Here is a 230,686-nt window from a genome sequence, read left to right as displayed (position 1 = left end):
GACATCATGTTGGTATTGACCAACACCGATGGATTTAGGTTCGATTTTCACCAGTTCAGCCAACGGATCTTGCAGGCGGCGGGCGATGGAAACCGCGCCACGCAGGGAAACATCCAGATCCGGGAATTCTTGCGCCGCCAATTCAGAAGCCGAATAGACCGAAGCGCCTGCTTCGCTGACAACCACTTTCTGGGCGGTGACGTCAGGATACTGTTTCTGGACGTTGGCAAAGAAACGTTCTGTTTCACGGGATGCGGTGCCATTGCCAATCGCAACCAGTTCCACCTGATGTTTGGTGCACAGGGCAGCGACGATTGCCGCGGCTTTATTTTCCTGCCCGGTATGCGGATAAATGGTATCGGTGGCAATCAGTTTACCCGTCGCGTCAACCACGGCGACTTTTACCCCGGTACGCAAACCTGGATCAAGCCCCATTGTGGCGCGCATCCCCGCAGGTGCCGCCATCAGCAGATCATGCAGGTTACGGGCGAAAACGTTGATGGCTTCGTCTTCGGCTTTTTCGCGCAGCGTGCCCATCAGTTCGGTTTCCAGATGCAGCAGCACTTTGATGCGCCATGTCCAGTTCACCACGGTTTTGCGCCAATGGTCAGCCGGGGCATTATTCAGGCGCAGGTTAAGGTGATCGGTAATAATTTGTTCACAGTGGCTCTCTTTAGGGGCTTCCTCAAATTGCGGATCAGCATTTAAAGAGAGTTGCAGGATGCCTTCATTGCGTCCACGGAACATGGCAAGGGCACGGTGGGAAGGCACAGTGGCGATGGCTTCATGGTAATCGAAATAATCGCTGAATTTCGCTCCCTCTTGCTCTTTGCCCTCGACAACTTTGGCGACCAAATGGGCATGTTTCCACAAATATTCACGGACTTTTGCCAGCAGGGTCGCATCTTCGGCGAAACGCTCCATCAGGATATAACGTGCGCCATCCAATGCCGCTTTGGTATCCGCAACACCTTTGTCAGCATCAACATAGGCGGCGGCGGCCAGTTCGGGGTCTTGCTGTGGATCTTGCCACAGCAGATCGGCCAGCGGCTCCAATCCGGCTTCAATCGCCGTTTGCCCGCGGGTGCGGCGTTTAGGTTTATAGGGCAGGTACAGGTCTTCCAACTCAGTCTTGCTTAACGTCGTGTTAATCGCTTCTGCAAGCTCAACGGTTAACTTTCCCTGTTCCTCAATCGATTTCAGGATAGTTTGACGGCGGCTGGAGAGTTCGCGCAGATAACCGAGACGGCTTTCGAGTTGGCGAAGCTGTGTATCATCCAGACCACCGGTGGCCTCTTTACGGTAACGGGCGATAAAGGGAACGGTATTTCCCTCATCGAGCAGGGTAATGGCTGCTTGGACTTGCTGTGGCTGAGCCTGTAGCTCACCGGCAATGATTCGACTTAAAGATTCATTCATGGTCTGTTTTCTTCAACTTTCACTTTCTTAGCGTCTGTAGATATCCTGAGACATCATCAGACAGAACCGGATCAGATCAAATTTTATCTGAGACAGTATCGGCATGGTTCAAACTGGCTCCATTTATACGTGCTGAACGCAATAATTTCCAGTTTAGCGCGATATTTCGGTCACGTAGCGACAAAATTCCGCGAATATCTGCTGGATTGAGATTGCGTTGGTGAGCGTTGATGAGCGTTGAGAATTGATGAGATATAAGAATTGATGAGATATAGTACTGCGCCATTAATCATCTTTTCTCAAGTGAGTTTTTCATGACCAAAAGTCACTATATTACCCGCGAAGGTTGGCATGCGCTTGATCAGGAATTGAAATATCTCTGGAAAGTTGAACGTCCCAAAGTCACTCAAGCGGTATCAGATGCCGCTGCATTGGGGGATCGTTCAGAGAATGCAGAGTACATTTATGGTAAAAAAAGATTAAGAGAAATTGACCGTCGTGTACGCTTTTTGTCCAAGCGTTTGGATGTACTGCAAATTGTTGACCCTGACCCGCGACAGGAAGGAAAAGTCTTTTTTGGCGCATGGGTAAAAGTTGAAAATGAGCATGAGGAAGAGCACATTTTTCGGTTGGTCGGGCCGGATGAATTCGATCCCACCAAGAAGTGGATCTCCATTGATTCCCCGGTGGCAAGGGCGTTACTGGGTAAGCAGCTTGATGATGAAGTTACGGTGATGACACCGAACGGCAAGGTGACTTACTGGATACTGGCAATCAGCTATCGGCCTTTGGCATAAGCCACAGTGGTTGTTCAGCGGAAATATAATTTGACGGAAATAGGGAGAACAAGGAGAGAAAACCAAATCATAAGCAATGATTGCTAATGCCATTAGTGGCCTTAAAATACGTGAGGTTAAGTCTCTATTGGAATTATGGGTTTTCTAGTGATGGATGTTGCGGGCATGGAGCATCTTGGGAGCTGAAACATGCAAGAGAGTTATAAGATCCTTGTTGTTGATGATGATATGCGTTTGCGGGCACTATTGGAACGCTATTTATCCGAGCAGGGGTTTCAAGTGCGTAGTGCAGCAAATGCAGAGCAGATGGATCGTTTATTGACCAGAGAATCCATTCAATTGATTGTTCTGGATTTAATGTTGCCGGGCGAAGATGGATTGTCTATCTGCCGAAGGTTGAGAAGTCAGCATAACTCGATCCCCATCATCATGGTATCCGCGAAAGGGGAAGAGGTTGATCGGATTGTGGGGCTAGAAATTGGTGCTGATGATTATCTTGCCAAACCGTTTAACCCGCGTGAACTGTTGGCACGTATGCGGGCAGTCCTGCGGCGACAGACCAATGAATTGCCGGGGGCGCCGACGCCGGATGATGCGGTGATCAAATTTGGCAAATTCAAACTTGATCTTGGAACACGTGAAATGTTCCATCAAGATGAGTTGTTATCTTTGACCAGTGGGGAATTTTCCGTGCTGAAGGTGTTGGTTTCTCATCCACGTGAGCCATTATCACGGGATAAGTTGATGAGTCTGGCAAGGGGACGAGAGTATGGCGCGATGGAGCGTTCCATTGATGTCCAGATTTCTCGCCTGCGTCGCCTGATTGAAGAAGATCCCACCCATCCTCGCTATATCCAGACGGTTTGGGGATTGGGATACGTTTTTGTTCCTGATGGAAGCAAGGTATGAAAAAGCCCAATGTGAAAAAGTGTTGGCTTTCTCTGCGTACTCTGCTTTCCCATGTCCTGTATTTGATGCTGGGCAGCTTGCTGTTCAGCGCTCTGGTCACCTTGCTGTTGGTGGTGCTGGAAAATCTCCCTTTTAACGCGGTATTTCCTTATCTCTTTATCAGTGTCTTTGTGATGGTTTTGTCAGTGTCTGCCGTGTTTTGGCGTTATTCCGCTAGCCAAAGACACTCATTGCAGGCCATGCAAAAAGCCGTGACTGACATGGGAAAAGGCCGAAGCGTGTCACCCTTGCCTGAAATGGGATCTCCCGCTATCCGCTCCGTGGTCAGGGCGCTGAACCAGTTATCGCTGGAGCTGAAATCGCAGGAAAGTGATCGGGCGGTATTGATGGCGGGCGTGAGCCATGACTTGCGGACTCCGCTGACCCGTATTCGTCTGGCGATGGAAATGATGGAGGGAAAAGAGGATTTTCTGACGGAATCTATCCATCAGGATATTGAAGAGTGCAACGCCATGATTGATCAGTTCATTGATTACCAGCGGGCGGGACAGGATATGCCGATGACATGCTGTGAGTTGAATGGACTGCTTGACGAGGTGATAAAGGCAGAACAGCGCTGTGCGGCAGATGTCACGATTGAAAATTGCCTGTCTACTGGCTCGATTTTTATTTCAGCCCATCCCTTTTCCATTAAGCGAGTCTTGGTCAATATGTTCACCAATGCCCGACGTTACGGTAATGGATGGATTCGCATCAGTAGTGGCGCAACAGAACACTTTGGCTGGTTTCAGGTTGAGGACAACGGCAGCGGAATGACGCAAGAAGAAGCCGCGGTTTTATTCCAGCCGTTTACGCAGGGTGTTCGGGCAGGCTTGAATAACGGCGTGGGGCTGGGGCTGGCGATCATTCGCCGTATCATCGATAGCCACGCGGGGGATATTCAGGTGGCCAGTAGTGAAAAACAGGGGCTATCCATTCGTGTATCTATTCCATTGCGCGCAAAAAAATAAGTCACTGCTGAAACTGCCCATCATAGCCCTGACTTTCCTATACAATACAATTCCCTCAATAAAAATCGAACGTTTCTACCTCCCGTTTGAGGTGAAAAATTTTTCCTGGTTTTTATCTCAAGATAGGATACCTAATGGAATTCCAATAAGTTAAATAGAACATTCTTCTTTTTGACAATAAATCAAACTGTTATGAAATACGGTTCAATTGCTTTATTTTTTTAAAAAATGTTATTGATTTGTTAAATTTAATGGTGTAAATATATTCCAGAAAGGTAATTCTTTTAGTTTATTAAACTTTAAAATTAACTTTGTCTTTGTTGTATTCCTATTAAATCTCATTAATATACAGTGGAGGTCATCATGATTGCTCATTCACGTAACTAATTTTCAAGAATAAAGGGTACGTATTCTTATTCTTACGTACCCTTTATATTCTTTCATAAGTTTTTATGAATTTAAATCATATTTAATATTATTTTTTTGAAAAATAAATTATATTCAATTAGCTACCTTAGTTTAAAGGTTAATATTGCATGAAAAATGAAGAAATTAGATACATACTTTCAAGAAGTGCCTATGTTGGTTTTTTAGGTCGTCAATGTGTTTTCTCAATTGGGAATAGGCAAGAGATTTTTTATAACGAGGAAGAATATTTACCTATTTTAAAAGCATCCGCAATCTGGAAAGAAGCAAATACTATAAAATTTGTTGTTGATAAGCTTATAAAAAGTGGCTTGACATTAGAAGAATCAGTGAACGCAACAAATTTTCTTATAGAAAAACATCATGTAGTATATGATGAGTCTATTAAGCTAGAGAGATATAGCAGGCATTATCTTTACTATGGTGGTTGGTCTTATAGCCCAAATGATGTACAAGAAAAAATTTCCTCAAGCCATGTAATTATTCTTGGCTGTGGAGGAATCGGCAATCACTTAGCAATAAATCTAGCTACAGCGGGGATTAATAAATTAACGCTTATTGATGATGATTTAATAGAATTATCTAACCTAACAAGGCAACATATGTTCACCGAAGATGATGTTGGCCTTCATAAAATTGATGTGTTAGCAAGAGAAATAAAAAGAAGAAATAAAAATGTTCAAATTAATACCATCAAAAAATCAATAAATAGTCAAAGTGATCTTGCTTGTTTACCTAAAGCTGATTTAATAGCGCTATCAGCTGATTATCCTGATGAATTAGCTTCTTGGGTCAACTTGTATGCTGTAAAGAATAAATTTCCTTTTATAAACATAGGTTATGTTGGTGACATTGCTGTTTTTGGCCCATTTTATATTCCTAATGAATCTGGTTGTTTTGCTTGTAATTCAAATATAGTCCCAGACATTAACCCTGAACATAGAAATTTGCATAAATATGCCGAAATGATAAACAAAGGGTTTCAGGCTCCGTCTTTCGTCGCTGTTAATGCAATGTCATCAGCTATGGCAACGAATGATATTATTCGCTACTTGGGTGGAAGTGTTAAGCCTCTATCTACAAACAAAAGAGTAGGAATTCATTCGTATGAATTAAAAATAGAATACCAAGAATGTCCAGTTAAGTACTCAAGAGAAATTTAATTTGAAAATTGGTTCCCATTACCCCCCCAAAAAACTTTTTAATTTTTTTTTCTTTTTTCCCTGAGTCAAAGGAATAAAACGTCGCCCATGGTATTTGGCTTTTTCCCGACGTTTTCAATCAAATTCAGTTTTGGGTGTGGGGGGAAGGTAGAATAAAAACAGGTGGGTTCTCGTACCCAGCTATTTCTGATTTTTTTTCAATCCGCTGATGGATACGCGCATTTCCCACACTAAAAATGTCAGGCGGGTGTCCCCTTGTTGGGCGAGCTGCTCTAAAAAATCAATCACGTCATCTCGCGTGATACTGCCTGACGTTGTCTGGTAAAACAGCGTGTTATCCGTGTAATTTAACGCCCCCAGAACTGACCGCCTGTCATGCTCTTGAGGCTCAGTTTCATGGGGCTTACCCCGTGGACTCCATCCATATTGCACCGGAGGAGATGCGGCAAAACCCGCCTCATCAAAATAGACCAAACGGTAATGGCCTAACTGTGCTCCAGCCTTAATTTTATTCAGCAAGGCGGATTTGTTAGCAAACTCCGTTTCGTTGCGCTTTTTTTAAGCGATAGACGGGTGCGTTTATAGGTGAGCCCCTGCTTTTTCAGGGTATTTGCCAGCGTTTCAAGCGTACAAGGCAGGGGCCCATGCTTTGCCTCAACGCACTGGGCTATCCGTGCGAGAGTTAGGGACTCTGCACAGGCAGCTTCGACCGCAGTGGCAATCATTTCAGGCGTCATAGCGAGATACCGGCCTCCAGCATGACCGCCTAATAATCCCGCTATCCCTGAATTGTGCCACATGTGAACCCAATTATAGATAACCCGGAGACTGCATCCTATTTCAGCGGTGATCTGGGACGGCTTGCTCCCTCTGGCAAGCATGAGCAAACCCGTTCCTCGCGTACGGATATCCCGGTGGGGATGATTCAAAGCGAGTTGTTGCAATGTTATTCGTTCAGGCTCAGAAAGTATTATCTTCGATTTCATAAGGACAGGCAGAAAATCAGGTTATCGTGTTATCGATTGTAACAGTAATGCAGATAGTTTATCTGATTAACTTAATAAAGAGTGCCGAGTATGTTCATGTTACTAAATGGTAGCCGAGGTGTGATTTTTTACGGATTAGCAACCAATGCAGCAAGGATGCTTGTTGGTGCAACATCTATTGTCTATTTAATGTCATCTGGAATGACTGTTGCTGATATCGGATGGCTAAAATCCATACAAGCTGCAGTAATACTTTTTGCAGATATTCCATTTGGATACATTGCAGATAAATTTGGTAGAGGGAATACAGTAAAAATCAGCACCTTATTCAGTGTAATATGGCTATCAATGACTGCTATAGGTGGACATAAATTTGTCTTCATGCTAGCAGAAGTTTTCAATGCCCTTTCTATAGCTTTATTTAGTGGTGCGTTTAATGCGTTATTGATTGAAACTTATAAAAAAGAAACGGGTAATGTTAATTTTGAAAAGATCATTGGTTCTTTTTATAAATGGCAATTTATTTTAATGGCTATTTTTTCTTTTGTTGGAGCTATCATTTTCCCTCCAGATTCTAAAAAAATATGGTGGTTTGCCGCTATGGCTATAACGGCTATTATGTTTTTATTTAATCATGTTATTCCTATGAATAAAGAAAAACAGACGTTATATAAAAAAGAAAATTATAATAAAAATATTATTGGTACGATCAAAAATGTATTCTCTACCAGAATAGCTTTACCAATGGTTATAATTTGCACCACCATATCACTTTGTTTTCAAATAGCAATACAATTTTGGCAACCCATGATTGCGGGAGAGAATCTATCTAAAATTTATGGTGGGTTTTATGGTATTGCATTTGTGCTGATTTTATTGTCACAATCATTAGCTTCACATATAGCCCAACAAATTAAAGCCAAGATATTAACATTAGTATTAATTTCTATCATTATGATGATGACATTTGTCATAACATTTATATTTTATGATGAATTATCAAAATATTTTTTGCTTGTATTCATATGTGTTAGCTTTTTCTTAATAAAATTAATAAACATTCACTCTCTATCTATTTTTTTACAATGTCAATCAGATAGTCAGTGGGCAACATCAGAATCTTTGGTTTCCTCTATGACAAGAGCCTGTTTGTTATTCATTCTGCCTATCATTGGTGGCATTTGTCATAGATTTGGTATTGAATTCATTTTTCTTTTATTAAGTATAATATCTGGTCTTTATGTTATTATTTCAGGATTGGCATGTTTATCACTAAATAAAAAGAATACTTTATACAAAGAAGACATTTAACAATATTTAAGGATACTCTGATATGAATAATTGTATTTTCTGTGAGATAGTTAATGGAAAGTCACCTGCGCATGTTATTTGGGAAGATAATGATTACATGGCTTTTTTATCAATATACCCAAACACACTGGGTTTTACCGTCGTCATTCCCAAGAAACATTACGGAAGTTATGTTTTCGAATTAAGTGATGATAATTTATCTGGATTAATCGTTGCTTCTAAAAAGGTTGCAAAGCTTCTTGATTCAACCTTAGAAGGTGTTGCCAGAACAGGCCTGATATTCGAGGGTTATGGCGTTGATCATGTACACGCCAAGTTATTTCCTATGCATGGAACAGGAAATAATAGCCGTTTTAAAAAAATATCATCGAGTATGGACAAATTTTTTCATGAATATGAAGGATATATATCATCACATGATGGTCAACGGGTATCCGATGAAGATTTGAGCATATTAGCTAAGAAAATTAGAGAGAGTTCAGTAGCTAAATAGGGGAAATTAATCAGACTGCTGACAAACCTCCGTTGAAAGTGACCTACTAGCTAAGTCTCTTGATCTCGAAGATGTGACCAAGAGACAGATCACCGCCTTGTCATAAAAATGTCATAATTCATACATTTTATTGTCATTGAATTCATCTATTTTTCTTCTCGATCTACTTTTTATTTTAAAAAACAAACTGTCAGTGATATCTGACATTTTTGTAATTGATGATGAGTATCACAGTCGGAGAGAGAGTATGAAATCAATGCGTACCACCGTGGCGAACATCATGGTCACTGTATTTGCCATGACATCCCTGTCTTCACTTGCTGCGATCAGCCTGACGGGAGCCGGTGCAACATTTCCAGCACCGGTCTATACCCAATGGGCGGATTCTTATCAGAAAGAAACCGGAAACAAAATCAATTATCAAGGCATCGGATCTTCGGGCGGCGTCAAACAGATTATTGCCAATACGGTAGATTTTGGTGCCTCTGACGCGCCCCTTTCTGAGGAAAAATTGGCGGCTAATGGCCTGTTCCAATTCCCAACGGTCATTGGTGGCATTGTGCTGGCGGTGAACATTTCCGGTATTAAAGCGGGTCAGTTGATTCTGGATGGTAAAACCCTGGGTGATATTTATCTGGGGAATATCAAGAAATGGAATGATCCGGCGATTGCAAAGCTAAATCCCAATCTCAAACTGCCGGATCAGAACATCGCCGTGGTGCGTCGGGCGGATGGTTCAGGTACTTCCTACGTCTTTACCAGCTACCTGTCTAAAGTTAACCACGATTGGAAACAGAAAGTGGGTGTTGGCTCGACCGTCAAATGGCCAACCGGATTGGGCGGCAAAGGCAATGACGGGATTGCGGCCTTTGTCCAGCGTCTGCCCGGTTCGATTGGTTATGTCGAATATGCCTATGCCAAGCAGAATCATCTGGCTTATACCCAACTGGTTTCCGCGGAGGGTAATGTGCTGGCACCTACCGAAGAGAACTTCAGTGCCGCAGCGCAAGGGGCGGATTGGCACCGCAGCTTTGCTCAGGATCTGACAAACCAGAAAGGCGGTAATGCGTGGCCGATTACTTCCACCACCTTTATTCTCATCCACCAACAACCGGCAAATGCGGCGAAGGGTGCCGAGGTGCTGAAATTTTTCGATTGGGCTTACGACAAAGGTAAAAAACAGGCGAAAGATCTGGATTATGCCACTCTGCCAGAAGAAGTGGTCAGTCAGGTGCGTGCCGCATGGAAGAACAATATCAAAGGCAGCGATGGTAAACCGCTATATCACGCAAAATGAGAATTCAGCGTATGGCCGAACGTCAAACGGCAGAACGTAAAAGGGTATTGAAAGCACCCAGCAAAAATGGCGATATTATTTTCAGCTCGCTGGTGAGATTAGCGGCGTTGTTAACATTATTGCTGTTGGGCGGCATTATCGTTTCGCTGATCATTGCTGCCTGGCCGAGTATACAAGCATTTGGTTTTGCTTTCTTATGGCGCAGAGATTGGGATGCACCCGCAGGGGTATTTGGGGCATTGATACCGATTTATGGCACCTTGATGACGTCATTCATCGCCCTGATTATTGCGGTTCCGGTGAGTTTTGGCATTGCCTTGTTTCTGACGGAATTGGCACCGAACTGGCTGAAACGCCCGTTGGGGGTGGCGATTGAGCTATTGGCGGCGATCCCCAGCATTGTTTACGGCATGTGGGGGCTGTTTGTCTTTGCGCCGCTGTTTGCCACCTATTTCCAGCAACCCGTGGGTAATGTGCTCTCAAGCATTCCCATCGTGGGCGAGTTGTTCTCCGGCCCCGCTTTTGGTATTGGCATTCTGGCGGCGGGGGTCATTCTTGCCATCATGATTATCCCCTATATCGCTTCTGTCATGCGCGATGTGTTTGAACAGACCCCGGTGATGATGAAAGAGTCGGCCTATGGCATCGGTTGTACGACATGGGAAGTGATTTGGCATATCGTCTTGCCTTATACCAAGAATGGGGTGATTGGTGGCGTTATGTTGGGGCTGGGTCGGGCATTGGGAGAAACCATGGCGGTCACCTTTATTATCGGCAATACCTACCAACTTGACAGTTTGTCGCTGTACATGCCGGGGAACAGCATCACGTCTGCGTTGGCGAATGAATTTGCTGAGGCCGATTCAGGTCTGCATACCGCTGCATTGATGGAACTGGGGCTGATTTTGTTTGTCATCACTTTTATTGTGTTGGCGTTGTCGAGATTGATGATTATGCGCCTGGCAAAAAATGAGGGGCGCTGAGATGACAATCCCCGATAATCAACCGTCACGTTCAGGCAGTACAGTCAGCGCCGTGGACATGAAAAACCGCCGCCGCAGGCAGTCATGGCGTCGGCAGAAAAACCGGCTGGCGCTGATGCTCTCCGTGGCAACAATGGCATTTGGCTTATTCTGGCTGGTCTGGATCTTAATTTCCACCGTCACCAAAGGTATCGATGGGATGTCGCTGGCGTTGTTTACTGACATGACGCCACCGCCCAATACCGAAGGCGGCGGGCTGGCAAACGCCATTGTTGGCAGTGGCTTGCTGATTTTCTGGGCGACGGTGTTTGGAACGCCATTGGGAATTCTGGCGGGCATTTATCTGGCGGAATATGGTCACCGTTCATGGCTGGCAGAAATCATCCGCTTTATTAATGACATTTTGCTTTCAGCCCCTTCGATTGTGGTCGGATTGTTTGTCTACACGGTGGTGGTCGCGAAGATGCAACACTTTTCTGGTTGGGCGGGGGTCATTGCACTGGCGTTGTTGCAGATCCCCATCGTGATTCGCACCACGGAAAACATGCTGAAACTGGTGCCGGATAATTTGCGTGAAGCCGCTTATGCACTGGGAACACCGAAATGGAAAATGATCTCTGCCATTACCTTAAAGGCGTCAATATCCGGAATTATGACCGGGGTATTGCTGGCGATTGCCCGTATTGCGGGTGAAACAGCGCCTTTGTTGTTCACTTCTCTTTCCAACCAGTTCTGGAGCACCGATCTTAACCAGCCAATTGCCAACTTACCTGTTACGATTTTCAAGTTTGCCATGAGTCCATTTTCTGACTGGCAGCAATTGGCATGGGCGGGGGTATTACTGATTACGTTGTGCGTACTGTTAATTAACATTGTGGCACGTGTGCTGTTTGCGAAGAAAAAGCACTAATATTTTTTCACCTTTAACAGGTTATTCGTTGATGGAAAGCGATTAAAGAGACAAGTACTGATGAATAAGGCTAATGGCATTGCAGTCAATAACATAGCAGTCAATAATATTGCAGGAAGTAAAATTCAGGTACGTGATCTGAACTTCTATTACGGCAAATTTCACGCGCTGAAAAATATTACGCTCGATATCGCACAAAATAAGGTAACGGCATTTATTGGGCCATCAGGCTGTGGCAAATCCACGTTATTGCGTACTTTCAACAAAATGTATGAATTGTACGTCGAACAGCGGGCTGAAGGTGAAATTATTCTGGATGGCACGAATATCCTGACAGACAAACAAGACATTGCCTTGCTGCGTGCCAAAGTCGGGATGGTTTTCCAGAAACCGACACCCTTCCCGATGTCGATTTACGACAATATTGCTTTCGGGGTACGGCTGTTTGAAAAACTACCCAGGGCAGAGATGGATGAACGTGTCCAATGGGCATTGACAAAAGCGGCGCTGTGGCACGAAACCAAAGATAAATTGCACCAGAGTGGGCATAGCCTTTCCGGTGGTCAGCAGCAGCGTCTGTGCATTGCTCGTGGTATCGCTATTCGTCCTGAGGTTTTGTTGCTGGATGAACCCTGTTCGGCACTGGATCCGATCTCGACAGGGCGCATTGAAGAGTTGATCAGCGAATTAAAATCGGAATATACCGTCGTGATCGTCACCCACAACATGCAGCAGGCGGCGCGTTGTTCGGATTACACGGCATTTATGTATCTTGGCGAACTGATTGAATTTAGTGATACCGACAGATTATTTACCACACCGAAGATGAAACAGACCGAAGATTATATTACTGGCCGTTATGGTTGAGACAGGGCAGGTACAAGGCATAGACGGTACGGGGTATAGGCGGCGCATAAACGGGGTATAACATAATATGGACAATCTGAATCTGAGCAAACACATCTCTGGTCAGTTTACGGCTGAACTGGAACATATTCGTACCGAATTGATGGCAATGGGCGGGCTGGTAGAAGAACAGCTCAGTAAAGCCATTCTGGCGATGCACAACCAAGACGCAGTATTGGCACGGCAAGTGAGTGAGGATGACCAGAAGGTGAATATGATGGAAGTGGCGATTGATGAGGCGTGCGTCCGCATCATTGCTAAACGCCAGCCGACGGCCAGTGACCTGCGCCTGATCATGGTGATTTCCAAGACCATCGCTGAACTGGAGCGTATCGGCGATGTTGCCGATAAGATCTGCCAGACCGCGCTTGAAAGATTTTCACATCAGCAGCAAGCCTTACTGGTCAGTTTGGAATCACTGGGGCGCCATACGATCCAAATGCTGCATGATGTGTTGGATGCCTTTGCCCGCATGGATCTGGAAGAGGCCATCCGTATCTACCGTGAAGATAAAAAAGTGGATCAGGAATACGAAAGTATTGTCCGTCAGCTCATGACCTACATGATGGAAGATCCCAGAACGATTCCGAATGTTATGACCGCGCTCTTCTGTGCCCGCTCTATTGAGCGCATTGGTGACCGTTGCCAGAATATTTGTGAATTTATCTTCTATTACGTCAAAGGGCAGGATTTCCGCCACATTGGGGGTGATCAGTTGGAAAAATTACTGACCCAAAAAGAGTAGCTTATATATTCTTCAAAAGAATAAATATAGTTTTTTATATTATTTCAAGTGCTATAGCGAAATTGATAGCTTTTGTTGGTCTATAAAAAATGAATAACCAACAGGGGTGTACAATGAAGATTGGCAATAAATCTCGCGTCGCGGTGACGGCTCTGCTGACCAGCTTGGCATTGGTTTCAGGGGTGGCAAAAGCAGATAAACTGGATGACATCAAAAAAGCGGGCACGGTACGCATTGCGGTATTTGACAGTAATCCACCCTTTGGTTTTATCGATCCCCAAACGAAAAAATTGGCTGGCTATGATGTGGACATCGCCAATGCGATTGCCAATGATTTGGGCGTGAAACTGGAACTACGTCCAACCAATCCAGCAAACCGCATCCCGCTGCTCTCTTCCAAAAAAATTGATTTAATTGCCGCTAACTTCACGATTACCGATGAACGCGCAAAACAGGTTAATTTTTCCATTCCTTATTTTGCGACCGGTCAGAAATTCATTGCCCGCAAAGGGGTTCTGACTAAACCGGATGATATTGCCAAATTGCGTATTGGTGCAGACAAGGGAACGGTACAGGAAATTACCTTGCGTGAGCGTTATCCAACCGCAAAAGTGATCTCTTACGACGATACACCGCTGGCATTTGCGGCGCTGAGAAATGGCAATGTTCAGGCGATCACGCAGGATGATGCGAAACTGGTTGGCCTGTTGGCAAACGTCCCCGAAGCCCAGAAAGCCGATTTTGAAATCTCCCCTTTCAGCATTACCCGCGAATATCAGGCGGTCGCAGCTTCCAAAGGAGAGCAACGACTGGTTGATGAGGTTAACCAGACCTTGCTGAAATTGGAAAAAGAGGGTGAAGCCGAAAAAATTTATAACCGCTGGTTCGGCCCGGAAACCAAATCCGCCCAGCCACGAGGTGATTTTAAATTCGCGCCATTAGAAAATCAGGCGAAATAATAACGTAGAAAACAAAAACGAATTCAAAAATAAAGACTGAAATTAGCCCCATTATCTTGGGGCTTTGTTGCTTGTTTATACGGTGTTTATTTATGCGGTGAATGATATGTTTGAGCAATTTATTACCGAGCGCTTATTGGCGCCTGAATATCTGCACTGGCTTTGGCAGGGGTTTCTGATCACCTTGTGGCTCTCTGCCTGTGCCATTGTCTCCTCTACTTTACTGGGCTTTGTGGTTGCCGCGGCACGGGATAGCCAACTCAAGCCACTGCGTTGGCTGGTCACGGTTTATACCAGCGTATTCCGCAACACCCCCCTGTTAGTGCAACTGTTTTTCTGGTATTTCGCATCCGGGCAAATTCTGCCGCAACAGGCGATGATATGGCTGAACACGCCTCACGACACCCTGATTTTCGGTCTGACACTGGCATGGCCGTCCTTTGAATTTTTGGCGGGATTTATCGGCTTGACCCTCTATTCAGCGCCGTTTGTGGCGGAAGAATTACGCGCGGGCATTCAAGGCGTCGGGCGCGGGCAGAAATATGCCGCTCATGCGTTAGGTTTAACGCCCTGGCAGGCCATGCGCCACATTGTCTTGCCACAGGCACTGAAAATCGCCATGCCGCCCTTATTGGGGCAATACATGAACATCGTCAAGAATTCATCATTAACGATGGCGATTGGTGTGGCAGAACTGTCCTATGCGTCTCGTCAGGTAGAAACCCAATCCTTACAAACCTTTGAGGCATTTGGTGTTGCGACGGTACTCTATATCGCCATGATTGCGGTGATGGAAGGTTGGGGACAATGGCGCCAGCAGAGAACATTGGCGAGAGGTTACTGATATGGATTTTACGGTTATTGCAGAAAACTGGCGTTATTTGCTATTGGGCACCTTTCCCGATGGGCCATTGGCAGGGGCAGCATTGACGCTGGCAATCAGCATCATGGCAGGGACTATCTCCATCGTATTGGGTATCTTAGGGGGCATTGCGCTGGCGATGCTGCGGGGCTTTTGGGCCAACTTATTGGCGGCTGTGCTGGGTTTCTTCCGCGCCATTCCGGTGATTATGCTGATTTTCTGGACCTATTTCTTGCTGCCGGTGATATTAGGAATGGAAATTCCTGAAATTACGACCGTTGTCTGTGCGCTGGCATTGATTACTTCGGCGTATTTGGCGCATGGCGTCAAAGCGGGGATTTTGGCGGTGAGTGAGGGTCAATGGCGAGCCGGGTTATCACTGGGTTTCAATCGTTGGGAAGTGCTGTGGCATATCGTCTTGCCGCAGGCACTGCGCATGATGGTGCCTTCCTTTATCAATCAATGGATTGCCTTAATTAAGGATACGTCATTGGCTTATATCGTCGGCGTGGCAGAATTGTCATTTTTGGCGACCCAAGTCAATAACCGCAGCATGGTTTATCCGATGGAAGTCTTTTTATTCGTTGCGCTGGTTTATTTTGTGATGTGTTTATCACTGGAGTTGATGGCCAATTCTATTGCCCGTCGCTTCGCGGTGAGACGCGAAAAAACCGCAATCTTCAGATTCTGGCGTAAAAAAACGTTGACCGTGGTTCCTCAAAATTAATATCTGGCACCTGGCAGATATTTTCGCTGTTATATTCATTCCCTACTTTGTGTGGTAGGGAATTTTTTTTACCTATTAAGAAATAAAATTATTTTACTCATCTAATATTTTTCCTACTGAAATAAATCTTTTTTATCTATGTGGTGAGTCCTGTTTTAGGATTGCATCGGTATTTTTTGATTAACTTTCCTGCTATAACGAGAGTTGGCAAAGTAAGATAATAATGATGAAGGATTAAAATAATATGGCAAATTCGATTTATGTGACAATCAAAGGAAAGCTTCAAGGGTTAATCTCTCAGGGATGTTCTACACTGGACTCTATTGGTAATAATTTTCAATTGGGACATGAAGATCAAATTTTTGTATTACAATTTAATCATGGTATTTCTCGTTCACAAAATGTGGCCCATCAACCCGTTAAATTTGTAAAGCCTTTGGATAAATCATCTCCGTTACTAATGATGGCAATTTCAAACAATGAGGAACTTGATTTGATGTTCGAATTTTATCGAACATCACAAGCGGGTAGTCAAGAGCGTTTTTACTCAGTTAATTTGAGAAATGCAAAATTATTGAATTTAAATGTACAGTATCCGCATTCGGTTAATCATCATGATCAGCAACCAGAAGAGGTTGTGGCCGTAAGATATAAAGACATCGTTTGTCAGCATCATATAGCCGGTACATCAGGATATTGTGTTTGGGAAGATACGGTTTATTAATGATGTTAGAAAAATAGATAAAATAACAATCATGGGTGGTAATCAAAATGCAATTTGAAAGCCTGACATCACAACTAAGAAATAAGTTTGATGAAAGTAAGTTGCCCAGTTTTCAGTATGCCAGAAGGCTTGGCTCCATACGTGGCGGTGCTGCCGATATAGATTTTCAGGCGATTGCTGACGCATTGGATTGCCACCGTGATTTTCACAGCGCTGGAATTATTTACTCAGATGGATTATTTCAGCATTATTTGGTTAGGCCATCCAAAAGACGCAGAAGCCAGGTTGCTTCTGAATTAACACATATTATTATCTTTGATCTTAATACAGAAGCAGTCCCAACTTCTCCAGAAGTTGCTCTGAAAAAAACGGTTTCAGAGCCGAGTCTGATATCGGAGATTGGATCTACAGCACTTTCGTGTGGCGCTGCATTGGCATTTATGGTAGTTGAATTTAGTGCATCAGTAGCGACTCCATTCACTGCGGGGACAAGTTCAGTCGCTGTTGTCTTGGCTTATGGTGGTGCTGTTGCAAGTTCTCTTCAATGTGGAAATGGCATATATAGAGTCTATCAGATTACCAATAATGGTGAGGAAGGGATAGAACATATTGCTTGGTTAGATTCACAGGATTGGTATGTCGCAACGACGACACTATTGGATATAACCTCTCTTGTTTCTGGATCTGCTGCTTTAAAAGAAGCGTATCATACTTATAAGATAATGAAATCTACGTCTCCCCGTAATGCATCAGAATGGTTGAAAAAGATGCCAAGACATGAAAGAAAGCGACTCACAGAGGAAATTATACGGCATAATAACCCCGGAATTTCTAACCAAGCGATAAAAGATGCAATAAGAAGAGGAAAATATCCTAAACATTATCCAACAGAAGAAATTCGCACAACTCTGCGAAATCATTTGATAAATTCTCTTGCTGCTGGTAGTGGGCTTTTGGGAAGTGGGCTGACGGGAAGTATTAGAAATCCTGAAAATATACTTAAATCAGGAAATTATTTTATCGGCGCAATTTACTCTATTGTAGATGAAAAACCAGCGGGTTATATTCAACATGTTTATTAAATGGAAAGCGTTTTTGACTGGAATCTGCATGAAAATGTTCAAATTTATCTTTAATACGAGATTAAATGCTCTCATTGCAGAAGGTAAAAAACTAGAAGAGAAGCTAGTGCATAATGATCCTTCTTTAAAAGAAGATATTGGATATAAGGAATTTAAATATCATTTTTTCCCGTTTAAAGCTGGTATGGGTGTTTTTTTTGTCACTGTTATTCTTAATCTTTTGTTATCATCCGCAATGATTTTTTCTATATTTATAACTTATTTGCAAGATATAACGCACGATAAATTAACAATCATAACGTCTGTTTTTATATCAATATTTTGGTTTTTTTTATTCTCTTATAGCGTGTTCCTTTTAGGGAAAGGGAACAATAACGCATTGTATATACATAAAATTATGTATCAATTGATAATTTTAATCAGTGTGGCGTTTTTTTTGCTTGATGTTTTCCACAACGTTATATTGTTTTTTTTGCTTGTTTCTAGCGCCTTGCTTGTTAAGGTTGTGATGAATACTCGTTATTTCTATAAGATAATAACAGAAATAAGATTTTTTAGAATCACTCATGTTTTTTTATCCAATGATATGAAAGGAATAATGAATATGTCTAGAAAAGAATCTAAAAGGTACGCAAGAGAGATTGAAGCTAAAAAACGTCGTGAAATAAGAGATAAAAAAAGAAAAAACATGTAAAGTAGATAGGATTTGGAAAAGTAAATATTAATATACCAAATTATCCGATTAAGAATATCGAATAATTTGGCAGGCCAGTGAGAGTTATTGGTGTTGCTTTTTTACGAACCAGGCGAGCATGGCAGAAGTCAACAATAGCAATGTCCCTGCTGCGATCAATACCGACAAGAATGAGTGATTAAATGCCTGTTGTGCAGCATGGATCAGCGAAAGTGCGGCTTCTCCCTTTAACCCTTCTGCGGCGATAAGTGCCTCATCAATACTGTTTCGTGCCATCTCTGGGATGCCTATATCAGCCGGAAGGGTGAATGAGGCAGAATAGACGGCTACCATCAGGCTGCCGAGCACCGCTATTCCGATTAAACTTCCCAGCTCATAGGCCACTTCCTCGATAGACGCGGCGGTGCCCGCCTTGCTTTCCGGCGCATTAAGCATGATGGCCGTGGAAGCGGCTGTCATTGCTGCGCCAGTGCCAAACCCAATGATGCTTAACGACACCATTTGCACCCACATGCCGGATTGCAAACCGATAAGATAACCAAAAATACCCAGTCCGGCGAGGGCGAGGGAAAGCCACATGATCCGCCTGGAACCCAGCTTCGGTATGGCAAGTCCGGCCAAAGGGCCGGCAACAAAAGCAGCAACCGGAATAGGTAAGATAGCGAGTCCTGCTTGCAGGGGAGAAAATCCCATCGCAAGTTGGAAGTTTTGGCTGAGGGCGAGTTCTATGCCCACAATAGCGGCGGTGGAAACAAAAGCGGCGATAATTCCTGCCGTGAAGGGGCGATTGCGGAAAAGATGGAAATCGATCATGGGTGTTGATGAACGCTGCTGCCGACGAACAAAAATGACCGTGAAAATAATCCCAATAATGCCCGCTATCGCTGCGGTTTCCAATGACGGGGCTTGTTTACTGATTTCCTTAATTGCATAGGTAATACCGAACAACCCAAGCATAATTTGCCCGGAAGCAATCAGGTCAAAGGAGTGGCTTGGATTGTTCGGGCTTTTAGAAATAACGACCAGTGCAAAACCAAACGCAACGAGGACAATCGGGACATTGATAAGGAAAACCGAGCCCCACCAGTAATATTCGAGCAGGAACCCGCCGATAACAGGGCCAAGCGCAGCCCCACCCGAAGCGACGGCAGACCAGATGCCAATGGCAAGCGCCCTTTCGTTGGGATCTTCAAATGCTTGCCGGACTATTGCGAGTGTTGCCGGCATCATCATCGCCGCGCCAAAAGCAAGAACCACACGGGCAGCAATCAGAATAGCAGGCGTGGGAGAAAATGCGGCCATCAGCGATGCAGCGCCGAAAATGGCCAGCCCGTGAGTAAACAGTTTTTTTGCCCCAAAACGGTCACTCAATGCCCCCATAGCGGGAAGTAAGCCTGCGATGGTCAACGTATAGGCATTCATGATCCACAGTTTTTCAGAGGCAGAAGCACGCAAATCATGTGTCAGCCGTGGCAAAGCGGTGTAGAGAACAGTCATATCAACGACAACTAAGAAAAGTGCACTGGAAATAATAGCGAGTACAAGCCAACGGATATTTGATTTCATAAGCAAATTCACCAATATGGTTCGCGACCTTACCGAATCTTGACTGGATTGTTGGCGAATATTATAAATACATACGTATTTAATGAAAAGGAGGTTCTTATGGGACGACGCAAGAAAATTGATCGAGAAGTTCTGCTGGATGCCGCAGAGCAAATTGTCACAACACATGGCGCTGCGGCTCTCACCATTGATGCACTGGCGAAGGCGGTAGGTATTACCAAAGGCGGAGTGCAATACAGTTTTAACACAAAAGAGGGTCTTATTGATGCGATGTTTGAGCGTTGGGGGGCAAGTTATGACGAACAGTTTCATGAAATGGCCGGAGATAATCCACACCCCCTGACAGCAGTACGTGCACATATTGAAGCGACCAGGCGATCTGATGAAGCATCAACGGCAAAGGCGGCGGGTTTGTTGGCTGCGTTATTACAGACACCTGAACATCTCGAATCAACCCGAATTTGGTATCGACAACGCATAGCAGGTTTGGATACAGCGACGGAAGAGGGTCGGCAGGCGCGTTTGGCGTTTTTAGCGACAGAGGGAGCATTTGTTCTGCGTTTTTTCGGCTTAATGGATGTCACACAGGATGAGTGGGGAGATATCTTAAATGACATTCTGGCTGCCATGCCATCCCCTGATTCTTCTGTAAATACAACATCAGAAGCAGAGAAATCGAATAAAATATCGTCTAACAATGAATGTCCTCAAAAATCATAATGTTATTTAACCTATTGATTATACACACCGCAAACGTTTTCTTTTTTTATCGTTTCAGGGTAACGATTTGTAGGGGTTTCCTGTAGGATAGGCCGAAAACTTCGCTTTTTTGGGGAAACAATATTACATGAGCACAATCACTTCTGGCTCTGCTAATCGTCAGGGCTTGCTTCAGCGCGTGTTTAAATTACAGGAACATGGTACGACGGCGCGTACCGAAATGATCGCCGGGCTGACCACCTTTCTCACGATGGTGTATATCGTCTTTGTTAACCCGCAAATTCTGGCAGTGGCAGGTATGGATATTAAAGCGGTATTTGTCACCACCTGTTTAATCGCCGCTGTTGGCAGCATTATGATGGGATTGGTGGCGAATCTGCCCGTTGCCGTTGCACCTGCAATGGGATTGAATGCGTTTTTTGCCTTTGTTGTGGTCGGCGCGATGGGCATTTCATGGCAGGTGGCGATGGGAGCGATTTTTTGGGGTGCGGTGGGGTTGTTTATATTGACGCTCTTTCGTATTCGTTATTGGATGATCGCCAATATTCCATTGAGCCTGCGTGTGGGCATTACCAGTGGCATCGGCCTGTTTATTGCGATGATGGGGCTGAAAAATGCCGGCATTATCGTGCCTAATCCCGACACGATTGTCTCAATGGGTAACTTTGCTGCCCATAATGTCCTGTTGGGGGCATTGGGCTTTTTTATCATTGCTATTCTGGCGGCACGTAATTTCCATGCCGCGGTGTTGATTTCGATCATCGTGACAACGGGCATCGGTTGGATGATGGGCTATGTGGAATATCACGGTATTTTTGATCTGCCGCCGAGTGTAATGAGCGTAGTGGGTAATGTCGATATCAAAGGCGCGCTGGATATCGCGCTGGCTGGCGTGATTTTCTCATTTATGCTGGTGAACTTGTTTGATTCTTCCGGCACATTGATTGGTGTGACGGATAAAGCGGGGATTGCTGACAGTAAGGGTCAATTTCCACGCATGAAACAAGCCTTGTACGTGGATAGTATCAGTTCGGTGGCTGGCTCCTATATTGGGACGTCTTCAGTGACCGCCTATATTGAAAGCTCTTCGGGCGTGTCTGTTGGCGGCCGCACGGGGTTGACCGCGATTGTCGTTGGTATCCTGTTCCTGCTGGTGATGTTTATCTCGCCACTGGCAAGCATGGTGCCCGCCTATGCTACAGCGGGAGCTTTGGTTTATGTGGGTGTCCTGATGACATCCAGCCTGACACGGGTGCAATGGCACGATCTGACCGAAGCTGTCCCGGCTTTTATCACCGCCGTGATGATGCCGTTTAGCTTCTCCATTACCGAAGGCATCGCGCTGGGCTTTATCGCCTACTGTGCCATGAAATTGGGCACCGGCAAATGGCGTGAAGTTAGCCCGTGTGTGCTTGTCGTGACGCTACTGTTTGTGCTGAAAATGGTATTTGTGGATGCCCATTAAGCACGATTGAAATAGTGATGAAAAAGCCTGACAGGACAGTTATGTCAGGCTTTGTTATTGGAGTGGAAATCGATTATTGAATACTCTCCGGTGCTACAAAGCCAATGCAAACCGTGTCCCACTCCGCACTGGGCTGGGCCTGGAAGGCGAACTCTTCTTTATGGCTGAGGACTAAGGATGGCCATTCTGCCAGCGTATGCCGGAAATCTTCCTCCTCACAGCTCTTTCCCCGCTCTCCCACCAGCAAGGCACCATATTCCACGATATTGCTCTCTTTGATATGGCGGTTATAGATATTGGGAGGCGCGCCATTATCTAATTCCCAAGGTTGGATCGTTTCTGGACGATAGTGGCTATAAAATGTCAGCCATTGGTGCAGATATTCACCGCCAACATAACGTAGTGGCGTTGGATACAGCTCGTTCCAACGTTGATCAAGTTGGCTGGCAAAGGTTTTGATTCCCACGAATTTTTGCCCGGCATCTCGGACATTTGCCATCATCACCCCGATGTAACCGATCAACACTAATACAGCAAATACGGTTAATCCCAATAATGTGCTGCGTAAGGATTTGTTGGGAAATACCGTGATCGATCCCACCAACAAGGCCGGCGAAACGACCATAAAAGGTTGTATCCACTCGGTTATGCGTCCTCCCTCATTGAAGGAAAACCAGCCGTAAATAATTAGCAAAGGCAGCAGAAGCACGATATTCGCCAGCGCATTGGATGGCTGCCTGGGCCAGCCAATCCGGCCACCCAGCAGATAAATAATGGCACTGACAATCAGTAACGGGTAGAACACGGAAAGTACCGCGCGAGTGGTACGTAGATTAAACCCTTGCTGAATTTGGGAATCCACCCACTTAAACGCAGCGAAGTCGTTATGCACCAGCCACCAAACGTTCGGTAACACCAAGGCGAACCAGATGACAATAGCGAGATAAAACAGCGGCTGCCGATAGTTGCGGCGTACTTTGGGCACGAACAGAGAGAGCAAAAAGACGGAGCCGACCAGAGCCAGCGAAGAATATTTTCCCATCGTTGCCAGCCCGGTAGTGAGGGCGAATGCCAGCCACCATTTAGGATGATCGTCAATGGCACGCAGGAAAAACAGCAATGACCACGGCCAGAGCATGACCAAAAGGTAATTATCGTTATAAGGAATAATATCAAAATTGATGATACCGGATAGATTCAGGGTCAGCATGGCAAGCCATGCCAGTACAATTTTGCCCGTCAGCCGGAAAGCCAGTTGCCAAACCCCAAGCATCCCGATGGCAATGGCAACAAAGTGGGTGAAATACCAATAAAAACTGAGAGAGAGATGGCTGACAGATATAGCGGGGAGCATGACGGCGCCCACTAACCACGGATTTTTGGGCGATCCCCATTCCCCATTCATTCCCCAGTTCAAAGCTTCTACGGCATCATAAGGAACGGTGGGATCGAGAGAGTAGCTTGCTATTATCCACAAAACCGCATAACCCGTGACCCAAAGATACAAGGGCATGCGATAAGAAGAGGTATCAAAAAAGCGCATGGTAGCTGATGATCATATTATTTAAGTTAAAATTACTTAGAATAGTAGCCGAACTTTCAAGGATAAGTGAATGTCATTGGATGTTAAAGGTCGTTTCTGTTAGATTCCGCCGAAAATATCTTGATAAAAATGAGTTGAGCCACAAGCTATGAGTCCGTTAAAGAAAAAATCACCAGTGAAGCCTTCCGCTGGTAAGCAAAAAAGAAAAAGTCGCGCAGAGCTGGATGCAGAAGGGCGCGAGCGTAAACGCCAGAAAAAACGCCGTGGTAATGGTAATGCGACAGGCAGCCGCCAGAGCGGGAATGACAGCAATAAAAAGCGTTCAGTCGCCAAGCAGGAAAAAGATCCCCGTATTGGCAGTAAGGTTTCGGTTCCTCTGATCGTGGGTGAGAAAGCAACGGCAGTGAAACCCGCGGTCAAACCGGCAGCAGAGCAACAGAAACCTCGCCTGTCACCGCAGGAAGAGCTGGCAATGCTGGAAAATGATGAGCGATTGGATGACTTGTTGGCACGTCTTGAGCAGGGTGAAAAACTGTCTCAGGAAGACAACGATTATGTCGATAATATGCTCGACCGCATTGATACCCTGATGGAAAAGTTGGGCATCAATCTGGAAGAAGAGGACAGCGAAGAAGAACGGCAGGAAGATATCATGCAGTTGTTGAAGGGTAAGTAATTCCTTCATCAATAGATTGCCATTGTAAAAGGCGGGTTCATTCTGATAACCACACTATTAGTATGTTATTTGTCAGGGTTATTGGGTAAACTGTGGTGGTTGCGTTTTGATGGGCGAAAACAGCGGAAGGAATAAGCATGTCAGAGCAAGCCATTGTTTGGGATCTGCCTTTGATCCAAAAGTACAACTCTTCAGGGCCTCGTTATACCTCATATCCGACAGCACTGGAGTTTAACCAACAGTACGATGTGGCTGCTTTTGCACAGGCCGCTGCCCGTTATCCTGATCGCCCACTTTCCCTTTATCTCCATATCCCGTTCTGCCATAAACTGTGTTATTTCTGTGGTTGCAATAAGCTGGTCACGCGCCAGAAGCACAAAGCTGATGACTATCTGAATACGTTGGAAAAAGAGATTGCAGCCCGCGCCAAATTATTTTCCCAGCGGAAAGTCAGCCAGATGCACTGGGGCGGGGGCACGCCCACTTATCTGGACAAAACGCAGATCAGCCGATTGATGTCAATGTTGCGAAGCCATTTCCATTTTCTGCCCGATGCTGAACTTTCCATTGAAATTGATCCGCGCGAAATTGAACTCGATGTCATTGATCACCTGCGGCATGAAGGTTTTAACCGCCTGAGTATGGGCGTGCAGGATTTCAATAAAGAGGTGCAGCGTTTGGTCAATCGCGAGCAGGATGAAGCGTTTATTTTTGAACTGGTCAATCGCGCCCGTGAAACAGGTTTTACCTCCACCAGCATTGATTTGATTTATGGCCTGCCGAAACAGACCCCTGAAAGTTTTGCCTTTACATTGCAGCGCGTGTTGGCACTGTCACCGGATCGCTTGAGTGTCTTCAATTATGCTCACTTACCGAATCTATTTGCGGCGCAGCGCAAGATTAAGGAGCAGGATCTACCCAGTGCGACACAGAAGCTGGATATTTTGCAGGAAACGATTTCAACCCTGACAGGCAACGGTTATCAGTTTATTGGTATGGATCACTTTGCCCGCCCGGATGATGAATTGGCGATTGCCCAACGAAAAGGCATCTTGCACCGCAATTTTCAGGGATATACCACGCAGGGCGAATGTGATCTGCTGGGTATGGGCGTCTCGGCTATCAGTATGTTGGGGGATAGCTATGCCCAGAACCAGAAAGATCTCAAAACCTACTATGCTGCGGTGGAAGCACAAGGTCATGCTTTGTGGCGTGGTTTAGCGTTGACACCGGATGATTGTATTCGCCGTGATGTGATTAAGGATTTGATTTGTAACTTCCGGCTGAACTTTGCCGATATTGAGCAACGTTATGGGCTGAATTTTGCGGATTACTTTGCCGAAGACCTGCAACTGTTGGCACCCTTGGCAGAAGATGGGTTGGTTGAAGTGAGCGAGTCGCAGATTCAAGTCTCCCCAAAAGGGCGCTTGCTGATCCGTAATATCTGTATGTGTTTTGATCGCTATCTGCGTAATCAGATGCGCCAACGGCAGTTTTCGCGGGTGATATAAGGGCTTAATTTTCCATTCAGCAATTCATATAGGTTAACATTCACCAAATAATTGGTTAAAATTAATGCAGTGATTCTCGACTAACTAAGTATGGGGGATTTAATAATCTCATGGCGCAGAGGCCGGTTAGGTGTTAGCCAAACCTAAAAAAACATTAAGGCCGATCGGGGTCTTGCTTGGGAAATTATCCGTACCCACAGAAGAAGAGTTTGCTAAATATGATAGCGAAATCCTTTCGATGTTTGAGGGGAAAGATCAGAACTAATGCGCTATTTGTTAGATACCCATATTTTGCTTTGGTATTTGGCTGCCCTCTAAACTGCAAGAAGAGATCAATGAATGACTAAGAGATACAGATAATAAAATCTATTTTAATTCATTGATTTATTAGAGTATTTGCTCAGTAATAGGTAGTAAACAAAGTCTTTTTGCTAAGCGGATAAATTTGGTTATACTATGTATAACCAATAAGTCGTTTGGAGGCTGCTATGAGCGTAGCAATTAAAAAATGGGGTAATAGTCAGGGCATTATAATCCCAGCGAATATTTTGAACAAAGTAGGTGTAAAAGTTGGTCAAACTATGGAACTGACTGTTGACGACGGGAAAATTGTTTTGTCTCCTCGTAGAAGAAAACCTATTTATTCAGAAAGTTATTTGCTTTCCGGTTTAAATGAGCATACGGCTCATGCCGATGAGATCGCAAGTGTTTCCAGTACAGAGTTAGGTGAATAATGAACTCTTACGTTCCAAGTAGAAACGATATCATTATGCTTGATTTTGAACCGACAAAGGGTAAGGAAATAGGCAAGTATCGCCCTGCCCTTGTTCTTTCGAGCTATGAATACAACAAGAAAACAGGGCTTGTTATATGTTGCCCTATTAGTACGAGTATTAGAGGTGGATCAACAGAAGTTCCGGTTGATAACTTAGATAAACCCAGTGTGGTTGCTTCAAGTTTAATCCAAACTTTGTCGTGGAAAGAAAGGAAATCAAAATTTGTTATTCAGGCTGAACATGATGTGATGGATGAAGTCTTGGCAAGAATCATTCCTTTAATAGGAGCTAATACATTTTTTGAATAAACACTTGGGATCACTGGCAGCTATTTTATAATTTCGCTTTTGAGCTGCCCTTGAAATTATTCCCACCTAATTTACCCAACCACTTGAATTGAGTCGGTGTCATTGACTACAACCCCAACTCCTTCAATTTCCGCGTTATCGTATTCCTTCCCCAGCCGAGCAAACGGGCGGCTTCCTGTTTATGCCCATGGGTATATTCCAGCGCGCAATTAAGCAGCGTGCGTTCCAATAGTGGCAGTGCATCAGACAGGAGATCAGTTTTTCCCTCTTTTAACGCATGTTGCGCCCATTCTGCGAGCAGTTGTGACCAACTATTTTCAGACAGCAGCGCGGAGCGTGAAAGAGGGGAATTTCCCGCTTGCTCTGTGGGCGGGTTGCCAAGCAGGTCAGCGGGCAGATCTTGTACCAGTATTTCCTTGCTTGCCGCCATCACCGTCAGCCAACGGCAGACGTTTTCCAACTGGCGGACATTGCCAGACCACGGCAGCCGCATCAGGGCAAGCTCAGAATCAGGATGCAGCACCTTGGCTTCAACGCCCAGCTCTTTGGCGGTTTGTTGCAGGAAATGGTGTGCCAGACGAGGAATGTCCTCCACTCTGTCCCGCAAAGGTGGTAACTGAACACGGATCACATTCAGGCGATGGTAGAGATCTTCCCTGAATTTACTTTCTGCAACACGTTGCTCAAGGTTCTGGTGCGTGGCGGCGATGATACGGACATCCACCTTCACCGGGGCATAGCCGCCGACGCGATAGAATTGCCCTTCGGCCAGCACCCGCAGCAAGCGAGTCTGGATATCCAGTGGCATATCGCCAATTTCATCTAAAAACAGTGAGCCGCCATTGGCTTGCTCAAAACGCCCGTGGCGCACTTGATTCGCGCCGGTAAAAGCGCCTTTTTCATGGCCAAACAGTTCGGATTCAATCAAATCTTTCGGGATTGCCGCCATATTCAGCGCAATAAAGGGGGCCGAAGCGCGTGGACTATGGCGGTGAAGCGCATGGGCAACCAGCTCTTTTCCCGTGCCGGATTCCCCATTGATTAACACGCTGATAGAAGAGCGGGAAAGACGGCCGATAATCCGGTATACCTCCTGCATGGCAGGGGCTTCTCCGATCATATCTGAAACGGATACCGGCAATTGCGGATTGGCAGCGGATTGGTGTTGTTCCCGATAGTGACTTCGTGCCCGCTCAACCAGCGCCACCGTTTCATCAATATCGAAAGGCTTGGGCAGATAATCAAAGGCACCGTGTTGGTAAGCACTGACGGCGGCATCCAAATCAGAATGCGCCGTCATAATGATGACCGGAAGCTGTGGGTGACTCTGTTTTATCTGGTTGAGTAAAGTCAGCCCATCCAGTCCGGGCATGCGGATATCTGACAGGATCACTTCCGGATTACCCTGTGCGGCATGATCCTGTGACAGCGCGGCTAATACGGCATCGGCATTTTCAAAACTGATGCACTCTATCCCCGCACTACTCAGCGCCCGTTCAAGTACCCAGCGGATAGAACTGTCATCATCAACGATCCAGACTTTTCCTCGTTGCATAGTCACCCTCTCCTTCTTGCTCAGTGGTTCCCTGATCGGTTATTTCTTGATAGGCAGGTAAATGGAAAACTCCGTATGCCCGGGCCAACTGGTAAATTCAATTTTGCCGGCATGTTGGTCGATAAGATTACGTGCGATGGATAAGCCGAGTCCAGTTCCACCTTCATAGCCACTGATCATGGGATAAAAAAGCGTATCCTGAATAGAGGGAGGAATTCCCGGACCGTCATCTTTAATATCAATGCGGGCTGCCAACCGGTAACGTTCACCCTGTAAGGTAATCTGAAACGCGGTTCGCGTTCTCAGGGTGATGGTTCCTCCTTTCTGACCCAGCGCCTGTAGCGCATTGCGGGTGATATTCAGTAACACTTGCTCAATTTGGTCAGGATAATGAGCCAGTTCTGGCAAACTGGGATCATAATCTTTAATCAGCGTGACATTCGCCGGCATTTCCAGTGAGACTAACTGATAGACCCGCTCGACCACATGATGAATGCTCTGGCGGGTTTGGGCGCCCGGATGCTGCGGCCCCAGCAAGCGATCAACCAGATTGCGCAGCCTGTCTGCCTGCTCAATAATCACTTGGGTATACTCCCTCAAAGCGGGATCGGGCAGTGCCTTGGCAAGCAACTGTGCGGCTCCCCGCAGCCCGCCAAGGGGATTTTTGATTTCATGTGCCAGCCCCCGAACCAGTTCCCGCGCAGCCGCCTGCTGGGCTTGTTGTACCTGCTCTTGGCTTAACCGGCGTTGACTGTCCATAGATGCCAGTTCCAGCAGAATAAGCTGTTCGGAAATTGGTTGGGCACTGAGCGACATCACATGAGCGTGATTATTGATCACCAGGATGACTTCGTTATCGGTAAAGCCCTGACCGTTGATCAAACTGGAACGCATCAGTTCGGTATCCAGCGAAATATAGCTAAACAGGATAGGCAGAGGCGTACCGAATAATTTACGTGAACTTTGTGCCAGAAGTTGCATAGCAGAATGATTGGCGTAGCGAATAATCAAGTCATTATCCAGCACCAAGACGTTGTTGATCTGTGAGTCGAGAATCTGTTCTGCTTTGGGCAAACTAACCATTGTCATTCCGTTCCTGCACTTTTTTGGTGCATTGTAGCTTATTTAACCATAATTAATGAACCCTTCCGCTCAAACTCTTATCGGGATGTGTATGTAAGGGAAAAGAGCCCATCTAAAGATGGGCCAAAAGTTTCACGGCAACAAAAAATCACAGTCATTCCATCCGGCATGTGATAAGGCATATGACCGAATAAGGTTACACACTGTAATACAGTTCAAATTCCAGAGGATGGGGAGTCATACGGACACGTTCAATTTCCCCTTGCAACAAATTGATATAAGCATCGATCGTATCATCCGTGAAAACACCGCCGCGAGTCAGGAATTCGCGGTCTGCATCCAGCGCAGCCAAGGCATCTTCCAAAGAAGAGGCTACAGTTGGGATCTCTTGCGCTTCTTCTGCGGGCAGGTCATACAAGTTCTTATCCATGGCATCACCGGGGTGAATTTTGTTGATGATGCCATCAAGACCTGCCATCAACAGCGCAGAGAAGGCCAGATAAGGGTTCGCCGCGGGATCGGGGAAACGCACTTCAATACGGCGAGCTTTGGTGCTGGCAACAACCGGAATACGGATAGAAGCGGAGCGGTTACGGGCAGAATAAGCCAGCATCACCGGCGCTTCAAAACCGGGCACCAGACGCTTATACGAGTTGGTCGTTGGGTTAGTAAAGGCATTCAATGCACGGGCATGTTTAATGATACCGCCGATATAGTAAAGCGCCATTTCGGACAGGCCACCGTATTTGTCACCCGCAAACAGGTTAGTGCCATTTTTGGACAGTGACATATGGCAGTGCATACCTGAACCGTTATCACCCACCAGCGGTTTTGGCATAAACGTCGCGGTCTTGCCAAATTTATGGGCAACGTTATGCACCACATACTTATAAATCTGGGTCTCATCCGCTTTTTTGGTCATGGTATTAAAGCGGGTGGCGACTTCGTTTTGCCCGGCCGTGGCGACTTCATGGTGATGGGCTTCAACGACCAACCCCATTTTTTCCATTGTCAGGCACATGGCTGAACGCAGGTCTTGCGAAGAATCCACCGGCGGAACCGGGAAATAGCCGCCTTTAATACCGGGACGATGGCCTTTGTTACCGCCTTCATAGCGCGTACCGCTGTTCCATGCAGCTTCGGTATCATCGATATGATAATAAGAACCAGAGATGGAACTGCCAAACCGGATATCATCGAACAGGAAGAATTCGGGTTCTGGCCCAAATAACACGGTATCAGCCAGATCGCTGGCACGCAGGAAATCTTCTGCACGTTTCGCAATGGAGCGAGGGTCGCGGCTATAACCCTGCATGGTGCCGGGTTCAAGGACATCGCAACGCAGGATCAGGGTAGCATCATGAAAGAAGGGGTCGATCATCGCGGTGCTTGGATCGGGCATCAGCACCATATCGGATTCATTGATTCCTTTCCAGCCACCGATAGACGAACCGTCAAACATTTTGCCATCTTCAAAGAAGTCTTCATCAACTTGGTGGGCAGGGATGGTGATATGTTGTTCTTTACCTTTGGTGTCAGTAAAACGTAAGTCAATAAACTTCACCTGATGTTCTTCAATCATGGACAACACATGTTCAACGGACATACTGGCCTCTCCTGGAAAAATTAAGGGCGATTATCGATCTCTTAGGGTCAATCTTTATGAAATCGCGATTGTTTGGGTAAATGCGAAAAGCGTGCCAGTTTTTTAAAAGTGTTTAATATCAATGTTTGGAGAGACCGGAGACAAAAAATGAATCAGGGAAAAGCACAGTTTTAAATCGATTTGCACCGAATTTGGGAGTGACAACAACTCAAGTGCACCATAATAGTGCACTTGAGGGCTGCCAATGATTATTGGTAGCCAAAATTATTCGTAATAACTAATGTTGCCATCAAGATACTGTTGTACAGAGCTGCTATTTCCGCCTCCGGCATAATCTCCCCAAGTAATGACTTTATTATCTTGTGTCAGAGCAGCAAATGCTTTCCCGGTCGCGTAGATAGCTCTTACATTTTTAAGCTGATTCTGCACTGCGGAAGAGTCACCGCCATATTCAAGTGATCCCCAAGTGGTGACAGTACCATCTTTGTGCAATGCGGCGGAGGCTTTTGCTGAACATGTCACTTGAACGACATTTTCTAATCCATCTATAACGACCATGCTGACTTGGAGTACGGAGTTGATTTCTCCGACAGTACCATCCATCAATCTTGACTCAAGAGTCGTTCTATTACCTGATATATCTGAAACAGATGAGTATGGAGACCCCTCTGCAAGGAAGGCGCTTTCAAAAATCGATAGAGTTATATCAGAGGGGTTGCGGTAACCGATGCCTGTACGAGGCGTCCTGTAATCCCATCCTATGGCAGGGACAATTTGTGCGATCTGAGCTACTCCGTCTACGTATTGCGGTTGGCCAACTATTGTTGAGGGTAGCCAGGGCCAATAATTTGTCGTTCCATCTTGCTTTATAATGATAAAAGTGTCTAAGACAGGGATAATGCCACGGAGATTTCTGTAGGATTCATCTTCTTGTCTCTCCATCCAACCCACCATGTTATTATGCCTGGTTGCTTGGGCTGGTCTGCTAACTATCAAGGATGACATCGCAGTTTCAGTATTAAAGGCAAGGACAGCAATATCATTTCCGAGAAGGAGAGTCTTCTCAGGGGGGCCTAATCTGGGAACAATATAGGGGCCAAAAGGCAATGCACCACCGGGTATCCAAGGGTTTCCCCAGGTACAGCCAGTTCCATCAGACCTTAGCGCGATAAAACAGGTGTTTCCCGCCGCAATATCAACGTAATCCGCGCCAGGGCAATAAGATGCGTAAATCGTATCATTTTCTGGTACTCCCCAAAGTGACAGGCTTCCATTATTTTTCAGGGCCAGGTAGCCGTATCCAGAGGCGAAAACTTTTTTTACGTCATTATCAACATGACCAGAATTTGCCGGATTCATATTTCCCCAAGTGACAAGGCTATTGTCATTGAGCAATGCCGCAAAACTAGAGGAAAAACTTTCCGGGGCACAAAACGGGGGTTGCCAATCATATAAGTGTGGTTTTATGTAGACAGAATCAGATGTTCCGCCATTACCAAAGATATTAAGGGGTTGAATTACGCGATGATATTTTTTATCAAGAGAGTAAACGGATATTTTGATACTTGGTGAAGTATCATAAAAAGTCGAGCTTTGAATAACACCAAAATTACCATTGGTATATTGCCAACTGATATCGACTTTGGGCGGTTCCATATATTCCCACAAGACTTCAACGGGTTCCAAGGTTTCCTTATCCAAGGCAACCAGGCACTGCGGCCCGTAGAGAGCGTTAGCCGTACTATAAAGTGTGGTGCGTGCCCCCATGACGATAAAGGCGCAGTCATCTGTGGGCGGTATGACGGGGGGTTTAGTTGATGCTTGGTCAACAACGGTGATATTAATCTTAGGGGAGTATAATAGGTTACCGTAGGTTTCCTCTATATAATAAACAGAATATTGCCCGACGGGGATTTTGTTTTTTGGAATGTTAATCGTGAAATAAGATGAATTTAAATCACTGCCTTTAACAACATAGGGGTCAATCTTAATTTGATTGAAATAAATAGTGAGTTCATCATTGATAGAGACATTAGGATAGGTATCGATTTCAACAACAATATAATCACCATTCAATTTTTCCAAATCTAACGTATTGTTAGTGGATTGTGGGAGCCTTGGGCTGGATAATTTATTATTTATATTAGACATATTTTCCTCTCTAATTATTATGTTCTTCGTCACAATCATCTGCACCATTCGCAGAAGTCACTATTCTTCCCGTCCAAGTACTAGAAGAAGAGCCAGCAGCTTGATAACTAAATTGAATAAGACCAGCATGACAATTTTGATATTCGTGGCATCCTGAAACATAATGTTTAGGTATTTCTATGGTAAGAATTGCGGTCTGACCATCGCCATTAGGGTCAGGTTTATCAGGCATCTTTTTACTAAGCACCTGGTTGACATGTCTGGGGTTTGATTTGATAAGCAAAGTGAGTTTCACTTGACTACCTAATGGAGGTTTTGTTTTATCAGTAACATCATTCGTTCCTGTAATTTGAACAAATAGTGCGGCATCATTAGCATTATTCTTATGCTGAGATATTGCCGGGCAATTAACAATATTATTTGGATCTATGTTTTCACAATTATCAGGGTCAGCTTCTTGTATAATATTATTGGGTGAGTTTGTTCCAAAGCTAGAATAAACCACGCATTTATCATAATACGTCGGTTTAGGCCAGGATTCTCCCGTGTATGTCAATTTTAGTGAATTTGAATATAACGTTTCTCCACTTGAGAGAAAAACCAAATAGGAAAACTCAGAGGCCACGCCTATTTGAAACATATTATAAGGCAAAGATATGCTTGAATAATTACCAAGCTCATTTAATCCTACAAGAATATGATCGTATATTGTGGTCTTTCCATCAATACAGAATTTAATAATATCCCCAACTTGTGCATCAGGATAAAGAGGCACATTAACCAGAAAATTGGTTTGATTATGAGTGGTTAATTCTCCTCCATTTTCAAACCCATCAATCGCGGGGGCAGGGAGATAATTACCTGAACTTACGGGTTTATTGTTGACAATATGCAGTGGGCTATCCGCTATTACCTCGCTTGTTATGCCAAAGACTTGCGTGTATAACTCAAGAGTGACTGGTTGCATCTCTTTAGCATAAACATAAAAAATTAAATTACCAGATTGATTTGAAGATAATAAAACTCCCTCCCTGTATTGATATTTTTCGATATCAATTTTAGTGCTGTTATCATTTCCATATAAATCTATTTTTTCTATATCGTTAGGCGATGATGCAGAGATAAAAACAAAAAGGCGGGGTATGGGATTACTATGTTGATCTTTAATTCTCGCCATAACGCGAGTTCTGGATTCGCCATTGTTTCCATCAGGGGGTAAATTAGGTTGGCTAGGAACATCTAAATAAGATTTGTCATAATAAAGCCTTAACGAATCATTATTTAATGTCCTTGCCGTATACTCGACACTTTGTGGGGGAAAATTGATATTACCTGAGATGGAAAAACCAAATCTGACATAATCCCCATCGGTCATATTTGATGACATTTCCAAATAAAGGATGAATAATTCAGGGGATTCATCAGAATGGGTTGTGTCTAGTAATGTGACATTATGAGTATTGTCCAGATAGACAGTGGTATCAGGTGATATTTTATCATTAGATTTTAAAGTAACATGAAGTACTAATCTTTGCCCAATGATAACACTAGAACCCGAAGGAATAGAGACCTCAATTTGGTTGCTCATTATATTACCTCAATCAGAATATATATACCCTATAAACTTCAAGTTGCAACTCGCAAGGCGAAAGCAGTTTATGATCTCCCCGCAGCGCGAGGAGATAACAAATTCATCTTGAAGTGTGAAGAGTATAAGTCAATTTAACTTCACTCAATATCTGGGGTGTCTATATATCCTTCCCATATATTGCCATATGTGACACCATTATCAGAATCTTTCCCTATTTGATAATCAAAATAAATATCCCCGCCTCTGTTTGGATAAGATAAACAATGGGTTAAAAGATGATGAGGTATATTAAATATCACTTTAGCCGTATTATCACTGCTGTCGGGAACAAAAGGCATGGTTTTTTCAAAGGTATGAGTCACGGTTCTTGACTTGGAGTTAATATATAAATTTAAATATATAGTTGATCCCAGCGGTACTTTTCCTTTACCTGCTGCATCTTTTTCGCCTGTAATTTGGACAAATAACCCCGCATTATCTGGAGGGTTATTCCGATAATTAGATATTTCAGTACTGTTAACATAATTCCATTGTTCTAAAATATTTTCATCAGAAACGCCTACGCTGTTGTAGACTATACACGTATCATATGCTCTATCAACGTCAGTCCAGGGCTTATTGTATGGGTTTCCGTGATAAATTAAATCCATCACTTGGGATGCAGCCATATACCCTGATCGGATGATGGAATAAGAAAATCTTGAAAGCTCATTCTTATTAAAGATACAGTAAGGTAAATCAATAGCAGTTAAGTCATCTTCGTTTTCAATTTGAATGGAAATTTTGGTATAAATATCATTGACAAAGAATAAGATATGATCCCCAGGTTTAAAGTCTGCATATTTTACTATTCCTATTGTAAACTTACTTTTTCCATTCGATTTTAGATCTTCGCCGTGAAAATTAAATATTTCAGGCTCTGTTAATTCTTTAGGGGTACTCTCTAATGCGTGATTAGCACAATATATCGTATATTTTGCATTAATTTTATCGGTAGAGCCTATGACTTGAGCGGTCAGATTGATGATTAATGATTCTGCCATAATAGGGTAGATATAAAACTTGATGTTGCCATCTTGATCGGTCGTGACATCAAATCCATTACTTCCCTTTTCAATAATAATTTCTTTATTATCAGCATCATAAATTTTTGCTTTTTGTAAGTTATCTATTAAATCATCTGATATATGTACTTTAAGATCAGGTAGCGGCGTCCCACTGACATTTCGTACCTTGGATGTTACTGTGGCGTACTGTACTTTTTTCTGTCCACCTGATTGATCAGGGAATTCCAGAAATGGGTTATCAATATCCAATTCCAGTGTCCTAATATCGATGTCTTCTTTTTTCAAATAAGAGTTCATAAAATTTTCCTTGTGAAAATGCAAATAATTTGATTCAAGATTATATGTTATAAATCAATTTCATCATCCCCAATGGGGATACCTATTCTAACCGTATCTATCTCTGCCTCCCAAACATGACCATAACCAATTTCATCACTATTCTTTGATGTAAAACTATAATCAAATTTAATATCACCGGAATCGATATCAACAAGATCATCATAGTTAATATTGAACTGCAAAATGCCATTTCCGGGCATGATATCTTTCATTGATTGAATCGGCGGGTTTTTATTATGAGAGCGAATATAGATATTCAATGTGACTTCGGCACCTAAAGGCACTTTGGTATTATTATTCCCGGTATTACCCGAAATCTCGACAATTAAGCCAGTGATATTGGCAGGAGGGTATGAACGGATATAATCATAATTAATCATGCTATCTGCGGGTATAATGGTTTTGGCACTGGTCATAACAATGCTGGCATCATATTTTCTGGTCACATTTGGATCGGGTTCATAGATAACTCCTCCCTTGTAAGTTAAACGTAACACGTCAGATGGGATCATTTCTCCTGCATGTTGTCTAATGACGACATAAGAAAATCGCGATAATTCGTTTTCTTTGAAGATACTATAAGGTAATTTAATGAAATAACTGCCTAGTTGTTTTGGGTTTTTAAGTGTTTTATAAATTCCTGTAAAATTAATATTGACAAAGAATAGAATATTATCACCAATTTCTGGATTGATATAGGGGTTTATTCTGACGGAAAATAGAGGCGAACCATCTGAGATTAAATTGCCCCGATTAAAGCCTAAAATTCTGGGTTGTTGTAACGGAGATTCAACCGCGAATGGATCACTGTTAACAACGTAATAAGTATCGTTGGCAACGGTTTGATGAGTTACTCCTATGATCTGAGCGTATAGATTAAGAATAAGTGATAATCCCTCAATGGGATAAATATAAAATATAATCCCCCCATCCTTGTCTGAAAGTAATGTAAACCCATCATTGCCTGATGGCATTTTTGTGTCTATTTTTTGTGTATCCTTGTTCGTATCAAGATAGATATTAACTTTTTCAAAGGTGCCATTTGTATCATTAGTGATAAAGACCGGCACCCCCGACAATGCTTTTCCGTCTAAATCTTTGATGGTGGTAGAGACTTTTGTTTGTATGCCGTTAGGCGGATTATTATCTGCTACCGGCATCGTTTGAAAAGGGTGTTCTACATTAAAAGCCAGTGATTTTGGATCAATGCTTCTTGCTAAGTACTGTACCTTTTTGGAAAAAACCTGCTGAGGATTATTGGTATCAGTTGCTTGTATTGTAAAGGTTATTGGCGTATTTTCAGTGATTTGATCTGATACTTTAAGCGCTATAGTGGCACTGTATTGATTATTTCCGCCATCAGAAGTTGCGAGCATAGTGATAGGATTTTTTGGGACATTAATATGCGTGGCAGAGTTAAAGGAAAGAATTATATTGCCAATTGCTGTCGTATCTAACGCTAAAGTGACAGTCAACTCAAACCGTTGACCTATTATCAAGTCAGAATTATCGGGTACTGAAATACTCAATGCACTATTCATCTCATTACCTTGTTTTATTATTATGGTATGTATTTATTATCTCCCCGCAGCACGGGGAGATAATAAGCGGCTGTCGTCTTGCAACTTGAAGTTTATAGGTTCTATTTATCAGAATTAAATTAGTCCACTATATTATTGATATTAGTTATCATCACTCCCAATGGGAACCCCGAGTCGTACCGTATCAATTCTACCCTCCCAAATTTTGCCATAACCATTAATGGACTCACCATGCGGGCCGGTATTTGATGTAAATTGATAATCGAATTCAATACTACCGGCTGCGCCATTATCGTATGCATCGATATCAATAAGATCATGGTAGTCAATATTAAATAGTAAAGAACCACTTGCAGGCATCGGTTGTGATAGGGATTTACTCGGTGGATTTTTGTTATAAGAACGTATATACATATTTAATGTGACCATAGCACCGATTGGGACTTTATTTTTTTCCTGACCGGTGGCATCACCCAAAATTTCGATAAATAATCCCCTTTTCCCTTGACTATTTGGATAACTTTTTATTGCATCATAATTAATGACACTATTCTGAGGCAGGGTCGTTTTTACACTAGTCATAACGGTGCAGGTATCATAATCTCTTTGCATGTACGGCACAGGCTTATATATTACACCGCCCTTATAAGTTAAAGGCAATTCCTCAGAGGGTAAAATACTGCCATCATAGGCACTAATAACAACATAAGAAAAAGTGGATGGTTGATTTTCTTTGCCATTAAATATGCTATAAGGCAGGCTAATGGTATAGGAATTTAATTGTTTTTTATTTTTAAGGGTTATTTGTTGATTAGTATATTGTCCGTTGACATAAAATAATATATTGTCACCAGCCGTTGCGTTAAGATATTTTTCTATCTCTACCAGAAAGGTGAAGGAACCATCCGAGACAAAATCACCTTGCAAAAATCCCAAAATTTTGGGTAATCTCAAAGGATACATTATCTTATTTGGATTAGGATCAATAATATAACAGGTGGTATTAGCATGAGTTTGGTAAGTGGATCCCGTTATTTGGGAATATAAGTTAATTGCGAGTGATAATCCTTTAATTGGATAAAGATAGAATGTAATTATTCCGCTGCTATCTGAAAGTAAGGTAAATCCATCACTTCCTGATGGCAGTGTGGTATTTATTTTTTGAGCGCTTGCGGTATTGCTATCATAAATATTAACTTGTGAGAAATCACCATCATGGTCACTTGTTATAAACACAGGAACACCGGATAATGTAGCACCACTGAGGCTTTTAATGGTTGTCGATATTTGAGTATGTGAACCCTTCGGCGGACTATTCTCTGCCTTCGGTGTATCTTGAATAGGCTTGTTGATTGTGAGGACCAATGATGCCGGATCGATAATATACCAATCGCCATTGAAGATGCTTGATTTCTTATCCAAACCCGATCATGCTTGCAATCATGAAAATTCATCTGACACCAGAACAAAAACGTGCCCTCGAATTGATGCATGATACCACTCGTGATAGTCGAGTCTGTGATCGCATCAAGGCCGTGCTTTTGGCGTCAGAGGGCTGGACAGCTCAGATGATTGCTCAGGCCTTACGTATTCATGAAACTACGGTAAGCCGTCACCTAAAAGATTTCATCGCGCAGGAAAAACTCACCCCCGAAAATGGCGGTTCTGAAAGCCATCTCTCTGCCAAACAAACCGCCGATCTGGTTGATTATTTGACGGCAAATTTGCTGCATACGACCGCTCAAATTGTGGATTATGTACGAGCTCGTTGGCAGGTGTCTTTCAGCGTGGGAGGCATGACGAAATGGCTTCACCGACAAGGTTTCAGCTACAAAAAGCCAAAGGGCGTTCCTCATAAATTCGATGCGGATAAGCAGCAACAATTTATTGATGACTACCAGTCTCTGAAAGACCGGGCAGGTCAGAATGAACCTATCCTATTTATTGATGCGGTGCATCCTTCGCAGTCCACAAAGCTCAGCTATGGTTGGATGAAAGCGGGGAAAAATCAGGTAAAAGTGGTCGAAACCACCGGCAGTCGTACCCGTCTCAATCTTCTGGGCGCCCTCAATTTACAACGAATTGAAGACACCGTGATCCGTGAATACCCGAGTATCAATGCCGAAAATTCGCGTATTTTTTCGGCGCTATTAGAGAAACTTACCCACTTCTCTAAAAAATTCATATTATTCTGGATGGGGCGGGTTACCACCGGGCAGAATTGGTGAAAGAGGTGGCATATGTCCTTAATATTGAACTGCATTACCTACCGCCTTACAGCCCAAACCTCAATCCAATAGAGCGATTGTGGAAGTATATGAATGAGCAAGTACGTAACAATGTTTATTTTCCGGATGCGAAGACATTCCGTGAAACCCTTCGTCACTTTTTTCATGTCACTTTGCCAGAAAAAGCGAAAGAACTCACGACTAGACTGACTGACAACTTTCAGATTTTAAAACCTGCATCTTCAAGTTAGATTGGTATAGCCCACTAAGTTTTGTTAGAGTTGATTGTTAATAACAAGTTTAGTCAATAAAAATACTATGGTTAAGATATATTATTGTTACGGTGTTTAAGTATAGTTACAAACCAATAAGCCTTTACTGTCAATGTCTGTATCAATTGTGTTTGTAGCAACATCATAGATATTAAAAACAGGTTTTTTATCTTGATCAATTCCTACCTGAACTTTAATTTTGGCTTCATTCTCTTGTATTACTTTGGCGTCATTAAATAATCCCCACTTAAAAAGATTATTAAATTCACCTGTGACCGTCGTTGGGCCATAAGAACTTTTAAGATCTTCTATGGTAATGTCAGGCAAACCCACACTACCATCAGTATTAGTTATACAACTTTGGCCATCGTTAGTAGAATGATATTTGTGATCTGAGTCTGATTGCTTAATATATCTTTGAATATGTAATGGATATTCGTATAAAAATAGTCTGCCGTCTGACTTTTTAATATTGGCGACTATCGTTACTGTTCCTTTTGCTCTTATGGCTATGGGGGCTTTAGTTTCATCATGAGCAGGGTCAAAAAAATTAAGATAGTCAGATTTTTTATCCTTATAGGTATAAGATGTTTCGTTTTGATCAAACGGCTTGCCTTCTGATTTTGGATCTCTTAATTCAGCGTATAGACTGGGGAAATAATTATATGGGCCGGGTTCAGAAAAGGATTTATAAACACTTTTATCAAATTGATTGTAGACATACAGCACTGCTGGTTGAGAAACAGCAGCAAAAGTCACTGAATTATCCTGATTTGTCTTCTGAATCTCATTCCCTCCCTTTTGAGTCGGTATTGTTAATGTCACATTAATCTCTTTATAAACCCCAACATGACTGTCTAATGTTGCATATAAATAGCCTTTGTCATTTGTTTTCAATGAAACAGGTTTAGGTTCAGGTAAATCTGTTGTGTCAATCTGGCTATCATGAGTCCATTGCACATTAGTGAATGGATATTTATCAAGTATCTTTGTGCTGCCTTTATACGAAATCTTCGCCCTATATATATATTTCCCTTTCCCATCACCAGTCAATGGATTGCTCGGATCAAACTTTTCCAGAGGGTCTTTAGAATCTTCTTTCCATGTCCCTTTTCTGTCAACGCCATAAAGCTCAACACTGTTGATTTCAAAATCCACTGGCGGAGAGGTAAAATCTACCGTCGTCTCCTGAGCGCCAACCCCATCCACGGAGGCTTGTACAGTCACTTTCTGAACCTGAGTACTGGTTAATTTTGTGACCGCTTCACCATTCGTGTTGCTGGTACTCGTTACCGGATCAAGCGTTACCGCCTCCTTATGGGGAGCATCGATTATCGTCCAGTTAACTGTCTTACCCGGTTCCAATTTTTGACCAGTAGCATCCTTGACAGTGACGGTAAGGGTATAAGATTCATTTACCAATATCGATTTTGTTGGTTGAACGTTTATTGGCGATATCTGTTCCGGTTTGAAATCTACAGGTTTTGCCTGAACGGACTTGTGGCTTCCCACCGTCAGTGAAACCAAAACCCCGTTAAATGCCTTATTACTGGTTAAGGTCGCGGTTAATTTCCCGTCCCCGTGTATTTCCTTATCGGATTGATTCAAGTCAAATTTGTCAATCTCTTTTGGATGCTCTATCTTCCAGAACGCATTCGTTAGTTTTTTATTTTGAACGGGTTTTTCATCCCCTCCCACAATAACCGCCGTATAGGTATATTCTTGCTGCCCATCTGCCGTTAAAGTCCCTGACGGATCAACCTGAATCTCCCCGTCAATATGATAATCTTGGGTATCCGCACTCTCCGCAGTAAAAGACACCGGTTGTTCTGCCGGCACCGGTTTTTGGCTGCCAATTGCCAGTGAAACCATGACATCCTTGATTGCCACAGTACTGGCCAAGGTGGTCGTTAATATTCCTTCGTCATCCGTTGTGACTTCGCCATTTGATGGATGCCAAATCAGCCCGGTTTGATCCTTATCTTTGCTCCAGTTCACATTCGCGATTTTTTGTTTTTTCACCGGGTTGTTATTGGCATCCCGAATAACCGCGCCGTAGGTGTAAGTGTGAGCGCCATTGGCGATGAGTGACGGTACTGCCGGTGAAACGGTGACTTTATCCACGTGAAAACCGGCCGGTTTTTCACCAAAACTGACTTCACCCACGAATTGCGGCGGCTGGCCATCCAGTTGCAGAGATACTTTGACGCTTTTATGTGGCTGGGTACTGGTTAAGACGGGTTTGCGCTTGAAATGCCCATTTTCATCAATTTCAACCGCGTCTGATTGTTCCCAGTCAATAAACTGCAAGCCAGAATCCGGGCCGGTTTTCGGATCGGTTAACCACTGTACTTGGCTAATGGTGGCATTTTGTATCGGTTTATGATTGGCTGTATCAAAGGTAATTACCGGATTAAACGTATATCCGTCCTTTTTATCCCCCGTTGCCGGTAGTGGCCCCGCCGGGGTGAAGTTAGGTGTTTCCCGTTTTTGCAGCATAAAGGGGCGGACAATTATGCGCATTTCAGCGGGCGCTGACTTCTGGTTATTTTCCAGTTCAGCAAGGGCATAGATGGGGTAATTGTTATTTTGGTTGTCGCCGGATAAATATTTCGGCAGGGTGACAGTGATGGTATTTCCGACACGGGAAGAGAGTTTGCCGCCGTGCTTTGTAAAATCTTCGTTCGTTGCCCAGTGAACCTGCTTAACGGCAGTATTGGAAGATAGCTTAACCGTAATATCGCGCTTTTCCTCCTGACTGTATCCGGTGATGATTTCCGGTAAGGAGAGTTGGACGATGGGAATTTTCTGGTGATCCAGCACAATATTATTATTTCGTTCCACCAAATCATAACGGCTGCCCGCCAGTGTCCGCATTGCGGCCACATTTTCGGGTGATAACTGCACATTCAGGGGTACGCCCAGTTTATAACTTAAATTTGCCAGAAACTGCGTTTCACTGTGCCCGCTTCCCCCTTGTTTATAATCCACGCCCAGAGTAAAGAGTGGAACAGGCGTATAAGTCAGCCCCAGTTTAGCCAGATTGGGGTTTTTCTGTTTAGTATCACGATTGAATAAGGTCACGTTGTCGCCAAAATATTGCTCATAGGCCAATTTTGCCCCCAGATTCGGGTAAGCAGGCAAGAAAAACTCCCCATTAATGTCATAACCGTTGGCAGGGCGTTCATGGTAGTCCTTAAAATTCCGTGAGTTCTGCCAATTACTTAAACGGTAATAAGTATTGGCGGAAAATTTAATGTAGTCTCCCCATATCTCTCCTCCCAAGCCTAGGCGCTGATTTTTACCCGTAAGATCGTAGTCATAGAAGGTATTCAGGCCATACATCCAGTCCTGATAAAAATAACGCCCGCCTAATCCCGCGTTAATGGTATTCCGGCTATCTTTGTTGCGATAGCCAAGTTGGGAAAAGAACAACCAATCGGCTTTATTGTCATAAAGCGGCAGTAATAAATCGATTGCGTTGTTTTTTAGGGTTCCTTTTCTATCCAGCCCAAAGTTAATTCTGGCCGTCCCAAATTGGGATAGCCATTTTTGTGTTTCGGAAGAGATGGTGCTGTTAAATTTGCCCACGGCGTAGGACTTGGCTTGTTCTGCCAGTTCTGAAGGTGAAGAGGATAGAATATTACTTGCTGCTTGGATGTTTCTGGCAATGGCATTTGGTGTATCAGAATCAGAGGCTTGGTTGTTTTTTCTATTTTTATTTAAATCACCGACTCTGGTATCTGTATTGTCTATTTCCTGAGGATATACTCTTCCTGCTTTTATGTTACTATCAGCAATGGAATTCGTTATAGATGATGGTAATAATAGACTCAGTATCATGAAAAAACATTTTATTAAAATATGAGTTCATATATCTCTCTCAGGATTTTTTTGGAAAAATTACTATTCTTACTCAATAGATGATCTAGAATCACATCATGATTTCTTGTATAGCATATAGCCCACTATTTCACGTAATTACAAATAGTTATCAATTAATTATAAAAATTAATCGCATGATGATTTTTATTGTTTATATTAACTTGCCATAAATATAACTCACTATCACTAAATTAAAACATAAAATACAACAAATTTATCTTTTTCATTCGTGACTAGTAAAATTAATACTTGGATTCGCATAGTAAGTGCAATTTCTAAGAAAGGCGGTCAGTTGCTATAGTAGGCATCTTTCTCGCCAAAGGAAAATGCACTATGGCCTATACGCAACTGACCGAAACAGAAAGATACCAGATTTTCGGCTTAAAAGAAGCCGGTTTTACACAACGTTTTATTGCAACGTCGCTTAATCGGGCCCCATCAACAATTAGCCGGGAATTGAGACGAAACCGGGAAGCCGAGAAATATGAACCTGAACAAGCTCAGCGTAAAGCATTAGAACGCCGTCATTCTAAGTAAAAGCCGTAAAAATCACGCCAGAGATAACAAAGTGGATAAAACAGTTAATTTGGCAAGATTTAAGTCCGGAACAAGTTGTGGGTTATCTCAAGCGGGAAGCGAAAATCTCTTTACATCATGAAACAATTTATCGATTGATTTATAAAGATAAAATAAATGGCGGTGATTTATGGCAACATCTTAGGATAGCGAAAAAACCGTATCGTAAACGCTATGGAAGCCATGAGCACAGAGGAAAAATTAAAAACAGAGTCAGTATTGATAATCGCCCAAAAATTGTTGATAAAAAGCAGCGTATTGGGGATTGGGAAGGGGATACTATCGTTGGCAAAGATCGTAAAAGTGCCTTATTGACTTTAGTTGAACGAAAATCGTTATTTACGATCATCATTAAACTTGAAGATAAAACAGCAGAAGGTGTTGCCAAAGCGGCGACAAGACATTTATCGATGATAAAACATAAAGTTAAAACAATTACCTTTGATAACGGACTCGAATTTGCCGAACACGAACGGATCGGTAAAAATTTAGAGACAAAAATTTATTTTGCTCATCCGTATTCCCCTTGGGAAAGAGGGATAAATGAGAACATAAATGGATTAATCAGAGATTACTTCCCAAAAGGAACCGATTTTAATAAGGTATCAGAGCGGGAGGTTAACCTTGTGGCAAACCGACTAAATAATCGACCACGTAAGACACGAGATTATAAAACACCGAATGAGTTATTTACAGGAACCCCAACTCATTTACTTCGTTCATTACGGTGTTGCGCTTAATATGCGAATCCAAGATAACAATCATAAAAGTGATAACTTATTTTCATTGGCCAAACGCAATCTATTTTGTATATGGTGAGATCTCAATTTAAAAATAAATATTTATAATAATTATTAATGAAAAAGGATTAATTGCTATGAACAACTATCAATTACCCCCTCCTATTTTGCCCCAAGCCAAAAATAATGTTTTAGATAAATCTCAATTACAAGGAGAGGATATTAAAGTCAAAATCTCAACTTCCCCACCCGTTAGGCTTTTGGGCGGTGAAACGATCATTGTCAATTTTACTCATGGCGATATCTCTGTCAGTACCAAGAAAAAAGTAGACAGTAACTTTGATCAATATATTGAAGTAGATATTTCTTCAACAGAAATCATCGCACAAGAGTATCAAGTCAGTTATCAAATTCTGGCTAAGTTCGACGACAACACGGTTTACTCAGAAACGGTGACTATCACCGTTGTTGATCAAGCATCAAATAACAAAATCAGCACTTCTGTAAAATCTGGCTCAGATGTCATCATAGGACAATATCTTACTCTTGATATTACGTTAACATCGGATAATGTTATTTCACCTGATGCTAATATCAATATAACGACGATATCGGGTATCGAACTGCAAAGAAATATTCCGCCGATAACGCTTTATGATGGAGGGAAAAGGGGCGTTGTGACTGTTGAGTTGTATGTTGATGAGGGTGGGCTTGAAAATAGTGCGGTTCAGTTTGATATTGAACCGAATGCAGAAGCAGTAGGGTTTGATAAAGTCAGTATGTTATATTACGCTCAAACTGTTGATGTCTCTTCCATGCAGTTTAATGTCGGGCATGATTATATCAAAGTGCCGACTGCTATTAACATTCCTCCAAATGGTCATTATTATACCAAAATTAGTACGACACTTAAAAATCGGGATGGGAAAAAGAGCTTATCGGGTACTCCGGTTAATATCATTGATACCAGAAATAATTTTGATAAAGTTGATTTTTATTCTTCGGATAAAAAAGAAAAATTACAAGTCAGGCGGATAGGCGCTAAAAAAGGCTTGATCATTAATACAGATTCGAATGGTCGATTGGTTTTTTATGTTTATGCTAAACAAGATAGTGCGGTCGTTCTTCAGCTTTTTTCGAAGATCAGTGGTGTTACACCCGAGATTGAGGCCAAGAAAACGTTATATATCATCGATAGTGAGAAAACCGATCCCAATTATTCACTCGATGCTCCTATTATTCCAGAGGAGAATCAAGGTGTTTTACGTTCTGAGGGCGGCTCTACGACATTCTCTGTGGTGATACCCGAATATGCTAATGCTCAGTATGGTGACAGTATCTTTTTCTTTATTAATGGATTAATGGTTGATCAACCTTTTCCTTCAGAGCCTGAGAAATTAGGCACTCCCTTTATACAGTTACCTTATGATATTTTTCTGAACCCCGATACACCGGTTGATTTTAATTACAGTGTCATTAAAAATAATGCAGATAGATTCGTATCAGATTCAATTCAGGTGAAATATGTCAAAGATGAAACACCTTTAAATGATGTTTTCGATAAATGTCAGGTTTATTCCAGTGCAGGCGTTGATGATAATAATCTAGTGACAGAGGATAAAATTATAGACTGTAATATTATCTCTAATTATAAAAATAACAAGGATGATGCGGGATTATTTGTTAAAATCACCGGGACGAGCGACTCTAGTGATACGGCAAAAGTACCGTTAGGATCTGAAGTCACTCTGTATTTGCATATTGTAGCAAACAAGAAGAAATTAGATCTTCCTATTACAGTAACCATGCCGAGTGATGTTGGTTCTGATAATAAAACGAATACGAAAATAATCGGTATTTATCAAACGCATCTTGCTGGAAACGGTATCCTTGATGCTAATGACCCAGGGCAGATCTATTTTTCTTATTCAATTAAAAAAGAGGGTCAATTGATTAATAGTAAGGTTTGGCAAGGAAGTATCGATACCAAGCCAGCCTGGATATGGTCTGATTGTGATTAATATCAGAATGCTATTAATTTAGGTTTGTATATTAATGATATTTCAAAGGTCAATATATCTTTTGCAGGGTAATTTAATTTGACCTTTTACATTTTGTTTGTGAAAGGTCAATTTTTAATAGCATATCATGATTCTTTCTTCGATTGATAAATCACCCCCTCCCAGCGATAACCATCTACTATCAACTGATAATTTCTTGTAATTACGTGGGATTATGGTTCATGTGCTATATAAAGTTGTGGTGTTATTGGGGTTTGTGTGTGGGAATAAAATAATTCGGTCAAAAATATTCTGGGATATGCATATGAATTTATATATTAATAAAATATTTTTTTTCACTGTGCTGGGTCTATTGTTACTGCCATCTTCAATGATCAATGCGATTGCTGATGGCAACATAGAAGCAGGAAGAGCGTATCCGCAAGAAATAGACAATAAAAATAGGAAAGATAATTTAGGGAAAAATCAGAATAGCTCGAACGCTGACACACCCCAATTAATTGCCAGTAATATCCAGACGGTCAGCAATATTTTGTCATCTTCACCCTCTGAACTCACTGAACAAGCCAAATCCTACGCTTTGGGCAAACTTAACAGCACCGTTGCTTCTGAAACACAAAAATGGTTATCCCAGTTTGGGACGGCCAGAATTAATTTTGGGCTGGATAGAAAGGGAACCCTAAAAAATAACGCACTCGATCTCTTATTGCCGCTTTATGACAATAAAACCGATTGGCTGTTCTTTTCCCAACTGGGTTATCGCAATAAAGACAGCCGGGATACCATTAACGTCGGATTAGGCGGGCGTTATTTTTATCAGGACTGGATGTATGGCCTGAATACTTTTTATGACCGTGATCTCACGGGTAAAAACCAGCGCCTGGGGTTGGGGGGAGAAATATGGGGAGATTATATTAAATTTTCCGCCAATACTTATTACCGTTTAAGTGACTGGCGGAATTCACAGCATTTTAAAGATTACGATGAACGCCCTGCCAACGGTTATGACATTAATGGGGAGTTTTTCTTGCCTGCTTACCCGAATCTGGGGGCAAAATTGGCCTATGAGCAGTATTTTGGCGACAACGTGACCTTATTCAATCGTGATACTAAACAGAAAAACCCCAGTCTGGCTAAATTGGGGCTGACTTATACGCCTGTCCCCTTATTCACCTTGGGTATGGATTATAAACAAGGGGGAAGCGGGCACAGTGAAACCCAGTTTTTGGCGAACTTAAGTTATAAACTGGGCGTTCCCCTCAGTGCACAATTATCACCCGACAACGTGGCCGCAATGCGGACACTGGCGGGCAGCCGTTATGATCTGGTAGAGCGAAACAACAATATTGTGCTTGATCATCAGAAAAAAACGATTGTTCAACTCACTCTGCCGGAAACCATCACCGGGTTCAGTCAGGAAGAGCAAGATATTACGGTTAAGTTATCTTCCAATACCGCCGTTAAGCAGATCCACTGGACAACGAATGACGATTTTGCAAAGCACGGCGGCAAACTCTCTTCTCGTGTCGGTCATACCATCACCGTCACCCTGCCGAAATATTTATCCGGCGATAACCAAAATAACAATTACCCCATCTATGCCCGTGCTGAACTGGAAAATAACCAAAAATCAGCGCCGGCGGAAATGCGCGTGATGGTTAAGCCTTTTATGCTGCAAAAACGGGAAGAAGCCAACTTTACCCCGCCGGGGCCATTGCCGGCGACAGGGGAGAAAAAGGACGGATATACGTTTGATCCAGTGATTACCTTTGATACGGTCAATGGTAAACCGATAAAAAGTGCCACGATTGACCATGTTCAGTGGCTAACCGATCCGAAAATCGGCGCGGATTCGGGCTTGCAGTTTATTGATTGGGAACCCTCAGGTGTGGTTGCAACTGTTGAGCATGGGCATTTCAAACGTAAGCCGGTCTTAGTGAGTACTCAGCCACATAAAGAAGTCAAAGTGTACCTGCAACTGGGTGGGCAGTCACCGCAATTAGCGGGCAAGGTCAGTTTTGATGCAAACCCTGCCAATATTCATGTGGGCAAAGTCACCGTTTCTCCGGCAGTACCGTCACTTATCGCCGATGGTGCTCACACTTACACCTACAGTGCAGTGATTCTGGATACCAATAATAATCCGGTGAAAAACCAAGGAATTGCTGATGTGAACTGGAGTAAGGATAAGGATCAAGCCGGGCTGATTTGGCATCCATCAAATGGTGCCATCACAACGGATAGCGAGGGAAAATTAACGGCAACCACAACCTTGGCCAGTACCGTGGCAATCAAGGATGTGATGGTTTCACTGGCAATTGGCGATCAAAAACCGGTGCCGGCAGAACAATCGGTGTCTTTTACGACGACAACAACCCCCCAAGATTATCACGTTGACGGGAATATTCAGTGCAGCTCGCCGGCATCCGCAACGGTAACGGCAGGCGGCCACGATAAGTACACCTATAAGGCGACTATTGTGGGGAGTGATGGCAAATTTGTTCCGAATGCCAAAATACCGAATGCCGTGTGGAAGATAGAAAATCCCCAAAATATTGACGGACTTAATTTAGATCCATCCGATCTGACAACCGATGGCGGAGGAATATTAACGGCATCCTTAACCAGTAAGAAGGTATACAAGGGTGATGTTTTGGTTTCACTTACCGTTGGCAACCACAAGCCCGTGCAGGCAACATGTTCTGTGGACTTTATTGCGGATACCAAAAATTATCGCATTAGCGGGGATATTCAGATCTCCCCGCCAAGGACGTTAGCGGGAAATAGGAACGACCAGTATAAGTATCAGGCGGTGATTGTGGGGGGAGATGGGCTACCTGTTCGCAAGGAAGAAATAAAGAATGCCGTGTGGAATATAGAGAAACCCAAAGGTATTAAAGGACTTGATCTGGTTCCATCTGATAAGACAACCGATGAGCAGGGGAGATTAACGGCAACCTTAACCAGTAATAAGGCCGTCAAAGACGTTTTGGTATCCCTCACTGTAGGGAAGCAAACCGTGAAGGCAACATATACGGTAGATTTCAAAGCCGGAAATATCAGTATCACCCCTGATCAGGTGGATAGCCGATTGGTTAATGAGCACTACACCTATATCGTCACCATTACTGATGATGCGACGCAGCCTCAAAGCGATAAAAAAGTCGATTGGGATCTGAAAAAGCCTATTCCGCCGGGTGTCAGTTTTATCCATAAAGACGAAAAAACGAATCAGCATGGGAAAGCAACGGCAATACTCACCAGCAAGCTTGCAACGGCACTTCCGAATGAACCTGAAAATGTGATTGTCACGGTTTCTTCCGAAGGTAAGTCACTGGATGCCGATCCCATAAAATTCGTCTGGCCGGAAATTAAGCCACTGCAATTCACGCAAAATAACGGAACGCTCTCCCCCGGTGATTCGTATGACTTGACGGCGGCAGTCATGGGTGCGGATGGCAAGCCTTATACGGGAACTGGGTTTCAATTTCAATGGCGGATCAAGCAGCCTGCCAGCGGTACCGTTAAAGGGCTAACTTTATCGCCAACCGGGAAAGTGAGTGTGTCTAATGGAGCATTAAAGGCAACATTAACCAGCACAGCGGATACGCCGCTGACCACAAATGCACAAGTTTGCCTTACTGTTGCTGATACTGGTGCACCGTCTTTTGGTCAGCCTTTGTCACCAGAGCAATGTTCAGATCCAATCTCTTTTCAACAGCCTGAGTTTGAAATTCACAGTGTTGAGGTTTATGGCGTTGACAAAAACGGGACATGGAAAGCTCCTAACAAGCCGCCAGAACCGTTTGATCCGCACAATCCATTGCTTGGTGATGGGAACGGTAAATATATATATAGGGCACTGATTACCAGAAAAGTTGGTGGCGTCGATACTCCTGTGGCTAATCAGGTCATCAGTAATGTGAAGTGGGTACGTGCCCCTAATCAGCATAATATTGATGAGGGTTCTGAGATACCTCAACCTGATTGGGACCAAGCAAATAAGACGGACGGAAACGGGTATTTATATGCAACATTGATGAGTCATGTGGGATTTGACAACCTTCCAGTAACATTTTATATGGATAATTCACAGGGTGATCCTATGACTGGACTCGCCAGTCAAAATGTTAGCTTTGCCGCAGTACCGGAGAAAGCGGGAATTAGGATTTATAACGTTAGTAATGAAAAAGCTTATGCATATTTTACGGAAAATAACAAACCATATAATATATTCCCCAGCTTGCGAGGCGAATTGAGAAAACCCTCTAGCTCAAATCCGGATGGGGGGGAAAACTTATCTGATGGTGGAGAAGATGTGCATTACCACACAACCAGTTCAGCAATTTCTATAGATCAAAGCGGTGTAATAACATTTATCAGTCTGGCACCAGCCGACATTACTGCTACTGTCACAAGAAAAAATGGAGCAATATATCAATATACTTATAAGACCGATCCTCTGAGACAGTTTACACCCATGAACACGCGGTATCCCAATCCTTCCAAACCAACTGATCATAATGAGACTTGTGAGAGTGCTGGTGCGACTAGCCCTCTAGATACTGATGTAGAGCAAGCAAGTTCAACTTCAATTACATCATTATATGATGAATATAGTGCGCATAACTTATCTCCTTATGAGTTTGGTTTTCTGGATGATTTTAATCATAAAGATAATCAGGAGCAGAGCATTAAGGTAAAATCAAAGCAAAAATCGGGTTATTTCTCATTTAATTCTTACTATGGGTATGTAGACGAGAGTGGTTCAAAGAATCCTGAACCAGCATTCGTTGTCTGTGTAAAATATAAATAGCCAGTGACTGACCTCGCCCTATCGGGCGAGGTTTCCCGCTTTACAGGCTGCCGCCCGTGCTTAGGCAGCCTGCATTTTGCTAACCCGCTAATACATGACCGCAACTTCTAAGGTGATACACCTCACATTTATTTCACTCTGTGGTTATAACGTGTAAAATAGCAGCATATTTTTCGTTAGATGCGTGCAGTGGCGTTCTGCCATGCTGCACTTATCTAATATGTTCTCAAATAGCTAAACGGTAAAAATACTTGTCAATTAATAACTTAAGAAATATCGCCATCATCGCTCACGTCGACCACGGCAAAACCACGCTGGTGGATAAACTCCTGCAACAGTCCGGTACTTTCGGTGAACGTGCTGCAACCACTGAACGTGTGATGGACTCCAATGATCTGGAAAAAGAACGTGGTATCACCATTCTGGCAAAAAACACCGCGATTAAATGGAATGACTACCGTATCAATATCGTAGATACCCCGGGCCACGCCGACTTTGGTGGTGAGGTTGAGCGCGTGATGTCAATGGTTGACAGTGTTCTGCTGCTGGTGGATGCGATGGATGGCCCAATGCCACAGACCCGTTTCGTCACCCAGAAAGCGTTTGCTCATGGCCTGAAGCCTATCGTGGTGATCAACAAAGTTGACCGCCCTGGCGCACGTCCTGACTGGGTAGTGGATCAGGTGTTTGACCTGTTTGTGAACCTTGGTGCTACCGATGAACAGTTAGATTTCCCGATCATTTATGCTTCTGCACTGATGGGCGTTGCCGGTAACGAGCATACCGAGATGGCGGAAGACATGACTCCGTTGTATCAGGCTATCGTCAATCACGTTGAACCGCCGAAGGTTGACCTTGATGGCCCGTTCCAGATGCAGATTTCGCAGTTGGATTACAACAGCTATGTCGGGGTTATCGGTATTGGCCGTATTAAACGCGGTACAGTAAAACCCAACCAGAACATTACTATCATTGATAGCGAAGGAAAAACCCGCAACGGTAAAGTCGGTAAAGTCTTTAGCCATTTGGGGCTGGAGCGTATCGAGTCCGATAAGGCGGAAGCGGGCGATATCATCGCCATTACCGGTCTGGGCGAACTGAATATTTCTGATACCCTGTGTGAAGTCAACGCGGTTGAAGCGTTGCCGGCACTGGCGGTTGATGAACCGACCGTCAGCATGTATTTCTGCGTCAATACTTCACCGTTCTGTGGCCGTGAAGGTAAATACGTGACTTCCCGCCAGATCCTTGATCGCCTGAAAAAAGAGCTGGTGCATAACGTTGCGCTGCGCGTTGAAGAAACGGAAGATCCGGACGCATTCCGCGTATCCGGCCGTGGTGAACTGCACCTGTCCGTGCTGATTGAGAACATGCGCCGTGAAGGTTTCGAGATGGGCGTTTCTCGTCCAAAAGTGATTTTCCGTGAAATTGATGGCCGTAAGCAGGAACCTTTCGAGCAGGTGACGCTGGATATCGAAGAACAGCATCAGGGTGACGTGATGCAGGCGTTGGGTGAGCGTAAAGGTGAAATGCGCGACATGCTGCCGGACGGAAAAGGCCGCGTGCGTCTTGATTACGTGATCCCAAGCCGTGGTTTGATCGGCTTCCGTACTGAATTTATGACCATGACGTCGGGTACTGGCCTGCTGTATGCCACATTCAGCCATTACGACGATATTCGTCCGGGTGAAATTGGCCGTCGCCTCAATGGCGTACTGATTTCCAACGGACAAGGCAAGGCCGTGGCTTACGCGCTGTATGGATTGCAGGAGCGCGGTAAATTGTTCCTCGGTCACGGTACGGAAGTGTATGAAGGCCAGATCATCGGTATTCACTCGCGTTCAAATGACCTGACCGTTAACTGCCTGACCGGTAAGAAACTGACTAACGTGCGTGCATCAGGCACGGATGAAGCAACCACCCTGTCTCCACATCTCAAGAAAACTTTGGAGCAGGCGTTGGAGTTTATTGATGACGACGAATTGGTTGAAGTGACGCCAGAGTCAATTCGCCTGCGTAAGCGTCATCTGACTGAAAACGATCGCCGCCGTGCAAACCGCAGCAAAGACGTTTAATTGAGAAGTTACGCATTGCGCGTAACGGCTTCAATATAACTAGATTAGGGCACTTCGGTGCCCTTTTTTTGTCTTTACTATTGACCATTGAGTGTTTTGTCAGCAATAAACGTTGAATTTACAACCTGACAGATACCTGCACAGAAGATAAGCGGATGTTTATCATACAACACCATATTTTAATGTGTATTTATCACTGTCTGGTGTGGCTGTATTGAGATAAAAATTTGCCCTAAGTAAAATAAACTGGCTGTTTATGAGTAGGATGAAATAACCTTTTAACCAATAACAAGTGAGGGATTTATGTCTGAAATTAACAAGCTGGATAATAAACAATGTTCATTTGACCCCGATCAGTACAAGAAGAAGATTGACGTTGATGATGTAGCCCCAATAGGTTCTTTCCCATGGGCAATAATCAAACTGTATCTTGGGCAGAAAGTTCGTCGCAATAGCTGGGCTTCGCCCTATGAACATATAAAACTCACCCCTAGCTCAACGGGCAGTGATGGAAAGAATATCCCACCCCAGATTTGGGTGATTGATAAAGATGATGAGCAAATTTGGGTACCAGAACAAGAAGATATGATGGCTTGTGATTGGGAATTGGCCCAGATGTTGTCTTTTGATCTTAAGGTAGGGACTGGGACTAACAAATATAATAATTTTCAATCCTGGGGATATGAGAATATAGGTACAGATGAATCTCCTTTTGGCACTCTGACTAATCTTCAAAGTACTCTAGGTCTTGGAAACATTATCTCCGAGTTCTTAGTAGCGGAGGAGGAGCCCATCGGTACTTTTTCGTATATATCCTTGATACTTAGGGACCTCAAAATTTTACCAAACCCACAGAGTAATTTTCTTGAAGTAGCGGTGAACGGTTCAATTTATAATCTTGGCTCTAGTCGAACTGGGAATTATGATGATGGGCAGTATACTAGTCGTGACGCTAAAGCTCTAGGCGAAGTATTGAAACAAAACGTAGGTAATACACTTCATTTTTTCTTCCAATGGAAATAACCCAAACCTATATCCTGAATTTAAGCCTCGCACTCGCGGGGTTTTTTCGTTGTGTGCCGGGCATGGCGCGTAGCGCTGTAACAGGCGCTATTGACTCACTGTGGTGGTGAATCGGTCCCAAATACTGAATTCCTCTTTTAAACGGGATTCAGATTTCTTAACCAGATTATGGTAAAAGTACCCAACAATAAGCGTCAGTCAGGGGGAATTATGTTGTATATTTTCGATTTGGGTAACGTGATTATTGATATTGATTTTAAACGGGTGCTGGCTGTCTGGAGTAATCTGAGTGGGACACCGCTGGCAACCTTGACCGCAAAATTTTCACTGGGTGAGACCGTTAAAAAACATGAGTGCGGGCAAATCAGTGATACTGAATTTGCCGAAAAGCTATGTGATGAAATGGAGATTGCGCTCAGTTTTGAACAATTTGCCGAAGGCTGGAATGCCATTTTTATGGGTATCAGGCAGGACGTTATTGAGTTAATGAATCAATTACGTGCCCAAGGGCACCGTGTCGTTGTGCTGTCAAATACCAATCGCCTGCATCTTGATTATTGGTCAGTGCATTATCCTGAGATTGCCGCAGCAACGGATTTCCTTTATTTATCCCAAGATGTGGGGATGCGTAAACCGAATCCCGATATTTTTAACACGGTGCTTGCCGCCGAAGGGGTAACTGCCGATCAAGCCATATTCTTTGATGATCTTTTAGAAAACGTCGAAGCAGCGAAAAACTTAAATATCAATGCCATTCATGTGGCTGACCGGCGAGTGATCCCGGATTATTTTCAGTCACACAATTTCTCGCTTCCTGCCAAAAATTAACATTGCCAGCTTATTACCGATGATGTTTTTCACCCTTTTCCTTGCCCGTATACTCTTGCGGGCAAGGGAGCATGTTACGATTTTCTATCTATATGAATAACGATACCCAATGAACTTCAAGTTGCAGCTTGAAGTATAACGCATATACCAATCTAACTTGAAGATGCAGGTTTTAAAATCTGAAAGTTGTCAGTCAGTCTAGTCGTGAGTTCTTTCGCTTTTTCTGGCAAAGTGACATGAAAAAAGTGACGAAGGGTTTCACGGAATGTCTTCGCATCCGGAAAATAAACATTGTTACGTACTTGCTCATTCATATACTTCCACAATCGCTCTATTGGATTGAGGGTTTGGGCTTTAAGGGGGTAGGGAAATGCAGTTCAATTTTAAGGGACTTATGCCCCCTCTTTCCCCAATTTTTGCCCGGTGGTAACCCCCCCCCATCCAGAATTAATATGATTTTTTTCGAAAAGTGGGTAAGTTTTTTTAAAAGCGCCGAAAAAATCCGCGATATTTTCGGCATTGATATTCGGGTATTCACGATTCACGGTGTCTTCAATTCGTGTAAATTGAGGGCGCCCAGAAGATTGAGACGGGTACGACTGCCGGTGGTTTCGACCACTTTTACCTGATTTTTCCCCGCTTTCATCCAACCATAGCTGAGCTTTGTGGACTGCGAAGGATGCACCGCATCAATAAATAGGATAGGTTCATTCTGACCTGCCCGGTCTTTCAGAGACTGGTAGTCATCAATAAATTGTTGCTGCTTATCCGCATCGAATTTATGAGGAACGCCCTTTGGCTTTTTGTAGCTGAAACCTTGTCGGTGAAGCCATTTCGTCATGCCTCCCACGCTGAAAGACACCTGCCAACGAGCTCGTACATAATCCACAATTTGAGCGGTCGTATGCAGCAAATTTGCCGTCAAATAATCAACCAGATCGGCGGTTTGTTTGGCAGAGAGATGGCTTTCAGAACCGCCATTTTCGGGGGTGAGTTTTTCCTGCGCGATGAAATCTTTTAGGTGACGGCTTACCGTAGTTTCATGAATACGTAAGGCCTGAGCAATCATCTGAGCTGTCCAGCCCTCTGACGCCAAAAGCACGGCCTTGATGCGATCACAGACTCGACTATCACGAGTGGTATCATGCATCAATTCGAGGGCACGTTTTTGTTCTGGTGTCAGATGAATTTTCATGATTGCAAGCATGATCGGGTTTGGATAAGAAATCAAGCATCTTCAATGGCGATTGGTATACATACGGAATAACAGGCAAGAGAAATGATTGCATTAATTCAGCGTGTCACACAGGCAAAAGTTGTGGTTGAAGGTGAAACGATTGGCGAAATTGAACAAGGGTTGCTGGTGCTGTTGGGGGTTGAAAAAGACGACACGCTACAGAAAGCTCAACGTTTATGCGATAAGGTCATGGGATACCGGGTATTTAGTGATGAACAGGGGAAAATGAACCTTAACGTTCAGCAGGCGGGCGGGAGCTTGCTGGTTGTATCGCAATTTACCTTGGCGGCGGATACGCAGAAAGGCTTAAGGCCCAGCTTTTCCGGCGGTGCTGACCCGCAAAAAGCAGATGAACTTTATCGCTATTTTGTTGAACAGTGCCGTGTAACTGGTGTAAAAACAGCAATGGGAAAATTTGCGGCAGACATGAAAGTCAGTTTAACCAATGACGGGCCAGTGACTTTTTGGTTGCAAGTATGATGTGGATAAAATATCGCAAAAAATATCGCGAAAAATATCGCAAAAAAGAAGAGGGCTGTTTCTATGTACCATCTGAGAGTACCTAAAACAGAGCAAGAGTTGGAAACTTATTACCAATTCCGTTGGGAGATGTTGCGTAAACCACTGCACCAGCCGATTGGATCAGAGAAAGATGGTTATGATTCGATGGCTCACCATCAAATGGTGGTGGATGAACAGGGTAACCCGCTGGCGGTTGGGCGCTTATATATCAATGCGGACAACGAAGGCGCCATTCGTTTTCTGGCCGTTCATCCCCATGTGCAGCGAAAAGGGTTGGGTACACTGGTTGCGATGGCATTGGAATCGGTCGCCAGACAGGAAGGGGTGAAACGTGTTGTTTGCAGCGCACGGGAAGATGCGGTGGATTTTTTCGACAAATTGGGTTTTCAAAACCGGGGCTTGATCAACGGTGCCAAAACGTCACCGATTAACCATTTTCTGATGATCAAACCGATCGTGAGCCTTGATGATATTTTGCACCGCCCGGATTGGTGTGCAGAGTTGCAGCAGGCCTGGCATAAGCACATTCCTTTGAGTGAAAAAATGGGGTTGCGGATCGCCCAATATACCGGGCAACGTTTTATCACGACGATGCCCGAAGCCGGTAACCAGAATCCCCATCATACGATTTTCGCCGGCAGCTTATTTTCTCAGGCCACGTTAACGGGATGGGGATTGATCTGGTTGTTGCTACAGGAGCGCCAATTGGGCGGGGGCATCATTTTGGTGGATGCCAATATTCGTTATCACCAACCGATTACCGGGCGTCCCTGTGCCACTGCGGATTTTAATAATATGAGCGGAGACCTTGCCCGTCTCGCCCGTGGCAGCAAAGCGCGCGTTAAAGTGGAAGTGCAGGTTAGCGGTGAACATGGCGTAGGTAGCGTGTTCACCGGGACTTATATCGTCCTGCCTCCCGAACGTTTGGCTACAGCCTGATTTTGGCGCAGGTTTGACTCTCCGTAGGGAGATTGCCCGTTGTTGCATGATCGGCTTCGGGATTCTCTACGGCAGAGGGGGCTGTTGGATCACAGCGGTTCGTTGAGATCAAACCTTGCTCAATAGATTGTGACTCTTTGCCTGCGGATTTATCTTCCGCAACCAATGTCCCGTTTATCGTTCCCTTCACATCGTCAGCCCGCAGATCACCGGTGATAGCGAGCGAGAAATTGCCTTCTCCCTGTACCTTAAGCGGCACCCAACCCCATTGCGGCAAGATATTCAAATCTGCATTCATGCCCTTGAAGTTGAGGTTAAAAGGCGTGTGAGCCGTTTGTTGCTCAGCCGAACCGGTGAGTTGCAGAAGCCCTTCATCGGTAAAGCCATTCAATTTATCAAGGGTGATGTTGCCATCGGTGGCGTGTAATTGCAGATAAGGACGGGTTATTTCGACTTTATTGAATGTCCCGCCGGCCGCTTGCAGCGACGCCTGACCATTCCACAATCCCCATTTGCCATTTTTCAGGATGTCCATATTGTCAATATGCGCGGCAAGGGTGGTGAGCTGGAACGGGAAGTGAGGATTGGTATCAATCAGCAGCGTATTATTGATAGTCATATCATTGAGTTTCAACCCTGAAATCCATTGTGGTGCCGGTTTTTTGAAATAGTCGAGCCATGCGGGTGGCAGCGCATAAAGCAACCCGGTGACTGAACCCTCTTTAAGGGTCAGGAGCCGGTTTTTACGATCCCATTGAGACTGGATATTGAATAACCCTTTTTGATAATGGGTAGTCAGGTTGGCGATGGTGAAGGTATCACCGGAAAAACGCAATTTCCCAAGCGTGTCGTTGAACTGGGCATTCTTCAACGTCATATTCATCGCGTTAAAATCAATCAAACCCTCGTCGGCGCGCCAACTGCCATTGACCCAGCCTACGTTTTTGATGGTGCTGTCCAGATAATCGACTGACCAATCTGCCCCTTGCAGCTTGGCATTGGTGATATTGAGATCTTTGACATAAGTAGCGGGAAAATGGCTGATTTTTTCTTTCAATTCGCCCAGTGTCACCGGGGTTTGCCAGCGAATGTCACTGATCAGGATATTGTTCCAACGCCAACTGCCGTCCGGCAATCTCTGGCCATCACCAGAAATGGCACCGCGCAAAAATGTTGCGCCAAAAGAGTCGATAGTCAGCGCCTTATTCTGGACACTGCCTTGCATAATGACATTTTCCAGCGGGATGTCATTTAAGCGGAGTGTACCGGCGCTGAATTGATACTTTCCACTGCCCAATGGATTAGCCACAGCAGGCACCCAAGGCGCAATGCCACCCGTGATATTTTCCCCCTGAATATGCGTGTTGGGTTTTTCTAACTGAATATTCATCTGGTTCAGTTGTAAGATATCCGCTTGCAGGGGGAGAGGAAATGCGTTTCCAGACAGTATCAGTGTCCCGTTTTGCAATGTCAGACGACGGAGATTGTTTGGGGACAGTAAATGCTGCCATTTGAAATCGAGATTAATGGTATCGGTATTGAGTGAGAAAGGGCTTTGTTTGTCGCGGATAGCAACATGGTTGAACGTTAAGGTAGCCGGTTGCAGCCAGCTATGGCTGATGCTTTCAATGCTGACTTGATAATGCCCTTGCCGGTTGAGCCATTGGCTTAACTGTTTGGCTCCCCAATGCGTCTGGGCAACCACATAGATAACGATGATTGCCAAAATCAGCACTAATAGCAGAGTGACAAAAAATTTCCCTAACCACCTCATTATTTCACCTCAACATGACCTTCCAATCCAATAGAAGCCCTTTTATGCCGTAAAATGAATAGGCACTCAATAGATGATGCAGATAAAAGTGCCAAAAACTCCCGCGATCAGGCGGGAGTAATCAAATATGATATAAATTTGCTGACTATTTTTCCTGGGGAAAAATCAGGTTAAGCAGAATAGCGGTTAGCCCACCTGCGGCAATTCCCGAAGAGAGTAAGTTTTTCACCCAATCAGGGGCAAACTGTAAAATCAGCGGTTGCTGGGAAACACCTAACCCGACCGCCAGAGACAGTGCGATGATCATGATGGAACGACGGTTCAGGGGTTCACGGGAAACGATCCTGACACCCGAAGCGGCGATAGTCCCAAACATCACAATCGTCGCCCCGCCCAGAACCGGTTCAGGAATATGTTGCACAAAACCCGCCACGGCAGGAAACAGCCCCAACAGAATCAGCATAGACGCGATAAGGTAACCGACATGGCGACTGGCGACGCCGGTCAACTGGATCACACCATTGTTCTGACCAAAACAGGAGTTGGGAAAGGTATTGAACACGGCGGAAACCATAGAATTAAGGCCGTTTGCCAGCACACCACCCTTGATGCGTTTCATATAGAGCGGGCCGCTGACCGGCTGTTCGGAGACATCGGAGGTGGCGGTGATATCGCCAATCGTTTCCAGTGAAGTCACCATAAAAATCAGAATCAAGGGGATCAACAGATTCCAGTCAAAAGACAGACCATAATAGAGCGGTGAAGGAACCGTGATGATTGGGGTATCGGCCTGTGGCGTTGCAACGGGAAGCATATCCTTATACCACGCCACCAGATAACCGACCGTCATGGCAATGACCAGAGAAGCCACCCGCAAGTAAGGATTCTTTTGCCGATTGAGCAACACAATAACGGCAAGCACAACTCCCGCTAACAGCAGATTATCCGGTGCGCCAAATGTCCCGTTTTGCATCGCGGCATAGCCGCCGCCAATCGACGTTAATCCGACCTGAATTAACGACAGGCCGATGATCATGACCACAATGCCTGAGACCAGCGGGGTAATGATCTTACTGGCTAAATGCAGCACCCGTGAAAGCAACACCTCCGTCATTGAGGCGATCATCAGTGTACCGAACAGGGCGGACATCATGGTTGGGATATCCGCACCGCCATTTTTCAACGCCAGACCCCCCATAATCAGTGGTGCCACGAAATTAAAACTGGTGCCCTGAATGGAAAGCAAGCCAGAGCCAACGGGTCCCCAAGATCGCATTTGAATCAGTGATGCCAAACCTGAGGCAAACAGGGACATGCTGATAATGCGTTGCGTATCCTGTGCGGGAAGCCCCAACGCCTGACAAATCAACATCGCAGGCGTAATCACCGCCACAAACATGGCCAGTAAATGTTGGCACGCTGCAAACAGGGCATGTGGCAGAGGCGGCTTATCTTCCAGTCGATAGATCAATTCATTGTTTGATTTATGGGTGACTTCTGATGAATTGGATTCACGGGGTAAATTGACCATGTTGTGAAATTCCAGCTAGACAAAAAACGCATTTTAATGATTCCTATCACTAAAGCAATCGTTTGCGTAAAGTTTTCATAATGAAATACCGCTTAATTTCGTCACATTTTTAAATGTTTTAACTTGTGTTTATGACTAATTTTCTTTTTAATCCAACCCTTACCTGCTCTTGGCGTTTTTATAGGATGATTATAACGTCACATTAAATTCACATAATATTAACAATGGATGAGGTACATAAATGTATCATCTGGATATTTATGGCACGCTCGTTGCTGCCACACTTGTTTTGTTACTAGGAAGAAAGCTTGTAAAATCGGTTCCATTCCTCGAAAAATATACCATCCCTGAACCGGTCGCCGGTGGATTATTGGTCGCTTTGGTGCTGCTGGCGCTTAAACAATCCACGGGTTGGGAAATAAGCTTTGATTCATCCCTCACCGAGCCTCTCATGTTAACGTTCTTTGCCACCATCGGCTTGAACGCTAACCTTGCCAGCCTGAAAGCAGGCGGAAAATTTCTGGTCATTTTTGTCTTTGTGGTGGTTGGCCTGTTATTGGTGCAAAACACCGTCGGCATCGCATTGGCGAAAATGCTTGGCCTTGACCCATTAATGGGATTGCTGGCGGGTTCCATTACCCTGTCTGGCGGACACGGAACGGGAGCCGCGTGGGGCAAAGTCTTCGCAGAACGTTATGGCTTTGAAAATGCGACGGAAGTCGCCATGGCATGTGCCACATTCGGTTTGGTTCTGGGCGGTTTGATTGGCGGGCCGGTTGCCCGTGTGTTAGTGAGAAAGGCCAAAACCCCCGGATTAGAAACGGAAGATACCGAACTCCCGACCGCCTTTGAAAAACCTTATACGGGGCGGCTTATCACGCCATTAGTGATGCTGGAAACCATCGCGATGATCGCCATCTGCTTATTGGCGGGGCGTTTTATTGAAAAACTGCTGCAAGGCACGGCTTTTGAATTACCGACATTCGTCTGTGTGCTGTTTGTCGGTGTCGTGCTCAGTAACGGTTTGTCTATGCTGGGTTTTTATCGGGTATTCGATCGGGCGGTTTCGGTATTGGGTAACGTCAGTTTATCGCTGTTTTTGGCAATGGCACTGATGAGCCTGAAATTGTGGCAATTGGCATCCCTTGCGCTGCCAATGTTAATCATCCTTGCCGTACAAACCGTGGTGATGGCGCTGTATGCGGTTTTCGTCACTTACCGCATCATGGGCAAAAATTTCGACGCCGCAGTTTTGTCCGCCGGCCACTGTGGTTTTGGCTTAGGCGCAACGCCAACGGCGATTGCGAATATGCAGGCGGTCACTGACCGTTTCGGGCCATCACACGTGGCATTCCTGCTCGTGCCAATGGTCGGGGCATTCTTTATTGATATCGTCAACGCCGCCGTTATCAAACTGTATCTGTTATTACCCGTGTTCCCATCGGTAGCAGGTTAAATTCATTTATTTTGGCTTGCCCGATATCTGGGCGAGATATGCCGCTGAATGGTTCAGCGGCATTTTTTTACCTCGCGATACGGGGAATAAGGAAGTAATCTACAATTTTGAATGACTGTTTATGACTGCCAAGGACAGTGACAGCTATGTCAAAAAATCTTTCTATTGCATTACTCACCCTCGCTTTATTTACGGTGACCTTTGCCGTTAACCTTCAAACACCCTTATATGGCGTTTATGCTGCGAAAAGCGCGGTAGGGGCAACCGCCGTGACGATAGCTTTTGCTGCTTATGTGGCAGGGTTGATGCCGACACTGCTCTTGTTAGGGGGACTCTCGGATCGGATTGGTCGCAGATTACCGATTACGATAGCGTTGTTGCTGGCAACAGTAGCAACAGTGCTTTTGGTCTTGATGCCTGACTGGGAAAGCCTTTTTATTGCACGGGTACTGCTTGGTATTGGGACAGGGTTAGTCACAACTGCGGGTACGGCCTACATGACCGAAATGATGGGAGCTGATAGCATTCGGCGTGCTGCCCTGATTGTGACATCGTCCACCTCGCTAGGTTTTGGCGGAGGTGCCTTGGCGACCAGTTTAAGTCTTGGGTTACAAGGTCCGACTTTCATGCCCGCCAGCTTTATTGCACTATTCGTTATGGCACCGATTCTTGCCCTCATTGGTTTCAAAATGCCACGCGTTGATGTGCCTCAACATGTTTCACTCCTCCGGTTCCCGGTATTTCCTAGTGGAACATGGGGATTTGGTATCGCTATGGCTTTGGCATGGTCAACAACGGGCATGATCATTGCTGTTGTACCGTTGGGGCTAAAAACTCAAGGTTTGGATGGTTGGACAGGGTTTGTCATTTTCTTAGCGGTCTTTATTGGCTTTCTCTGTCAGCCTATTGCTCGCCGAATGACGAATCCAAAGGCACTGGCTTTAGGATTATGGTTAACGCCGCTCGGTTTTCTTATTCTCCTTGTTGGTCTGTGGGCTAAATCAATAACACTAATATTGGTAGGAACTGCCATTACCAGTGCATCAAGTTATGGCTTTACTTACCTTGCGGCGTTATTCGAATTCTCTTCAAAAGCGCCAGATAACCGAGCCAGAGCAACCGCAGGCCTTTTTATTTATTCTTATATTGGGTTCTCTCTCCCCGTTATTGCGAGTGGCGCTTTAGCTGATATGTTCGGTTTGTTGCCGGCAATGGTTATATTCTCGGTAGTCCAGATAATCATCACGTTAATTACGGTTTTGTTTTGGAGAAAATAAATAAGTTTTCATCATAGTGAGAGTTTGCAATCTTATCCCGCGCGATGCGCGGGACAAGATTTACTTCTGGCATTTTGAAACGCTATTTATTCGGTTTTTTAAAGAGACAAGTTTTTGGTAGCCATAGATTGATTTCAAAGGTAGCTCGTAAGAAAGCTGTTTCTCTTCAACATTCAGGCATTACTATATTGCGAGCTATCCGGCAACCAGCGTTCAATCAGCGCTTTGGCATGTTCAGGATAGTGCTGGTGGAGATAGCGGGCAATACGTTGAACCTCAGGCAGCATACTTTGATCCCGCAATAAATCCGCGATCCTGAATTCCGCATTACCCGTTTGACGAGTACCCAGTAATTCACCGGGTCCTCGGATTTCCAAATCTTTTTGGGCAATCACAAAGCCATCGTTGCTGTCGCGCAAAACTTGCAGGCGAATTTTGGCCGTATGGGTCAGCGGGGTTTTATAGAGCAGGACACAGTGGGAAGCCGTGGCACCACGCCCGACACGCCCACGAAGCTGATGCAACTGCGCCAATCCGAGACGCTCAGGGTTGTCGATGATCATCAGGCTGGCATTGGGGATATCCACCCCGACTTCGATGACTGTGGTGGCAACCAGCAACTGTATTTCACCCTGTTTGAACGCCGCCATGACAGCTTGTTTTTCTGCCGGCTTCATCCGCCCATGCACTAAGCCAACTTTCAATTCCGGCAACGCCAGTGTCAGTTCTTCGCTGGTCGCTTGCGCGGCCTGCGCTTCCAACACTTCCGAATCTTCGATCAGCGTACAGACCCAGTAAGCCTGACGGCCTTCATCCAGACAGGCGCTTTTGATCCGCTGGATAATATCGTTCCGGCGGGTATCCGGAATGGCAACCGTGGTGACCGGCGTTCGGCCGGGAGGCAATTCATCAATGATGGACGTATCCAGATCGGCATAAGCGGTCATTGCCAGGGTGCGTGGGATCGGGGTCGCTGTCATGATCAACTGATGGGGATGGAAGCCTTGTTCGCGCCCTTTTTCCCACAAGGCCAGACGTTGATGAACCCCAAACCGGTGTTGCTCATCAATGATAACCAGCGCCAATCCGGCAAATTTTACCTGCTCCTGAAACATGGCATGTGTACCAACCACCATACTCACTTGACCGCTGGCGATCGCCTCTTGCTGTGCCTGACGCGCTTTACCTTTCTGTTTCCCTGCCAGCCAACCGACCTGAATACCGAGCGGCTCCAGCCATTGACGGAAGGTATTGGCATGTTGTTCCGCCAGCAATTCAGTGGGTGCCATCAATGCCACTTGCTTGCCGTGAACGATGGCTCGCACGGCGGCCAGCGCGGCCACCAAGGTTTTCCCCGAACCGACATCCCCTTGTATCAGGCGCATCATGGGCACATTTTTTTCCAAATCATGTTCTATTTCTGCAACAACACGAGCCTGTGCGCCTGTGGGAGAGAATGGCAACCGGCTCAGCAGTTGCTGTTTCAGCGAATCCTCTGCCGGGAGGGGTTGGGCATGAAAGCGCTGGGTGCCCGCCCTGACGGTCAGCATACTTAATTGATGTGCCAGCAACTCTTCCAGAATCAGCCTTCGTTGGGCGGGATGGCGGCCATTTTCCAAATCGGCCAGAGAAATATCTGGCGGGGGATGATGTAATGTATGCAGTGCATTGGGCAAGCTGATGAGATTGCGGCTGAATTCTTCCGGCAGCAATTCATTAATGGCGCAGGTATCCAAAATTTCCAATGCTTGCTCAATTAACTTGCGCAACGTTGTTTGCCGCACGCCCTCAGTGGTGGGATAGATGGGAGTTAACGTCTCTTGCAGTTGCACGTGGTTGGCGTGTTGCCGGACTTTATATTCAGGGTGAATAATCTCTGGCCCTTGGGTTCCACGCCGGATCTCGCCATAGGCAACAACCTGTTTTCCTTCGGCCAGATTATTCTTCATGGCGGCAGTAAAATTGAAGAAACGCAGGGTCAATATGCCTGTACCATCGCTGATTTGGCAGGTCATGATGCGCCGCCGCCCAAAAGCCACCTGAGTGCGCAATATTTCACCGGTTACCGTCGCATAAATGCCGGGCAGTAACTCATTGATGGTATACAGGCGGGTTTGATCTTCATAGCGCAGCGGCAAGTGCAACAGCAAATCTTGTAGATTGACCAACCCTAACCTGGCGAGCTTAGTGACCTGACTGGCGCCAACACCATGCAGGGTGGTTAAGGGGATAGCATCAAGGAGTTGGCCTTTCATATGACTAGTTTCGGTTACGGCTGACCCGCATCACGTCTGGCATCACACGTATCTTACGCATGATATTCGCCAATTGGATACGGTCTTTGGTCGTCAGCCTGATAAAAGCACAATAGACGCGGCCGTCTTTTTCCTCCGTATTCATGCTTTGAATATTGGAGTTGACATCGTTAATGGCGGCCGTCAGGTTTGCCAGCGCTCCCTGATGGTTAAACATATCAACTTTAATTTCAGCAATAAAATCACTATTGATATCTTTATCCCACTCAACCGGCATAAATTTTTCCGGTTCTTTCTGATATCCACGGATATTGCGACAGGATTCGTGGTGGATGACCAAACCTTTTCCCGGACTGATATGAGCAATAATCGGGTCGCCTGGAATTGGGCGGCAACATTTGGCAAAGGTAATTAAAATACCGTCAGCGCCCTTGATAGGCAGTTTACGGGACGAATTGCCGTTGCTGTTTGCGACTTTTTCTGCGGCACCCAATAATAAATTGCGGGCGACAACCACGCTCATGGCATTGCCCAACCCGATCTCCGCCAGCAAATCATCCAACGTGGCAAGCTTCATTCTCGCCAGCTCTTTGCTGATATTTTCTGGCGGAATATCGGCAATTTTCGTGCCGTTACCCAGTGCATGATTGAGCAGACGACGCCCCAGACTAATGGAATCATCCCGTTTCAGGTTTTTCAGCAACTGGCGGATCTTGGCACGCGCTTTAGAACTGACGACAAAGTTCAGCCATGCCGCGTTAGGGCGAGCCCCTGGTGCCGTGATAATTTCGACCGTTTGCCCACTGTTGAGCGTTTGTGAGAGGGGATAAGGCAGACGATCAACACGGGCACCGACACAGGCATGGCCGATATCCGTATGGACGGCATAGGCAAAATCGACAGGCGTCGCGCCAGCCGGTAACTCAACAATGCGCCCTTCAGGGGTAAAAACGTAAATCTCATCAGGGAATAAATCAGATTTAACGCTCTCGATAAACTCAAAAGAACTGCCGGCACTTTGCTGGAGTTCCAGTAAGCTCTGCATCCAGCGTTGGGCACGAACTTGCGCAGTCGTACCCGATTCCCCTTGTTCTTTGTAAGCCCAATGAGCGGCAACCCCCATTTCCGCCATTTGATCCATATCTTCGGTACGGATCTGAACTTCAACAGGCACCCCGTGCGGGCCTATCAGGGAAGTGTGGAGGGATTGGTAGCCGTTGGCTTTGGGGATGGCAATATAATCTTTCACTCTGCCGGGGCGTGGCTTGTACAAACTGTGCATTTGCCCCAGTACGCGGTAGCAGGTATCAAGATTATTGACGATGACCCGAAAGGCGTAAATATCCATGATGGAATGGAAACGCTGTTCTTTCAGGCGCATCTTACGATAGATCGAATAGAGATGTTTTTCGCGGCCACTGACGGTACATTTAATGCCGGCATCCGTTAACCTGCCTTCAATCTCCGACAGAATTTTCTGGATCATCTCCTTGCGATTACCACGCGCGGCTTTCACAACCTCTTTAATCACGCGGTAACGGTTCGGATACAGGGCTTCAAACCCCAGTTCCTCCAGCTCCGTTTTTAGGTGATGAATACCCAGACGGTGAGCCAGCGGACTATAAATTTCCAGCGTTTCCCTGGCAATGCGCCGCCGTTTATCGGGGCGCAGGGAGCCAAGGGTTCGCATATTGTGTGTACGGTCTGCCAGTTTGATCAAAATGACGCGGATATCCTGCACCATCGCCATGATCATTTTGCGGAAGTTTTCAGCCTGAGCTTCCTTTTTGTCCCGGAAGTTCAGCTTATCCAGCTTGGATACACCTTCCACCAAACCGGCCACGGCCGTGCCAAATAGCTGTTCTATATCCTGAAATGTCGCCGGGGTGTCTTCAATGACATCATGCAAAAGTGCCGCCATCAGTGTCTCATGGTCAAGGCGCATTTCAGCCAGAATACAGGAAACGGCGACGGGGTGAGTAATGTATGGCTCACCGCTGGAGCGGGTCTGCCCTTCGTGGGCATCCCGCGCAACGACATAGGCCTGTTTAAGCAGATCGATTTGATCTTCAGGCAAATATTTTAGAACCAGTTGTTTCAGGCTTTCGAACAGATACAAGGCAGACCTACCGTAAAATTAACGACGACCTTCAGCGATGGCGGAAACAGCTTTGATTTCTGCGGCTTCTTGCTCTTGTTGTTCTTGACGTTCACGAACATCGAGAATTTTATTGTTGATAAGACCTTGCTCGATTTCACGCAGAGCGATAACCGTCGTCTTATCGTTTTCTTCTGGAACGAGAGGATCTTTGCCACCTGCTTGCAATTGGCGTGCTCGGCGAGCAGCGACCAACACCAGGTCAAAACGGTTACCAATTTTTTCTACTGCGTCTTGAACAGTTACGCGTGCCATATGTGTGCTACTCCACAGGTAAATAAATGACTGGGCATCATACTGAAACTTGGTTCAGTCTGCCAATAATTTGCTGATTAAGGCATCATGCCGCTGAGTCTGACGATCTAATCGTAGACGCTCTGAACGAATAATAGATTGTAAATCGGCCAATGCCGTATTGAAATCGTCATTGATAATGACGTAATCATATTCGTTATAATGTTCCATCTCCGCGACGGCTTGTGCCATGCGTTTGGCAATGACCTCTTCGCTATCCTGACCGCGTCCGCGCAGGCGGCGGAGCAACTCTTCCTTGGACGGTGGCAGGATGAAAATGCTGCGCCCCGCGGGCATTTTCTGGCGGATTTGCTGTGCACCTTGCCAGTCAATATCAAGAAAAACATCAACGCCACTGGCGAGTGTCTCTTCGATGACTTTTCGGGATGTGCCGTAATAATTACCAAAAACACAGGCATATTCCAAAAATTCATCATTGCTGATCATATTTTGAAATTCATCCACAGTAACGAAAAAATAATGTTCACCATGATTTTCGCCTGGACGAGCTTGGCGCGTTGTGTGCGAAACAGAAACCTGAGTGTCATACAAAGGCTGAGTTTTTAATAAAGCCTGAATAAGGCTTGATTTGCCTGCTCCACTCGGCGCAGAAACAATATATAACGTTCCTTGGTTCATGATGATTTCTTGACTGATTGGGTATAAATAAATGCAAGCGCAGGAAGATAAAATCCCACAAATATAGAGCACTGCATAGTATACACAGATACGTTAATCCATGCAGCGTTACAATACATGCCAATGGGCGTTTCAACCAAATTTTTTCTTAACAAACGGGCATTAATGCAAAATTTTGCGAAACATTTTCAAGAAAAATAATTGTTTGCAGAAATTGCACTTTTATTTTTGGAAACGTCTCGCAAACTTCCTTTTTGCCTCTTGGTAAAAATTCTTCTGCTTTTTATTCTTTGCCCGTGTCTTAGGAACCCATTTTTTTAGGAACCGATGGAGCAAGGATGCTTAATTTTCTCATTCGTTTTTTAATTACGGTCTGGATACTGCTATTTGGCATACCCATGGCATTTGCCAACCAGGCTCATTGCCCTGAGTGGTCACCCGAAAAATTTCAGCATGAAACTGAGCAACTGACACAGCAGGTCACTAAGTGGGATCAGCTTTATCGTCAGCAAGGTATGAGTGAAATAGAGGATGAAATCTATGATCAATTATTGGAAACCTTAGGGATTTGGCAACGTTGTTTAACTCACCAGTCAAACCGCACTTTTCCCTCGGTTAGTACTTCTGTTAATCCAATTAATTCTGCGACCGACACGTCTGTGATTTCGGCGCGACAGGAAGGGAAACAGTTTCATCCCGTCCAGCACACCGGTCTGCATAAGTTGAAGGGAATAGAGGAGATTCGCCGGTGGTTACAGGGGCGAACCGGGGTGTGGCTGCAACCTAAAATTGATGGCGTTGCAGTAACCTTGGTGTATAAAAAAGGTCAATTAGTGCAGTTAATCAGCCGTGGTGATGGTATTGAAGGAACAGACTGGATGGAGAAGAGCGCATTTATTCCCACTATTCCTCAGCGGATTAAAAATGCGCCTGAACATTTGGTGTTACAAGGTGAACTTTTCTGGCAGCAGGAAAATCACCGACAGTCTATTGCGGGGAGTCAGGGCGCGCGCAGTAAAGTGGCGGGCTTAATGATGCGTAAAACACCCGTCCCGGAACTGCAACAGGTGGGCATTTTTATTTGGGGCTGGCCGGATGGACCCAATGAAATGGCGGTGAAACTGGCGCGGTTGTCTGACATGGGGTTTCCGTTCACAAGCCAATATAGCCACCCCATTACCACGGCAGAAGAGGCCGAAAAAAGATGGCGAGATTATTTTGTTCAGCCGCTCCCTTTTGCGACGGATGGTGTGGTTTTACGCCAAGAGCTTGAACCGACAGGTCAGCAATGGCGAAGCGGATCAAACAGTTGGGCGATTGCATGGAAATATCCGCTGCGACAGCAAATGACCACTGTGACAGGGGTGAATTTCACCGTAGGCCGGACAGGGAGAATATCCGTTGTATTAGATCTGGAAAAAGTAAAGGTGGATGATCGGCACGTGAGTCGAGTCAACATCGGTTCCATCAAACGTTGGAAACAGTGGAACGTTTATCCCGGCGATAAAATTACAGTGGCACTGGCGGGGCATGGGATACCTAAACTCGATAAAGTGGTGTGGCGTATGGCGGAACGTCCTGATATTCAACCCCCTAATGAACCGGATTATCATTTCCTTAGCTGTCTGTCACTCGACCCTGAAAATGAGAACAACGACGAACATTATTGTCGGCAACAGTTTATCGCACGCCTGACATGGCTTGGGGAAAAATTGCAAATGAAAGGCGTCGGGCAAGGAACGTGGTCAGCGTTGGTAAAACATGGGCTGGTGGCAAATTTAACCGATTGGTTGGATTTGGACAAACCGCAGCTTGAGGCCGTGCCCCATATTGGCACTAAACGCGCGGAATTGATTTTTTCCCAATTTCAGCAAGCCAAATTACAGCCGCTTTCACGATGGCACGAAGCCATTGGCCTGCCTCATACCAAAAGAGAAAAAATCTCAGCTTTTTTACAGCATCCTGAAATTAAGGCCGTTATCTTTACAGGGGATTAAGAATAAGCCAGAGAGCCGGGATATGAGTGAATTGAGTGAATAGGGGCAACAGGTTGCCCCGAATATTCATCATTATGATGTAGCGGCGTGGTGTTAACGGAAATAGTCTCAGTGGTCTGTGCCATCATAATTGAAGATAGGCAGCCCAAGACGGTAACGAATCGCAATCAGCCGTGCGGCCAGTCCTGCAACCAGGGTAATCAGGATAACGCTATTCGGCGGTAATGGTGTATGCAGCAAGGCGATATAGAGCCAGGCGGCGGCGAAAGAGACACCGGCATAAATCTCTTTTTGGAATACCAACGGGATGGTATTGCAAAACATGTCGCGCAATACACCGCCAAAAACGCCGGTAATAACGGCTGCAATGGCGGCAATGATCGGGCTGTAGTGCATATCCAACGCGATTTGCGCACCAATAATAGAGAAGACAATTAAACCAATGGCATCAAGAATGAGAAACAGACGGCGTAGGTGTTTCATCATGGGGGCAACCCAGATAGTGAGTACGGCGGCACAGGCAACAGTCACGATATATTCTGGATTTTTTACCCAACCGAGGGGATAGTGCCCCAAAATAATATCCCGGACGGTGCCGCCACCGATGGCTGTCACGGAAGCAATAATAATAACGCCGAAGACATCCATTTTTCGGCGACCTGCGGCTAAGGCACCTGTCATGGCTTCAGCCGTAATACCAATGATATAAAGGACACTGAGTAGCATAAGTTTAATTAAATGGAATATAACGGATAAGTAATAGAGTACTGTCGAAATAATAACGTCTCGACTGAAATTTTTTAGCCGGATCTGAATAAAATTAGTTTTTCTTATCCGAAACCTCGCAAAGTAAGGGTGAAAAATGGTGTTTAAGGAACGTCAGATTACATTTGATAGCCGTAGCCATCAGATAACGAATATAAATGCTTGGACGCCAGACAGCCAATGGCTGGTCTACGATGTTCGCCCTCATGGTGCCTCTTTTACCGGTTTAACGATAGAAAAAATTCATGTTAATCATGGGCAAACTAAAATTATCTATCAGGCAAAGGAGGGTGCTCATGTCGGTGTTGTGACGGTAAGTCCACAAGAACCTGCTCGTTATGCCTTTATTCACGGCCCGGAACAACCCGATGCACAGTGGAAATATGATTTTCATCATCGCCGTGGCGTCATTGTCTCCGATAGTCAGCCAAATGTGGCCATTAACATTGATGCCATGGATATTACGCCACCTTATACCGCAGGTGCCTTGCGGGGTGGAACCCATGTCCATGTATTCAGCCCCGATGGCAGTCGTCTCAGTTTTACCTACAACGATCATGTGATGCATGAATTAGATCCTGCGCTTGATTTACGTAATGTCGCGGTGGCTGTGCCTTTACGTGCTGTGATGCCGGCTAAAAAACACCCGAGGGAATATGGCGGTAGCTATTTTTCAGTGGTGGTCAGCGAAACGACGGCAAACCCGCGTCCCGGCAGTGATGACATCAATCGTGCCTATGAAGAAGGGTGGATTGGGCAGCAGGGATATCGCAAAGATAATGGTCAATGGCAGCGTTGGGCACTGGCTTTTATTGGGGATACCTGCGCCGCCAGTGGTGAAAAAATCCCGGAGATTTACCTCGTTGATCTGCCTGAAAACGACAATGATTATGCCATTGCGGGCAGCCAGCCTTTGGCGGGCACAGAAACCACATTGCCGGCACCACCGGCGGGAGTGAAACAGCGACGTTTAACGTTTACCCATGATAAACGCTGGCCGGGCGTGGTGAATGTTCCGCGCCATTGGCTAAGAACATCGCCAGATGGCAGTCAGATCGGTTTTTTGATGAGAGATGAACAGGGGATTGTCCAGCTATGGTCTGTCTCCCCTAATGGTGGCGAGCCAATGCAGATAACTGACGGCAAAAACAGCATACAATCTGCATTTAGCTGGGACAGCCGTGGGCGGTTTATTGCCTGTGTTTGTGACAATAGCGTTATGCTTTGTGACAGCCAGACGGGGAAAATGCAGCGTTTAACGGCGCGTACCGATGATGCACCCTGCGCTGATGCCATCGTGATATCACCGGATGATCGTTATGTTGCGTTTATGCGGGATATTGACGGTTACCGACAACTATTTGTGGTTGAAACAGGGATTAACTGAAACAGATTGTGGTTGAAACAGATATGGCTGACGTGGGCATCGCGGATGGCGATGCCGGATAACATGTTGGCTATTGTTTATTGTGGCACCGAATACAATTAGGCATCATAATTAATGATGATATCTGGTGCAGACTGCGTAACTGTAGGATTTTTATCTAGTTGCTCTATCCGGTGTTTGGGGGATTGTTCTGCGTTATCTTGATCGGATCGGGCATAATCGTAGGGAAGCAGGAGTGTGTCCAAGAAAGCAGAAAACGGCAGGTCGAGCACAAGCAGCGGCTTCACAATCCACCCCGTTTTATCATCTTGCAACATGCCAATATTGGCTTTTGCCCCGGAATAGTAACCTTGATAGGGGCCGTTATGGGTCATGATACTGGAACAGCCCGTCACAAGTAGCCACCCTAATGTGGTGCCTAGTAATAGAAACACTTTACAATTTTTCATCATTTCCATGATCTCAATGAGTTAATTTGCCAATGTTCAGATACTGTATTCGCTATTTAACGCCATTCTTCCAAAGCATAACGGGTGTAAACTTTACCCGTTAGTATTCTTACTCTTCAATACTATTTACTATAGTCATGTTATATTCAGTTTGCTATAGCACTTATCGCTAAATTTCATCATCTCAACAAATTCTGCGTAACTCTCTCTGTTTATTGAGAACGTAGCAAACTTTTAGCCTCATAGCCTCAGACGGGTGATGGCTTGCATTCCTCTTGATTCATTAAACGTGCTTTAGATCACAGAAAGTGGCTCAATTGTCTTAATTTGGCTGCAATTTGAGATAGTAGAGGCAATTTAAAGTTAAAAATTCCTGCTTATTCAATTCATTAGAATAAGTTTTTTCTGGTTAAATAGATGCAGTTCAGGGAAGGTATAAAAACAAGGATCGTTTTCCTTTCCTATGTGTGTGAAGAATTCTTTTGGGATTCTAATAACTACTGTCCTGTTCGCAGGTAAAAGTCCTCGTTATCATCTTGCTCCCTCCCCCTAAATGAGGGAGCTTTTTTTATTTTTTGCCAACTGATTAAAGACAGCTTGCCATGCAGATCAGCATCCTGTTTCTTTATGGGCTATCTCAATCTCTTCAGACAGAATACGAATGCCTTCTTCGATCTTTTCAATATCAGGCACATAGTTCATGCGCATACATTGATGGGCGTGCGGCCAATCATGCTCCAGCCCCGGAAAGAAGAAATGCCCCGGTACCATCAGCACTTTCCGTTTTTTCAACCGCTGATAAAGCACTTCTGTCGTGATGGGTAAGTTTTTAAACCAGAGCCAGAGGAATATCGCCCCTTCCGGTTTATGGATCAGGCAGCGCTCTTCCGAGATGTGGCGACGAATGATTTCGATTACGTTGTCTACCCGCTGCTTGTAAAACGGCTGAATGACATTCTGTGACAGGCGGAACAGGTCATTGCGTTTAATCATTTCCAGCGCGATAGCCGGCCCAACGCCCCCAGGGGACAGGCTGATAATGCCATTCATGTTACTGACCGCATTAATGATTTTCTCATTAGCGATAATGATCCCGCAGCGGGAACCCGGCAGACCCAATTTGGACAGGCTCATGCACAGAATAATATTGTGGTTCCACAACGGGGTTGCTTCGCTAAAAATAATACCGGGGAATGGCACGCCGTAGGCATTGTCTATCAGTAGGGGGATCTGGTGCTGTTGCGCCAAACCATCCAAACGCAGTAATTCTTCATCGGTGATCACGTTGCCGGTTGGATTGGTCGGGCGAGAGACGCAAATCAGGTTGATGTCTTCGGTAATATTCAGGTGATCGAAATCGACGTGATATTTGAATTGGCCGTTGGGCAGCAATTCAATATTCGGTTTATTGGCAACAAATAACCCTTCATCCAAACCGGAATCCGAATAACCAATATATTCTGGTGCCAGGGGAAACAAAACACGTTTCATTGAGCCGTCTTCAGCGCGACCCGCCAGTAAATTAAACAGATAGAAAAAGGCGCTCTGGCTGCCATTGGTCAGGGCGATGTTTTGTGGATGAATTTCCCAGCCGAGCTTTTCCCTTAACTCTTGGGCCAACGCCGCTATCAAGGTATTTTTCCCTTGTGGCCCGTCATAATTGCATAGGGTTTCGCTTAATTGACCGTCTAACGCCATGTCAGTCAATATCTGCTGGAAATAATCATCCATTTCTGGGATATGTGCGGGGTTGCCGCCGCCCAACATAATGGCACCAGGGGTTCTCAAACCTTGGTTGAGATCAGTCATCAGACGGGTAATTCCCGAATCTTGTGTAAATTTGTTTCCGAATTGCGAAAATTTCATAGTGGCGTTTGCGTCTGTTTTTTGTATGAAAAGATTGTATGAGAAGAAAACACCATACCCTGCTCACTATCAGGGTGCAATGGAGTAAAACGGCTATGCTGTGTTTTTATATTGCTTATTTGCGACACAAACAATTGACAAGGTGATCGTTGACTAAATGGCTTGCCAAAATGGTAGGAGTCTCAAAGAAACTCAGTCCTATTTTTGCGAATGTCTTGATTGCAATAAAAGAAACCGCAAAAGGAAGGACTGAGTTATGCTTATCTTACCACCAACCTCCCGAAATGAACGGCGCCAGATGAAAAAAGTCGTTCAAAAAACCACAGATAAAAATTATGCCCGCCGGATCATGGGCATACTCTGGTTATGCCAAGGAGAGCCGGTCTCCCAAGTGGCCGATAAACTGTGTTGCGCTGAGTCTTCTGTCTGGCGCTGGATTAAGCGGTTTAGGGAGCTGGGATGGATGGGGTTACTCAGTTTACCGGCAGGCCGCCATACCCGATGGCATTTAACCCCACTTTGGCCTTTTCTGTCTTATCTATTGGAACATTCTCCCCAACAGTTCGGTTATCTCGGTTCCCGATGGAGCCTGGCCTTTTTTGTATTTTTAATCAAAAGGTTACTTAATATCACCCTTTCAATGAGCACGCTTTACCGTTATTTCCGTCAACAAGGGATTGTCTGGAGAAGAGCGGCCCCGACAGTCAAGTTACCCGATCCCGAATATGAAGAAAAAATGGCCCGCATTTCCGAAGCGCTTTCCCGGGCGTCAGAGAAACATCCTGTTGTTTATGAAGATGAAGTGGATATTCACTTGAACCCCGAAAATCGGGGGCGGGCTGGTATTTTAAAAGGCCAGCAAAAACGCATTAATACCGCCGGGAAAAAATAAAAAATCTACCGTTGCGGGTTGTCTTGATTGTCCCGACCAACAAAATTGTTTTTACGGGGTTAAATGAAGAAAAACGCCTCAATTATTTTATCAAAACTTTAAAAGAATTTAAACGCCAATATCGTCACGCAGAAACGCTCACCGTGATTTTAGACAACTACATTATTCATAAAAGTAAGTCAGTAAAAGCGTGGTTACGACAGAATCCAAGCGTGACACTTTTATTCCTTCCGGTTTATTCGCCCTGGTTGAACAAAATAGAGCGGTTATGGCAATCGTTACATGAAACGGTTACCCGTAATCATGGTTGCCAATTTATGTGGCAACTGATTAAAAATGTGAAAATTTTTTTAAAAACGGCGTCAGGAAAAAAGACGTTGAAAGGAATCAGAAATATCAGAGTCTCAGCATTATGAAAAGGCATTTAGCCCCGCTGCCTGCATAAACGCATAGCAGGTGGTGCTGCCGATAAATTTAAATCCCCGTTGTTTCAACGCGTTTGAAAGAGCATCAGAAGTGGCTGTTTGAGCCGGAACGTCTGACAAGTTTTGCCAGTGATTAATCTGCGGGGAATCATCAACGAAATGCCAAATAAAAGCGCTGAAATCTTCATCTTGTTCAGCCATTTTTAGGTAGGCGCGGGCATTGTGAATAATCGCATTGATTTTGGCGCGATTACGCACGATAGCCGGTTCTTTCATGAGTCGCCCAACATCGGTTTCATCCATTTTGGCGATTTTGACCGGATCAAACTGATGGAAACACTGCCGATAGCCTTGCCGTTTTTTCAGGATCGTCAGCCATGATAAACCTGCTTGTTGCCCTTCCAGACAAATCAGTTCGAAAAGTTGCTGGCTATCTCTCAGTGGGTTTCCCCATTCATTATCGTGGTAGGCCAGATAATCAGGGTCGGATGTTACCCAACCGCAGCGAATCGTTTCCTTGCTCATAAATCGAATTTCACCTCAGGAAGTGGTTGATAATTACACCAATATTAGCTGTATAAACATACAAGTAAAGCGGCTTGAATAAGATTTTTTTATACTGCGGCAAAATTGACAGGTGATCGGTACTGTATATCTTACGTTCGAAGGGTATACTGGCCTCTTTCGTTTAAATTCATATGTATCGCGTGCGGATTCAATATGCAAAAGTTTGATACCAAAACCTTTCAAGGGCTGATCCTGACATTACAGGATTACTGGGCGAATCAAGGCTGTACCATTGTCCAACCACTGGATATGGAAGTCGGTGCAGGAACCTCTCATCCGATTACCTGTTTGCGTGCTTTGGGGCCAGAGCCGATTGCCGCAGCTTATGTGCAACCTTCCCGTCGTCCGACTGACGGTCGTTACGGCGAAAACCCAAACCGCCTCCAGCACTACTACCAATTTCAGGTGATTATCAAGCCCTCTCCCGATAACATTCAGGAACTTTATCTGGGTTCCCTGAAAGCGTTAGGGCTAGACCCGACGGTTCATGATATCCGCTTTGTCGAAGATAACTGGGAAAACCCAACCTTGGGCGCATGGGGCTTGGGCTGGGAAGTCTGGCTGAACGGCATGGAAGTGACCCAGTTCACCTATTTCCAGCAAGTGGGTGGCCTTGAATGTAAGCCGGTGACCGGCGAGATTACTTACGGTCTGGAACGTCTGGCGATGTACATCCAAGGCGTGGACAGCGTTTACGATCTGGTCTGGAGCGATGGCCCGTTGGGTAAAACCACCTATGGTGATATTTACCATCAGAACGAGGTTGAACAATCGACTTACAACTTCGAACACGCTGACGTCGATTTCCTGTTTACCTGCTTTGAACAATACGAAAAAGAGGCGCAGGAATTACTGGCACTGGAAACGCCGCTGCCATTGCCGGCTTATGAGCGCATTCTGAAAGCGGGTCATACGTTCAATTTGCTGGATGCCCGCAAAGCGATTTCTGTGACTGAGCGTCAGCGCTATATCCTGCGCATCCGTACCCTGACCAAATCGGTTGCGGAGGCCTATTATGCCTCCCGCGAGGCGCTTAGCTTCCCGATGTGTAATAAGACTGTTTTTAACAAGACCATTTGTAACAAGAACTAAGAGGCCATCATGATTCAACAGACTTTTCTTGTGGAAATTGGCACAGAAGAGCTGCCACCAAAGGCGCTGCGTTCGTTAGCAGAATCCTTTGCGGCCAATTTTGCAGCAGAACTGAATAATGCCAATCTGGGTCATGGTGAAATTAGCTGGTTTGCGGCTCCTCGTCGCTTGGCACTGAAAGTCGCCAATCTGGCGGCAGCACAGGCTGATCGTGAAGTTGAAAAGCGTGGCCCGGCGATTGCCCAAGCGTTTGATGCAGAAGGTAAACCGACCAAAGCCGCCGAAGGTTGGGCGCGTGGTTGCGGGATCACCGTTGATCAGGCTGAACGCATGGTCACGGACAAAGGGGAATGGCTGCTCTATCGCGCTCAGGTCAAAGGCCGTGAAGCCAAAGCCTTGCTGGCGGAGATGGTGAGCAGTGCTCTGGGCAAATTGCCGATCCCTAAACTGATGCGTTGGGGAGATAAAGAAACCCAGTTTGTGCGTCCGGTGCATACGGTCACCATGCTGTTGGGCAGCGATGTGGTTGACGGCAACATTCTGGGTATTCAATCCGATCGCATTATTCGTGGTCACCGTTTTATGGGTGAAGCGGAATTTCCCATTGAGAACGCAGAACAGTATCCCGCTATTTTGCAGGAGCGTGGCCGGGTTATCGCGGATTACGCAGCGCGTAAGGCGATCATTAAGCGTGATGCCGAACACGCCGCGACGCAACTGGGTGGTGTGGCGGATCTGAGCGATAGCCTGTTGGAAGAAGTGACTTCGCTGGTGGAATGGCCGGTTGTGCTGACGGCGAAATTCGAAGAAAAATTCTTGGATGTTCCTGCTGAAGCACTGGTTTACACCATGAAAGGCGACCAGAAATATTTTCCGGTTTACGATAAATCCGGCAAATTAATGGCGAACTTTATCTTTGTCACCAATATTGAGTCTTCTGATCCTCAGCAAATTATTTCCGGTAACGAAAAAGTGGTTCGCCCGCGTCTGGCGGATGCGGAATTCTTCTTCAAGACTGACCGTAAACAGCGCTTAGAAGACAATCTGCCTCGTTTGGAAACTGTCCTGTTCCAGAAACAATTGGGCACACTGCGTGACAAAACCGATCGCATTCAGGCGCTGGCTGGCTGGATTGCGGAAAAAATCGGTGCCGATGTCAATCATGCGACGCGCGCGGGGTTATTGTCCAAATGTGACCTGATGACCAACATGGTATTCGAATTCACTGATACGCAGGGCGTGATGGGCATGCACTATGCCCGCCATGATGGTGAAGCCGAAGAGGTGGCACTGGCACTGAACGAGCAATATCAGCCACGTTTCTCCGGCGATGCCCTGCCATCAACCGGCGTTTCCTGTGCCGTTGCCATAGCCGATAAAATGGATACGTTGGCAGGGATCTTCGGGATTGGCCAGCATCCGAAAGGCGATAAAGACCCGTTTGCCCTGCGCCGTGCGGCACTGGGTGTCCTGCGTATTATCGTTGAGAAAAAACTGCCGCTCGACCTCCAGACGTTGGCAGAAGAAGCGGTGCGTCTGTACGGTGACAAGCTGACCAACGCAAAAGCGGTGGATGATGTGGTTGAGTTTATGCTTGGCCGTTTCCGCGCGTGGTATCAGGAACTGGGTTATAGCGTCGATACGATTCAGGCGGTACTGGCGCGTCGCCCGACCCAACCCGCAGACTTTGATGCCCGCATGAAAGCCGTGACTCACTTCCGTACTCTGGATGCAGCGGTATCTCTGGCGGCGGCGAATAAGCGTGTTTCCAACATTCTGGCGAAATCCGAAGAGCCGTTGAATGGCAGCGTTCAGGCTGCGGTATTGAAAGCGGCAGAAGAGATCCAACTGGCGACACATCTGGTGGTGCTGAAAGAAAAACTGGCGCCTCTGTTTGCCGAAAGCAACTATCAGGATGCACTGGTTGAATTGGCTTCCCTGCGTGAAGTGGTGGATGCGTTCTTCGACAACGTGATGGTGATGGATGAAGACCGCCAGGTCAGGATCAACCGCCTGACGCTGTTAAGTGAACTGCGTGACCTGTTCCTGCGTGTCGCGGATATTTCACTGCTCCAGTAATCTCTGATTGATGGATTTAATGCAAGGCCTCACTTTTAGGGTGAGGCTTTTTGTTGCCTGAATTTTGGATGGTTTATCATCAAACAAGCACTTATCTTTAAAAAGGTATTGACGGTATGCGGCGCTGGCAGTAAGATGCGCTTCGTTTTCGGCGAGTAGCGCAGCTTGGTAGCGCAACTGGTTTGGGACCAGTGGGTCGGAGGTTCGAATCCTCTCTCGCCGACCAGCATTCTGAAACCCTGCTTTTTTAAGCAGGGTTTTTTCTTATGTGTGAAATAAAATTATTGCATTAAATCATCTGCACTTTCTGCATGAGTATCCAATAAAAGCCGTTTCATCGTGATCCTTCAAACATTTCCTGTATATCACGGTCAGCTTCGTAAAATTTTTCATCTATGCTGACATCATTTACGAACCCTCCAGGGATTCTATCTGATTGATTAATAGGAACGAGTTGGACATAAGGTTTGCCAGATTTGGCTCACCCTCAACGGCTTTATCTACAAGCTGACTTAAATGTGTTTTCGCTTTGTGCATATTTACTTGAATAGTTATACTTTCTTTCCTTTAGCTAAATTAGCTAAGGTTATATTATAGTCAGATTTGAACAAAATATCATCATTGACATCCGTTTAAGCAATATACTGATAATTACCTAAGAACCTATTTACGATCTCTATGCGCTTAAATCGGGCTATCATTGGTGCTTACTGCCTAGTGGATACCTTCATTTCTGTTATTTTTTTGTTTGAGACACTGAAAAATGTACTACAGTTGACTAAGCCTGCCTGTTTCACTTGTATTAATCCAGCCGAAATATTATTAACAATAGATTTTATTAATATGATATATTCTTTATGTCAGCGTATTTATGACTTATTAGACTGGATTATTATAAAGCACAATATATCGCTGTTGCCCTGTTGTTAAGATTGTTTCTGATATTATGTTAATTCTGGATTTATTAAGTACTCAAGAGAAATTAATTGCAAATTGGTTACCATAACCGCCCAATAACGTATTTAATTCATTCTCCATTGTCTCCTGAGTCCAAGTGATAAAACGTCGCCAATGGTATTTGGCTTGTTTCCAGACGATTTCAATCAAATTCAGCTCTGGGCTGTAGGCGGGAAGGTAGAATAAAAACAGGTTGTGTTCTCGTAACCAGCTATTTCTGATTTTTTCTTCAATCCCGTGATGGATACGCGCATTATCCAACACTAAAAATGTCAGGCGGTTGTCCCCTTGTTGGGCGAGCTGCTCTAAAAAATCAATCACGTCATCTCGCGTGATACTGCCTGACGTTGTCTGGTAAAACAGCGTGTTATCCGTGTAATTTAACGCCCCCAGAACTGACCGCCTGTCATGCTCTTGAGGCTCAGTTTCATGGGGCTTACCCCGTGGACTCCATCCATATTGCACCGGAGGAGATGCGGCAAAACCCGCCTCATCAAAATAGACCAAACGGTAATGGCCTAACTGTGCTCCAGCCTTAATTTTATTCAGCAAGGCGGATTTGTTAGCAAACTCCGTTTCGTTGCGCTTTTTTTAAGCGATAGACGGGTGCGTTTATAGGTGAGCCCCTGCTTTTTCAGGGTATTTGCCAGCGTTTCAAGCGTACAAGGCAGGGGCCCATGCTTTGCCTCAACGCACTGGGCTATCCGTGCGAGAGTTAGGGACTCTGCACAGGCAGCTTCGACCGCAGTGGCAATCATTTCAGGCGTCATAGCGAGATACCGGCCTCCAGCATGACCGCCTAATAATCCCGCTATCCCTGAATTGTGCCACATGTGAACCCAATTATAGATAACCCGGAGACTGCATCCTATTTCAGCGGTGATCTGGGACGGCTTGCTCCCTCTGGCAAGCATGAGCAAACCCGTTCCTCGCGTACGGATATCCCGGTGGGGATGATTCAAAGCGAGTTGTTGCAATGTTATTCGTTCAGGCTCAGAAAGTATTATCTTCGATTTCATAAGGACAGGCAGAAAATCAGGTTATCGTGTTATCGATTGTAACAGTAATGCAGATAGTTTATCTGATTAACTTAATAAATATAGATGATATACATATCTATATATAATTTACCTTGTGTTTTGGATATTTATCTAGAGGTTTTTTTGTCATAATGAATATTGCAATTATAGGAGATGGTGCAGCAACTGTACTTATGCTTTCTAATCTTTCTCAAAATAGAGAATTTAAAAAAATCAAGAAAATTTCGTTATATACAAGTGCACATGTTGTAGGACCTGGGATGGCTTATCAATGGGATATTGTCAGTCCTCTAATGAATATTCCTAATTATTCTGTTACAGTTGACCCTATTAATAGTTCTAGTTATGTCCATTGGTTAAATGATAATCATTATGGAATGCAATCCAAACCACTGGAATATTCATCGCGTCGTATTTTTGAAACAATATAATAAGTGTATTGAGAATGATGTATCTCTTGAAGTGATTTATTCACAAGCTAAATCAATACATTTTATCAACGGAAGTATGGTTATCAATCAAGGAGCAATAAGTGAAAGGAAATTTGATAAAATTATAATTTGCCCAGGTGTTTCTGTTCCGAATAATATATATGGAGTGAATAATGAGTCAAGATATTTCTCAAGCCCTTATCCGTTATATAAAAACCTGAGTAAAATATCATCAGATTCTAAAGTCGCAATTATAGGAACGGCGTTGACAGCTATTGATATAGTCAGAGCTTTAATGGAAAAAGAACATTCCGGCGAAATAATCATTTTTTCTAGAAGTGGAAGAATACCAAGAATCAGGAATGAAAAGATAATTACAAAAGCAATATATTCAACGCCTAATTATGTTGATGAGCTACTAAAAAAAGGGAAAATTAAAAACATTAGCGATATATATAAATTAATTAAGGATGAATTGGATAATAGAAAAATCCCAATATATCCATTGCTCAAGTGGTTCCTCTGGAGGAGAAATGCTGTCAGTGAAATAAAATATCAATTAAGTCTTATAGCATCTAATTACGAAGGAATGGAAGTGGCTTTAAATGTACTTCATCCTAATATTGAAAATCTTTGGGAAAGCTTACCTGAATCTGAAAAAAGATATTTCAATGATAAGATTAGAACAAAATTTATGTTGTTTATGAACCCCATGCCTCTAAAAGCAGGATTGCTTCTATTTCATGGATTAGAACAAGGAACTATTTATATAAAAAAAGATGTCATTGACATTAAGTGGAAAGAAAAATTAAGTTTGATCGTAAAAGATGAGTCTTATAAAGAAGTTGACTATATTTTTAATGCGACATCTCCTTCTTATGAATTGGATAAATTTACCAAAGGAACATCTGATATATTGAGTGAATTGATTGATGAAAATCATCTGAAGGTATCTCCATTTGGTGGTATTAGTGTTAACCCAGAAAATGGAAGCTCTTCTGATAACATTTATTTCTTAGGCCATATCACTACGGGGGTACATCTTCTTACAAATTCTTTGGTTGGGATAAAACGTCAGGCAAATAGAATATCTAATTCTATATTTAACTAAATTTGTGGTGTAAAAATATGAAAATCGCGCTTGTTAATGCTATGAGTAGTGGCTTAGATTTAATTGATGTGATTAAGGAAAGAGGACATGATCTGCTTGAAGTCAACATTGGATATGGTGAAAATAAACAAGATAAAGGACATGTCTATGCCAATAATATAGAAAAAGCATTAGAGACGTTACTAAAACTTTCTCCTGATATAATTTTGCCAGGTTGTGAAAGGGCTGTCAGTGATGCTAACTATTTGGCTCATAAGCTTGGGTTGCCACATAATGATATAAGACGGCAAAATGCACGTAAAGATAAAGCATTAATGATCGATGCTTTGGTAGATTATGGCATTCCAGCCGTAAAATCATTCAGAATTACAAGTGATAATGAATTAGATCATATTCCCGCACTATCATATCCAGTAGTTGTTAAACCAGTGGCAAGTTCAGGAAGTGATTTGGTTAAAATTATAAAATGTCAAGAGGAACTTATAGTTTATCTTAATGATATTTTTGAAACTAATAACAGATGGGGTATTAAAAATACTTCGGTAGTCGTACAAGAGTTTCTAAATGGACCTATGTATGTTGTCAATACGGTAAGCCAAAATGGAGTACATTTATTGACAGATATATATTTTAAAGATATTGCCTATTTTCAGGGAATGCCACTATCATTATCAATGATATTATGTGTGGAACTGAATGAGACTTTACGAAACATTGTCAATTATACTTTTGATTGCTTAGATTCTTTAGGGGTATCCACAGGTGCAGCCCATACAGAAATTATTCTAACGGAGAATGGCCCACGTTTAGTAGAAGTTAATTCACGTCTTATGGGACCAGCAATGCCTTCAGATATTTTTGTACCTGCTTTAGGGTACTCACAGGCATCTATATTAGTGGATTCTTATAATAATATTGAATTATTTTTATCCATGGTCGAAAAAAAATGGAAACCAAAAATGTGTATTGCACAGTGTCAAATACGACCTAATAAAGACGGGGTGATTTATGATATGGTGGGCTTGGATTATATACGTAATCTACCAGGATTTTCTGGGTTTAGAAAACTACCTTACCCAGGAATGAAAGTTCAAGATAGATTTTTAACTACAGCATCAACAGGTATCGCTTATTTCAGGCATTCTGAACCTGAATTAATAAAATTCAGCATAAATAAATTACATCATTTGTGTAAAACGGGTAAAGTTTTTGGGATAGCGTAATGAATAATTTTAATGTTGAGTGTTCTGATTGGTATTGGAATAAAAATATATCAAGAAATATGTTAAAGGTAACTATAGCATTATGTTATTTATGCGTTGGAATATCAATAATACCTATACCCATGTTAGTTAGAGAATATGCTAAATCCGATGATACAACCTTAGGGCTTATAATGGGCATCTATGCTTTTACGGCTATAGTCGGTAGGGTTATCTTTGGCTTCGTTATGCGATTAATTGGATATCGACTTATGTTAGTGATATCTGCATTAATTCTTTCTCTGGCTACAATGATATGTGCAAAATTATCGACCCTGGATGGGTTGCTATATGGACGTTTTGTGTTAGGACTTGGGGTTGGAGGAATGATGGCTGTTTGCACCGCTTGGATGGTTGATTTACCTGGGGGACAGTCCAAAGTTGGGAAATCAATTGGTTCAATCGGAACGATTAACTATGCCGTTTTAGCATTTTCAGCACCATTAGGGAAAATACTTTGTGATTATTTTGGTGCGCAAGGAACTTTATTAATATCAGCTTTATTCCCTCTCTTAGCAATTTTTATTATATGCAAACTTCATAAAGTAGAAATTCCAGATCTCAATAAGAAAAAGGGAGAAGCTTTAGGCGTTATTCTTATTTCTAGTCTGATTCCTGGTTTAGCACTTTTATTATCAGGGATTGGTTATGCTGTTATCATCTCTTTCGGCCAACAAGTTGCTTATTTTCGCCATGTCAATAATGGTGAAGTTATTGTCTTCTTTTTTGCTATATCAATGGTGATATCTAGATTATTTACAGGGAATATTATTGACCAATTATCTACGCCAATGGTTATTGGTGGGTTATTTATTATCGAAATGCTGGGTGTTTCTTTTATCGGAAATGGCCGCTCTTTGTGCAGCTTATCTGTGGGTGCTGTTCTTATTGGATTTTCTATGGCTTTTATTTACCCCATGCTTGCCGTTCATGTCAGTAGAATGTCCGATGCTTTAAAAGGACAAGCTTTATCAATATTTGGAGCTTTTATCAATGGGGGAATTGGTACGGGAAGTTTTCTGATTGGATATTTGAGCCAGTCTTACGTGATAACGAAGGCTGTATTAGTATCGGCAGGAATAATGATCCCTGCCATTATATTTGTTCTTATGTTGCCGCTACTGTATAGGATCTTACAGAAAAATATTTGAGAATGACGTATCATAAAGTTCTTCCATGTTTTGATTTAGTGGCATGGCATCCATCATTTCAAGGTGTTTTAAGCCACTTCCTCCGTTTGGCGGGGTTATTATTTTATTCCAATTAATTTTTTTATAAACCTTATTGTCCATTATTCAAGCAATTGGTCACAAATTCAAAAATTATCATCACCAGCGTTTAATTCTTCTTATTTGGTTAATTTCTAGTTGATTTGCCTATTTCATGTGCTTCCTGTCATGTTTTTTAACCATTTTTGTTAATAATTTTTTGCTTTTGTGTTCTTCTGATGTTTCTCGCTTTATGTGTGACCATGTTGACGGCGGGCATAACAATTGATTAATTGACAAGCGAAAAGATAACAAAACAAGCAACATCACAAACGGGGTGCAAGTAATGACGATTTTCAAGAAAAAACAGTCCAGTTTGTTAAAGCTGGGGGTCGGTCTTGTTGCATTGGCGGTGACAGCCAGTATTCAGGCCAAGACGCTGGTTTATTGCTCTGAAGGTTCTCCTGAAGGCTTCAACCCGCAACTATTCACTTCTGGTACAACGTATGATGCCACTTCCAGACCGATCTATAACCGTCTGGTGGATTTTAAAGTAGGCACAACGAGTATTATTCCAAGCCTGGCCGAAAGCTGGGATGTGAGTGATGATGGTAAGGTTTATACCTTCCATTTGCGCAAAGGGGTGAAATGGCACAGCAGTAAGGAATTCAAACCTACCCGTGATTTTAATGCGGATGATGTGATTTTTACTTTTATGCGTCAGAAAGATAAAAATCATCCGTACCATAATGTCTCAGGCGGCAGCTACGAATATTTCATTGGCATGGATATGGGGAATATCATCAACAAAATAGAAAAAGTTGATGACTATACCGTTCGCTTTGAACTGTCACGCTCTGAGGCACCTTTTATCGCCAATCTGGCGATGGATTTTGCTTCGATCCTGTCCAAAGAATATGCCGATGTGATGATGAAAGCGGGCACACCAGAGAAAGTTGACCTCAATCCGATTGGTACCGGCCCATTCCAGCTCGTGCAATACCAAAAAGACTCCCGCATTCTCTATAAGGCATTTAAGGATTATTGGGAAGGACCAGCGAAAATTGACCGCTTAGTCTTCTCCATTACGCCTGATGCTTCTGTCCGCTATGCCAAATTACAGAAAAATGAATGTCAGGTGATGCCGTATCCAAACCCGGCGGATATCGCCCGGATGAAACAAGATAAAAATATTGTCTTGATGGAAGAGGCGGGTTTGAACGTGGGTTACCTCTCTTTCAATGTGACCAAGCCGCCACTGGATAACGTGAAAGTGCGTCAGGCACTGGCAATGGCAGTGAACAAAGACGCTATTCTTGAGGCGGTGTATCAGGGCGCAGGGCAGAAAGCGAAAAACCTGATCCCTCCTACCATGTGGGGTTATAACGACGATATCAAAGATTACAGCTATGATCCCGCTAAGGCCAAGGCGCTGTTGAAGGAAGCGGGTTTATCGGATGGTTTCGAAACCGATCTGTGGGCGATGCCGGTACAGCGCCCGTATAACCCGAATGCCCGTCGCATGGCGGAAATGATTCAGGCTGATTGGGCGAAAATTGGCGTGAAGGCCAAGATCGTCAGTTATGAGTGGGGTGAATACCTGAAACGTGCCAAAGATGGTGAACCGAAAACGGTCATGATGGGATGGACAGGGGACAACGGCGATCCTGATAACTTCTTCGGCACCCTGTTTAGCTGTGCTGCCAAAGAAAGAGGCTCCAACTATTCTAAATGGTGTTACAAACCCTTTGAGGACATTATCCAGCCAGCACGTGAAACTGCGGATGTCAATAAGCGCACGGAACTGTATAAACAGGCACAGGTTGTCATGCATGAACAAGTCCCCGCATTGATCATTGCTCACTCCACGGCTTATGAACCCGTCCGTAAAGAAGTAAAAGGCTATTTGGTTGATCCCCTTGGCAGACACCTTTTCTACCAAGTTGATCTCAAATAATTCTTGCTATTGAACTGTTGTGATTAACCATCCCCCGGATTTTTCTGTGGGGATGGTTTCGCTTCTCTGATGGGCAAGTCGACTTTGTATCACACCAAGCGGCCCAAAGAGCCGTAACTGGTATCTAAAAAGAGAAATCAGGATATGCTGCAATTTATCCTCCGACGTCTGGGCTTAGTGATCCCAACGTTTATTGGTATTACGCTGCTGACTTTTGCGTTTGTGCATATGATCCCCGGCGATCCCGTACTGATTATGGCGGGAGAACGGGGTATTTCTGCCGAGCGTCATGCCGAGTTAATGGCGGCAATGGGGCTGGATAAGCCTCTCTGGGAGCAATATCTTCATTACATCAATGGCGTACTGCATGGGGATTTGGGGATCTCGTTAAAAAGCCGCATCCCTGTCTGGGATGAGTTTGTCCCGCGCTTTAAAGCAACGTTTGAATTGGGCATCTGTGCCATGCTGTTTGCCATCTCCGTCGGGATCCCGGTCGGGGTATTGGCGGCTGTCAAACGGGGTTCGGTCTTCGATCACACCGCAATTGGCCTGTCATTAACCGGCTATTCCATGCCGATTTTCTGGTGGGGGATCATGCTGATTATGCTGGTTTCCGTCCAGTGGAACTTAACGCCCGTTTCCGGCCGGATCAGCGATAGCGTATTCCTTGATGACAGCTATCCCCTGACGGGTTTTATGCTGATTGATACGCTGATTTGGGGGGAGGAAGGGGATTTCACTGATGCGGTCATGCACATGGTCCTGCCCGCGATTGTGTTGGGAACGATCCCGTTAGCCGTGATTGTGCGTATGACTCGCTCCGCCATGCTGGAAGTGTTGGGCGAAGATTATATTCGGACTGCCCGTGCAAAAGGGCTGAGCCGCCTGCGTGTCATTATTGTCCATGCGTTGCGTAATGCGTTGTTACCGGTCGTCACGGTGATTGGCCTGCAAGTGGGCATCATGTTGGCGGGTGCCATTCTGACCGAAACGATTTTTTCATGGCCGGGATTGGGGCGTTGGCTGATTGATGCCCTGCAACGCCGTGACTATCCGGTCGTACAGGGGGGCGTATTACTGGTCGCAACCATGATTATTCTGGTCAATCTGGTGGTTGATTTGTTGTATGGCATCGTCAATCCGCGCATTCGTCATAAGAAATAAGGAACACATGATGACTCAAACAACTGAGCCGGTCGTATCGGGTGCGCCGAAATTAATGACGCCGATACAGGAATTTTGGCACTACTTTAAACGTAATAAAGGCGCAGTCATTGGCCTTGTCTATATTGTCCTGATGCTCCTGGTTGCATTATTGGCCGGGATATTGGCACCGCACGGTCCGGCAGAACAGTTTCGTGATTCCTTGCTGATGCCGCCGGTATGGCAGGAAGGCGGAAGCTGGCAATTTCTCCTCGGCACAGACGATGTGGGGCGCGATATTCTGTCCCGCCTGATGTATGGCGCTCGTCTTTCCTTGCTGGTGGGCTGTCTGGTGGTGGTGATGTCACTCATCATGGGCGTCATTCTGGGGCTATTGGCGGGGTATTTCGGCGGCGTGGTGGATACCATGGTCATGCGCATCGTCGATATCATGTTGGCTTTGCCAAGCCTGCTGTTGGCACTGGTGCTGGTGGCGATCTTTGGCCCGTCGATTGTCAATGCGTCATTGGCACTGACTTTCGTCGCCTTGCCGCACTATATCCGCCTGACAAGGGCGGCGGTACTGGTGGAGGTCAACCGCGATTATGTGACGGCTTCCCAAGTGGCGGGGGCGGGAGCCATACGCCAGATGTTTATCAATATCCTGCCAAACTGCCTTGCGCCGTTGATTGTGCAGGCGTCATTAGGGTTTTCAAACGCCATTCTCGATATGGCTGCCTTAGGGTTTCTGGGCATGGGGGCACAGCCACCCACCCCGGAATGGGGCACCATGCTGGCCGATGTTTTGCAATTTGCCCAGAGTGCGTGGTGGGTGGTGACCTTTCCGGGGCTGGCGATCCTGCTGACCGTATTGGCGTTTAACCTGATGGGGGACGGGCTGCGCGATGCACTTGATCCCAAGCTCAAGCAGTAGGGGTATTGTGATATGGCATTATTGAATGTAGACCAATTATCGGTGCACTTCGGGGATGAAGGGGCACCATTCCGCGCCGTTGACCGTATCAGCTACCGGGTTGAGCAGGGAGAGGTTGTCGGCATTGTGGGGGAATCCGGTTCAGGCAAGTCAGTCAGTTCACTGGCGATTATGGGGCTGATTGATTATCCGGGCAAAGTCATGGCCGAAAAACTGGAGTTTGATGGTCGTGACCTGACCAAAATTTCAGAAAAACAGCGCCGTCAGTTGGTGGGGGCGGAAGTGGCGATGATTTTCCAAGATCCCATGACCAGTCTGAATCCTTGCTACACCGTCGGTTATCAGATTATGGAAGCCTTAAAAGTCCATCAGGGTGGCAATCGGAAAACGCGCCACCAGCGGGCCATCGACTTATTGACGCAGGTGGGCATTCCCGATCCGGCCTCTCGGCTGGAGGTTTATCCGCATCAATTATCGGGGGGAATGAGCCAGCGCGTCATGATTGCGATGGCGATCGCATGTCGGCCGAAACTGCTGATTGCCGATGAACCGACGACGGCCTTGGATGTCACCATTCAGGCGCAAATCATCGAACTGTTGCTGGAATTGCAGCAAAAGGAAAACATGGCATTACTCTTGATCACCCATGATTTGGCGCTGGTGGCGGAAGCGGCTCATCATATTATCGTGATGTATGCCGGGCAGGTGGTGGAAATCGGTAAAGCGACGGAAATTTTCCGCGCACCACGCCATCCTTATACGCAGGCATTATTGCGGGCATTGCCGGAATTTGCGACAGACAAATCCCGTCTGGCATCGTTGTCCGGCGTTGTTCCCGGAAAATATGACCGTCCAACGGGATGTCTGCTTAATCCTCGCTGCCCTTATGCCAATGCGCATTGCCGTCAGGAAGAGCCGCCATTGCAGGCCGTGAGAGATCGTCAGGTTAAATGTCATATGCCGCTGGATGATAAGGGGAGGCCAACCGTATGAGCGTTCAACAAAGCAGAGAACAGGAAAAGTTCACACCTTCTTCTTTAAAGGGCAGCGCTCCTTTACTGAAAGCCACTGAGTTGAAGAAATATTATCCGGTAAAAGCCGGTTTATTCGCGCCTGAGCGTATGGTTAAGGCGTTGGATGGTGTCTCATTTGAACTGGAAAAAGGCAAAACACTGGCGGTTGTTGGCGAATCGGGTTGTGGAAAATCCACCTTGGGTCGCCTGCTGACCATGATTGAAAAACCGACGGATGGAGAGCTTTATTATCTGGGGCAAGATCTGTTGCTGCCAGATAAAGAAGCCGAAAAACTGCGTCGCCAGAAGATCCAGATCGTATTTCAAAACCCTTACGCTTCCTTAAATCCCCGTAAAAAAGTGGGGCAGATTTTGGAAGAACCGTTGCTGATTAATACGTCACTGACGGCAGCCGAACGCAAGGAAAACGTCTTGCAGATGATGGAAAAAGTGGGATTAAAGCCGGAGCATTATTCGCGTTATCCCCATATGTTTTCGGGTGGTCAGCGTCAGCGTATTGCCATTGCCCGTGGGTTGATGTTAAACCCAGATGTGGTAATTGCCGATGAACCCGTTTCGGCGCTGGACGTTTCGGTGCGGGCGCAGGTTTTGAACCTGATGATGGATTTGCAGCAGGATCTGGGATTATCTTACGTCTTTATCTCCCATGATCTTTCGGTCGTTGAGCATATTGCGGATGAAGTGATGGTGATGTATTTGGGGCGTTGTGTTGAAAAAGGCAGTCGGGAAATGATTTTCAACCATCCGCGACATCCTTACACACAGGCGCTGTTGTCGGCGACGCCTCGTCTGAATCCTGAACTGCGTCGTGAGCGTATTAAGCTGACGGGAGAACTGCCAAGCCCGATGAATCCGCCGCCGGGGTGTGCTTTTGCTGCCCGTTGCCGCCGTGCGTTGAGTCAATGTAGCCAATTTCAGCCTAAATTGAAGCAATATGGTGGACAACAGATTGCGTGCTTCGCCGTCGAACAGGATGAAAATCCAGCCACCTAATCCTATCTTGACCGTGGTGTTATCGCCCGGTCATTTTTCTCTCATGGTATTATTACATTACTGCATTCATCAAAATAAGACGACCGCAAGTAAAATCAAGTATACTCACTCACATTGTTAAGATGTGCTGGTCAGTATTTTCACTATCATTGATTTGGTATTGGTTTGGATAAGATGAAATTGCGTGTCAAACGTTCGTTAACCATTAAACAGATGGCCGCAGTGACAGGCGTCACTTTGGTTACCATTGCCATTTTCATCACCATCCAGTTATCTCACTTGTTGCAGCAGCGGAAAGAGGATTATATCAGTCAGCTTAACAATGCCGCCGTACAGATCCAGACGCCTTTGGCAGAAGCATTGTTAAGTTCCGATCTCAATAAAGCGAAAACCCTGTTGATTGGATTGAAGACCTCCGGCATTCTTGGGCGGGCCGATGTATTATTACCTGATAATGTCCGGGTCATGAGCTTGGATTTTGCCACTCATCGCCCCATACCTGAACTGGCAAAGCAGGTTTTTGGTATTCCGGTTGAGGTCAATATTCCGCTCTATGTTTACGGTGTTGCGCCAAAAACCGCAGAATCACAGGGGCACCTTATTTTGCAGGTTGATTCCAATCGGGTGTATCGTTTCGCCTTGAATACACTTGCGTTAATGTTAACCACTTATTTATTACTTGCGCTTATTCTCACGGTGTCGATAAGCTGGTGCGTCAATCGCATTATCATCCATCCATTGCGCGATGTTGCGCGGAAACTGAATGGAGAACAGCCGCCAGAACCGATCTCTTGCCCTAAAAGCCATCAGGATGATGAGTTGGGATTGCTGGTAAAAGGCTATAATCGTCAGGTTAATAAGCAGAAAACGCCATCAAAATGAAACCTTACAAGACGAATAACGGTCTAATCCTTGATGATAATATCTGGGTATCGCTGATTATCTTGGGTTTTGCAGGATAAAATTAAACAGGTAGGGGTAAGTGAGCATGCTGGGCAACAAAATCGGGTATCTTATGGGTGGTGCGATTCTGGCGACGACGTGTTTGGCTCAGGCTGAGACGTTACAGCCTGATCCGGCTTGGCAACAAGGTAAACTTGAAAATGGGTTTAGCTGGCAAATCCTGCAAACACCACAACGGCCTAATGACAGAATACAGTTGCGGTTACTGGTCAAAACGGGTTCATTGGCCGAGAAAAACCCGCAACGGGGCTACACCTACCTTATTCCGAAAATCGTTTTATCCAGCAGTAAAGATTTATCATCACAGAAATTGGAAAACCTGTGGCACAATGCGATAGATACTAAAAACCCTTTTCCACCCGCCATTGTCTCCTATGATTTCACCCTTTATAGCCTGAGCCTGCCGAATAATCGCCCCGAACTGTTGCAAGACGCATTGATATGGTTATCCGACATTGCAGGTAGCGCGGTATTTACCCCGCAAACCCTGGCACTGGCCATGAAAACGGATGAACATTCTGTGGCGACGTTTCCATCTGATATTCAAGACCCGGTGTGGCGTATGCGTCTGCAAGGTTCGACGCTTATCGATCATGATCCTGGGATGCCGGTATCCGTGCCTGTGAATGTGCAAAAAGTCGAAAACTTTTATCATCAATGGTATACGCCGGACGTGATGACCCTGTATATCGCGGGGCATGTTGACACCCGATCACTGTCCGAGCGGGTTAATCAGGCATTTGCATCATTGGCGGGAAAACGGCAGACACCGGTTCCTGTTCCTACCTTGTTGCCGCTGAAAGCAGCAACGATTGGCGTAGAGAGTGAGAAAGCCAAACAAGATCGCCTGTCCTTAACCTGGAACCTGAATTGGTCACCCATTAATAATTCGCAGACCCTGACTCAGTACTGGTTAAATGACCTGACACGTGAAGCGCTTTATCGTTACCTGCAATTGGGGCTTAAGGACAAGCAGGATGACATGCAATTGGGTTTGGATTGCCGTGTGCTATACCAGCAGGCGAACTGTTCATTAAATCTGGATGCTCCGACGGACAAGCTGATGGAATCCACGCTGTATCTGGCTTCTCAACTGTCATCCTTGCGGGAAAATGGCTTGCCGCAGGAACAATTTGATGAACTCTATGCTCAAAAGCGGGGTCAACTCCAGCAGCTATTTGCCATGTATGCCCGCACCGATACTGATGTTTTGATTAACCAACGCTTGTTGTCACAGCAAAATAATGTGATCGATATCGCTCCCGAACAATTCCAGCGGTTAAGGCAGGCATTTTTATCCTCCCTGACACCACAACTTTTGAATAAGAAACTGAAAGAGATGCTGTCGCAAGAAATCTCTTTTATTCTGGTGCAACCAAAAGGTGAGGCCGCGGTTGATGTTAATCAAATCAAAAATAGCTTTAACCAGATTATGAGACCGGGGCCACTGCCGCAATAGCCTGAAACAGTGAACGGTGGGGAGTCATGAACAATTTTTCCTGGGTTTAATCTCCCTGTCATATTCGGGCATTACCTTTGAGATTATTTTCAGAACACGTCTCAGGAAATTAATCACGTATGCCCGGATTTTCACGCACTGGTTTTTCACGAAGAGAAATATTGCGGGCTGCCACGATCGGCGCTGCGTATTTATTGCTGCCGGCTTCGATTCGCAAAGCGCTGGCCATACCCGCTAACAACCGTACCGGCACCATTGATGATGTGGAGCATGTGGTCATTTTGATGCAGGAAAACCGTTCCTTCGACCATTATTTCGGTACGCTGCCCGGTGTCCGTGGTTTCAGCGACCGTATCACCATTCCACTCCCCGGTGGTCGCACTATCTGGCAACAACAAGGGAAGGGGAGGCTGGTTCTGCCTTATCATCTGGACAGCCGGCGCGGCAATGCACAGAGGACCGGGAGTACGCCGCATTCCTGGGTTGATGAACACTCCGCTTGGGACAATGGCCGTATGAGTGCCTGGCCGACCTATAAAACCCCGACCTCAATGGGCTATTACCGCCAAACCGAGCTGCCGTACCAATTTGCTCTGGCTAATACCTTTACCTTGTGTGACGCATACCACTGTTCGATTCATGCAGGCACCGATCCCAATCGTCTGTTCCACTGGACTGGCACAAATGGCCCCAGTGCCGCTGATGTTGCCGCAGTGAACAACGAGTGGGACAGCCCCGGTTCGCCGGAGGTGGGATATACGTGGGAAACCTACCCTGAACGATTGGAAGAGAACGGCATTAGCTGGAAAGTTTATCAATACCTGCCGGACAACTTCGGCGATAACCCGCTGGCTGGTTTTCGCCAGTACCGTGCTGCCAGCGTCATGGCCGGTAATCCGGCACAACCGCTGGAAGGTTTTAGCGACTTTGTGCCCTATAGTGATGAACTGAATGAGAAGATCCCGCTGTATAAGGGCAACGGCAACACACTGCCGGCGGCCAGCGGTGACGATCTGGAGACGATATTGGCCGGTTTTCGTGCTGACGTGCAGCAGGGTAAGTTGCCGCAGGTAAGCTGGATTGTCGCGCCGGCGGCTTATAGTGAGCATCCGGGACCTTCCTGCCCGGTACAGGGTGGCTGGTTCACCCAAGAGATCCTCAATGCGCTGACAGACGACCCGCAAGTGTGGAGCAAGACGGTATTGCTGGTGAATTACGACGAGAATGATGGCTTTTTCGATCACATGCCTTCGCCCTCTGCGCCGTCACTACGGGAAGATGGCAGTTTTGCCGGCAAGTCCACCGTCCCATTCGACACGGAGATCTTCCAGCACGTTGCTCCACCGGGATCGCAGTACCAACCGCCACCGGATGGGCGTATTTATGGCCCCGGACCGCGGGTGCCGATGCTGGTTCTGTCGCCCTGGAGCCGCGGGGGTTGGGTTAACTCACAGGTGTTTGACCATACCTCGGTATTACAATTTTTGGAAAAGCGCTTTCGGGTACGCGAACCGAACATTAGCGCCTGGCGGCGTGCCGTGTGCGGCGATCTCACCTCAGCGTTCAACTTTGTCAATCCCAACCGTGAAACACTCCCCCGCCTGCCTGCCATTACGCGCCATACAGCGGACAGCTTGCGTCGGAGTCAGGAAAAGTTACCTCCCGTACCCTTGCCGGAGACCGGACACCAGCACTTGCCGCATCAACGGCGACGGACTCGTCCTTCCCGCGCGTTGCCTTATCGGCTTAATGTTGAAACCTCTGCTCATCCCGATAAGCGCTTGCTGACGCTGTGCTTTCATAACACGGGGGAACAGGGAGTGGTATTCCACGTTTACGATAAGCTGCATCTGGATCAGATCCCGCGGCGTTATACCGTCGAAGCCGGTAAGTCACTCAGTGATGGCTGGCAGGCGGCTGATAATTATGATCTCTGGTTGCTAGGCCCCAACGGTTTTCATCGTGCATTGAGTGGTTCACTGGCACAGTGGCAGCCAGAAGTCAGGCAAATCATGAATGATACCTGTCTGCAACTGGTACTGAGCAATCCGGGTGACAGAACGGTGGAGATCACCATAGCACGCTGCCCTTATACGTCGCGGGGACCGTGGCACATTGAACTGCCGGCGGGAGGCTGTCACAGCCAGACCTTTGATACCCGCCCCAGCGGTGGCTGGTACGATCTTTCACTAAAAGGATCGCACGGCTGGCACCGCCGCTTAGCTGGTAGGCTGGAAAATGGTGAGCACAGCGTCAGCGATCCGCTGATGGGGAAAGTGTGAGAAAATTGATTATTGCTTCACTTCGGAGGGCTTTATCGTGATTTTTTGACCATGTAATTCACAATCGTCAATAATCTGAATAACCCCTTCTTTAGCCCATAAAGCTTGTGCCCCTTCTGCTTCTTTGTAGGGAACAACAGAGTCACTGATATCAATAAAAGGCTTACTGAATATAATAGCGTTATAATTATAATCATCCTGACCATCGGGCAAATTCCAACCAATCAGGTAATTAGCTGTTTTCCAGAAAATAATGATACTTTCAAATTCATTATTTTCTTTTGTCTTATTCCATTTATAACCAATAAGACAATATTGGTTAACCACATTTTGTAAATCAAACTCTTTAATAAGATAACTAAATGAAGGTAAATAACCCTCTTTGTATCTATTTATTTTTAAAGGGTTAAAATAATTATCTGGCTTTTTGTTATATATTCCCCAACTGCCTTTCTTTTCCCAAGCTTTGAAGTCCAGTTCATATTTTTCTGTTTTTGATGAGACAGTTAACGAAAGCAGAATAATACATAATCCAATTAAAAATTTCATATATAATCTCTTATCTAAGATAATTATCGGAAAGTTTATAAAAATCCTGTCCTTGTAGTGAAAACAGTTTCTTGAAATTTGAGCCGGGAGAATCACTATTTTCTGTTCTCCATGCAATAACCTCAGTATTAGAGATTTTATTACTTTTGGATATATTGATGGCATTTTTAATTAATCTACGATAAGCCAAAAAGTTTGTATGAGTACCATCGTTAGCAGTAGCTATCATATCGTTAATTCTCTTTTGTATCTTAGGCTCAATATTGGGATATTGGCTAAAACCCTTGATTGTTCTCGGACCTGAAATTAAGCCAATGAATTTATTGCCGTGTTTAGGGACATCAAGCTCATGCGCTTTAGATGATTTCACTCTGTTCAATAAAGCATCATGCATATATTGCATAGCATCTTGTGCTTTTTTTTCATCATATTTTGTTCCAATAGTATCTGGTGACGTTGTTTCCGCTAACAACACCATTAACATCGCTCTTTGTTCCTCAGTCAAATCTCTTGGAATTTCTATTTTAGATAAAACATGAATAGTTAACGGTGGAAAACAATCCTCCGCGACGCCTTGGGCAAAATAGGAGCAGTAACCTAAATTAGTATCTATCGCCCTGACAATACTGATTCCCATATTCAATGCTGTTATTTGTAAGGTTTGTTCTCTAAACACATGATTATCACTTTGGAAAATGGATACCAGTGTATTATTTGATTGAAATTTAAGATGTTTTCTTGTTTTAAGATTTAAACCATCAATCTTTAATGTCATCGTATTACCTTTGGTAAGATAAAATACAGTTTCATTAAGTAATGCTCTGTTATTCCGACTGACGATAAATGTAGACATGGGTTGCTTGTTCCTTTTGGTTTATTTGAAATCCATTCTTGCAAGGTCATTGTTCTATAGTAAAAATTGTATGAGCAAATCAGGTAATTGTCGAGTGAGAGACGTCTTGTTTTTGATTGTTAAGTTGATACTATTTTATATTATGGCTTAAATAATTAATATTATAGTCATGCCTTATTCCAAGCATTGATAACACAATCCGGTTTATACTTGCCGTACTTCATTATATATTTATTTTCTCCCCGCAAGGCACCGTCATTTCTGATTATGCAGTGGCATGGTTTAGGAGACAAAGGGCGGATTGCTCCACCCTTAGAATGAATAGAATCAACTTACTTCTTCGCCGCAGCCCTTAATTCAGTCACGTTCTTACCCCCAATTCCCCAGTTATCGGTTTCTACTTCATCAATGATCACAAAAGTTGTTGCCGGGTTTTTTCCAAGCACATCCACCAGCAATTGGGTTGCACCTTCAATCAGTTGTTTTTTCTGTTCGGCGGTGGCGCCTTCACGGGTAATTCTGATGTTCACAAATGGCATAAAAATGACTCCTTTTTGGGTTTGTTATAGATAAGTAGGTACAGCAAAAAATAGTCTGACTTATTGATATATGGATATTTACTCGGCTTTTTTCTCTTCTGCGGTGGCGATCCACGCGGCGCAAAACAGCGTCAAGCGGGCGAAGAAATAGAAAAAAGCCATTAAGCCAATCACTGAGCCAAAAGCAGCGCCGGAAGGGGAGCTGGCAAGGCGTGGCAGCATCATGGTCATAATATATTTGATCACTTCAAAGCCAATGGCGGCCATTAAGGTGCCTTTGAACAGCGCTTTTCTTTCCGGACGATGGCGCGGCAAGATCCACAATATCCAGAGGAATAACAAATAATTGGCTGCAATGGAAATGGTCATGCCAATGGATGTCCATGCCGGCCGGAGCCAATCGATGCCTTCCAATCCAAGGGCATGGACGAGGGTGGCTTGGGCAGAGCCTGCGATGGAAGTCAGTGAAAGGGTCATGACCAATGCAAAAAGCAGACCGAACAGGGAGAAAAAGTCGCGAATATATTGGAAGTAAATTTTTTCTTTATCTTCATGATTGCGTTCCCAGACATCCCGTGATTGGGCGAGTATTGCCTCGCGTAAATTGCCGACCCAGTTCAATCCTGAATACAGCGCGATCGCCAAACCGGTCAGTCCCACCGTTGTTCTTTGGCTGACCGCCGTATCTACACTGTTTTTCAATGTATTGGCAAGGGCGGGATCATTGATGCTATTGGCGATGCCATTGATCAAACGTGCCAGCAAGTCCGGATTGGACGCCAGCACAAAACCGGCGACGGCAAAAGAGAGCATCAGGATGGGGATTAAGGAGAGAAACGAGAAATAGGTAATGGCCGCACCAAACTGGCTCCCCATTCGGTCGTTGAAACGTTGTGCTGCCCGAATAAAGTGGGCGATAAAAGGAATACGGCGAATGGCATTGCCAAAACGAAGGGTGACGGAAAGCGCTTTTTTACTGCTGTGCAGCCCTTTCTCTAATGGCGTGAAATGCTTCCCTGTATTGAAGGGCTCCCTTTTTTCATGGTCACTTGGCATGACATCCCCTGGCGAAAAAACGATATGTGAAAAAACGGTATGCGAAAGAAAAAAGAGTAACAGGCAAAATGGAAAAGGCAACTGGTGAGGGAGTACAAAGAAGTACGGTAGCCGAATATTGGCTACCGTACCGAAGATCAAGGATTGATCATGATGATCAATCTCATTGACGGCCTTTAACTTCACTGTGGATTGCTGGAAGCTCAGTATTGTGGCTCTCATTTTTCACAAAAGGTACTTTACCGGAGAAAATATCTTTTTGTGCTGAGGCGGCCAAATCGGCGATGGAACCTGGTACATTAATCCCTAAGTTTTTGCCCTGATCGTATCCCGCGACAGATTGTTGATTAATTTGCGCAGTATTCAGTGAAACAGCACTTTGTGCGCTGTCAATTTTGCCGCCCACTAAAGATGTTGTACCAGAAACATCCAGATTAACCCCTTGGGTGCCGGTCAATGTGGTTTGTTGACCCACGGCTTCCCGGTCGAGCGTATCGTAATTGCCTTTGAGTTTGCCGTTGAACCCTTTGAACGTGGCTTGCAGTTGCTCTTTCAAACTTGGCGCCTTTTCTTCGGGTTTGGCGTTGTCAGCTTTAGCCGGATCATCCCCTTTGACGGTTTTGCTATAACCTAAACCGGCATCCAGACCCACATTCAGGCTATGGGTGCTGTCTTTGCGGCTTTCGACATTGAAATTGCCGCCGACGTTACCCGTGACCTGATCCGCCGTCACATTCGCGCCTTTGAGAGACGTATCTCCGGCACTGGTCAGGGTGACATTGCCGCCGGAAACCTGAGCGTTGTGGTGAGTGGTCTGATTTAGCTGGTTGACGCCAAATTTCAATTCGCCACCGAGGTTATATGTGTTGTCGAAGATTTTGTTCGCTGGATCGTCGGTTGCCGCCGCATTACTTGTCGCGCTATCACCGCCTTCATTTTTGCGGGCAGTGGAGGACATGCCTCCTTTCGCTTTAGCGTCGATGTTCCAGCCATTGGCGTTGGCCGTATCTTCGGCTGAGGTCAGTTCGATTTTCCCACGCTGTGCGGTGAAATCGACCTGTTTGCCGGAGACATTGGCACCTTGTAACGCCAGGTTATTGCCCGCATGCAGATTGACACCTTGTCCACCCGTGATATCGCTGGTTTGAGCGGTCGTCGTACTTTGATTGTCGGTGTTATAACCCCCACCGAGGCTACCACTGAAATTCTTACCATCAGGGTTAGTTCCGACGGTCAGGGAAATTTCACCATTGTAACCACTGCTTTGTTTCTCCGTGCGATCAGTGGCTTGATTGAACTGGATATTGCCGCCGGCATCAACGTGGGTTGAACCTTGACCCGCATTCATTGAGGTGCCTTGGTAACGGGCATCTCTGGTCACCTGAACATGAATGCCGTTTTGGGCGTTGATGCTGCCGGTCACTGCGCGGGTATTGGTGTCGGACGTTTCCTGATGGCTGCCACTGCCTTTGCCACTGACGGCGATATCTGTACCCGTTTTGGTGTAAACGCGCAAGCTGGCATTGCCCGTGGTGTCAGCGGTGTGCGTGTTTTGGCTGTGGGTTGCGGCTTCACTGGTATGGCTGCCGGCAGTCAGCGAGACACCGCCTTTATTGGCTTGGTATTGCGTGCCTTGATCATAGATATCACCATTTGTTGTGACTTTGACATCGCCCGCCTTGATGGTCGTTACCACCGCATTGGACTGCTGGGTGTGGGTGTAACGGCTGTTGCCATTCATTTCCAGTTCAATACCGACATTCGGCTGATCCGTCTTCGTGATGGCGGTATCCAGTTTATTATCGGCGGCAGCCTTGGCGGTTTTTTCTACCGGACGCGTGGTTGCACTGTAATCGGCCGTTCCGCTGATCTCACCACCGACCTGTAATTGGCGCCTTGAGCTGGATTCGGTATTGGCGGTTGCCACATTTTTAACGCTGCTGGCATTGGCCTGATAGGTGCCTTGTACTTGATGGTTCGTACCCTGTTGCTTCAATTCACCCGTTGCATTCAGCTCAAGGTTGCCGGTCACTTGGGTTGCTGCCACTTCTGCCGTGGTTTGGCCTTGGGATTTCCCATCGCGGTTGTAAGTTCCTTCAACACCACTCCCGAGTTTATCCATGCCGCCGGTAACAAATACACTGCTACTCAATTTTTCTTGCGAAGTTGAGGTTGAAGTGCTGTTTTCGCCCGCCAGCAAGGCAATGTTATCCCCGGTAATTTTCGCATCGCCTTGGGTTGTGACCAATTTAGTGCCCGTCACGGTGACATTTTTGCCGGCATTTACCGTGAGATTGCCACCATTCAATTCTGATGGGCGTTGGATTGTGTTTTCATCGGTCTGTTTATCGAGCGTGTGATGAAAACCCACACCCGCACGATATTGTTTATCTTTCATTTCCTTGGCGTAATACTGCCAGTCAAGGTGAGTTGTTTCCTGTTGGTGCTGATTTTTCTCACCATAATTCAGGATATTGATATTGCCTGACGTATTCAGTTGCAGTTCGCCGGCACTTTTTGTCAGACTGCCAATGACATTGATGTCCTGATTACTGAGTAATTTCAGGTCGGCATCGGAAACCAAATGACTGCCGGAAGATTTTTGCTGCTGATTGTGTTCCTGATTGGTATTTTTGGTGATATTGAAAATGGTTCCTTTTCTTTCATCCACCTCTTTATACGTATGGCTGACCGCGTTATCGATGGTCAACTGTCCGTCATGGGCTGCAACATAGGCCCCTTTTTGGGCTTTGACTTTACTGCCCGTAATGGTGACGCCATTTTTGCCGTTCAGCAGCAAGTGCCCGCCCGCCGTCACTTCGGAAATATGGTGGGTTTCTGAGGTATCACGGTTATCTTTCTTGCTGCCACCCGCAATCCCGCCCCAATAGGTTTTATCCTTGGCAAGGGACTGATCATCCACGAGGGACTGAACGCTAATATTGACTTGCTGATCCGCAGAAATAATCAGGTTCTTACCCGCGTTTATGTGAGTTCCGGTAATGTCCACATTGCCTCCGGCCTTGATGCCTAAATCGCCGCCTGCGTCCAATTCATTGCCGGTACTTCTCTGCGTGGTATTGGTCTTCTTCCAGTTACCCGTTTGCAATGATGCAGTATGGTTCTTTTGATAGCCTTCTTCGGAAGTCATTTCGGATTCCACCAGACTTGCCAGTTTCACCTCTTTCTGGGCAGAGACGGACAACTGGTTTCCGGCGTGGATCTTACTGGCAAGAATTTCAGCATTACCTTCACTGGCGGTCAAATGAACATTTTCACGCGCTTTGAGGGTATTGCCTTCGTACTGCGTTTTTTCATTCTTATTGGTGACATCATACTGCCAAGACATTTTCCATTGTTCGTTGGTGTTATGGTCAAGCTGGTGAAGCTGCTGACCCTCCAATTTCAGGTTGGCGCCGGTCAGGGTGACATTATCCCCGTCAATATCGGTTGCCATCACGTGATTGTTTTGCTTGGCGACCAGCGTGATGTTTTTACCGGCCAATTGGGTACGGGCAACGGATTCACTGACTTGCTTATGTTCGGTATAAACGCCACTGAAAGTACCTTGGCGATTATTCTTGCCGGTGCTGTCGGATGAAGATTGATTCAGTCGTCCCTGAGACAGCACATTATTGCCTCGCACGCTGATATCTCCGCCTTTCAGGTTGGCGGCTTCCAGTTTGACATCACCGGAAGACTCAATATCGATGCCGTTATCGGCGGTCATTTTGCCTTGCAGGTTGACCCCGTTTCCTTCTGCGGTGTTCAGCAGACGAATACGTCCGGCTTTCATACTGCCGAGATAATAACTGTCGAGGGCACTCATGCTGGCTTGTTGGGTATCCAGAATACTGCCATCGGCCGCAATCTTGTTATTTCCCGTCGTGATATTGAGGTCTTTGGTGGTGATCACTTGACCATTCACATCAATTTTGGGCGCAATCAGATTCAGTACATCCTGATGAGATAAGCCATTGTTTCTGATGTTCAGGGCATTCTGGTTATCAAAGGTACTGAAATTTTGCAGAATCCCGTTTTCCACCAGCGGGTTGCCGACCACCAACGACGCCTGATTGGTATTGATAAAACCACAGCCGTCGCAGGTGATGCCGTTAGGGTTTGCCAGCACATAATCGGCAGCGATACCAAATATTTCCTGTTCGCCGAGCAAGAACGAAGGGTTACGGCTGATCACCTCATTTAAGATCACACTGGCCGCCTGCCCATTGAGGTTGCTGTTGGCCGATAACTGGCCTGCCAGTTGCGATGTCCCATCCTCCAGGGAGTTATTGAACACCGCGCCCATTGGGTCAACGTTGAAATCCTGATATTGGTTATGTGATAGCCCTGATTCAGAAGGTGCGACGATATTCACGACTGTTGCACCGGTATCAGCTTGGATAACATCCGGACTGTGTGCGGCGTCACCGCCAGGGGTAATTCCGTTGGCAAAACTGACGGAACAGGTTGCCAGAATAATCGCCATTGAGGCAGCGAGTTTTCCCGCGGGAGATAATTTAAATTTTTTAATTTCCATATTATTACCTTTATCTACTTTCTTTATTGCCATGTGCAGCGTTCTGGGGATCACCCCCACAACTGGCTGCGGTTAAAAAAACATCAAAGGGTTCAAAAACTAAAAAGTGTAAGAAAAGCGGGTGGACAGTTGCATAGGTTCGTCCATGTGCCTATTTTTGGGGTGAGAAAGAAATTTACCCCGGCTTATTTCAATATCCGCAAACAGGTGCTGATAGCGCAGCGTCAAACCGGCACTTAATCCGGCACTGCTTTTCCAGCCATCCTGACTGCGATCGCCTTTAACTTGGCCGATATCCACACCAGTACGTAACGAAAGTGAGCCTTTGGCAATGGGGATTGAGTGGGAGAGTGTATTTCTCAAATACCAGCCATTATCGGCCGATGACACATTTTTGCTGAATCCCCGCACCGCATTGCGGTCGGCCAGATTGAGCCACTCAACACCCGGTAGCCCGCTTTGGCTGTATTGCGCATAAAACTGGCTGTTAAACCGGTAAGGCACCTCAAACAGGGTGAAACGCTGTTGTAAATTTGCCGACAACTTCCCTTTGGTAAATTGTTTATTCAGGTTGCCTGTTTCAGTTTGGGCACCAAACCACGGCATTCCCCGTTCAATACCCATATTGAGGGAGAAAAGCCCGGAAGGGAGGATGTGTAAATGGGTCACCCCCAATTCGAGAATACTCAATGTCTGGCTATTGACACCGGTTTTGGATTCACCGAAATAGCTGTTGTAATGCTTGTAAACCAACTGGCTATTCAATGTGCTGATTTGCGATTGATTGCGGTGAAAGACCCAATCGGCACGAACGCCGGTTTGCCGTGAATTCCCGTGCAGTTTGACCTGCGTTACCTGTAAACGCGGATGGCCGGTATATTGGGAATAACTGTTGAATCCACTGAACGTGATGGCGCCATAAGGGAGCGAATAGAACAGGGTATAGGCGCGATTGTATTGCGTCGCGGGTTTATCAACGGTAGTGACGCCGCTGAGGCTCACAAAGTCAGATAATCCCAATGGGCTATCAACGCTGGCATTGAGCCGCGTGATCCATTTACCGGTATTTTTCTGTCCATAATTATCGGTGGTGGTGGTGATCCTCCACGGAGAAGCGTGCTGGTTGTGTAGCTTGACGATGGAACCCCCGTTAATGGTGCCGGGGAGAATATCCAGCGTTGTTTTATTGGATTGCAGACGATTTGCTTGATCCAATCCTTGATCAAGCTGATTCAGGTTGAGGGGGTTATTGGCCAAACGCGGGAACAGGGTCTGGCTATTGACCCAGCGGTCACCGCCTTCTATCGCCTCGACAAAACCTTCAACCACATTGATCCCCAGTTCACCATTCGCGTTAGGGGGAATAAATTGTACCCGTGCCGTAATGTAGCCTTTGGCGATATACAGGTTAGTGATTTCGGCTGACAACGTGTTGATATCATTGCTGGTGATACAGCTATCGGGCAGGGCACTGAGGGTATTCAAATCCTTTAGAGAGAGTAGGGTAATGCCTTGCAGATAAACACCGTTGATAGTCAAACAGGGTGCTGTTTCCACCAGCACGGGTGAGACCGTTTGTGGCGTAACGTTATCCGTGCGATTAATTAATCCTTGATGGCGGCGTTCTTCAATTAGTTGGTCTATTTCCCGTGAACTGTCCTGTAACGTTCTTCTTGCTTCATCGGTAGGGAAAGCAGGGGTAAGCGCGTCAGGTGATGCGCTTACCTGAAACGCTGTACATAATAAGATGAAGATTGTCGTCCTTTTAATCATGGGATACCCAAATGACAATAGTTGATAGGAAATGTATCGTGTTGGGTTAGGTTTAAACTTCCTAGTTTATTAATTAAGCATTAGAGCATAGAAAATATTTTATGTTGCTCTGATTAACGATTGTTTTTTGTTAAAAATAATAATATTTTTTTATAAATTTACCTTAGTGATTTATGATAATTCATTTTAGTTATGTTTTATCCCCATGTGAAGCGATAAGTGAAATTCAATTTGGGTTAATCCATATTTCAGCATAATAATGAGGCGAAATTAAAAACCTTACTGTATTTTGAGTTTTTTATTTAAAAGTTTTACTTATGGTATTGTGATGAAGAGTATTGAAGCCGAGGGAGTGTAAAACGCAAGAACAGGTATTTTTTAGTCAGATAGTTTTATTGTGCATTAATCATTCATGTAATTATGAATTCATCCATCTTTATTTATTGTGAAAATAATTACTATATGGAAATCTGACAGCGGGAAAAAACCATAAAAACAAATATAAAAGAGAAAAATGGGGATTAACGTAAATTGGCAGGGATTTTGGGATATATCTGATTGATTCAGCCAATGAGTATTATTCATTGGCTGAAAGGTAATTACTTAATACTTAATGAATAAGATATTAAGCAACAATTGGCGCGCGCCAGTCGTCAGCACCAGAAGTACCCGCAGTCGTGTGTTCCCACTCAATCTTACGATAAGAAAGAGAAACGCGAACTAATTGCGTGAATTCTGATTTTGCTGGATCTTGGCAGTGTGGCATTTTGCAATCGATATCAACGATAGTTGCATCTACCAGTTTAGTAGAGAAGAAATGCTCTTGTTTACCTTCGATTGAAGTACGGTACCATTTCAATTCTACTGTCGTCAGCATTTCGCCGGAAGCCAGTGCGTTGTAAAGCAGAGGAACGGCTTTATTCAGTGCAACGGTAAAGCGGAAAGGCTTATGCGCACGTTGGCCAGAAGGCTGCCCAGACTGTGGATCAGTTGGAACAGTCACAATGTGGTCAAATTCTTGAACCAGCATTTCATCTTCGTGACCTTGAACAAAGATATTACCTACGGATTCAGCAGTGAATGCGCCAGCAGTAATATTGCCCTGAGTTTTACCATTGATGGAAATATAACATGGAGTTGGCATATGAATATCCTATAAAAATTTACCAATAATTAGTGTAAGTGTTCATTCCTTGCGTGATTATTCCATTTCTTAATCAAATGAAATTATCGCTTACCAAACACTCGGGGCGAATAATAAAGCTGAAATTGCCTAATGCAAAGACATTTGAAAAATGCAACATGCTCTCTCATTCAATGACAAATAAAAATTTTATAATCATTGCCGTTGTGAAATTTATGGCTGATTTTTTATAAAAAACAAGCCAATTTAACTGGTTTAAAAATGAGCTTCGATTTTTGTTGTTATGTAACTTAATGATATTTATTGATTTTTATTTTTAAATTTAAATATTTATTATGATCATTGAAAAAGTGTTATCCAGATCAAAAAAATGAAAATAATTTAGATTCCTATGGTACATAATTAATCAAAATAAAATAAAAAATGATATTGAAGATGATTATTGATAGCCGTTTTGCAGATTGCGTTTTATTCAGATGAAGATGAAAAATATTTCTTTTAATGCAAATTATAGATAATGGTTTCACATACTCTCACAGAGAGTAAAACCAAATTTTCCTCTATTTTGAGAAGAAAAAAATGTTTATAACTTGCTATCAGTTGAGATAATGAGATTAAAAGCCAGAATAGAGGTATTTATCAATTTGTGTTTTGGCTTTACATCAAAAAAATAAAATGTCAAACTCGAACTTGACGATTTTTCGTATCGATGTTATTTCCACGATTGGATAGGGTATATCTGATTATTTAACTATATGTTGATATAAAACTATTCGTACCTGCAAATATAGTTGTCTTCTTTATCTTATTTTTTAGGAAGATATTCTGTATTTATTATATGGGTAAACATTGGAATCATTCTCTCACCAATAATGGGTTGTTAGACAGTTCATGGTTGTATTAGCCAAAGGATTCAAATATGAGTAAGAATAGTCCAGGTAGCGTAGCGCCGAAAGAAAGAATTAATATTAAGTATGTTCCTAATACGGGTGACCAGACCGCAGAAGTTGAATTACCTCTGAATCTTCTGGTTGTGGGTGACTTGAAAGGAAAAAGCGAAGATACGCCAATTGAAGAACGGCAGGCAGTTTCTATCAATAAGAACAACTTTAATGCCGTAATGAATGAAGCGAACATCAACCTGACTTTTAACGTTCCTAATCGCCTTGATGAAAAAAGCGAAGAAGATCTGTCAGTTAATCTGGAAATAAAATCACTGAGTGATTTTTCGCCAGATAATATCGCGAAGAAAGTCCCTGAATTAAATAAACTTCTCGAACTTCGTGAGGCATTGGTGGCATTAAAGGGCCCATTGGGAAATATCCCGGCATTTCGTGCTCGCTTGCAGTCACTGCTGGATGATGAATCCGTTCGTGAGCAACTCCTGAAAGAACTTGAAATCGTCAATAAAAAATAACTGGTTAAAGGAATTTTTAAATGGCTCAGCACGAAGAAAACAGCACAGCGATTGCATCCGGCGCAACGACTTCCTTGCTTGATGAAATTATGTCTCAAGCGCGAATGACACCGGAAAATGACGGCTATTATATTGCTAAACAAGGTGTTGCTGCGTTTATCGGCAGCATTTTGGATACCGGCTCAAACGAAGAACCCATCAACAAGCTGCTCGTTGATAAAATGATCGTTGAGTTGGATAAAAAGCTCAGTCAACAGATGGATGAAATTGTGCACGCTAATCAGTTCCAGGAGCTGGAATCTTCCTGGCGTTCACTGAAAATTTTGGTGGATCGCACTGATTTCCGTGAAAACATCAAAATCAACATCCTTCATGCGACTAAAGATGAGTTGTTGGAAGATTTTGAATTCTCCCCTGAAATTATTCAGTCTGGCTTCTATAAACACGTTTATTCCGCAGGCTACGGTCAGTTCGGTGGTGAACCTGTTGCTGCCGTCATCGGTAACTACGCGTTCAGCAATACAACGCCTGATATTAAACTGATGCAGTATGTCAGTTCAGTCGGTGCGATGGCTCACGCGCCATTCTTATCTTCCGTTTCACCGGAATTCTTTGGCATTAACAGCTTTACTGAGTTGCCAGCCATCAAGGAACTGAAATCCGTCTTCGAAGGCCCTTCACACACTAAATGGCGTGCACTGCGCGAGTCTGAAGATTCACGTTACTTAGGTTTGACTGCCCCCCGTTTCTTGCTGCGTCTGCCTTATTCCAGCGTTGAAAACCCAATCAAAAACTTCAACTATCAGGAAAATGTTAACAGCGACCATGAACATTTCTTGTGGGGCAACACGGCGTACTTGCTGGCTAGCTGCCTGACTGACAGCTTTGCTAAATATCGCTGGTGTCCAAACATCATCGGTCCGCAGAGCGGTGGTGCCGTCAGCGATCTGCCCGTTCACCTGTACGAAGCAATGGGACAGGTTCAGGCGAAGATCCCAACAGAGGTGCTGATCACTGACCGTCGTGAATTCGAATTGGCAGAAGAGGGCTTCATTACCCTGACCATGCGTAAGGGTAGCGATAATGCCGCGTTCTTCTCGGCCAACTCGGTTCAGAAAACCAAAGTATTCCCCAATACCCGTGAAGGGAAAATTGCGGAAACCAACTACAAGTTGGGCACCCAGCTTCCGTACATGTTCATCATCAACCGTCTGGCGCACTACATCAAAGTGTTACAGCGTGAACAGATCGGCTCTTGGAAAGAGCGTCAGGATCTGGAGCGTGAACTGAATATGTGGCTGAAACAGTACATTGCTGATCAGGAAAACCCACCGACTGACGTTCGTAGCCGCCGTCCTCTGCGTGCCGCCGAGATCAAAGTGCTGGATGTTGAAGGCGATCCAGGCTGGTATCAGGTTTCGATGCAAGTTCGTCCGCACTTCAAGTACATGGGGGCAAGTTTCGAACTGTCTCTGGTTGGACGTTTGGATAAGGAATAATCATGGCTGCGCTGTACAGTTGGAACAGAGGCAGCTCTGCCAGTCTGTTCGAGCGCATTCAAGGGAAGAGCTACGGCTCTTCCCGTCAGTCAAGGATGCGTGCCCTGCTTGAGTCCATCAAGAAGCATTTGAATGAAGTACTGAATTCCCGTCCCGGTGCTTGCCAAAGTGCCGTTGATTTAGGCGTGATTGATCTAAATGACGCGACCGCGACATCAGTGGATTTCAAGCAAAGTATCGAATGGGCGATTGAAGAGTGCATCAGAAATTATGAGCCAAGAATATCAGCGGTTTCTGTCAGTGCTATTCATGATGATTCAGATCCGTTGCTGTTGAGCTTTCATATCAGCGCTGAAATCTCTCTGGATGATATCAACGACCTTGTGGAATTCAGCATCCAGTTGGATAACAACCGGCGCTATTGCCTGGAGCGAACTCAATAAATGTCATTTGAAAAATATTTTCGAGATGAGCTGAACTATCTGCGACAACTGGGGAAAGAAGCCGCAGTTGAGCGTCCTCATCTTGCCGCATTTTTGTCAGAGCAAGGTTCTGACCCCGACGTTGAGCGTTTGCTGGAAGGTTTTGCTTTCCTGACGGGTAATCTGCGGGCAAAGATTGATGATCAGTTCCCTGAATTGACTCACGGTCTGCTCAATATGCTTTGGCCGAACTACCTGCGTCCAACGCCCAGCATGACCATCATCGAATATACGCCTGATGAGAGCGTGGTGACGAAAGCGACACAGGTTAAGCGTGGCACCCAGATTATGAGCCATAGGCTGGCCACTCAAGATGATATTTATTCGAGTGAAAAGTCAGATGGCAAAAAAGACGATGATGGCCGCTGTACCTTTACGCTCTGCCGTGATGTTTGGCTTTTTCCGTTTTCCATCCGTGATATTTCCGTCAATAACAGTAATGAGACCGGTGTTATCGGCCTGAATTTTGCGTCGAAAACCGAACTGAGCCTGCATGAGTTGGAACTGGACAAACTGCGTTTTTATCTGAGCGGTGATAACTATACCACTTCCCAGCTCTACTTCTGGCTCTGTTATTACTTCACGAAAGCAGAATTGGTGGTGGGTGATACGGTGATCTCCCTGCCTGATTTTGACTTTGTGCCGGTGGGATTTGAGCGGGAAGATGCGTTGCTGCCTTACCCGAAAAACGCCTATATGGGATATCGCATTTTGCAGGAATATTTCTGTTTTGCAGAAAGCTTCCTGTTTTTTGATGTGAAAGGTTTCCCGGCGCTGCCGGAAGATCTCAAGACCAAAGATTTCAAACTGAACTTGCATTTTTCTCAGGCATTGCCACCGGAAGCCAAAATTCGCCATGACACTTTCCGTCTGCACTGCACGCCGGCAATCAACCTGTTCCCAATGGACAGTGAAGCGATCGAACTGAATGGCAGCCAGACTGAATACCCATTGAAAGCCAGTTACAGCTTGCCGGATAACTACGACATTTTCTCTGTCGATGGCGTAGAAAGCTGGCTGACCGGGGAAAATGGTGAACGCAGCCGTGCCCGTATGGGTGAGCGAGTTTATACCCCGTTTGAAAGTTTCAATCACCAAATCGATGACGAAGATGAAAGTTCGATGCGTTATTACCGCATTCGGGTGAAAGAGTCGCCTTTCCGCCGGGGGCTGGACCATTTCATCTCATTTGTACGGGGTGATGAGGCCGATTTGCTCAGATTCCAGCTCAAAGAAAATGTTTCGATCAGATTGACCTGTACCAACCGTGAAATGCCTTTGGAGCTGCGGGTTGGCGACATTAATTACCCTTCAAACGGCAGCCCGACCTTTGCGACCTTCCGTAATATCACGCGGCCGTCGGTGCCTCTCTATCCGCTGTTGGATGGCGGTTTGCACTGGTCACTGCTGTCAAATATGTCGCTGAACTATATGTCATTGCTGGATAAGGACGCGCTGAAACAGGTTCTGCGTACCTACGATTTCCCCAGTATTCATAACCGACAGTCCAAGCGTTCATCACAGAAACGGCTGGATGCCATTGAAAAGATTGAAACCGAGCCGACAGATCGTCTGTTCCGTGGTCAGCCTGTACGTGGATTGCGCTCAACACTGTATATCCGACAACAGGCATTCAGTTCGGAAGGGGAGCTTTATCTGTTCAGTACGATCCTGTCACGGTTTTTCTCACTGTATGCCAGTGTCAATGCTTTTCATATGTTGAAGGTAATCAATTTAGATAATCAGGAATGTTATGAATGGCCGGTACAGATAGGTCAACACTCGTTGATGTAATCACGGAACACGATCCTGCCACACCGTTGGCATTGGACATCTCACAGTACAACTTTTACCAGTTGGTTGAGCTGATTAACCGACTGGCGGTAGCGTGGGATAAAACCGGACAGACCGATCGTCCCGATCGGGAATCTATCCGTTTCCGCTCCAGTGCCAGTCTGGCGTTTCCGACACGTGATGTCATTTCGCTGGTGCAATCCAAAAGGGGATTCTTCGAACTGGAAGTTTCCTTTATGGGACTGCATGGCAGCCAGTCCCCGATGCCGGGCTATTATCTGGATTCACTGGCATGGGAAGATGCTCAGGGGGAAAACCGTCTGACGGATTTCCTCAACCTTTTCAACCATCGTTTAATTACGCTCCTGCATCAGATCTGGCGGAAATACCGCTATTACATCTGTTTTAAGAAGGGTGGGGAAGATTATTTTTCTCAGCGTATGTTCTCCCTCGTGGGGTTAGGCAGTGATGTCAACCGCCGGTTGCTGAACATCAACCACAGCAAGATGCTGGCGTATGCCGGCTTGCTGGCAAGCCCCGGACGCTCACCCGAAGTCATATGCAGTTTGGTTTCTCACTGCTTTGATTTGCAGGACGTCACGCTGCACGGCTGGCAATTTAGGAAAATGATTATCCCCGTGGATCAGCAGAATCGTTTGGGTGGAAGGAACAAGGGACAAACCATCGGTGATCCTGAGCTGTCCGTATTGGGGAAAAATTTTAGCATTGGTTCTTGGGTTGGGGATTACAGCAGTAAGTTTTTACTCAGTATCAACAACTTGCCGCGTGAACGGTTTCTCTCATTCTTGCCCGACGGCAAAAACTATCTCCCGTTGGTGATGTTCATTTCTTTTGTCATGCGTAGCCAGTTCGCTTGGGAGCTGCGTCTTGGTCTGGCTGAAAATCAGGTCAGCGGCATGGTATTGGGGGCGAAGCAGAATAATCATCTGGGGTGGAGCAGTTTTCTCGGCGAACCGGAAAAGAAACCTTCTGTCATCATTTCAGTTATGGAATAACGACTATGGAAAAACATCAACCCATCCTTTCACTGCGGGTTCTGAATAGTGAACAGCTAGAAAGTGGTAAATCCGCTAATTGTCAGTTTTCGACACAGGGCGGTACGGTCGGCAGCAGTGAAAGTCACCTTTGGTCTGTGCAGGATCAGCAGGGCAATGTCTGCCCGTCACAATTCGCCATTAAGTGGCAGGACGGCGCATTTTGTCTGCAAATGCTTGCGGAATCCGCACAAATCAATAACGCCACTTTGGCACCGGAGTCGGGTTTGATCCTGTTACAACAAGGCGATCAAATCAAGGTCGGCAATTTGTCGATCAAGGTCCACATCAGTTTATCTGAGACAGATCGTGTTGATCCGTCAACAATATCACCTGACTCGCTGGTTTCCAGCCACAGCAATCCGCTGGATGCCATGATGGAAGGCGTTCCCGCACAAAAATCGGTGTTTGCCCACGATGAAAGCATTGCGCCAACGGTGATGCACCGTTTCAGCGATGATCCACTGCGGGTACTGGATAGCGAGAGCCTGACCACGTTGAAACCTCAGGTTGAGGCTGATGATACGGAGCAACTTTTGCCGCCGGATCATTATCAATCCCCCCCATTTGCTAACCCTATTTCTGATAACCGAGGCAGTGTTATGGATCAGGAGTTCCTGGATTTACCGGATATCGCTTCCGATCGGCAGTACGAAGATATGGATGTGGATCATGTCGCCATTACCCCGCTTATGCGCGGGCTGGAAGCGCGTTTGCCCCTGCATGACAGCCAGCAGGCGAATGATTTCCTGCAAGAGATGGGCAAAACCATGAAAGCCGCCATCGAGGGTTTATTGGCGCTCCAGCGTGAACAACATGGATTGCGTGATAAGCAGCTCCGGCCGATTGAAGATAACCCGCTGCGTCTGAATATGGATTATGACACCACCATGCAGGTGATGTTCTCTGATCAGAAAAGCCCGGTTCATCTTTCTGCGCCGGCCGCGGTCGCAGAAAGCCTGCAAAACCTGCAATTGCACTATCAGGCCAACCGGGTAGCGATTTCTGCCGCGCTGGACACCATGCTGGACGCCTTTTCGCCAGAGCAATTACTCCGTCGTTTCTCGCATTATCGTCGTAGCAACGAAGTCAGGAATAAAGATGCTTCCTGGGCGTGGGAAATGTACACCAACTATTACCGCGAATTAGCGTCCAGCCGCCAGCAAGGATTCGAAAAATTATTCCGCGAGGTGTATGAGCAGGCTTATGACCGCGCATTGCGTCAGGGCTTGGAGGAATCCAGCAATGACACATTCCGCTAGTCGCCGTCTATGGGCTGTAGGGATTTTATTGCTGTCAGTGATGTTGCTAAACGGCTGTAGCAGTGCATGGAACGCAACAAAAAAAGTGGGCCAAGTCATTTGGGACCCTTCCACACCGGTAGGGCAACCCGATGAACAGGCTTCTGTTGCCAACATTACATTGCTGGCCGAACCCGACATCAACCCCAATGAAAGCGGTGAAGCGGCTCCTGTTGAAATGAATCTGGTTTATCTCAGTGAAGATTCTCGTTTTCTGGCGGCGGATTATGGCCAGCTTGAAAGCGACAAACTCGAAAAGGCACTGGGGAAAAACTATATCGATCATCAGGATTACACCCTGTTGCCGGGGCAATACAAGCCTCTGGAACGGATTACATTGGAAAAGAAAAACCGTTACATCGGTGTCATCGTTCACTATGCAGATGCAAATCAATCTGAATGGAAAAAGATCATCCGGGTAAAAGACATCGGCCGCCATTATCACATCTTGGTGCATGTCAGAAATAACGACGTCGAACTTAGAAAAGAGGAGGAGTAATCATGCCAGGTAAAAATCGGGTGATTTGGCACGAAGGGTTATTCATCAAACCACAACATTTTCAGCAACAACAAAAACACATTGATTATCTGGCACATAGCCTGGTTTCAGTATTAACACCTTATGCCCACGGTTTCAGCTCTCTGAGTATCAATGATGATTTACTCAAACTGGGGCGTATTGGGATCACCGAAGTCAGCGGCATCATGCCGGATGGCACGGTTTTCTCTGCGCCCAGCCAAGATTTACTGCCAAAACCGCTGGATATCGAGAATACCAATGATCTGAAAAGTAAAGAGATTTATCTGGCGTTGCCAATGTCCAGCGATACGATCCGGGAAATTGCTGATCGGGATGCAGAAACGCAAAGTGCGGTGCGTTATCGGGAACTGCCCACTGATATCCGTGACCTGCATACCAAAGGCGGGGATTCCTCAATCTTTAATCTGGCCCAGTTGACACCGGTGCTGATGCAAGGTTCCGAGGACATGAGTGCTTACACCTCCATTCCACTGTGCCGCATCAAAGAAAAGCAAAAAGATGGCAACATCGTTTTGGATAACGAATTTATCCCAACCTGCTTGTCGATCTTCGTGGCTGACAAACTCAAGCGTTTCATGGTGGAAATTGATGGCCTGCTGACAGAACGTTCAAGAACACTGGCTAAACGCATTGGTTCGCCGGGTCAGCAAGGGGTGGCGGATGTGGCCGAATTTATGATGCTGCAATTGCTCAACCGTGTTCAGCCGTTGTTCAACCATTATGCAAAACAAACCGTTCTGCATCCGCTGCATTTATATACCGAGCTGCTCCAGACGTGTGGTGAATTGCGAACCTTCACCGATGCAACCCGTCTGCCGGGCAATGTCTTGGCGTATGACCACAATAACCTGACCGATACCTTCCAGGATGTGATGCACGGCATTCGTGATGCGTTGAACGTGGTGCTGACACCGCGTGCCACCTCGATTGCGCTGAAACAGAACGAAGGTGGCATTCGTGTGGCAACGCTCCACGACAACGATCTGCTGCGCAAAGCCGAATTCGTCCTGGCAATCAGCGCCAGCACCCCGCAGGAACAGTTGCGCCGTCAATTTGTCCAGCAGACCAAAGTGACCTCGATGGAAAGAATTCGCGATCTGGTCAGCGTTCAGTTACCGGGCGTACCGCTGATTGCCCTGTCCGCTGCACCTCGCCAGTTGCCTTATCACTCTGGATATACCTATTTCCGTCTGGATCAGAAAAGCCCGGCATGGAAAGAGATCCAGCAAGGAAATTCCATCGCGTTCCACGTGTCCGGGGATTTCCCTGACTTAGATATGCAGCTCTGGGCTATCAGGGGCGGTAAGGAATAATCATGAGTGATATCAATGTTGACAGTCCGTCACTGGAAAAACAGTCTGAAACGCCGAAAACGTTTCAGCGCCAGTATCAGCTCCCGTTGCGTGGTGAAAGCCTCAACCCAATGATCGATGCCGCCACCCCCTTGCTGGGGATGGTTTTGCGTTTGCAGGACATGACGGATCAGGCACTGCCAGACAAGCTTTACCAACAGGTTGTTACTGACATTCGTGCCATTGAGCAGTATCTGCAAACCAAGGGTTATGAACCCGGCGCGATTGTTTCATTCCGTTACGTACTGTGCACCTTCATTGATGAAACCGCGTTGGGGCACGGCTGGAACAGCCAAAATGGTTGGTTGAAACAATCACTGTTGGTGCACTTCCACAATGAAACTTGGGGAGGTGAAAAGGTCTTCGTATTGCTTGAACGTCTGATGGGAGAGGCACAGCGCTACCAGCATCTGCTGGAGTTTATTTACCTCTGCCTCTGTCTGGGGTATCGCGGCCGTTACAAAGTCAGCACCCAGAAAAGTGATGACTTTGAGCGCCTGTTCCGCCGCTTGCAGCAACAGCTTCACTCACTGCGCGGGGATACGCCGCCGACCACGCTGTATATCAACGTCAACGAGAGCAATGCGCGTTATCGCCTGAGCAGACGATGGACGATCAAGCACCTGTTCTGCATTAGCGTGGGATTGCTGGTGGCGATTTACAGCTTTTATGCCATTCGCCTCGGTGATCAAACCCAAGACATATTAAAGCAGCTAAGTAACTTATTGAGATAGGACGTCGCCATGATCCAGATTGATTTGCCAACCCTTGTAAATCGTTTAAACCCGATGACACGCCATGCACTGGAAGCCGCGGTGGCATCTTGTGTCAGTCAGCAACAACCTGAAATCACGGTTGCACAGCTATTGCTGCAAATGATCGATACGCCACTCAGTGATGTGCGACTGATCCTGAATAAAGCCGATATCGATAAAGATCTGTTGAAAGAACAACTTGATCAGGTCATGACACACCATCAATCGCTGGTGCAGTCTTACCCCAATTTTTCCCCCATGCTGGTGGAGTGGTTGCAAGATAGCTGGCTGTTGGCTTCCACCGAGATGCAACACACGGAACTGCGCAGCGGCGTGCTGCTGATTGCGTTGCTGTTCAGCCCACTGCGTTATCTGGCACCACAAACGGCACGTTTGCTGGCAGGTATCAACCGCGAATTATTACGCCAAAACTTTGCTGAATGGACGAATGGCTCGGCTGAGCAGCCTTTTGCTGCCAGCGATAAAGAGGGACAAGGTGTACATCCGGCGAACAGTGACAGCCTGCTGGCACGCTTTACCCAGAACATGACTGAGCAAGCGCGTCAGGGCAAGCTGGATCCGGTTTTGTGCCGCGATAACGAAATCGACCTGATGATCGACATCTTGTGCCGTCGCCGCAAAAACAATCCCATCGTTGTGGGTGAGGCCGGGGTCGGTAAAAGTGCCCTGATTGAAGGTCTGGCACTGCGCATTATTCACGATCGCGTACCGGATAAATTGCGTAACAGCGAACTGATGACACTGGATCTGGGGGCATTGCAGGCGGGAGCCGCGGTTAAAGGTGAATTTGAAAAACGTTTCAAAGGCATCATGGCGGAAATTAGCCAATCGCCAAAACCCATCATCCTGTTTATTGATGAAGCCCATACCCTGATTGGTGCCGGCAACCAAGCGGGCGGTTTGGATATCTCCAACCTGCTGAAACCGGCTCTGGCACGCGGTGAACTGAAAACCATCGCCGCCACGACATGGAGCGAGTACAAAAAGTATTTCGAGAAAGACGCCGCGCTGTCCCGTCGTTTCCAGTTGGTGAAAGTTTCGGAGCCAACCGCGGATGAAGCGACCATCATCATGCGTGGCTTGCGTGCCATTTACGAGCAAGCACACGGTGTACTGATTGATGATGAAGCCCTGAAAGCCTCTGCGGTATTGAGTGACCGTTATCTTTCCGGTCGTCAATTGCCGGATAAAGCCATTGATGTACTGGATACCGCCTGTGCCCGTGTTGCGATTAACCTGACTTCACCCCCGCGTCAAATCTCCTCGTTGACAACCGAACTGCACCAGATGCAGATGGAAATCGACGTACTGGAGAGAGAGCAGCGCATGGGGCTGAACGTCCATGCTGACCGCTTGGACGAATTGCAAGACCAGCAGGAAGAGATTCAGGCACAACTGGTTGAGCTGGAAAACCACTGGCAACAGCAGCAGGCATTGGTGCAACAGATCATCGAACTGCGCAGCCAATTGCTGTCTGGCGATGCACCAGTTGAAGCTGAACGAGTTGAAGTCGCTGAACTCGCTGAAAAAGCGGTGGGCGATATTGCGGAAGAAGTGGCTGAACAACTTGCTGAAAATGCCGAAGTAAACGAAGAAGCAAATGAAACCATTGCTGACGATGAACAATCTCTGATTGAGAAACTGGCCGAACTTAATGCACAACTGGCCGCACTCCAGCAGAAACAAACGCTGGTCTCCCCGCATGTGGACAAAACCCAAATTGCTGCGGTGATTGCTGAGTGGACTGGCGTGCCATTAAACCGCTTGTCACAAAGCGAACTGTCCATCGTCACCGAACTGCCAACCCACTTGGGGCAAAGCATCAAAGGGCAGGAAATGGCGATCCAGTGTTTGCATAAACACTTATTGACCGCGCGTGCAGATTTGCGCCGTCCGGGGCGTCCGCTTGGGGCATTTCTGTTGGTCGGGCCAAGTGGTGTCGGCAAAACGGAAACCGTCCTGCAAATTGCGGAATTGATGTTTGGTGGCCGTCAATACCTCACCACCATCAACATGTCCGAGTTTCAGGAAAAACACACCGTTTCCCGTCTGATTGGTTCACCTCCGGGTTACGTGGGATACGGCGAGGGGGGTGTCCTGACCGAAGCCATTCGCCAGAAACCGTATTCCGTTGTTTTGTTGGATGAAGTGGAAAAAGCGCACCCTGACGTCCTGAACTTGTTCTATCAGGCGTTCGACAAAGGGGAGTTGGCGGATGGGGAAGGGCGCATCATCGACTGTAAAAACGTCGTGTTCTTCCTGACATCGAATCTGGGCTATCAAACCATCGTAGACCATGCCGGGCAGCCGGAGCAGATCAACGACCTGCTTTACCCGGAATTAGCCGCGTTCTTCAAACCCGCCCTGTTGGCGCGCATGGAAGTGATCCCTTACCTGCCGTTGGGTCATGAAACCCTGAAAACCATCATTCAGGGCAAACTGGCTCGACTGGATACCCTGCTGACGCAACGTTTCAACGCAGAAGTCACCATCAGCGACGACGTATCCGAAGAGATCCTGCAACGCGCGACCCGTGCGGAAAATGGTGCCCGTATGTTGGAGTCCATCATCGATGGTGCCCTGCTTCCACCGGTTTCCCTGCTGTTGTTGCAGAAAATGGCGGCGGGTACACCTATCAAGGCTATTCGTTTAAGCGTGGCTGAACACGAATTCCATGCAGAGGTTGAGGAGGCAGAATAATGAAACAGCGGCTGAAAAGCGCGTTAGCGTTATTGGAAAATGACACTATAGAACAACTGGTTAACCATTTTTTGCAGGTCAGCCATAGCTCGAGCTCGCGTTTTGATGCCCTGTTGGTTTTCCTGCTGAATATTAACGAGAACAGGTTGGAATGCTACAACTTGCCGGAGCCACAGCAAACCAGTTCACGCCGGTTGCAAGTGGATATTGATGACGTCAATAACCCATTGATACAGGTATTACGCAAGGGAACCCCCATTGTTTGGGATTCCCTGAATCACGGGGCACGCATTGATGATCCTCACTTCCGCACGTTTGTTGCAGAACTGCCGCATAACTGTGGGTTATATGGCATCCCCCTGTTTGACTGCAATGAACAGTCTTGCGGTGTGATCGTCATCTTTGCCGAACATGTCCAGCATTTCATCAACAATGAAAACATGTTCGGCATCTATTGCCACGTCATGCAGCATCGCCTGAAAAAATTGCAGGAACTCGAACAACTGCGCGGACAGTTACGCCAAATCCGTCAGGTATTTCAGGTTCAACGCCAAAAAGAAAAACAACTGGATGAACTGCTGGCTTCCCTGAGTGAGTCGAAAAACCCGGCGGCCGTCAGCCGTATCTCCGTGGATTACAGTCATATCGATAATCTGCCAAAGGCCATAGAAGAATTTGAAAGCGCCGTGTTGGTTCAACGTCAGCGTCAGTTGGGTAACGACACCCGATTGATTGCCCAAAGTCTGGGTATTGCCCAGCGGACGTTGGTTTACAAACTGGCTAAATACGGGTGTAGATTATGAATATTGTTTTAATTATCAGTTCATTGCTTGCGTCATTGGCAGGCGATCCCACACTGGCGGAGCGGGTCGAAGCTCAGGAAGGGGTCACGGTAAAGGAAGAGCAAAATTTAGATGAACTGCATAAATGCCGTTTTGAGCCGTCGCCCCTGATCCGGCTGGCCTGCTATGACCGTGCGTTGAATAACCTCAAGTTCAAAACGGTACACATTCCTATCGAAAATATGGGGCCTTTATGGCGGCAGGCGATGGAGCAGGAGATGAAACGTACCGACTACTCGACCAGCTTCATGGTGACGCAGGGAGAGAATGGGGCGTCCCCCGTTATCCTGACCACGCCCGCACTGGGCGTACCACCGCCGCGCCCGGTATTAATGCTGAGTTGTATTGACAGTATCACCCGCTTACAGGTGGCACTGCCTAAGCCCGTGGATTCAGGGGTGGTCACCGTGACCACCGACAGAACCGAGTACCGGACGGAATGGTTCGTGCGGGAACAGGGTTACTTGTGGGAATCCAGCCGTGGCTTGCCGGGCATTGAAGAAATCAAGCGCCTGATGAACAGCGACCGGATGAGCGTGACGGGCAGTAATGGCAGTCAGGTCACCTTTAACATTTCTCAGTTGGAGCAGGCCGCGAAGCCATTACGCGCTGCCTGCCGTTGGTAATCGACATGGACATCAGAACACAATTCGACTGGTTCGGCTCCCTGCTGGCACCTCTGTCCGACGAACAGATTGGCAAGGGACTGGCAGATAACGATCCCACTTGGGAATACATTGACAGCGAAATGATGAAATTTGGTTCGCTGTCACATGGCTCGCTGGATGTTGAAGCGATACAGCGTCAGGCATTGCAAGTATTGAGAGAAAACAGCAAAGACTTCCGCCTGGTGGTGCATCTGCTGCGGACGTTGCAGCATGTCGGCAACCCGGCGGAATTGATCCTCGCCATGGAACTGTTGGCCGATTATGTCAAAAACTACTGGGAAAAAGGTTGGCCGACCAAACCCCAGTTAAAACGTCGGATGGCCCAGCAAGTCCTCAAGCGCTTTGACGCTGCCCAAGGCAGTTTTATTGAACGGGCAAGCAAAAGTGAACGGGATGAGGCACAAGGGGCATTGGCACACCTCGCCCAATGCTGGCATGCCCATGAAGGCGAACTGGCCAAAGACGTTGACCAACTGCGCATTCGCTATAACCGTCAGCCGGAAGCCGTACCGGTGGAAATCAAGCCGGCGCCGGCATCGACAGCCGAACCCACAGCGCCAGCGCCACAGGGCGGTGAAGTGGCACCGATACCGGACGTTGACGTCAACAGTTCGAGCGACAAGGCGTGGAAGCAGACCTTGATGACCGTCGCCGATTTGCTGTGTGAACGGCATCCCGACTCACCGATCGGGTATTCCCTGCGCCGTCATGCGGTCTGGCACACCATCACGGCGGCACCGATGGCGAACGCGACGGGCAAAACCCCGCTGGCACCGGCTTCTGCCGATCGTACCGCCGACTATTTGGCGAGACTGCCGGCGGCGGACAATAAATTGCTGCAACAAATCGAGCAGAGCCTGACACTGGCACCTTACTGGCTGGATGGCCATGCCATTGCCGCACAAGCCGCATTGCAATTGGGCTATGGGCACGTTGCACAGGCCATGCGTGATGCGCTCAATGCCTTTTTGGATCGCTTGCCGGTACTGAAAACCTTAAGTTTTTCTGACATGAGTCCGTTTATTTCGCCGGAAACCCTTGACTGGCTTGCGCCGGAAGGCGTGGCAACGGGGCAGGGTTCCCTGTCTGCGGATCAGGCCGCTATCTGGCAATGTTTCCAGCAACAGGGACTGGCCGCGGCACTGAACATGCTGGAAGCCCATCAACAACAATTAACTGAGCCACGGGATCAATGCTATGGCCAATTGCTCAACGCCCAACTGCTTGAAGAAGCGGGCATGACCGCGCTGGCCCAACAGCATTACCGCAATTTGTTACACACGGGACAACACATGCAACTGACTCAATGGGAACCCAGCCTGCTGGCTTTACTGACTGAAAAATTGGCTGAAAAAGGCCCGTCTTCCCTCAAGGAGACGGCCGCAAACAGGAGCGTTAACCCATGAAATGGCCCTCTTTGTCCTCTTTGGCACCCTTGAAATCTGCCTTGCCGACCTTGGCGAAGTTTAAGTCCCTGCCCCGCCTCAAGGCATTGATGGCACTGATTCTGGCGCTTATCCCCTGCCTGCTGCTGATTGCCGTCTGGTGGTGGGGGCCGGAGTGGAAACTGCGCAACGATTATCCGTTGGAAAGCCTCGCGGCGCGCTGGCTGGCCACTGCCCTCATTATGATGATGGTGTTGGGCTGGATCGGCATGAAAGCGTGGCGTCGCCTGCGGACACTGGAAAAACTCAACCTCGACGTTGAACTGAAAGTGTTTGATCCGGTCCGGGTGGACATTGAACATCAGGATCGCTATCTCGACCATTGGAAATCCCAGTTGCAACGCCATCTGGATTCCTACAATTACCTGTATGAACGGCCGTGGTATATGGTCATCGGCAGCCAGAAGAGCGGCAAGACCTCACTGATCAAGGAAGGGGTGAAGCTGTCTGAAATCGCGGCCCCCGAATATTTGCGTCAGGATGGCGACGTTCCCCTGATGCTGCGCTGCTGGCTGGGGGAAAAAGCGGTGATCATCGATCCCCGCGGGCAGTTGATTGACCAGCCCGTCCCGCTTAACAGCGACAAACCCCAAATCAACAGCCGCCTGTGGGAAGCGTTGCTGAACTGGCTGGCGGAAAACCGGCAGCGCCAGCCGCTCAACGGCATGATTCTGACCGTGGATACCCTGCGCCTGATGACCGACAGCCGCGAACAGCGTGAACGTTATGTGCGGGAAATCCACCAGCGCCTGCAAGACGTTCGCCTGACCTTCCACAGCCAGTTGCCTCTCTATCTGGTGATGACCAAAATCGACCTGCTGCACGGCTTTGAGGCCCTGTACCAGCCGCTGGATCGCCAATTGCGCGACCAGATTTTGGGTGTGACCTTCAGCCTCAACAACCGCGATGAAAAAGCGTGGCGCAGTGAGCTGGAGGCGTTCTGGAAACAGTGGATGGCCAACCTGAATACCGCGATGCCGGACATGATGCTGAACAACGTCGATGCCAACCAGCGGGCCGCCCTGTTCAGTTTCACCCGCCAGATCCAGGGGCTGCACAGCTACATCGCCCAGATGCTGGACGATATCCTGTATAACGATGAACACCACCGCCCGACCCTGCGCGGCGTCTACTTGACCTCGGCGCATCAGGTGGGGCAGATGGATGATCTGTTCACCCAGTCCGCCTCGGCGCAGTACCACCTGGGGGCGCAGGCGTTTCCCACCTGGCCGGCGGGCGACACCCTGCCGTTCTTTACCCATTCCCTGTTCGAAGAGGTCCTGCTGGCCGAACCGAACCTGGCGGCGGAGAACCGCATCTGGCTGAGCCGCAACCGCCGCCAGTTGTACACCTTCTCCACGGTCAGTGCGCTGGTCGTGCTGGCGATGTGGGGCGGCTGGCATTACTTCTACCAGAAAAACTACCGGGCGGGGGAAGAAGTGCTGGCGCAGGCGAAAAATTTCCTGTCCGTGCCGCCGCCGAAAGGGGATGACCATGACGGCAACCTCCAGTTGCCGCTGCTGAACCCGATCCGGGATGCGACGCTGGCTTACGGCAACTATCACGAGAACAAATCCTTCCTGACCGACATGGCGCTGTATCAGGGCGGCGGGGTCGGGCCGTATGTGGAAGGCACCTACCTGAAACTGCTGGAGCAGCGTTTCCTGCCGGCACTGATGCGGGGGTTGCTGGATGACCTGAAGCAGGCCCCGGCCGGCAGTGAGGAAAAACTCGAAATCCTGCGGGTGATGCGCATGATGGAAGATAAAAGCAAACGCAACCCCGGCCTGGTTGCCCAGTATATGCGCACGCGCTGGAGCCAGGCCTTCAACGGCCAGCGGGATGTGCAGGAGGCGTTGCTGACCCACCTGGATTACGCCCTCGACCGGACCGACTGGAAGACCCTGCGCGATAACGGGGACAAAGAGGCCATTGCCCACTTTGCCCCGTTTGTCAAACCGATCCGGCAGGCGCAGGAGGAGCTGAAAGCGCTTTCCGTCAAGCAGCGGGTGTACCAGAACCTGCGTATCCGGGCGCAGGACAGCCTGCCGGCACCGCTCAACCTGCGTGACCAGATTGGCCCCAGCTTTGACGATGTGTTTGTGGCCAGCAATGAAAAACGCCTGGTGATCCCGCAGTTGCTGACCCGCCTCGGCCTGACGGATTACTTCGTCCGGCAGAAAGATGAACTGACCAAACTGACCGAGATGGACAGTTGGGTGCTCAATATCACGAAGCCGAATCAGGACACGGCCGGCGGAACGGGGTCGTCCGCGGTGCATGACCAGTACAGTGCCAAAGATCAGGAGCGGATCCTCAACGATATCCATGAGCTGTATCTGTCCGAGTACACCGCCACCTGGCGGGCGGCGATGAACAACCTCGAGGTGCGTGACTTTGATGATTTGCCGCACGCCATCAGTGCCATCGAACAGGTGATCAGCGGGGAGCAGCCCATCAAGCGGGCGCTGCAAATCCTGGGCGACAACACCCAGCCACCGGTGCCGGGCAGCGCCCTGGGCGAAAAAGAAAAAGCGGCGCTGGTGAAACAGGCCGACTACCGGCTGCTAAACCGCATCAGCCACGATTTTGCACAGGAAACCGACGTGCTGGCGGAACGCGGTGACAAGGGCAGTACGTTACACAGCGTCTACCAGAAACTGACGGCGTTGCACCGTTACCTGCTGGCGATCCAGAACTCGCCGGTGCCGGGCAAGGCGGCGTTGCAGGCGGTGCAGATGCGGCTGGACAAAAACACCAGTGACGCGATTTTTGAAGTGCAGCAGATGGCGAAAACCCTGCCGGAGCCGCTGAACCGCTGGGTGGGGGATCTGGCGGAACAGGCCTGGCGCGTGGTGATGATGGAAGCGGTGCGGTCACTGGAAGTGGAATGGAGCCACACGGTGGTCAAACAGTACCGCACCTATCTGGCCGGCCGCTATCCGTTTAACCCGGCGGCCCGCGAAGAAGTGCCGCTGAGCGAGTTTGACCGCTTCTTCCGGCCGGACGGCACGCTGGACAGCTTCTACAAGCAGAGCCTGAAACCGTTTGTGGAATATAACCTGACCATGGGCACCGACGGCAAGACGCTGATCCGCCCGGATGTGATGAAACAGTTGGCCGTGGCCGAGCGCATCCGCACCACTTTCTTTACCCCGCAAAACGGGCTGGGCGCCCAGTTTGCCATTGAACCGGTCAGCCTGACCGGCAACAAGCGCCGAGCGTTGCTCAACCTCGACGGCCAGTTGGTGGATTACTCACACGGGCGGCGCAACGTGGCGCGCCTGATTTGGCCGAACTCGATGCGCGCCGGCACCGAAAGCCAGCTGACCCTGATGCCGGCCAACAGCAACCGCGCGCCGCGCGCGGTCAGCTTCAGCGGCCCGTGGGCGCAGTTGCGGCTGATTAACAGCGGCACGCTGACAGATATCCAGCCGGGCTTCTTTGATGTGCGCTTTAGCGTGGACGGCGGCGACATGACCTACCGCGTCTACGTGGACGAATCCGACAACCCGTTTGCCGGCGGGCTGTTCAGCCAGTTCACACTGCCGGACACCCTGTATTGAGCGGAAGGCGCGGGACCGTCCTGACAGTCAACCCGCCCCCTGCCTTCGGGCAGGGGGTTTTTTTAAGGAGAAAAGCGAGAGTATGAGCGCTCACCCTGACAATCTCATCATCCGGGCGGGCGGCAGTCCGCTGAACCTGCCGGAATTTGCCGTTATCCGCGATGAAATCAACAAGACCAGCCACCCGGCCCAGCCGGAAGTGAACTGGCCGTTGGTGGAATCGTTGTCCCTGACGCTGTTCAAGACCAACGGGGTCGATTTACAGACCGCGATTTACTACACCCTGGCGCGGATGCAGCTGGGCGGGCTGGCGGGGTTCACCGAGGGGTGTGAACTGCTGGCGGGGGTTATCGTCAGTGAATGGGACACCCTGTGGCCGCCGCAGCCGGCGGTGCGCACCGACCTGCTGGAGTGGTTCCACACCCGCACCGGCAGCGGGCTGCGCCAGCTTGATTTTGCCGCCGGCGACCTGCGGCTGATTTACCGCGCCGAACGGGCGCTCCAGTTGATTATCGACCGGTTGCAGCAATCCGACCTGAAACGCCTGCCGCGGGTGGAAAACCTGCTGTGGTTCTTCCAGAACGCGGCCAAAAAGCTGGAAAAACCGCGCCCGGCCGCCAAACCGGCGGCGCCGGTGCAGATGCCGCCGCTGGTGTATTTGTCCCAGTCCGACACCGAACCGGACACCCCGCCGCCGGCGCCGCGTTATGCGCCGCCGCCGGAGGCCGATAACCCGCCGCGCGTGCGGGTGCAGTTCCCGGAACCGCCGCCGAAAGGGCTCAATGCCTGGCAGGGCTTTGGGCTGGGTGCGTTGTTGGGGGGGCTGGTCTTGGTGGGTGGCTGGCTGGGGTTCTACAAGCCGTTGCAGCAGCAGCTTAACGCCATCACCGCCCAGCCGGCGGGGGCGCGGCTGGCGTGGCTTGACCGGCCTGAACTGGACAGTTATGCCCGCCAGCTTGAGCGGCTGGCCGAGACCCCGCCCTTAGTCACCTGGGAGGCCGCCCGCGCCCTGACCGCGGTGGCAGAACAGCACTGGCCGGATTCGCCGGTGCAGCGGCAGGCCACCCGGGCGTGGGAACAGGCGATGACCGCCCGGATTGACAGCGTGCCGCTGAAAGGCGGCTGGCACACCACCCACGACCGGCTGACACAGCTGGCGGACAAAATTTTGTTGCAGGAGCGCACCCGGGGCAGCTTCACGCTCTCCTACCTGAAAACCGCCGTCTACGATATCCAGCGTAGCCACGGCAGTGAGGTGCCGCTGGAAGAACTGCTGCGCCAGCTGGGCGTCCATGCGGCGAACGGGGAGGCCGCGCCGCCGGTGTTGCTCAAGGGCATCGATGACCGCTTTAACGCCCTGCTGGGCCGCTATGACCGGCTGCGGCAGGCGACCGAACACCCCACCGAACATCATAAACCCGCCGCCCCCGCGGACGGCGGGCAGTAATCAGGGAGACTTATCATGTCAATCAAGAAGATAAAGAAGAACACCGATAAATTGAAAAAAGGCCAGGCCCTTGTCCGGCAGGGACAGGGCGCGATACAGACCGCGAAACAGGTGGCCGGCAAATTGGCGGGCACCGGCGGCGCTGCCGGGGTCGGGGGCTTAATTCGGGGCGGCGGCTTTGCCGGCGGTCTCGGCGGCGGTTCAGGTTCTGGCCTTGGTGCTGCCGGGGCCGGGAGCCTAATCCCGGGCGGCGGGTTTACCGGCGGGGCGGGGCTGGCCGCCCGGACCGCCGCCGGCCAGAGTGGGGCGGCCAAGGCGCTGCAACAGGTTGGCCAGTTGCTGGGCCTCGGTGCCCCGAGCGGGTTGCAGTTTACCCTGACGGCGGGCAGCCTGCCGCCGCAGACCTTTGTGGTCACCGACTTCGCCCTGACGGAAGGCTTTTCCCGGCCGTTCAGCCTGCAAGTCGGGCTGGCGAGTGCCGACCCGGCCATCGACTTTCCGGCGGTGCTGGACCGGGCGGCGACCCTGACCATTTTGCAGGACGGGGTGGAACAGCGCAGCCTCACCGGCATGGTGGCGCGCTTTGAACAGGGCAACACCGGGCTGCACCAGACCACCTACCGGATGACCATTTACCCGGATTTATGGCGCACCACGCTGCGCCAGAATTCGCGCATTTTCCAGCAGCAGGACATTGCCGCCATTATCACCACCCTCCTGAAAGAACACGGTATCCGTGACGTGGTATTCAGCCTGCGCCACCCGCACCCGGCACGGGAGTTCTGCGTCCAGTATCAGGAAAGCGACTTTGCCTTCCTGCAACGGCTGACGGCGGAGGAGGGCATCTTCTACTTCTTCGAGTGCGGCAACGGGCGCAACACGCTGGTGTTTGCCGATGACGCCGGCTCGGTGCCGCCGGGCCTCATCCTGCCGTACCAGCCGGGGGATGTCAGCACCACGGGGGAACCGTCGGTGACCAGCCTGACCAGCAGCGCGCAGGTGCGCCCGGCCAAGGTGGAGCTGAAGGATTACACCTTCAAGAACCCGGCGTGGCCGGCGGAATTCAGCCAGCAGATGAAGGACGAGCAGTTGCAGGAAAGTTACTACGAGCACTACGACTACCCCGGCCGCTTCAAGGACGAAGCCCACGGCAAGGCCTTTACCCGTTACCGGCTGGAGGCGCTGCGCAGCGACGCGGTGACCGGGCAGGGCCGCGGCCACGCCATTGCGGTGCAGCCGGGCAAACTGTTCACCCTGATAAACCACCCGCGCCCGGACCTGAACCAGTCATGGCAGGTGGTCAGTGCAACCCACAGCGGCAGCCAGCCGGGTGCGCTGGAAACGGCGGGCGGCGGCGAGAGCGGCACCACGTTGCACAGCGAGTTCAGTTTTATCCGCCATAACCAGCACTGGCGGCCGGCACCGCAGGCCAAACCGGTGATTGACGGCCCGCAGATTGCCAAGGTGGTCGGCCCGGGGGGGGAGGAAATCTTCTGTGACCAGTACGGGCGGGTGCGCCTGCAATTTCCGTGGGACCGGTACGGCAAATCCGACGACCACAGCTCGTGCTGGATACGGGTGACCCAGCCGTGGGCGGGGCAGGGCTGGGGGATGCTCGCCATCCCGCGCATCGGGCAGGAAGTGGTGGTGGACTTCCTGCACGGCGACCCGGACCAGCCTATCGTGACCGGCAGAACGTACCACGCCAGCAATATCCCGCCGGGCAAGCTGCCGGGCAGCAAAACCCAGATGGCCTTCCGCTCCAAGACCCACAAGGGCGAAGGGTATAACGAGCTGCTGTTCGAGGATGCCAAGGGCAGCGAACTGCTGTCGCTGCATGCGCAGAAGGACATGCATACCAAGGTGAAAAATGCCCAGAGTCTGGTGGTGGAAGCGGGCGACCGGACGTTAACCCTCCAGAAGGGGGATGAGCACAAGACCATCGAAAAGGGCAACCTGACGGAAAATATCTGTCAGGCCCGCAGTACGGAGGCCAATGCCGTACAGGTGATTGCAACAGCCAGCGAAGCCGGGCCGGGGACGCAGCTGTACGAAGCGGAAGATGACATCACGTTAACGGTTGGTGACGGCACCATCCAAATGACGACGGGGGGGATCCTGATCTCGTTTGGGGGATCCAGTATTTTGCTGGACGGCAGCGGGGTCTTTGTGAACGGGAGCCAGATTACGCTGAACTAAGTGGCTGGAAATTAAAATAGCCTGTTTATCGTGACAATGCCGATAACAGAACGGAACGCCTCAGCCAGTGAGCGCTGGCTGAACAGACAAACCGATTGAAAAGATGAAAGAGTGAAAAAGGAAAAAACCATGAGCGCACACCCTTACCGGATGAACGAAGGCACCCTGAATATCCCCGCCGGCTGGCGCGATGAATCCATGCAGGTTTTTGTCCTGCCGGATGACAGCGGGGTCAATCTGGTGATAAACCGCACCCCGGTTCCTCTGGGCACGGATCCCGCTGCCTACTATGAACAAACCCTGACGCAATTTGCGACCCACCTGCCGGGGTATCAGGAACATCAACGGCTGCAAATTGAACTGAGTGGTGAGCCCGCGTGGCGGCTGGATTACCAGTGGCAAAGCCCGGAAGGGGAAATGCACCAGACGGTGGTGTTGCAGGTCCGGGGCAGTCAATTACTGGTCTTTAACCTGACGTCACCGCAGCCGTTTAATGAAGGACAGCGCACTGCGTTGCTGGGTGTGGTGACCAGCTTCCAGGCTGCCTGACAGGAGGTCAGTCATGGGATTGATGGATGATATTATTACGCGAACCGCGCGGGTGGGCGCGACCCACGCGGGCAAACGGAACCCGGGGCCGAAAGGCCCCGCAGCCGCCCGCAAGGACGATCCTATCCAGCACAGCAGTTTCTTGGCCGCGCTGGCGGGGGTGGTCACCGGGGCATTGATATCGGCGGCGGTTTTTGGTGCGGCGGCCTTGCTGGTGGCCGGCACCGGGGGATTGGGGGCGACATTATTGGTCGCCGCCCTCGGCACCGCCGGCACGTTTGCCCTGGGGGACGTGATCAGCAAAGCCAGTTCGGCAGTGACGAACATGATAAACAGTTGCTGCTCGCCGGATGGGATGCTGGACAGCGGTTCACCCAATGTCTTGATTGAGGGCAAACCGGCGGCCCGGGCGACGGTGGACATGGCGAAGTGTGGCAAGCACCCCTCCTCCCCGCCATTAATCGCGCAGGGCAGTGAAACCGTGTTTATTAACGGCCAGCCTGCCGCCCGGGTCGATGACAAACTGGTGTGTGGCGCGGCAATCAAGGGCGGGGCGGGCACGGTCTTTATTGGCTCCGGCCAGTATCCTTATCTGGATGTAGAAGAAGAATTTTCTCCGCTGGAGCGGGCGTTGCTGGTGGCCGTGGAATATCTTGTCCCGCCGACGCGCGGTGGGTTGAAAATGGCGGGTAAACTGTTCACCTCAAAAGGACGGAAAGTCCTGACCCGGACCGCCCGCAAAGAATTCAGGGCAATGGTCAGGGATACCCGGGGCATCGTGGCCGGTGCCAGACTGGGGGCGCAGAAAGCCAAACAGGTTGCCAAAAGCGTGATAAAAAACCCGAAAGCGGCGGCCAAGAAAGCCGTGGCAGGGGCCCGGACGGGGACGAAGAAAGCGGCTGCCAACGTCAGGGCCGGCAGCCAGAAGGTGCTGAACGGGGCTAAGATTGGGGCTGCTAAGGCTAAATCTAAAGTCAAGGGTAATTTATCTCACAGAACCAATTGTGCCAAGCGAACCTTTCATGAAACAAAAGGCGCTAAACGTTACTGGGAAGCAGCCAAACGTTTTTTCAAGGGTGATCCTATTGATGTCACTACGGGTGCCTTGTTTGCACAGCATACCGAGATTGAGCTGGGACAAACGATACCCCTGACGTTTATGCGCAGCTGGTCACCGGGGGAACGGGGATTATTGGGCGAAAACTGGACCGATACCTTTTCAGGCCGTGCCATGGTGATGGGTGACCGGATAGAAGTTCGCACCACCGAAGGGGCTTCACTTTACTTTATCCTGACGCCGTCCGACCAAAGCAGCATGAACCCGGAGCACCCCGAATTTACCCTGAGCCGGGCTGAAACAGGGTATATCCTGCATGAGCGTAACAATCCGGTCAGCCAGCATTTTAGTGTCGCCGTACCGACAGCGGATGGCAGCCTGCAATGGCAATTGGGGGCATTGTCTGACCCCTACGGCAACACCATGCATTTTCATTACAGTGAACAACACCAACTGGTCAAGATTACGCACAGTGATGGTCCGGAGTTAGTCTTACTGTACCGCGGGGACGGGTTGCTGGAAGAAATCCGCCGTACTGACAGTGATCTGAATGAAGTGATGACACATTACCGTTATCACGACAACGGCTGGTTGGCTGAGGCAGACAGCCGCCAGCATTTCCACTTGTTCTATGACTATAACGCGCAGGGGCTGATTAGCCGCTGGTCAGACGGCGATCAGACCGCCGTGGATTATTTTTATGATAATCAAGGGCGCTGTACCGACAGTGTCGGCAGTGGAGGATATTATCCTGTCCACTTTGACTATGCACCGGGGATGACTCGTGCGAGTAATCCACAAGGCCATACCACCACGTGGTATCACAATGACCAGCAACAGGTGACACAACTGGAAACCCCCTGTGGCCGGATTGCGCACTATGAATACGATGAATGGGGTAATTTGTGTCGGGAAATTTCACCGGAAGGCCATGTTGTCACATTGGATTACCTAGCTGATACCGGTCTGGTTACGGCGTTTACCAATGCCATGGGAATGACATGGCGTTACGACTATGACGACCGGGATCGCCTTATCAGCGTAACCGATCCGCGCGGCCGTTGCTGGGTGCAACAGTACGATGATAACGGGGTGCCTGAGTGTTTTATTGCTCCCAATGGGGATAAAACCACTCTGACCCGCAATGAATTTGGATTAGTGACGACGGTGGAAGAGAGCGATGGCAGCAAGCGGACACTGGAATATGACAGCCATCACCGATTAACGGCTCTGTTTGATGAAGATAACCGCAGTCTGCAATGGGGATATGACAATCAGGATCGTGTACAGCAGTTGACGACGGTGGGAGGCGCACGGTGGCGTTGGGAATATGACCGCTATCATAACGTAGTCTTAAGTGATCGACCCAATAACAGCCTTGAACGTTTTCGCCATGACCGCCAGGGTAACCTGACCGAATGGACAGACGGCCGCGGTGTGCAATGGCAGATCGAATACGGGCCGTTTGATCTGCCAGTGGCGCGGGTGGATGGGGAAGGCCATCGCTGGCAATACTACTATGACCCTGACTTCCTGCAATTGCAGGAGGTGATTAACCCGCAGGGGGAAAGCTACCGCTATACACGGGATGCGGACGGCCGGGTGATCACCGAAACTGACTATGCGGGTACGCAGTGGTATTATGCGTATGATGGCAACAGCAACTGTATTGAAATGCGGGATGCGTTAGGTCAGGTGACCCGTTTTGAATATGACGCGGCACAGCGAATGACGGCAATGCACACACCGGAAGGCACCACGACCTATCGCTATGATGAACTGGGCCATCTGCTGGAAGTGGCAGCCCCTGACAGTGCTCCCATCATGTACGAATATGATGAACAGGATCGTCTTGTCAGGGAAATCCAGCAGAACGGGGAAATCCGCCGTGAATACCCGGATAACGTGAGCGTCAGCCGGGCAGTCCTTACCGAAGGACGGCAATGGCAAATGCAGACGGCCGTTAATAAAGCGGGTGAAGTCAACGTGCTGATCCTCGGTGGAGAGGATTGCCTGACTATGGCCCGTGATGCTGAAGGGCAGGAATGGCACCGTCAGTCTGATAAGGGCTTTATCCTGCGGCAGCAGCATTCCCTGATGGGGCAGTTGATCGCCCAGCGTGCCGGACGTAATACGGAAATTTTTGAGGCACATGAAGTGGCAGATATCCCGCAGCCGACGCTGGCCGGACTGGACCGGGAATACCGCTATGATGCGGCGCTCAATCTGGTGGCGGCGAATGATGAGCGGCAGTGGCTGCGTTATGTGGTCAACGGCAATGGTCAGGTCATTTCCGTCAGTGACGGTGAACGCTTGCGGGAGCACTACCAGTACGATGCCTCCGGCTACCCGTCCCGCCGCTTTGACGGCCTCAATGACATTGACGGGGAATGGCTCTATCAGAAAGGGCACCGGTTAAGACGCCTCGGTCAGCACCTGTTTGAGTATGATGAGGCGGGCCGGATGACCGCGATGCAGTTGTGGCAGGAAGGCCATCGCCCGCAATTGACCAAGTTCCGCTGGAACAGCCAGAACCAGCTTGTCAATGTGCTGACACCGGGTAGTCAGCAGTGGGTCTACCGCTACGATGCGTTTGGGCGGCGGATTGAAAAAGCGTGCGCGCAGACGGGCATGCGAACCACCTACTTGTGGGATGGCAGTACCCCGGCCGAAATCCGGGAATACCGCCACGACCGTCTGTACAGCATTCGCCATCTGGTGTTTGACGGCTGGCAGTTACTGGCGCAGCAGGTACAATTTTTTACGCCCAATCCGGAAAACCGCAGTGAACTGCTGGCAGGGAATATTCAGACGCAGTATGCCGTCTGCGCACCGACGGGTGAACCGTTAGCTTTATTTGACCCAGCAGGTCATCGTGTCTGGCGTCAGCCCGCTTATTCACTGTATGGCTTGCGGTTAGGGAGCGGGGGTGAAAATGCCCAGTTTGATCCGGGATTGAAATTCGCCGGCCAGTGGCTGGATGAGGAAAGCGGGCTTGTCTATAATCGGTTCAGGTATTATTCGCCGATCGCGGGGTGTTATCTGACGCCCGATCCCATTGGGATTCAGGGAGGGGAAAATACCTACGGCTATGTGCCTAATCCGACGGGGGAAATTGATCCGCTGGGGCTGGCGAAAAAGAAACCGAAAGATGACCCGAAAAGAACAGCTTCAAAAGGAAAAGAGCCGACGTATGAAGTTGTAAGGTATATGAATACCGAAGAATTAGAGGCAGTCCAAAAAGCGGGAGGAAAGATTGTATTAAATAAGAATGGTGGCAATGGTGCCCGTTGGATCAATATCCCAGCTGAGCAAATGAAAACAGGACCGATTAACCCTGCGGGTAATAAGAATACGCATAGAGTGACATATACTGTAACGGAAACAGGGTATAGGATGCTGGGTAAAGAGATCGGGATAGATATGGAACGGTTCTATGGAGGGGAATCAGGAGCACCGGATAAGGTGTTTTATAAAAAGAATGAAACAGGGGCCCGTGGGATTGGTGTAAATGTATTAAAGGAATTTAATAAAGAAATTATCGGTGCTCAATATGAAACAAGGATAGGAACTACAGATAAATTTAGTAAATCAAAACCAATATTAGACATTGAATGTAAAGGTAAAAAAGGTAGGTAATCATGCTGTTGGCAATTTACAAATATAAAATAGATGCTTTTCTTAATAAGAGCATTCCTCCTTTAAATAACCCCATTTTATGTTATAGAACTTATGATTCTTACTTGAAAGAAAATAAGATTTTATTCTTTAAAAATAAATGGGAAGGAGAATACATTCAGGTAGGTTCTTGGGATTATTTTTTTGATGGATATGTTCCTGATGAATATTGGAATTTTATTCCTAGTGAGCTTAAAGAATATAAAGAAATACCTGGTTTTTCTCATATAGACTACTTAGGGATAAACCTGTTAATCAATAAGATGTTTTGTGTTTTTGATATTAACAAACATTATTATAGGAAGGAACTGGCAAAAATTCATTATCAGTACCATGTGTCATGTTATCAAGTAAGTGATGATATACGCACTTTTTTTATTAGAAAATTATTTTCTGAAATGTGGGTTGGAGATTATGCATATAATAAAGTTACTGTAAAAAATGGCGAATTAATATTTGCAGCAGAAAGTGGAATTGTTTATCAATTCCATGATTTAATTGATAGGTTATGTGATATAATTAAAATATTTTCATTGCCAGAATCTCTTCTTAATATATTGGATTCTATAAATCCAATGTTACATGAGTGTATTGATTTTATATTGGGAAGAGATGGTGCTTATGATTTTGATGATGTTAACAAAAAATACATTGATGGAAATTATTTCGTAGATATTTATCAAAATAATAAAGAGAGCATTTTTAATGTGCTTAAGGATTGTGTGCGAGAATCTCAAACTTCTCATGAGCTACTTGTATCTCATCTCATTATCAGAAATTATTCATTTTTTGTATTAAAGGACAAGCCTGATGAAATATTAATATTAAAATATTTTCTAAGTAAAGATGAGGAAATTTTCACCGAAATATTATCATTAACAATAGATATTGGTTTCTGTGTATGGAAAGATACTTTTGATGGGTTAAATTTAGAAGAATATTTAGAAAAAGTAAAGGAAAGTGATTGTTTAATTGATAGATAAATTTTAATTTTTGAACAAACTTCATTTGGTTCTATGAAGTTTGTTCTTTATTTTAGTGATTGGTGAATTTGAATCACAAGTGTAATTTTTCAGGAGGTTAGGCAGAATATCTGGTTTTAAATCTGTCGTGAGTATAGTTTTTAAAAAATAACTAAAGGAGAGAATAACATGTTTTTTTCACAACAAAATTTTCCTGAAATAAGATTCCAGCCGGGGTGGTTTATCTTAACCTATGACCGACCTTATTATTCCGATGAAAATCAGGCTTTTATTGCATTAGATCACTCTTTTGATCGTCTTATCGGTTATTACAAGAAAACGGGCTTTTATTTTGATGCCCGTTATGAAGGCGAAATGTATAACCCAGAGAGAATGCCTAAGGGATTTTTCTCTGTCACATTTCAATGGTTCAATTTTAATACAAATACATCTGGCTATGGTGAATGTGTATTTATTGAAAATCAAAAAACAGGCTGCCTATTTGAATTTATTCGCTTGCTGAAAGATTTTATTCAAAAGGCAGAAAATCAATAACAATTTGGAAATAGCGCGGGGAAATAACCGGAAACCCGCATCGGTATTCCGGCTTATTTCTGTTTTTGAGATTCAGGCCAATAATACCGGCAGTTCAGCACGCAGTACAATCAAGCCATAGGCTGTCTCCAGCGTCACGGGGTGATCCAATAAGCCGCTTTCTGTCAGCCAGTCACCCGCCAGATAAAGCTCACCATTTTCGCGTACCCAATCGATCCCCTGATAAGGGTGGTTTTCAGTATTGTGGAACAGCGTGGCGAGATCCGGTTCGGTTCCTTGCTCAATCAGTGACAGCATCAAGCCGTTGGCAAATTGTGTGATATGAAACAGCGCATCGGCCGAAAAACCAATTTGATTAAGCGTGTTGCCACTGATCACACATTCCGGCAATTCAGCAAGATGAGATGAAAAATGAAGATCCATAAATACATTCCTTGTGCTATTTAGCGTGTTAGCGTGACATAAATGCGAACCGCTTCCCAAAATAAAAAAATGGCCGTGAAGGACAAGGAAACGGTTCATGTTGTCTATGGTGATTTTCTATTTTTTAATTATAAAACAGAATATTAACGGGGTTTTCCCAGTGGTGTTTTCTTCAACTCACCGGGAAATTGCCGCAACCAATCGACGACGGCAATATCATCCCACTCGCCTTGATTCATGCTTTTGAGGCAGTGCCACAGGGTATGTAAGTTTTGGGCGGTGATAATCAAACATCCCGGCATCACCCTGATTTTTAACGGATCATTGACAGAAAATCCGGCTTCACTAAGCCAGTTGCCACTTAAGTTGATGGCAGGAATGGTGCGGTTAGGTCCTTTCGGGCGGTAAACGACTTTCTGATATCGTTCGGGTTGGGAAATTTTGTAAATGCAGGTTTCTGCATTAGAATGCGCGTTAGCCATAATAACTACCTTTAATAGTTGTTGCGGTTAGCGGTTTTATCGTGCGGGAAACACGGTAAAGCCGCGTTCAGATTTCACCGCCTACTTTACGCCTGCCTGCACAACTTTCCATCATCAATAACTGCCTTTGCGAAGCCGCTCGCAAAATAAATACTGGATATACATCCATTTGCAAGGGAATGTGTTAACTCACTCCGTAAATTGTTTTTTCGCCGAAAATACCCTCATTTTTATTCACAATGGGAACGTGTTTGGTATTTATTGCCATGTCATGCCCCTGAGCGAGTTTGACCGCTTCTTCCGCCCGGATGTGATGAAACAGCTGGCCGTGGCGGAACGCATCCGCACCACTTTCTTTACCCCGCAAAACGGGCTGGGCGCCCAGTTTGCCATTGAACCGGTCAGCCTGACCGGCAATAAACGCCGGGCGTTGCTCAACCTCGACGGCCAGTTGGTGGATTACTCGCACGGGCGGCGCAACGTGGCGCGCCTGATTTGGCCGAACTCGATGCGCGCTGGTACCGAAAGCCAGCTGACCCTGATGCCGGCCAACAGCAACCGGGCGCCGCGCGCGGTCAGCTTCAGCGGCCCGTGGGCGCAGTTGCGGCTGATTAACAGCGGCACGCTGACGGACATCCAGCCGGGCTTCTTTGATGTGCGCTTTAGCGTGGACGGCGGCGACATGACCTACCGCGTCTACGTGGACGAATCCGACAACCCGTTTGCCGGCGGGCTGTTCAGCCAGTTCACACTGCCGGACACCCTGTATTGAGCGGAAGGCGCGGGACCGTCCTGACAGTCAACCCGCCCCCTGCCTTTGGGCAGGGGGTTTTTTTAAGGAGAAAAGCGAGAGTATGAGCGCTCACCCTGACAATCTCATCATCCGGGCGGGCGGCAGTCCGCTGAACCGGCCGGAATTTGCCGTTATCCGCGATGAAATCAACAAAACCAGCCACCCGGCCCAGCCGGAAGTGAACTGGCCGCTGGTGGAGTCGTTGTCCCTGACGCTGTTCAAGACCAACGGGGTCGATTTACAGACCGCGATTTACTACACCCTGGCGCGGATGCAGCTGGGCGGGCTGGCGGGGTTCACCGAGGGGTGTGAACTGCTGGCGGGGGTTATCGTCAGTGAATGGGACACCCTGTGGCCGCCGCAGCCGGCGGTGCGCACCGACCTGCTGGAGTGGTTCCATACCCGCACCGGCAGCGGGCTGCGCCAGCTGGATTTTGCCGCCGGCGACCTGCGGCTGATTTACCGTGCCGAGCGGGCGCTCCAGTTGATTATCGACCGGTTGCAGCAATCCGACCTGAAACGCCTGCCGCGGGTGGAAAACCTGCTGTGGTTCTTCCAGAACGCGGCCAAAAAGCTGGAAAAACCGCGCCCGGCCGCCAAACCGGCGGCGCCGGTGCAGATGCCGCCGCTGGTGTATTTGTCCCAGTCCGACACCGAACCGGACACCCCGCCGCCGGCGCCGCGTTATGCGCCGCCGCCGGAGGCCGATAACCCGCCGCGGGTGCGGGTGCAGTTCCCGGCACCGCCGCCGAAAGGCCTCAGTGCCTGGCAGGGCTTTGGCCTCGGTGTGTTGTTGGGGGGGGCTGGTCTTGGTGGGCGGCTGGCTGGGGTTTTACAAGCCGTTGCAGCAGCAGCTTAACGCCATCACCGCCCAGCCGGCAGGGGCGCGGCTGGCGTGGCTTTACCGGCCTGAACTGGCCAGTTATGCCGGCCAGCTTGAGCGGCTGGCCGAGACGTCGCCGTTGGTCACCTGGGAGGCGGCCCGCGCCCTGACCGCGGCGGCGGCACAGCACTGGCCGGATTCGCCGGTGCAGCGGCAGGCCACCCGGCAGTGGGAACAGGCGATGACCGCCCGGATTGACAGCGTGCCGCTGGCCGGCGGCTGGCACACCACCCACGACCGGCTGACACAACTGGCGGACAAAATTTTGTTGCAGGAGCGCACCCGGGGCAGCTTCACGCTCTCCTACCTGAAAACCGCCGTCTACGATATCCAGCGTAGCCACGGCAGTGAGGTGCCGCTGGAAGAACTGCTGCGCCAGCTGGGCGTCCATGCGGCGAACGGGGAGGCCGCGCCGCCGGTGTTGCTCAAGGGCATCGATGACCGCTTTAACGCCCTGCTGGGCCGCTATGACCGGCTGCGGCAGGCGACCGAACACCCCACCGAACATCATAAACCCGCCGCCCCCGCGGACGGCGGGCAGTAATCAGGGAGACTTATCATGTCAATCAAGAAGATAAAGAAGAACACCGATAAATTGAAAAAAGGCCAGGCCCTTGTCCGGCAGGGACAGGGCGCGATACAGACCGCGAAACAGGTGGCCGGCAAATTGGCGGGCACCGGCGGCGCTGCCGGGGTCGGGGGCTTAATTCCGGGCGGCGGGTTGACCGGCGGGGCGGGGCTGGCCGCCGGCCAGAGTGGCGCGGCCAAGGCACTGCAACAGGTCAGCCAGTTACTGGGCCTCAGTGCCCCGAGCGGGTTGCAGTTTACCCTGACGGCGGGCAGCCTGCCGCCGCAGACCTTTGTGGTCACCGACTTCGCGCTGACGGAAGGCTTTTCCCGGCCGTTCAGCCTGCAGGTCGGGCTGGCCAGTGCCGACCCGGCCATCGACTTTCCGGCGGTGCTGGACCGGGCGGTGACCCTGACCATCCTGCAGGACGGGGTGGAACAGCGCAGCCTCACCGGCATGGTGGCGCGCTTTGAACAGGGCAACACCGGGCTGCACCAGACCACCTACCAGATGACCATTTACCCGGATTTATGGCGCACCACGCTGCGCCGGAATTCGCGCATTTTCCAGCAGCAGGACATTGCCGCCATTATCACCACCATTCTGAAAGAGCACGGTATCCGTGACGTGGTGTTCAGCCTGCGCCACCCGCACCCGGCACGGGAGTTCTGCGTCCAGTATCAGGAAAGCGATTTTGCCTTCCTGCAACGGCTGACGGCGGAGGAGGGCATCTTCTACTTCTTCGAGTGCGGCAACGGGCGCAACACGCTGGTGTTTGCCGATGACGCCGGCTCGGTGCCGCCGGGCCTCATCCTGCCGTACCAGCCGGGGGATGTCAGCACCACGGGGGAACCGTCGGTGACCAGCCTGACCAGCAGCGCGCAGGTGCGCCCGGCCAAGGTGGAGCTGAAAGATTACACCTTCAAGAACCCGGCGTGGCCGGCGGAATTCAGCCAGCAAATGAAGGACGAGCAGTTGCAGGAAAGTTACTACGAGCACTACGACTACCCCGGCCGCTTCAAGGACGAAGCCCATGGCAAGGCCTTTACCCGTTACCGGCTGGAAGCCCTGCGCAACGACGCGGTGACCGGGCAGGGCCGCGGCCACGCCATTGCGGTGCAGCCGGGCAAACTGTTCACCCTGATAAACCACCCGCGCCCGGACCTGAACCAGTCGTGGCAGGTGGTCAGTGCCACCCACACCGGCCGCCAGCCGGGCGCACTGGAAACGGCGGGCGGCGGCGAGAGCGGCACCACGTTGCACAGCGAGTTCAGCTTTATCCGCCATAACCAGCACTGGCGTCCGGCGCCGCTTGCCAAGCCGGTGATTGACGGCCCGCAGATTGCCAAGGTGGTCGGCCCGGCCGGCGAGGAAATCTTCTGTGACCAGTACGGGCGGGTGCGCCTGCAATTTCCGTGGGACCGGTACGGCAAATCCGACGACCACAGCTCGTGCTGGATACGGGTGACCCAGCCGTGGGCGGGGCAGGGCTGGGGGATGCTCGCCATCCCGCGCATCGGGCAGGAAGTGGTGGTGGACTTCCTGCACGGCGACCCGGACCAGCCCATCGTCACCGGCAGAACTTATCACGCCAGCAATATCCCGCCGGGCAAGCTGCCGGGCAGCAAAACCCAGATGGCCTTCCGCTCCAAGACCCACAAGGGCGAAGGGTATAACGAGCTGCTGTTCGAGGATGCCAAGGGCAGCGAACTGCTGTCGCTGCATGCGCAGAAGGACATGCATACCAAGGTGCTGAATAACCGGGATACGCAGGTGCTGGCCAACCACCAGGAAACCGTGGACAAAAACCAGACCCTCACCGTCAAGGGGCACCAAAAGGCCACGGTCAACCGAACCCGCACCGACACGGTCGGCCTCGCCTATGTCCTGACCGTCGGGGGCGCGATGAACACGGCGGTGACCTTAAGCCAGAGCGAACAGGTGGGGGTCCACAAATCGGTGATAGTCGGCCATAGCCTGTCCATCAAGGCCGGGGATGTGATTGAGCTGCAATGCGGTGCCAGTACCCTGCGCATGGACAAAAGCGGCAAAATCACGATTCAGGGCAGCGAGTTCAAGTTTGAGGCCAGCGGCCCGGTGCAAATCACCGGCAAAGACATTGACCTGAACTAAAAAGGACGGATTGAGATGGAATTTCGTAACCTGACCCCGTTTGCGGTCATGAATTACTCCATGCTGGATGTGGAGGATGCCGAGCACCATGTGGCGGTGATGAAAATCGGCTACCAGCTGATGCCGGACCGGGCCGGGCAGTGCACCGCCGAACTGCTGCCCGCGCCGCCCCTGTGCGTGCAGGATGAATACCGCGGGCGGATGAATGCCTCGCCGGTGTTGCAGGAGAGTGACCTCGCGCCGTTTAAGCCGCGCTGTGACATTATCGTTAACGGCACGGCTTACGCGCCGGACGGCCAGCCCTGTACCGAAATGCCGGTCAGCCTGACGGTCACCGACCGGCAGGGCCAGACCCTGCTCGACAAAACCCTGGCCGTGAGCGGGGAACGGGAATTTATCCGTGACCCCCGCGGTCACTGGCAACTGACGGCCCCGCAACCCTTTACAACCCTGCCGCTGGATTACCGCTACGCCTTTGGCGGCGAATGCAGGATTCAGGCCGGGGATAAGGCGGGCGACCGCCTTAACGACGGTGACCGGCTGACCCCGGCACAGCGCCGGCAGCACCCGGACGGGGAACATGCCCCCGTTGCCCATGCCGCCTGCGACACCAATCCGCTGGGCACCGGGTTTGTCACGCCGTGGTACGCACAGGCCAGGCAAATCACCCGTTACCCGGCCCCGCGCATCACCGCACCGGAGGCACCCTTTACCGCGCAACATTTTTCCGCCCAACTGGCGGGCACCTTATTGCCGGATACCCCGGCCTGCCGGCCACAAGGCTTCGGCCTGGTCGGCCGGGCGTGGACCCCGCGCCGCCAGCTCGCCGGCACGTATGATGATGACTGGCTCACCCACCGCCACCCTTACCTGCCGAAAGACTTCGACTTCCGCTACTGGAACGGCGCCCCGGCCGACCAGCAAATTGACTGGCCGGGCACCGATATTACCCTCACGTTAAATGGCCTGACCCCCGGCGGCCACCTGCACGTCACCCTGCCGGGGCACCGGCCGTTTATTTTGCTGCGGATGCAAAACGGCGCCCTGCTGCCGGTGCCGATGCGCCTTGATACGCTCATTCTTGACAGCGAGGCGATGACACTGCATCTCACCTGCCGGCTGAATGTTAAGGCTGACCTGCCGGTGCGGGTGGCGGAGGCGCGGTTTGAAATCGACCCCGATGCCCCGCTGCTCAAACTGGCCCGACGGGAAGAGGAGAAAAAAGATGGCTGATAATTATATCGCCCGCACCGCGGGTGAATGGCTGATCGTCGGCATGTTGCCTGATGTGTGCAAAACCCCGATGGGATCGTCCACCCCGCCGATCCCCTATCCGGTGATGGCAAAACTGGCGGGCAGTGATGCGCCGGTGAAATCCGTGCGCGCCAATGGCCAGCCAGTGGTGGTGTTCGCCCAGAGCGTTGTACCGCAGACGATTGGCGACCAGCCCGGTGTGGCCAACGGGGTGAAAAGCGGCACCGTGGGCGGCAAATGTCACCCGAAGACGCATACCCAAACGGTGCGGGCGGGCAACAAGCTGCTGTTGCGCCACGGGGATGAATTTTGGATGAACGGGGCATAAGGACAGAAACCGATGTCAGAATCGATAATAGTCACACCGGACAGCGCCGATGTGCGGGCCGAGAAATATTGCAAAGAATTTAACCTCCGCACGCAGGTTGAGGCGGAGCAAGCGTTAAACAATGTGGATACGTTATACCGGCAAAGTTCCCGCTTTTACGGCGATTACGGTGCCGACCCGGAATTGGACGTTTACTATAATCAGCTGGATGCGGATTTTGCCGCGCAGGATTTTAAGAAAACCGCGCAACATGCCGTTGAAAAATTCAAAAATGGTGAGTTTCCCAAGCCGGAGTGGGACGAGGAAGAGAAAAAAGAAGAAGACACGCATCCCAAACCCAATGACGCCCTGCCCGTCAAAGCCCGCGATGACAGCCCGACGGGCAGCGGGAATACCCCGGGTAAAGTGGTCGTCCAGGCCGCGCCGGCCGCGAAGCCGCCGGAGGAGGCCAATGCGGCGGTGACCGCAGAAACGGCGCAGGAGAAAGGCTGGCTGGATCAGGCGGGAGAATGGTGGGATGAGACCAAAAAAGATGTGACAAAATGGGGGGAAGAAGCCGGAGAAAAACTGAGTGCGGCCTGGGATAATCCGGGTAAGGCCGCCATCGGTGCCGGCAAAGAGGCGTGGAATACCCTGCCCGACATGGGTGAACTGGCCATCCGGGTGGGGACGGGACTGCCTTCTGCGGTGATGAGCGACACCGGTAATCTCTTGAAATGGATGGGGGCTGACGCGATAGGGGATACCGCCCTTGCTGCGGCTGATAAATGGAATAAAGAAGTCGTTGATAAGGTCGTCGAATTCAGCCATGTGGATGCCGCCCGGTTTGATATCACGGATAAGGCGGAACAAGGGGGAGCGCTGGGTTTTAATATCGCCAGCCTGGCAACGGGGGTAGGCGGGCTGCTCAAGCAGGGGGCGAAAACGGTAGCTAAAAAGGTCAAACCTCCTTCCGGCGGCAAAGTCAAAGGCCAGTCTGGCGACACCCCGGAAGCCAAACCCGCCAAAGAACCACCCAAGGATGATGCTACGCCGTCCAATAACAAAGACGGCAACGACAACGGGCTGTGCAGCAAAGCGGGTGATCCGGTTGACATGGCCACCGGCGACTTCCTGCAAGTCTGGCCGGTGCTGGCGATACCGGGACTGTTGCCGATAAGCCTTAACCGGACCTACCGCTCCACCGCGAACCTGAGTGGCCTGTTCGGCCCCAAATGGGCGGATGACTGGTCAGTGCAGTTGGTGATGGGGCAGGGGGAAGTGCACTATACCCATACTGATGGCGTGGTTTACGACTTTGCCACCCCGGCCAACCGGGTCTTGTCCCGTAACCGCCACCTGCCCCACTGCCTGCTGACGGGGGAACTCACCGGCGAACTGTGCCTGACTGACCGCCGTACCCAGCTGGCCTACCATTTCAGCGTGATTTCAGGGACCACACGGAAACTGTCCGCCATCACGGATCGGCGGCAGAACCGGATTGATTTTATCTATGATAAACAGTCGCAACTGACGGAAGTCGTTCGCAATGACGGCCTGTTCTTAAGCCTGCATTACCGGGACGGCCGGCTTCATACGATTAATATGCAAGAGAGCCGCGAAGGCCAGCCTGCCGGACAACGCCTGCTGACCTGCCAGTATGACCCACAGGGCTACCTGAGCGAGTGTGATGCTTTCCAGCATAACCACCTGTGGCATGAATATGACACACAGGGGCGCATGATCCGCTGGCATGATACCGACCAGACTGACCTGACGATAACCTATGACGAACGCGGCCGGGTACTCAGTACCACCTCCCCCAGTGGCTACTGGTGTGACCGTTTCCATTACGATGACAACGCCCGTATTACCACCTATCTGGATGGCGAAGGGGGTGAAACCCGCTACCACTACGACCCGAACGGGCTGGTGATACGGGAAGTGGACCCGCTGGGGCGCATCACCCGCCGCCAGTGGCGGGGCAGTCTGCTGATGTGGGAAAGTAATCCGGCCGGGCAGATGACCACTTTCGGTTACAACCCTGACGGGGCGCTGACCGAAGTCAAACTGCCGACGGGTGACACCTTTGCTTACGGCTATGACGAACACGGGCAACTCACCGAAAGTGTCCTGCCAACGGGTGAACGCTGGCAATGGCATTATGATGAACAGGGCAACCTGACGGCAGTGACTAACCCGTTGGGACACAAAGAAGCCTACCAATACGGCACGCACGGCGAGCTGCGCCAGCGTTTGCTGCCGGACGGCCGGGCGTGGCACTACGCCTATGATGAACACCAGCGCCTCGCCGCCGTGATGACGCCGGACGGCGAAACCACCGGGCTGGAGCTGGATGCACTGGGCCGCCTGCGCCGTTTTACCGATGCGCTGAAACAGGAGACCCGCTACCAATACAGCCCCGACCATGCCAGCCTCAGCAACGGCAGCCTGAGCGAAATCACCCTCGCCGACGGCGTCACGCAAACACTGGCCTACGACAGCGAGCGGCGGGTGGTGGCGGTCACGGACGGCGAAGGGCGCACCACCCGCTACACTTACGGCGCGTTTGACCTGCTGACCACCGTCACTCGTCCCGACAGTACCACCCTGCAATTTGGCTATGACAAGCTCACCCGGCTGAGTACCGTCACCGCCTCCACCGGGGAGGTCTACCGCTATGAGCGGGATGCGGCGGGTCAGATTATTCGCGAGACCGATTTTACCGGGCGTACCCTTGAATACCAGTACGATAAGCTGGGACGCCGTGTACTGACCCAATACCCTGACGGGCAGCAACAGCGCTGGCATTACAATGCGCGCGGCCAGCTTATCCGCCAAGAGGGCTGGCAGCCGGTGGAGGGGGAACTTAAGCTCACCGCAACCACCCGCTACGAATACAATGCCCGCCAGCAGCTTATCAGGGCGGCCAATGCCGATGCGGTGGTCGAATTTGAGTATGACAAGGCCACTGGCCTGCCGACCTGTGAGCGTATCAACGGGCGGGAAATCCGCCGGACCTGGGATACGCTGACGGGGCAGCCATTAAGCGAGCAACTGGATGACAACACGCTGCATTTTGGCTACAACCCGCTGGCGCAACTGAACCACTTCCAGCTTAACCAACATGCGCCGCTGACTTTCCGGCACGATGCCTTAGGCAGGGAAACAGTACGCGAAAGTGCTAACGGCTTTATCCTTGCCAGCCGCTACACCGCAACTGGCTTGCTGGCGCACCAGTCGGCGGGGCAGGCCACCTCCTTTTTCAGGGAAACGCTGGCACAAAATGACCCGCATTTTCCGCCGCAGGCCTCGGCGGTCAACCGCAGCTGGCAATACGACCGTGCCCATAATGTGCGGGTGATTGACGACAGCCGCTGGGGACAGACGCGCTACCGTTACAATGCTAACGACCAGATTTTGCATACCCTGTTCGAGGGCACGCGCCCGCAGGAAGAGCAGTTTGGCTACGATGCCAACGGCAACCTGAGCCAGCACTTGCCGGTCGATGCCTATGGCGCGATGGAACAAATAACCCAACGCCAGAACGCCGGGCGGGTGGTGCGGCAAGGCGATATCCGCTATCGCTATGATAACAATGGCCGTCTGGTGGAAAAAACCGAGCAGCGGGATGGCTTCCGCCCACAAACCTGGCGCTACCGCTGGGATACGCAAAACCAGCTGACCCACTGTGAAACGCCGGACGGCTCACGCTGGCATTATCGCTACGATGCTTTTGGGCGAAGGATCCGGAAACTCAAGGTTCACGACGGAAAACTCACCGCCACCAACCTGCAAAGGTGGCTAAATGGCCGGCCGGACCTGACGCCAAGGGCGACGGAAATTTACGGACACGACTACCTGTGGAGCGGTGACCAGCTGGTTGAGGAAACGCCGGTTTATGCCGATGGCTCGCTGGCACTGGACAGCCGCGTGCGCTGGCTGTACGAGCCGGGGGCGCTCACGCCCTCCGCGCGCGTTGAAAAAGGCAAGTTACACTATATTGTCAGCGACCATCAGGGCACCGTGCGAGAAATGTTGAATGAGCAGGGCGTACTGGTCTGGGCGCAGCGGCTGAAGACGTGGGGAAAAGCCGAGAAATCGCAGGTCATTGCGTCGAATAACCCGGATTATCACGTTGGGTGCAATTTCAGGTTTTTAGGTCAATTTGAAGACCAAGAGAGCGGGTTGTATTATAACCGTTTTCGTTACTATAATCCGGAAACGGCGCAGTACATCTCGGCAGATCCGCTGAACTTGGCAGGCGGTTTTAATCCTTATGGGTATGTGTATAATCCGGTAGGTTGGGTTGATCCTTGGGGATTGGCGGGTGAAGATTGTGGAAAAATTAAATATGGTGAATTAGATGAGCTAGGTCGACCAACCGGAGTTCATGCAACTTTAGATAAAGGCCATATTAACACTGGTACACATGCTAACCCGAACATACAACCTCCGGGATTTATTACAGGGAAAGGTTCTAATCGCGCTAGGGGACATTTACTCGGAAGACAATTAGGGGGTTCTGGTGATGATGTTAGGAACTTAGTCACCCTTCAACAACGACCTGCTAATACTCCTTTCATGAGTGGAATCGAGGGTAGAATAAGAAAAGCCTTAGAACAAGGACAAGTTGTCGAAATGAGTTCTGTTCCTATTTATAAGGGCCCTTCCAGAATACCGGCTGGTATTACAATGAAAGCTGAAGGTTCAGGTGGATTCTATGAGTATGTAACTGTTCTTAACCCTCCAGGAATGTAAATAATGAGTATCGAGAGTTTAAATAATATATTGCCCTTACCTATCCATCCAAATGAAAATGGTCAGAACAGAAAATGGCCGTTGATAGATGAACGGCACGCTTTTCCTAAAGATTATATTGATTTTATCACTCAATATGGCACGGGCAAAATTGCCGATTTTATCACTATATTTAACCCATTTAGCGAAGATGATGATCTGAATTTTTTCAGGCAGAAGGAATGGATTATTGAGGATTTTAATTCTCTTGTTGAATCTGATCCGGATTACTATCCGTTTATTCTTTATCCTAAAAAAGATGGATTGCTTCCTATAGGCGTTACTGATAACGGTGACTATATCTTTTGGGTTGCATCATCAGATAACTGTGAATTATGGAAGGTAGCCATTATTGCTGCAAGGGCACCAGAAGTTGAGTATAGGCAAGAAAATTTCACTGATTTTTTAGAAGGTGTTCTATCCAAAAAGATCAAGTGCATGTCATTTCCTGATGGTTTTCCACCTAATAATATAGAATTTGATAGCATTTAAAGAATAAGCCGGAAGATCCCCGTGATCTTCCGGCTTTGTTCTATCAGAAGAAAGAATTTATTTGGAATGACCCATATTTTTAAAAATAACTAAAGGAGAGAATAACATGTTTTTTTCACAACAAAATTTTCCTGAAGTAAGATTCCAGCCGGGGTGGTTTATCTTAACCTATGACCGACCTTATTATTCCGATGAAAATCAGGCTTTTATTGTATTAGATCACTCTTTTGATCGCTTATTACAAGAAAACGGGGTTTTACTTTGATGCCCGTTATGAGGGCGAAATGTACAGTCCAGAGAGAATGCCTAAGGGAGTTTTCTCTGTCACATTTCAACGGTTCGATTTTAATACAAATACATCTGGCTATGGTGAATGTATATTTACTGAAAATCAAAAAACAGACTGCCTATTTGAATTTATTCGCTTGCTGAAAGATTTTATTCAAAAGGCAGAAAACCAATAACAATTTGGGAATAGCACGGGGAAATAACCGGAAGTCCGTATCGGTATTCCGGCTTATTTCTGTTTTTGAGATTCAGGCCAATAATACCGGCAGTTCAGCACGCAAGACGATCAAGCCATAAGCTGTTTCCAGCGTCACAGGATGATCCAATAAACCGCTTTCTGTCAGCCAGTCACCCGCCAGATAAAGCTCGCCATTTTCGCGTACCCAATCGATCCCCTGATAAGGGTGGTTTTCGGTATTGTGGAACAGCGTGGCGAGATCCGGCTCGGTATCTGGCTCAATCAGTGACAGCATCAAACCATTAGCAAATTGCGCGATATGGAACAGCGCATTGGCCGAAAAACCAATCTGGTTGAGCGTGTTACCACTGATCATACATTCCGGCAGTTCAGCAAAGTGAGATGAAAAATGAAGATCCATAAATACATTCCTTGTGCTATTGAGCGTGACATAAATGCGAACCGCTTCCCAAAATGAAAAAATGGCAATAAGGGACAAGGAAACGGTTCATGTTGTCTGTGGTGATTTTCTAGTTCTGATTATAAAACAGAATATTAACGGGGTTTTCCCAGTGGGGTTTTCTTTAACTCACCGGGAAATTGCCGCAACCAATCGACGATGGCAATCTCATTCCACTCCCCTTGGTTCATGCTTTTGAGGCAGTGCCTCAGGGTATGTAAGTTTTGGGCGGTGATGATTAAACAACCCGGCATCACCATGATTTTTAACGGATCATTGACAGAAAATCGGGCTTCACTGAGCCAGTTGCCACTTAAGTTAATGGCGGGAATGGTGCGGTTGGGACCTTTGGGGCGGTATACAACTTTCTGATACCGTTCAGGTTGGGAAATTTTGTAAATGTAGGTTTCTGCATTAGAATGCGCGTTAGCCATAATAACTATTCCAAGTAGTTGTTGCGGTTAGCGGTTTTATCGTGTTACCAGCACGGTAAAGCCGCGTTCAGATTTCACCGCCTACTTTACGCCTGCCTGCACAACTTTCCATCACCAATAACCACCTTTGCGAAGCCGCTCGCAAAATAAATACTGGATATACATCCATTGCAATGGAATGTGTTAACTCACGCAGTAAATTGGCTTTTTCGCCGAAAATATATGCCATATCATTCACAATGGGAACGTGTTCGGTATTTATTGCCATATAATGAAGCATCGCTGGCTGGCCACCGCCCTCATTATGATGATGGTGTTGGGCTGGATCGGCATGAAAGCGTGGCGTCGCCTGCGGACACTGGAAAAGCTCAACCTCGACGTTGAACTGAAAGTGTTTGATCCGGTTCGGGTGGACATTGAACATCAGGATCGCTACCTCGACCACTGGAAATCCCAGTTGCAACGCCATCTGGATGCCTACAATTACCTGTATGAACGGCCGTGGTACATGGTCATCGGCAGCCAGAAGAGCGGCAAGACCTCACTGATCAAGGAAGGGGTGAAGCTGTCTGAAATCGCGGCCCCCGAATATTTGCGTCAGGATGGCGACGTTCCCCTGATGCTGCGCTGCTGGCTGGGGGAAAAAGCGGTGATCATCGATCCGAAGGGGCAGTTGATTGACCAGCCCGTCCCGCTTAACAGCGACAAACCCCAAATCCACAGCCGCCTGTGGGAAGCGTTGCTGAACTGGCTGGCGGAAATGGTTTGATGATTTCATTAAAGAAAATGCTATAAAACAAAGGGGCTATAAGACAAATCCATTAAATCAAGGAAAATTAGCACCTAAAATAGTAGATCCGACAACACCTGGTGATTCATATGAACTGCCTAGCATATGGACTAAATGGTTGGAGGAAAACGCAATTCCAGGTTCTGGCAAAGTAAAAAAATAAATGAATAAGAGTAATTATATGTTTGAAAAAGAAAACGATGATGGTTCATTAGCCGACGATAATGTTATTGTTGCAATAAAAAATAATAACATTATTGAGTGGTATCAGGAAGATAGAGAAATTTGGGTGTTGGATTGGCAGAAATGGAGTGATGATTTTACTAAAAAAGGTTTTGATTCTTCTGAAGATGACCCCAATGCTAGGTTTGGTATTTTAATTGTTAATGACAATACTAAAGAGGAGTTTTTGGAAAAAATTCAACCTTTTAAAGTAAGCAATTCCAAACTAGAAAACATTAAAAAATCGATTGAAAAATCATCGTCTTGGTGGGATGTATCTGAGTTATTCCCAATCGCATTTATCGATTTTGATTTAAAAAAATTAAGTGCGTGTTACCCATATCCAGGCAACACTCCTGTAGAAAGATATGTGCCTGATGATTGGGCTGGTGAATTTGTTGATTTTATGCGTAAGTTTGATGAAGATATTCTGCCTAAGAAAGAGAAATATTGGATCATTGATGGTATTGACTATTTAGAAAAACTTTCTTCTTTATTGTAATAAAAGGCTGGAAGATCCCCGTGATCTTCCGGCTTTCTTCTATCTATCGTGCCGGATATTCCGATGAATCAGCATATACCCAATTAACTTCAAGATGCAGGTTTTCGATGATAAATAATCATCTTAAATCAATGAAATACAATTTATTCGTCATGCAACTTCAGGTTTATTGAGTATAAATAATATATTAAGTGACAAAATAGGATGACTATGTTCACATATAAAAACAACCCAATACGAGCATTTTACACACAACAATCAGTTAGAGTGTATCAGGCTTATTCAGCAACCATTGCTGACAGTGCGATTAAATATAATACATTTGTTTCCCCACCTTTTAGCATGACGCGTATGACATGGATTAAGCCATCATTCTTATGGATGATGTACCGTGCTGGTTGGGGAATGAAAGACAGTGGTCAGGAACGTATCCTGGCTATTGATATCACTCATGAGGGATTTAGAGAAATTTTGCAGCAGGGCGTGATTAGTCATTATGACCCTGATTTGTTTCCTTCTCAGGAAGAATGGAAAAAAGAAGTTCAGCAAAGTGATGTGGTTATTCAATGGGACCCTGAGAGGGACATTCATTTAAATAAATTAGAACAGAGAACCATACAGATTGGTCTGCGTAATCAAGCAGTGGAAAATTATGTAAAACAATGGATTATCAACATTGAGGATATTACGAATAGAGCACATCTTATTCACGATTTGGTAAAAACGAATAAATTGGATATGGCTTACGATTTGTTGCCAGAAGAAAGAGTTTATTTGGAATAACCCGTATTTTAAAAAAATAACTAAAGGAGAGAATAACATGTTTTTTTCACAACAAAATTTTCCTAGAGTAAGGTTCCAGCCGGGGTGGTTTATCTTAACCTATGACCGACCTTATTATTCCGATGAAAATCAGGCTTTTATTGCATTAGATCACTCTTTTGATCGCCTTATCGGTTATTGCAAAAAAACGGGCTTTTATTTTGATGCCCGCTATGAGGGCGAAATGTATAACCCAGAGAGAATGCCTAAAGGAGTTTTCTCTGTCACATTTCAACAGTTCAATTTTAATACAAATACATCTGGCTATGGTGAATGTGTATTTACTGAAAATCAAAAAACAGACTGCCTATTTGAATTTATTCGCTTGCTGAAAGATTTTATTCAAATGGCAGAAAATCAATAACAATTTGGAAATAGCGCGGGGAAATAACCGGAAACTCACATCGGTATTCCGGCTTATTTTCGTTTTAGGGATTCAGGCCAATAATATCGGCAGTTCAGCACGCAAGACGATCAAGCCATAAGCTGTCTCCAGCGTCACAGGGTGATCCAATAAGCCGCTTTCTGTCAGCCAGTCACCTGCCAGATAAAGCTCGCCATTTTCGCGTACCCAATCGATCCCCTGATAAGGGTGGTTTTCGGTATGGTGGAACAGCGTGGCGAGATCCGGTTCGGTTTCTGGCTCAATCAGTGACAGCATCAAGCCGTTGGAAAATTGTGTGATATGAAACAGCGCATCGGCCGAAAAACCAATTTGATTGAGCATATTGCCACTGATCACACATTCCGGCAGTTCAGCAAAGTGAGATGAAAAATGAAGATCCATAAATACACTCCTTGTAGGTTTTGAGTTTGTTTTGCGGGCATAAATGCGAACCGCTTCCCAAAATGGAAAAAATGGCAATACAGGGAAAGGAAACGGTTCATGTTGTCTGGGGAATTTTCTGTTTTTTAATTATAAAACAAAATATTAACGGGTTTTTCCCAGTGGTGTTTTCTTCAATTCACCGGGAAATTGCCGCAACCAATCGACGATGGCAATCTCATCCCACTCACCTTGGTTCATGCTTTTGAGGCAGTGCCACAGGGTATGTAAGTTTTGGGCGGTAATGATCAGACAACCCGGCATCACCCTGATTTTTAACGGATCATTGACAGAAAATCCGGCTTCACTAAGCCAGTTTCCACTTAAATTAATGGCGGGAATGGTGCGGTTAGGGCCTTTCGGGCGGTATACAACTTTCTGATACCGTTCAGGTTGGGAAATTTTGTAAATGCAGGTTTCTGCATTAGAATGCGCGTTAGCCATAATAACTATCCTGATTAGTTGTTGCGGTTAGCGGTTTTATCGTGTTCCACCACGGTAAAGCCGCGTTCAGATTTCACTGCCTACTTTACGCCTGCCTGCACAACTTTCCATCATCAATAACTGCCTTTGCGAAGCCGCTCGCAAAATAAATACTGGATATACATCCATTTCAATGGAATGTGTTAACTCACGCAGTAAATTGTCTTTTTCGCCGAAAATACGTGTCATATCATTCACAATGGGAACGTGTTCGGTATTTATTGCCATATAATGAAGCATCGCTGGCTGGCCACCGCCCTCATTATGATGATGGTGTTGGGCTGGATCGGCATGAAAGCGTGGCGTCGCCTGCGGACACTGGAAAAGCTCAACCTTGACGTTGAACTGAAAGTGTTTGATCCGGTCCGGGTGGATATTGAACATCAGGATCGCTACCTCGACCACTGGAAATCCCAGTTGCAACGCCATCTGGATTCGTACAACTACCTGTATGAACGGCCGTGGTATATGGTCATCGGCAGCCAGAAAAGCGGCAAGACCTCACTGATCAAGGAAGGGGTGAAGCTGTCCGAAATCGCGGCCCCCGAATATTTGCGTCAGGATGGCGACGTTCCCCTGATGCTGCGCTGCTGGCTGGGGGAAAAAGCGGTGATCATCGATCCCCGCGGGCAGTTGATTGACCAGCCCGTCCCGCTTAACAGCGACAAACCCCAAATCCACAGCCGCCTGTGGGAAGCGTTGCTGAACTGGCTGGCGGAAAACCGTCAGCGCCAGCCGCTCAACGGCATTATTCTGACCGTGGATACCCTGCGGCTGATGAGCGACAGCCGCGAACAGCGTGAACGCTATGTGCGGGAAATCCACCAGCGTCTGCAAGACGTCCGCCTGACCTTCCACAGCCAGTTGCCTCTCTATCTGGTGATGACCAAAATCGACCTGCTGCACGGCTTTAATACCGCGATGCCGGACATGATGCTGAACAACGTCGATGCCAACCAGCGAGCCGCCCTGTTCAGTTTTACCCGCCAGATCCAGGGGCTGCACAGCTACATCGCCCAGATGCTGGACGATATCCGTTATCGCTATGATGACAATGGCCGCCTGGTGGAAAAAACCGAGCAGCGGGACGGCTTCCGCCCGCAGGTGTGGCGCTACCGCTGGGATACGCAAAACCAGCTTACCCACTGCGAAACCCCGGATGGCTCACGCTGGCATTATCGCTACGATGCTTTTGGGCGAAGGATCCGGAAACTGAAGGTTCACGACGGAAAACTCACGGCGACCAACCTGCAAAGGTGGCTGAATGGCCGGCCGGATTTAACGCCCAGAGCGACGGAAATTTACGGGCAGGAATACCTGTGGAGCGGTGACCAGCTTATCGAAGAAACGCCGGTTTATGCGGACGGCTCGCTGGCACTGGACAGCCGCGTGCACTGGCTGTACGAACCGGGGGCGCTCACGCCATCCGCCCGTGTTGAAAAAGGTAAGCTGCATTACATCGTCAGCGACCATCAGGGCACCGTGCGCGAAATGTTGAATGAAAACGGCACGCTGGTCTGGGCGCAGCGGCTGAAGACGTGGGGAAAAGCCGAGAAATCGCAGGTCATTGCGTCGAATAACCCGGATTATCACGTAACTTGTAACCTTCGGTTTTGCGGGCAGTATGAGGATACGGAGAGCGGTTTATTCTATAATTTTCATCGTTATTACTCCCCGGAGACAGCGCAGTACATTTCGCCAGATCCCATTGGGTTATTGGGCGGGGTAAATCCCTACGGGTATGTGCATAATCCGCTGTCTTGGGTTGATCCTTGGGGATTGGCGGGTGAGAATTGCGCTGTCAATCTATTAAAGAATGCAAGAAAAAATAATTATGCTATTTCATTGGAACAAAGGCAGCAAATAATAGACTCAATAGATAACACTAAATTGAAAAGTATGTTCTCAGAATTATATCGACCAGGTGCGAGTACTCCTGATGGCGGTACGGCTGCTTCTATTCTGTATACAAAGAATACTGGGCAGTTAATAGGAGGCTCAGATCATATAAATAAAGGTAACGACTACTTAAAGGCATTGAAAAATTTAGCAAGTGGTGATGGGAAATACAGAAGTGAGATCCTAAGTTCGTCTGACCGAAGTCTAGCAAACTATATGATAGATGATTTAAGAAATGCATTGGGGCATTTATGACAAATGATGAACTAATTGATAAGTTAAAAGAACTTTTTCCAGTGTTTTTTGGAACATATGATGGAGATGATGCCGTATATCTAGTATTTGGTAGCTTTGGATCATTTTTTTCTGACCTAATAAATCTATATGGTTCCGGTAACGTTGAGCCTAGAAGTTATTTTTATTCTAATATTGAAAACAGCTATAAAAATAACGAAGTGTTAATAAAAGAAATAGAAAATATCTTTGGATTTATTGATAAACTATTTTCTTTTCAAGATGATGGAGTGAGAGATATATTAAATACTTGTATTTTTGAAGCGATAATGGGTAGTGATTATAGTTATAACCTAGCTAGAAAATATCTTAGTAAAGAAACTTATAATCACTATTTAGAGATAACCAAAAGGTGATTTAGTTCATAGCCGGAAGAACTATGTGATCTTCCGGCTTTGTTCTGCTAAGAGCGGCTCACTCCCTGCCCTTAGCGGCTTTTGTAGTCGCCAATCAACTCCCGCATTCTCAGCTTAATTTCACTGATTTGTTCGCGCTGGCGCTGGTATTGCTGTTTGAGGCTGTGGGTCAGCACGCAATACGATCAAGCCGTAGGCTGTCTCCAGTGTCACAGGGTGATCCAATAAGCCGCTTTCTGTCAGCCAGTCACCTGCCAGATAAAGCTCGCCATTTTCGCGTACCCAATCGATCCCCTGATAAGGGTGGTTTTCGGTATTGTGGAACAGCGTGGCGAGATCCGGCTCGGTATCAGGCTCAATCAGTGACAGCATCAAGCCGTTGGAAAATTGTGTGATATGAAACAGCGCATCGGCCGAAAAACCAATTTGATTAAGCGTGTTGCCACTGATCACACATTCCGGCAATTCAGCAAAGTGAGATGAAAAATGAAGATCCATAAATACATTCCTTGTGGGGCTTGAGGTTATTTTGATGGACATAAATGCGAACCGCTTCCCAAAATGAAAAAATGGCCGTGAGGGACAAGGAAACGGTTCATGTTGTCTGTGGTACTTTTCTATTTCTGATTATAAAACAGAATATTAACGGGGTTTTCCCAGTGGGGTTTTCTTTAACTCACCGGGAAATTGCCGCAACCAATCGACGATGGCAATCTCATTCCACTCGCCTTGGTTCATGCTTTTGAGGCAGTGCCACAGGGTATGTAAGTTTTGGGCGGTGATGATTAAACAACCCGGCATCACCCTGATTTTTAACGGATCATTGACAGAAAATCCGGCTTCACTGAGCCAGCTGCCACTTAAGTTAATGGCGGGAATGGTGCGGTTAGGTCCTTTCGGGCGGTAAACAACTTTCTGATACCGTTCAGGTTGGGAAATTTTGTAAATGCAGGTTTCTGCATTAGAATGCGCGTTAGCCATAATAACTATTCCTAGTAGTTGTTGCGGTTAGCGGTTTTATCGTGTTGGTCGCACGGTAAAACCGCGTTCAGATTTCACCGCCTACTTTACGCCTGCCTGCACAACTTTCCATCACCAATAACCACCTTTGCGAAGCCGCTCGCAAAATAAATACTGGATATACATCCATTGCAATAGAATGTGTTAACTCACGCAGTAAATTGGCTTTTTCGCCGAAAATACATGCCATATCATTCACAATAGCAACATGATTGTGATTGGCCCCAGCTTTGACGATGTGTTTGTGGCCAGCAATGAAAAACGCCTGGTGATCCCGCAGTTGTTGACCCGCCTCGGCCTGACGGATTACTTCGTCCGGCAGAAAGATGAACTGACCAAACTGACCGAGATGGACAGTTGGGTGCTCAATATCACGAAGCCGAATCCGGACACCGCCGGCGGAGCGGGGGCGTCCGCGGCGCATGACCAGTACAGTGCCAAAGATCAGGAGCGGATCTTAAACGATACCTGAAAACCGCCGTCTACGATATCCAGCGTAGCCACGGCAGTGAGGTGCCGCTGGAAGAACTGCTGCGCCAGCTGGGCGTCCATGCGGCGAACGGGGAGGCCGCGCCGCCGGTGTTGCTCAAGGGCATCGATGACCGCTTTAACGCCCTGCTGGGCCGCTATGACCGGCTGCGGCAGGCGACCGAACACCCCACCGACCATCATGCACCCGCCGCCTCCGCGGACGGCGGGCAGTAATCAGGGAGACTTATCATGTCAATCAAGAAGATAAAGAAGAACACCGATAAATTGAAAAAAGGACAGGCCCTTGTCCGGCAGGGACAGGGCGCAATTCAGACCGCGAAACAGGTGGCCGGCAAAGTAGGCGGCGGCCTGTCAGGTGCGGCGGGACTGATTCCGGGCGGGGGTTTTGCCGGGGGACTGGGCGGTGCCGGTGGCATTGGCGGCAGTTCAGGCGGCGGGGCTGCCGGTGCCGGGAACTTAATGCCGGGCGGCGGGTTTACCGGTGGATTGGGCGCTGGTGCCGGAAGCGGTTCTGCCGGAAGTGCGGGCTTAATCCCGGGCGGCGGGTTTACCGGCGGGGCGGGGCTGGCCGCCCGGGCCGCCGCCGGCCAGAGTGGCGCGGCCAAGGCGCTGCAACAGGTTGGCCAGTTGCTGGGCCTCGGTGCCCCGAGCGGGTTGCAGTTTACCCTGACGGCGGGCAGCCTGCCGCCGCAGACCTTTGTGGTCACCGACTTCGCCCTGACGGAAGGCTTTTCCCGGCCGTTCAGCCTGCAAGTCGGGCTGGCGAGTGCCGACCCGGCCATTGACTTCCCGGCGGTGCTGGACCGGGCGGCGACCCTGACCATCCTGCAGGACGGCATCGAACAGCGCAGTATCACCGGCATGGTGGCGCGCTTTGAACAGGGCAACACCGGGCTGCACCAGACCACCTACCGGATGACCATTTACCCGGACCTGTGGCGCACTACGCTGCGCCGGAACTCGCGCATCTTCCAGCAGCAGGACATTGCCGCCATTATCACCACCCTCCTGAAAGAACACGGTATCCGTGACGTGGTATTCAGCCTGCGCCACCCGCACCCGGCACGGGAGTTCTGCGTCCAGTATCAGGAAAGCGACTTTGCCTTCCTGCAACGGCTGACGGCGGAGGAGGGCATCTTCTACTTCTTCGAGTGCGGCAACGGGCGCAACACGCTGGTGTTTGCCGATGACGCCGGCTCGGTGCCGCCGGGCCTCATCCTGCCGTACCAGCCGGGGGATGTCAGCACCACGGGGGAACCGTCGGTGACCAGCCTGACCAGCAGCGCGCAGGTGCGCCCGGCCAAGGTGGAGCTGAAGGATTACACCTTCAAGAACCCGGCGTGGCCGGCGGAATTCAGCCAGCAGATGAAGGACGAGCAGTTGCAGGAAAGTTACTACGAGCACTACGACTACCCCGGCCGCTTCAAGGACGAAGCCCACGGCAAGGCCTTTACCCGTTACCGGCTGGAGGCGCTGCGCAGCGACGCGGTGACCGGGCAGGGCCGCGGCCACGCCATTGCGGTGCAGCCGGGCAAACTGTTCACCCTGATAAACCACCCGCGCCCGGACCTGAACCAGTCGTGGCAGGTGGTCAGTGCCACCCACACCGGCAGCCAGCCGGGCGCACTGGAAACGGCGGGCGGCGGCGAGAGCGGCACCACGTTGCACAGCGAGTTCAGCTTTATCCGCCATAACCAGCACTGGCGGCCGGACCCGCTGCCCAAGCCGGTGATTGACGGCCCACAGATTGCCAAGGTGGTCGGCCCGGCGGGGGAGGAAATCTTCTGTGACCAGTACGGCCGCGTGCGCCTCCAGTTCCCGTGGGACCGTTACGGCAAATCCGACGACCACAGCTCGTGCTGGATACGGGTGACCCAGCCGTGGGCGGGGCAGGGCTGGGGCATGCTGGCCATCCCGCGCATCGGCCAGGAAGTGGTGGTGGACTTCCTGCACGGCGACCCGGACCAGCCCATCGTCACCGGCAGAACTTATCACGCCAGCAATATCCCGCCGGGCAAGCTGCCGGGCAGCAAAACCCAGATGGCCTTCCGCTCCAAGACCCACAAGGGCGAAGGGTATAACGAGCTGCTGTTCGAGGATGCCAAGGGCAGCGAACTGCTGTCGCTGCATGCGCAGAAGGACATGCATACCAAGGTGCTGAATAACCGGGATACGCAGGTGCTGGCCAACCACCAGGAAACCGTGGACAAAAACCAGACCCTCACCGTCAAGGGGCACCAGAAGGCCACGGTTAACCTGACCCGTACCGACACGGTCGGCCTCGCCTATGTCCTGACCGTCGGGGGTGCGATGAACACCGCCGTCACCTTAAGCCAGACGGAAGAAGTGGGGGTCCACAAATCCGTGATAGTCGGCCATAGCCTGTCCATCAAGGCCGGGGATGTGATTGAGCTGCAATGTGGCGCAAGCGTCCTGCGCATGGACAGCAGCGGCAAAATCACCCTCCAGGGCAGTGAGTTCAAGTTTGAGGCCAGCGGCCCGGTGCAAATCACCGGCAAAGACATTGACCTGAACTGAGGAGCGGCTTGAGATGGAATTTCGTAACCTGACCCCGTTTGCGGTCATGAATTACTCCATGCTGGATATTGAGGATGTGGAACACCATGTGGCGGTGATGAAAATCGGCTATCAGCTACTGCCGGACAGGGCCGGGCAGTGCACCGCCGAACTGCTGCCCGCGCCCCCCCTGTGCGTGCAGGATGAATACCGCGGGCGGATGAATGCCTCGCCGGTGTTGCAGGAGAGTGACCTTGCGCCGTTTAAGCCGCGCTGTGACATTATCGTCAACGGCACGGCTTATGCGCCTGATGGCCGGCCCTGTACCGAAATGTCGGTCAGCCTGACGGTCACCGACCGGCAGGGCCAGACCCTGCTCGACAAAACCCTGGCCGTGAGCGGCGAACGGGCATTTATCCGTGACCCCCGCGGTCACTGGCAACTGACGGCACCCAAACCCTTTACGAGCCTGCCGCTGGATTACCGCTACGCCTTTGGCGGCGAATGCAAAATTCAGGCAGATGATAACGCGGGTGAACACCTTAACGACCGTGACCGGCTGACACCAGAACAGCGCCGGCAGCACCCGGACGGGGAAGAGAATGCCCCCGTTGCCCATGCCGCCTGCGACACCAATCCGCTGGGCACCGGGTTTGTCACGCCGTGGTACGCACAGGCCAGGCAAATCACCCGTTACCCGGCCCCGCGCATCACCGCACCGGAGGCACCCTTTACCGCGCAACATTTTGCCGCGCAACTGGCGGGCACCTTATCGCCGGAGACCCCGGCCTGCCGGCCACAAGGCTTCGGCCTGGTCGGCCGGGCGTGGACCCCGCGCCGCCAGCTCGCCGGCACGTATGATGATGACTGGCTCAGCCACCGCCACCCTTACCTGCCGAAAGACTTCGACTTCCGCTACTGGAACGGCGCCCCGGCGGACCAGCAGATTGACTGGCCGGGCACCGATATTACCCTCACGTTAAATGGCCTGACCCCCGGCGGCCACCTGCATGTCACCCTGCCGGGGCACCGGCCGTTTATTTTGCTGCGGATGCAAAACGGTGCCCTGCTGCCGGTGCCGATGCGCCTTGATACGCTCATTCTTGACAGCGAGGCCCTGACACTGCATCTCACCTGCCGGCTGAATGTTAAGGCTGACCTGCCGGTGCGGGTGGCGGAGGCGCGGTTTGAAATCGACCCCGATGCCCCGCTGCTCAAACGGGCCCCACGGGAAGAGGAGAAAAAAGATGGCTGATAATTATATCGCCCGCACCGCGGGTGAATGGCTGATCGTCGGCATGTTGCCCGATGTGTGCAAGACCCCGATGGGATCGTCCACCCCGCCCATTCCCTACCCGGTAATGGCAAAACTGGCGGGCAGCGATGCGCCGGTGAAATCCGTGCGGGCCAATGGCCAGCCGGTGGTGGTGTTCGCCCAGAGCGTTGTGCCGCAGACGATTGGCGACCAGCCCGGTGTGGCCAACGGGGTGAAAAGCGGCACCGTGGGCGGCAAATGTCACCCGAAGACGCATACCCAAACGGTGCGGGCGGGCAACAAGCTGCTGTTGCGCCACGGGGATGAATTTTGGATGAACGGGGCATAAGGACAGAAACCGATGTCAGAATCGATAATAGTCACACCGGACAGCGCCGATGTGCGGGCCGAGAAATATTGCAAAGAATTTAACCTCCGCACGCAGGCTGAGGCGGAGCAAGCGTTAAACAATGTGGATACGTTATACCGGCAAAGTTCCCGCTTTTACGGCGATTACGGTGCCGACCCGGAATTGGACGTTTACTATAATCAGCTGGATGCGGATTTTGCCGCGCAGGATTTTAAGAAAACCGCGCAACATACCGTTGAAAAATTCAAAAATGGTGAGTTTCCCAAGCCGGAGTGGGACGAGGAAGAGAAAAAAGAAGAAGACACGCATCCCAAACCCAATGACGCCCTGCCCGTCAAAGCCCGCGATGACAGCCCGACGGGCAGCGGGAATACCCCGGGTAAAGTGGTCGTCCAGGCCGCGCCGGCCGCGGATCCGCCGGAGGAGGCCAATACGGCGGTGACCGCGGAAACGGCGCAGGAAAAAGGCTGGCTGGAGCAGGCGGGGGAATGGTGGGAGGAAACCAAGGAAGGTGTGCAAAAGTGGGGGGAAGAAGCCGGAGAAAAACTGAGTGCGGCCTGGGATAATCCGGGTAAGGCCGCCATCGGTGCCGGCAAAGAAGCGTGGAATACCCTGCCCGACATGGGTGAACTGGCCATCCGGGTGGGGACGGGACTGCCTTCTGCGGTGATGAGCGACACCGGTAATCTCTTGAAATGGATGGGGGCTGACGCGATAGGGGATACCGCCCTTGCTGCGGCTGATAAATGGAATAAAGAAGTCGTTGATAAGGTCGTCGAATTCAGCCATGTGGATGCCGCCCGGTTTGATATCACGGATAAGGCGGAACAAGGGGGAGCGCTGGGTTTTAATATCGCCAGCCTGGCAACGGGGGTAGGCGGGCTGCTCAAGCAGGGGGCGAAAACGGTAGCTAAAAAGGCCAAACCGCCTGCCGGCGGCAAAGTCAAAGGCCAGTCTGGCGACACCCCGGAAGCCAAACCCGCCAAAGAGACGCCCAAGGATGATGCTACGCCGTCCAATAACAAAGAGGGAAGCTGCACGGGAACCTGTAGTACAAAAAGCGAACCGGTCGATATGGCGACCGGCGACTTCCTGCAAGTCTGGCCGGTTATCGTTATCCCCGGACTGTTACCCATCACCCTGACCCGGACCTATCGTTCCACCGCCAAGTACAGCGGCCTGTTTGGCGAAAAATGGGCGGATGACTGGTCACGCCAGTTAGTGTTGACCGACGGTAGGGTGGATTTCACGGATACCGACGGCGTCATTTACGATTTCAGTACGCCGGAAAATCAGGTACTCGCCCGTAATAAACATATTCCCCATTGCGTCCTGACGGGGGAACTGACGGGTGAACTGTGCCTGACTGACCGCCGCGCCCAGTTGACTTACCATTTCAGCGTGATTTCAGGGACCACACGGAAACTGTCCGCCATCACGGACCGACGCCAGAACCGGATTGCGTTTCTCTACGATAAACAGTCACAACTGACGGAAGTCGTCCGCAATGACGGCCTGCGCTTAAGCCTGCATTACCGGGACGGACAACTCCACGCGCTCGAGCTGGACGAGACCCGCGAGGGGCAAGCCGTCCGGCAGCGCCTGCTGACCTGCCGGTATGATCCGCAGGGCTACCTGAGCGAGTGTGACGCGTTCCAGCACCACCACCTGTGGCATGAATATGATACGCAGGGGCGCATGACCCGCTGGCACGATACCGACCAGACCGATCTCCATCTCACGTATGATGACCGGGGCCGGGTGGTCAGTATGGCCTCTCCCAGCGGTTACTGGCATGATCGGTTCCGCTATGATGACCGGGCGCGTATTACCACCTATCTGGATGCCGAAGGGGGCGAAACCCGGCATCACTACGATCACAATGGATTAGTGACCCGTGAAGTCGATCCGCTGGGGCGCATCACCCGCCGCCAGTGGCGCCATAGCCAAATCCTCTGGGAAGCCGATCCGGCAGGCGGGATAACCACCTTTGGTTACAACCCTGACGGGGCGCTGACCGAAGTCAAACTGCCGACGGGTGACACCTTTGCTTACGGCTATGACGAACACGGGCAACTCACCGAAAGTGTCCTGCCAACGGGTGAACGCTGGCAATGGCATTATGATGAACAGGGCAACCTGACGGCAGTGACTAACCCGTTGGGACACAAAGAAACCTACCAATACGGCACGCACGGTGAACTGCGCCAGCGTTTGCTGCCGGACGGCCGGGCATGGCACTACGCCTATGATGAGCAACAGCGCCTCGCCGCCGTGATGACGCCGGACGGCGAAACTACCGGGCTGGAGCTGGATGCGCTGGGCCGCCTGCGCCGTTTCACCGACGCGCTGAAGCAGGAGACCCGCTACCAATACAGCCCCGACCATGCCAGCCTCAGCAACGGCAGCCTGAGCGAAATCACCCTCGCCGACGGCGTCACGCAAACACTGGCCTACGACAGCGAGCGGCGGGTGGTGGCGGTCACGGACGGGGAAGGGCGTACCACCCGCTACACTTACGGCGCGTTTGACTTGCTGACCACCGTCACCCGCCCCGACGGCACCACCCTGAAATTTGGCTATGACCGCCTGACCCGGCTGAGTAGCGTCACCGCCTCCACGGGCGAAACTTACCGTTATGAGCGGGACGCGGCGGGGCAAATTATCCGGGAAACCGATTTTACCGGGCGTACCCTCGAATATCAGTACGATAAACTGGGCCGCCGGACACTGACTCAATACCCCGATGGGCAGCAACAGCGCTGGCATTACAATGCACGCGGCCAGCTTATCCGCGAAGAGGGTTGGCAGCCGGAGGACGGGGAACTTAAGCTCACCGTAACCACCCGTTACGAATACAATGCCCGCCAGCAGCTTATCAGGGCGGCCAATGCCGATGCGGCGGTCGAGTTTGAGTATGACAAAGCCAGCGGCCTGCCGACCTGTGAGCGGATTAACGGGCGGGAAATCCGCCGGACCTGGGATACGCTGACGGGGCAGCCGTTAAGCGAGCAACTGGATGACAACACCCTGCATTTTGGCTACAACCCGCTGGCGCAACTGAACCACTTCCAGCTTAACCAACATGCGCCGCTGACCTTGCAGCACGATGCCTTAGGCAGGGAAACGGTGCGGGAAAGTGCCAACGGCTTTATCCTCGCCAGCCGCTACACCGCGACGGGGCAGCTTTCACACCAGTCGGCAGGGCAGGCCACCTCCTTTTTCCGGGAAACACTGGCACAAAATGACCCGCATTTTCCGCCGCAGGCCTCGGCGGTCAACCGGAGCTGGCAATATGACCGTGCCCATAATGTGCGGGTGATTGACGACAGCCGCTGGGGGCAAACCCGCTACCGTTACAATGCTAACGACCAAATCCTGCATACCCTGTTTGACGGCAATCGCCCCCATGAGGAACAGTTTGGCTACGATGCCAACGGCAACCTGAGTCGGCACTTGCCGGTCGATGCCCACGGCGCGATGGAACAAATAACCCAACGCCAAAAAGCCGGGCGGGTGGTGCAGCACGGCGATATCCGCTATCGCTATGATGACAATGGGCGTCTGGTGGAAAAAACTGAACAACGTGACGGCTTCCGCCCGCAGGTCTGGCGCTACCGCTGGGATACCCAAAACCAGCTGACCCACTGCGAAACCCCGGACGGTTCGCGCTGGCATTACCAGTATGATGCTTTTGGGCGGCGTATCCGTAAACTGAAAGTGCACGACGGCAAACTCACGGCGGCAAACCTGCAACGGTGGCTGGACGGCAAGCCGGACCTGACCCCGCGCGCCACGGCCATTTACGGGCAGGAATATTTGTGGAGCGGTGACCAGCTGGTTGAGGAAACGCCGGTTTACGCCGATGGCTCGCTGGCACTGGACAGCCGCGTGCGTTGGTTGTACGAGCCGGGGGCACTGACGCCCTCCGCCCGCGTTGAAAAGGGCAAGCTGCATTATATTGTCAGCGACCACCAAGGCACCGTGCGCGAGATGTTGAATGAAAACGGCACGCTGGTCTGGGCGCAGCGGTTGAAGACATGGGGAAAAGCCGAAAAATCGCAGGTGATTGCGTCGAATGATCCGGATTACCATGTGGGGTGTAATTTCAGGTTTTTAGGTCAATATGAGGATCAGGAGAGCGGGTTATTCTATAATTTTCATCGTTATTATTCCCCGGAGACAGCGCAGTACATCTCGCCCGACCCGATCGGATTATTGGGCGGGTTTAATCCCTATTCGTATGTGCATAATCCGACGGGTTGGGTTGACCCTTGGGGGTTGGCGGGTAAAGATTGTCCTGCATTCATAAATGATGATGTTGTTCGTCATTCTAGTAAAGGTGATTGGACAGAGGCTAGTTCTATGCCACCTAGGGATAGAAAAACATTTCCTAACGGAAGGTTAAGTGGTGGAGGGCACGGGCAATCAGCTATTCAGGAATTAGAGGCTAGAGGCATCGCTTACAATATAGAACATACTTATCCAAATGGGGTACGAGTAGGAAATATACCTAGTCATTCATCTAAAGGAAAACGTAAAGGAACAGGTCAATCATGGTTCCCAGAAAATTGGAGTGATGCAGATATCAAACATGCTGGGAAAGTGATTTGGGATTCTCCTCATAGCTCGAAAGTAACCATGCCTTCAGGCGGAACTATGGTTTCAGGAACACATAATGGCGTCTTTATTAGAGTTGTCCGTGATCCCAAAGGGGGCGGCTCTATTTTCCCTGACAATTCAATTCAACCTTAATGTATGATGGATTATATGAATATAGAACATAGAATTCGTGAAATTAGAAGGAAGTGCGATGAAATACTTTCTTTTAATATGTGGTTTAATTTCCATGAGAGTTTTTTCTGGCCGATTATTGAACTAATTGATGTTGATGATGATTTTCTTACACATATCTACAGCTCTATTGAAGATCAATACCTTGAAATTTTGTTTCACGAACCAGTGATTATCTCTGTAGTCGAGTCTGTTCAGAGTAAAAAACTCATTGAGTGTATTAGGAATATGAGATATGAAAAATCTGATTTAATCGATGATATCCTTATTCAGGATATCGAATCGGCTTTGTTTGTTAATTATGATGAACCAGAAAACTATTTGAGTGCCCAAAGATTTAAAGATACCTATATGGATCTTAAAAAATTTACCAAAGGGGCTTTAAATAAAGAACAATGCAATGATGGAATAATAAACACCTTGGATTCAATCATTGAAATTTCAGAGAAAAACAAACATGAATACTTCTCATATGTTCGTGTTTATTGGCTAAGTCTTTATTTTTATAAATCAAGTTCTAAACTTAACAATCAAGATGAAATAGCATATTATAAGAGCACTTTATCTAAATTATTTCCATGTGGTAGTTTTTAACTTAATAATTAAAACATAATTCACATTATAAAGCCGGAAAGATTCGCATGATCTTCCGGCTTTTGATCATCACCCTGCCTTGTAATCCTCTATCAGTTCACGCATCCGCAGCTTAATTTCACTGATTTGTGCCCGCTGGCGCTGGTATTGCTGTTTGAGGCTGTGGGTCAGCCCGCAAGACGATCAAGCCATAGGCTGTTTCCAGCGTCACGGGATGATCCAACAAGCCGCTTTCTGTCAGCCAGTCACCTGCCAGATAAAGCTCGCCATTTTCGCGTACCCAATCGATCCCCTGATAAGGGTGGTTTTCAGCATTGTGGATCAACGTGGCGAGATCCGGTTCGGTTTCTGGCTCAATCAGGGACAACATCAAACCATTAGCAAATTGCGCGATATGGAACAGCGCATTGGCAGAAAAACCAATCTGGTTGAGCGTGTTGCCACTGATCACACATTCCGGCAGTTCAGCAAGGTGAGATGAAAGACGGAGATCCATAAATACATTCCTTGTGCTATTTAGCGTGTTAGCGTGACATAAATGCGAACCGCTTCCCAAAATAAAAAAATGGCCGTGAGGGACAAGGAAACGGTTCAAGTTGTCTATGGTGATTTTCTATTTCTGATTATAAAACAGAATATTAACGGGTTTTTCCCAGTGGTGTTTTCTTCAATTCACCGGGAAATTGCCGCAACCAATCGACGATGGCAATCTCATCCCACTCACCTTGGTTCATGCTTTTGAGGCAGTGCCACAGGGTATGTAAGTTTTGGGCGGTAATGATCAGACAACCCGGCATCACCCTGATTTTAACGGATCATTGACAGAAAATCCGGCTTCACTAGGCCAGTTTCCACTTAAATTAATGGCGGGAATGGTGCGGTTAGGTCCTTTCGGGCGGTATACAACTTTCTGATACCGTTCAGGTTGGGAAATTTTGTAAATGCAGGTTTCTGCATTAGAATGCGCGTTAGCCATAATAACTATCCTGATTAGTTGTTGCGGTTAGCGGTTTTATCGTGTTCCACCACGGTAAAGCCGCGTTCAGATTTCACTGCCTACTTTACGCCTGCCTGCAAACTTTCATCATCAATAACTGCTCTTTGCGAAGCCGCTCGCAAAATAAATACTGGATATACATCCCCTTCAATGGAATGTGTTAACTCACGCAGTAAATTGTCTTTTTCGCCGAAAATACGTGTCATATCATTCACAATGGGAACGTGTTCGGTATTTATTGCCATATAATGAAGCATCGCTGGCTGGCCACCGCCCTCATTATGATGATGGTGTTGGGCTGGATCGGCATGAAAGCGTGGCGTCGCCTGCGGACACTGGAAAAGCTCAACCTTGACGTTGAACTGAAAGTGTTTGATCCGGTTCGGGTGGACATTGAACATCAGGATCGCTACCTCGACCACTGGAAATCCCAGTTGCAACGCCATCTGGATGCCTACAATTACCTGTATGAACGGCCGTGGTACATGGTCATCGGCAGCCAGAAGAGCGGCAAGACCTCACTGATCAAGGAAGGGGTGAAGCTGTCCGAAATCGCGGCCCCCGAATATTTGCGTCAGGATGGCGACGTTCCCCTGATGCTGCGCTGCTGGCTGGGGGAAAAAGCGGTGATCATCGATCCGAAGGGGCAGTTGATTGACCAGCCCGTCCCGCTTAACAGCGACAAACCCCAAATCCACAGCCGCCTGTGGGAAGCGTTGCTGAACTGGCTGGCGGAAAACCGTCAGCGCCAGCCGCTCAACGGCATTATTCTGACCGTGGATACCCTGCGGCTGATGAGCGACAGCCGCGAACAGCGTGAACGCTATGTGCGGGAAATCCACCAGCGTCTGCAAGACGTCCGCCTGACCTTCCACAGCCAGTTGCCTCTCTATCTGGTGATGACCAAAATCGACCTGCTGCACGGCTTTGAGGCCCTGTACCAGTCGCTGGATCGCCAATTGCGCGACCAGATTTTGGGTGTGACCTTCAGCCTCAACAACCGCGATGAAAAAGCGTGGCGCAGTGAGCTGGAGGCGTTCTGGAAACAGTGGATGGCCAACCTGAATACCGCGATGCCGGACATGATGCTGAACAACGTCGATGCCAACCAGCGGGCCGCCCTGTTCAGTTTCACCCGCCAGATCCAGGGGCTGCACAGCTACATCGCCCAGATGCTGGACGATATCCTGTATAACGATGAACACCACCGCCCGACCCTGCGCGGCGTCTACCTGACCTCGGCGCATCAGGTGGGGCAGATGGATGATCTGTTCACCCAGTCCGCCTCGGCGCAGTACCACCTGGGGGCGCAGGCGTTTCCCACCTGGCCGGCGGGCGACACCCTGCCGTTCTTTACCCATTCCCTGTTCGAAGAGGTCCTGCTGGCCGAACCGAACCTGGCGGCGGAGAACCGCATCTGGCTGAGCCGCAACCGCCGCCAGTTGTACACCTTCTCCACGGTCAGTGCGCTGGTCGTGCTGGCGATGTGGGGCGGCTGGCATTACTTCTACCAGAAAAACTACCGGGCGGGGGAAGAAGTGCTGGCGCAGGCGAAAAATTTCCTGTCCGTGCCGCCGCCGAAAGGGGATGACCATGACGGCAACCTCCAGTTGCCGCTGCTGAACCCGATCCGGGATGCGACGCTGGCTTACGGCAACTATCACGAGAACAAATCCTTCCTGACCGACATGGCGCTGTATCAGGGCGGCGGGGTCGGGCCGTATGTGGAAGGCACCTACCTGAAACTGCTGGAGCAGCGTTTCCTGCCGGCACTGATGCGGGGGTTGCTGGATGACCTGAAGCAGGCCCCGGCCGGCAGTGAGGAAAAACTCGAAATCCTGCGGGTGATGCGCATGATGGAAGATAAAAGCAAACGCAACCCCGGCCTGGTTGCCCAGTATATGCGCACGCGCTGGAGCCAGGCCTTCAACGGCCAGCGGGATGTGCAGGAGGCGTTGCTGACCCACCTGGATTACGCCCTCGACCGGACCGACTGGAAGACCCTGCGCGATAACGGGGACAAAGAGGCCATGGCCCACTTTGCCCCGTTTGTCAAACCGATCCGGCAGGCGCAGGAGGAGCTGAAAGCGCTTTCCGTCAAGCAGCGGGTGTACCAGAACCTGCGTATCCGGGCGCAGGACAGCCTGCCGGCGCCGCTCAACCTGCGTGACCAGATTGGCCCCAGCTTTGACGATGTGTTTGTGGCCAGCAATGAAAAACGCCTGGTGATCCCGCAGTTGCTGACCCGCCTCGGCCTGACGGATTACTTCGTCCGGCAGAAAGATGAACTGACCAAACTGACCGAGATGGACAGTTGGGTGCTCAATATCACGAAGCCGAATCCGGACACCGCCGGCGGAGCGGGGTCGTCCGCGGCGCATGACCAGTACAGTGCTAAAGATCAGGAGCGGATCTTAAACGATACCTGAAAACCGCCGTCTACGATATCCAGCGCAGCCACGGCAGTGAGGTGCCGCTGGAAGAACTGCTGCGCCGGTTGGCCGGGCGTGGCACTACGCCTATGATGAACACCAGCGCCTCGCCGCCGTGATGACGCCGGACGGCGAAACCACCGGGCTGGAGCTGGATGCACTGGGCCGCCTGCGCCGTTTTACCGATGCGCTGAAACAGGAGACCCGCTACCAATACAGCCCTGACCATGCCAGCCTCAGCAACGGCAGCCTGAGCGAAATCACCCTCGCTGACGGCGTCACGCAAACACTGGCCTACGACAGCGAGCGGCGCGTGGTGGCGGTGACGGACGGCGAAGGGCTTACCACCCGCTACACTTACGGCGCGTTTGACCTGCTGACCACCGTCACCCGCCCCGATGGCACCACCCTGAAATTTGGCTACGACAAGCTCACCCGGCTGAGTAGCGTCACCGCCTCCACCGGGGAGGTATACCGTTATGAGCGGGACGCGGCCGGGCAAATTATCCGGGAAACTGATTTTACCGGCCGTACCCTTGAATATCAGTACGATAAACTGGGACGCCGTGTACTGACTCAATACCCTGATGGCCAGCAACTTCGCTGGCGCTATTCCGCCGCCGGTTTGCTGGTCAGACAGGAAAGCTGGCAGCCGGTGGACGGGGAACTTAAGCTCACGGCAACCACCCGTTACGAATACAACAAGCGGTACCAACTGGTGAAAGCCACCAATGCCGATGCGGTGGTCGAGTTTGAGTATGACAAGGACACTGGCCTGCCGACCTGTGAGCGTATCAACGGGCGGGAAATCCGCCGGACCTGGGATACGCTGACGGGGCAGCCGTTAAGCGAACAACTGGATGACAACACCCTGCATTTTGGCTACAACCCGCTGGCGCAACTGAACCACTTTCAGCTTAACCAACATGCGCCGCTGACCTTGCAGCATGACGCCTTAGGCAGGGAAACAGTACGCGAAAGTGCCAACGGCTTTATTCTTGCCAGCCGCTACACCGCAACCGGCTTGCTGGCGCATCAATCGGCAGGGCAGGCCACCCCCTTTTTTCCGGGAAACACTGGCACAAAATGACCCGCATTTTCCGCCGCAAGCCTCTGCCGTCAACCGCAGCTGGCAATATGACCGTGCCCATAATGTGCGGGTGATTGACGACAGCCGCTGGGGGCAAACCCGCTACCGCTATAATGCCAACGACCAAATCCTGCATACCCTGTTTGACGGCAATCGCCCCCATGAGGAGCAGTTTGGCTACGATGCCAACGGCAACCTGAGTCGGCACTTGCTGGTCGATGCCCACGGCGCGATGGAACAAATGACCCAACGCCAAAAAGCCGGGCGGGTGGTGCAGCAAGGTGATATCCGCTATCGCTATGATGACAATGGCCGTCTGGTGGAAAAAACCGAGCACCGGGATGGCTTCCGCCCGCAGGTCTGGCGCTACCGCTGGGATACGCAAAACCAGCTCACCTACTGCGAAACGCCGGACGGTTCGCGCTGGCATTATTGCTACGATGCTTTTGGGCGACGGATCCGGAAACTTAAGGTTCACGATGGAAAGCTGACGGCGACCAACCTGCAACGGTGGCTGGACGGCAAGCCGGACCTGACCCCGCGCGCCACGGCCATTTACGGGCAGGAATACCTGTGGAGCGGTGACCAGCTTATCGAGGAAACGCCGGTTTACGCCGATGGCTCGCTGGCACTGGACAGCCGCGTGCGTTGGTTGTACGAACCGGGGGCACTCACACCGTCCGCCCGTTTTGAAAAGGGCAAGCTGCATTATATTGTCAGCGACCATCAGGGCACCGTGCGCGAGATGCTCAATGAAAACGGCACGCTGGTCTGGGCGCAGCGGCTGAGTACGTGGGGAAAAGCCGAGAAATCGCAGGTCATTGCCTCGAACGATCCGGATTATCACGTTGGGTGCAATTTCAGGTTCTGCGGCCAATATGAGGATCAGGAGAGCGGGTTGTATTATAACCGTTTTCGTTACTATAATCCTGAGACGGCGCAGTATATCTCGGCAGATCCCCTGAACTTGGCAGGCGGTTTTAATCCTTATGGCTATGTCGATAATCCGCTGTCTTGGGTTGACCCCTTTGGGTTGTGCGGAACGTCGAAAGTTGATAAGCAACATGTTCTTGACAATATATCAGCAAGTAAGGCAGCCAGAGAGTCGTCTAATTTTCCTTCAACTCAGCCAACGTGGCTTAAACATCATGAAAAAGCAGGCGGGCATGCTATAGAAAGGCACGTTGGAAAAACTGACGCTCAATTACTGGACCGTTTAGCTTCTAGCCGAAGAATTAGTGGTTCAAGTACTTATACCAACGGCAGTATTGCTGAAAAAGTCATATCACAAACGATCAAGGATAATAGAAATACTGTTAACGCTTGGGCAAGAAGCGCGCAGGCTGGCGATAAATTAAGATTAGATCATACAGGTGTTGATATTATTGGTAGGGGTGTAAAAAGGAAAAATCCTGTGATGACCGATGCTACAAATGCACGAGTTATTCTTAAGAGTACTGGTGACGGTAAATACCATATATTAACTTCATTCCCGGGGTAGTTTATGATTTTTCGAGAAAAATATAATAATTTATATAACTTTTTTGGTGCATGGTTTCCTGATGCAGACTTTGAAGAGCTTACTGATGAAGAAATAGTCATTTCTTTCAAGAAAGTCACCAGTAATGCGGTGATTAACGAAACTTTAGATGAAATATCTTTATTAGTAAAAGATGGGTCTTTTCCATTGGATGAAATTATAGATAGCACAAATATTTATTTTGAAGATAAAGCTGACTGTATCAATTGGCTTGTGGATATACAAAATTATCTAAGATCATAAGCTTAAAGCTAAATCTAAATATCAGTTATATAAACAACCAAATAAGAGCCGGAAAGATCCCTGTGATCTTCCGGCTTGATTGTTTTTATCCGCTATCGCTATGATGACAATGGCTGTTTGGTGGAAAAAACCGAGCAGCGGGATGGCTTCCGCCCACAAACCTGGCGCTACCGCTGGGATACGCAAAACCAGCTTACCCACGTCGAAACCCCGGACGGCTCGCGCTGGCACTATGCCTATGATCCGTTTGGCAGACGAATACGTAAGCTCAAGGTTCACGACGGAAAACTCACGGCGACCAACCTGCAAAGGTGGTTAAATGGCCGGCCGGACCTGACTCCGCGCGCCACGGCCATTTACGGGCAGGAATACTTGTGGAGCGGTGACCAGCTTATCGAAGAAACGCCGGTTTACGCCGATGGCTCGCTGGCACTGGACAGCCGCGTGCGCTGGCTGTACGAACCGGGGGCGCTCACGCCATCCGCGCGCTTTGAAAAAGGCAAGCTGCATTACATCGTCAGCGACCATCAGGGCACCGTGCGCGAAATGTTGAATGAGCAGGGCGTACTGGTCTGGGCGCAGCGGTTGAAGACGTGGGGAAAAGCCGAGAAATCGCAGGTCATTGCCTCGAACGACCCGGATTATCACGTTGGGTGCAATTTCAGGTTTTTAGGGCAATATGAGGATGAAGAGAGCGGGTTATTCTATAATTTTCATCGTTATTACTCGCCGGAGACAGCGCAGTATATCTCGCCCGATCCGCTGAATTTGGCGAGTGGTTTTAATCCTTATTCATATGTGCATAATCCGGTATCGTGGGTCGATCCTTGGGGTTTGTGTGGAACTTCGACAGGTGATTCCGTCACTGTGTTCCGAGTTCAAGGAGGAGAATATCCCAATGCAAGTCGCTTCTTAATAAGAATAGATGATGCAGGAAAACCTAGAATTAAAGATGGCACTTTAAATATTAGTATTGGTGATACTAAGCATGCGGAGCATTTTAAGAATATTAGGGGGCCTACTGCCGAGATTGTTTCGTTTAAAATACCCAACTGGCTCGATAAGCTCATTAAAGAAAATGCCATACCTCAAAATGGTTATAAAAAAAATCCATTAAACCAAAATCAAATGGCTCCTAAAAAAGTAGATCCAACAACCCCAGGGGACTCTTATGAATTGCCTAGTGTATGGAGTAAGTGGCTAGAAGAAAACGCAATTCCAGGCTCTGGGAAAGTGCAGAAATAAATGAATTGAGGTGACTTATGTTTGAAGGTGATGATTTATTAGCGGACGATAATGTCGTTGTTGCTATAAAAAACAATAGTTTTATTGAATGGTATCAAGCAGACAGAGAGATATGGGTATTAGACAGACAGAAATGGCATAACTCTTTCCTTGAAATTGGCATGGATTGTCCAGAAGATAGTGCCGATGATAGATTCGGCATTTTAATTGTAAACGATGATACTAAAGATAAATTTCTTGAAAATCTTTTGCCTTTCAAAGTAGATAGCAAAAAACTAGATGGATTCAGGGAAAAAATAAAGAAATCATCCTCTATTTGGGATTCTGCCGAACTATTTCCAATGGCATTTATTGATTTTGATTCAAAAAAATTAAGTGCGTGCTATCCATATGCAGAAAAAACACCTGTAGAGAAATATGTACCTGATGGTTGGAGTGGTGAGTTTGTTGACTTTATGCGCAAATTTGATGAGGACATTCTGCCTAAGAAAGAAAAATATTGGATCATTAATGGTATTGACTATTTAGAAAAACTTTCTTCTTTACTTTAATAATAGACTGGAAGATCCCCATGATCTTCCGGTTTTTCCTATCTATCGTGCCGGATATTCCGATGAATCAGCATAAATAATATATTAAGTGACAAAATAGATGACTATATTCACATATAAAAACAACCCAATACGGGCATTTTACACACAACAATCAGTTAGAGTGTATCAGGCTTATTCAGCAACCATTGCTGACAGTGCGATTAAATATAATACATTTGTTTCCCCACCTTTTAGCATGACGCGTATGACATGGATTAAGCCATCATTCTTATGGATGATGTATCGTGCTGGTTGGGGAATGAAAGACAGTGGTCAGGAACGTATCCTGGCTATTGATATCACTCATGAGGGATTTAGAGAAATTTTGCAGCAGGGCGTGATTAGTCATTATGACCCTGATTTGTTTCCTTCTAAGGAAGAATGGAAAAAAGAAGTTCAGCAAAGTAATGTGGTTATTCAATGGGACCCAGAGCGGGACATTTATTTAAATAAGTTAGAACAGAGAACCATACAGATTGGTCTGCGTAATCAAGCAGTAGAAAATTATGTAAAACAATGGATTATCAACATCGAGGATATTACGAATAGAGCACATCTTATTCATGATTTGGTAAAAAAGAATAAATTGGATATGGCTTACGGTTTGTTACCAGAAGAAAGAATTTATTTGGAATGACTCATATGTAGTGGAGCAGGAATTCCGGATAATCGTGTACAGGCTATCCGGTTTAATAACCTTCTAATCAAATACTTTTCAGGCCAGTAATACCGGCAGTTCAGCACGCAAGACGAGCAAGCCATAAGCTATTTCCAGCATCACGGGGTGATCCAATAAGCCGCTTTCTGTCAGCCAGTCTCCCGCCAGATAAATCTCACTATTGATGCCAATGGATTATAATCATGAAATATTATGCAAAAATTATTTCTTTGAATGAAAATATTGAAGAAGAAGTTACTTTGTCATTCGGGGAACATGAGATATGTTGCTTTATCAATGAGTTTCCAAGACTTCTGCGAGTAGGTGATATTCACTTGGTTGAACTAGGCCTTGTATTTTTAGATGATGTTAAAGTTGAACCATCCAAGGACAAAAATGCGACATTAAAACAACAGGGAAATACATTTTCTTATGAGATGAATGGTTATTTGGTAGAAGATAAACTATTTTTATCTAATTTGGTATTTCAAGATGATATATTATATGAATATTCATATTTGGAAAATGGATATGTCAAAATTTATCCTGATCGAATTACCGTGTTTTTCCTTTAGTTAGATTTTCTTTTTCTTCAAAAACCGGAAATTCCCCGTGATCTTCCGGTACTATTGTTCCTCCCGTACCATATCAGCGTGGACTGGAACCGCCCAATAGCGGCATCCCCCTAATTATTAGGATGGTTCAATAAAGGTCAAGATTATGTAGTGGTTTTAAAAATGGAAGAATAGGCCAATTTTATCCAGGTAAACTATGATAAGCATAAACACATACATAAAAATCAAAGATGAATATATTGATATTTTTCAATATGATGGAGGAGTGAAAAATTCTGATTACATCGATGGTGCCTTAGAGTTAACCATAAATGGTATTAGCCTTATTGATAAATCAATGTATGATTATATTGATGATCTTTGGTGTTATCTGGCAGAAGGATTATCGGTATTATATGATAATCAAGAAATTAAGTGCTATTTTCCAGATCAACCGATAGAGGTTAAATTTACTCCATCAAAGGGAAATAGAGTGCTTGTTAGCGTAAACTGCCATTCAGAAGTTAAGATTTCTATTGAAAAGGAAGAATTTTTAATTGCTATGAGTGGGCATGCAAAAAGATTCTTTGAACGGATGGAAGACTTAAATCCTAGCTCAATAGGGGCGTATAGAACGGCTATGCAATATTTAGAAAAAATTACTTTTTGATTTGTATATAAAACAAAATAGCTGGCAGATCCTGTGATCTTCCAGCTTTTTATCATCACATTTTGTCTTGTAATCCCCAACCAGCTTCCGCATCTGCAGCTTAATCTTACTGGGAATAGCGCGGGGAAATAACCGGAAGTCCGTATCGGTATTCCAGTTTATTTTCGTTTTGGGGATTCAGGCCAATAATATCGGCAGTTCAGCACGCAAGACGATCAAGCCATAAGCTGTTTCCAGCGTCACAGGATGATCCAATAAGCCGCTTTCTGTCAGCCAGTCAGCTGCCAGATAAAGCTCGCCATTTTCGCGTACCCAATCGATCCCTTGATAAGGGTGGTTTTCGGTATTATGGAACAGCGCATCAGCCGAAAAACCAATCTGGTTGAGCGTGTTGCCACTGATCACACATTCCGGCAATTCAGCAAAGTGAGATGAAAAATGAAGATCCATAAATACATTCCTTGTGGGGCTTGAGGCTATTTTGGTGGACATAAATGCGAACCGCTTGCCAAAATGAAAAAATGGACGTGAGGGATAAGGAAACGGTTCATGTTGTCTGGGGTGATTTTCTGTTTTTTAATTATAAAACAATATATTAACGGGGTTTTCCCAGTGGTGTTTTCTTCAACTCACCGGGAAATTGCCGCCACCAATCGACGATGGCAATCTCATCCCACTCGCCCTGGTTCATGCTTTTGAGGCAGTGCCACAGGGTATGTAAGTTTTGGGCGGTGATGATTAAACAGTCCAGCATCATACTGATTTTTAAAGGATCATTGACAGAGAATCCGGCTTCACTGAGCCAGTTGTCACTTTAGTAGCTCATCTCTTGGATCGTTCTCCCCCAATAATGAGCACTTTGGCAAGCTTTCATCGCAATGAGTGTATTGGATGGAAACACTCTGGGCGTATCCAGCAATTTTTGCCGTGAGACCTTTTTGTTTCAGGCAACAGAGTTATCAGTTAACCAAACACAGATTTGGAAAACGTTTTTGGCAAGGATCTTTTATCTCACCAAAATATTGGGAAAAGGCATTAATATTCATGAGAAAAATCCGAAAAAAGGAGTATCAGATCTTATCTGTTCCTGTCGGTCAAATCTGAATTTTGTTAACAAAATTTTCACGTTATTATTCTGTTATATATACTCTATAAATTTCAAATTGCAGCACAACAGCACGTTCACAAATTTCCAATATGAATAACGGTATCATTGGGAAAAGTGAATACATCCAATAACACAGTAAATTGAAAGATAAAGGGTATATCAAACATTAAATATTTTATTGCCCAATATCAGGTGATTTAACATGACGCATCCAAAAATCAGTGGCGCAATTCTGGCAGGGGGATTATCCACCCGCATGGGGGGAAATGACAAAGGATTGGTGCAATTCGACAATGTGCCGCTATATCAACGCATTGCGACAAGGTTGCAACCGCAGGTTCATGAACTGTTGATTAATGCCAATCGTAACCTGGGAATTTATCGGCAAAGCGGTTATCCCATCATACCGGATATCATTGCTGATTTTTCTGGCCCATTGGCAGGTATGTTGGCGGTTTTAAAAAGCGCCATCCATGAGTGGGTGGTATTTGTCCCTTGTGATGTTCCCGATTTCCCAGAGAACCTTGTCGCAACATTGTGGCACTACAAACAAAACGCTTGGGCGGCTTATGCACATGACTGCAAACGCGCGCATCCGACTTTGGCATTAATGCACCGCAGTCTCATCCCCCGTCTGGAAAGCTATCTCGCTTTGGGAGACAGAAAATTGATGTTCTTTATGCAGATGATTAAGGCAAAGGCGGTTTATTTCCCCCATCCCCACGCTTTCACCAACTTAAATACCCCTGAAGAATGTCTTTACTGGCAACACCATCATTGGGAACGCTTTCAGGAGTCTGCATGAACCACGGCATCAACGATACAACACCGCCCATTCTGGGGATCACCGCTTACAGTGGAACCGGAAAAACGACACTATTAAGGCAAGTCATTCCACTATTGCGCCAGCAACATATTCGCGTTGGGCTGATTAAGCATACTCATCATAATATGGATGTCGATAAGCCGGGCAAGGACAGCTATGAGCTACGCAAGGCAGGGGCAGCACAAACGTTAGTCGCCAGCCGGCAACGCTGGGCTTTGATGACTGAAACGCCAGAGTTAGCAGAACTGGATCTTGGCTATCTCGCCAGCCGGTTTGATACAAATTCACTGGATCTGATTTTGGTTGAAGGGTTCAAACAAGAACCCATCCCCAAAATCGCACTTTATCGCAACGGCCTGAATCATACTGTTGATGAAATCCTCGATCCTTATGTGATAGCCATTGCCAGCGATATTGCGCTGGCAACACGGCTTCCTCAACTCGATATCAATCGGCCGGAACACGTGGCAACATTTATCGCCAAATGGTTACACCAATAACGGTGGTTAAGCTAATAAAAAATAATAAAACGATAATGGGAAACAGCACTATGAAAGATCTAATCCGCGATGCTTCGCTGTCTGCGGTTAAAGTTGCCAACAAAATCGCATACCGTTATGTCAGTGAAGTTCGAAACCAACGGGTATTTCCTGATGCCGATGCGCTGGCTGGCCTGCAACATTTCGATAAGCCATTACCGATAACGGGAACCGACTGCCAGCAAGTGCTCGAACAACTTCACACATACGGCTCGCCAGCAACGGTTGCGACAACTGGCGGCCGATATTTCGGTTTGGTCGTAGGGGGATCAACTCCTGCCGCTTTGGGAGCAAACATCATTACCAGTGCCTGGGATCAAATCGCATTGATGGAATCCTCTTCCCCTGTTGCCAATCAATTAGAAAAGATCGCCGGACGTTGGGTGTTGGCGCTATTAAATTTGCCCTCAGAGGCGTTCGTCGGTTTCGTGACTGGCACAACGATGGCACATGTCAGCGCTTTAGCCGCTGCACGGCATTACCTGTATCAGAAACAAGGCTACGACCTTGCAGAACAAGGGTTATATAATGCCCCTGAATTGAAAGTCGTGCTCTCCGAAGAAGCCCATATCTCCGTTTTAAAAGCGCTTAGACTACTCGGCTTTGGTCGTTCGCAATTTATTTTTGTACCCTGTGATGATCAAGGACGAATGATAGAAAGTGCGGTTCCCGATTTTTCAGACAATATGATCCTGGTATTACAGGCCGGTAATGTTAATTCTGGCAGCTCAGATAACTTCCATGCTCTGATCCCCAAGGCTAAAAAAGCGGGTTGTTGGGTACATGTGGATGGCGCGTTTGGGCTATGGGCGCGGGCATCAAAGGAAAAATCCGCCTTGGTCGAAGGCGTTGAAGCCGCTGACTCTTGGGCCGTTGATGCCCATAAATGGCTTAATACCCCATACGATTGTGGCATGTGTATTGTTCGTCATAAGCAAACGCTAAGAGAAGTCATGACCACTTCTGCGGCCTATGTAGAGACGCAAGATATGTGGCAGGCAAAAGATATGCTACCTGAATTCTCCCGCCGAGCCAGAGCAGTTGAAGTATGGGCGGCCATTGCAGAGCTTGGCTCACAGGGAATTGAGGCGTTGGTTGATCGCTGCTGTTTATACACCCGAATGTTGGCAAAAGGGTTAGTATCACTAGGTTTTGTTATCCTCAATGATATTGTGCTTAATCAGTTAGTGGCTTGTTTGCCTGATATCGCCATGCAGCGCGCAATGTTACAGAAAGTGCAACAATCCGGTGAATGCTGGTTTGGGCAAACAACGTGGCAGGGAAGAGAAGCCATTCGTCTCAGTGTCAGCTCTTGGGCAACTACCGAAGACGATATTCAGCGCAGCTTGGAAGCCATTGCTGCTGCCATTGATGAGATCAAACAACAAGCCATTTAAAAATTGGCTTAATCACCCTCTGTCATCATTATTGCCTTAGATAAACAGAGGGTTAAATCCGCCCTTGCCTTATTTCCCTTCCGGCATCAAACCCATAAATGTGGTCTTTTTCCGTGGCTCTGTCATCAACGCTTCCAGTTTTTCGACACAGCGCAAGTAATGGGGAGTTTTCTTATGTGCCGCAACCGCCTCTTCATCAGCATAAGCTTCATAGATATAGAAGCGAGTTGGGATATTTTCATCACGCAAGACATCAAACCGTAAGTTGCCCGGTTCTTTAACCGAACCGAGGTGATTATCGCGAAATACGTCGATAAATTCGTCTATCTTGTCGGCTTTAACATTAATTTCCACTAATGTGACGTGCATATTATTCCCCCTGCGCTTTTTCATTCAAGAAGATCTCATAAGCCTGAGCGGGTTTCTCATTGTGATGCACCACGGCCTGCACCGCTTTCAGCATCGCAACCGGGGCTTCCGACTGGAAAATATTACGTCCCATATCCACACCCGACGCTCCCTGATCAATCGCCTGATAGCACATCTCCAGCGCATCCAGCTCTGGCAATTTCTTACCACCTGCAATCACGATCGGCACCGGACAGCCCGCCGCAATCCGCTCAAAACCGCTATCGACATAATAGGTTTTGATGATATTTGCCCCCATCTCAGCCGCAATGCGCGTCGCCAGCGAAAAATAACGTTGGTCGCGGGCCATCTCTTTACCGACGCCCGTCACTGCCATCGTTGGCATACCATAACGCGTCCCCTGATCCACCAGCTTGATGATATTCTTAATGGATTGGTGTTCGTGTTCTGTACCGATATAAACCTGTGCTGCCACTGCACAAACGTTAAGGCGCAGAGCATCTTCCATCGCCACCGCAACCGTTTCGTTGGAGAGTTCAGTCAGAATGGAATTGGCGCCAGATGCGCGCAAAACCACCGGCTTATTGGTTGCCGGCGGCACCTGACTGCGCAGGATACCGCGGGTACACATCAGTACGTCGGTATATTCAAACAGCGGGGCAATATTGATGTCGATACGCTCCAAGCCCGTCGTTGGCCCCTGAAAATAACCGTGGTCAAATGCCAGCATCACCGTTTTATGGGTGGCGGGATTGAAAATCCGTGCCAGGCGGGACTGCATCCCCCAATCCAGCGCACCACAGCCTTTCAGCTCAAACAACGTATTCTTTTGCGGTGTATTAATGCCAAAATCTTTACCGTCTTTGATATCATCTAAATCTGCCATTTCTCCCTCCAGAAAGGTGTCAGAGTCAGGGACTGCATTCAGCCCCATGAATCAGAAATTGTCGTGATTAGAAATCGTACTGGTTGATATTGTCTTTGGTGAAAATGACCCGCTCCGGCATCACCACAATGCCGTTGCCTTTCGCTTCATAACGGTATCCCTGCACACTGTTGGGTGAAATTTCAACGCTGCCAACATCAGGAATACTCAATTTATCGCCCACATTCAGATCGCCTTTTTGCAATATCTGATTGGCAACATGAATGGCTATTTTGCCCTGCTTGACCACATCCCACAGCGCAAACTGTTTGACTGTCCCATTTTCAACATAAGGGCGCATGACATTCGGGGTACTGAACCCAACAATCGCCACATCCTGCCGTTTCAGGTTTTCTGCTGCCTGAGCCGCCGCCGGCAAAGCGTTGGCATCTGGCGCAATAATCACATCCAAATCCTCCCACGCTTTCAAAATACCTTCCGCAGTTTGCAAGGATTTAGTGGCATCATTATAACCAAACCGGGTGGTGACAATTTCCCAATTGGGATGTTCCTCTGCAATCTTAGCCTTAGCCTCTTTTACCCATTGGTTCTGATCCGTCACTGTCGGGCTGGAATAGAAAAATGCCACTTTCGCTTTTTCTTTTTTCACCTGATTAGCCGCCATATCTACCAGAATTCCGCCCAATTGCTTTGGCGTTCCTTGATCGATATAGATGGAGCGACATTCTGGCGCAGTATCGGAATCCCACGTCAATACCTTAACACCCCGTTTCATCGCTCGTTTCAACGCTGGGCATAAACCATCGGGTGATACGGCTGAAACGACAATCGCATCATAGCCTTGATTCACAAAGTTATTGATAAGCTGAACCTGTCCCGCAACACTTGGCTCTGTCGGACCATCGTAAGTGATGTCAATCCCCAACTCCTTGCCGGCTTCCACCGCACCTTGACCGCCGCTGGTAAAGAACCCAACACCGACCAATTTAGGAATAAATGCAATCTTCTCTGCCGCTTGTGCCCAGGAAACACATCCCAGACTTAATGCAGCAACCAAAGCCAGCTTTTTCATTGTTGGTGCTTTCATGCCTATCTCCATTTATTTTTTATACTCGTGAAACCCTTCGACGTTGCCACCAATCACTGATTTGATGACGATGCAGCAAAGCAGACCGGCCTATTACCGCAGCAATCAGCAAGGCACCAGATAATGCACTGGATATCTGGTTAGGGATTCCCACCATCTGCAATCCTTGCTGCAAATAACCCACCAGCAAAACAGCCAGTGCCGTTCCCATGATCGACCCCGAACCACCATAAATATTGGCACCACCCAGCACCACAGCCGTAATGGCGGGCATCAGAAAAGAACTGCCTAAATCAGAACGCGCCGAGCCAAAATAGGAAACTAAAATAATCGCCGCGACAGCCGAAGCCAGCCCTGTTAAGGCATATAACAAGCACAACGTTTGATTTACGGGGATCGCTCCGTAACGGGCAACACGGTTGTTCTGCCCGATAAGAAAGATATTGCGGCCACGGTGAGTACGGTGCATAAATAACCAGAATGCCAACGTGAAAAGCATGAAGATAACCAAAGGCACAGGCAGGTCTAATAGTGTCAGATTAGCAAAATCCGTAAATGAATCAGGAAAGCCGCCGATGCCTTCATATCCCGTCGCGCCGGATAACCCCGACAGCAGTAAGGCACTACCCCCAAACAGATACATCGTGCCGAGCGTGATCACTAACGGATTCACGCCCGTATAGAAAATCAGGGCTGCGTTAATCAGGCCACACAATCCCCCGATGAGCACTGTGAAGGGAATTGCCACCATCATCGGTAAACCCGCTTGATACATAACGCCCAATGCAATAGCACATAAACCGATAATCGAACTAAAAGAGATATCAATACCACCGCTGACAATCACCATCGTTAACGGCAACGCGATAATACCAATGCAAATAAAGTCGCTGGTACTGAACAACAGCACGTTAATATCCAACATCCTCGGATTAACCATGCCAAACAGAAAAATTTCCACCACTAACAACACCAAAAGCGCGGTTTCCCAGCCATAACGTTGCCCATAGCGCTGTAACGTATTCATTATGGCCTCCCGTCTCTTGCAATGTGTTTGTTTATTGGTTCAAGGAAGCGGGCATAACGTTGCTGGTGTAAATTCTTCCCAACCGCACTGCGCAAGCGCCCATCCAGCACTAACACCGCTAACAGGACAAGGCCGGCAATAAAATCGTTCCACCAAGCCGATAATTTGAGTAGTACCAGCACACTATCGATTTGCGTCAGAAAATAGGCGCCGAAAATCGCGCCGATAACGGTTCCCATTCCTCCCAGCAGACTAACGCCGCCTAAGACACAGGCCGCGATGGCTTTCATCTCCAGCCCATTTCCCGTTTGGTTCGGAATAAAGCCAATCTGTGCCACAAACACAATGCCGGCCAAGGCTGCCATCACCCCATTTACAGTAAATGCCGTAATGCGAATGCTATTAACGGGTGCACCAAGCTGACGGGCGCCTTGCAGGTTATCACCCGTCGCATAAAACCCACGGCCAAATTCCGTTTTCTTTAACATCCACGCCATTGACAAAATCAATAACATCAGTAGCCAACCGATCGGTGAAATACCCAATAGCATGGGTCTGGCGAGGTCTTTAACCTCAGCGGGTAACCCTTCGATCCATTTACCGCCTGTCAATAACAGCATTAACCCACGATATAAACCGAGCGTGCCCAACGTGGCAACAATGGCCGGAATTTTCAACCCTGCCACCAGTACACCGTTAATCAACCCTGCCACCATGCCCATCAGCAACGTGATTAAACAGGCAACTGCCAGCGGAACCCCTGTATTAAGCATCATTCCCAACACCACCGCACATAATCCGGTGATTGAACCGACGGACACATCAATATTGCGCGTCAACATGACCAATGTGGCTCCCATCGCTAATAAAATCAGGATTTGGGCATTACCGAAGATCATCGTGACAGTTTGGAAACTGAAAGCATGACGATCGAGGCTCACCAGCAAAACAAATAACCCCAAAATAGCGATGACTGCTGTAGCTTCCCGGTTATTCTGAATGATTTTCAATGTGACGTTCCCCAAAAGAAAGGTGCATAATCTCGTCCACACTCATATGGTCTTTATCAAGTTGCCCACAAAGCTCACCGTGGTGCATAACCAGCACACGATCGGCCAACTGAATAATTTCATCAAGATCAGAAGAGATCAGGAGAATGGCCACCTGCTGGCGGGCGATGCTCTGAATAAGCTGATAGATATCATTGCGCGCCCCGACATCAACACCGCGCGTTGGTTCATCAATGATCAGCACTGTAGGCTTGGCTTCCAGACACTTAGCAATCAGAATCTTCTGCTGATTACCGCCAGACAGAGTGCGCGCAGACTGGTGTACATTGTGGAATTGAATATTGAGTGCTCGACGATATTGCTCCAATACTCCGGCATCGTAGGTGGAGCGCGTCCAGAAAGTGCTCCGGCTGTGCGTGAGCGAACGAACATTCCAACTCAAAAGCGCATCAAGGAACAAACCCGAAGCCTGCCGATCTTCAGGCAGATAAACCAATCCACGCTGCAATCGTTCTGCTGTATCGAGTTTATTGATGACTTGCTGCTGAAAACGAATTTCGCCACTTGCAATCGGGCGCAATCCATATAACGTTTCTGCCAGTTCTGTGCGACCCGCTCCCACAACACCAGACAAACCGACAATTTCTCCCGCCTGTAGCGTCAGGGTAATATCGCGGAATCCTTCCCCATAGAGGGAAGTCACTTCCAAAACGGGTATCTTTGATGTGTTATCCGATACATTCCCGTTGGCTTTCAGGCACCGTTGCTGATTGCCCGCCAATACAGCTAATCTTGCCGTAGGTGTAATCGCCTGAATAATCGCTTCCGTTGTAAAATGCCCAATCTCACCGCTGAGAGCGATCCCTCCATCCCGCATCACACTGACATAATTTGCAATCTCACGAATTTCAGGCAACTTATGAGAAATAAAGATAATTCCCACTTGCTGCTGCTGTAATTCCCGTATTCGCGCAAACAAACGTTCGGTTTCCGCAGGTGTCAACGAGGCGGTCGGTTCATCCAAAATCAAAATACGGGAATGACGCATCAGACCACGCATAATCTCCACCAACTGCTGATCCGCGACATTCAAGCTGCCCGCAGGTGCCTTCAAGTCAATTTGGCAATCGAGCTGGATCAGTAACTCCCGCATTCGACTTGTATTGGCTTGATGTTTTGGCAGGCGAAACAAGATATTTTCCTGAACAGAAAGGTTGGGAAATAGTAAGGGTTCTTGTGGAACCAGATAAATGTCTCGCTGATGGGCTTTCGCTGGAGTCAGATGGCTGACAGCCACACCATCCACAATCAACGTTCCGGCATCCGGCTGTTCAATACCCGCGATAATCTTCACCAAAGTCGATTTACCGGCACCATTTCCACCCAATAAGGCATGAACCTGCCCTGACATCAACGTGAAATCAATCTGCTTTAACACCATCAAACCAGAAAACTGCTTACTGATCCCACGGGCAACTAACAGCGGAGTATCGCCAGTAGGGTTAAGACAAGACGAATGATGGATATGAGTCGCGCTATTGCTCTGTGACATCACGTACCTCATGGCATTTTGGGTTTGCGTTTCTGACACTGATGCGAAAATGAATATTTATTTATTTTAAAAACATTTGTTCAAAACTTTAATGCAAAACTTAAGTTTTTTTCAATAATTAGATCACATTTTGTGAAAAAGTTAGAGCCACATTAAAATATGTTCAAATTTTGCGATAAGTCTCTAGTACATTAGAGATTTTTATGCTTATTCTTTCCTCGTGGATAAATGAAGTTATAGATGTCGATCAAATTGAGCAAGAAACAATCAGCAGCAGAGAAAAGCGTATTATCCGAGGAAATTGACTATCCAAGTCACAACTATCCAGGAAACATCATGAGTGAAGAAGAACTGATGGCCCGTATTGCCTGGTTTTACTATCACGATGGTCTGACACAAGGGGACATCGGTGAATTGCTCGGCCTCAGTCGCCTCAAGGTCTCCCGTCTGTTAGAGAAAGGGCGGCAGTCTGGCGTGATCCGCGTGCAGATCAATTCACGTTATGAAGGGTGTCTAGCGTTAGAAAATACCTTGCAAAAACGCTTTAATCTCAAACAGGTTCGTGTATTACCTACTCTGGACGGCATCAATCTGAATGCGCGCCTTGGTATCGGAACCGCTCATCTGTTAATGGCGCTGATTGAGCCTCACCAGCTATTGGCGATTGGGTTTGGTGAAACGCCCATGTGCACTTTGCAGCATCTAAGCGGCTTTATCTCATCCCAACAAATTCGTTTGGTGACGCTGTCGGGAGGGGTCGACCCTTATATGACTGGTATTGGTCAACTTGATGCTGCCTGTCCGGTCAGTATCATTCCTGCCCCTTTGCGTGCTTCTAGTCATCAGGTCGCGGCAACATTCCGCGAAGAACGGAGTGTACGGGATGTGATTTTGGCAGCCTGTGCAGCCGATATCGCTATCGTCGGGATTGGCGCTATCAAACAGCAGCAAAACGCAACGATCATGCGTTCCGGCTATATTAGCGATGGTGAACAATTGATGTTGGGTCGCAAAGGCGCTGTTGGAGACATTCTTGGTTATTTCTTCAATACGGAAGGTGAACTGGTTAGCGATATTGATATTCATCAGGAATTGATCGGTATCTCCCTGTCAGAACTGAAAACCATCCCGAACGTGATTGGTGTGGCGGGGGGGATCGAAAAAGCCGACGCTATCGTTGCCGCACTCAAAGGAGGCTATATCAGTTCACTGGTGACAGAAGAACAGACCGCGAGAGCTATGCTGATTTGATCGACTAATAATTTCTATCCATCCCTGTGCCATATCGAATAAAAAGAAGATAACAACAGACGAGGATAGCATCATGAATCAACGCGCTTATGCCCAACCATCAAGGAAGTATCTGATGGCGCTTGATGCAGGAACCGGCAGTATCCGTGCCGTGATATTTGATCTCGAAGGGAATCAGGTTTCCGTCGGGCAAGCGGAGTGGATACACCAACCTGTACCGAATGTTGCGGGTTCAATGGAATTTGATCTGCAAAACAACTGGCAACTGGCCTGCCAATGTATCCGGCAGGCACTGCAAAAGGCAGAATTGCCTGCCAATGCGATTCAGAGCGTTGCCGCCTGTTCAATGCGAGAAGGCATTGTCCTTTATAATCGCGGTGGCGATCCCATCTGGGCATGTGCCAATGTGGATGCTCGCTCCAGCCATGAAGTCAGCGAGCTAAAGGAGCTTTACAACAATACTTTTGAGTATGATGTTTATCGCTACTCCGGCCAAACATTGGCATTGGGCGCCATGCCGCGCCTGCTTTGGCTGGCGCATCACCGTCCTGATATTTACCGGCAAGCCAGTACCTTGACTATGATCAGTGATTGGCTGGCTTATCGGCTCAGTGGCGAACTGGCCGTTGATCCCTCTAACGCGGGCACAACCGGCATGCTGGATTTAGTCAGCCGTGACTGGCGTCCAAGCCTGCTGGAAATGGCCGGATTACGTTCTGATATCCTCTCTCCTGTCAAAGAGACAGGAACTTTGCTCGGCTATGTTACGGAAAAAGCCGCGGCAGAATGTGGTCTGAGCAGCGGCACGCCGGTGATTATGGGCGGCGGAGACGTTCAACTTGGCTGCCTTGGCATTGGTGTCGTCAAACCCGCCCAAACCGCCGTACTCGGTGGAACATTCTGGCAGCAAGTCGTCAACCTGCCTGAACCGATCACCGATCCAAATATGAACATCCGCATCAATCCGCATGTTATCCCCGGCATGGCACAGGCAGAATCCATCAGCTTCTTTACTGGTCTCACCATGCGCTGGTTCCGTGATGCTTTTTGCGCAGAAGAAAAACTGCTGGCGGAACGGCTGGGCGTTGATGCCTATAATCTGCTGGAAGATATGGCGGCGCGGGTTCCTGCCGGTGCGCATGGTGTCATGCCGATTTTCTCCGATGTGATGCGCTTTAAATCGTGGTATCACGCTGCTCCCTCTTTCCTCAACCTGTCGATTGATCCGGAAAAGTGCAACAAGGCGACGCTATTTCGGGCGCTGGAAGAAAACGCCGCTATCGTTTCCGCCTGTAACCTCGACATGGTTTCCACATTCTCTGGTGTCCAACCTGACTCACTGGTCTTCGCAGGCGGCGGCTCAAAAGGCAAGCTCTGGAGCCAAATTCTGTCTGACGTTACTGGTCTGCCCGTTCGGGTGCCGGTGGTCAAAGAAGCAACGGCACTGGGTTGTGCAATTGCGGCAGGTGTGGGTGTTGGGTTATACGACTCACTGCCGGCAACAGGAGAAAAACTGGTTCGTTGGGAACGGGAATACCAACCGAACTTGAGCCATCGTGAGGTTTACCAGAAAGCGAAAAAAGATTGGCAAGCTGTGTATGCCGATCAACTGCATCTGGTGGATGATGGCCTGACGACCTCATTGTGGAAGGCACCAGGGTTATAATTTTGATTGGCCTCTTTAGTGATGTGCTTATGGAGAACAGACTTTGTCTTATTCTAATCTTGTAATAAATGCCTTGAAACATATGCTTGAAAGCGATGATGTGCATATTTCAACCATTGAAAAGTTTTTCGCGAAAGATTATTTCCAAATAGTCAATGGCAATAAAATATCTTTTAATGATTTCGTTTCCCATGTAAACCTGCTCAAGAAGTCTTTGACCAATGTGCATGTGACTATTTTATCGGTTGCAGAAAATGGTGAAAATGTTCATACACATCATCAGGTTAAGGCCAATAAAGAAGATGGCTCTACTATTGAATTCGAGGTTTTTTCCCGATTTTTGGTGAGTGAGAACAAGATAAAGTGCTGTCAGGAACTGACAAGAAAAATCACGGGAAATGAAGAGGATGATGACTTAGGGTCCAGAGTTTAGCAGAAAAATATTGGCTATAGACATCATGTCTATAGCCAATATCCGTTTAGCTTCGAGAATAATGATAAAAGTGAGAAATGTGCAAGGGTATGCTTTCTACATTATCTCATCGTCACAAACTCTTCCGCCGCCGTTGGGTGAATCGCAACCGTATTATCAAAATCCTTTTTCGTTGCCCCCATTTTCAGCGCCACCGCAAAACCTTGCAGCATCTCATCCATGCCAAAGCCGATCCCGTGGATGCCGACGATCTTCTCATTGTCTCCCACACAGACCAGTTTCATACGGCATGGCTGACGGTGTTGCGTCACAGCGGTATACATGGCGGTAAATGACGAGGTATAAACCTTAACCTGATCTTCACCAAACTGAGCCTTTGCCTGTGGCTCCGTCAAACCTACAACGCCAATGGGCGGATGGCTGAATACCACGGTTGGAATATTGGTGTAATCCAGATGCTCTTCAGGTTTGTTATTAAACAGACGCTCTGACAAACGACGCCCTGCCGCAATCGCAACCGGCGTCAATTCCACCGCCCCGGTGTTATCGCCAACCGCATAAATTCCATTCATATTCGTGTTCTGGTATTTATCGACCTGAATATAACCCTTCTTATCCAGTTCAACACCGGTTGCGGCCAGATTCAGATTATCTGTCATCGGTTCACGCCCAATCGCCCAGATCAGCGTATCAACCACCTGCTCCCGGCCATCTTGCAACTTAACCGTCAGGCTGCCATCACTATTTTTAATCACAGAGTGTAATATCGCTTGCGTATGCAGTATCGGCCCTTCGTTTTTGATGATTTCCGATAGTGTTTCCACAATCATCGGGTCGAAAGCGCGCAATGGTGCATGTTGACGGACAAAGAGATGCGTTTCACTGCCCAGCGCCTTCAACACACCCGCGATTTCAACGGCAATATAGCCAGCACCCACTACAGCAACACGCTTTGGCATTTCATTAAGTTCGAAGAAACCATCTGAATCAATGCCATATTCCGCACCCGGAATATTCGGACGTACCGGACGGCCACCTGTTGCGATCAGGATATGGTCGGCGGTGATTTTTTCACCATTAACCTCAACCGTATGCGCATCAACAAAACGGGCGAATCCTTGAATGACATCCACCTTATTGTTACCCAATACGCGCTCATACGATTGATGGATACGATCAATATAAGCAGTACGGCTGGCAATCAGTTTTTTCCAGTCAAACCGATTGACGGTGGTATCAAAACCATAATCGGGGCCATATTGATGAATAGATTCCGCAACTTGCGCAGCGTGCCACATCACCTTTTTTGGGACACAGCCCACATTAACACAGGTTCCACCTAATGCCTTTGCTTCAATCAGGGCACATTTCTGTCCATACATAGCGGCACGGTTAATGGAAGCAATGCCACCACTGCCGCCACCAATTGCAATATAATCGTAATGTTTACTCATCTTAGGTCACTTCCGTCTAATCAATTAAGTTACTGCTAAGGTTTAACCTGACGTCTATTATTACAAAAAGTTATCACTGGAGATGGACGATTCTCACTCTTATTACCATAGGCTACGGCTATCGAGTGATAACGCGTTCAGAGGTAATGACCGAGATTAGATGCTCTATGAGTCCTTACTTTATTCAGGGACAATCCACTCGACTGATGTATGCCCTATCCCTTCAGGAACCAGTACCTGATGCAGCCACGGCAATATTGTTTTCATCTGCTGCTCTAATTTCCACGGCGGATTAATGACGATCATGCCGGATGCCGTCATACCCCGTTGATCGCTGTCAGGCCGCACACCAAGTTCAATTTTTAAAATATTGCGGATACCTGTTGCTTCAAGTTCCTTCACCAAGCGTTTGATCTGTTGACGCAGAACAACGGGATACCACAACGCATAAGTGCCGGTCGCAAAGCGCTTATACCCTTCCTGAATGCCTTGAACGACATGCCGATAATCTGATTTCAGTTCATAAGAGGGGTCGATCAACACAAAGCCACGACGACTTCTTGGCGGCAATTTTGATTTTAACTGCTGGAAGCCATCTTCCCGCAGGACACGGGCACGTCTGTCACGGGAGAATTCCGTGCGTAACAAAGGAAAATCACTGGAATGCAATTCACTCAGATTAAGTTCATCCTGCTCCCGCAATAAGTGACGCGCAATCAGCGGAGAACCCGGGTAATAGCGTAAAGAACCTTGTGGATTTAGCGCTTTCACAGCATTCAAATATGTCGCCAATTCTTCAGGGATATCATCACGTTGCCAAATACGGGCAATCCCTTCCAGGTACTCTCCCGTACGTTCAGCATGTTCCCCACTCAATTGATAACGGCCTGCGCCAGAGTGAGTATCCAGATACAGGAAAGGTTTTTCTTTTACTTTAAGTGCTTCAATGATCAGGCTTTGCACGATGTGCTTTAACACATCCGCATGGTTGCCGGCATGGAAGCTATGGCGATAACTCAACATTCTATTTAACCCCGAGAGCGGAAACAACTAAAGGGGCATTATAGCCTCATTCACAATAAAAAAGATAAAAGCCTCCTTCACCTTCCTTTTCGTTGTCAGTCCAGAGGAATTGTCAGGCTCAAATCGGGAACAGCGTATAAAATTTCGGGTAAGTCACCTAAAAATATTAGGAATAATTCATGATGTCGAAAACAGTGATCTTATCTGTATTGATCGTTTTCAGTATGAATGCAGCCGATGCAAACCAAGGTAAAGCAGGATGTGAAATTAAGAAAAAAACATTGGAAAAACAGCTCGAATATGCTCAGGCAGATAAAGACGCGCGCCTGATAAAAGGATTAACTCGCACTTTGGAGTACATAAAGGTTGTCTGTGCTTTAGAAAAACGCCTACGAGATCAAAACAATAAACCAGAAACGGTAAAGAACAATGTAAAAGATAATACCACGAACAAAGACAATCCCTCTTTATTAAAACAGTCTGGCAGTAAAAATCAATCTTACAAGCCGTCTAAAAACAACAAAATAGGCACAAGAAAAAAATAAACATAAACAAAAAAGTGCAGGCCACATACAAACAACGGCCTGCACTCAATAGATTGAAATATAAAAGAATATTCCATAGAAAAATCAGATAAAACTTATCGATCTCTCCCTCTAATTTGCTGTGCATTAGAAGGAGAAATGCTGTAATAAATTTTATCACTCACAAGCGGTTCATTTTCAATCTTTACTGAAAGAATGGAATTATCTTTGGAAACGGCATAGTGACTAAAGTAATTTCCTTCCCTTTCATAAGGATAATGAAAATTAAGCTTAAGAAATTTTTTCATATAAGAGTCATCGGCTGGATGATATTCATCCGAATAAATCACTTCCTGATCTCTGACAAAAATAATTTTATAAAAAAGGCTGGTTTCATCATTAAGCCTGGCACCGATAATTTTTTCAATATCCTCAGGCGTTATGCCTTTGTCGATGATATACATTTTGTCCCAGTCAAAAGGAATAATTTTATTCATATCAATCAAACAGATTGTATTCTTCTGACAATGTTTATCGGCGTAATCGATAATCCCTAATTGGCTATTTTTAAAAGATAAAAATAAAATGACCATTCCCAGTATTAACGAAAAAATAATCATATTACTTTTGTTGACACTATGGAAGAACATCATTCCCCCCTTCATAATCAAATCTGATATGAGAAAACGGCCTTGGAATTTTAACCTTTAAAATCAAAATACTACTATTATTCCTTATGAAATTTACAACTTATCTTTATCGCCACACAGCACATCATGGCATTGATAAATACAAGCCAAAACTCCCCCCGCTGCTTTTCCAACAGCAGCTTAATATTTTTGGAATTTTACAATACGCATGAAGGTATAGCTTGAATTGTGGAGACAACTCCACTTCACTTATTACTCACAAGCGATTGTTATACCCTTGCTATTTGGTATCGTAAGTGCGGTTTACAAGATAATAAATTGATGTCTGTTGCTAACCTTCAGCATCAAGAGCGTGATACAGGAATACTCTGGATGACTAAAAAGTATAGTAATTGTACCCACGTTTTTTTTGATTTCAAATAGAAAAACATGGTAAACAAATAATAAATTAGATAAATAGTTGCTAACGTGATTTTATGATAGTTTTAGTATAACTTTACGCTGATTGACAGACCAATGCTTTCTCAGAGCCATTAATCTTGCTAATTTGTATCGTATTTATAAGGAACGAGAGATGAAGTATCACCGTCTCAATGAAGTTATCGAACTTTTACACCCAGTATGGAAGAATGAGCCGGATTTAAATTTGGTGGCACTGTTGCAGAAACTGGCTGATGAAGCGGGATTCACCGGGCAGCTATCTGAATTAACGGATGATATTTTGATTTATCACCTGAAAATGCGCGGTACGGATAGCGATGCAGAAATCCCCGGATTGAAAAAAGATTATGAAGAAGATTTTAAGACTGCGTTGTTGCGCGCCCGCGGTATTATTAAAGATTGATGAAGAGAGAACTGTGTTGTGACGGAACCGAAGGCTTTTAATTTTCAGAATATTACACCAGATTTAATTATGGATGCTTTAGTGCAGTCTGGCCTGTACCTTGATTCAGGTTTGACCGAGCTGAATAGCTATGAGAATCGGGTGTATCAGTTTATGGATGAAAACCGCAAACGCTATGTCGTGAAATTTTATCGTCCTCTGCGCTGGAGCCAACAGCAAATCCAAGAGGAGCATGATTTTGCTCATGAATTGCAGCAAGCCGATTTGCCGATAGCTGCGCCCTTGATGTTTGACGGGCAGACGGTGCTCAGCCATGGCGGTTTCTTTTTTGCCATTTTCCCCAGTGTGGGAGGGCGTCAGTACGAATCAGACAATTTTGACCAACTGGAAGATGTTGGGCGATTGCTGGGAAGAATACATCAAATTGGCGCAAAGAAAACATTTTCAGCCCGTCCTACGCTTAATCTTAATGAATATTTATATCAGCCATATCACTATTTGGCTGAATGTGAGCTTATTCCCGCCAGACATAAACCGGGTTTTCTGGCTGCGTTGGATGGATTAAATCAGGCCGTTGCCAGCCAATGGCACGATAACTGGCAAGTATTGCGGCTGCATGGGGACTGCCATGCGGGGAATATCTTGTGGCGTGATGAAGCCTGGTTTGTGGATCTTGATGATGCCCGCAATGGTCCTGCGGTTCAGGATTTGTGGATGTTGCTCAATGGCTCACGGCAAGAACGGTTGGTTCAGTTGGATATCTTGCTTGAGTCATATGGTCAGTTTATGGCATTTGATCCCAAGACATTGGCATTAATAGAGCCTCTGCGTGCGATGCGAATGGTCTATTATTTGGCTTGGGTAGCCCGTCGCTGGCAAGATCCGGCTTTTCCAAAAGCGTTCCCGTGGATGGCGGAGAGTGATTTCTGGCATAAGCAAGTGAGTCTTTTTTCTGAACAAGTCCGGCTGTTACAGGAACCCCCTTTACAGCTCAACCCGATGTATTAATTTTTGGAGACCATTATGAAGAAATTTTGGCTAGCACTGGTGGGAGCGTTCATGGCATTTAATGCGTCTGCTTCTGGTTTTTCTGAAGGCAAACAGTATACCGAGTTAAGAGAGCCGGTTGCCAATCAGCCTCAGGTGGTGGAGTTTTTCTCTTTTTATTGTCCTCACTGTTATCAGTTTGAAAATATTTATCATGTTCCTGCTACGGTTGAGAAAAACTTGCCGGCAGGTGTGACTCATGAACGTTATCATGTAGATTTTCTGGGACCTTTGGGTAAGGCATTGACCGACGCTTGGGCGGTTGCCATTGTCATGAAGGTTGAAGATAAGGTCACGCCTATTTTGTTTGAGGGCATTCAGAAAAGCCAAACCATCGGTAGCAAGGACGATATCCGTAATGCTTTCATCAAAGCGGGTATCTCCGGTGAAGAATATGATGCAGCCCTGAACAGCTTTATCGTGCAATCTGTCGCCGCCAAAGAGCGTCAGGCTGCCCAAGATTTCAGCCTGCGCGGTGTTCCGGCGGTCTTTGTTAATGGCAAATATTTGATTAACAACGGTGGTGTTGATACCAGTTCCGCGTTGGATTACGCCCGGAAGTTCTCTGAGGTCGTGAACTATCTGCTGAACAAAAAATAAGTCGCAAGAGGGTGGCGTAAAGAAACAAAAACGCGAGTATTGATATAATAAAGTAATATAGGTGTTGTGCCAGCTATAAGAGAGTTGGCACAACACCTGCCGAAAAACACCTTTCATAACATAAACTCTGGTAATATCCACAAGTCAGTGATTTTAAAGCGGTTGTCATATTTAATTAATATTTCGCGTAATTCATTGATTTTTACCTCCTGTTATTCACTCTTTGTGGTGATAAACATAAATCTGGTTTATGTGCCTTTTTTTTGTGCACAAAGTTATCCACAGCATACCCATCAGAATATTTGTCACAATATGCGAGCTCATACGAGAAAATGCCCGCAAAATTCGTCTATAACGATACAGTATGGCATTCTATTCTTTATTCATACCCATTCATCCCTCAGAACGACGAAGAAAATTTTATGGCACAGATAGCAGACAATCCCCTGATTTTGGTTGATGGTTCTTCATACCTTTATCGTGCATACCATGCGTTTCCGCCACTGACCAACAGTTCCGGCGAGCCGACGGGCGCCATGTATGGCGTGTTGAACATGCTGCGAAGTTTGATCATGCAGTATAAACCCAGTCATGTGGCGGTCGTGTTTGATGCCAAGGGTAAAACGTTCCGTGATGAACTTTTTGCTGAATATAAATCTCATCGGCCACCCATGCCGGATGATTTGCGTTTGCAAATTGAACCGTTGCACAAGATGGTTAAGGCGATGGGTCTGCCCATTCTGGTGGTATCCGGCGTTGAAGCTGACGATGTTATCGGGACTTTGGCTTTGCAGGCTGAAAAAGAAGGCCGTTCGGTGCTGATCAGCACGGGAGATAAGGATATGGCGCAATTAGTGACGCCAAATATCACCCTGATTAACACCATGACCAACACCATCTTGGGGCCGGAAGGGGTTAAGGAAAAATATGGTATTCCCCCTGAACTGATGATCGATTTTCTCGCCCTGATGGGGGATTCTTCCGATAACATTCCGGGCGTGCCAGGCGTGGGGGAGAAGACCGCGTTGGGGCTATTGCAGGGAATTGGCGGATTAGATGATATCTATGCCCGACTTGATGACATTGCCTCACTCGGTTTCCGTGGCGCCAAGACATTGGGCGGTAAGATGGAGCAGCATAAAGAGGTGGCCTATCTTTCTTACCAATTGGCGACCATCAAAACCGATGTTGAGCTGGATAAAACTTGTCTGGATCTTTCAGTTATGCCGCCGGATGCGGATGAGTTACTGGCGCTGTTCAGCCATTATGAATTTAAACGTTGGATCGCAGACGTACAGAATGGCAGTTGGCTGGAAGGTAATGGACAGAAACCGGCTGCTGCCAGTGCCAAGGCAGAATCCATTCCCGCTACGCCAACCGCTGCTAAAATTTCACCGGCCATTTCACCGGAAAGTTATCAAACGATTCTTGAACGCCAGTCTCTGGAGGAGTGGATTGAAAAGCTTAAGCAGGCGCCGGCATTCTCTTTTGATACTGAAACTGACAGTCTTGATACGCTGACAGCCAATCTGGTGGGGATGTCTTTTGCCATTGCTGTGGGAGAGTCAGACGTTGAAGCCGCTTATCTGCCATTGGGACACGATTATCTGGATGCGCCGCAGCAACTGGAATTACATGAGGTTCTTACCGCCTTAAAGCCACTGCTGGAGGATGCTAACCTGCCTAAAATTGGTCAAAACCTGAAATTTGATCGGGGCGTGCTGGCGCGTTATGACGTTGCCCTGAATGGCATTGTTTTTGATACCATGCTGGAATCGTATGTTTTGAACAGTGTGGCGGGGCGGCATGATATGGATAGCCTTGCGGATCGTCATTTGGGCTATAAAACCACCACATTTGAAGAGATTGCGGGCAAAGGCAAAAAACAACTCACCTTCAATCAAATTCCCTTGGAAGAAGCGGCAAAATATGCGGCGGAAGATGCGGATGTGACTTTGAGACTGCATCAGGAGATGTATCCTCAATTAGAGAGCACCCTAACCCTGCTAAAAGTTTTCCAGCAGATCGAAATGCCGTTGGTGCCAGTGCTGTCCCGTATGGAAAGAACCGGCGTGCTGATCAATGCGCAAACGCTGGCAGAACATTCAAAGGAGATCACCGCGCGTTTGGGTGAGCTGGAAAAAGCCGCTTATGAACTGGCAGGGGAAGAATTCAATCTGGCGTCACCCAAACAGCTACAAGTGATTTTATTTGAAAAAATGCAGTTGCCGGTATTGAAAAAGACGCCGAATGGCGCACCCTCAACGAATGAAGAGGTGCTGGAAGAGTTGGCGGAGAACCATGAATTAGCCAGAGTGATTTTGGAACATCGTGGTCTGGCAAAACTGAAATCCACCTATACGGATAAGTTGCCTCAGATGGTACACCCACTGACCCATCGTGTTCATACCTCTTATCATCAGGCGGTGACGGCAACGGGACGTCTCTCTTCCCGTGATCCCAATTTGCAAAACATTCCTGTCCGCAATGGTGAAGGGCGACGCATCCGTCAGGCTTTTGTTGCGCCGGAAGGCTACCGCATTATGGCGGCGGACTATTCACAGATTGAATTGCGCATTATGGCGCACTTGTCGCAGGACAAAGGCTTGTTGGAGGCATTCGCCCAAGGTAAGGATATCCACCGCGCGACGGCGGCGGAAGTGTTTGGCGTGCCATTGGAACAGGTGACCAGCGAGCAGCGTCGCAGTGCCAAGGCGATTAACTTTGGCCTGATTTATGGCATGAGTGCGTTTGGTTTATCCCGCCAGTTAGGTATTCCGCGTGGTGAAGCGCAACGTTATATGGATCTCTATTTTGAACGTTATCCGGGGGTGTTGGCTTATATGGAGCGTACACGCCAGCAAGCGGCGGATCATGGATTTGTCGAAACGTTGGAAGGCCGTCGGTTGTATCTGCCGGATATCAAATCGCGTAATGCCATGCGCCGTAAGGCATCAGAGCGTGAAGCCATCAACGCACCGATGCAGGGAACGGCAGCGGATATCATCAAATTGGCGATGATTGCGGTAGATAACTGGATTGTCAGTGAGCAGCCCGATGTGCGCATGATCATGCAGGTTCACGATGAGCTGGTATTTGAAGTGCATGAATCAGCGCTGGGAACCGCAGGGCAGAAAATCAGGGAGCTGATGGAACAAAGTATGCAGCTTGATGTGCCGTTAAAAGTGGATATTGGGCTGGGTGATAATTGGGATCAGGCACACTGATAGACCCTTTGGTCTTTATCAAAAATTGACTTTTAGCAAAAAGCCGCCAAAAAAATGGAAGAAGAGCCGCAGAAATGGGGTTCTTTTTTTATTGAATGATTTTTATGAAATTACTGCTTGTTTAATGAACTAAAATTAGCGCCATTATGCCATAAATAGGCTTATAACAAGGAATTTAGGTTAGGTTTTAGATTAGATCTGGATCTCATAAATATGTAATTAAACTACATTAATGACGCGATAATAACCATTATTGCTTAAATTTTAACGGCTGAATCGAGATAATTAGTGAAAATTAATTACAAAAAAGGCTTTTTTTGCTGAAAGGAATAGGTTAAAGTTATCGGCGTAGGGTACAGAGGTAAGATGTTCTATCTTTCAGACCTTTTACTTCACGTAATCGGATTTAGCTGAATATTAGCTGCCCCAGTCATTTCTTTTGACTGGGGCGTTTTTTTATGTCCGGTTTATTCCGCTTCAATGGCAGGTTGGTTGAACCACAGGTTGAGTTGTTGCTCTAGTTTATCGATGCCGATTTTTTTCAGGGCGGAAAAGTATTCGACCTGAACATCACCTTCCAATGAGGCTAATTCCTGACGCACTTTCGCCAGTTGACTCTTACGGGCGCCGGATGCCAGTTTATCGGCTTTAGTGAGCAATACCATGACAGGCACCTGCATCACAACCGCCCATTCGATCATTTGCCTATCCAGATCTTTCAGCGGATGACGGATATCCATCAAAACCACCAGCCCTAACAGGCATTCGCGCTTCTGGAGATATTCCCCCAAGGCTTTCTGCCACTTACGTTTCATCTCTTCGGGGACTTCAGCGTAGCCATAGCCCGGTAAATCGACCAGACGAATCCCTTCTTCCACTTCGAACAGGTTAATCAACTGGGTACGGCCGGGGGTTTTACTGGTACGCGCAAGGCTCTTCTGGCGGGTCAGTGCATTCAGGGCACTGGATTTACCCGCATTTGACCTACCGGCAAACGCGACCTCAATGCCCACATCTTGAGGCAGGTGGCGAATGTCAGGTGCACTCGTGACAAAGTGGGTCATATGATAGTTGTAGTTCTTGATGGTCAAAATGGTTATCTCCCTGAGGAATACACAAAATAGCGCGGTGATTATACCGAGAGCAACCGCTTGTGGACAGGTGAACTTTATTCCTCCCCAACCACTATGTATATTCTTTAACATGGGAGAAAATGGGGTGAAATAAAATGGAATGTAATCGTTCGAAAGCATACCAATATGCAGGTTATTCTCGAAATAACCTTTGCCTAACTATGCGAATATAAAGTCGTATGAATAGATTTTCTCCCCACTCAACTAAAATACTCGTAAATGTAGGTAAATCTTTGGAACTTCATTCTATTGGGAATTACACTTAATGAGTTTTGTTGTTATGAGTTTTATTGTTGACCTCAAAAATAAAGGAACCATCAATGTTTAAACGTATTTTTGTGTCGCTTATGACTGCTTGTGCTATCAGTGCGATAGCTGTCCCGGCATTGGCCGCTGAAACTCACGTGAAGCTGGTCACATCAGCCGGAGAAATCGAACTTGAGTTAGAGAGTAATAAGGCACCCATTTCTACCAAGAATTTCGTTGAGTATGTCAATGAGGGATTTTATAACAACACTATCTTTCATCGTGTGATCCCCGGTTTTATGATTCAGGGCGGTGGCTTCACAAAAGAGATGAAGCAGAAGGCTACCAAGGACCCTATTAAAAATGAAGCCGATAACGGTTTGCGTAATCTTCGTGGCACGATTGCGATGGCGCGTACCGCAGATAAGGACAGCGCAACCAGCCAATTTTTTATTAACGTGACCGATAATGCTTTCCTTGACCACGGGCAGCGTGACTTTGGTTATGCCGTCTTTGGCAAGGTCGTAAAAGGTATGGACGTGGTTGATAAAATTTCTCAAGTCAAAACAGAAAATGTGGGTCCTTATCAAAATGTGCCGGTGAAACCCATTGTGATCTTGTCTGCCAAGGTTGAGCCTTAACAGCCCGAACCCGGCATCATACGGTATTCGGATAATCATTCATGGTTGTTTGAGTACCGTTAGCTCCCTCTGAATCATCCCTCTTTCTGCCATTTCTACGTTGCCACAGCAGGGCATCATGGCGATGTGATTCCCGTACCCCTATTTTAAAAATGCGTCTGTGGTATGATGAGTCCCCCCGTTGCTGTTGGTACTGCTTTGCCTGTTTTTACTGTCATACAGAATGCATAATACCCCTGTGGGGCAGGAACTTATAAAACTATAATAATCAGTAGGATATACTCCTATGTTACTCATAATAGATAACTACGATTCTTTTACATTCAATTTATATCAATATTTTTGCGAGTTAGGGACAGAGGTTTTAGTTAAGCGCAATGATGAGCTACAGCTTGAAGATATTGAAGCGTTGGCACCGACGCATTTAGTTATTTCTCCCGGCCCTTGCACGCCAAATGAAGCCGGGATCTCGCTGGAAGCCATTTCACATTTTGCCGGGAAATTGCCCATCCTCGGTGTGTGCCTGGGGCATCAGGCGATAGGTCAGGCTTTTGGTGCCAGCATTGTTAAAGCGCGTGAAGTGATGCATGGAAAAACCAGTTTAATTCACCATAGCCAGCAAGGGGTATTTAAAGGATTGGTTCATCCATTAACTGTCACACGTTACCACTCTCTGGTGATTGCCGCAGAAACGCTGCCGGCTTCATTTGAAGTGACAGCATGGAGTCAGCGCAATGGTGATGTCGATGAAATTATGGGAATACGTCACCGTACTCTGCCACTGGAAGGGGTGCAATTTCATCCGGAAAGTATTCTGAGTGAGCAGGGGCATGAATTATTGAATAATTTCCTCAAATATTAATCCAGATACCATCACATTTCCTCATTCGTTATTTTTTATTTGCCTTTGCGTGATTTTTTATTCATATTTTATGACTATTATTTCACTTTGAAATGGCAAATATACCCGATAATTTTCAAGTTGCCGCTCGCAAGACAAAAGCCGCTTATTATCCCCCGCAGCGCGGGGGATAATAAATGTATCTTGAAGTACGACAAGCAGATAAAAATAAGGTGAGGGAAATGGGAGAAAGCAAAGCAACAAACCGAAGTACCTATGATCAGGTGATGTTGCCTATTTATGCGCCGGCGAGTTTTATTCCTGTCAGAGGGCAAGGGAGTCGAGTATGGGATCAACAGGGTAAAGAATATATTGATTTTGCCGGCGGTATCGCGGTATTGGCTTTGGGGCACTGTCATCCGGCTTTGGTGAATGCCCTGAAACAGCAAGGTGAAAAATTGTGGCATCTCAGCAATATTTTTACCAATGAACCAGCCTTAACCTTGGCACAAAAATTGATTGATGCAACCTTTGCGCAGAAGGTCTTTTTCGCTAATTCAGGCGCGGAAGCCAATGAAGCCGCCTTTAAATTGGCTCGTCGTTATGCGATTACTCGCCATCATCCCAATAAAACCAAAATTATTGCTTTTCATCAGGCGTTTCATGGACGCACCTTTTTCACTGTTTCGGTCGGAGGACAGCCAAAATATACTGAAGGATTTGGCCCCAAACCGGCGGATATTATCCATGTGTCTTTTAATGATTTGGATGCGGTCAGAGCGGTGATTGATGATCACACTTGTGCCGTTGTCTTAGAGCCGATTCAAGGGGAAGGGGGCGTCACACCTGCAACAATGGCGTTTCTGCATGGCGTGCGTGAATTGTGCGATAAGCATCAGGCTCTGTTGGTTTTTGATGAAGTGCAAAGTGGGATGGGGCGTACAGGCAAGTTGTATGCTTACCAGCATTATGGCGTACAGCCGGATATCTTGACGACCGCAAAGGCGCTGGGCGGCGGTTTCCCGATCAGTGCGATGTTAACGACCGATACCATCGCGGCAGCTATGGAAACCGGCGCGCATGGCACGACGTATGGCGGAAATCCGTTGGCTTGTGCTATCGGCTGCGTTGCGCTGGATATTATCAACACGCCAGAAGTGCTGGCAGGCGTGGAAAAACGTCACGATATGATCATCCATGCCCTGGAAATGATGAACCAAAAATATGGCATTTTCCACGAATTTCGTGGCAAGGGTTTGCTGATTGGGGCGGTATTGCAAGCAGAATATCAGGGTAAGGCCAGAGAAATCTTGCAGCAAGCGGCGGAGCTGGGATTGGTGTTATTGAGTGCGGGAGACAGCATTTTGCGCTTTACCCCTTCATTGATCATTCCTGAGGATGACATCGTCGAGGGCATGATACGGCTGGAGATGGCGATATCCCGATGGTTAACCCAAAACAGGTGAAGCCATAAAAAAGCCAGTGCGAAGTAACAGGTTGCACTGGCTGGATTTCAGGTTTATCGGGAATTAGCGTGTCCCATAAACCACGATGGTTTTACCATGTGCGGAAATCAGGTTTTGATCTTCGAGCATTTTCAAAATACGGCCAACCGTTTCACGGGAACAACCCACAATCTGCCCAATTTCCTGACGTGTGATTTTGATTTGCATACCATCAGGGTGCGTCATTGCATCCGGCTGTTTGGCTAAATTGAGCAACGTCTGGGCGATACGGCCGGTCACGTCCAGAAAGGCTAAGTTACCTACTTTTTCGGAAGTGGTTTGTAGGCGACTCGCCATCTGAGCAGATAAACGCATCAGAATGTCAGGATTGACCTGAATTAACTGGCGAAATTTCTTATAGGAAATTTCAGCCACTTCACAGGCACTTTTTGCCCGCACCCATGCAGTACGTTCTTGCCCCTCTTCAAACAATCCAAGTTCACCGATAAAATCTCCCTGATTTAAATAAGAGAGAATCATTTCCTTACCTTCTTCATCTTTTATTAGAACAGCAACTGAACCTTTAACAATGTAGTAAAGCGTTTCTGCTTTCTCGCCTTGATGAATAAGCGTGCTCTTGGATGGATATTTGTGAATATGGCAGTGTGACAAAAACCATTCAAGAGTAGGGTCTGTTTGTGGCTTGCCGAGAACCATTCGCTTTATCCTCTGTTGTTATTTCTGCCCTTATGATGTGAGAAACTGGGTTTCTCTTCAGGCTGGCTTTATAAAGTCAATAGCTTAACATATAACTTGCTGAAAAACTGACAAACGGGAACTTTATATGGATTATCAGGATACGAGAATGCTGGCATATTGATCTTAATCCATATACCTTGCCAGTCCACGTTTGTAGCCTTGTTTGTAACACAGGAAAACGTTTCTGTCTCCTCCTGTATCGCTTCAGCCTATTAAACGGGTTGTCAGATTACCAGAAGTTTGGCAAAAAAGACGGTCTTGTTGATTTTACATTTATTTCTATCACCTAATTTATTGTTAAAAAACGGTCTATTTATTTAAATGAAACAGGTAACGTTATTTTTTGTTACCTGCTTTATTAAAAATAGACTCGTCATTAATAAACGACTTTCGTCTTGCGAGCGGCAACTTGAAGTTCATAGGATATAAATAGGAAAATTATGAGATTTTTTTGCCTTCCAGTAATTGCTTAACCAGCGGCGCCATAATTAATTCCATTGCCAGCCCCATTTTTCCTCCGGGAACGACAATAGTATCTATGCTGGAAATAAATGAACCCTGAAGCATGGCCAGCAAATAAGGGAAATCAATTTGAGTGAGACCGCGGAAGCGGATCACGATAAAGCTTTCGTCCAGTGAGGGAATAGCCTTGGCAGAGAAAGGGTTAGAGGTATCAACGGTAGGAACACGCTGGAAATTAATGTGGGTACGTGAAAATTGGGGAGTGATATAGCGGATATAATCATCCATTGAGCGGACAACGGAATCCATGACCGCTTCTCTGGAATGCCCGCGCTCGCTGGTATCACGGATGAGTTTTTGTATCCACTCCAGGTTGACGATAGGCACAACGCCAATCAACAGGTCAACATGGCTGGCGACATTGTGTTGTGGCGTGACAACCCCCCCGTGCAAACCTTCATAAAACAGCACATCTGTGTTTGACGGCAAGGGTTCCCACGGTGTGAAAGTCCCCGGCAATTGGTTATAGGGGACGGCTTCATCATAGGTATGGAGATATTTTCGGCAGCGACCATTGCCCGTTTCCCCATAGTCAAAAAAGGTTTTCTCCAGCATGCTGAAATCATTGGCGGCTGGCCCAAAGTAGCTGATATGTCTGCCCTGTTCTCTTGCTTTCCGAATCTCGGCATCCATTTCAGGACGAGTATAACGATGGAAACTATCCCCTTCTATCAGTGCGGCGGTGACGTCAAATTGCTGGAAAATCTTGCGAAAGGCGACACTGGTTGTGGTGGTTCCTGCGCCACTGGAGCCAGTGATTGCGATGACGGGATGTTTGGCAGACATGAACAGACTCCTTATCAATAAAATTGGCGGATCAGTCAATCAGAATGAATAAAGCAAGCGGAACCTCATGGGCGGAACGTCGCTTTGGGCAAGATATTAACGGTTTCATGTAATTCAGACCATACCAACAGAACCTCACCGCGTTCAAGCTGATGTTTGACATCCTGCACTTTTTGTTCGAGCGTTTTTTCCTGTTCGCCGTAATCCGTCCCTTCCCGCAGGACAAAACTTTCAATCAAGTTGAGGAGTGTATGGGTTTCCAATTGCTGCCACGGGATGATCATCGTGATTGCTCCTGATAATGCGCTGATACTTTATAGTGAATTGATTTCATGATTAGTTATCTTGTGTGTGAAATAACATACTGCTATTTTCTCGCAAAGAAATGTTAACTTGGGGTGGGAGGGGAATCTACCCATGACTGTAAGCCTGATATTTTCACTCAGTATATTTATGTTTATTTCCGCTGTCACACCGGGTCCAAACAATTTGTTGCTGACCTCATCGGGCGCGAATTTTGGTCTCCGCCGCTCCATCCCGCTTTGTCTGGGTATTGTGTTGGGAATGCAGACCATTTTGCTGCTGTCTGCGTTTGGTGTTGCCGCGTTACTGCTGATTTATCCTGCCATTTATACGGGGTTGAAAGTGCTCGGATGCCTGTATTTATTATGGCTGGCCTGGAAAACGGCCACTTCGCATTATCAGCGGCTGGACACGACAACCTCGGCAGGTGCTCCAATCAAAATTCATCAAGGTTGGCTATTGCAGTTTTTGAATCCGAAAACCTGGTTAATGGGATTGGGGGCAGTCAGTAGTTACAGTCTGGCCGGAGCGCTCTATAACCACTCCATTTTTGTTATCAGTATCGTGATGCTTATCGCCAATCTGCTCGCGGGTGCCCTCTGGCTGGTTCTCGGTTCACTGATTGGCCGGTTACTGGGAAGCCGCCGCGCGTGGTTTATATTCAATATCACCATGGGGGTGCTGACCGCCGCGTGTGTGCCTTTAATCTGGTTTGGCTGATCAGCTCAAATCGATATTCTTGCTGCCGAAGAATAATGTGAGTATGAAGCCCGCGATATAAGCGACGATCAGCCCGGCACCATAGACTGCCATGCCCGTGAAAATGCCACTGTTGGATGTCATCAGTGGCAGAGCAACCAGCCCGGAGGGGCCGAAAACACTATTTAATCCGACAGGCCATCCCCACCAAGCCATCAGGCCGATAAAGAACCCCCCTGTGGCACCACCGAGGCAGGCTGTGACAAACGGTTTGACGCGGGGAAGGGTGACGCCATAAATCAACGGTTCCCCAATTCCCAGAAAACCCGGAATGATGGCTCCTTTGATCTGAGTGCGCAGCACAGCGCCTTTTGCCGCTTTGACATATAGCGCCAGTGCGGAGCCGACTTGCCCCGCTCCTGCCATTGCCAGAATAGGGAAAAGAGAATTGAACCCTTGTGACTCCATCAGCGCAAAATAGACGGGGATAAAGCCCTGATGCACACCAAACATCACGGCGATTAAGAACAGTCCTGCCAAAACGGCTGTGCCGAATGGATTGCCATTCAAGTTCACGAATAACCATGACATCACGCTGAACAGATAACTTCCGACAGGCATAATGACGATAAATGTGACGGCGCCCATGATAAGCAGGGTCATTGCGGAAGTCAGGATCATATCCAGATCAGAGGGCATGATGTTGCGGATCTGTTTTTCCACCCAAGCGCCAAGAATAGCAGCAATCAACACCCCGATGATATTGCCTCGTGGGTCAATGGCGAAGCCAAAGAAATGACTGATACCGGAATAGAACCCACTGGTGGCTTCGGCGTGATAACCCAGTACAAATAGCGATGCGATGATGGCTCCGTTAACCCCTGAGCCGCCAAAGGCTTTTTGTGCATTGTAGCCAATCAAAATGCCCAAGAAGCTGAACATGCCTTTGCTGAAAATTTTCATATAGCCGACCATCTCAATCAATATGGCGTTGGGATGGGGCACTTCTTTGATAAGAACCTGCTCCAGCAGGGTAGCAAAGCCCAATAACAGGCCGACCGCGATAAATCCGGGGATCAAGGGCGTAAAGATTGTGGCAAATTTTGCCAGAAATTTATGGACGGAGCGGGTTTGTTTTTCTTTGAGCTGTTTTTTATTGGCAGTGGCGATAGCTTTTAACTTGTCAGGATGAGGAGCGGCAGAGGGAGGTTCACTTAACAGCGTTTTCATCCCGTCTGCGGCTGTTTGGGCTATGCCGGGGCCAAGGACAATCTGGAGCTGGTCATCTGTCTCTATGACGCCCAACACCCCGGCAATTTGCTTCAACCTGAATATATCGGCCAGTGAATCATCCCGTAGCGTCAACCGCAGGCGGGTCATGCAATTTCCACAATGTGCAACATTGCCCGTCCCGCCAATGGCGTCGAGTATCTCGGCCAACATTTCCTGACGCATTTTAGCCATGTATAACCCCTTCTCAAGAGGCAATGATTATCGGTCTGTTGAGATAGCCGGCCGGATCAGCCCTTGGTGCTCTGCCAGTAATGCTTTGGCCTCTTCGGCACTGACGCCCGATAAAATCATTACGATTGCGGTTTTGCAGTGACCACCACAGGCGCTCAGGGCATGTTCTGCCATTTCCCTGCTGCACTCAGTGGCGGCCATGACAATGTTTTTCTGACGTTCGATTAATTTGGCGTTGGTGGCTTCGACATCAACCATCAAATTACCATAGACCTTGCCAATGCGGATCATGGCACCGGTTGTAATCATATTCAGGATCAACTTTTGCGCCGTTCCTGCTTTCATGCGGGATGAGCCTGTTATCACCTCTGGCCCCACGACAGGCGTGATGGCAATATCAGCCAACTGCGCCATTGGGCTGTTTGGATTGCAACTGATACCGGCAACCGTTGCCCCAACCGATTTGGCATATTCCATTGTGCCTAATACATAAGGTGTTCGGCCACTGGCAGCGATCCCGACCAATATATCTTTTTGATTAAAGTGTAGTCCCTTAAGATCTTCTGCGCCTAATTGCCGATTGTCTTCCGCATTTTCGACCGCTTTCAGGATGGCTTGATGCCCGCCGGCAATTAAACCGATCACGTGTTCTGGTTTTGTCCCATAAGTGGGCGGACATTCGCTGGCATCCAAGATGCCTAAACGCCCAGAGGTACCCGCGCCACTATAGATTAAGCGTCCACCCTGACGAAATGCTTCGGCCACTTTATCAACCACACGGGCAACCTGGGGCAGGGTTTTTTCAACGGCAATCGCCACTTGTTTATCTTCATCGTTGATAACGCGCAGCATATCGAGTGTTGAGAGTTGATCAATATGGGTACTGGCGGGGTTACGACTCTCTGTTATCATATTGCTCAAGTCGATTTTCATCATTTTTCTGCCATATTTTATAGAAACTAAGAAGTGATTTATGTGCGTCAGGTTATCTTACTGAGCATTTAATATAAAATATACACCAAAATAGGTAAAAAAAACTATGTGGCTAAAATTATATCCCATAGGAAATATCAGTTTGGTTTTATTTTATCTGTATTTTTGGGGTCTTCTAATACGTTTTCCTGAGACGAGGTTAATACTCTTTCATAAAAGTGAGAAGCGTTGTGGATGACATAAAAATTAACACGCTTTCTCCATAAAACGATATATCAATACAGAATATTCCAATATGAAAAAATCACAGATTTGTTAAGCGCCACTATATTGTTATCACTGGCAACGCACGATAAAACCTGCCATTAACATATTGCTGTTTTTTTTGATATCATGTTTACGCGGTGTTTTTACTCGTTTTATGCTAATGGCTATCATTATTGTTGTATTCGAATAATGCTTTCTCTGATTAACGCGTAATAAGAGTAAATATTAAAGTGACCAGAAAATAGAACTTAGATTAACTATTAATAATATAATGGATATAAAGTGTTTGCGGTTCGTAGCATTATACGAGTAAGACTAGATGTATATTCTTTTCTTTATCTTTTCAATTAAATTATTTACATATTGGTTTAGTAGTATGATATTTTAACTTGCATGATTTTAGATATTTCCTTGAGGGAGGAGTAATAAAGAAAGGTTATCAGTTAATAACTTTATGTTAATTGTTTCTCCCTTAGTGGTAATTCTAATTTTACAATAGGTAAACTCGTCCGTTTGGGATTTATTTGTATACCTATCTCAATCGTCTTTAAATTTCAGAAATATTAGTAACTCTGTAGTTTAAAAAATGAAAGAGAGTATTGGTCATTGTGGATAACTAGGAGGATTTGGTCTGTATTAACGAAATGATTACCGATAACTGGTTTTTATTGAAATCATTTCACAATGAAATTAACGCGCAGGAATAATAAATGTTTTGCGAATTTCACCCTTATTAACTAACCTTTTATTAGCTAACATTTTGACCTGTTGATCGGATAAAACCTTTGGCAAAACACAAAGTTAAAATGCTATCACCATGAATCTGTAATGTTTTGTAGTTATTTAACAATCATTGGGCTAAAGAACATGGATATACGCAATCTTGAAGCTTTTATCGTTTTAGCTGAGACTCTAAATTATCACAAAGCCTCTCAGAGACTTTATCTTTCTCAGCCGGCCTTGTCGAAGAAAATACATGGCTTGGAAGATATTCTTGGGGCATCACTATTTACAAGGGGGCCAAATGGAACAAGGTTGACCGATTTTGGGCAAAAGACGCTGGATAATGCCCGGAAGCTTTTGACTCACTATGAACAGTTCAAAAGTCAGGTTCATTTTGATTCAAAAGAGGATATGGTCAGGCACTTATATGTCGGCTCCTGCTTTCCTATCCACAATTATACTCAAATAGAGAAGCAGATTGTGGAAAAGAAAGGGAATGTAGTGCTGGCATTGGTCACTGGGTTGTCAGTTGATCAGCAGATAAGTTTACTGAATGCAGGGATGTTACATGTTGCCGTGATGCCCTTGTCATCGATTATGGCCAAGTTAGAACCCAAAAAGGTATTTACAGAAAGATTGGTCTATATCTTTAAAAAAAGGAGTCACCTGATATCTAAATTCAGAACCGCTTTAAGTCAGTTTGGCAATGGAATTCCTGCGGAAAAGTCATCAGGAAAAAAAGAGGGGGTTGAGTCAACGGATTTCCTTAACATTTTTCCTATTTATACCGGTGACAATATGAATTTGTTATTAAAAACAAATGATATCATGTTGATCATTGAGATGATTACAAAAAATAGTGCCTATACTTGTGTCCCTAAACGGATTATTAGTGCTATTCCTGAGTATTATATGAATTCTTTGGAACTTGTTGAAACGGATAAAAAAATTGAGCTGGGTGTGGTGTGGGCAAAGTCAATGGGTGATCATCTGATTGAGGATGCTGAAAACTTTTCCACATTGGTTGCTAATGTATAGGTCAATGATTATTGATTGTTTTCTATGGAGTATTTTTCATTTGATCTCTTGTGATATTAAAACTTGGGCTATAACTTATAAAAGTTTTAATTTTTTATTTTTCTGGGTAAACAGGGAACAATATTTTCAGTGTTTGAACAAATGGTGGGATAAGAGAATAGAAAATAATCGGGTATTGAATAACACTACCCGATTATACTACAGGTTGACACTTGAAAAGTGAATTGACACCTTAACTCGCATTAAATACTGCGGTCATTTGTTCGAGCTGTTCCTGAATATCCAGCCATTCCATTTCGATATTTTCCAGACTGGATTTCGTTTGTGTCTGCTGATGCAGGCATTCCGTCAGTTCAGTTTTACGATCATGTTCGTAAAGGGTATTGTCTGACAGCTTTTTTTCTAATTCCGCCAATTCCGTGCCCAATTTTTCTATCTGTTTTTCAAGGGTCGTGAGCTGCTTACGCAATGGCTGCGTTTGGTTACGGAATTCAGCTTCACGCCGTTTTTGATCTTTACGTTCTTGGGCACGGTAATTTTGCGTGCCGTTGGGTGAAGATTCACTCTCCGATTTCTCTTTTTCCTGATCCTCCCGCATTTGTTGGCGTTGCAGTTCAGTCAGCCATTGCTGGTAATCTTCTAAATCGCCTTTAAACGGTTCGACTTTGCCATCATGTACCAGATAAAGTTCGTCGGTTGTCGAGCGCAGTAAGTGCCGGTCATGCGATACGACGACCAGCGCACCTTCGAAATCAATCAGTGCTTCAGTCAATGCTTGCCTCATATCGAGATCAAGGTGGTTGGTCGGTTCATCAAGCAGAAGAAGGTTAGGGCGTTGCCAGACAATCAGCGCCAGTACCAAACGCGCCTTTTCACCACCGGAGAAACGTCCGCTCGGATCGGTGACTTGATCGCCTTTGAAACCAAATCCGCCCAGATAATCCCGAAGCTGTTGCTCCGTCTCTTGCGGTGCCATTCGGGCTAAATGTTGTAATGGCGATTCATCTGCCCGCAGGTATTCCAACTGGTGCTGCGCGAAGTAACCCAGTTTAATGCCTTTCGATAAGGCAATTTCGCCCTGTTGAGGCGTAAGCTCTCCTGCCAGCAATTTGATCAAGGTGGATTTACCTGCGCCATTGCGACCCAGCAAGCCGATGCGTGAACCCGGCACCAAGTTTAATTTGATCGAATCCAGCACTGTTTTTTCACCATAGCCCGCACTGACTTTATCCATGTTTAACAGTGGATTTGGCAGGTTATCCGGCTGGCGAAAACTGAAATGAAAAGGGTTGTCAACATGGGCGGGTGCGATAAGCTCCATGCGTTCCAGCATCTTGATGCGGCTTTGCGCCTGTTTTGCCTTAGATGCCTTGGCGCGAAAGCGATCAATGTAGCTCTGCAAATGCGCGACTTTTTCCTGTTGGCTTTGATATAGCGCCTGTTGCTGGGCAAGTTTGGCGGCGCGTTGCCGTTCGAAGGAAGAGTAGTTGCCGGTATATTCGTAGAGATCCTGCTGCTCAATATGCAGAATCTTATCAATAATCGGATCAAGGAAATCACGGTCGTGGGAAATGAGGATCAAGGTGCCGGTATAACTTTTCAGCCATTTTTCGAGCCAGATAACGGCGTCCAGATCAAGGTGGTTGGTCGGTTCGTCGAGTAATAATAGATCTGAACGACAAATCAGCGCCTGTGCCAGATTGAGGCGCATACGCCAGCCACCGGAAAACGAACGGACAGGTTGTTCCAGTTGAGCTTGGGAAAAACCCAATCCGTGCAGCAAGCTGGCTGCTCTGGCGCGGATGGTCCATGCCTGAATAGTATCAAGCAAACCGTGAAGATGGGCGATGGCGTGGCCGTCATTTTGTTCATTGGCGCTGTTGAGTTTTTGCTCCAGTTGCCGGAATTCTCGGTCACCATCGATGACATATTCCAGTGCTGATGTTTCCAGAGCAGGCGTTTCCTGATTGACCCAAGCCAGTGACCAATTATTGGGGAATGTGACAGCGCCGCTCTCGGCCTGAAGCTCATCTTTGAGTAAGGCAAGTAGGGTAGATTTACCACAGCCATTCTTGCCAACTAATCCTACTTTCTGCCCAGGATTGATAGTTGCGTTGGCGTTGTCCAACAGGACGCGAATGCCACGGCGGATTTGCAGTGAAGAGAAAACAATCATAGATGCCGTCTATATATAATATGTTAAGTTAATAATTAGGCTTATATCCTTCAATTGATAGGCAGAGTGATCGTTGATGCGTATAGTGATCGGTGTGCCGCAATTTGAAATCTATTGGGTAAAATCTATTGGGTATATGTATTCGATTTTAAGTGCTGAGTGTGCATGGTAGCGGAAAATATCTGTCCTGACACGTCTTAGGGAAATGGAAGGAAGATAAATATAAATAGCGTCGGGGGGAATTATGTCAATCAGTCGTAAGCGTTTTATCGCGGGCGCGGTTTGCCCAAAATGCCAATCACAGGATACGTTAGCCATGTGGCAGGAGAATAAGGTGGATGTTGTTGAGTGTGTCCATTGTGGCCATATACAGAGGCAGACGGATGAAGTGGTCACATCTCATGTCAGGGAGCAGGAGCAGGTTATTGGGATCTTTACACCACAGTAACTTAATACACGTACAATAAATTGTGGGTAAATTTTGCGGTTGCCTAGGTACAGCGACATAGAATTCCGTTACAATCGGCAGCATTTTTTGAACTGTAAAAACTTTCCCTTACGGGTTTTCCCTTAGGGTATGTAGGAGTTGTCATGAAAGTAGCAAAAGACTTGGTGGTTAGCCTGGCTTATCAAGTAAGAACCGAAGAGGGTGTTTTAGTTGATGAGTCCTCAGTGAGTGCACCGTTAGACTATCTGCATGGTCATGGTTCTCTCATCAGCGGATTGGAAAAAGCACTGGACGGTCGTGAGGTGGGTGAACGTTTTGATGTGAGCGTAGAAGCCGCAGATGCCTACGGTCAGTATGATGACAATCTGGTTCAGCGTGCACCAAAAGACGTGTTTGTTGGTGTGGATGATATTCAGGTGGGTATGCGTTTCCTGGCTGATACAGATCAAGGGCCTGTCCCGGTAGAAATCACGGCGATAGAAGGTGATGAAGTGGTGGTTGATGCTAACCACATGCTGGCTGGCCAGAATCTGAAATTCAACGTTGAAATTGTCGCGATTCGTGAGGCGACCGAAGAAGAATTGACTCATGGCCATGTGCACGGTCAGGGTGGTTGTGGTGATCATCATGATCACGATCACGGTGAGCATGATGGATGCTGCGGCGGCGGTAGCTGCCACTAAAACTCAATCAGGGCTAACTGAATATCGTTGGTAATCTGAAAGATCAGTAAACAGAAAAGGGAAGCACGCTAGGCGCTTCTCTTTTTTATTTTGTGTTTCTGCCTTCCCTGGCAGCGATTTTCCCAGATGAATATCAGTAATGAGGGGGAGGAGTTTCTTCAGAAAGGGGGGCAATGATGGATGTCTGGTGAGTTTTCAGACGTTCAGTGAGTAATTTTAGTTGTTCTTTCAATCTGTCAGTTTCAATCTGTTGCTTTATCACTTCTTGATTCAATGCTTCAATCGTGGCTTCTTGATAGGCCAGCTTAGTTTCTAGTTGCTCAAATCTTTGTTCAAATTCAGATAATTCCATTATCTTCCCTCCTGCCTCTGATCAATGAATTAATGACGGAACGATGGTTCGGTCAAGATGACACTATAATACTCCACATCATTTGCGAAATAGGATTTTACGAAACCTCTTCACTTTAATGTTGTCTCAACAATTTTTATTGCAAGATATCGCAAATATTGTCATTGGTTTCCTTAGGCGGTTATAGTAAATGTTATGACCTGTGCTGATGGTAACCCCACCCAAACTGATTGGAGAATAGGATGAAATCATTGTTTAAAACAACTCTGTTGGCAACAACACTGGCGGTGGCATTTAGTGTACCTCAAGCTTTGGCTGTTAATACCGAAACCAAAGACGAAGTAAAATTGAATAGTGCTTTTAAAACAACAGAACAGCAAAATTCTTATGCTCTGGGTGCTTCTTTGGGAGGCTATATGGCCAACTCATTGCAGGAGCAGAAAACGCTCGGTATTAATATCGAAAAAGTGCAATTGTTGGCTGGTGTTGAAGATGCGTTAAATAATAAAACCAAACTGACTGATAAAGAGATCCAGGAAACCCTGTCTGCCTTTGAAGCTAAAGTGAAAAGTGCAGCATTGGCTAAGGCAGAAAAAGAAGCCAGTGAAAATGGCGAAAAAGGGGCCAAATATCGCAAAGAGTTTGCTAAAAAAGCTGGCGTAGTGGAAACCAAAACAGGGTTGCTTTACAAAATTGACAAAGAAGGTACGGGTAACGCACCTAAAGAGACGGATACTGTCGTCGTTAACTACAAAGGTTCTTTGATTGATGGTCAGGTCTTTGACAGCTCTTATGAACGTAAAGAGCCTCTGACACTTCGTTTGGACAGCGTTATCCCCGGTTGGAAAGAAGGTTTACAACATGTGAAGAAAGGTGGAAAAATCACATTAGTTGTTCCTCCTAAGCTGGCTTATGATCAGGCAAACTTACCTAAAATCCCAGCTAACTCCACGTTAATCTTTAATGTCGAATTACTGGATATTAAGCCTGCTGCTAAGGCAAAATAACGCCGTAATCATTTAAAAGACAACATTGGCAGGGGCTTAAAGCTCCTGCTTTATCATCTATTTCTTTCACCCTTCGGTTTACTGCTGGTATTTACCCCTATTTGGTGAGTAATAGGCACGGATTAATAAGCATGGATCAAGAGTAATAGATTTATTTGCTTATTATTTCCCACGGTATTAAATGAGGGTTTATTTTCCGTATATTAGGTGGATTCGGCACAAGGCTGTGATAAATCCGTGCGGTATACTCAGCAAGAGCTTGACGACAGTTCAATGTGGTTTTAACGTCACAATCCTGAATAGAATAGTGAAAAACATTTTTAACTGTTTGTTTTTAGTGCCTATCATATAAGGCATATTTAATTTGTCGTTTTGAATTTTTATAATAAATCTTGCCCTGATATTTTTGGTGAGGCAAAGTCTGAACTTGAAGGATGGTGTATTACATGTCTACCCCGCTATTAACTGGTGATAACAGTGAAATTGATTTACTGGAAAACCAACCATTTAGTGAAACTGATCACGAAATTTTAAAATCTTACGAAGCTGCTGTTGATGGCCTGGCTATGTTGATTGGTGGGCATTGTGAGATAGTTCTTCATTCACTGGAAGATCTTAAATGTTCAGCCGTCAGAATAGCCAATGGAGAGCATACGGGCCGTCAGATTGGTTCTCCGATTACTGATCTGGCGTTGCGGATGCTGCATGATATTACGGATGAAGACAGTAGCGTGTCTAAAGCGTATTTCACACGGGCAAAAAGTGGCTCGTTGATGAAATCGGTCACCATTGCGATCCGTAATCGTCAGCGTCGGGTCATTGGCCTGTTATGCATCAATATGAACCTTGATGTGCCTTTCTCCGAAATTATTCAGACCTTTATCCCAGAAAAAACCCATGAAGTGGCTTCAAACGTCAACTTTGCCTCTTCTGTGGATGATCTGGTGGCACAAACGCTGGAATTCACGATTGAAGAAGTGAATGCCGACCGCAATGTTTCTAATAATGCGAAAAACCGGCAGGTGGTGCTTAACCTGTATGAAAAAGGCATTTTTGATATTAAAGATGCGATTAATCAGGTCGCTGACCGTTTGAATATCTCCAAGCATACGGTATATCTCTATATTCGCCAGTTCAAAAATGGTGAATGTGCGGGTTCGGAGAAGTAATGTCGTCGCTGTCTTATTGCCTGCTGGTCACTGGGCCAGCTTACGGTACCCAACAAGCCAGCAGTGCCTACCAATTTGCTCAGGCGTTGCTCACCTCAGGCCATAAACTGCATAGTGTGTTTTTTTATCGTGAAGGTGTCCAAAACGGTAATCAACTGATCGCCCCTGCCAATGATGAGTTTGATTTGGTCAGGGCATGGCAGGCATTGGCAGCCCGGCATCAATTCGATCTGCTTATCTGCGTCGCGGCGGCATTGCGGCGTGGCGTCGTGGATGAACAGCAAGCCCGTGAATTAAATCTGCCCGCCGCTAATCTGGCCGAAGGGTTTGAGCTGAGTGGGTTGGGATCGTTGGCAGAAGCTATGATGCTGTGTGATCGCGTCATACAATTTTAGATACATTGAGTCCAAGTCTCCGTGGGTATTGATGAAAAAAATCGCCTTTGTTTTTACTGAAGCCCCTCACGGCTCTTCTGCCGGTCGGGAAGGATTGGATGCGCTGCTTGCAACGTCAGCATTGACTGAGCAGATCGGGGTATTCTTTATTTCTGATGGCGTATTCCAGTTATTGGCTAATCAGCAGCCGGATAAAATCCTGTCTCGCGACTATATTTCAACCTTTAAGATCTTGCCGCTTTATGACATTGATAAATGTTACGTTTGTCTCGATGATCTGGTGATTCGAGGGGGCAGCCCGACAAGCCATTTTGTGTTGGAAGCTGAACTGCTTTCTGCCACAGCCATCCGGGAATTGCTGGCGGGTTACGATGTTGTGTTGAAATTTTAATCTATTTCAGGCGGGTAACATGTTATATACTGTCAGTCGCTCACCTTACCATGCTGACTTCAGCGCCATGCTTGGCTTGGTATCGGATAGAGATGATGTTCTATTGATTCAAAATGGCGTATTGCTGAGCATGAATAATAATCGCTATCTGGCTGAGTTGCTCGGTACGGGGGCAGGCATTTATGTTTTGAGAGAAGATCTTGATGCACGGGGGCTGATTGAACAGATTTCAGACCGTGTTATCGTGATTGATTACAAGGGCTTTGTTAGCTTAACGGTAAAACATCAGCAAAATTTTGCCTGGTAAATATGATGGGTGGGGCACAATCGTATTTTTCAGCCGTTTCATCAACTTTCACCAGCAAAAACTGTATATTTCTTGACACCTCGTTAAGTCAGCAATAAAATTCCGCGTCCTCTCCTTTTGTCATCATGACTAAGAGGGGGTAAAATCCGTGTTTACGAAGCAAAAAACCAGGAGCTTTTTTAATAATGGCAACTATTAACCAGCTGGTTCGCAAATCTCGTAGCTCGAAAGTTGTGAAAAGCAACGTTCCTGCTCTGGAAGCTTGCCCGCAAAAACGTGGCGTATGTACTCGTGTATATACCACCACTCCTAAAAAACCGAACTCCGCACTGCGTAAAGTATGCCGTGTGCGTTTGACTAACGGTTTCGAAGTTTCTTCCTACATCGGTGGCGAAGGCCACAACCTGCAGGAACACTCCGTTATCCTGATCCGTGGCGGTCGTGTTAAAGACTTGCCAGGTGTGCGTTACCACACTGTTCGCGGCGCTCTGGACTGTGCCGGTGTTAAAGACCGTAAACAAGGTCGTTCTAAGTACGGTGTGAAGAAGCCGAAGGCTTAATGGTTCTCCGTTAAGTAAGGCCAAACCTTTTTCACTTTAATGTCAAAATAAACTCGTAGAGTTTTGGACAACCCTGAAATTCGAAACGGAGTATTTCCATGCCACGTCGTCGTGTAATTGGTCAACGTAAAATTCTGCCAGATCCAAAATTCGGATCTGACCTGCTGGCCAAATTTGTTAATATCCTGATGGTAGACGGTAAGAAGTCTGTCGCAGAAGCAATTGTATATGGTGCGCTTGAGACCCTGGCTCAGCGTTCTGGTAAAGATCATCTGGAAGCATTCGAGCTGGCACTGGATAACGTGCGCCCGACTGTCGAAGTTAAGTCCCGCCGTGTAGGTGGTTCTACTTATCAGGTTCCAGTTGAAGTTCGTCCGGTTCGTCGTAATGCTCTGGCAATGCGTTGGATCGTTGATGCTGCTCGTAAACGCGGTGATAAGTCGATGGCTCTGCGCCTGGCGAATGAATTATCTGATGCGGCTGAAAACAAAGGCGCTGCTGTGAAGAAACGTGAAGACGTTCACCGTATGGCAGAAGCTAACAAGGCGTTCGCACACTACCGTTGGTAATCCATTTTTTGGTCACCCATCGGCAGTGAATAAGTTCTGGGTAGCTGCTTGGCTACCCGTTCTCTAAAGATTGAACGCCCACGAGAGAGGAAAAAATGGCTCGTAAAACACCTATAGCGCGTTACCGTAATATCGGTATCAGCGCCCACATCGACGCCGGTAAAACCACAACAACTGAACGTATTCTGTTTTACACAGGTGTAAATCATAAAATCGGTGAAACTCACGAAGGTTCAGCAACAATGGACTGGATGGAGCAGGAGCAAGAGCGTGGTATTACCATCACGTCTGCTGCGACTACCGCATTCTGGTCTGGTATGGCTAAACAGTATGAGCCACACCGCATCAACATCATCGACACCCCAGGACACGTTGACTTCACTATCGAAGTAGAACGTTCTATGCGTGTTCTTGATGGTGCCGTCATGGTTTACTGTGCAGTTGGTGGTGTTCAGCCTCAGTCTGAAACGGTATGGCGTCAGGCTAACAAATACAACGTACCACGTATCGCGTTCGTTAACAAAATGGACCGTATGGGAGCTAACTTCCTGCGCGTGGTTGAGCAGATCAAAACGCGTTTGGCTGCTAACCCAGTTCCTCTGCAACTGGCGATCGGTGCAGAAGATACCTTCACTGGTGTTGTTGACTTGCTGAAAATGAAAGCAATCAACTGGAACGAAGCTGATCAGGGAACGACCTTCACTTATGAAGATATCCCGGCTGACATGGTTGAGCTGGCTCAGGAATGGCATCAGAACCTGATCGAATCCGCAGCAGAAGCATCAGAAGAACTGATGGACAAATATCTGGGCGGTGAAGAGCTGACTGAAGAAGAAATCAAGGCAGCTCTGCGTAAGCGCGTTCTGGCTGGCGAAATTATCCTGGTTACCTGTGGTTCTGCATTTAAGAACAAAGGTGTTCAGGCGATGCTGGATGCGGTTATCGAATATCTGCCAGCGCCAACAGATGTTGAATCCATCAAAGGTATGCTGCCAGACGGTAAAGATACCCCAGCAGAACGTCATTCCAGCGATGACGAGCCATTCTCTGCACTGGCGTTCAAAATTGCGACTGACCCATTCGTGGGTAACTTGACTTTCTTCCGCGTTTATTCTGGTGTTGTTAACTCTGGTGACACCGTACTGAACCCGGTGAAAGACAAGAAAGAACGTTTTGGCCGTATCGTACAGATGCACGCTAACAAACGTGAAGAAATTAAAGAAGTCCGTGCAGGCGATATCGCGGCCGCAATCGGCCTGAAAGATGTCACCACAGGTGATACTCTCTGTGACATGGGCGCACCAATCATTCTGGAGCGCATGGAATTCCCAGAGCCAGTTATCTCTGTTGCTATCGAGCCAAAAACTAAAGCTGACCAAGAGAAAATGGGTATCGCTTTAGGCCGTCTGGCTCAGGAAGACCCATCATTCCGCGTGAGCAGTGATGAAGAGACTGGTCAGACTATCATCGCAGGTATGGGTGAACTTCACCTCGACGTACTGGTTGACCGTATGCGTCGTGAATTCAACGTGGAAGCGAACGTCGGTAAACCTCAGGTTGCTTACCGTGAAACCATCCGTGCTTCTGTTGAGCAGGAAGGTAAACACGCTAAACAGTCCGGTGGTCGTGGTCAGTACGGTCACGTGTGGCTGCGTATTGAGCCTCTGGAAGCTGGCGGCGCTGGTTACGAATTCGCGAACGAAATCGTTGGTGGTGTTGTTCCTAAAGAATATATTCCGGGTGTCGACAAAGGCGTCCAAGAGCAGTTGAAGAGCGGTGTTCTGGCTGGTTATCCAATCGTTGACGTTAAAGTTGCTCTGTTCGATGGTTCTTACCATGACGTTGACTCCTCGGAAATCGCCTTTAAAATTGCTGCATCCATGGCATTTAAAGAAGGCTTCATGAAAGCGAAACCAGTTCTGCTGGAACCTATCATGAAAGTTGAGGTGGAAACACCAGAAGACTACATGGGTGACGTTATCGGTGACTTGAACCGTCGCCGTGGTATGATCGATGGTATGGATGATGTGGCTACGGGCAAAATTGTTCGTGCTCAAGTACCATTGTCTGAAATGTTTGGTTATGCTACTGACCTGCGTTCTCAGACCCAAGGTCGTGCTTCTTACTCCATGGAGTTCTTGAAGTACAACGAAGCGCCGAGCAACGTCGCTCAGGCTATTATCGAAGCTCGTAAAGCTAGATAAGTTTTCGAGTTAACTATCTTTTTGGCTCCCTCATCTTCGTGACGGGGGAGCGGTATTAAGGAATAGAGTCGTGTCTAAAGAAAAGTTTGAACGTTCAAAACCGCACGTTAACGTTGGTACTATCGGCCACGTTGACCACGGTAAAACTACCCTGACTGCTGCAATCACCACCGTTCTGGCGAAAACCTACGGCGGTAACGCGCGTGCATTCGACCAGATCGATAACGCACCAGAAGAAAAAGCGCGTGGTATCACCATCTCCACTTCTCACGTAGAATACGATACCCCAACTCGCCACTACGCGCACGTTGACTGCCCAGGCCACGCCGACTATGTGAAAAACATGATCACCGGTGCTGCCCAGATGGACGGCGCGATCCTGGTAGTTGCTGCCACTGATGGCCCAATGCCACAGACGCGTGAGCACATCCTGCTGGGTCGTCAGGTAGGCGTTCCTTACATCATCGTGTTCCTGAACAAATGTGATATGGTTGATGATGAAGAGCTGCTGGAACTGGTTGAAATGGAAGTGCGTGAGCTGCTGTCTCAGTACGATTTCCCAGGCGACGACACCCCAATCATCCGTGGTTCTGCGCTGAAAGCGCTGGAAGGCGAAGCAGAGTGGGAAGCGAAAATCATCGAGCTGGCTGAAGCACTGGATTCTTACATCCCAGAACCAGAGCGTGACATTGACAAGCCGTTCCTGCTGCCAATCGAAGACGTATTCTCCATCTCCGGCCGTGGTACTGTAGTGACCGGTCGTGTTGAGCGCGGTATCGTTAAAGTGGGTGACGAAGTTGAAATCGTCGGTATCAAAGAGACCACCAAAACCACTTGTACCGGCGTTGAAATGTTCCGCAAACTGCTGGACGAAGGCCGTGCGGGTGAGAACGTGGGTGTTCTGCTGCGTGGTACTAAGCGTGATGACGTTGAGCGTGGTCAGGTTCTGGCGAAACCAGGTTCAATCAAGCCACACACTCAGTTCGAATCTGAAGTGTACATCCTGAGCAAAGACGAAGGTGGCCGTCATACGCCATTCTTCAAAGGTTACCGTCCACAGTTCTACTTCCGTACAACTGACGTAACCGGCACTATCGAACTGCCAGAAGGCGTAGAGATGGTGATGCCAGGTGACAACATCAACATGGTCGTTAACCTGATTGCCCCAATCGCCATGGACGAAGGTCTGCGTTTCGCAATCCGTGAAGGCGGCCGTACTGTAGGTGCGGGTGTTGTTGCTAAAGTGATCGCATAATTTTTTTAATGTGTTCATTTTGGAAGGGCATCGATAGATGCCCTTTTTATACGTTGTCTTAAGAAGAACCTATCTCATCAATAGTTGTTTATGATGGGTTAATTAATAGCAGATAAATGGCTATTTGATTGCTATTCTTAATTATTGGTGAGATAGGCTCTGATACAACGGATGGGCTTAAATATCATTGAGATACCAAAGTCCTACTGAATTATGGCGCCGAGTCAGATACAATTACAATTATCTTTGGGTTCGGTCTGATTTGTTTTGCTCTTGCGAGGCAAGCTGGCTATCTATTTACATCATAGTTACTTATATCATAGTTACTTACATATATAGTTACAGGTTGGTTTATGAGTGCGAATAGCAATGCTCAAGAAAGCGGGCGTAGTCTTGATATAGCAAAATGGCTATTGGTAGCAGTGCTGCTGGTGGTTGCTATTGTGGGTAATTACTATTACCGAGAGTATAACCTGCCTCTGCGCGCGATAGCCGTGGTTGCTATTGCTGCCCTTGCAGGAGCAGTTGCATTGTGGACTGTAAAAGGTAAAGCTGCATTAGCCTTTGCCCGTGAAGCCCGCATTGAAATGCGTAAAGTCATTTGGCCAACTCGCCAGGAAGCACTGCATACGACTTTGATTGTTGCGGTTGTGACGGCCGTTATGTCTCTCATCTTGTGGGGGCTTGATGGTATTCTGGTGCGTTTAGTTTCATTTATTACAGGCCTGAGGTTTTAAAAAATGTCTGAATCCCCAAAAAAGCGTTGGTATGTCATCCAGGCATTTTCTGGGTTTGAAGGTCGCGTCGCTCAATCTCTGCGTGAACATATCAAATTACAAGAGATGGAAGATTCTTTTGGCGAAGTGATGGTGCCGACAGAAGAGGTTGTTGAGATCCGCAGTGGTCAGCGCCGTAAAAGCGAGCGTAAATTTTTCCCCGGCTATGTCTTGGTACAGATGGTTATGAACGATGCGACTTGGCATTTGGTTCGTAATGTACCTCGCGTAATGGGTTTTATCGGTGGCACTTCTGACCGCCCTGCACCAATCAGCGATAAAGAAGTCGATGCGATCATGAATCGTCTGCAACAGGTTGGTGATAAACCACGGCCGAAAACGCTGTTCGAACCAGGCGAAATGGTTCGAGTCAGCGATGGCCCGTTTGCAGACTTCAATGGCGTGGTGGAAGAGGTCGATTACGAGAAGAGCCGCTTGAAAGTATCGGTTTCTATCTTTGGCCGTGCTACACCGGTTGAGCTGGATTTCAGTCAGGTAGAGAAAGCCTAACCTGATGATTAAGTAAACGGCTCTGCTTGCAAAGGGGGTGAAATTGGCATACAATTTCGCGCCTTTTGTTTTTTATCTGGGTATCATTTTTAGATGATGCTTTCTGGATAATTTAAGCGATATTAGGTAATAGTTTTTAAATGGTCTGGTCTTTTAGACGGGGCCTAAGTCGTCAGGGGAGCCTCATTTTGAGGCGATAAGACCCATATAGAGGAAAATATACATGGCTAAGAAAGTACAAGCCTACGTTAAGCTGCAAGTTGCAGCTGGTATGGCTAACCCAAGCCCACCAGTTGGTCCAGCTCTGGGTCAGCAAGGTGTTAACATCATGGAATTCTGTAAGGCGTTCAATGCTAAAACAGAAAGTCTTGAGAAAGGCTTGCCAACTCCAGTTGTTATTACTGTTTATGCAGACCGTTCTTTCACTTTCGTTACTAAAACTCCACCTGCAGCAGTTCTGCTGAAGAAAGCAGCTGGCGTTAAGTCTGGTTCTGGTAAGCCGAACAAAGACAAAGTTGGTAAAGTGACCAGCGCTCAAATTCGTGAGATTGCTGAAACTAAAGCTGCGGACATGACTGGTGCTGACGTTGACGCGATGATGCGTTCAATCGAAGGTACTGCTCGTTCCATGGGCCTGGTAGTGGAGGGTTAATCAATGGCTAAACTGACCAAGCGCATGCGCACTATCCGTGAAAAAGTTGATGCAACTAAACAATATGACATCAACGAAGCTGTTGCTCTGCTGAAAGAACTGGCTACTGCTAAGTTCGTAGAAAGCGTTGACGTAGCTGTTAATCTTGGCATTGATGCTCGTAAATCTGACCAGAACGTTCGTGGCGCAACTGTACTGCCACACGGTACTGGCCGTTCAGTACGTGTTGCTGTATTTACTCAGGGTGCAAACGCTGAAGCGGCTAAAGCTGCTGGCGCAGAACTGGTAGGTATGGAAGATCTGGCTGAACTGGTTAAGAAAGGCGAGATGGACTTCGACGTTGTTATCGCATCTCCGGATGCAATGCGCGTTGTTGGCCAACTGGGTCAAATCCTGGGTCCACGTGGTCTGATGCCAAACCCGAAAGTAGGTACTGTAACACCTAACGTTGCTGAAGCGGTACAGAACGCTAAAGCAGGTCAGGTTCGTTACCGTAACGACAAGAACGGTATCATCCACTCTACTATCGGTAAAGTTGACTTCGATGCTGACAAACTGAAAGAAAACCTGGAAGCTCTGCTGGTTGCGCTGAAAAAAGCTAAACCATCTTCTGCTAAAGGCGTTTTCATTAAGAAAGTTAGCCTGTCTACTACCATGGGTGCAGGTGTTGCGATCGACCAGTCTGGTCTGAGTGCATCAGTTTAATGATTTAAGCTGAGAATAACGCTTTACCTTAGCGTCAGATTTGTCTAGAATTTGACGCTTCAAATTTGCCTGATGGTGTGTTTTATGGCACACAACCTTTGAAAAATAAGGCAGTATCGGCAAATAACAGATTTTCGGTTGGAGCTTGGCCTTAACCAAGCCCCGTCCAAGACCGCAGGCGTAAGTACGTAGAAATACTTACTTAATATCCTGCGTAGACGGTGACAGAGCCAAATGAAATATTATTTTCTGGATTCTGCTCACCGTGTTTTAGCGCTCAGGCACATCCGGTGCTTTGAGTGAAGTGAGTTCCGGGTTTTCCCGGTTAATCCAGGAGCAAGAAGCTAATGGCACTAAATCTTCAAGACAAACAAGCGATTGTTGCTGAAGTCAGCGAAGTAGCCAAAGGCGCGCTGTCTGCGGTTGTTGCGGATTCTCGCGGCGTTACTGTAGATAAAATGACTGAACTGCGTAAAGCATGCCGTGAAGCTGGCGTTAGCGTACGTGTTGTACGTAATACCCTGCTGCGTCGTGCTGTTGAAGGTACTGAATATGAGTGCCTGAAAGAAGCGTTTGTTGGTCCAACCTTGATTGCTTTCTCTTCTGAACATCCGGGCGCCGCTGCTCGTCTGTTCAAAGATTTCGCGAAAGCGAACCCAGCATTCGAGATTAAAGCAGCAGCCTTTGAAGGTGAGTTTATCCCAGCGAGCAATATCGATCGCCTGGCAACACTCCCAACTTACGAAGAAGCAATCGCACGCCTGATGTCAACCATGAAAGAAGCCGCTGCCGGCAAACTGGTTCGCACTCTGGCTGCGTTACGCGATCAGAAAGAAGCAGCTTAATAGCCTATTTCCTTCGTTGCTTTTTAACGTATAAACTTTTTCTGAATTTTAGGAACACTTGTTATGTCTATCACTAAAGAACAAATTCTGGACGCAGTTGCAGAAATGTCTGTAATGGACGTTGTTGAACTGATCAGCATGATGGAAGAAAAATTCGGCGTTTCTGCTGCTGCAGCTGTAGCTGTAGTTGGTGGCGCTGCTGAAGCAGTTGAAGAAAAAACTGAATTCGACGTTATCCTGACTGGCGCTGGCGCTAACAAAGTTGCTGTAATCAAAGCAGTACGTGGCGCAACTGGCCTGGGTCTGAAAGAAGCTAAAGACCTGGTTGAAAGCGCACCAGCAGCACTGAAAGAAGGCATCAGCAAAGACGACGCTGAAGCTCTGAAAAAATCTCTGGAAGAAGCAGGTGCTTCTGTTGAGATCAAGTAAGATCAGTTTGAAGTTCGCAGCCTGATTTTTTAAGGCTGGCGGCTGGCGGTTTTTTAATCGCCAGCCTTTTTGCGCTGTAAGGGCATTGCTTGAAAGCAGATCGTCTGAAAGTCGATTGCCCGAAAGCCATTATGTAGGGAGTTAGTCGCATTTCACACTGTTTGGCGATTAATAAACCCAGAATACTTTTTCCTATTGACGACTTAATATACTGCGTTCTCAGCTACGATCCACTCGGGTAGCTCGGTAGTAAGGTAACGCAATGAAATGATTTAAGAGTAATAGTAATGGGTATTACGGAAAATATTCTGTTTTCTGTTCGAAAAAATAGTGTTGCAGAGAGCTGCCCTTAAGGGCGGGCTGAGTGGGTCACTTATCAGCGAGCTGAGGAACCCTATGGTTTACTCCTATACCGAGAAAAAACGTATTCGTAAGGATTTTGGTAAACGTCCACAAGTTTTGGATGTTCCATACCTTCTTTCTATCCAGCTTGACTCGTTCCAGAAGTTTATCGAGCAAGATCCTGAAGGCCAGAATGGACTGGAAGCGGCCTTCCGTTCAGTGTTTCCAATTCAGAGCTACAGCGGCAATTCCGAGCTGCAATATGTAAGCTACCGTCTTGGCGAACCTGTCTTTGATGTTAAAGAGTGTCAGATCCGTGGCGTGACGTTCTCCGCACCGCTGCGCGTTAAGCTGCGTCTGGTTATCTATGAGCGCGAAGCGCCAGAAGGCACAGTTAAAGACATCAAAGAACAAGAAGTCTACATGGGTGAAATTCCACTCATGACGGATAACGGCACCTTCGTTATCAACGGTACTGAGCGCGTTATCGTATCTCAGTTGCATCGTAGCCCAGGCGTTTTCTTTGACAGCGATAAGGGTAAAACCCATTCATCCGGTAAGGTACTGTATAACGCACGTATCATCCCTTACCGTGGTTCGTGGTTAGATTTCGAATTTGATCCAAAAGATAACCTGTTTGTGCGTATCGACCGCCGCCGTAAGTTGCCGGCTTCGATTATTCTGCGCGCGATGAGTTATTCCACTGAAGACATTCTGAATCTGTTCTTCAAAAAAACCGTTTTCGAAATTCACGCCAAT

Annotated in this window: 196 protein-coding genes, 1 tRNA gene and 11 pseudogenes (2 of these 208 cut by a window edge); 139 read left to right on the top strand and 69 right to left on the bottom strand. The window is 47.5% G+C overall.

Translation table 11 applies throughout. From position 1 onward, the window contains the following. On the bottom strand, positions 1–1,419 hold the 5' portion of the coding sequence (locus tag XDD1_RS17860; RefSeq protein ID WP_045973178.1) for a Tex family protein. The gene continues 927 nt to the left of window position 1, outside the view; 1,419 of the gene's 2,346 nt are visible here — the first part of the coding sequence; the start codon lies at positions 1,417–1,419; the stop codon falls past the left edge of the window. 314 nt (positions 1,420–1,733) lie between these two features. On the opposite strand from XDD1_RS17860, the gene greB reads away from it, so the two are divergent. The 4 genes from greB (at position 1,734) to XDD1_RS17840 (ending at position 5,724) form a co-directional block, all read left to right on the top strand. Further along, a complete protein-coding gene (greB, locus tag XDD1_RS17855; protein WP_045973177.1) occupies positions 1,734–2,216 on the top strand; it encodes a transcription elongation factor GreB in 483 nt (160 codons plus the stop codon). Between the two features lie 189 nt (positions 2,217–2,405). Next, positions 2,406–3,125, top strand: a complete 720-nt coding sequence (gene ompR, locus XDD1_RS17850) for an osmolarity response regulator transcription factor OmpR (RefSeq protein WP_045973176.1) — start codon at positions 2,406–2,408, stop codon at positions 3,123–3,125. Further along, positions 3,122–4,135: an ATP-binding protein gene (locus XDD1_RS17845; RefSeq protein ID WP_231854435.1), complete on the top strand. Its 1,014-nt coding sequence runs from the start codon at positions 3,122–3,124 to the stop codon at positions 4,133–4,135. Before ompR ends, XDD1_RS17845 begins: the two co-directional genes overlap by 4 nt. A gap of 536 nt (positions 4,136–4,671) precedes the next feature. Then, positions 4,672–5,724: a HesA/MoeB/ThiF family protein gene (locus XDD1_RS17840; protein WP_052705745.1), complete on the top strand. Its 1,053-nt coding sequence runs from the start codon at positions 4,672–4,674 to the stop codon at positions 5,722–5,724. Between the two features lie 180 nt (positions 5,725–5,904). On the opposite strand, the gene XDD1_RS19260 is transcribed toward XDD1_RS17840, so the two are convergent. Together XDD1_RS19260 and XDD1_RS17825 are read right to left on the bottom strand one after the other, a co-directional pair. Further along, complete coding sequence (locus XDD1_RS19260; RefSeq protein WP_231854434.1) at positions 5,905–6,243, bottom strand: transposase; 339 nt, start codon at positions 6,241–6,243, stop codon at positions 5,905–5,907. After that, complete coding sequence (locus tag XDD1_RS17825; protein WP_045968011.1) at positions 6,237–6,710, bottom strand: helix-turn-helix domain-containing protein; 474 nt, start codon at positions 6,708–6,710, stop codon at positions 6,237–6,239. Before XDD1_RS17825 ends, XDD1_RS19260 begins: the two co-directional genes overlap by 7 nt. Positions 6,711–6,800: 90 nt before the next feature. Here XDD1_RS17825 and XDD1_RS17820 point away from each other — a divergent pair, with 90 nt between their 5' ends. The 13 genes from XDD1_RS17820 to XDD1_RS17760 all read left to right on the top strand — a co-directional run bounded on the left by XDD1_RS17820 (position 6,801) and on the right by XDD1_RS17760 (position 18,403). After that, positions 6,801–8,021, top strand: coding sequence for an MFS transporter (locus tag XDD1_RS17820; protein WP_045973175.1), 1,221 nt, complete (start codon positions 6,801–6,803; stop codon positions 8,019–8,021). 22 nt (positions 8,022–8,043) lie between these two features. After that, entirely contained in the window at positions 8,044–8,514 is a 471-nt protein-coding gene (locus XDD1_RS17815) for an HIT family protein (protein WP_045973174.1), read from the top strand. 247 nt (positions 8,515–8,761) lie between these two features. Beyond that, on the top strand, positions 8,762–9,811 hold the full coding sequence (pstS, locus tag XDD1_RS17810) for a phosphate ABC transporter substrate-binding protein PstS (RefSeq protein WP_045973173.1): 1,050 nt from the start codon (positions 8,762–8,764) through the stop codon (positions 9,809–9,811). Further along, positions 9,808–10,794 (top strand): phosphate ABC transporter permease PstC, encoded by a 987-nt coding sequence (pstC, locus tag XDD1_RS17805; protein WP_408068277.1) that lies wholly within the window; start codon positions 9,808–9,810, stop codon positions 10,792–10,794. The genes pstS and pstC overlap by 4 nt, the downstream gene beginning before the upstream one ends. Positions 10,795–10,852: 58 nt before the next feature. Then, positions 10,853–11,704 carry a phosphate ABC transporter permease PstA gene (gene pstA / locus XDD1_RS17800; RefSeq protein ID WP_148886137.1) on the top strand — a complete coding sequence of 284 codons (852 nt, stop codon included), beginning with the start codon at positions 10,853–10,855 and terminating at the stop codon, positions 11,702–11,704. Positions 11,705–11,764: 60 nt separating this feature from the next. Beyond that, complete coding sequence (gene pstB, locus XDD1_RS17795; protein WP_045973171.1) at positions 11,765–12,571, top strand: phosphate ABC transporter ATP-binding protein PstB; 807 nt, start codon at positions 11,765–11,767, stop codon at positions 12,569–12,571. Between the two features lie 67 nt (positions 12,572–12,638). Continuing rightward, on the top strand, positions 12,639–13,355 hold the full coding sequence (phoU, locus tag XDD1_RS17790; protein WP_045973170.1) for a phosphate signaling complex protein PhoU: 717 nt from the start codon (positions 12,639–12,641) through the stop codon (positions 13,353–13,355). Between the two features lie 113 nt (positions 13,356–13,468). After that, the gene (locus tag XDD1_RS17785; RefSeq protein ID WP_045973169.1) at positions 13,469–14,314 is read left to right on the top strand and encodes an ABC transporter substrate-binding protein; all 846 of its coding nucleotides are present in this window, start codon (positions 13,469–13,471) and stop codon (positions 14,312–14,314) included. Between the two features lie 106 nt (positions 14,315–14,420). Continuing rightward, complete coding sequence (locus XDD1_RS17780) at positions 14,421–15,158, top strand: amino acid ABC transporter permease (RefSeq protein ID WP_045973804.1); 738 nt, start codon at positions 14,421–14,423, stop codon at positions 15,156–15,158. A 1-nt stretch (position 15,159) separates the two neighbouring features. Next, positions 15,160–15,903, top strand: coding sequence for an amino acid ABC transporter permease (locus tag XDD1_RS17775; protein ID WP_045973168.1), 744 nt, complete (start codon positions 15,160–15,162; stop codon positions 15,901–15,903). 244 nt (positions 15,904–16,147) lie between these two features. Further along, on the top strand, positions 16,148–16,627 hold the full coding sequence (locus XDD1_RS17770) for an Hcp family type VI secretion system effector (protein ID WP_045973167.1): 480 nt from the start codon (positions 16,148–16,150) through the stop codon (positions 16,625–16,627). Between the two features lie 47 nt (positions 16,628–16,674). Beyond that, a complete protein-coding gene (locus XDD1_RS17765) occupies positions 16,675–17,709 on the top strand; it encodes a hypothetical protein (protein ID WP_045973166.1) in 1,035 nt (344 codons plus the stop codon). A gap of 28 nt (positions 17,710–17,737) precedes the next feature. Continuing rightward, positions 17,738–18,403 (top strand): hypothetical protein, encoded by a 666-nt coding sequence (locus XDD1_RS17760; RefSeq protein ID WP_148886134.1) that lies wholly within the window; start codon positions 17,738–17,740, stop codon positions 18,401–18,403. 84 nt (positions 18,404–18,487) lie between these two features. Here the strand turns inward: XDD1_RS17760 and XDD1_RS17755 are convergent, their stop codons facing one another. Then, complete coding sequence (locus tag XDD1_RS17755; protein WP_045973165.1) at positions 18,488–19,969, bottom strand: MFS transporter; 1,482 nt, start codon at positions 19,967–19,969, stop codon at positions 18,488–18,490. 99 nt (positions 19,970–20,068) lie between these two features. On the opposite strand from XDD1_RS17755, the gene XDD1_RS17750 reads away from it, so the two are divergent. Then, on the top strand, positions 20,069–20,689 hold the full coding sequence (locus tag XDD1_RS17750) for a TetR/AcrR family transcriptional regulator (protein ID WP_045973164.1): 621 nt from the start codon (positions 20,069–20,071) through the stop codon (positions 20,687–20,689). Between the two features lie 127 nt (positions 20,690–20,816). Further along, positions 20,817–22,154 carry an NCS2 family permease gene (locus tag XDD1_RS17745; protein ID WP_045973163.1) on the top strand — a complete coding sequence of 446 codons (1,338 nt, stop codon included), beginning with the start codon at positions 20,817–20,819 and terminating at the stop codon, positions 22,152–22,154. Positions 22,155–22,227: 73 nt separating this feature from the next. Here the strand turns inward: XDD1_RS17745 and XDD1_RS17740 are convergent, their stop codons facing one another. Continuing rightward, the gene (locus XDD1_RS17740) at positions 22,228–23,697 is read right to left on the bottom strand and encodes a glycosyltransferase family 39 protein (RefSeq protein ID WP_045973162.1); all 1,470 of its coding nucleotides are present in this window, start codon (positions 23,695–23,697) and stop codon (positions 22,228–22,230) included. Positions 23,698–23,845: 148 nt separating this feature from the next. On the opposite strand from XDD1_RS17740, the gene yihI reads away from it, so the two are divergent. The 4 genes from yihI to XDD1_RS17720 all read left to right on the top strand — a co-directional run bounded on the left by yihI (position 23,846) and on the right by XDD1_RS17720 (position 26,968). Beyond that, positions 23,846–24,373 carry a Der GTPase-activating protein YihI gene (yihI, locus tag XDD1_RS17735; RefSeq protein ID WP_045973161.1) on the top strand — a complete coding sequence of 176 codons (528 nt, stop codon included), beginning with the start codon at positions 23,846–23,848 and terminating at the stop codon, positions 24,371–24,373. Positions 24,374–24,510: 137 nt separating this feature from the next. After that, positions 24,511–25,884: an oxygen-independent coproporphyrinogen III oxidase gene (gene hemN, locus XDD1_RS17730; protein WP_045973160.1), complete on the top strand. Its 1,374-nt coding sequence runs from the start codon at positions 24,511–24,513 to the stop codon at positions 25,882–25,884. A gap of 488 nt (positions 25,885–26,372) precedes the next feature. Next, entirely contained in the window at positions 26,373–26,618 is a 246-nt protein-coding gene (locus XDD1_RS17725) for an AbrB/MazE/SpoVT family DNA-binding domain-containing protein (RefSeq protein ID WP_045973159.1), read from the top strand. 35 nt (positions 26,619–26,653) lie between these two features. Then, a complete protein-coding gene (locus tag XDD1_RS17720; protein ID WP_231854433.1) occupies positions 26,654–26,968 on the top strand; it encodes a type II toxin-antitoxin system PemK/MazF family toxin in 315 nt (104 codons plus the stop codon). A gap of 106 nt (positions 26,969–27,074) precedes the next feature. On the opposite strand, the gene glnG is transcribed toward XDD1_RS17720, so the two are convergent. The 8 genes from glnG to XDD1_RS17680 form a co-directional block, all read right to left on the bottom strand. Next, positions 27,075–28,523: a nitrogen regulation protein NR(I) gene (gene glnG, locus XDD1_RS17715; RefSeq protein WP_045973157.1), complete on the bottom strand. Its 1,449-nt coding sequence runs from the start codon at positions 28,521–28,523 to the stop codon at positions 27,075–27,077. A 39-nt stretch (positions 28,524–28,562) separates the two neighbouring features. Then, on the bottom strand, positions 28,563–29,606 hold the full coding sequence (glnL, locus tag XDD1_RS17710) for a nitrogen regulation protein NR(II) (protein ID WP_408068297.1): 1,044 nt from the start codon (positions 29,604–29,606) through the stop codon (positions 28,563–28,565). Between the two features lie 196 nt (positions 29,607–29,802). After that, positions 29,803–31,212, bottom strand: coding sequence for a glutamate--ammonia ligase (gene glnA / locus XDD1_RS17705; protein ID WP_045973155.1), 1,410 nt, complete (start codon positions 31,210–31,212; stop codon positions 29,803–29,805). Between the two features lie 264 nt (positions 31,213–31,476). Further along, complete coding sequence (locus XDD1_RS17700; protein WP_148886135.1) at positions 31,477–33,363, bottom strand: RCC1 domain-containing protein; 1,887 nt, start codon at positions 33,361–33,363, stop codon at positions 31,477–31,479. A 10-nt stretch (positions 33,364–33,373) separates the two neighbouring features. Continuing rightward, a complete protein-coding gene (locus XDD1_RS17695; protein WP_045973153.1) occupies positions 33,374–34,951 on the bottom strand; it encodes a hypothetical protein in 1,578 nt (525 codons plus the stop codon). A gap of 140 nt (positions 34,952–35,091) precedes the next feature. Next, complete coding sequence (locus XDD1_RS17690; RefSeq protein ID WP_045973152.1) at positions 35,092–36,318, bottom strand: hypothetical protein; 1,227 nt, start codon at positions 36,316–36,318, stop codon at positions 35,092–35,094. Positions 36,319–36,365: 47 nt separating this feature from the next. Then, positions 36,366–37,901 (bottom strand): hypothetical protein, encoded by a 1,536-nt coding sequence (locus XDD1_RS18545; RefSeq protein ID WP_052705743.1) that lies wholly within the window; start codon positions 37,899–37,901, stop codon positions 36,366–36,368. 141 nt (positions 37,902–38,042) lie between these two features. Further along, positions 38,043–39,323: a hypothetical protein gene (locus XDD1_RS17680; protein WP_045973151.1), complete on the bottom strand. Its 1,281-nt coding sequence runs from the start codon at positions 39,321–39,323 to the stop codon at positions 38,043–38,045. A gap of 20 nt (positions 39,324–39,343) precedes the next feature. Between XDD1_RS17680 and XDD1_RS17675 the strand changes: the two are divergent. Then, a pseudogene (locus tag XDD1_RS17675) lies at positions 39,344–40,380 on the top strand (IS630 family transposase). 96 nt (positions 40,381–40,476) lie between these two features. Here the strand turns inward: XDD1_RS17675 and XDD1_RS18540 are convergent. Beyond that, complete coding sequence (locus XDD1_RS18540) at positions 40,477–44,244, bottom strand: inverse autotransporter beta domain-containing protein (protein ID WP_052705742.1); 3,768 nt, start codon at positions 44,242–44,244, stop codon at positions 40,477–40,479. A gap of 375 nt (positions 44,245–44,619) precedes the next feature. Between XDD1_RS18540 and XDD1_RS17665 the strand changes: the two are divergent. The 6 genes and pseudogenes from XDD1_RS17665 to yihX all read left to right on the top strand — a co-directional run bounded on the left by XDD1_RS17665 (position 44,620) and on the right by yihX (position 56,365). Continuing rightward, positions 44,620–45,602: pseudogene (locus XDD1_RS17665) on the top strand (IS30 family transposase). 137 nt (positions 45,603–45,739) lie between these two features. Next, entirely contained in the window at positions 45,740–47,623 is a 1,884-nt protein-coding gene (locus XDD1_RS17660; protein WP_045973149.1) for a hypothetical protein, read from the top strand. A gap of 304 nt (positions 47,624–47,927) precedes the next feature. Then, complete coding sequence (locus tag XDD1_RS18535; protein ID WP_052705741.1) at positions 47,928–52,439, top strand: inverse autotransporter beta domain-containing protein; 4,512 nt, start codon at positions 47,928–47,930, stop codon at positions 52,437–52,439. A gap of 251 nt (positions 52,440–52,690) precedes the next feature. Continuing rightward, positions 52,691–54,514, top strand: coding sequence for a ribosome-dependent GTPase TypA (gene typA, locus XDD1_RS17650; RefSeq protein WP_045973148.1), 1,824 nt, complete (start codon positions 52,691–52,693; stop codon positions 54,512–54,514). Between the two features lie 303 nt (positions 54,515–54,817). Next, positions 54,818–55,537 carry a Thoeris anti-defense Tad2 family protein gene (locus tag XDD1_RS18530; protein WP_052705740.1) on the top strand — a complete coding sequence of 240 codons (720 nt, stop codon included), beginning with the start codon at positions 54,818–54,820 and terminating at the stop codon, positions 55,535–55,537. A 210-nt stretch (positions 55,538–55,747) separates the two neighbouring features. After that, positions 55,748–56,365, top strand: a complete 618-nt coding sequence (yihX, locus tag XDD1_RS17640) for a glucose-1-phosphatase (protein ID WP_045973147.1) — start codon at positions 55,748–55,750, stop codon at positions 56,363–56,365. Between the two features lie 152 nt (positions 56,366–56,517). Here yihX and XDD1_RS19010 read toward each other — a convergent pair. Continuing rightward, positions 56,518–57,560, bottom strand: a pseudogene (locus XDD1_RS19010) (IS630 family transposase). Between the two features lie 84 nt (positions 57,561–57,644). Between XDD1_RS19010 and dtd the strand changes: the two are divergent. Both dtd and fabY read left to right on the top strand, forming a co-directional pair. Further along, positions 57,645–58,082, top strand: coding sequence for a D-aminoacyl-tRNA deacylase (gene dtd, locus XDD1_RS17625; protein ID WP_045973144.1), 438 nt, complete (start codon positions 57,645–57,647; stop codon positions 58,080–58,082). Positions 58,083–58,145: 63 nt separating this feature from the next. After that, a complete protein-coding gene (gene fabY, locus XDD1_RS17620) occupies positions 58,146–59,063 on the top strand; it encodes a fatty acid biosynthesis protein FabY (RefSeq protein ID WP_045973143.1) in 918 nt (305 codons plus the stop codon). Here fabY and XDD1_RS17615 read toward each other — a convergent pair. Together XDD1_RS17615 and XDD1_RS17610 are read right to left on the bottom strand one after the other, a co-directional pair. Then, positions 59,053–60,837: a translocation/assembly module TamB domain-containing protein gene (locus XDD1_RS17615; protein ID WP_045973142.1), complete on the bottom strand. Its 1,785-nt coding sequence runs from the start codon at positions 60,835–60,837 to the stop codon at positions 59,053–59,055. The genes fabY and XDD1_RS17615 overlap by 11 nt on opposite strands. 145 nt (positions 60,838–60,982) lie before the next feature. Continuing rightward, positions 60,983–62,368, bottom strand: coding sequence for a nucleobase:cation symporter-2 family protein (locus XDD1_RS17610; RefSeq protein ID WP_045973141.1), 1,386 nt, complete (start codon positions 62,366–62,368; stop codon positions 60,983–60,985). A gap of 241 nt (positions 62,369–62,609) precedes the next feature. On the opposite strand from XDD1_RS17610, the gene gltS reads away from it, so the two are divergent. Both gltS and XDD1_RS17600 read left to right on the top strand, forming a co-directional pair. Continuing rightward, positions 62,610–63,824, top strand: coding sequence for a sodium/glutamate symporter (gene gltS / locus XDD1_RS17605; RefSeq protein ID WP_045973140.1), 1,215 nt, complete (start codon positions 62,610–62,612; stop codon positions 63,822–63,824). 146 nt (positions 63,825–63,970) lie between these two features. After that, on the top strand, positions 63,971–65,101 hold the full coding sequence (locus XDD1_RS17600) for an MFS transporter (RefSeq protein WP_045973139.1): 1,131 nt from the start codon (positions 63,971–63,973) through the stop codon (positions 65,099–65,101). A gap of 173 nt (positions 65,102–65,274) precedes the next feature. On the opposite strand, the gene recG is transcribed toward XDD1_RS17600, so the two are convergent. The 4 genes from recG to gmk are packed head-to-tail and all read right to left on the bottom strand — an operon-like array spanning position 65,275 to position 70,447. Next, the gene (gene recG, locus XDD1_RS17595; RefSeq protein ID WP_045973138.1) at positions 65,275–67,356 is read right to left on the bottom strand and encodes an ATP-dependent DNA helicase RecG; all 2,082 of its coding nucleotides are present in this window, start codon (positions 67,354–67,356) and stop codon (positions 65,275–65,277) included. A 4-nt stretch (positions 67,357–67,360) separates the two neighbouring features. Then, positions 67,361–69,475 carry a bifunctional GTP diphosphokinase/guanosine-3',5'-bis pyrophosphate 3'-pyrophosphohydrolase gene (spoT, locus tag XDD1_RS17590; RefSeq protein ID WP_045973137.1) on the bottom strand — a complete coding sequence of 705 codons (2,115 nt, stop codon included), beginning with the start codon at positions 69,473–69,475 and terminating at the stop codon, positions 67,361–67,363. Between the two features lie 18 nt (positions 69,476–69,493). After that, entirely contained in the window at positions 69,494–69,769 is a 276-nt protein-coding gene (gene rpoZ / locus XDD1_RS17585) for a DNA-directed RNA polymerase subunit omega (RefSeq protein ID WP_045973136.1), read from the bottom strand. 54 nt (positions 69,770–69,823) lie between these two features. Then, on the bottom strand, positions 69,824–70,447 hold the full coding sequence (gene gmk / locus XDD1_RS17580) for a guanylate kinase (protein ID WP_045973135.1): 624 nt from the start codon (positions 70,445–70,447) through the stop codon (positions 69,824–69,826). Between the two features lie 338 nt (positions 70,448–70,785). Here gmk and ligB point away from each other — a divergent pair, with 338 nt between their 5' ends. Next, the gene (ligB, locus tag XDD1_RS17575; RefSeq protein WP_071827292.1) at positions 70,786–72,444 is read left to right on the top strand and encodes an NAD-dependent DNA ligase LigB; all 1,659 of its coding nucleotides are present in this window, start codon (positions 70,786–70,788) and stop codon (positions 72,442–72,444) included. A 108-nt stretch (positions 72,445–72,552) separates the two neighbouring features. Here the strand turns inward: ligB and XDD1_RS17570 are convergent, their stop codons facing one another. Further along, positions 72,553–73,170 carry a trimeric intracellular cation channel family protein gene (locus tag XDD1_RS17570; protein WP_045973134.1) on the bottom strand — a complete coding sequence of 206 codons (618 nt, stop codon included), beginning with the start codon at positions 73,168–73,170 and terminating at the stop codon, positions 72,553–72,555. 136 nt (positions 73,171–73,306) lie between these two features. On the opposite strand from XDD1_RS17570, the gene XDD1_RS17565 reads away from it, so the two are divergent. Then, positions 73,307–74,596 carry a DUF3748 domain-containing protein gene (locus XDD1_RS17565; protein WP_045973133.1) on the top strand — a complete coding sequence of 430 codons (1,290 nt, stop codon included), beginning with the start codon at positions 73,307–73,309 and terminating at the stop codon, positions 74,594–74,596. A 98-nt stretch (positions 74,597–74,694) separates the two neighbouring features. On the opposite strand, the gene XDD1_RS17560 is transcribed toward XDD1_RS17565, so the two are convergent. Then, entirely contained in the window at positions 74,695–75,045 is a 351-nt protein-coding gene (locus XDD1_RS17560) for a YceK/YidQ family lipoprotein (RefSeq protein WP_045973790.1), read from the bottom strand. Positions 75,046–75,654: 609 nt separating this feature from the next. Then, positions 75,655–76,911, bottom strand: coding sequence for a valine--pyruvate transaminase (locus tag XDD1_RS17555; protein ID WP_045973132.1), 1,257 nt, complete (start codon positions 76,909–76,911; stop codon positions 75,655–75,657). Positions 76,912–77,167: 256 nt separating this feature from the next. On the opposite strand from XDD1_RS17555, the pseudogene XDD1_RS19005 reads away from it, so the two are divergent. Then, positions 77,168–78,219, top strand: a pseudogene (locus XDD1_RS19005) (IS630 family transposase). Here XDD1_RS19005 and XDD1_RS17540 read toward each other — a convergent pair. After that, complete coding sequence (locus tag XDD1_RS17540; RefSeq protein WP_045973131.1) at positions 78,214–78,753, bottom strand: DNA-3-methyladenine glycosylase I; 540 nt, start codon at positions 78,751–78,753, stop codon at positions 78,214–78,216. The pseudogene XDD1_RS19005 and the gene XDD1_RS17540 sit on opposite strands and share 6 nt — an antisense overlap. Positions 78,754–78,948: 195 nt before the next feature. On the opposite strand from XDD1_RS17540, the gene glyQ reads away from it, so the two are divergent. From glyQ to XDD1_RS17525, 3 genes are all read left to right on the top strand, one after another. After that, positions 78,949–79,887 carry a glycine--tRNA ligase subunit alpha gene (gene glyQ, locus XDD1_RS17535; RefSeq protein ID WP_045973130.1) on the top strand — a complete coding sequence of 313 codons (939 nt, stop codon included), beginning with the start codon at positions 78,949–78,951 and terminating at the stop codon, positions 79,885–79,887. A gap of 9 nt (positions 79,888–79,896) precedes the next feature. Further along, complete coding sequence (gene glyS / locus XDD1_RS17530; protein ID WP_045973129.1) at positions 79,897–81,966, top strand: glycine--tRNA ligase subunit beta; 2,070 nt, start codon at positions 79,897–79,899, stop codon at positions 81,964–81,966. A 149-nt stretch (positions 81,967–82,115) separates the two neighbouring features. Further along, positions 82,116–82,192 (top strand) — tRNA-Pro (locus XDD1_RS17525). Positions 82,193–82,938: 746 nt separating this feature from the next. Here the strand turns inward: XDD1_RS17525 and XDD1_RS17520 are convergent. Together XDD1_RS17520 and XDD1_RS17515 are read right to left on the bottom strand one after the other, a co-directional pair. Then, complete coding sequence (locus XDD1_RS17520) at positions 82,939–83,475, bottom strand: IS630 family transposase (RefSeq protein ID WP_084720900.1); 537 nt, start codon at positions 83,473–83,475, stop codon at positions 82,939–82,941. Then, positions 83,469–83,942, bottom strand: a complete 474-nt coding sequence (locus XDD1_RS17515) for a helix-turn-helix domain-containing protein (RefSeq protein ID WP_045968011.1) — start codon at positions 83,940–83,942, stop codon at positions 83,469–83,471. The genes XDD1_RS17520 and XDD1_RS17515 overlap by 7 nt, the downstream gene beginning before the upstream one ends. Before the next feature lie 152 nt (positions 83,943–84,094). Between XDD1_RS17515 and XDD1_RS18995 the strand changes: the two genes are divergently transcribed. Genes XDD1_RS18995 through XDD1_RS17500 form a run of 4 tightly spaced genes read left to right on the top strand, consistent with a single transcriptional unit; the run spans position 84,095 to position 87,918 of the window. Beyond that, positions 84,095–84,394, top strand: a complete 300-nt coding sequence (locus tag XDD1_RS18995; protein WP_071827291.1) for an FAD/NAD(P)-binding protein — start codon at positions 84,095–84,097, stop codon at positions 84,392–84,394. Beyond that, the gene (locus tag XDD1_RS17510; protein WP_071827290.1) at positions 84,381–85,505 is read left to right on the top strand and encodes an FAD/NAD(P)-binding protein; all 1,125 of its coding nucleotides are present in this window, start codon (positions 84,381–84,383) and stop codon (positions 85,503–85,505) included. Before XDD1_RS18995 ends, XDD1_RS17510 begins: the two co-directional genes overlap by 14 nt. Before the next feature lie 17 nt (positions 85,506–85,522). Beyond that, complete coding sequence (locus XDD1_RS17505; protein ID WP_045973127.1) at positions 85,523–86,728, top strand: ATP-grasp domain-containing protein; 1,206 nt, start codon at positions 85,523–85,525, stop codon at positions 86,726–86,728. After that, entirely contained in the window at positions 86,728–87,918 is a 1,191-nt protein-coding gene (locus XDD1_RS17500) for an MFS transporter (protein ID WP_045973126.1), read from the top strand. Before XDD1_RS17505 ends, XDD1_RS17500 begins: the two co-directional genes overlap by 1 nt. Here XDD1_RS17500 and XDD1_RS19705 read toward each other — a convergent pair. Then, a complete protein-coding gene (locus XDD1_RS19705; protein ID WP_167541638.1) occupies positions 87,901–88,059 on the bottom strand; it encodes a hypothetical protein in 159 nt (52 codons plus the stop codon). The genes XDD1_RS17500 and XDD1_RS19705 overlap by 18 nt on opposite strands. Positions 88,060–88,321: 262 nt before the next feature. On the opposite strand from XDD1_RS19705, the gene dppA reads away from it, so the two are divergent. The 8 genes from dppA to XDD1_RS17460 all read left to right on the top strand — a co-directional run bounded on the left by dppA (position 88,322) and on the right by XDD1_RS17460 (position 98,740). Next, positions 88,322–89,932, top strand: coding sequence for a dipeptide ABC transporter periplasmic-binding protein DppA (gene dppA, locus XDD1_RS17495; RefSeq protein WP_045973125.1), 1,611 nt, complete (start codon positions 88,322–88,324; stop codon positions 89,930–89,932). A gap of 144 nt (positions 89,933–90,076) precedes the next feature. Continuing rightward, positions 90,077–91,096, top strand: a complete 1,020-nt coding sequence (dppB, locus tag XDD1_RS17490; RefSeq protein WP_045973124.1) for a dipeptide ABC transporter permease DppB — start codon at positions 90,077–90,079, stop codon at positions 91,094–91,096. A 10-nt stretch (positions 91,097–91,106) separates the two neighbouring features. Then, on the top strand, positions 91,107–92,009 hold the full coding sequence (dppC, locus tag XDD1_RS17485) for a dipeptide ABC transporter permease DppC (protein ID WP_045973123.1): 903 nt from the start codon (positions 91,107–91,109) through the stop codon (positions 92,007–92,009). A gap of 12 nt (positions 92,010–92,021) precedes the next feature. After that, entirely contained in the window at positions 92,022–93,002 is a 981-nt protein-coding gene (dppD, locus tag XDD1_RS17480; protein ID WP_045973122.1) for a dipeptide ABC transporter ATP-binding protein, read from the top strand. Beyond that, a complete protein-coding gene (gene dppF / locus XDD1_RS17475; RefSeq protein WP_045973121.1) occupies positions 92,999–94,036 on the top strand; it encodes a dipeptide ABC transporter ATP-binding subunit DppF in 1,038 nt (345 codons plus the stop codon). Before dppD ends, dppF begins: the two co-directional genes overlap by 4 nt. Before the next feature lie 174 nt (positions 94,037–94,210). After that, positions 94,211–94,918, top strand: coding sequence for a hypothetical protein (locus XDD1_RS17470; protein WP_045973120.1), 708 nt, complete (start codon positions 94,211–94,213; stop codon positions 94,916–94,918). Between the two features lie 106 nt (positions 94,919–95,024). Then, positions 95,025–96,458, top strand: a complete 1,434-nt coding sequence (locus tag XDD1_RS17465) for an insulinase family protein (protein WP_045973119.1) — start codon at positions 95,025–95,027, stop codon at positions 96,456–96,458. 119 nt (positions 96,459–96,577) lie between these two features. Continuing rightward, positions 96,578–98,740 carry a phosphocholine-specific phospholipase C gene (locus XDD1_RS17460; RefSeq protein ID WP_045973118.1) on the top strand — a complete coding sequence of 721 codons (2,163 nt, stop codon included), beginning with the start codon at positions 96,578–96,580 and terminating at the stop codon, positions 98,738–98,740. Positions 98,741–98,749: 9 nt separating this feature from the next. Here XDD1_RS17460 and XDD1_RS17455 read toward each other — a convergent pair whose 3' ends face one another. The 7 genes from XDD1_RS17455 to XDD1_RS17425 form a co-directional block, all read right to left on the bottom strand. Continuing rightward, entirely contained in the window at positions 98,750–99,289 is a 540-nt protein-coding gene (locus XDD1_RS17455) for a hypothetical protein (protein ID WP_045973117.1), read from the bottom strand. 10 nt (positions 99,290–99,299) lie between these two features. Further along, positions 99,300–100,142 carry a hypothetical protein gene (locus tag XDD1_RS17450; RefSeq protein ID WP_045973116.1) on the bottom strand — a complete coding sequence of 281 codons (843 nt, stop codon included), beginning with the start codon at positions 100,140–100,142 and terminating at the stop codon, positions 99,300–99,302. Between the two features lie 332 nt (positions 100,143–100,474). Continuing rightward, the gene (locus XDD1_RS17445) at positions 100,475–100,681 is read right to left on the bottom strand and encodes a 2-hydroxymuconate tautomerase family protein (protein ID WP_045957420.1); all 207 of its coding nucleotides are present in this window, start codon (positions 100,679–100,681) and stop codon (positions 100,475–100,477) included. Between the two features lie 78 nt (positions 100,682–100,759). Next, positions 100,760–101,737 (bottom strand): inner membrane protein YhjD, encoded by a 978-nt coding sequence (yhjD, locus tag XDD1_RS17440; RefSeq protein ID WP_045973115.1) that lies wholly within the window; start codon positions 101,735–101,737, stop codon positions 100,760–100,762. A gap of 163 nt (positions 101,738–101,900) precedes the next feature. Beyond that, on the bottom strand, positions 101,901–106,277 hold the full coding sequence (locus XDD1_RS17435; protein ID WP_045973114.1) for a hemagglutinin repeat-containing protein: 4,377 nt from the start codon (positions 106,275–106,277) through the stop codon (positions 101,901–101,903). 99 nt (positions 106,278–106,376) lie between these two features. Then, positions 106,377–108,050: a ShlB/FhaC/HecB family hemolysin secretion/activation protein gene (locus XDD1_RS17430; protein ID WP_045973113.1), complete on the bottom strand. Its 1,674-nt coding sequence runs from the start codon at positions 108,048–108,050 to the stop codon at positions 106,377–106,379. 625 nt (positions 108,051–108,675) lie between these two features. Further along, on the bottom strand, positions 108,676–109,194 hold the full coding sequence (locus tag XDD1_RS17425; RefSeq protein WP_045957423.1) for an Hcp family type VI secretion system effector: 519 nt from the start codon (positions 109,192–109,194) through the stop codon (positions 108,676–108,678). 919 nt (positions 109,195–110,113) lie between these two features. On the opposite strand from XDD1_RS17425, the gene tssB reads away from it, so the two are divergent. From tssB to XDD1_RS17325, 20 genes and pseudogenes are all read left to right on the top strand, one after another. Continuing rightward, positions 110,114–110,611 carry a type VI secretion system contractile sheath small subunit gene (gene tssB / locus XDD1_RS17420; protein WP_045973112.1) on the top strand — a complete coding sequence of 166 codons (498 nt, stop codon included), beginning with the start codon at positions 110,114–110,116 and terminating at the stop codon, positions 110,609–110,611. A gap of 20 nt (positions 110,612–110,631) precedes the next feature. Continuing rightward, positions 110,632–112,110, top strand: a complete 1,479-nt coding sequence (gene tssC, locus XDD1_RS17415; RefSeq protein WP_045973111.1) for a type VI secretion system contractile sheath large subunit — start codon at positions 110,632–110,634, stop codon at positions 112,108–112,110. Between the two features lie 2 nt (positions 112,111–112,112). Continuing rightward, the gene (gene tssE / locus XDD1_RS17410; protein ID WP_045973110.1) at positions 112,113–112,553 is read left to right on the top strand and encodes a type VI secretion system baseplate subunit TssE; all 441 of its coding nucleotides are present in this window, start codon (positions 112,113–112,115) and stop codon (positions 112,551–112,553) included. Continuing rightward, positions 112,554–114,386, top strand: a complete 1,833-nt coding sequence (gene tssF, locus XDD1_RS17405; protein ID WP_045973109.1) for a type VI secretion system baseplate subunit TssF — start codon at positions 112,554–112,556, stop codon at positions 114,384–114,386. Continuing rightward, entirely contained in the window at positions 114,350–115,402 is a 1,053-nt protein-coding gene (tssG, locus tag XDD1_RS17400) for a type VI secretion system baseplate subunit TssG (RefSeq protein ID WP_045973108.1), read from the top strand. The genes tssF and tssG overlap by 37 nt, the downstream gene beginning before the upstream one ends. Before the next feature lie 5 nt (positions 115,403–115,407). Further along, positions 115,408–116,703 carry a type VI secretion system-associated FHA domain protein TagH gene (tagH, locus tag XDD1_RS17395; RefSeq protein WP_045973107.1) on the top strand — a complete coding sequence of 432 codons (1,296 nt, stop codon included), beginning with the start codon at positions 115,408–115,410 and terminating at the stop codon, positions 116,701–116,703. Next, positions 116,687–117,241, top strand: a complete 555-nt coding sequence (gene tssJ, locus XDD1_RS17390) for a type VI secretion system lipoprotein TssJ (protein ID WP_045973106.1) — start codon at positions 116,687–116,689, stop codon at positions 117,239–117,241. The genes tagH and tssJ overlap by 17 nt, the downstream gene beginning before the upstream one ends. Positions 117,242–117,243: 2 nt before the next feature. Continuing rightward, on the top strand, positions 117,244–118,596 hold the full coding sequence (gene tssK / locus XDD1_RS17385) for a type VI secretion system baseplate subunit TssK (protein ID WP_045973105.1): 1,353 nt from the start codon (positions 117,244–117,246) through the stop codon (positions 118,594–118,596). 2 nt (positions 118,597–118,598) lie between these two features. Next, positions 118,599–119,369, top strand: a complete 771-nt coding sequence (icmH, locus tag XDD1_RS17380; RefSeq protein WP_045973104.1) for a type IVB secretion system protein IcmH/DotU — start codon at positions 118,599–118,601, stop codon at positions 119,367–119,369. Between the two features lie 9 nt (positions 119,370–119,378). After that, positions 119,379–122,105 (top strand): annotated as a pseudogene (gene tssH / locus XDD1_RS17375) (type VI secretion system ATPase TssH); the annotation flags it as partial. A 5-nt stretch (positions 122,106–122,110) separates the two neighbouring features. Next, positions 122,111–122,914 carry a hypothetical protein gene (locus XDD1_RS17370; RefSeq protein WP_045973102.1) on the top strand — a complete coding sequence of 268 codons (804 nt, stop codon included), beginning with the start codon at positions 122,111–122,113 and terminating at the stop codon, positions 122,912–122,914. Next, positions 122,911–123,579 (top strand): type VI secretion system-associated protein VasI, encoded by a 669-nt coding sequence (vasI, locus tag XDD1_RS17365; protein WP_045973101.1) that lies wholly within the window; start codon positions 122,911–122,913, stop codon positions 123,577–123,579. The genes XDD1_RS17370 and vasI overlap by 4 nt, the downstream gene beginning before the upstream one ends. 5 nt (positions 123,580–123,584) lie before the next feature. Beyond that, complete coding sequence (tssA, locus tag XDD1_RS17360; RefSeq protein WP_045973100.1) at positions 123,585–125,027, top strand: type VI secretion system protein TssA; 1,443 nt, start codon at positions 123,585–123,587, stop codon at positions 125,025–125,027. Continuing rightward, positions 125,024–128,632, top strand: coding sequence for a type VI secretion system membrane subunit TssM (gene tssM / locus XDD1_RS17355; RefSeq protein WP_045973099.1), 3,609 nt, complete (start codon positions 125,024–125,026; stop codon positions 128,630–128,632). Before tssA ends, tssM (XDD1_RS17355) begins: the two co-directional genes overlap by 4 nt. Positions 128,633–128,714: 82 nt before the next feature. After that, the gene (locus tag XDD1_RS17350; protein ID WP_045973098.1) at positions 128,715–130,079 is read left to right on the top strand and encodes a VasL domain-containing protein; all 1,365 of its coding nucleotides are present in this window, start codon (positions 128,715–128,717) and stop codon (positions 130,077–130,079) included. A gap of 15 nt (positions 130,080–130,094) precedes the next feature. Further along, positions 130,095–132,278 (top strand): type VI secretion system Vgr family protein, encoded by a 2,184-nt coding sequence (locus tag XDD1_RS17345; protein WP_045973097.1) that lies wholly within the window; start codon positions 130,095–130,097, stop codon positions 132,276–132,278. A gap of 129 nt (positions 132,279–132,407) precedes the next feature. After that, entirely contained in the window at positions 132,408–132,827 is a 420-nt protein-coding gene (locus XDD1_RS17340; protein WP_045973096.1) for a DUF1795 domain-containing protein, read from the top strand. Positions 132,828–132,840: 13 nt separating this feature from the next. Continuing rightward, complete coding sequence (locus XDD1_RS17335) at positions 132,841–137,523, top strand: RHS repeat-associated core domain-containing protein (RefSeq protein ID WP_084721073.1); 4,683 nt, start codon at positions 132,841–132,843, stop codon at positions 137,521–137,523. A gap of 2 nt (positions 137,524–137,525) precedes the next feature. Next, complete coding sequence (locus tag XDD1_RS17330; RefSeq protein WP_045973095.1) at positions 137,526–138,545, top strand: hypothetical protein; 1,020 nt, start codon at positions 137,526–137,528, stop codon at positions 138,543–138,545. Between the two features lie 168 nt (positions 138,546–138,713). Further along, entirely contained in the window at positions 138,714–139,079 is a 366-nt protein-coding gene (locus XDD1_RS17325; protein ID WP_045973094.1) for a hypothetical protein, read from the top strand. A 72-nt stretch (positions 139,080–139,151) separates the two neighbouring features. Here XDD1_RS17325 and XDD1_RS17320 read toward each other — a convergent pair whose 3' ends face one another. Together XDD1_RS17320 and XDD1_RS17315 are read right to left on the bottom strand one after the other, a co-directional pair. Next, positions 139,152–139,502 (bottom strand): SymE family type I addiction module toxin, encoded by a 351-nt coding sequence (locus tag XDD1_RS17320; protein ID WP_045973093.1) that lies wholly within the window; start codon positions 139,500–139,502, stop codon positions 139,152–139,154. Between the two features lie 143 nt (positions 139,503–139,645). Beyond that, positions 139,646–139,984: a SymE family type I addiction module toxin gene (locus XDD1_RS17315; protein ID WP_045973092.1), complete on the bottom strand. Its 339-nt coding sequence runs from the start codon at positions 139,982–139,984 to the stop codon at positions 139,646–139,648. Positions 139,985–140,282: 298 nt separating this feature from the next. Here XDD1_RS17315 and XDD1_RS17310 point away from each other — a divergent pair. The 9 genes and pseudogenes from XDD1_RS17310 to XDD1_RS19565 form a co-directional block, all read left to right on the top strand. Continuing rightward, positions 140,283–140,756 (top strand): annotated as a pseudogene (locus XDD1_RS17310) (type VI secretion IcmF C-terminal domain-containing protein); the annotation flags it as partial. 82 nt (positions 140,757–140,838) lie between these two features. Continuing rightward, positions 140,839–141,636, top strand: coding sequence for a type VI secretion system ImpA family N-terminal domain-containing protein (locus XDD1_RS20180; protein WP_231854432.1), 798 nt, complete (start codon positions 140,839–140,841; stop codon positions 141,634–141,636). Beyond that, positions 141,590–142,204: a VasL domain-containing protein gene (locus XDD1_RS20175; RefSeq protein ID WP_045973777.1), complete on the top strand. Its 615-nt coding sequence runs from the start codon at positions 141,590–141,592 to the stop codon at positions 142,202–142,204. Before XDD1_RS20180 ends, XDD1_RS20175 begins: the two co-directional genes overlap by 47 nt. A 15-nt stretch (positions 142,205–142,219) precedes the next feature. Further along, positions 142,220–144,361: a type VI secretion system Vgr family protein gene (locus tag XDD1_RS17295; RefSeq protein ID WP_045973091.1), complete on the top strand. Its 2,142-nt coding sequence runs from the start codon at positions 142,220–142,222 to the stop codon at positions 144,359–144,361. Positions 144,362–144,376: 15 nt separating this feature from the next. Next, positions 144,377–145,594, top strand: coding sequence for a DUF2169 family type VI secretion system accessory protein (locus XDD1_RS17290; protein WP_045973090.1), 1,218 nt, complete (start codon positions 144,377–144,379; stop codon positions 145,592–145,594). Continuing rightward, positions 145,587–145,943, top strand: a complete 357-nt coding sequence (locus XDD1_RS17285) for a DUF4150 domain-containing protein (RefSeq protein ID WP_045973070.1) — start codon at positions 145,587–145,589, stop codon at positions 145,941–145,943. The genes XDD1_RS17290 and XDD1_RS17285 overlap by 8 nt, the downstream gene beginning before the upstream one ends. 12 nt (positions 145,944–145,955) lie before the next feature. Continuing rightward, positions 145,956–150,683, top strand: coding sequence for an RHS repeat-associated core domain-containing protein (locus tag XDD1_RS17280; protein ID WP_084721071.1), 4,728 nt, complete (start codon positions 145,956–145,958; stop codon positions 150,681–150,683). 3 nt (positions 150,684–150,686) lie between these two features. Beyond that, on the top strand, positions 150,687–151,214 hold the full coding sequence (locus tag XDD1_RS17275) for an SMI1/KNR4 family protein (RefSeq protein WP_045973089.1): 528 nt from the start codon (positions 150,687–150,689) through the stop codon (positions 151,212–151,214). 106 nt (positions 151,215–151,320) lie between these two features. After that, the gene (locus XDD1_RS19565) at positions 151,321–151,479 is read left to right on the top strand and encodes a hypothetical protein (RefSeq protein WP_156979667.1); all 159 of its coding nucleotides are present in this window, start codon (positions 151,321–151,323) and stop codon (positions 151,477–151,479) included. Between the two features lie 271 nt (positions 151,480–151,750). On the opposite strand, the gene XDD1_RS17265 is transcribed toward XDD1_RS19565, so the two are convergent. From XDD1_RS17265 to XDD1_RS17255, 3 genes are all read right to left on the bottom strand, one after another. Then, positions 151,751–152,101 carry a SymE family type I addiction module toxin gene (locus XDD1_RS17265; RefSeq protein ID WP_045973087.1) on the bottom strand — a complete coding sequence of 117 codons (351 nt, stop codon included), beginning with the start codon at positions 152,099–152,101 and terminating at the stop codon, positions 151,751–151,753. 134 nt (positions 152,102–152,235) lie between these two features. Continuing rightward, on the bottom strand, positions 152,236–152,574 hold the full coding sequence (locus tag XDD1_RS17260) for a SymE family type I addiction module toxin (RefSeq protein WP_045973086.1): 339 nt from the start codon (positions 152,572–152,574) through the stop codon (positions 152,236–152,238). A 67-nt stretch (positions 152,575–152,641) separates the two neighbouring features. Next, positions 152,642–152,842, bottom strand: coding sequence for a hypothetical protein (locus XDD1_RS17255; RefSeq protein WP_045973085.1), 201 nt, complete (start codon positions 152,840–152,842; stop codon positions 152,642–152,644). Between the two features lie 36 nt (positions 152,843–152,878). Here XDD1_RS17255 and XDD1_RS17250 point away from each other — a divergent pair, with 36 nt between their 5' ends. The 4 genes from XDD1_RS17250 (at position 152,879) to XDD1_RS17235 (ending at position 155,274) form a co-directional block, all read left to right on the top strand. Beyond that, positions 152,879–153,343, top strand: a complete 465-nt coding sequence (locus tag XDD1_RS17250) for a hypothetical protein (RefSeq protein ID WP_231854431.1) — start codon at positions 152,879–152,881, stop codon at positions 153,341–153,343. A gap of 202 nt (positions 153,344–153,545) precedes the next feature. Beyond that, positions 153,546–154,088, top strand: coding sequence for a hypothetical protein (locus tag XDD1_RS17245; protein WP_045973083.1), 543 nt, complete (start codon positions 153,546–153,548; stop codon positions 154,086–154,088). Between the two features lie 210 nt (positions 154,089–154,298). Continuing rightward, positions 154,299–154,871 carry a DUF4291 domain-containing protein gene (locus XDD1_RS17240; protein ID WP_156979666.1) on the top strand — a complete coding sequence of 191 codons (573 nt, stop codon included), beginning with the start codon at positions 154,299–154,301 and terminating at the stop codon, positions 154,869–154,871. Positions 154,872–154,908: 37 nt separating this feature from the next. Then, positions 154,909–155,274 carry a hypothetical protein gene (locus XDD1_RS17235; protein ID WP_045973081.1) on the top strand — a complete coding sequence of 122 codons (366 nt, stop codon included), beginning with the start codon at positions 154,909–154,911 and terminating at the stop codon, positions 155,272–155,274. 72 nt (positions 155,275–155,346) lie between these two features. Here XDD1_RS17235 and XDD1_RS17230 read toward each other — a convergent pair whose 3' ends face one another. The 3 genes from XDD1_RS17230 to XDD1_RS17220 form a co-directional block, all read right to left on the bottom strand. Next, positions 155,347–155,697, bottom strand: coding sequence for a SymE family type I addiction module toxin (locus tag XDD1_RS17230; RefSeq protein WP_045973080.1), 351 nt, complete (start codon positions 155,695–155,697; stop codon positions 155,347–155,349). Positions 155,698–155,841: 144 nt separating this feature from the next. After that, a complete protein-coding gene (locus tag XDD1_RS17225; protein WP_045973079.1) occupies positions 155,842–156,180 on the bottom strand; it encodes a SymE family type I addiction module toxin in 339 nt (112 codons plus the stop codon). 66 nt (positions 156,181–156,246) lie between these two features. Continuing rightward, complete coding sequence (locus XDD1_RS17220) at positions 156,247–156,447, bottom strand: hypothetical protein (RefSeq protein ID WP_045973078.1); 201 nt, start codon at positions 156,445–156,447, stop codon at positions 156,247–156,249. Between the two features lie 12 nt (positions 156,448–156,459). Here XDD1_RS17220 and XDD1_RS20320 point away from each other — a divergent pair. Beyond that, positions 156,460–158,373: pseudogene (locus tag XDD1_RS20320) on the top strand (type VI secretion protein IcmF/TssM N-terminal domain-containing protein); the annotation flags it as partial. After that, on the top strand, positions 158,370–158,768 hold the full coding sequence (locus XDD1_RS17210; RefSeq protein ID WP_045973077.1) for a DUF7674 family protein: 399 nt from the start codon (positions 158,370–158,372) through the stop codon (positions 158,766–158,768). The pseudogene XDD1_RS20320 and the gene XDD1_RS17210, both read left to right, overlap by 4 nt. Positions 158,769–158,888: 120 nt before the next feature. Here the strand turns inward: XDD1_RS17210 and XDD1_RS17205 are convergent, their stop codons facing one another. Beyond that, the gene (locus XDD1_RS17205; RefSeq protein ID WP_045973076.1) at positions 158,889–159,266 is read right to left on the bottom strand and encodes a SymE family type I addiction module toxin; all 378 of its coding nucleotides are present in this window, start codon (positions 159,264–159,266) and stop codon (positions 158,889–158,891) included. Positions 159,267–159,410: 144 nt separating this feature from the next. Further along, entirely contained in the window at positions 159,411–159,749 is a 339-nt protein-coding gene (locus tag XDD1_RS17200; RefSeq protein WP_045973075.1) for a SymE family type I addiction module toxin, read from the bottom strand. 256 nt (positions 159,750–160,005) lie between these two features. Between XDD1_RS17200 and XDD1_RS20435 the strand changes: the two are divergent. The 7 genes and pseudogenes from XDD1_RS20435 to XDD1_RS17165 form a co-directional block, all read left to right on the top strand. Then, positions 160,006–160,167 (top strand): annotated as a pseudogene (locus tag XDD1_RS20435) (ImcF-related family protein); the annotation flags it as partial. A gap of 134 nt (positions 160,168–160,301) precedes the next feature. Further along, positions 160,302–160,493, top strand: a complete 192-nt coding sequence (locus tag XDD1_RS17190; protein WP_071827289.1) for a VasL domain-containing protein — start codon at positions 160,302–160,304, stop codon at positions 160,491–160,493. Between the two features lie 15 nt (positions 160,494–160,508). Continuing rightward, the gene (locus tag XDD1_RS17185) at positions 160,509–162,818 is read left to right on the top strand and encodes a type VI secretion system Vgr family protein (RefSeq protein ID WP_045973072.1); all 2,310 of its coding nucleotides are present in this window, start codon (positions 160,509–160,511) and stop codon (positions 162,816–162,818) included. A 13-nt stretch (positions 162,819–162,831) separates the two neighbouring features. Further along, positions 162,832–164,052 (top strand): DUF2169 family type VI secretion system accessory protein, encoded by a 1,221-nt coding sequence (locus XDD1_RS17180; protein WP_045973071.1) that lies wholly within the window; start codon positions 162,832–162,834, stop codon positions 164,050–164,052. Next, complete coding sequence (locus XDD1_RS17175; RefSeq protein ID WP_045973070.1) at positions 164,045–164,401, top strand: DUF4150 domain-containing protein; 357 nt, start codon at positions 164,045–164,047, stop codon at positions 164,399–164,401. The genes XDD1_RS17180 and XDD1_RS17175 overlap by 8 nt, the downstream gene beginning before the upstream one ends. A gap of 12 nt (positions 164,402–164,413) precedes the next feature. Beyond that, the gene (locus XDD1_RS17170; RefSeq protein ID WP_084721066.1) at positions 164,414–169,177 is read left to right on the top strand and encodes an RHS repeat-associated core domain-containing protein; all 4,764 of its coding nucleotides are present in this window, start codon (positions 164,414–164,416) and stop codon (positions 169,175–169,177) included. 15 nt (positions 169,178–169,192) lie between these two features. Next, positions 169,193–169,810, top strand: coding sequence for a hypothetical protein (locus XDD1_RS17165; protein ID WP_148886237.1), 618 nt, complete (start codon positions 169,193–169,195; stop codon positions 169,808–169,810). Positions 169,811–169,928: 118 nt separating this feature from the next. Here the strand turns inward: XDD1_RS17165 and XDD1_RS17160 are convergent, their stop codons facing one another. From XDD1_RS17160 to XDD1_RS19545, 4 genes are all read right to left on the bottom strand, one after another. Next, the gene (locus XDD1_RS17160; RefSeq protein WP_045973068.1) at positions 169,929–170,306 is read right to left on the bottom strand and encodes a SymE family type I addiction module toxin; all 378 of its coding nucleotides are present in this window, start codon (positions 170,304–170,306) and stop codon (positions 169,929–169,931) included. A gap of 142 nt (positions 170,307–170,448) precedes the next feature. Next, positions 170,449–170,607, bottom strand: a complete 159-nt coding sequence (locus tag XDD1_RS20165) for a hypothetical protein (protein ID WP_231854430.1) — start codon at positions 170,605–170,607, stop codon at positions 170,449–170,451. After that, entirely contained in the window at positions 170,607–170,786 is a 180-nt protein-coding gene (locus tag XDD1_RS20160; RefSeq protein ID WP_231854429.1) for a type I toxin-antitoxin system SymE family toxin, read from the bottom strand. The genes XDD1_RS20165 and XDD1_RS20160 overlap by 1 nt, the downstream gene beginning before the upstream one ends. Positions 170,787–170,866: 80 nt before the next feature. Then, on the bottom strand, positions 170,867–171,052 hold the full coding sequence (locus tag XDD1_RS19545; RefSeq protein WP_045973067.1) for a hypothetical protein: 186 nt from the start codon (positions 171,050–171,052) through the stop codon (positions 170,867–170,869). A 12-nt stretch (positions 171,053–171,064) separates the two neighbouring features. Between XDD1_RS19545 and tssM (XDD1_RS17145) the strand changes: the two are divergent. The 10 genes and pseudogenes from tssM (XDD1_RS17145) to XDD1_RS17110 form a co-directional block, all read left to right on the top strand. Next, positions 171,065–173,143: pseudogene (tssM, locus tag XDD1_RS17145) on the top strand (type VI secretion system membrane subunit TssM); the annotation flags it as partial. An 89-nt stretch (positions 173,144–173,232) separates the two neighbouring features. Continuing rightward, entirely contained in the window at positions 173,233–173,358 is a 126-nt protein-coding gene (locus XDD1_RS20430; protein ID WP_156979670.1) for a VasL domain-containing protein, read from the top strand. 197 nt (positions 173,359–173,555) lie between these two features. Then, entirely contained in the window at positions 173,556–174,329 is a 774-nt protein-coding gene (locus tag XDD1_RS20145) for a hypothetical protein (RefSeq protein WP_231854529.1), read from the top strand. After that, on the top strand, positions 174,238–175,830 hold the full coding sequence (locus XDD1_RS20140) for an RNase A-like domain-containing protein (protein WP_231854427.1): 1,593 nt from the start codon (positions 174,238–174,240) through the stop codon (positions 175,828–175,830). Before XDD1_RS20145 ends, XDD1_RS20140 begins: the two co-directional genes overlap by 92 nt. Before the next feature lie 3 nt (positions 175,831–175,833). After that, positions 175,834–176,112 (top strand): hypothetical protein, encoded by a 279-nt coding sequence (locus XDD1_RS17135; RefSeq protein WP_045973066.1) that lies wholly within the window; start codon positions 175,834–175,836, stop codon positions 176,110–176,112. Between the two features lie 90 nt (positions 176,113–176,202). Continuing rightward, a pseudogene (locus XDD1_RS20425) lies at positions 176,203–176,949 on the top strand (RHS repeat domain-containing protein); the annotation flags it as partial. Positions 176,950–177,374: 425 nt separating this feature from the next. After that, positions 177,375–177,908 (top strand): hypothetical protein, encoded by a 534-nt coding sequence (locus XDD1_RS17125; protein ID WP_045973065.1) that lies wholly within the window; start codon positions 177,375–177,377, stop codon positions 177,906–177,908. A 100-nt stretch (positions 177,909–178,008) separates the two neighbouring features. Then, positions 178,009–178,587, top strand: coding sequence for a DUF4291 domain-containing protein (locus XDD1_RS17120; protein WP_045973064.1), 579 nt, complete (start codon positions 178,009–178,011; stop codon positions 178,585–178,587). 224 nt (positions 178,588–178,811) lie between these two features. Next, entirely contained in the window at positions 178,812–179,183 is a 372-nt protein-coding gene (locus tag XDD1_RS17115; RefSeq protein ID WP_045973063.1) for a hypothetical protein, read from the top strand. A 196-nt stretch (positions 179,184–179,379) separates the two neighbouring features. Next, positions 179,380–179,832, top strand: coding sequence for a hypothetical protein (locus XDD1_RS17110; protein WP_045973062.1), 453 nt, complete (start codon positions 179,380–179,382; stop codon positions 179,830–179,832). A 177-nt stretch (positions 179,833–180,009) separates the two neighbouring features. On the opposite strand, the gene XDD1_RS17105 is transcribed toward XDD1_RS17110, so the two are convergent. From XDD1_RS17105 to XDD1_RS19775, 3 genes and pseudogenes are all read right to left on the bottom strand, one after another. Continuing rightward, the gene (locus XDD1_RS17105; RefSeq protein ID WP_045973061.1) at positions 180,010–180,282 is read right to left on the bottom strand and encodes a SymE family type I addiction module toxin; all 273 of its coding nucleotides are present in this window, start codon (positions 180,280–180,282) and stop codon (positions 180,010–180,012) included. Positions 180,283–180,427: 145 nt separating this feature from the next. Beyond that, positions 180,428–180,589 carry a hypothetical protein gene (locus XDD1_RS19780; RefSeq protein WP_231854426.1) on the bottom strand — a complete coding sequence of 54 codons (162 nt, stop codon included), beginning with the start codon at positions 180,587–180,589 and terminating at the stop codon, positions 180,428–180,430. A 60-nt stretch (positions 180,590–180,649) separates the two neighbouring features. Further along, positions 180,650–180,835, bottom strand: a pseudogene (locus XDD1_RS19775) (IS110 family transposase); the annotation flags it as partial. A 307-nt stretch (positions 180,836–181,142) separates the two neighbouring features. Here XDD1_RS19775 and mobA point away from each other — a divergent pair. From mobA to XDD1_RS17080, 3 genes are read left to right on the top strand one after another with little or no spacing between them, the layout of a single operon-like run. Next, a complete protein-coding gene (gene mobA, locus XDD1_RS17090) occupies positions 181,143–181,745 on the top strand; it encodes a molybdenum cofactor guanylyltransferase MobA (protein WP_045973059.1) in 603 nt (200 codons plus the stop codon). Next, entirely contained in the window at positions 181,742–182,266 is a 525-nt protein-coding gene (gene mobB, locus XDD1_RS17085) for a molybdopterin-guanine dinucleotide biosynthesis protein MobB (RefSeq protein WP_045973058.1), read from the top strand. The genes mobA and mobB overlap by 4 nt, the downstream gene beginning before the upstream one ends. 50 nt (positions 182,267–182,316) lie before the next feature. After that, the gene (locus XDD1_RS17080) at positions 182,317–183,702 is read left to right on the top strand and encodes a pyridoxal phosphate-dependent decarboxylase family protein (RefSeq protein ID WP_045973057.1); all 1,386 of its coding nucleotides are present in this window, start codon (positions 182,317–182,319) and stop codon (positions 183,700–183,702) included. Positions 183,703–183,771: 69 nt separating this feature from the next. On the opposite strand, the gene lsrG is transcribed toward XDD1_RS17080, so the two are convergent. The 6 genes from lsrG to lsrA form a co-directional block, all read right to left on the bottom strand. Further along, positions 183,772–184,071 (bottom strand): (4S)-4-hydroxy-5-phosphonooxypentane-2,3-dione isomerase, encoded by a 300-nt coding sequence (gene lsrG / locus XDD1_RS17075; protein WP_045973056.1) that lies wholly within the window; start codon positions 184,069–184,071, stop codon positions 183,772–183,774. 1 nt (position 184,072) lies between these two features. Then, a complete protein-coding gene (gene lsrF, locus XDD1_RS17070; RefSeq protein WP_045973055.1) occupies positions 184,073–184,957 on the bottom strand; it encodes a 3-hydroxy-5-phosphonooxypentane-2,4-dione thiolase in 885 nt (294 codons plus the stop codon). Between the two features lie 67 nt (positions 184,958–185,024). Further along, a complete protein-coding gene (gene lsrB, locus XDD1_RS17065; protein ID WP_045973054.1) occupies positions 185,025–186,044 on the bottom strand; it encodes an autoinducer 2 ABC transporter substrate-binding protein LsrB in 1,020 nt (339 codons plus the stop codon). A 19-nt stretch (positions 186,045–186,063) separates the two neighbouring features. Continuing rightward, positions 186,064–187,071: an autoinducer 2 ABC transporter permease LsrD gene (gene lsrD / locus XDD1_RS17060; protein ID WP_045973053.1), complete on the bottom strand. Its 1,008-nt coding sequence runs from the start codon at positions 187,069–187,071 to the stop codon at positions 186,064–186,066. Next, positions 187,071–188,081 (bottom strand): autoinducer 2 ABC transporter permease LsrC, encoded by a 1,011-nt coding sequence (lsrC, locus tag XDD1_RS17055; RefSeq protein WP_045973051.1) that lies wholly within the window; start codon positions 188,079–188,081, stop codon positions 187,071–187,073. The genes lsrD and lsrC overlap by 1 nt, the downstream gene beginning before the upstream one ends. Then, positions 188,062–189,633: an autoinducer 2 ABC transporter ATP-binding protein LsrA gene (gene lsrA / locus XDD1_RS17050; RefSeq protein ID WP_084721062.1), complete on the bottom strand. Its 1,572-nt coding sequence runs from the start codon at positions 189,631–189,633 to the stop codon at positions 188,062–188,064. The genes lsrC and lsrA overlap by 20 nt, the downstream gene beginning before the upstream one ends. 240 nt (positions 189,634–189,873) lie before the next feature. Here lsrA and lsrR point away from each other — a divergent pair, with 240 nt between their 5' ends. The 3 genes from lsrR to XDD1_RS17035 all read left to right on the top strand — a co-directional run bounded on the left by lsrR (position 189,874) and on the right by XDD1_RS17035 (position 192,983). Further along, on the top strand, positions 189,874–190,884 hold the full coding sequence (gene lsrR, locus XDD1_RS17045; RefSeq protein ID WP_045973050.1) for a transcriptional regulator LsrR: 1,011 nt from the start codon (positions 189,874–189,876) through the stop codon (positions 190,882–190,884). 73 nt (positions 190,885–190,957) lie between these two features. Next, a complete protein-coding gene (gene lsrK, locus XDD1_RS17040) occupies positions 190,958–192,550 on the top strand; it encodes an autoinducer-2 kinase (RefSeq protein WP_045973048.1) in 1,593 nt (530 codons plus the stop codon). 43 nt (positions 192,551–192,593) lie between these two features. Beyond that, complete coding sequence (locus tag XDD1_RS17035) at positions 192,594–192,983, top strand: hypothetical protein (protein ID WP_052705735.1); 390 nt, start codon at positions 192,594–192,596, stop codon at positions 192,981–192,983. Positions 192,984–193,084: 101 nt separating this feature from the next. On the opposite strand, the gene gorA is transcribed toward XDD1_RS17035, so the two are convergent. Together gorA and XDD1_RS17025 are read right to left on the bottom strand one after the other, a co-directional pair. After that, a complete protein-coding gene (gene gorA, locus XDD1_RS17030; protein ID WP_045973047.1) occupies positions 193,085–194,437 on the bottom strand; it encodes a glutathione-disulfide reductase in 1,353 nt (450 codons plus the stop codon). A 180-nt stretch (positions 194,438–194,617) separates the two neighbouring features. Next, entirely contained in the window at positions 194,618–195,460 is an 843-nt protein-coding gene (locus XDD1_RS17025) for a 23S rRNA (adenine(2030)-N(6))-methyltransferase RlmJ (RefSeq protein ID WP_045973045.1), read from the bottom strand. Between the two features lie 179 nt (positions 195,461–195,639). Here XDD1_RS17025 and XDD1_RS17020 point away from each other — a divergent pair, with 179 nt between their 5' ends. Next, positions 195,640–196,005, top strand: a complete 366-nt coding sequence (locus XDD1_RS17020) for a DUF1090 family protein (RefSeq protein WP_045973044.1) — start codon at positions 195,640–195,642, stop codon at positions 196,003–196,005. Between the two features lie 95 nt (positions 196,006–196,100). On the opposite strand, the gene XDD1_RS17015 is transcribed toward XDD1_RS17020, so the two are convergent. Further along, positions 196,101–196,577, bottom strand: coding sequence for a hypothetical protein (locus tag XDD1_RS17015; RefSeq protein WP_231854425.1), 477 nt, complete (start codon positions 196,575–196,577; stop codon positions 196,101–196,103). Positions 196,578–197,208: 631 nt separating this feature from the next. On the opposite strand from XDD1_RS17015, the gene XDD1_RS17010 reads away from it, so the two are divergent. The 5 genes from XDD1_RS17010 (at position 197,209) to XDD1_RS20470 (ending at position 202,766) form a co-directional block, all read left to right on the top strand. After that, positions 197,209–197,478, top strand: a complete 270-nt coding sequence (locus tag XDD1_RS17010) for a YihD family protein (protein WP_045973040.1) — start codon at positions 197,209–197,211, stop codon at positions 197,476–197,478. A gap of 69 nt (positions 197,479–197,547) precedes the next feature. Then, positions 197,548–198,486 carry a serine/threonine protein kinase gene (locus XDD1_RS17005; RefSeq protein WP_045973762.1) on the top strand — a complete coding sequence of 313 codons (939 nt, stop codon included), beginning with the start codon at positions 197,548–197,550 and terminating at the stop codon, positions 198,484–198,486. 15 nt (positions 198,487–198,501) lie between these two features. After that, a complete protein-coding gene (dsbA, locus tag XDD1_RS17000; protein WP_045973038.1) occupies positions 198,502–199,125 on the top strand; it encodes a thiol:disulfide interchange protein DsbA in 624 nt (207 codons plus the stop codon). A gap of 422 nt (positions 199,126–199,547) precedes the next feature. Continuing rightward, a complete protein-coding gene (gene polA, locus XDD1_RS16995; protein WP_045973037.1) occupies positions 199,548–202,352 on the top strand; it encodes a DNA polymerase I in 2,805 nt (934 codons plus the stop codon). 366 nt (positions 202,353–202,718) lie between these two features. Further along, entirely contained in the window at positions 202,719–202,766 is a 48-nt protein-coding gene (locus XDD1_RS20470) for a hypothetical protein (RefSeq protein ID WP_438361642.1), read from the top strand. Between the two features lie 53 nt (positions 202,767–202,819). On the opposite strand, the gene yihA is transcribed toward XDD1_RS20470, so the two are convergent. Continuing rightward, positions 202,820–203,443 (bottom strand): ribosome biogenesis GTP-binding protein YihA/YsxC, encoded by a 624-nt coding sequence (gene yihA / locus XDD1_RS16990; protein WP_045973035.1) that lies wholly within the window; start codon positions 203,441–203,443, stop codon positions 202,820–202,822. Positions 203,444–203,805: 362 nt separating this feature from the next. On the opposite strand from yihA, the gene ppiA reads away from it, so the two are divergent. The 3 genes from ppiA to XDD1_RS16975 all read left to right on the top strand — a co-directional run bounded on the left by ppiA (position 203,806) and on the right by XDD1_RS16975 (position 206,679). After that, complete coding sequence (ppiA, locus tag XDD1_RS16985) at positions 203,806–204,372, top strand: peptidylprolyl isomerase A (RefSeq protein WP_045973033.1); 567 nt, start codon at positions 203,806–203,808, stop codon at positions 204,370–204,372. A gap of 286 nt (positions 204,373–204,658) precedes the next feature. Next, positions 204,659–205,234, top strand: coding sequence for an aminodeoxychorismate synthase component II (locus XDD1_RS16980; protein WP_045973031.1), 576 nt, complete (start codon positions 204,659–204,661; stop codon positions 205,232–205,234). A 221-nt stretch (positions 205,235–205,455) separates the two neighbouring features. Beyond that, complete coding sequence (locus XDD1_RS16975) at positions 205,456–206,679, top strand: aspartate aminotransferase family protein (RefSeq protein ID WP_045973030.1); 1,224 nt, start codon at positions 205,456–205,458, stop codon at positions 206,677–206,679. A 63-nt stretch (positions 206,680–206,742) separates the two neighbouring features. Here the strand turns inward: XDD1_RS16975 and crp are convergent, their stop codons facing one another. The 3 genes from crp to XDD1_RS16960 form a co-directional block, all read right to left on the bottom strand. Next, entirely contained in the window at positions 206,743–207,375 is a 633-nt protein-coding gene (crp, locus tag XDD1_RS16970; RefSeq protein WP_004240730.1) for a cAMP-activated global transcriptional regulator CRP, read from the bottom strand. A 480-nt stretch (positions 207,376–207,855) separates the two neighbouring features. Further along, complete coding sequence (locus tag XDD1_RS16965; protein WP_045973029.1) at positions 207,856–208,725, bottom strand: phosphoribulokinase; 870 nt, start codon at positions 208,723–208,725, stop codon at positions 207,856–207,858. A gap of 65 nt (positions 208,726–208,790) precedes the next feature. After that, a complete protein-coding gene (locus XDD1_RS16960) occupies positions 208,791–209,009 on the bottom strand; it encodes a YheU family protein (RefSeq protein ID WP_045973027.1) in 219 nt (72 codons plus the stop codon). A 133-nt stretch (positions 209,010–209,142) separates the two neighbouring features. On the opposite strand from XDD1_RS16960, the gene XDD1_RS16955 reads away from it, so the two are divergent. Beyond that, positions 209,143–209,748 carry a LysE family translocator gene (locus XDD1_RS16955; protein WP_045973026.1) on the top strand — a complete coding sequence of 202 codons (606 nt, stop codon included), beginning with the start codon at positions 209,143–209,145 and terminating at the stop codon, positions 209,746–209,748. Here the strand turns inward: XDD1_RS16955 and murP are convergent, their stop codons facing one another. Both murP and murQ read right to left on the bottom strand, forming a co-directional pair. Continuing rightward, positions 209,749–211,191: a PTS N-acetylmuramic acid transporter subunit IIBC gene (murP, locus tag XDD1_RS16950; protein WP_045973024.1), complete on the bottom strand. Its 1,443-nt coding sequence runs from the start codon at positions 211,189–211,191 to the stop codon at positions 209,749–209,751. A 27-nt stretch (positions 211,192–211,218) separates the two neighbouring features. Then, positions 211,219–212,124 carry an N-acetylmuramic acid 6-phosphate etherase gene (murQ, locus tag XDD1_RS16945; protein WP_197541046.1) on the bottom strand — a complete coding sequence of 302 codons (906 nt, stop codon included), beginning with the start codon at positions 212,122–212,124 and terminating at the stop codon, positions 211,219–211,221. Positions 212,125–213,258: 1,134 nt separating this feature from the next. On the opposite strand from murQ, the gene XDD1_RS16940 reads away from it, so the two are divergent. Further along, complete coding sequence (locus tag XDD1_RS16940; protein WP_045973760.1) at positions 213,259–214,152, top strand: LysR family transcriptional regulator; 894 nt, start codon at positions 213,259–213,261, stop codon at positions 214,150–214,152. Positions 214,153–214,384: 232 nt separating this feature from the next. On the opposite strand, the gene XDD1_RS16935 is transcribed toward XDD1_RS16940, so the two are convergent. Further along, on the bottom strand, positions 214,385–216,328 hold the full coding sequence (locus XDD1_RS16935; RefSeq protein WP_045973020.1) for an ABC transporter ATP-binding protein: 1,944 nt from the start codon (positions 216,326–216,328) through the stop codon (positions 214,385–214,387). Between the two features lie 244 nt (positions 216,329–216,572). Between XDD1_RS16935 and XDD1_RS16930 the strand changes: the two genes are divergently transcribed. Both XDD1_RS16930 and slyD read left to right on the top strand, forming a co-directional pair. Then, complete coding sequence (locus XDD1_RS16930; protein ID WP_045973018.1) at positions 216,573–216,776, top strand: YheV family putative zinc ribbon protein; 204 nt, start codon at positions 216,573–216,575, stop codon at positions 216,774–216,776. Positions 216,777–216,919: 143 nt separating this feature from the next. Beyond that, entirely contained in the window at positions 216,920–217,459 is a 540-nt protein-coding gene (gene slyD / locus XDD1_RS16925) for a peptidylprolyl isomerase (protein WP_045973016.1), read from the top strand. Positions 217,460–217,592: 133 nt separating this feature from the next. On the opposite strand, the gene XDD1_RS16920 is transcribed toward slyD, so the two are convergent. Beyond that, positions 217,593–217,811, bottom strand: a complete 219-nt coding sequence (locus tag XDD1_RS16920) for a SlyX family protein (RefSeq protein ID WP_045973014.1) — start codon at positions 217,809–217,811, stop codon at positions 217,593–217,595. Positions 217,812–218,053: 242 nt separating this feature from the next. Here XDD1_RS16920 and fkpA point away from each other — a divergent pair, with 242 nt between their 5' ends. The 16 genes from fkpA to rpoB form a co-directional block, all read left to right on the top strand. Beyond that, entirely contained in the window at positions 218,054–218,818 is a 765-nt protein-coding gene (fkpA, locus tag XDD1_RS16915) for an FKBP-type peptidyl-prolyl cis-trans isomerase (protein ID WP_045973013.1), read from the top strand. 446 nt (positions 218,819–219,264) lie between these two features. Continuing rightward, positions 219,265–219,987, top strand: coding sequence for a helix-turn-helix transcriptional regulator (locus XDD1_RS16910; protein WP_045973012.1), 723 nt, complete (start codon positions 219,265–219,267; stop codon positions 219,985–219,987). Then, positions 219,987–220,382 (top strand): sulfurtransferase complex subunit TusD, encoded by a 396-nt coding sequence (gene tusD, locus XDD1_RS16905; RefSeq protein ID WP_045973011.1) that lies wholly within the window; start codon positions 219,987–219,989, stop codon positions 220,380–220,382. The genes XDD1_RS16910 and tusD overlap by 1 nt, the downstream gene beginning before the upstream one ends. Before the next feature lie 31 nt (positions 220,383–220,413). Then, positions 220,414–220,773: a sulfurtransferase complex subunit TusC gene (gene tusC, locus XDD1_RS16900; RefSeq protein WP_045973010.1), complete on the top strand. Its 360-nt coding sequence runs from the start codon at positions 220,414–220,416 to the stop codon at positions 220,771–220,773. Between the two features lie 19 nt (positions 220,774–220,792). Continuing rightward, positions 220,793–221,080, top strand: coding sequence for a sulfurtransferase complex subunit TusB (gene tusB, locus XDD1_RS16895; protein WP_045973007.1), 288 nt, complete (start codon positions 220,793–220,795; stop codon positions 221,078–221,080). Between the two features lie 185 nt (positions 221,081–221,265). Then, on the top strand, positions 221,266–221,640 hold the full coding sequence (gene rpsL, locus XDD1_RS16890) for a 30S ribosomal protein S12 (RefSeq protein WP_045973006.1): 375 nt from the start codon (positions 221,266–221,268) through the stop codon (positions 221,638–221,640). 98 nt (positions 221,641–221,738) lie between these two features. Continuing rightward, positions 221,739–222,209 carry a 30S ribosomal protein S7 gene (gene rpsG / locus XDD1_RS16885; RefSeq protein WP_045973003.1) on the top strand — a complete coding sequence of 157 codons (471 nt, stop codon included), beginning with the start codon at positions 221,739–221,741 and terminating at the stop codon, positions 222,207–222,209. A gap of 95 nt (positions 222,210–222,304) precedes the next feature. Continuing rightward, a complete protein-coding gene (gene fusA / locus XDD1_RS16880; protein ID WP_045973001.1) occupies positions 222,305–224,413 on the top strand; it encodes an elongation factor G in 2,109 nt (702 codons plus the stop codon). A 70-nt stretch (positions 224,414–224,483) separates the two neighbouring features. Next, positions 224,484–225,668: an elongation factor Tu gene (tuf, locus tag XDD1_RS16875; protein WP_045968037.1), complete on the top strand. Its 1,185-nt coding sequence runs from the start codon at positions 224,484–224,486 to the stop codon at positions 225,666–225,668. Positions 225,669–226,021: 353 nt separating this feature from the next. After that, positions 226,022–226,405, top strand: coding sequence for a preprotein translocase subunit SecE (gene secE / locus XDD1_RS16870; protein ID WP_045972999.1), 384 nt, complete (start codon positions 226,022–226,024; stop codon positions 226,403–226,405). A gap of 3 nt (positions 226,406–226,408) precedes the next feature. Beyond that, positions 226,409–226,954 carry a transcription termination/antitermination protein NusG gene (gene nusG / locus XDD1_RS16865; protein ID WP_045972997.1) on the top strand — a complete coding sequence of 182 codons (546 nt, stop codon included), beginning with the start codon at positions 226,409–226,411 and terminating at the stop codon, positions 226,952–226,954. Between the two features lie 223 nt (positions 226,955–227,177). After that, entirely contained in the window at positions 227,178–227,606 is a 429-nt protein-coding gene (gene rplK, locus XDD1_RS16860) for a 50S ribosomal protein L11 (RefSeq protein WP_045972995.1), read from the top strand. Positions 227,607–227,609: 3 nt separating this feature from the next. Continuing rightward, on the top strand, positions 227,610–228,311 hold the full coding sequence (rplA, locus tag XDD1_RS16855) for a 50S ribosomal protein L1 (RefSeq protein WP_045972993.1): 702 nt from the start codon (positions 227,610–227,612) through the stop codon (positions 228,309–228,311). Positions 228,312–228,658: 347 nt separating this feature from the next. Next, on the top strand, positions 228,659–229,156 hold the full coding sequence (gene rplJ / locus XDD1_RS16850) for a 50S ribosomal protein L10 (RefSeq protein WP_045972991.1): 498 nt from the start codon (positions 228,659–228,661) through the stop codon (positions 229,154–229,156). Between the two features lie 63 nt (positions 229,157–229,219). Further along, complete coding sequence (rplL, locus tag XDD1_RS16845; protein ID WP_045972989.1) at positions 229,220–229,585, top strand: 50S ribosomal protein L7/L12; 366 nt, start codon at positions 229,220–229,222, stop codon at positions 229,583–229,585. A gap of 396 nt (positions 229,586–229,981) precedes the next feature. Further along, positions 229,982–230,686, top strand: the start of a protein-coding gene (gene rpoB, locus XDD1_RS16840; protein WP_045972987.1) for a DNA-directed RNA polymerase subunit beta. It continues 3,324 nt past the right edge of the window; only the first 705 of its 4,029 coding nucleotides appear in the window; it begins with the start codon at positions 229,982–229,984; its stop codon lies beyond the right edge, outside the window.

The sequence above is a fragment of the Xenorhabdus doucetiae genome (assembly GCF_000968195.1).
GTDB classification, from domain to species: Bacteria; Pseudomonadota; Gammaproteobacteria; order Enterobacterales; family Enterobacteriaceae; genus Xenorhabdus; species Xenorhabdus doucetiae.
This window is presented reverse-complemented; position numbering and strand designations above follow the sequence as displayed.

What these genes read in the sequence shown, in the direction of transcription:
- XDD1_RS16920 (WP_045973014.1), bottom strand. Translation starts at nt 217,811, where the DNA reads ATGGAATTATCTGAATTTGAACAAAGATTTGAGCAACTAGAAACTAAG.
- XDD1_RS17700 (WP_148886135.1), bottom strand. Translation starts at nt 33,363, where the DNA reads ATGTCTAATATAAATAATAAATTATCCAGCCCAAGGCTCCCACAATCC.
- tusC (WP_045973010.1), top strand. Translation starts at nt 220,414, where the DNA reads ATGAAAAAAATCGCCTTTGTTTTTACTGAAGCCCCTCACGGCTCTTCT.
- lsrA (WP_084721062.1), bottom strand. Translation starts at nt 189,633, where the DNA reads ATGTCACAGAGCAATAGCGCGACTCATATCCATCATTCGTCTTGTCTT.
- XDD1_RS17765 (WP_045973166.1), top strand. Translation starts at nt 16,675, where the DNA reads ATGCAATTTGAAAGCCTGACATCACAACTAAGAAATAAGTTTGATGAA.
- XDD1_RS17255 (WP_045973085.1), bottom strand. Translation starts at nt 152,842, where the DNA reads ATGGCAATAAATACCGAACACGTTCCCATTGTGAATGATATGGCATAT.
- XDD1_RS17370 (WP_045973102.1), top strand. Translation starts at nt 122,111, where the DNA reads ATGAAACAGCGGCTGAAAAGCGCGTTAGCGTTATTGGAAAATGACACT.
- XDD1_RS17265 (WP_045973087.1), bottom strand. Translation starts at nt 152,101, where the DNA reads ATGGATCTTCATTTTTCATCTCACTTTGCTGAACTGCCGGAATGTATG.
- XDD1_RS19705 (WP_167541638.1), bottom strand. Translation starts at nt 88,059, where the DNA reads ATGGACAATAAGGTTTATAAAAAAATTAATTGGAATAAAATAATAACC.
- tssE (WP_045973110.1), top strand. Translation starts at nt 112,113, where the DNA reads ATGGCTGCGCTGTACAGTTGGAACAGAGGCAGCTCTGCCAGTCTGTTC.
- XDD1_RS17125 (WP_045973065.1), top strand. Translation starts at nt 177,375, where the DNA reads ATGTTTGAAGGTGATGATTTATTAGCGGACGATAATGTCGTTGTTGCT.
- XDD1_RS17170 (WP_084721066.1), top strand. Translation starts at nt 164,414, where the DNA reads ATGTCAGAATCGATAATAGTCACACCGGACAGCGCCGATGTGCGGGCC.
- rplA (WP_045972993.1), top strand. Translation starts at nt 227,610, where the DNA reads ATGGCTAAACTGACCAAGCGCATGCGCACTATCCGTGAAAAAGTTGAT.
- XDD1_RS17695 (WP_045973153.1), bottom strand. Translation starts at nt 34,951, where the DNA reads ATGAGCAACCAAATTGAGGTCTCTATTCCTTCGGGTTCTAGTGTTATC.
- lsrK (WP_045973048.1), top strand. Translation starts at nt 190,958, where the DNA reads ATGAATCAACGCGCTTATGCCCAACCATCAAGGAAGTATCTGATGGCG.
- dppB (WP_045973124.1), top strand. Translation starts at nt 90,077, where the DNA reads ATGCTGCAATTTATCCTCCGACGTCTGGGCTTAGTGATCCCAACGTTT.
- XDD1_RS17245 (WP_045973083.1), top strand. Translation starts at nt 153,546, where the DNA reads ATGTTTGAAAAAGAAAACGATGATGGTTCATTAGCCGACGATAATGTT.
- XDD1_RS20180 (WP_231854432.1), top strand. Translation starts at nt 140,839, where the DNA reads ATGAGCGCTCACCCTGACAATCTCATCATCCGGGCGGGCGGCAGTCCG.
- XDD1_RS16960 (WP_045973027.1), bottom strand. Translation starts at nt 209,009, where the DNA reads ATGATCATCCCGTGGCAGCAATTGGAAACCCATACACTCCTCAACTTG.
- ppiA (WP_045973033.1), top strand. Translation starts at nt 203,806, where the DNA reads ATGTTTAAACGTATTTTTGTGTCGCTTATGACTGCTTGTGCTATCAGT.
- XDD1_RS17345 (WP_045973097.1), top strand. Translation starts at nt 130,095, where the DNA reads ATGTCAATCAAGAAGATAAAGAAGAACACCGATAAATTGAAAAAAGGC.
- XDD1_RS17445 (WP_045957420.1), bottom strand. Translation starts at nt 100,681, where the DNA reads ATGCCATTTGTGAACATCAGAATTACCCGTGAAGGCGCCACCGCCGAA.
- XDD1_RS16910 (WP_045973012.1), top strand. Translation starts at nt 219,265, where the DNA reads ATGTCTACCCCGCTATTAACTGGTGATAACAGTGAAATTGATTTACTG.
- dsbA (WP_045973038.1), top strand. Translation starts at nt 198,502, where the DNA reads ATGAAGAAATTTTGGCTAGCACTGGTGGGAGCGTTCATGGCATTTAAT.
- fkpA (WP_045973013.1), top strand. Translation starts at nt 218,054, where the DNA reads ATGAAATCATTGTTTAAAACAACTCTGTTGGCAACAACACTGGCGGTG.
- XDD1_RS17220 (WP_045973078.1), bottom strand. Translation starts at nt 156,447, where the DNA reads ATGGCAATAAATACCGAACACGTTCCCATTGTGAATGATATGACACGT.
- tssK (WP_045973105.1), top strand. Translation starts at nt 117,244, where the DNA reads ATGCCAGGTAAAAATCGGGTGATTTGGCACGAAGGGTTATTCATCAAA.
- XDD1_RS17660 (WP_045973149.1), top strand. Translation starts at nt 45,740, where the DNA reads ATGAACAACTATCAATTACCCCCTCCTATTTTGCCCCAAGCCAAAAAT.
- rpsG (WP_045973003.1), top strand. Translation starts at nt 221,739, where the DNA reads ATGCCACGTCGTCGTGTAATTGGTCAACGTAAAATTCTGCCAGATCCA.
- XDD1_RS17015 (WP_231854425.1), bottom strand. Translation starts at nt 196,577, where the DNA reads ATGGTCATTTTATTTTTATCTTTTAAAAATAGCCAATTAGGGATTATC.
- mobB (WP_045973058.1), top strand. Translation starts at nt 181,742, where the DNA reads ATGAACCACGGCATCAACGATACAACACCGCCCATTCTGGGGATCACC.
- pstS (WP_045973173.1), top strand. Translation starts at nt 8,762, where the DNA reads ATGAAATCAATGCGTACCACCGTGGCGAACATCATGGTCACTGTATTT.
- polA (WP_045973037.1), top strand. Translation starts at nt 199,548, where the DNA reads ATGGCACAGATAGCAGACAATCCCCTGATTTTGGTTGATGGTTCTTCA.
- greB (WP_045973177.1), top strand. Translation starts at nt 1,734, where the DNA reads ATGACCAAAAGTCACTATATTACCCGCGAAGGTTGGCATGCGCTTGAT.
- XDD1_RS17425 (WP_045957423.1), bottom strand. Translation starts at nt 109,194, where the DNA reads ATGCCAACTCCATGTTATATTTCCATCAATGGTAAAACTCAGGGCAAT.
- lsrB (WP_045973054.1), bottom strand. Translation starts at nt 186,044, where the DNA reads ATGAAAGCACCAACAATGAAAAAGCTGGCTTTGGTTGCTGCATTAAGT.
- tssB (WP_045973112.1), top strand. Translation starts at nt 110,114, where the DNA reads ATGAGTAAGAATAGTCCAGGTAGCGTAGCGCCGAAAGAAAGAATTAAT.
- rpoZ (WP_045973136.1), bottom strand. Translation starts at nt 69,769, where the DNA reads ATGGCACGCGTAACTGTTCAAGACGCAGTAGAAAAAATTGGTAACCGT.
- icmH (WP_045973104.1), top strand. Translation starts at nt 118,599, where the DNA reads ATGAGTGATATCAATGTTGACAGTCCGTCACTGGAAAAACAGTCTGAA.
- tssF (WP_045973109.1), top strand. Translation starts at nt 112,554, where the DNA reads ATGTCATTTGAAAAATATTTTCGAGATGAGCTGAACTATCTGCGACAA.
- dppD (WP_045973122.1), top strand. Translation starts at nt 92,022, where the DNA reads ATGGCATTATTGAATGTAGACCAATTATCGGTGCACTTCGGGGATGAA.
- rplL (WP_045972989.1), top strand. Translation starts at nt 229,220, where the DNA reads ATGTCTATCACTAAAGAACAAATTCTGGACGCAGTTGCAGAAATGTCT.
- XDD1_RS17825 (WP_045968011.1), bottom strand. Translation starts at nt 6,710, where the DNA reads ATGAAATCGAAGATAATACTTTCTGAGCCTGAACGAATAACATTGCAA.
- lsrG (WP_045973056.1), bottom strand. Translation starts at nt 184,071, where the DNA reads ATGCACGTCACATTAGTGGAAATTAATGTTAAAGCCGACAAGATAGAC.
- XDD1_RS17540 (WP_045973131.1), bottom strand. Translation starts at nt 78,753, where the DNA reads ATGAGCAAGGAAACGATTCGCTGCGGTTGGGTAACATCCGACCCTGAT.
- recG (WP_045973138.1), bottom strand. Translation starts at nt 67,356, where the DNA reads ATGAAAGGCCAACTCCTTGATGCTATCCCCTTAACCACCCTGCATGGT.
- XDD1_RS20165 (WP_231854430.1), bottom strand. Translation starts at nt 170,607, where the DNA reads ATGCCGGGTTGTCTGATCATTACCGCCCAAAACTTACATACCCTGTGG.
- lsrF (WP_045973055.1), bottom strand. Translation starts at nt 184,957, where the DNA reads ATGGCAGATTTAGATGATATCAAAGACGGTAAAGATTTTGGCATTAAT.
- XDD1_RS17600 (WP_045973139.1), top strand. Translation starts at nt 63,971, where the DNA reads ATGTCAAAAAATCTTTCTATTGCATTACTCACCCTCGCTTTATTTACG.
- tagH (WP_045973107.1), top strand. Translation starts at nt 115,408, where the DNA reads ATGGAAAAACATCAACCCATCCTTTCACTGCGGGTTCTGAATAGTGAA.
- XDD1_RS20160 (WP_231854429.1), bottom strand. Translation starts at nt 170,786, where the DNA reads ATGGCTAACGCGCATTCTAATGCAGAAACCTGCATTTACAAAATTTCC.
- XDD1_RS17565 (WP_045973133.1), top strand. Translation starts at nt 73,307, where the DNA reads ATGGTGTTTAAGGAACGTCAGATTACATTTGATAGCCGTAGCCATCAG.
- XDD1_RS17205 (WP_045973076.1), bottom strand. Translation starts at nt 159,266, where the DNA reads ATGGATCTTCATTTTTCATCTCACTTTGCTGAATTGCCGGAATGTGTG.
- XDD1_RS17330 (WP_045973095.1), top strand. Translation starts at nt 137,526, where the DNA reads ATGCTGTTGGCAATTTACAAATATAAAATAGATGCTTTTCTTAATAAG.
- dppC (WP_045973123.1), top strand. Translation starts at nt 91,107, where the DNA reads ATGACTCAAACAACTGAGCCGGTCGTATCGGGTGCGCCGAAATTAATG.
- XDD1_RS17760 (WP_148886134.1), top strand. Translation starts at nt 17,738, where the DNA reads ATGAAAATGTTCAAATTTATCTTTAATACGAGATTAAATGCTCTCATT.
- XDD1_RS17555 (WP_045973132.1), bottom strand. Translation starts at nt 76,911, where the DNA reads ATGAAATTTTCGCAATTCGGAAACAAATTTACACAAGATTCGGGAATT.
- XDD1_RS18540 (WP_052705742.1), bottom strand. Translation starts at nt 44,244, where the DNA reads ATGATACTGAGTCTATTATTACCATCATCTATAACGAATTCCATTGCT.
- murP (WP_045973024.1), bottom strand. Translation starts at nt 211,191, where the DNA reads ATGGCTAAAATGCGTCAGGAAATGTTGGCCGAGATACTCGACGCCATT.
- XDD1_RS16930 (WP_045973018.1), top strand. Translation starts at nt 216,573, where the DNA reads ATGTCAATCAGTCGTAAGCGTTTTATCGCGGGCGCGGTTTGCCCAAAA.
- pstC (WP_408068277.1), top strand. Translation starts at nt 9,808, where the DNA reads ATGAGAATTCAGCGTATGGCCGAACGTCAAACGGCAGAACGTAAAAGG.
- glnG (WP_045973157.1), bottom strand. Translation starts at nt 28,523, where the DNA reads ATGCAACGAGGAAAAGTCTGGATCGTTGATGATGACAGTTCTATCCGC.
- tssM (WP_045973099.1), top strand. Translation starts at nt 125,024, where the DNA reads ATGAAATGGCCCTCTTTGTCCTCTTTGGCACCCTTGAAATCTGCCTTG.
- XDD1_RS19565 (WP_156979667.1), top strand. Translation starts at nt 151,321, where the DNA reads ATGTTTTTTTCACAACAAAATTTTCCTGAAGTAAGATTCCAGCCGGGG.
- nusG (WP_045972997.1), top strand. Translation starts at nt 226,409, where the DNA reads ATGTCTGAATCCCCAAAAAAGCGTTGGTATGTCATCCAGGCATTTTCT.
- XDD1_RS17320 (WP_045973093.1), bottom strand. Translation starts at nt 139,502, where the DNA reads ATGGATCTTCATTTTTCATCTCATCTTGCTGAATTGCCGGAATGTGTG.
- XDD1_RS17720 (WP_231854433.1), top strand. Translation starts at nt 26,654, where the DNA reads ATGCTTGATTTTGAACCGACAAAGGGTAAGGAAATAGGCAAGTATCGC.
- XDD1_RS17460 (WP_045973118.1), top strand. Translation starts at nt 96,578, where the DNA reads ATGCCCGGATTTTCACGCACTGGTTTTTCACGAAGAGAAATATTGCGG.
- rpsL (WP_045973006.1), top strand. Translation starts at nt 221,266, where the DNA reads ATGGCAACTATTAACCAGCTGGTTCGCAAATCTCGTAGCTCGAAAGTT.
- XDD1_RS17335 (WP_084721073.1), top strand. Translation starts at nt 132,841, where the DNA reads ATGGGATTGATGGATGATATTATTACGCGAACCGCGCGGGTGGGCGCG.
- XDD1_RS17775 (WP_045973168.1), top strand. Translation starts at nt 15,160, where the DNA reads ATGGATTTTACGGTTATTGCAGAAAACTGGCGTTATTTGCTATTGGGC.
- XDD1_RS17165 (WP_148886237.1), top strand. Translation starts at nt 169,193, where the DNA reads ATGAATATAGAACATAGAATTCGTGAAATTAGAAGGAAGTGCGATGAA.
- murQ (WP_197541046.1), bottom strand. Translation starts at nt 212,124, where the DNA reads ATGAAAATCGACTTGAGCAATATGATAACAGAGAGTCGTAACCCCGCC.
- XDD1_RS16980 (WP_045973031.1), top strand. Translation starts at nt 204,659, where the DNA reads ATGTTACTCATAATAGATAACTACGATTCTTTTACATTCAATTTATAT.
- XDD1_RS17235 (WP_045973081.1), top strand. Translation starts at nt 154,909, where the DNA reads ATGTTTTTTTCACAACAAAATTTTCCTAGAGTAAGGTTCCAGCCGGGG.
- XDD1_RS17260 (WP_045973086.1), bottom strand. Translation starts at nt 152,574, where the DNA reads ATGGCTAACGCGCATTCTAATGCAGAAACCTACATTTACAAAATTTCC.
- pstA (WP_148886137.1), top strand. Translation starts at nt 10,853, where the DNA reads ATGAAAAACCGCCGCCGCAGGCAGTCATGGCGTCGGCAGAAAAACCGG.
- rplJ (WP_045972991.1), top strand. Translation starts at nt 228,659, where the DNA reads ATGGCACTAAATCTTCAAGACAAACAAGCGATTGTTGCTGAAGTCAGC.
- XDD1_RS17610 (WP_045973141.1), bottom strand. Translation starts at nt 62,368, where the DNA reads ATGGTCAATTTACCCCGTGAATCCAATTCATCAGAAGTCACCCATAAA.
- XDD1_RS17285 (WP_045973070.1), top strand. Translation starts at nt 145,587, where the DNA reads ATGGCTGATAATTATATCGCCCGCACCGCGGGTGAATGGCTGATCGTC.
- XDD1_RS17180 (WP_045973071.1), top strand. Translation starts at nt 162,832, where the DNA reads ATGGAATTTCGTAACCTGACCCCGTTTGCGGTCATGAATTACTCCATG.
- fusA (WP_045973001.1), top strand. Translation starts at nt 222,305, where the DNA reads ATGGCTCGTAAAACACCTATAGCGCGTTACCGTAATATCGGTATCAGC.
- XDD1_RS17290 (WP_045973090.1), top strand. Translation starts at nt 144,377, where the DNA reads ATGGAATTTCGTAACCTGACCCCGTTTGCGGTCATGAATTACTCCATG.
- XDD1_RS17430 (WP_045973113.1), bottom strand. Translation starts at nt 108,050, where the DNA reads ATGATTAAAAGGACGACAATCTTCATCTTATTATGTACAGCGTTTCAG.
- XDD1_RS17435 (WP_045973114.1), bottom strand. Translation starts at nt 106,277, where the DNA reads ATGGAAATTAAAAAATTTAAATTATCTCCCGCGGGAAAACTCGCTGCC.
- XDD1_RS18545 (WP_052705743.1), bottom strand. Translation starts at nt 37,901, where the DNA reads ATGAATAGTGCATTGAGTATTTCAGTACCCGATAATTCTGACTTGATA.
- XDD1_RS18530 (WP_052705740.1), top strand. Translation starts at nt 54,818, where the DNA reads ATGTCTGAAATTAACAAGCTGGATAATAAACAATGTTCATTTGACCCC.
- XDD1_RS17615 (WP_045973142.1), bottom strand. Translation starts at nt 60,837, where the DNA reads ATGAGGTGGTTAGGGAAATTTTTTGTCACTCTGCTATTAGTGCTGATT.
- XDD1_RS17750 (WP_045973164.1), top strand. Translation starts at nt 20,069, where the DNA reads ATGGGACGACGCAAGAAAATTGATCGAGAAGTTCTGCTGGATGCCGCA.
- XDD1_RS17160 (WP_045973068.1), bottom strand. Translation starts at nt 170,306, where the DNA reads ATGGATCTCCGTCTTTCATCTCACCTTGCTGAACTGCCGGAATGTGTG.
- dppA (WP_045973125.1), top strand. Translation starts at nt 88,322, where the DNA reads ATGACGATTTTCAAGAAAAAACAGTCCAGTTTGTTAAAGCTGGGGGTC.
- XDD1_RS17725 (WP_045973159.1), top strand. Translation starts at nt 26,373, where the DNA reads ATGAGCGTAGCAATTAAAAAATGGGGTAATAGTCAGGGCATTATAATC.
- XDD1_RS17785 (WP_045973169.1), top strand. Translation starts at nt 13,469, where the DNA reads ATGAAGATTGGCAATAAATCTCGCGTCGCGGTGACGGCTCTGCTGACC.
- tssG (WP_045973108.1), top strand. Translation starts at nt 114,350, where the DNA reads ATGGCCGGTACAGATAGGTCAACACTCGTTGATGTAATCACGGAACAC.
- XDD1_RS17505 (WP_045973127.1), top strand. Translation starts at nt 85,523, where the DNA reads ATGAAAATCGCGCTTGTTAATGCTATGAGTAGTGGCTTAGATTTAATT.
- XDD1_RS17240 (WP_156979666.1), top strand. Translation starts at nt 154,299, where the DNA reads ATGTTCACATATAAAAACAACCCAATACGAGCATTTTACACACAACAA.
- yhjD (WP_045973115.1), bottom strand. Translation starts at nt 101,737, where the DNA reads ATGCCAAGTGACCATGAAAAAAGGGAGCCCTTCAATACAGGGAAGCAT.
- XDD1_RS17295 (WP_045973091.1), top strand. Translation starts at nt 142,220, where the DNA reads ATGTCAATCAAGAAGATAAAGAAGAACACCGATAAATTGAAAAAAGGC.
- XDD1_RS19545 (WP_045973067.1), bottom strand. Translation starts at nt 171,052, where the DNA reads ATGGCAATAAATACCGAACACGTTCCCATTGTGAATGATATGACACGT.
- slyD (WP_045973016.1), top strand. Translation starts at nt 216,920, where the DNA reads ATGAAAGTAGCAAAAGACTTGGTGGTTAGCCTGGCTTATCAAGTAAGA.
- lsrD (WP_045973053.1), bottom strand. Translation starts at nt 187,071, where the DNA reads ATGAATACGTTACAGCGCTATGGGCAACGTTATGGCTGGGAAACCGCG.
- crp (WP_004240730.1), bottom strand. Translation starts at nt 207,375, where the DNA reads ATGGTTCTCGGCAAGCCACAAACAGACCCTACTCTTGAATGGTTTTTG.
- hemN (WP_045973160.1), top strand. Translation starts at nt 24,511, where the DNA reads ATGTCAGAGCAAGCCATTGTTTGGGATCTGCCTTTGATCCAAAAGTAC.
- yihI (WP_045973161.1), top strand. Translation starts at nt 23,846, where the DNA reads ATGAGTCCGTTAAAGAAAAAATCACCAGTGAAGCCTTCCGCTGGTAAG.
- rplK (WP_045972995.1), top strand. Translation starts at nt 227,178, where the DNA reads ATGGCTAAGAAAGTACAAGCCTACGTTAAGCTGCAAGTTGCAGCTGGT.
- XDD1_RS17740 (WP_045973162.1), bottom strand. Translation starts at nt 23,697, where the DNA reads ATGCGCTTTTTTGATACCTCTTCTTATCGCATGCCCTTGTATCTTTGG.
- gorA (WP_045973047.1), bottom strand. Translation starts at nt 194,437, where the DNA reads ATGAGTAAACATTACGATTATATTGCAATTGGTGGCGGCAGTGGTGGC.
- XDD1_RS17755 (WP_045973165.1), bottom strand. Translation starts at nt 19,969, where the DNA reads ATGAAATCAAATATCCGTTGGCTTGTACTCGCTATTATTTCCAGTGCA.
- XDD1_RS16940 (WP_045973760.1), top strand. Translation starts at nt 213,259, where the DNA reads ATGGATATACGCAATCTTGAAGCTTTTATCGTTTTAGCTGAGACTCTA.
- ligB (WP_071827292.1), top strand. Translation starts at nt 70,786, where the DNA reads ATGCTTAATTTTCTCATTCGTTTTTTAATTACGGTCTGGATACTGCTA.
- XDD1_RS17820 (WP_045973175.1), top strand. Translation starts at nt 6,801, where the DNA reads ATGTTCATGTTACTAAATGGTAGCCGAGGTGTGATTTTTTACGGATTA.
- XDD1_RS17690 (WP_045973152.1), bottom strand. Translation starts at nt 36,318, where the DNA reads ATGAACTCTTATTTGAAAAAAGAAGACATCGATATTAGGACACTGGAA.
- secE (WP_045972999.1), top strand. Translation starts at nt 226,022, where the DNA reads ATGAGTGCGAATAGCAATGCTCAAGAAAGCGGGCGTAGTCTTGATATA.
- XDD1_RS17080 (WP_045973057.1), top strand. Translation starts at nt 182,317, where the DNA reads ATGAAAGATCTAATCCGCGATGCTTCGCTGTCTGCGGTTAAAGTTGCC.
- XDD1_RS18995 (WP_071827291.1), top strand. Translation starts at nt 84,095, where the DNA reads ATGAATATTGCAATTATAGGAGATGGTGCAGCAACTGTACTTATGCTT.
- mobA (WP_045973059.1), top strand. Translation starts at nt 181,143, where the DNA reads ATGACGCATCCAAAAATCAGTGGCGCAATTCTGGCAGGGGGATTATCC.
- glyQ (WP_045973130.1), top strand. Translation starts at nt 78,949, where the DNA reads ATGCAAAAGTTTGATACCAAAACCTTTCAAGGGCTGATCCTGACATTA.
- gltS (WP_045973140.1), top strand. Translation starts at nt 62,610, where the DNA reads ATGTATCATCTGGATATTTATGGCACGCTCGTTGCTGCCACACTTGTT.
- XDD1_RS17350 (WP_045973098.1), top strand. Translation starts at nt 128,715, where the DNA reads ATGAGCGCTCACCCTGACAATCTCATCATCCGGGCGGGCGGCAGTCCG.
- XDD1_RS16955 (WP_045973026.1), top strand. Translation starts at nt 209,143, where the DNA reads ATGACTGTAAGCCTGATATTTTCACTCAGTATATTTATGTTTATTTCC.
- XDD1_RS17455 (WP_045973117.1), bottom strand. Translation starts at nt 99,289, where the DNA reads ATGAAATTTTTAATTGGATTATGTATTATTCTGCTTTCGTTAACTGTC.
- XDD1_RS17135 (WP_045973066.1), top strand. Translation starts at nt 175,834, where the DNA reads ATGATTTTTCGAGAAAAATATAATAATTTATATAACTTTTTTGGTGCA.
- XDD1_RS17770 (WP_045973167.1), top strand. Translation starts at nt 16,148, where the DNA reads ATGGCAAATTCGATTTATGTGACAATCAAAGGAAAGCTTCAAGGGTTA.
- phoU (WP_045973170.1), top strand. Translation starts at nt 12,639, where the DNA reads ATGGACAATCTGAATCTGAGCAAACACATCTCTGGTCAGTTTACGGCT.
- tssJ (WP_045973106.1), top strand. Translation starts at nt 116,687, where the DNA reads ATGACACATTCCGCTAGTCGCCGTCTATGGGCTGTAGGGATTTTATTG.
- XDD1_RS16965 (WP_045973029.1), bottom strand. Translation starts at nt 208,725, where the DNA reads ATGTCTGCCAAACATCCCGTCATCGCAATCACTGGCTCCAGTGGCGCA.
- XDD1_RS17200 (WP_045973075.1), bottom strand. Translation starts at nt 159,749, where the DNA reads ATGGCTAACGCGCATTCTAATGCAGAAACCTGCATTTACAAAATTTCC.
- XDD1_RS17570 (WP_045973134.1), bottom strand. Translation starts at nt 73,170, where the DNA reads ATGCTACTCAGTGTCCTTTATATCATTGGTATTACGGCTGAAGCCATG.
- tssA (WP_045973100.1), top strand. Translation starts at nt 123,585, where the DNA reads ATGGACATCAGAACACAATTCGACTGGTTCGGCTCCCTGCTGGCACCT.
- tssC (WP_045973111.1), top strand. Translation starts at nt 110,632, where the DNA reads ATGGCTCAGCACGAAGAAAACAGCACAGCGATTGCATCCGGCGCAACG.
- XDD1_RS17745 (WP_045973163.1), top strand. Translation starts at nt 20,817, where the DNA reads ATGAGCACAATCACTTCTGGCTCTGCTAATCGTCAGGGCTTGCTTCAG.
- dtd (WP_045973144.1), top strand. Translation starts at nt 57,645, where the DNA reads ATGATTGCATTAATTCAGCGTGTCACACAGGCAAAAGTTGTGGTTGAA.
- XDD1_RS17275 (WP_045973089.1), top strand. Translation starts at nt 150,687, where the DNA reads ATGAGTATCGAGAGTTTAAATAATATATTGCCCTTACCTATCCATCCA.
- XDD1_RS17225 (WP_045973079.1), bottom strand. Translation starts at nt 156,180, where the DNA reads ATGGCTAACGCGCATTCTAATGCAGAAACCTGCATTTACAAAATTTCC.
- XDD1_RS17315 (WP_045973092.1), bottom strand. Translation starts at nt 139,984, where the DNA reads ATGGCTAACGCGCATTCTAATGCAGAAACCTGCATTTACAAAATTTCC.
- XDD1_RS17210 (WP_045973077.1), top strand. Translation starts at nt 158,370, where the DNA reads ATGACAAATGATGAACTAATTGATAAGTTAAAAGAACTTTTTCCAGTG.
- XDD1_RS16935 (WP_045973020.1), bottom strand. Translation starts at nt 216,328, where the DNA reads ATGATTGTTTTCTCTTCACTGCAAATCCGCCGTGGCATTCGCGTCCTG.
- glnL (WP_408068297.1), bottom strand. Translation starts at nt 29,606, where the DNA reads ATGGTTAGTTTGCCCAAAGCAGAACAGATTCTCGACTCACAGATCAAC.
- XDD1_RS17250 (WP_231854431.1), top strand. Translation starts at nt 152,879, where the DNA reads ATGATGATGGTGTTGGGCTGGATCGGCATGAAAGCGTGGCGTCGCCTG.
- XDD1_RS17815 (WP_045973174.1), top strand. Translation starts at nt 8,044, where the DNA reads ATGAATAATTGTATTTTCTGTGAGATAGTTAATGGAAAGTCACCTGCG.
- XDD1_RS17175 (WP_045973070.1), top strand. Translation starts at nt 164,045, where the DNA reads ATGGCTGATAATTATATCGCCCGCACCGCGGGTGAATGGCTGATCGTC.
- XDD1_RS17840 (WP_052705745.1), top strand. Translation starts at nt 4,672, where the DNA reads ATGAAAAATGAAGAAATTAGATACATACTTTCAAGAAGTGCCTATGTT.
- XDD1_RS18535 (WP_052705741.1), top strand. Translation starts at nt 47,928, where the DNA reads ATGAATTTATATATTAATAAAATATTTTTTTTCACTGTGCTGGGTCTA.
- XDD1_RS17025 (WP_045973045.1), bottom strand. Translation starts at nt 195,460, where the DNA reads ATGTTGAGTTATCGCCATAGCTTCCATGCCGGCAACCATGCGGATGTG.
- XDD1_RS17515 (WP_045968011.1), bottom strand. Translation starts at nt 83,942, where the DNA reads ATGAAATCGAAGATAATACTTTCTGAGCCTGAACGAATAACATTGCAA.
- XDD1_RS17105 (WP_045973061.1), bottom strand. Translation starts at nt 180,282, where the DNA reads ATGGATCTTCATTTTTCATCTCACTTTGCTGAATTGCCGGAATGTGTG.
- gmk (WP_045973135.1), bottom strand. Translation starts at nt 70,447, where the DNA reads ATGAACCAAGGAACGTTATATATTGTTTCTGCGCCGAGTGGAGCAGGC.
- XDD1_RS17325 (WP_045973094.1), top strand. Translation starts at nt 138,714, where the DNA reads ATGTTTTTTTCACAACAAAATTTTCCTGAAATAAGATTCCAGCCGGGG.
- XDD1_RS17230 (WP_045973080.1), bottom strand. Translation starts at nt 155,697, where the DNA reads ATGGATCTTCATTTTTCATCTCACTTTGCTGAACTGCCGGAATGTGTG.
- XDD1_RS17340 (WP_045973096.1), top strand. Translation starts at nt 132,408, where the DNA reads ATGAGCGCACACCCTTACCGGATGAACGAAGGCACCCTGAATATCCCC.
- XDD1_RS16975 (WP_045973030.1), top strand. Translation starts at nt 205,456, where the DNA reads ATGGGAGAAAGCAAAGCAACAAACCGAAGTACCTATGATCAGGTGATG.
- XDD1_RS17110 (WP_045973062.1), top strand. Translation starts at nt 179,380, where the DNA reads ATGATAAGCATAAACACATACATAAAAATCAAAGATGAATATATTGAT.
- XDD1_RS17020 (WP_045973044.1), top strand. Translation starts at nt 195,640, where the DNA reads ATGATGTCGAAAACAGTGATCTTATCTGTATTGATCGTTTTCAGTATG.
- XDD1_RS17500 (WP_045973126.1), top strand. Translation starts at nt 86,728, where the DNA reads ATGAATAATTTTAATGTTGAGTGTTCTGATTGGTATTGGAATAAAAAT.
- XDD1_RS17005 (WP_045973762.1), top strand. Translation starts at nt 197,548, where the DNA reads ATGGATGCTTTAGTGCAGTCTGGCCTGTACCTTGATTCAGGTTTGACC.
- ompR (WP_045973176.1), top strand. Translation starts at nt 2,406, where the DNA reads ATGCAAGAGAGTTATAAGATCCTTGTTGTTGATGATGATATGCGTTTG.
- XDD1_RS17465 (WP_045973119.1), top strand. Translation starts at nt 95,025, where the DNA reads ATGCTGGGCAACAAAATCGGGTATCTTATGGGTGGTGCGATTCTGGCG.
- lsrR (WP_045973050.1), top strand. Translation starts at nt 189,874, where the DNA reads ATGTCGATCAAATTGAGCAAGAAACAATCAGCAGCAGAGAAAAGCGTA.
- yihX (WP_045973147.1), top strand. Translation starts at nt 55,748, where the DNA reads ATGTTGTATATTTTCGATTTGGGTAACGTGATTATTGATATTGATTTT.
- pstB (WP_045973171.1), top strand. Translation starts at nt 11,765, where the DNA reads ATGAATAAGGCTAATGGCATTGCAGTCAATAACATAGCAGTCAATAAT.
- fabY (WP_045973143.1), top strand. Translation starts at nt 58,146, where the DNA reads ATGTACCATCTGAGAGTACCTAAAACAGAGCAAGAGTTGGAAACTTAT.
- XDD1_RS19780 (WP_231854426.1), bottom strand. Translation starts at nt 180,589, where the DNA reads ATGATGCTGGACTGTTTAATCATCACCGCCCAAAACTTACATACCCTG.
- XDD1_RS17845 (WP_231854435.1), top strand. Translation starts at nt 3,122, where the DNA reads ATGAAAAAGCCCAATGTGAAAAAGTGTTGGCTTTCTCTGCGTACTCTG.
- tusB (WP_045973007.1), top strand. Translation starts at nt 220,793, where the DNA reads ATGTTATATACTGTCAGTCGCTCACCTTACCATGCTGACTTCAGCGCC.
- XDD1_RS17780 (WP_045973804.1), top strand. Translation starts at nt 14,421, where the DNA reads ATGTTTGAGCAATTTATTACCGAGCGCTTATTGGCGCCTGAATATCTG.
- glnA (WP_045973155.1), bottom strand. Translation starts at nt 31,212, where the DNA reads ATGTCCGTTGAACATGTGTTGTCCATGATTGAAGAACATCAGGTGAAG.
- XDD1_RS17010 (WP_045973040.1), top strand. Translation starts at nt 197,209, where the DNA reads ATGAAGTATCACCGTCTCAATGAAGTTATCGAACTTTTACACCCAGTA.
- vasI (WP_045973101.1), top strand. Translation starts at nt 122,911, where the DNA reads ATGAATATTGTTTTAATTATCAGTTCATTGCTTGCGTCATTGGCAGGC.
- XDD1_RS17560 (WP_045973790.1), bottom strand. Translation starts at nt 75,045, where the DNA reads ATGAAAAATTGTAAAGTGTTTCTATTACTAGGCACCACATTAGGGTGG.
- XDD1_RS17450 (WP_045973116.1), bottom strand. Translation starts at nt 100,142, where the DNA reads ATGTCTACATTTATCGTCAGTCGGAATAACAGAGCATTACTTAATGAA.
- XDD1_RS17280 (WP_084721071.1), top strand. Translation starts at nt 145,956, where the DNA reads ATGTCAGAATCGATAATAGTCACACCGGACAGCGCCGATGTGCGGGCC.
- dppF (WP_045973121.1), top strand. Translation starts at nt 92,999, where the DNA reads ATGAGCGTTCAACAAAGCAGAGAACAGGAAAAGTTCACACCTTCTTCT.
- glyS (WP_045973129.1), top strand. Translation starts at nt 79,897, where the DNA reads ATGATTCAACAGACTTTTCTTGTGGAAATTGGCACAGAAGAGCTGCCA.
- tusD (WP_045973011.1), top strand. Translation starts at nt 219,987, where the DNA reads ATGTCGTCGCTGTCTTATTGCCTGCTGGTCACTGGGCCAGCTTACGGT.
- XDD1_RS17115 (WP_045973063.1), top strand. Translation starts at nt 178,812, where the DNA reads ATGAAATATTATGCAAAAATTATTTCTTTGAATGAAAATATTGAAGAA.
- XDD1_RS17120 (WP_045973064.1), top strand. Translation starts at nt 178,009, where the DNA reads ATGACTATATTCACATATAAAAACAACCCAATACGGGCATTTTACACA.
- XDD1_RS17470 (WP_045973120.1), top strand. Translation starts at nt 94,211, where the DNA reads ATGAAATTGCGTGTCAAACGTTCGTTAACCATTAAACAGATGGCCGCA.
- XDD1_RS17185 (WP_045973072.1), top strand. Translation starts at nt 160,509, where the DNA reads ATGTCAATCAAGAAGATAAAGAAGAACACCGATAAATTGAAAAAAGGA.